Source organism: Rhizobium tropici CIAT 899 (assembly GCF_000330885.1).
Lineage (GTDB): Bacteria > Pseudomonadota > Alphaproteobacteria > Rhizobiales > Rhizobiaceae > Rhizobium > Rhizobium tropici.
Map to the genome: position 1 here is coordinate 230,687 of NC_020062.1, position 230,686 is coordinate 461,372.

Here is a 230,686-nt window from a genome sequence, read left to right on the forward strand (position 1 = left end):
CGACATGTAGGGATATCCGCGCCAAGTCTATCTCGGCCAGCAGCATGTCCTCCGGAATCTGCAGATGTACGGCACCGGGTTTGCCAGAGCAGGCGACGCGAAAGGCGCGGCGGATGATTTCGGGCAGCTTTTCCGGCGTCTTAACCTGCACGGACAGTTTTGTGACCGGTTCGAACAGCTTTGCACAGTCCAGTTCCGTCAGGACGCCGCGCCCTTCGCCCGGCAATGGAATGTCGATGGTCAGCAGGATTACCGGCACGGATGATCCGTTCGATTCCGCCACCGGCGGCAGGGAATACATGGCGCCTGCGCCCGACGGGCATTCGAACACGCCTGGCTTGTTGGTGAACCGCCCGTAAGCATCCGCCATGAAACCGGCAGAGCGCTCATCGCGGGCCATCACGTGTCGAATTCTGTCTTCGCGGTGCTGGAGCGCTTCATAGAGCGGCACGTTGGTGTCTCCAGGGACACCAAATATCGTATCGACGCCGTAGCCGATGAGCATTTCAACCAGAATATCTGCGCCGCGCATCTGTTTCTCCTGTCTTTCGCTGCCCTAGGCAGAATAGTGAAAGACAGATTTGGCGGGGACCGGCAAATCGCCGGTTGGAATCGCTTGGGCCGTCGATTTGACGGTCTTTGCCTCCGAGAATGGATTGTTATCTGGCAAATGTGATGCAGGTTCATGGTTTTGCTATTCGGTGCTTGCCTGGCCTACGGAGCTACGTCTCCGGAATGTCGACGACCTGAGAGCGCAGCTGGCGCAGGACCATAGGTTTTGCGGGGCACGCTGCCCGTCGGGCGTCTGTGCGCAGCCAACGCGGTTCTGTTCGACAGGACCAAGTTTGGCGGATTTGCCGTAGAGCTATAAAAGCAAATCTCTTAGGACTTGGCGAGAAATCCGTGGAGTCGCACGATCTCGCAAACCGCGCTGAAATTACGGCGGCTATCGCGTCTCGGATCGAAGCCCGTCGTCAAGGATATGCGGCAGAAACTGTGGTGACCGACGGCGAGCTCAGCAGTGCTTCCATCCAGAACGCTGAAAGACGAGTTTGTCGCGCTGCTCAACCCTCAACGGCGTCCGACGTTACCCAAAGGGTCAGACTGCTACGTTGACGCAGACCCGCATCATACTCCGCCCGGTTCGTCACATTGAACTTCACCTTGCCGATGTGATGACGGCGAGCGGCGTTATGTTCGTGTGGCATCGATGATCAATCAAGCTGTTTTCAATCGCAGTTGCATAGGCGGAAACTGTTGAAATTTGATCCGTGCACCAGCGCTCTTTGATGGAAGTAACTTCGCCTATATTTTACGCGAATGGTTTGTTCCTTAATTTATACAGGTATGCTACAACGAAATCGGGAACTTTATAGATAAATTCCCGTCCATTATTGGATATATGGCTGAATGTCAGAACAATATAAATGAAACCGACCACATTAAGCTTCATGCAGCTCGCATCTTGCTTACGAGGAGATCCATCGGGTGTGACCGATTGGGACGCGGTATTGGCACTTGCGAACAATATTTTGCTGACGCCGGCAATTTGGTCGGCCATATCGGCGAACGACCGTCAAGATCTCCTGCCGGAAGACGTGCTTTCGTTCCTGGGTTTCATCCACCGCTGCAATAAGGTGAGAAATGCACGGTTGCTGGCGCAACTGCAGGAGCTGGTTGTCGCGTTGAACGTTGCAGGGATCGTACCGACGCTCAACAAAGGCACAGCGCTCCTCGCGCTTACGTACGCGGATCGCATCACGCGCGACATCGACGTCACCGTTGCCGACAATGAAAAGGAACTGGCGCAAAAGTGCCTCCTTCAGCTTGGATATCTTCCGATCGAGGCCCTCGGTTGGGGCAGATCCAAGGATGTCGGGGCTGTCGATCTGCATTATCCGCCCGGCAGATATCCGCAATACTGGCCTTCGGACACGCGCCTTTCGAAACATTCCGAGGAAATCCGCATCGGGTCGGGAAAGGCGCGCATCCTTTCGCCGACACTTCAAGCCCAGCACTGGATCGTGCACGACATGCTGAAGGACGGGCATCTTTGGGCTTTTCATATCGACCTGCGAAATCTTTTCGAGCTTTACCGGCTCGCAAAAGCGCCTGAAGGGATCGATTGGCATGAACTGGATGTCCTGTTCTCGGACTCCTTGGGCCGGGCAATGCTGGATACACAAATATTGGCGCTGCGTTCGATTTTCGGAACCGATATCGTGCGAGACAGGCCAATTCCAGCATGGATAAAGTGGCATCACGGTCTGCGATCCAGGGAATATCACCCCTTGCTGGGAGGCGCCGTTCAGGCCGTCGGCCGCACCGCTTGGGGCATCCGCATTTTGCAGATCCGCTGGCGATTTCGAGGGCCATGGAGCGAACTGCCCGGACGCATTATGCGCAAGGGGCAGAAAGCTCTCAGAGCCCGCGCCTCGAAGAGCGTCAAAGATCCCGTATGATCTCGACGGCTTGCCCGAGCGGGCCGACCTCCATTTCATATACGCCGGAGATGTTGACGGCCTTGCTCAGCGCGGCGAACGCCTGATCCGTCAGCCTGCGAGTGGGCGCAGCCGCTTCAGTGAGCAATCTTTGAAAGGCCAGAAGAGGCGACATCTTCGACAATGATTGTCGCCGCGCAACATTCTGACGCAGAAAGATCATTGTCGTCGAGCGAGCCGGCGCAATATGGTCGCTATCGATATCGCCGGGAATGAATCGGACTTCTTTTCCGTCGGAGCGAACGTAAGTGGGGCATGACGTGACTCCAGGTTGGAAAGTCTGCAAAAGCGTCCAGCTTCCCCTTTTAACGGCAGCCGGAAACGGAATACCTCGAAGCGCGCCCTTTTCGTCAACGATGACGATATCATCGCCGAGCAGCGAGCCCCCATTCTCGGCCGAAAGGGCAAGTGCGAGCGTCGTCTTGCCTGCTCCGGGGGCGCCGGCAATTAACAATTGCCTGTCTCCAAGCCGCAGAAGAGCCGCATGCAACGCGAGCGTGAAATCGGTCTGCAGCAATGCCTCGGTCAGAAAGGCTTTTATTGCCGGGATAATTTCCGCCCGACCGAGCACGCCTATGCTTTTGCCGGCCGCAGTCAGCTCATATCGATCCGCATTGAGCCTGATGACGAGATGTTCATGCCTACATCCGGGCTCCATTGGAATGGCGATGCCGCGAAAGAGCTGCTTCAATTCTGCGGATAAGACATCGGGACACTCGATCATCCATCTGGAGCCATTCAGAGCAACCGCGAAAATGGATGCCGAACCCTGGCACGCGCGAAGGATACCGAGCCCGACATAACGATCGAGCAAGGCTTCGGCGTCCGGCCTTGCCAGCTTGCATTCGGATGAAAATTGCGCCGACAATTGGTTCCAGCCTATACCTGCGGCACAATTTGAAACATGCTGCCAGGTCCAAGCCGCAAGACTATCGACTTCATATAAACGCTGCTCTTGGCAGTTGAGCAAGGCAAAAGCATCGCCCAACTGCGCAATGAGAATGTCCCTACCCGGCAGCAATATCATGTTCCGGGCAAATCGATCAGCGATCGTTGTCTTCCTTGCCGGAGTTGCCCGGCACGCCATCATCGCCGCCATTGCCGTAGCCATTGTTGCCTTGGCCGGATTTGGCGATCGCGCCCGAACTCAGTGTGGTTGAAAGTAAGAAGGTCAGAACAGGCGGTGCCACGACCGCATATTTTCCACATCCTTCGACAAATTCTCTCCGGCTCGGACCGATATTTTCTGATTGATCATGCCTGTCCATGAAAGACTCCCCTCGTTGTGTGATTATTACAAGTACTATTCATGAGAGAGCATAAATGTTAACTCAAAGATGCATATTTTATGCTCATATATTGGCAAAATATACATTGTCACAATATGATGAAACTTGCAACAAGGTTGAACCCACCAGATTGGCAACCTTCCATATCGCAGCCCACCGCTAGTGGATTGATGCCAACGTTTGGTGCCCGCGGTTGACTGCGGCGATGATTTCGTCTGGATCCGCCTTCCAGATGAACGGTTTCGGCTCGGCATTGTGCTCTTTGATGAAGCGCTTGATGGCGGCCTGGAGGTCGACAACGGAATGAAACGCCCCATGCTCGAGACGTCGGCGTGTCAACGTTGCGAAGAATCTCCCGACGGCGTTTAGCCACGAGCACGATGTCGGGACGAAGTGGAAGGTCCATCGGAGATGCCTTTCCAACCAGGGCGCGGCCTTTGGCTGCTGATGGGTTGCGTAGTTATCGAGAATGACGTGAACCCACTCCTCGGATGCCGGCCGCCTTGCCACCGTGATCGATAAGGTCGTCGGCGGCATGCAAGTCCTCACCAACCGGTTGATCGATCTGAACGATGCGTCGGCCGGCTTCGCCCGGCAGGCATCGGGCCGCGCCCGCGGCAAGATCATTGTTCGCGCCTGAGCTAAGCCTCGTCGCCCGGCTTTTCCTGAAGCATAGTCGGGCGGCGACGCCGTTTTGCGAGGACCATTTGCGATGACATCAAGAACATCGCGAAAACCTGCTGTTTTGTGCGCCGCCAGCTTATCATGATAACCACGTCGCCAATTACGAGGGTTGGCATCACCGGCGCATCGGGCTCAGAGCGGCGGCAATCTTTTGAGCGGCTGAAGCTGGTCTATGCTGAACGGTTCACTCCAGAGTAGTGTTGCGGGTGCACAATTTCGTGCATCGAGACGCCATCGCTCTTCTCGACGCTGGCGATGCCGATATCACCATAAGGGTCGACCATGCGCCCGGCGAGCGAATTCTCAGCCGACCACTGTTCGAAGAACCCTTCGTGTACGTTCTACACGAGATGATCCCCAAGCTGGAGCCCTCGGTTAAATACTGCGTGGTTGAGGCACGCCTATGCCACTGATATCGTCCACTGTCGCTGCGCCCAATTATTGATGTCTGGTACAACATCTCAAATACCGGCATACCATTCGTAGCCACGATCTTCCCAGAACCCGCCATTACCACCCCAGAGATCATCGAACCGGTCGCGGATTTCGATGCGCATGACGTATTTGGCGTGTTTGTAGCCAAGATGACGCTCGACGCGCAGGCGCAAGGGGGCGCCATGTTCGACTTCCAGATCCTTCCCGTTAAGCGAATAGGCGAGGATTGTCTGCGGATGAAAGGCGTCGATCAGGTCAATACTCTCGTAGTAGCGGCCGCTGCCATCGAGCGTTTGTTCCAGCTCATCCGCACAATAGAAGACGGCGTAGCGAGCGCCTGGCTTCAATCCAGCAGTCTGCAGGATCAGCCCGAGAGGAACACCCTGCCATTTACCGATGGCGCTCCAGCCTTCGACACAGTCGTGGCGGGTGATCTGGGTGCGAGAAGGCAGCTTCTTCAGATCGGCCAACGAAAATTCCATCGGCCTGTTGACCATGCCGTCGATCTTGAGCCGCCAGTCGGCAAATTGCGTTTCGGCCATCTGGATATATTCGGCGCTGTTTGGCTGAATTGATCCATTCGGATGAAAGCTCGGTGAAATGTCCGCGTCGGTATATTCTCGGGCAAGCGTCTGCGGCGAAACTATGAGCCGCTGTGTGCCCATGGTCAGCCGCTCAGCCAGAGCGAGCACCTGCTGGACGTGCTGGTTCTGAGAAATGTCATCGCATCCGGTCAGGCCCACGGCGCCCAGACTGGCAGCCGAGCCGATGAGAAAACGGCGGCGAGTGAAGATGGAGCTCATCGGTCGGCCTCCTCGTTGATGATAGCATAGCGGCCGGTCACCATCGAACGTATGTTGTTCCAAAGCCCGGAGAGAATGACCATCGCGATATGCACGACGACGAAGGCCACCAGGCTCCAGGCGGTGATGAAATGAATGGAGCGGGCCGATTGGCGACCACCGAAAATATCGAGCAGGAAGGGGTAACCGGCGTCTATCGCGGGTGACATGGTCAATCCCGAACCGATCATCAGCGGTAGCAGGATGAAGATAACGATAAGATAGGTCAGCTTCTGCAACGCATTGTAGCGCCGCGCTTTTTCGCCCTTCGGAAAGCGCAACCGGGCATGATCTTTGATTTCATGCCAGATGTTTCCCGGTGCGATATCTCGAGCCGTCGGCGCGAGATCGCGGCGGAAATGACCGCCAATCAGGCCGTAGGCCATGTAAACGAGCCCGTTGATGACAAACAGCCAAGCGAAGAAGAAATGCCAACGCCGGCCAGCCGCAAGATCCTGGTAGCTGGGTATCGTCGCCCAGGCCGGGAATGCGCGCGGCATCATTTCGCCGTCGGCCGTGGAAGCACCGAGTATGCCGGTGGTGGTCATCGAGAGACGGCCGATGCGCACTATTCCAATGATGTTATCGCCATCCTGATTGCTGGCGATTTCGAACCACGACGGATCTTCAACTGCTCCGTAGTTTCCCCAATGTAATTGTGGATCGGCATTGAAGATCTGCATGCCGCTCATCAGCAGCAAGGTCAGACATAGCACATTGATCCAGTGCGTTATCCGCGTAAGAGCCGAATGACGGCGAATGAAGATCTTGGCCGGGGGAGATGGCGGCGCGGTGCCGATCTGCTCGATGCTTGCCATGGATAATTCTCCTGACGTGCCGCCGGAAGGCGGTGTCCGAAATCATACGCTGCGACGCTATCGCCGCTCATTGAGCTGCCCGGCTGCGTCGGCAACCGGGCAGTCCCGTGATGTCGGCATGGATGCGTCACATTGGCGGGATGACGCCGTTTATGCCGACCACGACACGGTCGGATTCAACCGTATTGTCTCCATCGGTCGTGCCGTTGATGATGACTCCTGCGCCGGGTTTGATGTCGTCCTTCGTCGCTTTGCCGAAGGTGACGACCGGCGTGCCCGGCGGGATCGAGATCTTCTTCTCGCCGCCCTTATAGGTGAGCGACAGGGTGGGGCCGTTGACCGAGGTGACGGCGCTGGCAACCGTCGCATTGGTCATCGAGCTCTTCGGCTTCAGATCCCAGCCGTAATCGCCCTCGCCGGTGCCTTTCATCGCGGCCGGAAAGATCAGCACCTCGAGCGCCCCGTTGATGCCGCTGTCGGTCGGAACGGACGCGATGCCGACGAAATCTCCAGGCTTGATGTCTGTCACGGAGGCGTTGACGATGCCGTTGACGGCCCAGCCGGATTTCAGCTTGATCGTCACGTCCTTGCCTTCGCGCGATTTGACCATCAGCGTATCGCCGCTGAGGCTTTCCACGACGCCCCGAACGCGCGCCTTATCGGCAGCCTGTGCGGATAGTGTGGTCGCGGCACCAAGCGCCAGCACCATACCCATGATCTTCAACTTCGTGAGCGACATTCTGCTCTCCATATCTTGCATATTTTCGATATGATGCCCACCCGGCTATCTGGAGCGGGTAGGGCGATCGCTTTGGAAATGAGGCAAGGCGGCTCTGGCATCCTACCAGCGACAACCGATCGTCCCTCAATTCCGCCTCCTCATTCGGCGCTTGTGCGAATGCGTTACAGCGATCACGCCGTTGTGATCGCAGGAAGGGCGACAAAAAATCCGGTTCAGGGTGTAACAAATAGCGCCGATCAACGAATGACTGCACGCGAATGACGAAATCGGTATCGGAACAGGTCCTGAAAGGCTTGATGCTTCTCTCGCTTGACGGCGATGAGGCTGCGTACAGGCGTTTGCTCGTCATTTTGCGAGATCTGCTTTTGGCATTTTATCGGAGGAGACTTGGACCGAATGCAGACCGTGACGCCGAGGATCTGGTCCAGGAGGTGCTTTTGGCGGTGCATAGCCGGCGCATTACCTATGATCGGGAACGGCCGTTCACCGCGTGGTTCTTCCAAATCGCGAAATACAAGCTGATCGACCACTTCAGGATAAATGGCAGCAAAAGAGGCGTCGAAATTGCTTTGGGAGACGAGATCGCGGCTGAATTTCGAGAGGAAGCACTGTTTGCCCACCTTGACGTCGACCGCCTTCTCGACCGATTGCCTGCCAAACAGAGGGAGCTTCTGCGGCAGGTAAAGATCGCCGGAAAGAGCACCGCTGAAGCCGCGATCGAGAGCGGGCAGTCTGAAGCAATGGTTCGCGTCAGCATTCACCGAGGGATGCGCGCGATTGGACGCAAGCTGGGTTTTGCCAATGACGAAAAATGATGAATTCATCGACGCTCTAGTAAGTGATCTCACTCCTGTTCGCCATCATGCGCTGCGAGTGAGGCTCGCGCTTACAATTATTGTCGGCGTAACCGGCGCGGCTGTTGCGCTGCTGATATCGCTCAGCTTTCGCCCGCATCTGCACCACGTGACGGTGGCGGCGTTTTCGGTGAAGTTTTTATATACTGCTGTCTTGATGAGCGCGACGATCGTGGCCCTTGACCGGGTTGCGCGCCCCGGGGGGGCGATCAGGAGTATGGTTCTGGTTCTGGTCGTGGCATTCAGCATCGTCGTGCTTCTGGCCGTCGCTCAACTCACGCTGTCGCCGGCCTCATCCTATCCGGGTTTGATCATTGGATATTCGGCGTTCTTTTGCCCGTTCCTGATCGTGGCGTTCGGCATTCCTGCTTTCTGTGCCAACATGTGGTTTCTCAGGCGTGCAGCCCCCACGCGCCCGGCACTTGCCGGTTTCGTTGCTGGCGCTTGCGCCGGGGGCGTCGGCGGCTGGGTCTACTCCTGGGCCTGTGTCGAAAACGGCATTCCATTCATCGCGATATGGTACACGCTCGGCATCTTGCTGAGCGGGCTGGTCGGAAGCCTGGTCGGCAAATTCAGTCTGCGTTGGTAGCTTCGTTTTGACCTGCAGAGGCGCTGCAGGCATGCGGCCGATCTGAAGTCTTTCCCGATTTTTGATGGTGGCAGTCATCGTGAGGGTGATCGGGCACTTTCGCGATATGAATGGTAATCATTGATCCTACCAATCACACACCGAGGTCCTTCACATGGTTTTGAACGTGCTTTTCATTGGCGGTACCGGCCAATCTCACATCCTAGTGTCGAGCATGCTGTTGACCGTTAGCGTTGCCTTAACGGCATTTGCTGATGGAGGTGATATTCGACCGGCATGACCGAAGAACCGTTTACCCGTTACCACCGCCATCGTTTTCCAGCCGAGATTATCGCCCATGCGGTGTGGCTTTATTACCGGTTTCCGCTGAGCCTTCGCGATCTCGAAGATCTGCTTGCCGAACGCGGGATTGAAGTATCGTTTCAGACAGTGTCGGAATGGGTGATGAAATTTGGCCTCACGTTCGCTTATCAACTCCGGCAGCGATCACGCGGCAACTTTGTCGACAAATGGCATCTTGATGAACTCGTCGTGTCGATCAAGGGCAGGAAATACTGGCTGTGGCGTGCCGTCGACGCCGAAGGCTTTATTCTCGATGCGCTTTTACAACGCCGTAGGAACAACAGCGCTGCGCTGCGGCTGATGCGCAAGCCGCTCGAAAGCCAGGGAGGCATGCCCAGGGTTGATGGTCACCGACAAGCTGCGCTCCCATGCTGCCGCGAAAGCCAGGTTGATGCCCGGCGTTGAGCAGCGATCGCACGAGGGGTTGAACAACCGCGCCGAAAATTCTCATCTTCCGCTGCGGCGACGAGAGAGGCGGATGATGCGCTTCAAATCGGCGCGGCAATGTCAATGTTTCGCCTCGACACAGGGCCAGATCGCCAAGCTCCTTCATCTCCATCGGAAACATCTCACTGCCGCAGATCACCGAAAGCTTCGCGCCAGCGCCGTCAACACCTGGCGTGAAATCGCATTGTCGACCGTGCTCTGAAATTCGGAACCGCCTGCCTTCCGCGGCCACGATCCGCTAAGGCGACGCCACCGTTTGTGACTAATCTGAAGACCTTTCTGCTTAGTTTCCCCTCTTGACGCGGTTGAATTGGACGCCGAGCCAATGCGAGAGCTCTCCGAGCACCTGCAAATATCTGAACCGTCTGACTGACTAGAAACGGAAGCCGGATCTTCGTCACGAACACGGCCCTCCGCGACAGACATGGGCTCTTTGATTTTGGAACGACGCTCGCGTTGATCCAATTCAACATCTTATGCAAATTGTGACCACGTCTCGTCTTAATGGACCTGATGCCATCCCTCGGTCGAACGACTCTGAGGGGCAATTCTCAGCAAAAATTGCCAAGTAAAATGAAAACCCTTCGTTGACAGAATTGTCATGATCACGTTAAGGGTGCGATATAACATGAGTACATGCATCAAGTTTTTGGCGCAATTCTAGTGAAATAAGACAACTGAAGGTGGCTAATATCATGAAATTTCATTTTATATCCCCGCATAAGTTGATTCCAACGGAGGAGACCGATGCGGGCAGGGTTGATGAAGTTCATGGTCTCATTTCCACGGCCGGCAGCTGGACTGTCCCGATCACGGTGGAGAAGGACGCGCTTTTCGTGATGGACGGGCATCACCGTTTGGAAGTGGCGCTCCGGCTTGGGCTGCGTGCTGTTCCAGCCGTTCTCCTCGACTACAGGAGCGTACGCGTCGAGGCCTGGAGGGCCGGTGAGACGATCACGCCAGCCGACATTTATGACATCGCCCGCAGCCGAAGAAAATTTCCGATCAAAACTACCCGGCACATCTTCTTGGATGATCTCCCGGCGTGCGATGTGAGCCTCGACGATCTTCGGCAGTGGTATGAGCCTCTCGATCATTCGGAGAGGCTCGCCGGATGACCGCTCACATCATCCCGATCACGGGGGCGGAGTTGTCTCCGTTGCTCTCTCCTCTTGCCGCTGACATTTTGACAGCGAGGGCGCCGCTCCTGCACAAATGGATCGAAGAGCACGGGTCTCCGCTTCACCTCGTGCTTCCGTCGGAGCTCAAGGCAAATGTCGATGCCCTGCGCCACGTTCTCGACGGTCGGGGAGTTGGACACGCGATCTATTATGGTTCGAAAGTCAATAAATCCTCCGGCCTGATGCAAGCCGCGCTCAGGGCAGGCTCAGGCATCGACGTGTCGAGCGTTTACGAGCTTCGCGATGCTGTCAAACTTGGGGCTCAAGGTCACGATATTGTGGCGACCGGTCCCGCAAAAACGGCGCAATTTCACGACGAACTCGTCCGCATCCAGGCTCTTGTCTCCGTGGACAGTCCGGAGGAGCTGGCCGACATATCGAGCCGGTTGCCGCCAGAGGCCAAGCAACCTGTCCTTTTGCGACTACAGCCGAAAGGTCATGAGAAAAGCCGCTTTGGCATGGCTGCCGACACGGTGCGAGCATGCCTCTCACGCATCGCTGCCGATAATCGCTTCCGGTTCGACGGCATACATTTCCATTTGGGCGGATATCGCTGGCAGGATCGGGCGGTAGCGTTTGAGGAGGCTGTCAGGCTGATCGAGGAGGCCCGGACGATCGGATTTTCTCCGGCAATGATCGATATCGGCGGCGGATTGCCGGTGCAATATGTGTCCGAGGCGGCATGGGAAGAGTATCTGCAGCGCCAAAGCGCGGACGATTACCGGACGGGCAAAGTTCCGGCTTCCTTTTATCCCTATGGCGGTCCCCAATCGGCGGCGGCGTGGCTTCGTTGTTTTTTGGGCGCTTTGCTGTCGTCGGGCCAGACGATCGAAGACTATCTGAAACAACACAAGCTAACGCTCGCGATGGAGCCGGGGCGCTCTCTTGTCGACCAGGCGGCGATTTCAGCTTTCGGCATAACTCGTGTGAAGGATCTTGGAGGCGGAAATGGCGTGATTTTCGTCGAAGGCAGTAGTTTCAGCGCCTGCGAGACCTGGTTTGCTTCCGAATTCATGATGGATCCCATCCTCATACGCCAGAACAACCAGGCTCCCGCAGGGGAGGCCTTCCGGGCTTACATCGCCGGTCATAGCTGCCTCGACGAAGACGTCCTGAGCAATCGCTGGCTTAGCTTTCCCCATGCTCCCGAGGCCGGAGACGTTCTCGTCTGGGCCAATACGGGCGGCTATCAGATGGATCTCCTGGAAAATGAGTTTCATCGGCACCCGATGCCTAAGCGGATGTGCGTAACAAAGAGCGCAGCCGGCGAACTATCGATCTATCCCGATAACTAGGAGAGAACATCATGCTTCCTACGAATGTGACCCAATTGATTGGGCGCACCCCGGTCATGTCGATCGAGATCCCGAGCCTAAATTCCAAACTGGTGCTGAAGATAGAAAAGAACAATCCCGGCGGTTCCATGAAGGACCGCATGGCGCGCAGCATGGTCGTGGCGGCCTTGCAGGATGGCCGGCTTGCTCCAGGAGGCACGATTGTCGAATCGTCCTCGGGAAACACCGGCATTGGCCTGGCGCTGGCGGCGGTTGAGTTTGGGTTGAACTTCATTGCCGTCGTGGATCATCATGCCGCTCCGGACAAGATCCGCATGATGCGGGCGATCGGCGCCGAAATCCGTTATGTCGAGGGAGACTTCAAGGAAGACGAAGTGGCCGTCGTCGCCAGACAGAGACTGGCAGCACAGCTTGGGGCGCAACTGCCGGGTGCCCTGTTCATGAACCAGTCCGACAACCCTGCCAATCCCGAAGGTTATGCCGGTTATGTTGATGAACTGATGGAGCAGCTTCCCGACGGCATCGATGCTTTCGTGGGATGCGTCGGCACGGGCGGATCGATGACCGGCATTTCGCGGCGGCTCAAGCAGCTCTTACCAGCAATCCGCACGATTGCCGTGGAGCCTGCGGGCTCCATCGTGTTCGGACAACCAGGACGTCCCTATTACCAGTCCGGAACCGGCACGCCGGCCGGCGACGAAGTCGGCAAGGTCCTTGACTACAGCTGCATTGACGAAGGCGTACAGGTTACCGATCAGCAGGCATTCGAGACGGCACGTTACATTGCGCGTCGCAAGGCACTGCTCGTTGGCGGTTCGACGGGTGGGGCGATCTACAAGGCTCTCGAATTCATAGCTTCAGGGAAGTTGCAAGGTACTGTCGTGACGACCGTAGCCGACGGAGGAGAAAAATATCTCGGCTCGGTCTTCGATGACGACTGGATGGCAAAACGCGGCCTGTTCGACCCGTCCGTCGCCAGCCAGCTCGATGCGTGGCTTTTCGGGCAGGCACGCGCTGCATGAAGGTCACGATATGCGGAGCCGGGCGAACCGGCCATCTGAATGCCGTCCTGTTCAAGCAACAGGACGGCGTGGAAGTGTCCGTTCTGACATCATCGGCCGAGCTCGCCGGGAAATGGTCGAGCGGACGGCAGATCTGGCGGGTGAATTTGTCCGATGGCAGCTCTCTGGAGGGAAGGATCGATCATGTCGGTACTGATCCTCGCACGGCGCTTGCCGGAGCGGATCTGGTCGTCGTGACGCAACCTGCCCAGGCGCGTCCGGCGCTCCTCCGGCAGATCGCCCCTCATCTGCCGGAACATAAGCGCGTCTTCGTCGGGGCCATCCCGGGATTTTGCGGGTTCGACTGGCTCGCCGAGACTGCATTCGGCGATCGCGGTAATGTTGTCATCTGGGGAATGAAGGACGTCCCCCATACCGCTTACAATCTGATTGCGGGGAGCGAAGTGCGCATGGGTGGAGCGAAGGCTCAGCTCTATGCAGCACTTCATCGCCGAGAGGCGACAGCCGCGAAAGAAAAGTTATCGGATTTGCTCGGCCGGCTGTACGAAGCGCCTATCAGCATCCTTGACGACTATCTCGAGATTACGCTTACGCCTGGTAATGCATTGATGCATCCGGCTGTTCTGTACGGGCTGGTCGGTCCCGGTGCACTATGGGAGAAACGGCCCTTCGATGAGCCGATCTGCTGGTGGAGCGATTGCCCGCGCACCGGTGCTGACATGCTGGAAGCTTGCGATGCCGAAAATCAGGCGCTCAAGCACGCAGCCGAAAGGCGGCTCAAGGTCAATCTAGCAAGCGTAAAGCCGCTTCGGCAAGAGTTGATCGAGGCTTATGGCGATCAGATCGGCGACGACAGCACGATGTATTCGCTGCTGAGAACCAACGAGGCCTACGCCGGCATTCATGCGCCGCTCGTCGCCAACCCGGATGGACCGGGCCTCGTCATCGATCGGGAAAGCCGCGCCTTTCATGAAGACATTGCTTTCGGTCAGGCTCTCCTCCTGGAAATGGCCAGGCGGCTGGATGTGCCGGTACCCGCTATCGAAACGACCTATCATTGGGCGCGGGCCTATCACGGCAATCTGCCGCAGCCACCTCTGAATTTTGTTCCCGTGACATGGGCCGAGGCAATCGGATGAATGAAAATATCGTGACATCTCGTGCAGGCGGAAGCGATATGCTCGACCCGCAGCTTCACCAGCAGGCAAGACACAACGCTCTGGCGCGCCTCGTGCGATGCCTCCTTGCCGAACGCATTCTCAATCCCGATGCCCTGTTGTGGTCCGAAGATGGGAGACAGGCATGGCTTCCCTTATGGGCCGCGAGAAAGGTACTCCATTTCGCGGACCTGCAGCGCCTGCCGGCCAATACGATGCTGAACCGTGGCGTGATCGACGTCATCGACGACAAGGGCAGGCGTCGACGACTGGATGAACCTGCGGATCTCATCGCCGAAAGCTCGGCGGACTGGTCGGTCGAACCGGCCTCGGACGGGATCGCTCGCCTGCTTGCCGATATCGACAACAGCATGCAAAACGACGCATTGATCCGTCGCCACCGGGAAAACTGGATTGAATCCCTGAGCCGGAAAATAGCTGATGACGGAGACACCGGCCTTATTTCCCATCTTCAGCGCACACACCCTGTCCATCAGGCGGCCATGCTGCTGGACCAGTGGGGATCCTTGGAAGGACATCCATTTTACCCGACCTGGAAATCGAAGCCCGGCCTCTCGGCGCGGGAGGTCGAGGCTCTGTCGCCGGAGTTCGGCGCACGCGTCAATCTGCGCATAGCCGCCCTGCGGCAGGACTGGGCCTATGTCGAGATGATGTCCCACGTAGACAGCTATAACGGCTGGTTCCGCCACAATTATCCGGAGCTTTGGGACGCGTGGGTGAACGCCTTGACAGAAAAGGGGCAAACGCCTGCGGACTGGCTGCCCTTGCCGATCCATGCCTGGCACCTGGATCATTTTGTCCGCCGTGAATTTGCCGACGAGATCGCTGCCGGTGTGCTTCTGGTCGATGGACCGGAGATTGCCACAATCCCATCCATGTCCTTTCGCACGATGTTGCCGGACCTGGAAGAGGCAAGACCATTTATCAAGCTGCCCGTCGCAGTCTGGATGACAAGCGAAATGCGGACTTTGCAGGCAAAGTCCATTCACATGGGGCCGAGGCTCAGCACCCTAATCTCCGATATTCTCGCTGCGGACGAAGCCATTGGCAGCAACCTGGAGTTTTTCCGCGAAGAGCTCGGTGCGATCCTCCACCATCCCGAAACAGGCGACGAACATCCTGGCCGTTTCCTTTCGGTCGTCTATCGCGAAGTCGCTGCCATCTCACGCAAGGACGGCCTGCTGCCTGTCACGGTGGCCGCCTTGTTGGCGGCAAGCCCCGTCGATGGCCGGCCACTGATCTGCGAACTGATCGCGCGCATGGGCAACGATCGGCCAGCAGCCGCGGAATTCTTTCGCACCTACGCCGCGGTCGTTCTAGGGCCAACGATCGCCATGTATCTTTTGTATGGCATCGCTTTCGAAGCTCACCAGCAGAACAGCACGGTCCTCTTCGATCCGTCAGGGCGCCCGCAGCGTCTGGTCATTCGAGACTTTGGTGATGGCCGGAGCTTCGCTCCCTTGTTCGAGGCCCGAGGATATCAGCTGAAGCCCTTTAGTCGCGCCGGTATCTTGCCGACCACCTTCAACGACGACATCGCTCTTGTTCGGTCGTTCGTCATCGATGCATGTTTCGTTTGCCATCTCCATGAAGTGGCGCTTTGCCTGAACGAACATTTCGGGCTCAGCGAAGCATGGGTGATCCTGCGACAGCAGACCGAAGATGCTTTTGATCGGGTTCGATCCCGCATGCTGTCGGACGCGTTCTGGCTGGAGGAGCGGGAAGCGTTTCTCAATCGTCCCTGGCCAACACGGTCTGTCTTACGCATGCATCTCGAGCGGTATCGCGACTATCGCGTAGAGCACGAACTGCCAAACCCGCTGACAGAGACGCCATGACGGGGACTATCGCGGTTATTCGCGGCTTCGGGCCGGTCTTTGCTATTCTCTTCGGCCTGCAATTCATCTCCATGGGGGCCATGGAGATGAGCGGCCCGTTCTGGCCACTGCGCATCGAGGAATTGTCGTCCTCCGGTGGAATTTTCGCGTTGGCCGGAATCGGGGTCTATGTAGGCCCCATGCTCGGCGTGTCTCTGACCAGCTCGCTCTGGGGACGGATGGGTGACCGGTACGGCAACCGCCTGATGATGGTCAGAGCGCTCGCCGGGCTTGCGATCACCCAGATCCTCGTTTCCTTTGCTCAGGATGTCTGGCTGATCCTGCTCCTGCGGTTCCTGCAGGGATGTTGCGCCGGCTATATCGCGCCGGCCCAGGCCTATGGCATCCAGATTACAGGCGGCCGTAACCGAGGGGTGCTTCTGACCTGGCTTCAGGTGGCGACCAATGTCGGTTCGCTCGGCGGTGCTTTTCTGGGCGGCCTCATCCTGGATGCATCCTCCTTCACGACGATCAACCTGGCGGCCGGTTTCATCTGCGCCGTCTGTGCCATTGCCGCTTGGGCGATCTTGCCGCGACCGGTGGCGGTGGTGGTGGCGCAGGCGCAGGCGCAGGCGCAGGCGCAGGCGCAGGCGAGCAGAACTGACCGAGCCCTGGTGCGGCAAGATCATGTCGCCAAAGGGCGTGCCACGGCGCCCGTCTGGAGCCTGTTGACATTGATGGGGATGATGCTTGCCAGCCGAATGGTCTTGCAGGTGCCTTTTGCGCTGTACATGGTTGAGGTCTTTCGCGCACCTCACTGGGTCACTGGCTTCAGCTATGGCCTCCTAGCGCTCGGCTTTGTCGTGGCGGCTCCGCTCTGGGCGCAATTTTTCAATGACCGTTCGGCAAGCTTCATCCTTGGTTGGATGATCCTGATTGCTGGTGGATGCGCATTGCTCACCAGTCTTGCCGGCCTCACTCGCTCCATCGAATATTTCGCCGTGATCTATCTGCTCTGGGGCAGCCTGTTGGGTGGTACGACACCCATTCTCGTGGCGCTGATTTCCGCAGCGACAGCCGATGGTCGTCAGGGCTCGGTGCTAGGCACTGCCCAGTCCTGGCAGCAGATCGCATCAGTGGCGGGGATAGCCATCGGAGCAGGCACTACCCAGATATTCGGACTTGCAAGCGTTTTCCCTCTCGTGTCGCTGCTTTACGCAGTATCCCTTTTTACTGCCGTCGGCCTGTGGTTGTGTGCACGCCCGCGGCTACCTGTTGGAGATTCCCTGTGACCTGCCTTCGCATCCACGCGTTTGCGATAATCCTGTTGCTGACGCCGATCGCCGCGCTCTCTGCTCGCGCAGAAAATGATGCGGTTCCGCAAACGACGATTACCGTCAAGGATATCGCCGGGCGTGATGTGCAAATTAAGGTACCCGTCGGCAGGATGCTGCTCGGAGAAGGCAGACAGCTCTATCTGGTCGCATCGCTCGACAGAGAGGATCCGCTGCAGCGGATCGTCGCATGGCGTAACGATCTGATCGAAGCTGATCCCGCGACCTACAAGCAATATCTCGACAAATTCCCCGAGCTTGCGAAATTGCCGACCTTCAAGGGAAATGAAGGAAGTCTGATCGATATCGAATCCGCGATCGTGAAGAAACCAGACGTGGTTCTCCTCAACCTGGAAGCCAAACAGGCCAATGAAGACGCTCAGTATGTCGAGAAACTCGCATCTCTCGACATACCGGTCCTCTATATCGATTTCAGGCACAATCCACTTCAGAATACGGACCCGACCATCCGGCTGCTCGGCAAGATCATGGGGCGCGAGGAGCGAGCCGAAGACGTGATCGCGTTCCGCAAACAGGCCATGGAACGGGTCGAGGACGTGCTTGCCAAGACGAAGCCGGGGCGTCCAAAGGTTTTCATCGAGCGTATCGGCGGATATACGGAGGACTGCTGCCTGTCCTTCGGCGCCGAGAATTTCGGCAAATATGTCGATCTGGCAGGCGGGCACAATATTGGCAGTGATTTTCTGCCTTCGACATTCGGGCAGCTCAGTCCCGAACAGGTGGTCGTCTCCAATCCCGATCAGGTCATTGTCACCAGCGCCGATTGGCAAGCCTACGTGCCTGGCGGCCGCTGGATTCCTGTTGGCCCAAATGCAGATCTGGATGCCTCGAGGAAGAAGCTCGAGTGGTATACGATGCGGGATGCTTATGCCGGGACAACGGCGCAGACGAAGCGCAATTTCCATGCCATCTGGCACCAGTTTTACAACAGCCCCTACGAATTTATCGCGGTCCAATGGATTGCAAAATGGCTTCACCCCGATCTCTTCACCGATCTCGACCCGGACAAGACGTTCGCTGAATATCACAAGCGCTTCCTGCCGATCGCCTATCAACCCGGCTACGCCGTCAGCCTCGATGCCCAAGTACAATGACTGAAACCCAGAGAGCCATGGGCCACGGTAATGCGGTCGGCCGCTATCGCCTGGCAAACCTCAGAAAACATCTTGTGCTTTGTCTGCTGCTTGCAGGCGTAGTCTTTGCGTTTCTCGCCGATATTGCCACCGGTCCAGCCTGGTACGGACTGGACGATGTGTTGAAGACCACGCTGATGCCCGCGGATGCGCAGCCCCAGATGCGTGTTGTGATCTGGTCCATTCGGATGCCGTCAGCCCTCATGGCTATTGTCGTCGGAATGGCGTTGGCGACCGCCGGCGTTCAGATGCAGACGGTCCTTAACAACCCGCTCGCGAGCCCGTTCACTCTTGGAATTTCGTCTGCAGCAAGCTTCGGTGCGGCGCTCGCTCTCGCTTTCGGCCTGTCCTTCATTCCAGTCGCCGGCGAATATATCGTTGCGGTCAATGCTTTTATCATGGCACTTGGATCTGCCCTCATCATCCATTCAGTGGGATTGCGGCGGGGAAGCTCTGTCCAGACGATCGTGTTGCTCGGCATCGCGCTGGTGTTCAGCTTCAATACCGCATTGGCGATGGTTCAGTATTTTGCAAACGATCAGGCTGTTGCCTCCATCGTGTTCTGGACGATGGGCAGCTTGACCAAGGCAACCTGGCCGAAGCTTGCCGTGACAATCGCCGTCCTGGTTCTCACCATTCCCATCTTCGTCTATCGACGCTGGCAGTTGACGGCACTTCGGCTCGGAGAGGCTCGCGCGGCATCCTTTGGAGTCCCGGTTCGTCGCCTTCGACTGGAAACGCTCGTGCTCATATCGCTCCTGTCATCCATCCCGGTCGCATTTGTCGGAACGATCGGGTTTGTCGGACTTGTGGCGCCACACATTGCGAGGATGCTTGTCGGTGAGGATCAGCGGCACCTGCTTCCTGCCAGCGCCATGATCGGAGCCTTGATCATGTCTTCCAGTTCCACGATGGCGAAAGTTCTCGTGCCGGGCGCGGTTTTACCGATCGGCGTCATAACCGCCGTCATAGGCCTGCCGATCTTCTTTTATCTTATCCTGAAGGGAGGGCGGGAAACGTGGTAGTACTCAGCACAAACGCGTTGGGGGCGGTTTACGGCGCACGATCTGTCCTCCGCGAGGTATCCTTGCCTCCATGCCACGGAGGAGAAATCATCGCGCTGATCGGAGCCAATGCTGCGGGCAAGTCGACGCTTCTGCGCCGTATAGCCGGCATTCTTCCGGGCACCGGAGAATGTTGGCTGGCGGGTGTCGACGATCGCGAAACCGCGATCGCTTACATGCCGCAGGATCAGGTGAGCGGAGCGGCGTTGACCGTCTTCGAAGCCGTGCTTTTGGCGCGCAAGCAGACCAGCGGCTGGAAGCTGGCTGATGCGGATCTCCATGAGGTCGAGCGAGCATTGGCCGCTTTGCAAATCGCAAATCTCGCGTCGGAATATGTTTCGGAGTTAAGCGGCGGTCAGCGCCAGCTCGTGGCCCTTGCGCAATGCGTTGTCCGCACTCCGACGGTGCTACTTCTCGACGAGCCGACGAGCGCCCTTGATCTCCATCGTCAATTCGACGTCATGAGGCATGTCAGCTCACTGGCGAAGGAAAAGGGACTACTCGTCATCATCGCCGTGCATGACCTGAATCTGGCGATGAAGTTTGCAGACAAGATCGCCATTCTTGCGCATGGAACATTGCATGCTTTCGGCCCAGTCACCGAAGTGCTGACGCCCGGAAATCTCGAGGTGGCATTTCGTGTGAAAAGCCGTCTCGAGACATGTTCTCAAGGCAAGCTTCACCTGATCGTCGATGATGCAGTATGAAGCCTGCCTAGGCTATTTTCAATCGCCTCAGAAGTCCGTGGTCATCGATACCTTGAAAGTTCGCGGCGCACCCTGGGCGATCGTGCTGAAGCTGGCGACCCCAGACCAATAATCCTTATCGAAGACGTTTTCGACGGAGGCCCGGAATGTGACGGGCCTCTTTTCGATCTCCGTCTTGTAGCGCGCGCCGAGATCAAGCCGCGTCCAGGAAGGGATCCTTAGCGTGTTCGTGGTGTTGATATACTGTTCGCCGGTGTGAATGACATTGGCCGTCAGCGTCAGGCCTTCCAGGAAAGACGCATCCCATTCCGCCCCGATGTTCGCCTGGATCTTTGGCACGCCGACCGGGCGCTTGCCGCGGGTCGCAGCGCTCGAGGTATTCGTCAGTTCACCATCCATCAGCATCAAGCCGCCAAGCAAGCGCAAATCGTCCGTGACTTCGCCAAACACGTTGAACTCAACGCCGCGATTGCGCTGTTCCCCGCCGGCGGTAAAGAGCTGGCCGCCGCCGCTTGGCTCCAACTGGCCGAAGGGCTTCTCGATCTGGAATGCGCTGACAGTCATGGCAATCTGTCCGAGGTCGACTTTGGTACCGATCTCGTATTGCGTAGTCTTGTATGGAGCGAGCGTTTGGCCCGCATTGATGGCCGTGGTGGGAGCGGTATCGCCTATGCTCAGACCCTGCGCGTAGTTGGCATAGAAGGAAACCTCGTCCCAGGGACGGACAACGAGGCCAACGAGGGGCGTGACGGCATCCTCATCCGAAGATGACGACACGGCGCCTGTTGTCGCATTGAAGTTCTTCGAGTCGATCTGCTGGAAGCGACCGCCGAGAGTGAGCTGCACGCGCTCGTCGAGCATCGACAAGGTGTCCGACAGGCCGATACCGGACAGCCTGGCTTCAGAGACCTTCGGCACTGAACTGGGATTGGCGACGAACTGCTCGATACGACGGACAGGGTCGTACATGTTGCTCAGCTGGGCAGTGCCCGAAACGATCGCACGATCGAGGCTCTGGTGGAGATAGCTCGCCTGCACGGTCATCATGTGGGAGATCGGCCCAGTGTCAAACTTGGCGCGGATGCCCGTTTCTGCCGTCAGTCTATCGACGTCGAACACCGCATTCTGTGGCGTAATGCTGACGTCGCCTGCCGGGTTGAGGATGGTTGGCAGGCCAAAAAGGCGGTGCACATGGGAATTGCCGCCGCCGACGGCGCCAAACCAGGTGATATCGTCGGTCACATCATATTCGACCCGGCCCAAAACCGAGCGGTCCGTACTCTTCGACCACTCCCACGGCTCCTGGACATTGAGCGATCCGTCGGGCGCGCTCGGCACAATCAAGCCGGTGGTTTGAAAGAAGGGACGTTGCGGCGCGTCAAAAGTTTCGCGCTGTCCGATTACGTCGAGTGTGGCTCGAAGATTTTCCCCTTGATAATCAAGAGCCAGGGCTCCGACGTAAAAGTCCCGTGTCTGATCATCAATCGGGGTGTCGCCACCGTGGACACTGCCGTTAAGACGAATACCGAATTGCCGTTCGTCGCCGAACCGCCGCGACACGTCGACATGAACACCGCCCTGAAAGTCGGAAGCGTAATCTGTCGTCAGCCGCGTCAGATCCTCATCGAGCGCCCGCTTCGGAACGATGTTGATGGTGCCGCCGACGGCGCTGTTGGGAGAAATTCCGTAAAGGAAAGCTGTCGGACCCTTTAGCACCTCGACCCGCTCGGCATATTCGGTGAAGACCCGGTACGTAGGGGCGATGCCATAAATCCCATCAAACGCGATTTCGCCGGCGTTGCCTTCGCCGACCGGAAAGCCTCTGATGTAGAAAGAGTCCAACATCCCCCCGGAGGAGTGGGTATTTCTGACAGACGGATCGTTGTCCATCACCTCGCCCACGGTCTGGGCACCCTGGTCCTCGATTTTCTGAGATGTATACCCAGTCACATTAAAAGGGGTCTCCATGAAATCCCGGTTTCCCAGAGCCCCTAGGCGTGCGCCTTTCGCAACCTGGCCGCCTGCATATTCTTCCGGCAGGGTTCCGATCGTGGACGTGGCGTCTTTCTTCGCGGTAATCACTATTGGTGCCAATTCGGTGGCACTCTGCCCGTATGCGGCACCGTTTGCCACAGCGCTTATAACGACTGTGCACCCCAACATAAACTTCATGTAAAAATCCCCTAACCAGTCATCGCCTGATCTCGTAAGCCGCGACCATCGGCACAAAACCGCTAAATAACATGATAAAAGATGTCAAGTTTTAATGGGATGCATATGTCCTTGAAGCCACAGAACAATCATCGTCTTGAGGGGTGGTGAGGCCGGACTAGGTTTTCCTTATGCACAAAGGTGGCGTCGCCTTAGCGGATCGTGGCCGCGGAAGGCAGGCGGTTCCGAATTTCAGAGCACGGTCGACAATGCGATTTCACGCCAGGTGTTGACGGCGCTGGCGCGAAGCTTTCGGCGGTCTGCGGCAGTGAGATGTTTCCGATGGAGATGAAGGAGGTTGGCGATCTGGCCCTGTGTCGAGGCGAAACCTTGACATTGCCGCGCCGATTTGAAGCGCATCATCCGCCTTCTCGTCGCCGCAGCGGAAGATGAGAATTTTCGGCGCGGTTGTTCAACCCCTCGTGCGATCGATGCTCAACGCCGGGCATCAACCTGGCTTTCGCGGCAGCATGGGAGCGCAGCTTGTCGGTGACCATCAACCCTGGGCATGCCTCCCTGGCTTTCGAGCGGCTTGCGCATCAGCCGCAGCGCAGCGCTGTTGTTCCTACGGCGTTGTAAAAGCGCATCGAGAATAAAGCCTTCGGCGTCGACGGCACGCCACAGCCAGTATTTCCTGCCCTTGATCGACACGACGAGTTCATCAAGATGCCATTTGTCGACAAAGTTGCCGCGTGATCGCTGCCGGAGTTGATAAGCGAACGTGAGGCCAAATTTCATCACCCATTCCGACACTGTCTGAAACGATACTTCAATCCCGCGTTCGGCAAGCAGATCTTCGAGATCACGAAGGCTCAGCGGAAACCGGTAATAAAGCCACACCGCATGGGCGATAATCTCGGCTGGAAAACGATGGCGTCTGAAGGGAGCAGGAGAGATTTCGGTCTTTGCCACCAAATACCAACCCGCTCCCGACAGACTCGTTAACCCGACGCTAACGCCACAACTGAATGAGGTTGACCGAGACGCCGTAAGTACATTGCGCATCTCGCCGTCCGATGACACCGCTTCGAATATCCTGACGAAGCTGCAATTTGAACGGCGTCGAATGCCGCCGATATGGACCTAGTGATTTCATGAGCCTTCTCCGATTGAGGCCCGCAGAGCATATCAGTTTCTGGCCTTTCGGTGATATATTGGGCTCGACGTTTCGGAGCATCGCGAATCGAGGTTGTCGAGGGGAACCCCGCTCGCATTGAAATGGCGATGGCGATGGGCGCTGAAGGCAGCCGTCCTCCAGCGGCCCAAGACGGTCAGCAAGGCGGCGAGGGCAGGGAAGCTAGGGCGGAATTCGTCTTCGAATGCGTCGGCAAGCCCGGTCTTCTGAGCGCAGCGGTATCGATGGTCCGGCCAAGGGGCACTGTTGTCTCTCTTGGCTTTTGCATGGCGCCGGAGTCATTCGTGACTGCGCAGGCAGCAATGCGCGAGGTGGTTCTGAAGTTTCCGATACTTTATTCCTTGCGCGACTATCAGATCGCCATCGACTCCCTTGCCGCCGGTCATGTCGAGCCACGTGCCATGATCACGAACGTCGTTAGCCTCGATATTTTGCCGGGCGTCTTTGAGCGACTGAGAACTCCGAGTCACGAGTGCAAAGTGATGATTGATCCGTGGGGTGATGCGCCATCGCGATCATGATCGAACCGGCCTCAATGAGATGAGGGCATGTTCATTTCGATAGCGTTGTCTGTGGGCCGGCGGCTTTCTCTGTCCCAGTACAAACAAGAGCATGAATGGAACCGGTGTGCCAAGGGCGCACCAATTAGGAACAGGAGGAAAAAGTGAATAGATCGATTGTTGTTACCGGTGCAGCGAGCGGAATTGGCAAGGCCACAGCCGAGCTTCTTGAGTCTAGAGGCGACCGAGTGGTTCGAGTCGACATTCGGAATGCAGATATCAACGCGGATCTTGCCACAATAGAGGGGCGGGCGGAGGCGGTGGCCCTACTTAAGGAAAGCTTGAAAGACGGCGTCGACGGGATCGTGACGTGGGCAGGGCTCGGCGGTCCTGTTGGAGCCACGCTCCTCGTGAATTTCTTTGGAACAATAGACCTCGTAGAAGGTATTCATCCGCTCCTCCTGATGTCTACGGCCCCCAGGGTGGTCGTAACGTCTTCCAGAATGTCCCTGGAGAAGCCCAACGAGGAAATCGTTGCGCTGCTTCTAAAGCGCAACCTGACCGAGATAGTGAGACGCTATCCGAGCTCGGAAGATCCGACCGAGTTCTACTGCGCGACCAAGGTCGCCATCAATCGCTGGATGAGGCATCTCGCCGTCTCGCCCGACTGGGGCGGGAGAGGGATCAAGGTCAATGCCATCGCTCCCGGCCTGACTGAGACGCCGATGACCCGCTCGACGCTCGATAATGACGTCCAGAGACAATATCTGCTGGCGATGCATCCCCAGGCGGAGAACGTGCTGTCCCAACCGATCGAGCTCGCGGAAATCGCAAGGTTTCTGGTCGGCCCAGAATCGTCCATGCTCATCGGTCAATGTATCTATGCAGACCGCGGCACCGAGGCCATTTTGCGGGGTGTGAACCCCTTCTAACGGGAAGCAAGTCCGTGTTGCCTAGCATCGGGGGATCGGATTCCGGCCGGATGCTGGAGACGACTGGCGTCAGCGGTCTTCTCTCTTGCGTTCAACCGATTTTTGAAATTTCACCTGTGTGGCCACGCGGTGTTCCGATGCCACGTTGTCCTTATGTCTTGATCCGTGATCGCCTTCTTGGATGAGCGCTTACCTCAATCCTCAAATGGACGGATCTGGGGCGCCATGGCTCGAAGCGTTGGGGGGAGAATGCTGTCGCATTGCGCAACGGCCATGGCGCCGATCGTCATCATGACGATCGGCAGCAGCAAATCCCATGTGCCGTGTCCTGCGCAAGATTCGGCTCGAGTTATACATATTCTCCGCAATTCGCTTGCGCGTATCGGATCGTCCGTTCGGATGCGGGATATGTGTCGACTGCGTGGAAAAGCTTTCGCGTCAGCTCCGTCTCGTAAAATCGTGGCTTGAGTGGGAACAGGGTAGCGCGGAGTCAAGTCTGTGACGACAATGAATGCGACATCAGACATAAGACAAAATTTCTATCAAAGCAGGCGCGGAGGCGATTCGTCCGTGTATGGAGGCGCCGCGCAAACAGCGCCTGTTGGCGATTTTTTAGCAATTCCACGGGCAGAAAGCGACGATTGGCAAATGAGCTCGGTTGAAATGAGCGGTTCGCCGCAGCACCTCTTGGCCGATGCTCTATGGTCCCTTACAGTAGCGAACGCGTTGAAAATTGACGATGCAAGAGACGGGAAATCCGATAGGTTGTAGACGTTTTGCGCGCGTGTATCCAATAAAAGCAGAAAGCGCTCCAGCGCATCAAAGCGGGGCAATGCCCGACTTTCATCAAGCAACTAGTCTACGATAGAACCTAATCGCCAACTGGATCGCCTGGGAAGGGCGCTCGGTAATTGGGGGGCTGAATGCAGGGCATAAAATGGCATGAAACAACCCACTTAGACTTGAATAGAATAGCTGACAGAGAATGCGGAGCCTTGGGGACCGAATTCCTTCAGTAAAACGAGTAGTAGCAATCGAAGCAAGCAGCGCTGTTTAGACGTTAAAGGAATAAGCCCTCTGACATGCCTAAATCTATCTGCGAACCTCTCGTTGCGATGTAGGCGCCTATATGCGCTTCACCCATCCCTCCGCGATCAAAACTACCACTAAAGCCATCGTAGTGTCATGCTTCGGATACTGGGCACAAGAAAAGTGCCAACAGTTAACGTGACGGCCAGCGATACCGTCAATCGCAAAGGATGAGATTGGAACTGGCATGCAGACGTTGAAAGGTTCGAGCTTTGACGAGATGGTCGCAGCCTTGACACAGGGCTACGGTTCATTTGATGGATGGCGTCTCGGCCGGGACGAGCCGCTAGATTGGCAGGTTAATTTTTGGGCCAATGAGAGATTGTCATTGGTAACCAATCGGGATAACGGCGGCTGGTGTGCTCGGACTGCTTCGGAGACACCAGAGACGCTCTCATTGGTATTGACTCGTTCGGGTGCGATCACCGTTTCCGGACTTTCCCGAGAAGTGGTTGGAACGCCGGGCAAACTTTTGCTTATCAACAATCATGAGCCGGACATTATCTCCGTTGCGCCAGGCTATCATTTATCCGAAAGTTTGCAATTGAGTTGGGCAGCAATTGCGCAAGCGTATGCTGCGGCCTTTGAGGCGCCGCTGGTGGGTCGTCTTGATATAGGGCAAGCGCTTGACCTGCAGGAAAAGCCAACAAATCTACTCAACATGTTATGGCAAACGATCTATTTCGGTGTCAAGGACGGAGGGCCACTTCTGCAGTGCCCGATTGCGTTGTCGAATCTGACAGAAGCAATGGCCGACCTGATTATCCGTGCAGTCCCTCATGCGCATTCTCATCTTTTGCAAAAGAAAATCCATCTTATATCCCCAAGGCATGTTCGTCGCGCAATCGATTTCATGCAGATGAATATCAGTAAGCCGTTGTTAATAAGGGAAGTGGCGGAGGCTGCCGAAGTATCCGTTCGAGCATTGGAAATCGGGTTCAGGACATTCAAGGGCCGTTCACCGTCAGAGTTTCTGCGTGAAATGCGGCTTATGTCGGTCAGAAATGATCTCTTGGATTCCGGAAACAACGAACCCCTGTCGAAGCTATGCTTGAAATGGGGCTTCTTCCATTTCGGTCGCTTCTCCGCAACCTACCAGGCAGCATTTGGAGAGAAGCCGTCCGAAACAAGACGGCGGCGATAAGACAGCTATACCTGGTGTGCATCCGAAACTTCGAGCGCAAACCCGTCTATATTGGCTGCTGCTTTTGCTCTGCCACCCTTTCCTCGTCCATGCCGCGCAAAAACATCGTTGCACGCGCATGAAATCGCTGGTTCGTCTTTGTAATTTCGAGGGTGACAGCGCTAGAGGAAATCATCTGTTTCCTTGTAATTGCCTGGCGCCCGCTTCGACCCCCTACCTTCGATAAACATGAGAAGGCAACGTTAGGCCAGTTTCTGAACTCTCTATCCAAAATACGCATGTAAGTACGAGCTTCTCGATCTAAAAAGTTTTTATTAACCAACTATTATAAAGTATAATATCGAATGAGAACTGTACTTATCGAATATAAGTATATTTTATGATTTAAATGATTTGAATCGTTTCGGAAAATGCCAATTAACGGATTCACCATCTACATCCTTACGTGAATCAACATTTCGTTGCGCTCGCTAGCGCAAGAGAGGTTGCCGTCTATGCTCGCGAATACATTGAAATCTCTAAAGATCGGCAGGAAATTGCTGATATTAACTCTCGTGACGGTCGCGATCGGCACGGGCGTCGGTATCTATGAAGCCGACAAATTGCGATTGATCGACAACACATACACCGCACTGGTCGATAGCGACGTCGAGGGATCGATAAAACTGGCCGAGATCACTGGCAATTCGGACGCGATTGGTCGTGTTCTGTATCGCATGATCGCAGAGACGGATCCGGCCGACATGCAGAAATCCGTCGAAGAGTTAACGCAGGTTTTTGACGAAACGACCAAGTTCATCGACCAGGCGGCAAGCCATTATCCCCGGCGAAGGGACGACTTTGCAAAATTGGCAACTGATCTCGCGGCCCTGCGGGCCTTGGCGGGGCCGATCCAGAAGGTAGCCTTGGTCAAAGACAAGACAACAGCCTTCCAGCTTACCAAGGACACATTCAGGCCCGCGCGTCGGAAATTCGATGCTGATTCCAACACGCTTTACGATTGGGCGAGGTCGGAGCTGAAGCGGAAGGACGATGCGGCGAGGGTCGTCACCCGCACGACGATTGTGACCACCTATGCTGTTCTCGGTGCGGGTGCCTTGTTTGCGCTTTTGCTCAGCGTCTACGTGACCAGCACGCAAATTGTGCGACCGCTGAATGGTCTGACTGAGACGATGACCGTGCTGGCCGATGGCAATCTCGCGGTCGATGTTCCCGGTTCCGAGCGCGGCGATGAACTGGGCGCGATGGCACGTGCTGTCGAGGTGTTCAAGCAGAACGGCATCAAGGTGCGGGAGATGAATGCGCAAGAAGCGGCATTGCAGGCCAAGAGTGCCGATCTGCAGTCGAGCATCGGCGACGTGGTCTCGGCCGCTGTTGCCGGTGACTTCACGCAGCGTATCACCAAGCGTTACGACAATGCCGATCTCGATCGTTTTGCTGCAAGCGTCAATGAGCTTGTGACATCCGTCGATCTTGGTGTCGCTGAAACGCGCCGCGTTGTTTCGGCACTCGCCGATGGTGATCTGACGCAGAACATGCGCGGTGAATTTCAGGGCGCTTTCGGCGAGCTGAAGCATAATGTCAACACCACCATGTCGAATCTCCGCTCCGTACTCGGTGAGGTTCGTTCGGCGATCGACACGATCAATGGCGGCGCAGGCGAAATGCGTAGGGCTTCTGGCGATCTATCGAAGCGGACGGAGCAGCAGGCCGCCGCGCTGGAGGAGACTTCTTCTGCTCTCGAGGAGATTACCGTTGCTGTGAAAAGCTCCACGGAGCGGGCAACCGAAGCCAGTCTCATGGTTGACGAAGCGCGCAGGAGCACTGAGCAGTCGAGTGACGTTGTCAAAGATGCAGTTGCTGCAATGGGGCGCATCGAGCAAGCATCAGGTGAAATCAGCCAGATCATCAATGTTATCGATGAGATCGCCTTCCAGACAAACCTTCTCGCTCTCAATGCCGGCGTGGAAGCGGCCCGTGCTGGCGACGCGGGCAAAGGCTTTGCCGTCGTCGCCCAGGAAGTGCGTGAGCTTGCACAGCGCTCCGCGACGGCCGCCAAGGATATCAAGACACTGATCAACAGATCTGGTGGCGAGGTGAATACGGGTGTCAAATTGGTCACGGCAACCGGCGAGGCTCTCGGTCTGATCCAGGGCCATGTCATCAAGGTCAATGAGCACGTACATTCGATCGCCACGGCCACGCGCGAGCAATCGACCGGATTGTCCGAAGTCAGCACCGCAGTGAGCCAGATGGACCAGACGACACAACAGAATGCGGCGATGGTGGAGGAATCCACGGCTGCCACCAACCGGCTTGCTGACGAGGCGGCCAATTTGGCTCAGCTCATCGCTCGCTTTAACCTCGGCGGCCAGGTCTCCGCACCTCGTGCTGCGCAGCAAGACAGCAAACCCGTTGCTTCGCCTGCTCGCGCTCTGACCCAGAAACTCGCTGGAGCATTCGGCGGGCGTGGCGCAGCCGCTGCCGCGGCTAAGGAATGGGGGGAGTTCTGATGGAGGCCGTGTTCGATGGCGCGACGCTTGAGATCATAGCTTTCCATCTCGGCGAGCAGCAATTCTGTATCCGGACGACTGCCATCCGGGAAATCAGGGGATGGGCGGCGGCGACGCCGCTGCCCCACGCGCCGCGTGATGTTCTTGGTGTGATGAATCTGCGCGGTTCCGTGATCCCGGTTATCGACCTTGCGGCAAAGCTTGGGATTCGCAGCGCAACCCATACCGATCGCGGTGCCATCGTTGTGGCGGAAATTGGTGATAACATTATCGGCCTGGTGGTCGATCGGGTTTCCGATATCCTATCGGTCGCCAATGACCGGATCCAGCCAGTGCCCGACCTCGGCAGGACATTTGATCCAGCTTTTTCCCACGGGATCATTCCCCTTGAGCACGGCATGGTCTGCTTCCTCAATATCGACCACATGTTCGCCAATCTTGAAGGAGCGTCCAAGCCTGCTTAAGGGCCGGTGTTAACGCTCAGGTCGGCGGGGGTGCCGATGAGCCGTTCATGAGCAAAGTCGGCACGTTGTTGCCGATCGCGCCGCCTTCCGTCTCACAGCATTCGCAAAAAGTTCGGGCCTTCGGTAAAACGTTTTTGCGTGAACCATAAGGATAATGTTCATTATTTAGGCAACCTCGCCGTGCGCGGTGGCTAGAGCGGCACCGTGTTTAATGCTCGATTGTGACATATCTTGGCATTAAGGACGTGGAGAATTGCTATGGTTGAACCAGCACTTTCGCAACCGGAGACCGATGCTCCCCGTAACGAGCGTTTTCATCTGATTCAGGCCGCCCCGACAGCGGGGAGTATCGGTGCCGAAGCTCGCGAGCTCATCAAGTCTTCTGAAGATATCTTCGTCTTTGACCAGAGCGGCAGAAAATTGATCGACGGACCCGCGGGCATGTGGTGCATCAACGTTGGGCATCGCAACCAGGCCCTGGCGGACGCAATGCACGAACAGGCGATGTCGCTGACATACTCCACGCCATGGTATACGAGTAATGCGCCAGCGGAGAAGCTTGCGCAGATGCTTGCGGCGCGGGCGCCGGGCGATCTCAATCATGTGTTTCTTACAACAGGCGGTTCGTCCGCGGTCGAAACTGCGATACGGCTCGTGCAGTTCTACAACAATGTACGTGGTCTGCCGCAAAAGAAGTTACTGGTGTCCCGCCAAGGAAGCTACCATGGGTCGACCTACCTAACCGCATCGCTGAACGGTCGCCCCCGGGATCACGACTGGATGGATGGCGCAAGCGATCTCGTGAGAAAACTGACCTGCCCTAACCCTTTCCATCGGCCTGCCAACCTGTCAGTGGAGGCCTTTGAAGATTTCCTCGTCGATGAATTTCGCTCGCTCATCGAGCATGAAGGTGCTGACCGGATCGCGGCCTTTGTTGCCGAACCGATTCAGGCAAGCGGTGGAGTCTTGATGTCGCCGCCGAACTATCTCAGCCGTATGCGTGCACTCTGCGCAGAGAATGACATCCTCTTTATCGCGGACGAGGTTGTAACAGCGTTCGGACGGCTCGGCCATATTTTTGCGTCGGAGGATGCGTTCGGGATCCGGCCGGATATGATAACCTTCGCAAAGGGTGTCACCTCAGGATATTTTCCCCTGGGTGGCGTCATGGTGTCGGAGCGTTTGTTCACCGAACTTCGCCGCTCAAACCATCCTAACGCCAATTTCGTGCATGGTCTGACCTATTCCAGCCACCCCATCGGCTGCGCGGTCGCAATCCGCAATATCGAACTGCTGGAAGACGGCCTCCTCGAGCATGCGCGTGAAATCGGCCCCTATTTTCAGGAGCAGTTGCGAACGCTGGAGGAACTTCCGCTCGTGGGCGAGGTCCGTGGCGCCGGCCTTATGGCGGGCATCGAATGTGTTGCCGATGCCAAAGCCGAGAATCCTCTCGATCTCGATTTGACTGTCGGTAAGCGGATCGACTTTCATTGCCAGGAGAATGGGCTTCTCGTCCGGCCCCTCATCAACATGTGCGTCATGTCGCCGCCGCTCACCATTAGCCGCTCGCAAATCGACATGATGACCGATGCGCTTCGCAAAGGGATTGAAGCCACGGCACGAGACCTGATCGGCGAGGGGCTTTGGCGGCCGGCATGACCCGTTAACTGCCTCCCTTTTAAGCAGAGGGGATGGCTAGACGAGAGGCAAGCAGCCTGCACAATCTTGAAGCCGCAACAGAGCATTCTCGGAAACTCTGCAGCTTTCGAAATGGCGGAATCCCGGATTATAGCGCCGGAAAACTAGCGAGGGGAAAATGAGATTCACCGTCACATCCGCCGCATTCATTCTTGGCCTGAGCGCCACCGCCGCCCTGGCGGAAGGCAATCTCAACATCTATAACTGGGGCGAATACACTAGCCCCGAACTGATTGAAAAATTCTCAAAGACATACAACGTCCATGTGACGTTGACGGACTTCGATTCCAACGATACGGCACTTGCAAAAGTGCGCCAGGGCGCCTCCGGATTCGATATCGTCGTTCCGTCGCAAAGCTTCATCCCGACCTATATTCAGGAAGGGTTGCTAGCTGAAACAAATCCGGGGCGGATGGAAAATGCCAAGAACCTCGAAGAGAGGTGGCGGGACCCGGCGTTCGACCCCGGCCGAAAATATTCCGTGCCGTGGCTCTGGTATACGAGCGGCATAAGCGTCAATACCTCCGTCTTCAAAGGCGACATAAATACCTGGAAGGTGATTCTGGATCCGCCAGGCGAATTGAAAGGGAAGATCAATATCGTTCCCGAGATGAACGACATCATGTTCGCTGCGATCAAGTTCGAAGGCGGGACATGGTGCACAGGCGACAAGGCTTTGCTCACCAAGGTTCGTGACCGCCTCATCGAAGCCAAGAAGAGCTGGCTGTCAATCGATTATGCCGGCATACAAAGAATGGCCACCGGGGATGTCTCGGCCTCTCTCGACTGGAGTGGTTCCGCGCTGAAGCGGCGTACCGAAAACCACAGTATTGCTTATGGCCTTCCGAGAGAAGGCTTCACCTATGGCTCAGACAATGTGGTGGTTCTGAAGGACGCTCCAAATCTGGAAAACGCCAAGCTTTTTCAAAATTTTATCATGGCGCCCGAGAACGCAGCATTGAATTCGGTCTATGCCAAATATGGAGCGGCAATCATCGGCGCTGAGAAATACTACTCGGACGAGATGAAGGGTGCGCCGGAACTCGTCATTCCACCAGACATGGAATCAAAGGGTGAGCTTTTGACACTTTGCGATCCCAAGATCACGCAGCTTTACAGCCGCATCTGGCAGGACGTCCAGAAGTAATTCAGCGGGAACGACGGCGCGCTAACGATTTCCTTCATTCGGTTCGACGTCAGCGCGCGTGTTCCACCTGCTACATCGGCCCTCGCCGCGCGATTTATGTTGAGGACAATATGACAGGTGAGATTACACCGGACGTAGCTATTCGATTGAAAAAGTTAACCAAGACCTACGGTTCTGGGAATGGCACCGTCACCGCGGTCAAAAGTACCACGCTTGACATCTTCAAAAATGAGTTTTTCACATTGCTTGGCCCGTCGGGTTGCGGAAAGACCACTCTGCTGCGGCTGATAGGCGGATTTGAATACCCGACAACCGGCACCATTCTCCTTGATGGCCAGGACATCGCGGAAGTACCGCCGTTCCGACGTCCCATCAACACCGTCTTCCAGAACTACGCGCTTTTCCCACACATGACGGTTGCGGAGAACATCGGCTTCGGCCTGCGAATGCTCAAACGGCCCCGCGATGAAATCGCTGCCCGCGTAGATGAAATGTTGAAACTGGTGCGACTGGAAAATCTGTCCGGTCGGCGGACGGGACAAATATCGGGCGGTCAGCAGCAGCGGGTCGCGCTGGCGCGCGCGCTCGCATCAGAGCCGAAGGTTTTGCTTCTCGACGAGTCGCTCTCGGCGCTGGATTACAAACTTCGCAAGGAAATGCAGATGGAGCTCAAGTCGCTTCAGGCCGCGACGGGCATCACCTTCATTTTCGTGACGCATGATCAAGAGGAAGCTCTAACGATGTCCGATCGTGTCGCGGTGCTGTCCTCAGGTGAAATAATGCAGATCGGATCCCCGCACGAAGTCTATAATAGGCCTGCAAATCGTTTCGTTGCGAATTTTGTCGGTGAAACGAACTTCCTTCAGGGACGGGGTCTCAATCCGGACGCTCGTGGGACGATGATTGATCTTCAAGGGATCGGCGCAGTCGCCATTCCTACAAAGGATACCGTTGCCCCTGGCGCGCTGGTGCACATCGTCGTCCGGCCCGAGCATCTGCGAATTTTTCCGTTGTCACATGAGCCGGCCAGCCAACTTACCGGGTCGGTGAAGATGGTAAGTTTCTGCGGTCCGGAAACGCAGTACACCGTCGAACTGAGCAACGGCTCTGGCCTTCTGTTGGTCCGCAAGTATAACACGCCAGACGAAAATCCATCCATTGCCATCGGGGATGACGTTTCCGTGAGGTTCACGCCGAACACGGCCCAGGTTTTGCCCGGTTGAGGAGACGTAGAGATGGCTAGTCTTGAATCGGTACGGTCGAAAACAGATAGCCGAACGCGCTGGCTCCTGATTAGTCCTGCCATGCTGGTCGTCATTGTCGGTGCGATTGCACCGCTTCTGGTTATCGTGATTTATTCATTCCTGACTCCGGGTCCGACCGGCGGCGTGAATTTTGCACCATCCTTCGATGCCTGGACGCGCGTGCTCTTTGATCGAGATCTATTCGATGATGCACTGACGTTATCTGGGACGAACCTCGAGATCCTGTCTCGCTCACTTCTTCTATCGTTGGTGACTACTTTCGTGTGTCTGCTTGTAGGATTTCCTACAGCTTATTTCATCGCGACTCGCAGTACACTTAACCGGGAAGTCTGGCTTCTACTTGTCACCGTTCCCTTCTGGACAAATCTCCTGATCCGCACGTTTGCCATTCAGGATCTCATCCGGAACGAAGGGATCATCAATACCGTCCTACTCAAGGCAGGACTGATAGCTGAACCGCTCCAGATGCTGTTCACGAACTTTGCGATCTGCATCGGCCTAATCTATGTCTATCTTCCTCTGATGATCCTGCCTGTCTACGCAAGTCTGGAACGGTTGGATCGAAACCTGCTCGAGGCGGCATCCGACCTTTATGCTCATCCATTTAAAGTGCTTTTGGAGGTCATCGTACCGCTCGCTCGACCGGGCATTGTTGCTGGCTCCATTCTCGTATTCATCCCTGCAATTGGTACCTATGTCACTCCGATCCTGCTGGGTGGAGGCAGAAAACTCATGATCGGCAACTACATCGAATTGCAGTTCGGCCAAGGTCGGGATTGGCCGTTTGGTTCCGCTCTTTCGTTGACCCTTATGGGCATCGTGATGGTGGCACTGCTCGTCTATATCCGGCATGGCGACACCCACGGACACGAACATGGCTAAGAATTTCCTCGTAACCCATCAGCGCGGCTTCAGTGCCGTGGCCGTGACTACGTTCATTTTTCTATACACACCATTGGCTGTGGCCCTCATCTTTGCCTTCAACGCCGGGACCAGTGCCGCAAAATGGGGAGGCTTCTCGCTCAGGTGGTTTCAGAGCGCCGCAAACAATCAACAAGTCATCGCGGCTTCCATTCTGTCACTGAAACTTGCTGTCATATCAGCCATCCTGGCAACAGCGGTGAGCACGTTTGCTGCGTTGGCGATGACGCGGGGACCAAAGTTTCGAGGGTGGACGTTCACCTACGGAATAATTTCGGTCCCGTTGATGGTACCGGAGATTGTAACCGCCGTGGCGCTCTTGGTTGTAAGCGCGACATTTCGAGGCTGGACCGGCTATACTGGTCTCGCGTATCTGATCGTAGCGCACACGGCCTTCTGCGTGCCGTTCGCGTATCTTCCGATCCGAGGCCGCCTCCAAACGATGGATATCAGTCTGGAACGCGCTGCAGGCGACCTCTACGCATCGCCCTGGAACGCGTTTCGCTTCATTACGATGCCTCTGCTTTTCCCGGGCATACTCGCGGGCTTTATCCTCGCCTTTGTCACTTCGCTGGATGACGTTGTGATCACCGAATTCGTAAAGACGGCCGGCCAGGATACACTGCCAACCTACATGCTTGGCCAGGTGCGTCGCACAATTACCCCGGAGGTGAATGCGATAGCGGCGGTGTTCTTCGCGATCTCGTTGGCGCTGGTGATCTGTATTTATGCCGTCAATCAGCGAACGAAAATCAACTGAATTCTTAATTTCACACACCCGATCCGGGATATGCTACGTGGATAATGTTCGATGAAAACGATTTTCTCACTGAAACAACTGAAACACCAGGGTCAATTCGAATTTTACAATGGCGCTGTTGTTGAAGGCTATGAGAATATATCCCGTGCAACGTTCATAACAAGCCGGATCGAAGAGGTGCGTCTCGGGCCCGTTCTTGACCCACGGCCGCAGTCCTTGGACATCGCGAAACGAATTCACTCAACTGCTTATATTGATTTTATAGCATCAGCGTGGCGGCTTTGGGGGGAAGCCGGGCGCACGGGCACCGCTCTTCCTTACGCTTGGGCTGCGAGAGGCAGGTATAAGGATATTGCTCCCGACTCTATCGATGCTTTGCTTGGACTCTATTCGATCGATGCCAGTACCGGCTTTGTCGAAGGCACTTGGGAGGCTGTCAAAGCCTCGCATGACAGTGCCCTGACTGCAGCAGATTTGATCATTGAGGGCGAACAGGCTTGTTTTGCCCTTTGCCGTCCTCCCGGCCACCATGCCGGGACCGATTTCAATGGCGGCTATTGTTTCGTCAACAATGCCGCTGTCGCCGCGCAACGCCTGCTGGACGCTGGCGCTTCACGAGTGACAATTCTCGACATCGACTATCACCATGGAAACGGCACACAAGAGATATTTTACACGCGCGGCGACGTTCAGGTTGTCAGCCTTCACGCAGATCCCCGCAATGATTATCCTTTCTTTGCCGGCTATGCCGATGAACGAGGTTCCGGCAGCGGAGAAGGGTTCAACCTCAACATACCGCTTCCAGACGGCACCGACTGGACGCAATGGGAGAGGGCACTTGAATTCGCGCTTGGTAGCATCCGGCAGTTTGGTCCTGACGTAGTCGTCATCTCCCTTGGCGTTGATACCTTCGAGGGCGATCCAATCAGTCGCTTCCGACTTTCGCACGGCCATTTTCCTCTTATTGGCGCCCACCTGGCCGCTCTCGGGATGAAAACCTTGTTCGTTTTGGAAGGCGGTTATGCTGTCGAAGACATAGGCATAAACGTTGTCGGGGTTCTTTCTGGCTATGAGGATGCCATCCGCCGCTGAGGCGATGGCTACAACACACAATGTTACTGGAGCAAGCATGCAGTACGACAACGCACTGAGATTCTTTATCGACGGACAGTGGCTCATGGCGAGCGGCGCTGGCCGAATGGACGTGATCAATCCCGCAACCGAGCATCCGTTCATGCAGATCGCGATCGGCACCACCGAAGATGCCGACTTGGCCGTGCGGGCGGCCTTCGAGGCCTTCCCAGCTTTCTCGCAAACGAGCAAGAGCGAAAGGCTGGAACTCCTGCGCAATGTTCTACGATGCTACAATGATCGCTACGAAGATATCGCGCATGCCGTCAGCACGGAACTCGGCGCGCCGTTGAAATTTTCGCGCGAGGCACAGGCCTGGGCGGGGCAGATCCATTTGGAGTCAACAATTGCGGCTCTGGAAGCGTTCAGCTTCGACGAGCACAGCGGAAGTTCGATGGTCACCTGGGAACCGATTGGCGTTTGCGCGCTCATCACGCCATGGAATTGGCCCCTGAACCAAATCGTCTGCAAGGTAGCGCCGGCTCTCGCGGCGGGCTGCACGGTCGTGCTGAAGCCGTCCGAATTGGCGCCTCTCAGCGCGATGATCTTCGCGGAAGTGATTGAAAAAGCTGGAGTACCCAGGGGCGTGTTCAACCTGATCAACGGTACAGGCCCTGTGGTCGGACAATATCTCGCCGGTCATGCCAAGGTCGACATGGTGTCCTTCACGGGATCGACCCGCGCGGGCATTATTGTGGCTAAGACGGCTGCGGAGACGGTCAAGCGGGTGGCTCAGGAACTGGGCGGAAAGTCGGCCAATATCGTGTTGGCTGACGCTGACCTCGAGGATGCGGTCATCAAGGGCGTCGAAGCGTGTTTCAGCAATTCTGGCCAATCCTGCGATGCGCCAACACGCCTACTGGTCCCCGCAGAGCGCCATGCCGAGGCGCTTGAGATCGCGAGACGGGCCGCGGCCGCCACTCGCGTCGGCGATCCCCTTTCTGAAAATACCGACATGGGGCCGGTGATTAGCCAGCAGCAATTCGACAAGATTCAGGGGCTGATTGGTGTGGGTATCGAAGAAGGCGCTATACTGGTTGCAGGCGGGCTGGGCAAGCCTGAAGGGCTGGACGTCGGCTATTACGCAAAGCCTACGATCTTTGGCGGTGTTACGCCGGAGATGACGATTGCCCGAGAGGAAATCTTTGGCCCTGTCCTCTCCATCATGCCCTATGACACGGAGGCGGACGCAGTACGGATCGCAAACGACTCGATCTATGGTTTGGCCGCTTACGTACAGGCCGGCAATCTGGAACGGGCCAGAGCGGTCGCGCGGAAATTGCGGGCCGGGGCAGTTTACGTTAACTACGCACCGTGGGATACACATGCGCCGTTCGGTGGTTACAAACAATCCGGGAATGGCCGCGAATATAGCCATTGGGGAATTCGCGATTTTATGGAGGTCAAGGGAATAGTAGGCTGGGGGACGTGAGCGCCCCCTTTGACAGTTTCACAGGATAGGCGGGGTGAAGAGCAGAGTAAGCGTAGTGGTGGCGTTGATGGCCCGGAGAACTCTAACTCTTCAACGTTTCAGACGGCGTCTCGCCGAAAAGCGATCGATAGCGAAGGGCAAAGCGGCTCCAGTGAAAGAAGCCCCAATCCATGGCGATGTCCGAAACCTTCCGCGGCGCGCAACGGGCTTGCAGCAAGTCGCGACGCGCCCCATTAAGTCGAAGCAAAGTCAGAATTTTATCAAGGGGTATCTGGGAGAAGCTCTGACAGGAAGCCCTGAGTTCGAAGGCCGATACACCGAGTTCACGCGATAGCGATCTTACCGTATGCGGCCTGTCCGGCGCATCTAAAATCCTATCGCGGATTTTCTTATAGATTTTTTCGGCCTTAGCTATTTGCGGTATTTCGCAAAAGATACTTGTCTGGAAAAGAAGCTCGAAACGATCCGTAATTAGGTCCGCGAGCAGCTCATCGACGTCTTCCCTTGCGTAAGGATAGGATTGCTGGCTCGCAGCTCCAAGGAGCGACAACAGCCAATCTGCGAGAAATGCCGCATGTTCCAATGGAGCTTCGACGAGCTGCGCTTTGCTACTGCGCTCTTCATCGCATATGGCACTGCGCCTGAGGACTAGCATCAGCAAATCGCTACCGGCATCCATGAAGCCGATGCGATTGGTCCAATTTAGCGCGAAGCCCGAAACGCCGAGTGCTCTTTCGCCGCGGGCCAACTCGCTTTCGTCGAGTTTCGGGTAGTAATAGAAGATCACGCTTCCTTCGGGCGCGGAGAACACTTGTTCCGTTCCGACACTGATGGTTTCGCGCAAAATCTCCACACCGGGGAGCAGAATGGCTGCCGTTCGACCGTCATAGCCGCCTGTGGATACCTGTCGGTACTCTTGCCGCCAGCCTGGCAAGGATGTTTCTTGCTCCACCGCGTCATGGAAGGTGGTCTCAACATACACGTTCCCTGCACCTCCGGTTATACTTCGACAAACTCAGTCAAGCCTATGCATGAGAAGCTTAGCCATTCGATACTGCACCAGCTCGGCCGTGTAGTAAACAAGGCTCGGAGACGGGGTTCTCTACGAATGGCTTTGGCCAGCCGCACCTGAGTCGCGCGGTCCTCACAATCGGAAATACAATTAGCCCAACACCGGACGTCGCTCGTCGCTTCCGTACCATGTTCCGATTTCGACTTCGTAGGCAAGCGCGATGCTCAATACGTCCTGATCGCAATAGGTCTTGCCAACGATTTGAATTCCGGTCGGGATTCCGCTTGGAGCGCACCCTGAGGGCACGCTGACGACCGGGCAACGGCTGAGCGTGTTGAAGGGATGAGTCATCAACCAGCCGAGCATCGGCTCGACGTGCTGCCCGTTGATCTGAAGTCCGTCCGAAGGCTCGAAATCCGCACTGACGGCCGGAACCGCCAAGGTTGGGCAAATGAAGGCGTCAAATTTCTCCATCATCGGGCCAAAAGTTCCATACATCTCACCGGCAAGCTCGAGAGATCTGAGGTACTCTTTCATTCCCTTGGCACGGGCACTTTGAGCGAAGGCGCGAGTATAGCCACTCAGCTCGTCGCCATGCGTGTCAAGATATTGCGCGACCCATGTCCCAAAGATCGAGGCGAGATAGTCTCGCGCAGCGACTTCCGCGCTGAGCGTCCAGCCAAGGTCGACCTCGACCACTTCGGCGCCCATGTCCCTGAGACGGTCAATTGCATCCAGGGTATTCTTGCGCACATCCTCGCTCACCTGTTTGAAACCGAGATCGATAGAGTAGGCGATCCGCTTCGATTTCATGTCTGCAGGTTGGTTCGCTATTTCGATTTTAGGCCGCAGGGAGGCGACATCGAGGGGGTGAGGCCCACTCATGACGTTTTGCATCAGGATGCAGTCGGCAACGCTGCGAGCAAGTGGACCGGGATGGTTGTAAAAATCGAAGCCAAACGGAGCGAGATCGGCGTTTCGTCCGTATGGTGGCTTATAGCCCACCAGTCCACAAGCCGACGCAGGAATGCGAATAGATCCGCCGATGTCTGATCCGGAAGCGAGCGTCGTGAAACCCGCTGCCAGGGCCGCTGCGGAACCGCCGGAGGAGCCGCCGGTGGTGAATTCTCGGTTCCAGGGATTTCGTGTAACGCCCCATAGGCGCGAATGGGTAAAGCCGGCGCATGAAAATTCAGGCGTTGTGGTTCGGCCCAGGATAACCGCCCCGGCATCGATCAGATGCTCGTTCACTGGCGATGTTACAGACGCGACTTCCTCTTTGAAGATCAACGAACCAAATGTCGTGACCTTACCCGCAATCAGGCTCTCATCCTTGATGGCTACGGGAATGCCCTCTAGTGGCCGCAACGTTCCACCGCTGCGATACCGCCGCTCAGCCTCTCTTGCGGCGGCGATTGCCTCGTCCGCATAGAGGAATGAGAATGCGTTGATGTCGGAGCCAACCTCAGCAATGCGTGCCAATTGCGCGTTCAGAAGCTCGACCGGCGACAAGCTTCCCTTCCGAAACGCAGCGAGCGCGTCGGTGGCAGACAAATAGCAGAGTTCCAAATCACTCATTCTCATGCTCCAACGCGATCCCCTTTTGGCCACTGCTTGCGCTAGACAGGTGATCAGCAACTTGATCTTGTAGCATTGTCGGACTACCGGTCTCTATCCGCCCCGATTTGGTGGTCGCGCCTATTTTTTGGGCCTTGGAAAGGAATATTCTTAGCGCCCAAGGTGTCATAGAATGATGATGCGACATGGAGACATGCAGCCCAACACGGACAAGGCCGATGCGGCTCATGCCTCGGCATTCTAATGGATTGCAGCCTTCATCGACGTGGCCACAACGAGGGAAGGTAAGGCATAGCTCGTCTCTACGCACATGACACCGCGCTGAATGTTGGGGAGTGAATCTCAACCTGCGCTATCAATCCGGCAAAGCCGTGCCGGATGCATCGCTGTTCTGCAGGCCGGCCTCGATAAACTCAGCCGTCTGCTCGTAGTGGCTAGGCGCCGAAACATTCGCCATTCATCGGACCATTTTCCCGGCCCGATATTACGGGGCCGGCAAGAAAGCAGACTCATTGATCGCGGCTGACCATATCGCGTACCACAAGCGGGTGGCCACCAGCGACCAACTGCTAGTAACCCAGGGCGCAGCCATCCATGCGGCCATCCGATCCGCCTATGAGAACGCCTTCATCCCAATCAATCATAATCATCTGTCCCCCGCCATGTGGCTCCGTCGCCTCGACGATGCTGTGACCCATCTTTCGCAACAGCTCGATCGTTTTCTGTGGAACGCTGTGCTCGACGACGGTCTTATCCATGCTGTGGAAGATCCGAGGCTGATCGATCGCCTCCTGCGGATCGAGCCCGAAATCAGTCACCCCCGTGAGCACGTGCGTGTGGCCGAAGGGCTGGTAGTCGCCGCCCATCACACCGTAGACCAGCCAGGGTCGGCCATCTTTGAGGGCCATACCAGGCATTATGGTGTGGAGCGGCCGCTTGCCAGGTCCGACGGCATTGGGATGGTTGGGGTCGAGCGAAAATCCCATCCCGCGGTTCTGCAGCGTGATACCATACGTCGGGGTAACTCGCGTCGAACCGAACCCCGAGTAGACCGAATTGATGAAGCTTACGCAGTTGCGGTCCCGGTCGACAACAGTCAGGTAAACCGTGTCGGATTTGCGCATCAAGGGTGGCGGCAGGTGGGTTGCAATCCGCTGCGGGCTGATCTCCTCCCGCAGTCGTGCCGCATAGTCCTTGGACAGGATCTCTTCCAGCGGGAAGGCGGCGTGACGCGTGTCGCAGACAAAAGCATCGCGATCGCGATAGGCCAGCCTGCCGGCCTCGACCTCGAGATGCAGCCGTTCCGCGCCGAGCGGTTCCAATGCCGAAAGGCCGTAACCTTCCAGGATATTCAGCATCAACAACGCGGTGATACCCTGATTATTGGGCGGGATCTGGCAGACTTCAATGCCACGATAAGTGCTGCACACGGGCGTGACATATTCGCCTTCGGCAATCGCGAAATCTTCCTCGGTGTGATAGCCGCCTAGGCTACGCAGATAGTCGACGATCTCCTTAGCCACCGGTCCCTTGTAGAACCCATCCCGGCCCTTGGCGGCAATCAGGCTCAGTGCTTCGGCTAGGCCCGGATTGCGAAACACCTCGCCAGCACGCATGGGCCGTCCTCTTGGTAGGAAAACCCTGACTGCATTGGGATCGCGCCGCAGCCGTGCCGCTTCCGCACTCCAATCGCGGGCCACCCTGGGATGGACAGGAAATCCGTTGCGCGCGAAGCTGATGGCGGGTGCCAGAAGCTCGGCGATCTCCTTGCGGCCATGATCGGCCACAAGCCGCGTCCACGCATCAATGGCGCCCGGAACAGTGACGGAATGAGGACTCGAATCCTCTATCTGGGTCGCGCCTTCCGGGGCAAGTCCGCTGGTTGGTAGGGCATGTGGCGTTCGACCGGAACCGTTATAACCGATCACCTCGCCGGTGGCGTTGTTAGTAAAAAGAACGAAGCAGTCTCCACCTATGCCCGTTTGTTGCGGCTCTACAACGGCGAGTACGGCTGCGGCGGCGACAGCAGCATCGATGGCGGCTCCCCCGCTGCGCAAGACCTCGATGGCAACGCGTGTCGCGTGCGGATTATGCGTCGCGGCCATACCGTTCATCGCCATGGCGGCAGATCGCCCGGGCAGTTGAAAGTCACGCATGGTGATCTCCTCTTGGGGGGATTTTAGCCGGGCCTGAGCGGGCCCGGGCAGTTTCAGGTCAACTCCCGTCGGGTGGACGCACAAGCTGCCTGATGGATCTGGACTTGACTCACCTGTTTCGAACATTACGGCGACCGCGCCAACTCAGCGCGAGCGCCGTCCCGCCGGCCTGCGTCGCCCTCAATGATCCCGTTTGCCGATGACGCGTGACAAAAAGGCTGCGGTCCGCTCGTGCTTGGGCGCTGTGAAGAACGTCTCTGGTGGCGCATCCTCGATGATGCGCCCCTCATGCATCATGATGACGCGATTTGCGACCTCCCTCGCAAATCCCATCTCGTGGCTGACGACGATCATGGTCATGCCTTCACGTGCGAGTTCCTTCATGACATCAAGCACTTCGCCTATCATTTCCGGATCGAGCGCGCTCGTCGGCTCGTCAAAAAGCATGATGGACGGGCGCATTGCCAAGGCGCGGGCAATGGCGACCCGTTGCTGCTGACCGCCGGACAGTTGCGAAGGGTAGGAGTTTTCCTTCTCCTTGAGCCCGACGCGCGCAAGCAGGACTCGCGCCGTCTCGATCGCATCGTCGCGCGAGATTTTTCGTACATGGATCGGCGCCTCGATAATGTTTTCAAGCGCCGTCAGATGAGGAAAGAGATGGAACAACTGGAAGACCATGCCGATTTCACAGCGCTGGCGAGCAATGTTGCTCTCCGTGTCTTCAACCAATCCTCTCTTGCTCTCCCGGTAGCCGATCAGGCGACCGTTGACCTCGATGCGCCCACCTTGGATTTTCTCCAGATGGTTTATGCAGCGGATGAACGTGGTCTTGCCGGAACCCGACGATCCCACCACAACGATAACTTCACCCTTGTAGACGTCGAGATCAATTCCTTTCAGGACTTGAAGATTGCCGTAGCGCTTTTCGACACCGCGTACGGTGACAATTGGCGTCGATTTAGTTGCACCTTTATTCGTCATCTCGGCTCTCTAGCCTCACCAAATCCGAAAATCCTGCGATAGGCGGAGAAAGATTGCGTGTTCGTTTCCCTGGCAGCCGGTTCACCGAATCGCCGTTCAATGTAGGCCTGCACAAAGCCCCAAAGCGTCGTCAGCGTCAGGAAGTAGCAAGCTACGACCAAGTAAAGCTCAAAGACCCTGAAGGTTACCGTTGTGACCATTTGGGTAGCGAGCAGAAGTTCGGGGACGCCGATAACACTCAGAAGAGTGGTATTTTTCAGCATTGCATTGAATTCATTGCCAAGCGGCGGGATGACCACGCGTGCTGCCTGCGGCAGGATAATCCGCCTCATATAGAGCGGGTATGTCATGCCCAACGATTTCGAGGCTTCGGTCTGGCCGACGCCAACGGAACCAATCCCGGCGCGAATGATTTCAGCCATGTAAGCCGCCTCGTTCAGGGTCAGGGCAAGAACGCCAGCCTGAATATTGCCTGGAAGGACAAAAAGACCGAGATCGAGGTCCTCAAAGCGGAAGATTCCCGCCGCCGCCATGCCGGTATAAACGAAGACGATCTGCACCAGCAATGGCGTCCCGCGAAATGCCCACACGAAAAATCGTGCAGGTAAATTCAGCGAGCGATATTTGGAGATGCCGGAGAGTGCGATGAATAGGCCCAGGATAGTACCCAAAGCTTGAGCGATCACGCTGATGCTCAAGGTCAGCCAGAGACCGTGCAGGTACACGGTGCTCGGCCTCAGCAGATATTCCCAGAAAATGCTCAGGTCGAAATTCATGGATCAGGTCCTACTCGATCGCGTCGCCTCCAAGTTCCCATTCTTGAAGGAGCTTGCTGTAGGTCCCATCTGCCCGCATAGCATCGAACGCTGTTTGAATGGCGTTTTCGATCTCGCCGTCCCCCTTGCGGATCGCCATGCCGGTTTTTATCTTGTTGAATGGCTTGCCGGCGATATCGAACACCTGGCCAGCCTTTTGGAAGAAGAAGGCCGCCGTCTCAAGTGTCGTTCCATAGGCATCGACCTGCGCGGTCTGGAGGGCCTGCCGCGCATCGGAGTCCTTGGGGAATACGACCACGTTTGCTTCGGGTTTGCCAGCCTCCTTGAAAAGCTTGTTCTGGGCGTCCAGCAGGCTCTGAATTGTCGTGCCGTTACCAACAGACACTTTCAGACCGGAGATCCCGTCAAGACCTTTGATGTTCTTGGGATTGCCCTTGGCGACCAGCAGCGACTGACTGGAATACATGTAATTGATGAAATCGACGACTTCACGGCGTTCCGGCTTGTCGAAAAGTTGCGACAGTATCGCGTCACACTGTTTGGCCATCAAAGCCGGGATGATTGCGCTGAAGGCGACTTCTTTCCATTCGACTTTCAGCCCCATCCGCTTGGCAATTTCGGTCCCCAGTTCGATCTCGAAGCCGGTCAGGACCTGGTGCTCGTCATAGAAGCCAAGGGGAGGATTGCCGAACTCGGCGCAAAAGGTAAGCTTTCCGGCATGTGTCAGATTTGCCGGCGGCGCCATATTGGCGGCGTTCGCGACACCAGCCGTGAGGACGATGGCAAAGGCGCTCATCAGTTTCAGGGGGAATCGGGTCATTTCGATGCTCTCCTTCCGGGGTTTTTCCGTGCCGCCCTGATATCCAAGTGCGTACGAACGGCCATTTTTCCTGGTTTATTCAGTCACTTACGCGAACCGCTCGACGAAACTCTGGGCAACTGCACGGAATTGCACCGGCCGGCAGTTCAATACAGTCTCGAGCCAGCCGTTGATCGCGCTACGAAGCGCTCGTCTCGCTTGCTGAACGAAAGTGCGCCGGATGACCGCGAGTGAACCCGAATATCGGTCAAGAGTGCTAGCTCAATCGTGTCCCTGGGGCGTGGCAAAGCAGGATATTGGCGGTTCTCTGCTGAGGCGCCGGGAAGATGAGGGCCGCACTAGGTGATGTGATGGAAGCAGAAAGTCGGGCGCGGGTGAAGGCCCGCGTCATCGTCCCGAAGGAGCACGCTTGTATGTGGGTCGACAAAGAGGCGATTTCAGCGTCAACAATACACTCGATGCGATAATGGTCTTGTTCATTTTCCCCTCGCTTTACTGAGTTATCGGTTGTTTGGTTATTATCGCTGTCCCCCAATGCGATCTATCAATACGACAAGGCTAAAAGCTGCTCTATCCACCCTCATCTGCTCGCCTGACGTATTACCTGACCTATTATTAGGCAAAGGGTCTCCGCCGAGACGTTTGGGCTCTCGGAGCGCTCGACGAAATCGAGCGTGGCGGTTCGGCATTGTGGATGCTAGAAAGTCTGAAAAGGCGCATCGTCACTAGCATTGGCGATGTGATTACTGCTCAGAGTATGGAATATACGCTCCCGCGTCGCGGCGAGCACATCATAAAGCAGGCCGTCGGCCGGCACATCGGTCCTGTCGGGATCCACGAAGATTAGACCCAGACCCGCCCGATCGCATCCAAGGCGGCCTGTATAATCGGATCTTCGACGCGAGCCTCCATGCAGATGAAACTTAACGTCGTTGAAATACTCACATTGTCTGCAATCACGAGTCCGTGTGCCTGTTGTTCATGAAGAGCAATCGACTCTCGGCAAAGGCTTAATCCAACCCCGGTCCGCACCATGGCAACCATGGACATCTCCTGATCCACCTGGGCGATGATATTCTGTCGGACGCCGAGATCTGCAAACAAGCGCGATAGCAACCGATTATGAACCGAGGCCTGCGGTGTGCCGATCCAAGGAAGAGATGAGAGCTGTGTCCAATCCGCGCCGCGCACGAAACTCGCGAGCGATGGTGGAGCGACGACGCGATAGGTCAATTGCGCTAGCTTGCGGATATGAAAAAGCGGTGCGCCTGCTACGGCAATCTCCGCCGAAGGCTCATAGTCTCTCGCGTCGCCGAGATAGAAACCTGCATCGAGTTCATTTCGTCTCAGCCCTTCTGGCACGTCCCCGCTCATTCCGTGACGTAGTGTGGTTTCTATGCCTGGCCCGCTTTCGATCAGTGCTTTTAGAAACGCCCCTAGCCGCGTGAACTCAGGGTCGATGATCGTGCCGATCCGTAGTTTTCCTCGGACGCGCGTCGCCAGATGTCCAGCTGTCTGGCCAAAATCCACCAGAGTGGCAAGCACCTGCTCCGCCTTGGCCGCCAATAGCGCGCCCTCCTGCGTCAACTTCAAGCCTGCGGAAGTCCGCCGGAACAGTGACAGCCCGGTATCCGCGGCAAGGCGTTTAAGTTGAAGCGTGACCGCGGGCTGGGTGATGTTCAATTGCTCCGCGGCGCGCGTGACGTTGCCCTCGCGCGCCACTGCAACGAATGCTCTTAATGTCCTAAGGTCGATCGACTGCAACATATTAATTTTACTTATAATGCCTCGCACTATTTGTCATTGGCTTTTCAAGCCGATCATCCGTTAAGCCTGAAACAAATGCAGGGGAGGAAGCGATGTCTTTTGAAGCTTATGAGTTTGCGTTTCGCAATTGCAACAGGTGGGCATTGCTATGACGCGCAGCGCTTCTCGCCCGTCGGGCGAAGCTTTTGACTACATCGTTGTCGGCGGGGGCTCTGCCGGCTGCCTGCTTGCCAATCGCCTCAGTCGCGATCCGGCGATGCGGGTCCTGTTGCTGGAAGCCGGTCGCAAAGATGATTATCCGTGGATTCATATCCCTGTCGGTTATCTCTACTGCATCGGCAATCCACGCACCGACTGGCTGTACAAAACCGAGCCCGATGCTGGCCTGAACGGGCGGTCGCTGCGCTACCCGCGCGGCAAGACGCTTGGCGGCTGCTCTTCCATTAACGGCATGATCTATATGCGAGGCCAGGCGCGCGACTTTGACGGCTGGGCGACGGTGACGGGCGATGACGCCTGGTCCTGGCAGAATTGCCTACCTGATTTCAAGGCGCACGAGGACCACTACCGCTTGGACGGCGGCGCGGACCCGAAGACTGGTGGCAACAGCCGGTTTTCCGACATGCACGGCCATGGTGGCGAATGGCGGATCGAGAAGCAGCGGCTCAAATGGGACATTCTCGAATCCTTCGCCGAGGCCGCGATCGAGGCCGGCATTCCGCGCTCCGGCGATTTCAACAGCGGCGACAATGAGGGCGTCGGTTATTTCGAGGTCAACCAGCGCTCCGGCTGGCGCTGGAACACGTCGAAGGCTTTCCTGCGCCCTGTACGGAACCGCCCGAACCTTACGATCTGGACACGATCCCATGTCGAACGACTGATCCTGGAAGACGATGGTTTCGGCCGCAAGCGTTGCACCGGCGTCATACTCCAGCGGCAGGGGCAGCGCGCAGAGGTGCGGGCGCGCAGGGAGGTTATCCTGTCCGCCGGCGCGATCGGCTCGCCGCAAATCCTGCAACTATCAGGTATCGGCCCCGCCGGATTGCTAAAGCGCCATGGCATTGAGGTTATCCATGACCTGCCGGGCGTCGGGGAAAATCTTCAGGACCATCTTCAAATCCGTGCGGTCTTCAAGGTTGATAATGCAAAGACGCTGAACACGCTCGCCAACAGCCTGTTCGGCAAGGCGACGATTGGACTGGAATATGCTTTGAAACGCAGCGGCCCCATGAGCATGTCGCCGTCGCAACTTGGCGCCTTTACCCGGTCTGACGACAGCCAGGCCCACGCCAACCTGGAATATCACGTCCAGCCGCTCAGCCTCGACGCCTTCGGCGAACCGTTGCACAACGTACCCGCCTTCACCGCGAGCGTCTGCAATCTCAATCCGACCAGCGTCGGCAGCATACGCATTCGCTCCGACAAGGCGTCGGACGCCCCGGCGATTGCGCCAAACTATCTCAGCACGGAAGAAGATCGTAAGATCGCTGCAGAAAGCTTGCGGCAGGTGCGCAGGATCGTGTCGCAGCCGGCGCTCGCGAAATACCAGCCGCAGGAATGGAAGCCCGGCGTGAAGTTCCAGAGTGACGAGGAGCTGGCGCGGCTGGCTGGCGATATCGCCAATACCATTTTCCATCCCGTCGGGACGACGAAGATGGGCAGCGCCGTCGATCCGATGGCGGTTGTGGACAGCCGTCTCAGGGTGCGGGGTATCGAGGGCCTGCGCGTTGTCGACGCGGGCGTCATGCCGAAGATCACCAGCGGCAACACTAACGCACCGACGCTGATGATCGCCGAAAAGGCGGCCGGCTGGATCGTCGCCGACGCGCGCGCATAGAAAATTCTTGGGGAGACAAGAGCAATGACATCGATCGCGCGTTCCGCGCTTCCGCTTTTCGGCGTTCGGGTGGTTGATTTCGGGCAATATATCGCCGGCCCGGCCGTCGCCATGATCCTTGGCGATCTCGGCGCGACCGTCGTGCATGTCGATCCGCCCGGCGGTCCGCTCTGGGATAATCCCGCCAATGCCATTCTCAACCGCAACAAGCTGATCATCACCCTCGATCTCAAAACGGAAGAGGGGTTGGATGAGGCAAAAGCGCTGGTGGCGGAAGCCGATATCGTCGTCGAGAATTTCCGCCCCGGCGTGCTCGCCCGGCTTGGAATCGATTTTGTGGCGCTGCGGACGGCACGGCCGGAACTAATCACCCTGTCGATCCCCGGCTTCGCCTCCGACGACCAACTTCGCCGCGATTGGCGGGCCTTCGAGGCGGTGATCGCGGCCTCTTCCGGCGTCTTCACGGATATGGGCCTCAATCGCGTTCTGATGGGCATCAATCCGTCTTTCTCACCGCTGCCGCTCTCGTCCGCCTATGGCACCATGCTGGCGGCGTCCGCGGCAGTTCTGGCGCTTCAGGCGCGCGAGCGCACCGGGCACGGCGATCATATCGAAGTGCCGCTGGCAAGCGCCGTCATGGAGGGCCTCTCCTACAACTCGATCCTGATCGACGATTATCCGCTGCGCTACCAGACTCAGCGCGAGCGCGAGATCGAGCGGCGCCGCGAAGAAGGCCTCCCGATGGATATGTCCTATGACGACCTTCAGGAGTTCCTCGATCCCTTCTATCGCAGCTATATGTGCGCCGACGGTCGGATGTTCTACGTCGTCTGCCCCAGCCACAAGAACCATGCGAAGCGCTGCCTGAAAGCCCTCGGTCTCTACGACGAGTTGGTGGCCGAGGGATTGCATGAGGAGGAAGACACCTATCTGCCGGTCTCACAATGGTCGTCGGACGTGTCGCTTGGTGTGTATCCGCTCCCGAAATTCTGGGCCGACAAGATAGCGAACCGTATGAAGGAGGTTTTCCTGACCAAGACGGCGGCCGAGTGGGAACGTGTTTTCGGGGAGGGTCTGTTTCCGGGCGCGCCACAGCGCTGGCTGAAGGAATGGATCGCCGACGATCACGCCAAGGCTGCCGGATTGATGATCGAGGTGGACGATCCGATCCTCGGCCAGATGATCCAGCCGGGGCCGATGACCTGGCTGCAGGAGAGCGCCGAAGCCATGCTGACGCCAAGCGCGAGGCGCTGGGGAACGGCCAAGGAGGCGCTTGCGCTTCTCACCCGCATGGAGCGCCCGTCCTTGCCGGCGCCCACGACCGGCGCCCCCGGCGGCTGGCTGGATGGCGTCAAGGTGCTCGATCTGTGCAACGTGATCGCCGGCCCGCATTCGGTCGCCTATCTCGCCCGTTTCGGCGCGGAGGTCATCAAGATCGATCCGGCCAAACCGCTCTACGACTGCTGGAACACCGTGATCTTCGGCATGTCGCACATGCGCGGAAAGCAATCCGTGCTGCTGAACATCGGTTCGCCCGATGGCCGCGTTGTCTTCGAGGAACTGGTGCGCTCCGTCGACGTTGTGGTCTGGAATGCCACCGACCGTCAAGTCAAGGCGATGGGGCTCGATGCCGAAAGTCTGAAGGGGCTCAACCCTCAGGCAATCTTCTGCCAGCTCGATTGCTTCGGCGGTCCGCGCACCGGCCCGCGCACCGACTATCTCGGCTATGACGACCTCGTGCAATCGGCGACTGGGATCATGCTGCGTTTCGGTGGCTCAATGAAAACGCCGGAGGAACATGCTCATGTCGGCACAATCGATGTCATGTGCGGCTTCGGCGCGGCGCTAGGCATTGCCGCCGCTCTCTACCAGAAATCCAGAACCGGGATCATCGGCCGCCCGCGCACGTCGCTGTCGGCGCTGACCGGCCTCGCGCAGATTCCGTTCTGCTACGACTATGCTGGGCGCGGCCCGTTCGATGAACCGTCCGGACGTGAAACAAAGGGTTACCATGGCCTGTCGCGGCTCTACGAAACATCCTCCGGAGACCATCTGTTGTTGTGCGCTTCGGAAGGCGATCTGCCGCGCTTCGGCAAGATCGAGGATCTGAAGGAGATTGTCGAGATGGCGGCATCCGAACGCGAGGCTTATCTCGCGAAGGCTTTTATGACCGCGTCTGCAGAAATCTGGCAGCAGCGGTTGCAGGGCGCCGATATCGGCGTGTCGCTCTGCGAGAACATCGAAACGATCCGCAGCCGCAGCGCCCACATTGCCGACGGCACGCCGGGCATCGACCGGGGCAGCTATTCCTTCTCCATCTTCCCGAACCATCCGAGCGGACACACGGTCACGCAGCTCGATCCCTTCGCCATCCGTCCGGCTATCGGCAAGGTCACGGCTGTCGCGCCGGCGGAGAAGTACGGAGCGTCTACCCGCGCCGTTCTCCGAACCCTGAACTACACAGAAGCCGAGATCGACCGGCTGATCGCCTCCGGTACGATCAGCGAGTGCTGGAGTGCTGAGTATCTGCCGAGCTAGCAGGAAACGGTGGCTTCGGGTTTTGAGGAGGATACCGGAACCACCGGCCGCCCGCCCGGGGTACACGATGGCGCTGACAGGCTTAAAACTTCAACACCGCGCACCGGGAGGGCGTGCCATGAAAGAACTCTTTGCCTCGACATGCCTTGCAGCAGCGATGCTGACAGCCATGCAAGCCGCATCGGCAAATTGCGGTATCTAGGTTTGTCTCCACGCCCCGATCAGCATGCGCATGAAATGCTCCGCGGCAGGCGACAAGGTGCCGCCGCGGCGCCTGACGATCCCGATGGTGCGCGAGATTTCGGGGTTTCGGATTGGGCGTGTGATCAGGAAGGGATGCTCCCCCTGCGGGGTCGCCATTTTCGGCAGCACTGAAATCCCGAGCCCTGCCTCAACAAGACCGAGCGATGTGGAAAGATGGGTCACTTCGTAAAACCAGTTGAGCTTGATGTTCGATCTGGCCAGAGCAGCGTCAAGCAATGTCCTGTTCGCGCTGGAGCGATGAACCGTGATCAGCGGGTAGGGTTCAAGATCCTGCCATCGGACCTCTTTCTTTTCCGCTAGCGGATGGTCGCGCTTGGCTGCCAGGACAAACGGATCCTCGGCCAGCCTCTCGAAGACCAGATCGCTGTCGGAGCTTCCCATGATGTTGATTCCGAATTCGACTTCGCCGCGCGCGACGGCCTGCAAGGCGTCGGTGGCAGTCAGATCGAGAATCCGAAGCCGAATATTCGGGTATTCCTGATTGAACTGGCGAATGACGGAAGGCAGGAAATAAAAGGCTGCTGTGGGCAGGCATGCAATTGTTACCAGCCCCCCGCGATTGGCTCCCAGTTCTCGCATCGAAAACAGCGAGCCGTCGAACTCTTCGAGCATACGCTGCACCAGGGGCACGAGCTCGGTTCCAAGGGCTGTGGCCGCGACGTGGCGCGTCGTCCTTTCCAGCAGCGGCGCACCGATCGCCTGCTCCAGCTTTTGAATGCGCCGGCTGAGCGCAGGTTGCGACATGTTCAGCTGATCGGCAGCGCGATGAAAGCCCTGCAGTTCGACCACGGCGAGGAAGGCTCTCAGGTCAAGGATTTCGCAATTGATGTTCATTCCGTATCAATGTCCTCGATTTTAGCATTTTACATATCAATCATTAATTCCATAATAGCAATAACAAGGTGGATTGATACGATAATCACATTATCCGGTGAGAAAAACGCATGAATGATTTGCTCTCGATACCGTGCGTACTGATGCGGGGCGGCACCTCGAAAGGCCCGTTCTTTCTGGCGTCGGATCTGCCGCAGGACCCTGCCGAGCGGGATCAAGTGCTTTTGTCGGTGATGGGTTCTGGGCACCCGCTTCAGATCGATGGTATCGGAGGGGGAAATCCGGTCACCAGCAAAGTTGCCATTTGCGGCCCGGGAACGGTGCCTGGCGCCGACGTGGACTATCTGTTCGCGCAGGTTCGCGTCGACAGGCAGATCGTCGATACCTCACCCAATTGCGGGAACATGCTGGCGGCTGTCGGGCCGTTCGCGATAGAAGCGGGGCTTGTGCCGGTCGCCGGAGACACCACTCTCGTCAAGATCTTCAACGTCAATACCGGCAAGATGATCGAAGCGGAGGTTCCGACGCCGAACGGTGCGGTAGCCTATCTCGGCGATGCCAAAATCGATGGTGTACCCGGCCAGGCCGCTCCGATCGCGCTCACGTTCAAGGATGCGGCAGGTGCCCGAACGGGCCAGCTCTTCCCGAGCGGCAAATCGATAGAGACGATCGACGGCATCGATGTGACTTGTATCGATTGCGCGATGCCGATGCTTCTGATCGAGGCCGCCTCGCTTGGCGTGAGCGGATACGAGAGCGCTGCTGAACTGAACGGCAATCATTCGCTGATCGAGCGGCTGGAAGATCTTCGTATCCTTGCCGGCGAGAAAATGGGAATGGGCGACGTTCGCAGTCAAGTCACTCCGAAACCGGTCCTCATCTCTCCCGCCAGACAAGGCGGCGCATTGAGCGTACGGTATTTCATGCCGAATGAATGCCATCCGTCACTGGCGACAACAGGCGCTGTCGGGATTGCAACGGCCTGTGTGAGCGAAAACACTGTGGCATCCCGCCTTATTGGCGTTCAAACACCGCCCGTCGTGCTTTCCATTGAACATCCGAGCGGCCATCTGGACGTGAAGCTGCAGTTGAGAGATGGAAAGCTCGTCGCCGGAATTCTTCGCACGGCACGCAGGCTGTTCGAAGGCCATGTCTTTGCAAAGCCCGCCAAAACGCTGGTTTGTGCAGCATAATCAATCAACCTATGGTGCCGGGAGGGTGCCAAAATGGAGGAGATCGAATGAAAAAGCTTATTCTCGCACTCGCTGCGGCGGTCGCGCTATCCGGAACGGCTTTCGCGGAACCTGTCCGCATTAGCGTTGGTTCCTACAACCTCAACAACCTGCCTTTCCCGGTCGCGCAGGGTTTGGGTCTTTATGAGAAAGAGGGCCTGGAGGTCACCGTCGAAAACTTTGCGTCGGGCGGATCGAAGACCCTGCAGGCGCTGGTTGCCGGCTCGACGGATGTCGCTGTCGGCTTTTACGACCATACGATTCAGATGCAGTCGCAGAACAAGCATGTTGTCGCCTTCGTAGAGCTGGGGCGCAATTCCGGGCTCGTGCTGGCCGGTGGCAAAGACGCGAAATTCGATCCGAAGAATCCGGAGACGATCAAGGGCGCCAAGATCGGGATCACCGCTCCGGGATCGTCCTCGGACTTCTTCATTCGCTACTATCTTCAGCGGCACAAGCTTTCCGCGAACGACGTTTCGATCATCGGCGTCGGATCGGGCGCCGCGGCAGTGGCCGCGCTTCAGCAGGGCAAGATCGATCTGCTCGTAAATTACGATCCTGCGGCAACGTTTGTGGTGGAGAAGGGTGTCGGAAAGATCCTGATCGATGCCCGTAATGACGATGGCGCCAAGGAAATCTATGGTGGCATCTATCCGACATCGGTACTTTACGCCACGCAGGACTACATTTCCAAAAATCCGGAGACCATTCAGAAGGTCACCAATGCAACGGTAAAGGCGCTTCAATGGATGAAGACGCACACAGCCGCGGAGATCGTCGAAAAGCTTCCGCCGGAATTCATTTCGGGCGACAAGGAGACGTATATCAAGGCAGTTGAAAACGCGCGGCAGATCTTTTCCACGGATGGGCTGCTGGACGAAAAAGATATCAAGACGCCTCTCGATGTCCTGACGTCGTTCAACGACAAGGTCAAAGCTGCCAAGATCGACCTTTCCAAGACCTATACCAACGAATTTGTAGCTAAGGTGCCGGCGACGGCATCGAACTGAGGGAGGTTAAGATGTCCGTGACAGCCTTAAAGCCGGCAGCACAGACACCGCATGCGGCGGCGTCACCCAAAGCGATGGTGGCAATCGAAAATGTCACCATGGCCTTTGGCTCCTTCGTCGCGGTCCAGGATGTGAATCTGACGGTGGCCGATGGCGAATTCGTCGCTATCGTGGGGCCGACGGGCTGTGGCAAAAGTACGATCCTGAATGCGATCGCAGGTCTTTTGAAGCTGGCAAAGGGCTCGGTCTCCATCGATGGCAGCGTGGTCTCCGGCATCCAGAATAATATCGGCTATCTGTTTCAGCAGGATGCCCTGCTTCCGTGGAAAACCGCGATCGAAAATGTGGAACTGGGCCCGATGTTCCAAGGCGTCGGCGCAGCCGAGCGCCGGGAGCGAGCCCTCAAATGGCTGGCGAAGGTCGGGCTTAAAGGCTTCGAGGACCGCTATCCCCATCAGCTTTCCGGCGGCCAGCGCAAGCGCGTGCAAATGGCGCAGGCGCTAATAACCGGGCCGAAGGTTATCCTCATGGACGAACCTTTCTCCGCGCTCGACATTCACACCCGGCATTTGATGCAGAATGAGCTGCTTCGCCTGTGGCAGGAAGAGCAGCGGGCCGTGGTTCTGATTACCCATGATCTTGAGGAAGCGATTGCGCTGGGAGATCGGGTGGTAGTTCTGGCCGCCGGGCCTCGGTCGCGTGTCATCGACAGTTTCCCTGTCGATCTGGAGCGGCCTCGCGATGTCGCGGAGATCAAGCTCGATCCCCGCTTTACCGAACTCTATCGCAATATCTGGGCTTCCCTGCGCGGTGAAGTGGAGAAAAGCTATGAACGCCATGACTGAGAGACTCACCCAATTGGCATTGCTGCTGGTCATTGTCGGCGGTTGGGAGATCGGCGTGAACCTGGGCGTGATCGACGTCTTCTTCTTTCCCTCGCCGGTCGATATTCTGAAGCAGGTGTTCACCTGGGTCACCGATCCAGGCTTCTTCAAGCATGTGACCATCACCCTGACGGAAACGGTGCTCGGCTACGTCATCGGCACGGCTCTTGGCGTTGCTGCAGGCGTATGGCTCGGACTGTCACGTTCCGCTGCTCGAATCCTCGATCCGTTCATCAAAGGCCTGAACGCAATTCCGCGTGTAGTCCTCGCCCCGATCTTTGTCCTGTGGCTCGGCCTGGGCCTGTGGTCCAAGGTGGCTCTCGCCGTCACGCTCGTGTTCTTTGTAACCTTTTTCAATGCGATGCAGGGCGTGCGTGAAGTCAACCCCGTGGTGCTGTCGAATGCCCGCATTCTCGGGGCGAAGAAGTCCGAACTGCTGCGCCATGTCTATTTCCCGGCTGCGGCGAGCTGGATCCTTTCATCGCTTCGGACATCCGTCGGTTTTGCGGTTGTTGGCGCCATCATCGGTGAATATCTGGGTGCATCGGCCGGTCTGGGTTACCTCATCGCGCAGGCTGAAGGGAACTTTGATGCCGTCGGCGTCTTTGCGGGGATTTTCATCCTGGCGGTGTTCGTCCTGCTGATCGATCTCGTCCTGGATTTCGTAGAGGCTCGTCTGATCAAGTGGCGCCCGCGCGCGGCGGAACGTACCACCTGATTGCGCAAAGATAGTCGGAGCGTTCACGCATTTCTTCGAATTGCGTGAACGCTCTTTGGTTCTATGCGCATCCGGCCCGAAAGCCGGATGCGCATTTTTTCTGGATTTGCTTTAACGCTCAAATGGCTCGCCGAGGGAGGCGACACCGTTAAGCTTGAGCAGGCGGCGGTCGGCCGAGATGATGCCGAGGACGATAATCGTCACGAGGTAAGGTAGGCACGCCAGAAGTTGGGAGGGGACGGCAAATCCGGTCGCCTGCGCGGCAAGTCCCATAAGCGATAACGCACCAAACAAGCAGGCGCCCAGGAAGATCCTCGCCGTCAACCAGGTTCCGAATACAACGAGAGCAATGGCAATCCAGCCCCGTCCGGCGATCATGCCGTCCGCCCAGAGCGGCGTATAGATCGTGGAGGCGTAAGCACCGGCGAAGCCTGCCATCATGCCGCCGAAGGCAACCGCGGCGAAACGGATCGTAACAATGGGATAGCCGATCGCATGCGCGGCCTTCGGGTTTTCACCGACCGCGCGCAGCACCAGGCCGATCTTGCTGTAGGCAAACAGCGCCCATATGGCGATCGTCACGACAAGCGAGATCCAGACGACGATATCCTGGTTGAAGAGACTGCCGATAACCGGGATGTCCGACAGCCCGGGGATCGCGATCTTCGGCAGCGTGGTGACGGTCAAGCTCTCATAGCTCTTGCCGAACAGCGCCGAGAGGCCCTGGCCGAAAATCCCGAGAGCAAGGCCGGCCGCAACCTGGTTCGCGTTGAAACCCAGGATGATCCCGGCAAAGATCATCGAAAGGAGAGCGCTTCCTAGGCCTGCGGCGAGGAAGGCGAGAAAATGGCCGCCGCCGTGATAAACGACAATGAAGGCGATGGCGGCACCAAGCGCCATCAGCCCTTCGACACCGAGATTGAGGACCCCGGCACGTTCTGCAACAAGCTCGCCCAAGGCCGCCAGCAGAAACGGTGTCGCAGCTGCCAGCATGCCCGCAAGAATGAACTCGACAGCACTCATGATGCGCTCCGTGCGGATGTGGGGCGCCATACGATACGATAGCGCACGAACGCCATGGCGATCAGATAGATGAGGAGCAGGCTGCCCTGGAATACGCGGACCGCAGCAATCGGCAGATTGGCGGAAACCATGGCATTGTCGCCGCCGATATAGAGCGCTGCCATGACGATCGAGGAAATGACGATGCCGATCGGATTGAGACCGCCGAGGTAAGCGACGATGATTGCGGCGTAGCCATATCCGGTCGAGATCGAACGCTGCAGCTGGCCAAGCGGGCCGGCAACTTCGGCAGCACCGGCAAGACCGGCCGCTGCTCCGCCAATGATCAGCGAGAGCCAGATTGCCCAGCTCTCCTTGAAGCCGGCATAGCTTGCCGCCCGGGGCGCCAGTCCGCCGACCTGCAATTTATAGCCGGCGAAGCTCTTCTGCATGAAGATCCATGCGGCAATCGACAGAGCAAGGGCAAACACGAACGAAACATTGACCCGCGTTCCCTCGAACAGGATTGGCACCATGGCGTCATACTGAAACATGACCGACTGCGGGAAGTTGAAGCCGTTCGGATCTTTCCATGGACCGAGAAGAAGATAGTTGAGCAATTGCGCGGCGACGAAGCTCAGCATCAGCGAGACAAGGATTTCATTGGCATTGAGCCTGACACGCCAGAAGGCGGTGAGAGACGCCCATAGAGCGCCGCCGAGCGTGCCGAGCAGCAGCATCGCCGGCCACATCCATTGGCCCGTTGCCTGCGGCATCCAGATGGGTATGGAGGACGCGAAGATTGCCCCGAGAATGAACTGACCCTCGGCACCGATGTTGAAGACCTTCGTCCGAAAGCCGATCGCCAGACCCTGTGCGATCAGAAGCAGCGGACCGGTCTTCAGCAATACCTCCGAGAATGATGCCCACGAGACGAACGGCTCGATCAGCATGGCGTAGATCACCGCTGCCGGGTCGCGGCCCATCGCAATGTAGAGGCCAAGATTGAGGGCGATTGTCACGACGAGGGCAATCGGCGGTGCGAGCAATTTCGCGGTCAGTGAGGCTCGTTCCCGTCGGACCAGGGTGGGCAGGACGGCGGAGAAGGAACTGCTCATGTGGGCGCTTTCTCGCGTTGGGGCTGTACGCCGATCATGTATCGACCGATCTCTTCCGGGTGGGTGTCGCGCGTGACGAGCGGCGGGCTCAACCTACCGTGATAAAGGACCTGGATAAAATCGCTGAGTTCGAACAGCTCCTCGAGTTCTTCCGATATGACGAGAATGGCCATGCCCTGATTGCGCAGCTCAATCAGCCGCTTGCGAATGGCGGAGGCCGCGCCCACATCGACGCCCCAGGTTGGTTGCGCGAGAAACAGCAGTTTCGGCGCCAGCATGATTTCGCGCCCGACAATGAACTTCTGCAGGTTTCCACCGGAAAGCGAGCCTGCTTCCGCATCCGGGCCGGGCGTGCGCACGTCGTAGTTCCGGATACATTCGGTTGCGAAGGCTGTCGCCTTGCCGCTGTCGAGGAGGCCATGTCTCACGAGCCTCAAGGGATGAGCCGTTAGCAGACCATTGAGCGTCAGTGACATTTCGGGGACGGCACCATGGCCCAGCCGGTCTTCCGGGACAAAAGCAAAACCGAGTTTTCGACGGCTCGCCGCATCGAGGCTACCCACGTCTTGCCCCATCATGAAGATCTGGTCGCACTTGTCCCGCGGCAGGGTCGTTTCCCCCGAAATCAGGGCTGCCAGTTCCTTTTGTCCATTGCCGGAAATGCCGGCAATGCCCAGAATCTCGCCGCTGCGCACCGTCAGGCTGATGGCGGAGAGCGGCATGCCAAAAGGATCGTCGGGTCGGTAATCGAGGCCAATGAGTTCCAGGCGCTTTTCGCCTTCGGCCATAGGCAATGCAGGGATTGCTTCCGGCATGTCGCGGCCGATCATCATGCGGGCAAGATCATGGGCGTCATGCTCGCGCGGATCCACATGCCCGGTCACATGTCCGGCGCGCAGGATGGTGGCGCGGTCACACAGGGACTGGATCTCCTCCAGTTTGTGCGAGATGAAGAGGATCGAGACGCCGCCGTCGCGTAGCCGGCGCAGCGTCTCGAACAGCTTACCTACGGCCTGCGGCGGCAGCACCGATGTCGGCTCGTCGAGGATCAGCAGCTTCGGATCGGTCATCAGGCATCGGATGATTTCCACCCGCTGCCGCTCGCCGACAGACAGTTCGTGCACATGGGCGAGCGGATCGACTTCGAGGCCGAATTCATCCCCCAATGTGCGGATGCGCTGCGCAAGTTCGGCCTTGCGGCCCGCCACGATCAAGCGAATGTTCTCGACGACCGTCAGGTTCTCGAACAATGAGAAGTGCTGAAAGACCATCCCGATGCCGGCACGCCTCGCCTCCGCAGGAGAAGCAAGGCTGAGAGGCTGCCCATGCCAGGCGATGGTCCCTTCGTCCGGTTGTTCGACGCCGTAAATCAGCTTCATCAGGGTCGATTTGCCGGCGCCGTTTTCTCCGAGGATGGCATGGATCGAGCCCTTGGCCACGTCCAGGTCGATATGCTTGTTAGCATGGACCTGGCCGTAGCTTTTGGAGATGCCGCGCAGCGACAGCAGCGGAATGGTCATGACGTGATTACTTCGGCAAAGGCGTCTTCACACCTTTGACATGCCAGTCCATCGCGACGATCTGGGCATCCGTCAATGTCGCGCCCGAAGCAGCTCCCTCGCTGCCGTCGGCCTTGGTGATCGGGCCGGTAAACGGCGAAAAGCTGCCGCTTGCGATCTTGCCTTCGGTTTCCTTGATCTTCGCCATGGTATCGGTGGGGATTGCCGTGCTCCAATCGACGACCTGGACGACCTTCTCCGCGACGCCGAGAAACGCGTTGGCACCTTTGAACGTACCGGCGAGATGGGCATCGACCGATGCCTTGAAGAACGGCGACCAGTCCGTGGATACGCAGCCGAGATAGGTTTTCGGCGCATATTTCTTCATCGAGGAGTTCAGGTTGAAGGCGTAGACACCGGCTTCTTCGCAGGCCGATATGACCGAGGGCGTATCCTGCGCGTTTGAGAAGATCACGTCGCAGCCTTGCGAGATCAAGGCCTTGGCCGCTTCCTGTTCCTTGGCCGGATCGAACCAGGAGTTGACCCAGACGACCGATACTTCGATGTCTGGCTTCACCGCCTGTGCGCCGAGCGTGAAGGCGTTTACCGACGTGATCAGTTCGGGAATCGCGAAGGCGGAGACCGAACCGAGCTTGCCCGTCTTGGAGACGGCGGCTGCTGCCATGCCAAGCAGGTAAGTTCCTTGAAAATACTTGGCGGCGAAGGGGGAGAAATTCGGCGCGACCTGGAAGCCGGAGGCATGCAGGACGCTGACCTTCGGATTGCGGCGGGCAACCTGAAGCGCGCCGTTCTGATAGCCGAACGATCCGGCGATCAGGAAGTGGTTTCCGTCAGTGACCGTCTTGTTCATGATGCGGTCCGCATCCGGACCTTCGGCGATGTTTTCGATCACCGTCACCTTGACCTTGTCGCCATAGGCGGCCTTGATCGGATCAAGGCCCGCGGCCAACGCATGGCCCCAGCCGACATCGCCGATCGGCGAGGGCACGACGAGCGTGATGCCGAGCGGTTCGTTTGCGGCGAAGGCGGAGCGTCCGGTAAAGGCCGTTGCGAGGCCTGCGACAGCCGCGCTCTTCATCAATGTTCTGCGGGTCAGATTTTTCTGCATCCCAGTTCCCCTTTTTGGTTTTTCAGAATTCTACTGTTGCAAGTGCCGCCTCGGCTGCGGCAAACAGCGCGGCCTCATCCAGTCCGGTGAATTCGCCGTTCTGCCAGACGATACGTCCGTTGATCATGGTCAGATCGGTCGGCATGCCGATCCCGACCTTGGCAATCAGGCTCAGCGGGTCATGCCGTGTCCCGACATAGTCCATCCGCCGTGTATCGATTGCGAAGAGGTCGGCCGCCATGCCCGGCGCGAGACGCCCGATATCCGTGCGTCCCAGCAGGCTCGCGCCGCCGCTTGTCGCATATTGCAGAAAGTCGAGCGGGGCAGGGACGGCATGCGCACGCGTCGAGGCCGTCAGGCACTGCAGCATGTAGGCGGAATGGATGCAATGCATGAGGTTCGAGTTGTCGTTCGATGCCGCTCCATCACAACCAAGGCCGATACGCAACCCGAAGGCCTGCATCGCCGGGATATCGGTCACCTCGGCGCCGACGAGGTAGACCGGCTCTGGGCAATGGGAGACGCCCGTGCCGCTCGCCGCCATCTTGCGCAACTCGTCATGCGTCAGTTCCCAGCAATGGGCATAGAACGTATCGGGGCCGGCAAAACCCAATTCGGCGCAATAGTCGACCGTGCGCATACCGTGCCGCGCCTCAATGACGGGGCTTTCACCTTCACCGACATGTGTGTGCAGCTGCACGCCGCGATCGCGCGCCAGCGCGACCGATTCGACGAAGGTTTCGCGATAGCAATTGACCGGCTGGCAAGGCGCGACCACCACCTGGCGCATGCTGAAGGGGCCGGCATCGTGATAGCTGTCGATCAGCCGCGCGCAATCGGCGATGAATTCGTCGGTGGTTTCGAGCATGGCGTCCGGGATCGTCGACCCCTCGGATTTCGGTAGGGTGTTGCCGCCACGGCCTGCGTGAAAGCGCATGCCAAGAAGGTCGGCCGCCTCGAACTGACGGTCGATCAGGCGCTTTCCCGCATGGCGGGGGAAGCAATATTGATGGTCGAAGGCGGTGGTGCAGCCGTGCTTGATCATCTCGGCCATGGCGGTGACCGAGGAATGATAGAAGCAATCCTCCGTCAGTCGCGAGAAGATCGGATAGATCCGGTCGAGCCATTCGATGACAGAAAGTTTCGTCCAGTCGAGATCCGCCCGGTTGCGCACGAAGCACTGAAAGAAGTGGTGATGGGTGTTGACCAGCCCCGGATAGACGAACCAGCCGGATGCGTCTCGCACCACAGTGCCCTCGGGCAGCACGCTTAGCGACAGGTTTTCTCCAATCGCCTGGAGCGCCGGGCCGTTGGTGAGCAGGTCGACGTTCCGGCGCACGCTCGGTCCCTTGCCCTCATCGACGATCACAGCCGCGCAATTCTTCAGGAGATAGCCGGTCATTCCATCACGTCTCCCCTGCCGGATGCGGATCGGGTTTCAGCTCGTGCAGGCGGTGAATGCCGGGCATTTCGATGAAACCGGGCAGGCTGCGGATTGCACGCATCCAGAGCCGGATCAATGGGTAGGGGTCAAGCGAGATGCCGCCGTCAGGCGCCAGCGCGACGTAAGGGAAGCAGGCGATATCGGCGATGGTCACTCGGCTTCCTGCGAGAAATTGCATGCCGCGTTCGCCCTGTTCGAAGAGGCCAACTTCGAGCTCGCGCAATGCCGCAATCCCCTGAGCCTGTAGAACCTTGATATTTCCCGGTCGCAGGAGCATTTCGTGGAGCCGCGCACCACCAAGATTGGCCGTCAGGCGATGCGAAAAGGAGAGCCATTGCTGTACGCGCGCCCTCTCCTGCGGCGAATCCCGGCCCAGCCATTCCGGCGCAGAATTGGCAGCGAGATAGGCAAGTATGGCGGAGGATTCGGTGAGCACGAGATCGCCATCTTCGAGGATCGGGATGGAGCCTGCCGGATTGAGCGCCAGAAGCTCCGGCCCGCGATGCTCCGCGCCGGGATGGAAATCGACCGGCCGGATGTCCAGCTTGATGCCGAGGATCGCGGCCATCAGCCGGACCTTGTAGCAACTCGGCGATAGAACATAATCGTAGAGCTTCATTGTGCGACCAACTGTGCGCCGTAGGTATAGTTGTGGCGCTTGAGCCATCGCCGGTAGGCGACCGAGGTAAGGTCGGCCCTTGTCGGAATTTCCATGCCGGGATCGAGCGGAAGAAGCACGGGTATCTGGTTCTCAAGGATCGAGCGATCCTGCAGGAAGATCGTCTGCTGAAAGTGGATGAGGTCCGTCATCGGCGTTTCGTCATCGAAGAGCGCCATCCACGGCCACACGTCGCAGAGATCTTCGGCAAGAGGCTGGACGAACAAGGTTATGACGTCCCATTCGCTGGGGCGCGGAGGGCATGTCTTGTAGAGGACGGAACAGGTCGGGGCTGGCACGCGGTACATATATTCGGTCGTAATGCCGCCGGTCGCGGATTTTGCAGCCTGCGGCTGGTAGAATTTTACTTGCGTTGCCCAGACTTCATCGACACCCTCGCGGATCTCGACCTTATAGTTTTCGACTTCCGTATGCGGTTCCGCACCGAGGATGTCGGTGTGGACAAAGGGAAAATGCGCGATGTCGAGAAAGTTCTCTACGGCGCGAAGCGGCGAGCAGCGCACGCGGACCACGCCGACATCGACGAAGCGCCGGCCCGGCTGATCGGCCTCCGGAATGGCGAAAAGCTCCTTCTCCGGGTTCCCGAGGGAGGACCAGACATGGCCATACCGCACGCGGACGGGGAGGGTCCGTCCATTGCCCGTCGCCACACGAGCATTCCCATCCTGATCGCGCGCGACCTCGATCGCCTCGCCCATTAGCCAGGTCTTGCTTCCCTTCTCGCTGAGCTGGCTGAAGAGGCCGACAGGATACCATTCATCGATCATGGCGCCGCCTTTCATTCCGCGATCTCCCTATGGCGCTCTTCCGCCGCACGGCGGATGGATTCGACAGTCCGGGATGCCGCAATGCGGTCTGCCGGGCTGCGATCCCTGTCGATCATGAGAAGTAGGAGCGTATGCTTCTCCTGTGGTGCCAGAAGCAACCCGATCCAGGGAAATTCCGGCAGGCGGATCAGCCCCCTCGCATCGATCTTCGCCCCTGCCGTGGCCTCGATTGCCGCGACATCCGCGTCCACGCTCAGAGAGCGTAAAGGGGCAAGTTCGTCGAGCTGTGGAGGCTGCGTTGCCGGCTGTCCGACGGCTGCCCATAAGATACCACCCGCTTCTTCAATTTGCTGGACCGCGACGCGGATGGTTTCCGGGGGAACCAGATCCGGATGGGCGGGAATGCGAATACATCCGCCTGACACCGAATAGCTCCAACCGTGATAGATGCAGGACAGCGCTTCGCCGCGGACGAAGCCATGCGACAATCTCATTCCGCGATGCGGACAGCGATCGGAAGATGCAGTTGCGCGGCCCGACTGACTGCGCCATAGGGCAATCGGGCCAACCGATGTCCAGGCCGGTATGACGGTCCCTGGCGGCAGATCAGAGGAAAGGGCGACTGGCGCCCAGGATCCGATCCCATCAAATGGCATAGCCTTAACTCTCTTAATTTCACCAATGACTTAGCGCCGCTGGTCATCGGCAGGCGCCGATGCCTGCATCCCCGTAGCGCTTAAAGGTTTTGCATAAATAATTCGCATTGGCAACAATGATTAAATAAAAGGCAATAGATCAGGAATTTCTAAGATGCGATGGCTGCGGGTCATTCATGACCCTGCGCTGAATCTCGTCTACCCAGACGTCGATCGGACCGAGTGAGCAGCCCATTTCCAGCATGTCGATCAGTTCCGCAGGCCCGGTGACCTCAAGTTCGATCCGGTCCGCATCGGAATGGAAAAACCTCTGCGAAAGCCCGAGCTTGTTGGCGTGACGCTGGATCCAGGGGACGAACGAGGCTGCGTTAAGATCGCCCAGTATCGTCATGCGTTCCCGAAATTCACCTTGCGGCACGTGCATTCGCCAATGATCCTTGCCTTGCGTCAAGATGACAGAATAACCGCTTCGTGGGTTTGCGAAAGGGGCATCTTACAAAGCAATGCTCCGCCGCCCCTGTGGACAGCGGAGCTGGGGGCATGTCAATTCTTGACCGTATCTTCCAGGAAGAAGCGGCCGAGCGGGTTTTGATGGAAATTATCGACGTTCTTGCGCGCGACGTTGATGTAGGGGCTGTAGTAGAGATCGATCCAGTTGACGTCGTCCTTCGCCATCTTCTGCAGATCGACATACATCTCTTCGCGCTTCTTGGGATCGAGCTCCAGGCGGGCCTTGGCAACCAGCTCCTTCACGGCCTCATTCTTGTAGTTGGTTGAATAGTTGTTGTTGGAATCGTGACCGAGCACGAAGGTCGTCTTCTGGTCCGGATCGAGGATATCGTTGGTCCAGTAGTTGACTGAGATGTCGTAATCTCCGGCAACCGTCATGTCCCATTCCTGGCTGGGATCCACCTTCTGCAATTTGGCTGTGATGCCGGCCTTGGCAAGCTGCTGCTGCACCAGGACGGCCGTCTGTTCATCCACTTCATCGCCGGCGCGAATGAGGTAGGTCAGCGTCAGGTTGGAAACGCCTGCTGCCGAAAGCATTTGCTTGGCCTTCTCCGGATCGTAGGGGCGTTGCGGATTATCCGCATAGTAATACAAGGCGCCCTTCGGAATGTAGGAATTGGCGACCGTGCCCTGATGGAAGGTAACGGCGTCGACGATCGCCTTCTTGTCGATCGCCATGTCGAGGGCCTGGCGGACTTCCTTCTTGCCGAGATCGCCATGGGCGTGGTTGATCAAGAGGTGATCCTCACGCGTGGACGGATCGATCAGCACGTTGAGGTTCGGGTCCTTTTTCAGCTCTTCGACGCGCGAGAACGGCACGAAAATGGCGGTATCGAGCTGGCCGGCCTGCACGTTCAGCATCCGGGTGTTGTCGTCCGGTACCGAGATCCATTCGACGCCGTCGAGCTTGACGCGGTCGGCCTGCCAGAAATTCGGATTCTTCTTCAGGATGATGCGATCGCCGCGGCGCCATTCCTCGACGGAAAAGGCGCCCGAGGCGATCGGCTTTTCGGCATAGGCATCAGCGCCTAAGGATTGCATGCCGGCCTTCGAGATGACCGAGGCATTCGGAAGCGCCAACGTCGACAGGAAGGGTGCCGATGCGTGCTTGAGCTTGATCGTCAGCGTGTGTGGATCAGTCGCGACGGCGGTATCGATGACCTTGTAGGAATCGCTCCAGAGCGACGCCGGATCATCGCGGATGCGCAGCAGGCTGAAGGCTGCATCATCAGCCGTCAGCGGCGAGCCATCGGAAAATTTCGCATCGCGGATCTTGAAGACATAAGTCAAGCCGTCCTCCGAGGCGGTCCAGCTTTCCGCGAGACCCGGTTCCAGCTTCGTGCCCGTCTTGTCGACGCGCACCAGCACGTCGTAAACGTTTGAGAACACCCAGTTGTCGATATTCTGCGCCGTCTTGATCGGATCGAACGTTGTCGAATCCTCGCGGCGCCCGATGGTCAGCACGCCGGCGGCTTCGGCGTAGCTCGCGCTCAACGTCAAACCGGCGAGAATTGCGGCAAGCCCGATTGTTTTCCACTTGTTGATCATGAATTCGTCCCTTCGTTGTTATCGCATGCGTTTGGCTGATTGTGTCTGCCCGGCCGGTGCCGCGTCGCGTTCGCCATGCAGGGGCCTGTCCGGATCGATATCGGGAATGGCTGCAATGAGCGCTGCGGTATAGGCATGTTTCGGGTGGGAGAAGATCTCCTGCGAGCGGCCTTCCTCGACGATCTCGCCGCGATACATCACGACGGTCCGCTCACAGAGATTGCGCACGATGGCGAGGTCGTGGGCGATGAAGATCAAGGTCAGGTTCATCCGACGCGTCAGTTCACGGAAGAGATCGATGATCTGCGCCTGGATGGTGACATCGAGGGCGGCCACACATTCGTCGGCGATGATAAGCTTCGGGTCGACCGCAAGCGCCCTTGCAATGCCGGCGCGCTGGCATTGGCCGCCGCTCATGCTGCGCGGCTTGCGATCGGCGAATTCGCGCTCCAGCCCGACGAGATCGAGCAATTCGCCGATGCGTGCGGGGATCTCAGCCTTTGCGACCTTGCCCTGGACTTTCAGCACCTCGGCAAGCGTCTGGCCGATCGTCAGGCGCGGGTTGAGTGCGTTGAACGGATCCTGGAAGACCATGGCGGTTTCTCGCCGGAGCCTTGCGAGGCCGGCGCTCTTCTGCTGGGTCAGATCGATACCGTCGAAAGTGACATGGCCGGAGGAAATCGGGGTAAGGCCGAGAATTGCACGGGCAAGCGTGCTCTTGCCGCTGCCGGATTCTCCCACGATCCCGATGGTTTCGCCCGGCATGATCTGCAGGCTGACGCCGGAAACGGCGCTGAGCGTCTTTGCGCCGCTGCCCTTTAAGAAACCGCCACCGACCCTGAAGTCGACACGCAAGTCATCGATTTCGAGAAGCGGCTTGGTTGACCTCTCCGGCCTTGCGGGTTCCGACTGCGTCATTGCAGCTTCGTCGGGCAGGGAAGGGTGGCTGTTGATCAAATCGATCGTATAGGGATTTTCAGGCCGGCTGAGGATCGTCCTTTTGAGACCCTGTTCAAGCAGCCGGCCGCTGCGCATGACGGCGATCCTGTCGCAGGTCTGGGCGACGATGCCGAGATCGTGGGTGATGAGGATGATCGAGAGCCCGCGCTTGTCGCGAATGTCGATCAGCAGCCGCAGGATCTGCGCCTGGATGGTGACGTCGAGGGCCGTCGTCGGCTCGTCGGCGATCAGGATCTTCGGGTTGCAGGAGAGCGCGACGCCGATCATCGCACGCTGCCGCATTCCGCCGGAAAACTCGTGCGGATAGCTGTCATACTGCCTGATGGGATCGGGAAAGCCGACCTGCTCAAGGATCTCGGTTGCGGCTGCGCGCGCCTCGCGCGTCTTGAGCCCCTGATGGTAGCGGATACCTTCGGCGATCTGGTCGCCGATGCGCATAACGGGGTCGAGATGGCTCGTCGGATTCTGAAAGATCATGCCGATCTCGCCGCCGCGCACCTCAAGCATCTCCGCATCGCTGATTTCTGTAAGTTCGCGCCCTTCGAGCCGGATGGAGCCGCTTTCGATGTTCAGAAGCGACGATGGCAGCAGCCGCACGAGCGAGCGGCACAAGAGGCTCTTGCCCGAGCCGCTCTCGCCGACAAGACCGAGAATCTCGCCCTTGCTGAGATCGAGCGAAACGCTGTCGATCAGCTTGCGGGTGCCACCATCGAGTCTTGCCTTGACCACGAGGTCTCGAACGGAGAGCAGGGGGGCGCTCATTCATGCACCCCCAGCAGCTCGCCGAGTGCATCGCCCAGCATGCTGAAGCCGAAGGCGAGGCAGACGATGGAAAGACCGGGAAACAGCGTGATCCACCAGGCCGTGGTGATGAAGCTCTGGCCTTCCGCCACCATGACGCCCCATTCGGCAAGCGGCGGCTGAACGCCGAGGCCGAGATAGCTGACGGCTGCACCGCTTAGGAGCACCAGCACGGCATCCGACATGGAAAAGACGATGGAGCCGGCAATGGCATTCGGCAGCAGGTGGCGGAACATGATCCGGGGACGGCTGAAGCCGAGGCTGACGGCAGCAACCGCATAGTCGCTGCCCTTCAGCACCAGCATCTGCGCGCGGATGAGGCGGGCATACGAGACCCAGCCGACGAGGGCCATGGCAATATAGAAGCTGCTCAGCCCCGGTCCCAGAATGGCGATGATCGACAGCATCAGCACCAGGAAGGGGAAGGCGAGGATGATATCGACGATGCGCATGAAGAGCGCGTCGACAATGCCGCCGAAAAAGCCGGCAATGGTGCCGACCGTCGTGCCGATCAGAAACGGGAAGAGCACGCCGATGACGGCGATCTGCAGATCGATGCGCGTACCCCAGATAACGCGGGAAAGAATATCGCGCCCGAAATTGTCCGTGCCGAACGGATGCAGGAACGACGGCGCCTGCAGGCGCATATCGGCATTCTGAAAGATCGGGTCATAGGGCGCCACCATTGGCGCTGAAATCGCCAGAAAGAGAAAGAACAGAAGGATGCCGCCGCCAAGCGTCAGCGTCAGGTGCTTTCCGAAGAGCCTGTTCCAGCCGGGGGAGGCGACAACTGTCGTGTCGATGCTCATAGTTTCACCCGCGGATCGACGGCGACTGTGACGATATCGGCGAGGAAGTTGACCAGCACCGTGGCGCAGGCAAAGACCATCGCAACACCCTGGACGACCATGTAGTCGCGCGAGAAGATGGCGCGCACCAGCAGCTGTCCCATGCCGGGCAGGGCAAAGACGCTTTCGACGACGACCGTGCCGCCGATCAGCCAGCCGATGTTGACGGCGAGCAGGTTGATTGATGGCACCAGCGAGTTCGGCACGACATGCCGCCAGAAGACGATACCTTCCGGCATGCCGCGGGCGCGGGCCGCAGTCGCTACATCCGATTTAAGAGATTCGATCATCGCCGCCCGCAGGCTGCGGGTCAGCACCGTCGAAAGCGATAGCGCAACGGTCAGAGCCGGCAGGATGAGATGAGCGATCTTCTCGCCGATCGTCGAGCCGTAGCCCGAGACCGGCAGGACGCCGAGCTGGACGCTGAAGAGGATGATCATCATCAGGCCCAGCCAAAAGGGCGGAAAGCCGATGCCGAAGGTCGAGACGACGCGCACGACATGATCCGGTGCGCGCCCGACATTGCGCGCGGCAATCGCCGACATCGGCACGGCAATCAGGATCGACAGGATGACGCTCGAGACGACCAGTGCGATCGTCGGCTCGATCCGGGTCGAAATCAGCGGCAGCACGTCGATCTTGTAGAGGATCGATTTGCCCATCTCGCCATTGCCGAGATTCTTGATGAAATAGAAATATTGCAGCCACATCGGCTGATCGAGGCCGTATTGCGCGCGGACGCTGGCGAGGGCGGCCGGCGTGGCGCGCGTTCCAAGAATATTGCGCGCGGGATCGCCGGGAATGAGGCGGACCAGAACGAAGGTAATGACGCTGATGCCGAAGAGGACAGGCAGGAACTGCAGCGGTCTCGTCAGTACGAATCTATAGCGATGCATAGCGGCGATCGCCCCCTTGTCGTCGGTGGGATTGGATCACCTTAACTTGCATCAGCTTGCCCTATGCCGTGACAGGAAATCGAGGAGCGCCGGATAGTAATCCCACGGGTTCTCATAGAAGGGCATGTGGCTGGCATTGGCGAAGACCTTGAGTTCGGCATCCTTCAAGGCAAGCTTCATCCTGAGTGCACAGGCCGGCGTCAACTCGTCATGTTCGCCCGCCGTGATCAGCACCGGCATGGCAAGTTTCGGAAGGTCTGGAATGCGGTTCCAGTCCTTGAGATTGCCGATATAGAGAAATTCGTTCGGTCCCTGCATCGTCTCGTAGGGACCCATGTTCCAATCGTCGAGCGAGCGGCGGACCGGTGCCGGCCATTCCGGCAGGCGGCAGACATGGCGATAGTTGAGGATGGTGACGGCGGCAAGATATTCGGGGTGGTTATAGGTGCCTTGCGCCTCGTGCTTCTGCATCATCGCGACCGTTTCCGGGCCGAGCGCCGCGCGCAGCCGCTCCAGCTCGGAAATCAGATGCGGCATGTCGGCGACGGTATCTTCGAGGATCAGCGTCTTGAGGTTCCCGGGATAGGTCAGCGCATAGTCGATCGCCAGCCAGCCACCCCATGAATGACCGAGCATATGAACCTTGCCGAGGCCGAGCGCCTTGCGGACGGTTTCAGTCTCCTCCACATAACGGCCAATGGTCCAGAGGCTCTTGTCTGTGGGACGGTCGGAGGCGCCGGTGCCGAGCTGGTCGAAGGCGACGACCCTGTACCCCTTGTCGATCAGGCAGGAATGCGCCTCGCGCAGATAGTCGCAGGGCAGGCCGGGGCCGCCGTTCAGGCAGAAGACCGTCTCAGGGCCGCTGCCAAAGCTGTAGGCAACCACCTTGTAGCCATCGACCTCGACGACATGACGCGCCTCCGGCTCAATTTCACGCCACATTGATAACTCCGGCGAAAGATTCTGCTTGCTCAATATTTGAGCATGGCTAAATTTTTACCTTAAACCGCGCTCGGCACCAGCTATAAGAAGTGATAGGTTGGGAGGTCGCAGGCACAGACGGGAACCGCTGCATGTTCGATCAAATCGGAACCATCAGGCGCCAGTTCACGGCGCATCAGACGCTGGACGGCCGCATCGACCAGGTCTTCGAGGCCATGAAGGCAATCGGTTTCGAGGCGCTGATCTACGACTATACGCCGGTGCCCTACGATCTTGACGGCAGGGTGATGATCCCTTCGCTCCTCAAACTGCGGAATATCTCCGACGATATGCACGAATACTGGTTCGATCGCGGCTATTTCCGCATCGATCCCGTCCAGCAGGTGGCGCTACGAACCTCGGCCCCCTTCTTCTGGAATTATGATCCCGACGCCGATACGCTGATCAAGCGCTTCATGAGCGAGGACACGGTTCCCGTTGCGCGCTACCTGAGCGAGCGCGACATGTCGACGGGTGTCACGGTGCCGGTGCACATGCCGCGCGGCGATTACGCGACGGTCACGGGAATTCGCTTTGGTGCCAACAAGGAGTTCGAGCGCGACGCCCTGCGTTATATCGCCGATTTCAACCTGCTTGCGCATGTCTTCCACGAGACGGCCTATTCGCTCTTCGACACCGCAGCGCTGAGTGTCGGCAAGATCCGGCTCACGGAGCGCGAGAGGGAATGCCTGCGCTATTCCGCCGAAGGCTATTCCGCCAAGGAGATTTCCCGCATTATCGATCGCTCAGTGCCGACTGTCGTCATGCATTTGAATGCCGCGGCAAAGAAGCTCGGCGCCAAGAACCGCACGCAGGCGGTCGTCCGCGCCACGCATTATCGGCTGCTGGAAGCGCAACCATCCTATAACTTCTGATAGCTGCCGCAGCCGTTTCGGTCGCGTTATGGTCTGCTCCATCGTAGCCTGGAGATGGAGAGACACGTGGCCGCAATCCCGACGCAGGAAGCCTTTCTGCCCTTTCGCGAATACCGGACATGGTACCGCATCACCGGTTCGCTCGATTCCGGCAGGCTGCCGCTCGTCGTCGCCCATGGCGGGCCTGGCTGCACTCATGACTATGTCGACAGCTTCAAGGGCATTGCCGAAATCGATGGCCGCGCCGTCATCCACTATGATCAACTCGGCAATGGCAAGTCCACGCGCCTGGCGGAAAAAGGCCCTGATTTCTGGACGCCGGCGCTTTTCCTGGATGAGCTGGACACGCTGCTGAAGCATCTCGGCATTCAGGATCGCTACGCCTTTCTCGGACAGTCCTGGGGCGGCATGCTGGGTGCCGAACATGCGGTGCGCCGACCGAAGGGGCTGAAGGCATTGGTGATCGCCAATTCGCCGGCCAACATGCATACCTGGGTCGCGGAAGCAAACCGCCTTCGCGAGGAGCTGCCGCAGGAGGTGCAGGACACCTTATTGAAGCACGAACGCGCCGGCACGATCACCGATCCGGAATATATCGCCGCCTCCCGCGTCTTCTATGATCGCCATGTCTGCCGCGTCGTGCCCTGGCCGGAGGAGGTTGCCCGTACCTTCGCCACGATGGATGAGGACAATACCGTTTACCGCAACATGAACGGCCCGACCGAGTTTCACGTCATCGGCACGATGAAGGATTGGACGATCGAAGACAGACTTCCCCTCATCGAGGCGCCGACCTTGCTGATTTCGGGCAAATATGACGAGGCTACGCCTCTGGTGGTCAAGCCTTATGTCGATCGTGTCAGGGGCTGCGAGTGGGTGCTCTTCGAAAGCTCCAGCCATATGCCGCATGTCGAAGAGAAGGATCTTTGCCTGAAGACGGTCGCGGAGTTCCTGGAGCGGTATGACTGATCTTTCGGCCTTTACGGGGTATCCAATTGCGCAGCCGGCTCGCTTCTTCCATCGTGGACCACTTCGGTCCCCGATGGAATGGCGCGGTCGTTCTAGATAGGTTTGTGGAGCATAGGGCGACCGTTGTCGAAGCTCTTGCGCCCCCTTTTCCAGCCGGCAATCACACGGGCAATCTCGCGCACGGCCGTACTGGGGCCGGCGCTGTCGAGGAGGACGATCGTCGCTTCGCCGCCGGCCTGCAGACGCGTGCTGCTGTCGAATTGGCCCGCTGCCATTCCGCTCACCATGTCGAAAACCAAGGCCATATCTTCGTCACGCGAAAGCTGGGCCACATTGGCGTAAAGATTAGCCATGCGAATTAGCGAAGCGTCGCCATAGGGCGTGAAGGGATTAAGAATATTGTTGGTCGCGATGGATGTGACGACCCCTCTTCTGGCGAGCAGATGGGCCGGCGCCACGCCACGTGGAACCAGGCGGTCTTGGCCTCGGCCCATGAGGAACAGATCGGTTGCCGGTAGCACGGCTAGAGCGATCCCGGCCCGTGCAAGGCGATCGGCGATGGCAAGCAGCTGTGCCTGTGGCATAGCCGACAGATTGGTGACGTGGCCGATCGATACGCGACCCTGCCAGCCATGACGGAGCGTGGCGTCGATCACGTCGGGCAGATCGGTTCGATCGGGATCGAGACTGAAATCGAGATGAAAATCGACCGGGACATCGTGCTTTGATGCGAGGGCGAAAATCATGTCCACATGCCGGCCGGGAGAGGGATCCGTATAAGGACAGCCTCCCACCAGATCTGCACCATCCGCAAGTGCGGCGTCGAGCATGTCGTATGTTTGCGGCTCATTCGTGAGCCCGTCTTGAGCAAAGGCGCAGATTTCGATGTCGATCGCGAAAGCATAATCCCCACGGATACGCTTGATCGCTTCAAAGGAGCGGAAGCCTGCGCGCGGATCGATCTCGACGAAGGTTCGCATCCTCGTGGTGCCGTGGGAAATCGCCTTCTCGACAACACGTGCAGCGCGCGAATAAACATCGGCTTCTTTAAAGCTTACCTTGGCTTTGGCGACTTCCTGCACGGCCTCGCTCAACGTACCCTCGCAAATTGCGCAGCGGTCGAGAATGCAGGCCTTGTCGAGATGGATATGGGTATCGACAAATCCGCCGAAGGCGAAGCTTCCTTCGCCGTCGACGTCCGATACCGCGTCGCACCGAATGCGCGATTCGATGGCTGCGATCCGGTCGCCCCGAACTGCGACGTCGACGAAATCGCCGCCCTCCGCGATGCGAACGTTACGGATGATGAGATCGAATTGTTGATCGCTGGCGCTCACAGCAGGATCGCGCCTCCGTCGCTGCGCGGATCATGCGCGCCGTCGATCGCCCCGTCTTCGCCGATGCGGATCACGCCGGCTTGGCCGCCAAGTGGACTGAGAGCGTCGATTGTCGAGATCTCATGTCCCATGGCGGCAAGGGCCGACACCAATTCGGCGCCAATATTTTCCTCGATCTTCAGGCTGTCGCGGCTGTCCGAGAATGTGCGGCCGAGCAAAAAGCGCGGGCGTGCAAGGGCGGCAGCGGGATCAAGGCCGTGATCGATCAGCAGGCTGAGCAGCAGCGACAGCGTCTGTGGCTGGCCGTCTGCCCCTTGCGTCCCATAGACCAGATGCGGTCGCCCGTTCTTCAGCGCAAGACCTGGATTGAGCGTATAGAAAGGGCGCTTTCCAGGCTGGATATGATTGGGGCTTGCCGGATCGGTGCTGAAGGCGGCTCCCCTGTTTTGCCAGAGGAGGCCGGTGTCGCCGATTACCACGCCGCTGCCCCAGTCGAAATACAGGCTTTGCAATAGTGATGCGCATCTCCCATTGGCATCCACGGCGGCAAGCAGCGCCGTATCGCCGTGTCGATAGTCTTGCGGCCATGGCAAGGCCCATGCCGGATCGATCGCAGCAGCCTTGGCCACAAGGCGATCCGGATCGAGAAGGTGTTTCGCGACATCTGCGGCGTAGCGAGGATCGGCGATGGCGTGCCGATCGAGGAATGCCTGTTTCACGGCCTCGACCAGTGCATGGTAATAGGCCGGGCTGTCGGGCTGGAAATCTGCCATCGGCAGGTGACCGAGCACACCCATGATGCCGAGGGTGGTTATGCCTTGGGTCGGCGGTGGCGGAGCAAGAAGTATCGTGTCGCGATATGCCTGCCGGAGGGGAGCGACAATATCGGTTTGCGTGGCGGCGAGATCGGCGGCGGAGAGCGGAGAACCGACCTCGGCAAGCCCGCTCGCAATTCGCCGGGCCAGCGCACCCTCGTAGAATTCGCGGGTGCCGTGACGGGCTATGGCCTCGAGCGTCCGGGCCAAAGCGGGCTGGTGCTGCAGGCCGCCAGATCGGAAGAGCCCGGCGAAGCCCGGCCAGTCGTTCAGCTCATCGCGCCGGAATTCGTACCAGAAAGTCTGCGACTGACTGACCTTAAATCCGCCGTCGGCGAGCGCGATGGCGTCGTCGAGAAGGGCCGGCAATTGTTCAGAGCCTGCCCATTCGGCAGCGGAGTAGGCCAGCGCCTTCTCCCAGCTGTCGACGAGGCATGCTGTCGTGAGCGTAGAGGCCGGTCCCCGCAGAGGTATCTCTCCCTGCGGCATGGCTGCCGCGGCCTGTCCGATACCGAGGAACGTCTGAGCATTGCCTTTCTCGTCCGCCACCAGCCAGACAGCATCGCCGCCGAGACCGCAGAAATGAGGATAGGTAACCGACAAGGCAGCGCCGGCTGCAACAAGTGCTTCGATTGCATTGCCGCCCCGCTTGAGCACTTTCGCGCCAGCTTGGCTGGCGAGCCAATGCGGTGTCGCGATCATTGCGCTGGAAGACGGCGAATTCGTTTGCGGGGTCTCTTTAGCAGAAGGGCTCATGAGTAGATTTCAGCGATGCTTCCGGTGGCGATGCGGTTTGGCGTGGAGCGACGGCGGCGGCTTTCGACCGATACCCGGCCGCGGGAGTCACAAAGTCGTCCTTCGGGCTAACGGTAATGACATGCGTTCGGCATGGGCACAATCCTGACGGTATGATCTGCACAACCGTGCATGCAATACCGATGCCACAAGGAATCCTGGCTGGCCGTGCTCAGCATTTCGCCCGCTAAGCTTTTGTGTTTTATTTGGAATAAGTCTGCGGCCAACCAATCCCGGAAGAAAGCGGCCTTTGCCGGTTCTCCGAGATTGCCGCAACCGATGCCTAACAATTCATTTCGTCATGAATAGGTGACGGAAAAAGCGGCAATCAGCTGCAGGTTCTCGAAATCACCGACATGATGCGGTCGGCATAAAGCGGTCTTGGAAGCTCATTCTCCTTCTTATCGAGATCGGGGATCGGCGGCGGGTGCGGGCGGGACGTGGGCGCCCGCACCCTTCTCTTCGGCCGGTCTCTTGGTCCGGAGGAGGGACAGCACAAAGACGAAAAAGACCGGGACGAAGAAGACGGCAAGGACCGTTGCGGAGATCATACCGCCAAGGACGCCCGTGCCGATCGCGTTCTGGCTGGCGGCACTGGGACCCGTTGCGATCGCCAGCGGCACGACGCCAAGCGTGAAAGCAAGCGACGTCATCACGATCGGGCGGAAGCGGACGCGAGCAGCCTCGGCCGCTGAATCCAGCAGGGACCTGCCTTGTGCGTAATAATCCCTTGCGAACTCGACGATCAGGATGGCGTTCTTCGCCGACAGGCCGATGATCGCAATGAGCCCGACCTTGAAATAAAGGTCGTTCGGCATGTCGCGGAGGATCGCCGCCAGTACGCAGCCAATGATGCCGAGTGGTACGACAAGCATGACCGACAGAGGGATCGACCAGCTTTCGTAGAGGCCTGCCAGCAGTAGGAAGACGAAGAGGATGCTGAAGGCAAATAGGATCGGCGCCTGACTGCCGGAGGCGATTTCCTCGCGCGACTGACCGGACCACTCGTAGCCGAAACCGTCGGGAAGTTCGGATGCGAGGCGTTCCATCTCGGCAATGGCGGCACCCGAAGACTTGCCTGTTGCTGCCTCGCCGGTGATGCGGATCGTCGGATAACCATTGTAGCCGACGATCTGCGGATCGCCCTTGCGCCAGTCGGCGGTCGCGAACGACGAGAGCGGCACCATTCCGCCGCTTGCGTTGCGAACGTTCAGCTTCATCATGTCTTCAACCTGCATGCGGCTGCGGCCGTCCGCCTGCACGATGACCTGCTGCATGTGGCCCGCGTTCGGATAGTCGTTGATATAGGAAGAGCCGAGGCTTGCGGTGATCGCATCGTTGATGTCGGTGAAGCCGACGCCGAAGGTGTTCGCCTTCTCGCGGTCGATCGCAAGGACGATCTGCGCCGCCTCCTGCATGCCCTCGACGCGGACGTTCGTCACCACAATGCTCTTGGCCGCCTTTGCCATCAACTCTTCCGCCGCTTGCTTGAGAGCCTTCTGCCCGCGTCCGGCGCGATCCTGGAGCCGGAAGGAGAAGCCGCTCGTCGTCCCGAAACCTTCGATTGGCGGCGGCGAAAGGGCATAGGAGGTGGCGTCCTTCAATCCGGCGAGCTGTGCGTTGACGCGCGCAGCGATTTCCGGCACCGAACTGCCCGCAGGCCGTGCGGCCCAGTCCTTGAGCGTCACGAAGGCGATGGCCGAGTTCGGCCCGTTTCCGGAGAAGCTGAACCCCTGGATGGCGAAGACGTTTTCGACGGCCGGTTCGGCCTTGAAAATCGCCTCGATCTGCTTCAGCGATGCGATCGTGCGGTTGGCGCTCGCCTCCGGCGGTCCCTGGACGTCGACGATCAAGATGCCCTGGTCTTCTTCCGGCACGAAGGAACCGGGCAAATTGACGAAAAGATGGCCGAGGCCGATGACGAGCGCGAGATAGACGCCCATCACGCGCCCCGACCGGCGCGCAAGGCAGGCTGCCGTCTTGGTGTAGCCCGCCGTCATTCCGTCGAACTTGCGATTGAACCACCCGCCGAGACCTTTCTTCTCATGATGATTTCCGTCGATCGGCTTCAGGAAGGTGGCGCAGAGCGCCGGCGTCAGCGATAGCGCCAGGAAGGCCGAGAACATGATCGAGACGACCATGGTCAGCGAAAACTGGCGGTAGATGATGCCGGAAGCTCCCGGGAAGAATGCCATCGGAATGAAGACGCAGGACAGTACCAGCGTGATGCCGAGGATGGCGCCGGTGATCTGCTTCATCGCCTTTTGCGTTGCGGCTTTCGGCGGCAAACCCTCTTCGGCCATGATACGCTCGACATTCTCGACCACGACGATCGCGTCGTCGACGAGGATGCCGATCGCAAGCACCATGGCAAACATGGTCAGCACGTTGATGGAGAATCCTGTCGCATACATGATGGCGCAGGTTCCGAGCAGGGCAACGGGCACGACGAGCGTCGGGATGACGGTGTAGCGGAAGTTTTGCAGGAAGACGAACATCACGATGAAGACAAGCACGATCGCCTCGATCAACGTGTGCACGACCTTCTCGATCGAGGCATTGACGAAGGGGCTGGTGTCATAGGGGATCGAGTACTCGACGCCTTTCGGGAAGAACTTCGACAGCTCGTCCATCTTCGCCTTAACGGCCCCCGAGACGGCAACGGCGTTGCCGGTCGAGGAAAGCTGGATAGCAAGGCCGGCACTCGGATTGCCGTTGAGCCGGCTTGCAGTCGAATAGGTTTCCGCGCCATCCTCGACGCGGGCGACGTCGCGCAGGCGCACGGTCGAACCGTCGGAATTGGCGCGAAGGATGATGTCACCGAATTGCTTCGCGCTGTTGAGCTGGCCCTCGACGATCACGGTCGCGGTCAGATCCTGGCTGACCGGATTGGGTGTGGCGCCGATCTGACCGGCTGCGACCTGCGCGTTCTGGGCGGCGATTGCCGCGCTGATGTCGGCCACCGTCAGATGAAGACCGACCATCTTGTCCGGGTCGATCCAGACACGCAGCGCCCGCTGAGAGGCGAAGACCTGCGCACGGCCGACGCCGGGAAGGCGGCGCAGGTCTCCGAGGATATTGCGGTTGATGTAGTCGCCGAGCGCGATCTCATCCATCTTGCCGTCGGTCGAGGTCAGGGCCGCGATCAACAGGAAGCCGGCGCTGGCTTCTTCAACCTGAATGCCTTGCGTGCGAACCGCCTGCGGCAGTCGCGCCTCGATGCGTCGCACCGCATTTTGCACGTCGACGGTCGCCTTGCCGATATCGCTTCCGGAGACGAAGGTAGCGTTGATGCTCACTGAGCCGGAATTATCGGAGGTCGACTCGAAATAGGCGATGCCGTGGACGCCGTTCAGCTCCTGCTCGATCAGCCGGGTCACGCCCTGATAGATTTCCTGCGGCGAGGCGCCGGGGTAGGAGGCGGAAATGGAAAGCTGCGGAGGAGCGACGGCGGGATATTGCGCGACCGGCAAGATGGGGATCGTAATGATCCCCGCAATCATGATGAAGAAAGCAAAGACCCATGCGAGGATGGGTCGCCTGATAAAGAACTGTGCCATGATTTGGTTACTTTGCGGCCTGATCTGAGGTGTTCGGCACGGCGCTTGGCGGCGTCCACGGTTCGGCGACGACCTTGCTGCCGGGCGTGACCTTCTGGACTCCGTCCGCTATGATGGCTTCGCCATCCTTCAACCCGGAAAGCACGATCCATTCGGTGCCGAGAGACGTGCCGAGGGCGATGTTGCGCACCTGTACTGTTTGGTCGGCGGCGAGCACGAGAATCTGAGGGTTGCCTTGGGCGTCCCTGGTCACTGCCCTTTGCGGAATGGTGATGCCGCTTTTCTGGACGGCCTGTTCGATGCGTACGCGAACATACATGCCCGGCAAAAGATCGCCATCGGGATTGGGAAATTCCGCACGCAATGTGACCTGTCCCGTGCTCGGGTCCACATTCGCGTTCGAAAACAAGAGTTTTCCCGGCTTGAAATAGGTCTTTCCACCGTCGAACACGAGCTCGACGGATGCCTGTCCTGGTGCCGGGCTCTGTAGCTTGCCTTCGCTGAGGGCCCGCTTCAGCGCCAGGAGGTCCTGCGCGGATTGCGTGAAATCGGCATAGACCGGATCAATCTGCTGGATGAGTGCGAGATTGGACGCGCCTTCCGCGGTCACAAGCGCTCCTTCGGTCACGAGAGCGCCACCGATGATGCCGGTGATGGGAGCTTTTACCTCGGTGTAGTCCAGATTGATCTCAGCTTCGTCGAGCGAGGCTTGCTGAGCCGCGACATCGGCGTCGGCCTGTGCGAGATTGACGGCGGCTGTATCATAGTCGACGGCGGTCGAGACATTGCGCTCGCGTAGCGAGCGCTGGCGTTCCAGCTGTTGCCTCGCATTGGCCTGGACAGCTTTGGCTTTCTGCAAGGCCGCCCTGGCGCTCGCCACCCGCACCTGAAACAGCTTCGGATCGATCCGGTAGAGAACGTCGCCCTTATGGACGAGGCTGCCCTGCTCGAAGACGCGCTCCTGGAGAATGCCTGAGACGCGTGCACGCACCTCGGAGACCCGGGTCGCGGCGATGCGCCCTGGAAGTTCGCTCATGACAGGCACCGGATGCGCCTTGATTTGCAGGACACCGACGGCGGGAGCGGGCATTTCGCTGCTCTCCTGGGCGTAAGCGTGGCTGGAAATCACCATAAGCATCGCCATTGCCGCCAATATCGCCTTCCCGCAAGGCAGTTCGATTGCAGATCGCATAAATGTATTCCCAATTGACCGGGACGCGAGGAGATCGTCGCTCCGCGTCTCGACGGCATGAACCCATTCGAAAGGAGCCGCTTCAAGCCGGGCGCGAACGGCACTTTCGTCCGAGCCTAAGCAAACATTGGGATTGTTGGCCTTCGGTCGACGTTTTGTGGAGGTTTCATGGAGGAGGGCAGAGGAGTGTTGACGCGCGGGCCCTGTCTGACGTTTCTATCCGGTAAAGGAGCCTTGGATGGAAAATGCACTGATATTGATCGTCGAGGACGAGCCGGAAATCTCCGATATCCTTGAACGCTATTTTGAGCGCGAGGGGTTTCGTGTGCTGACGGCCTCGGATGGCGAGATCGGGCTTTCCCATCACCAGCGGCTGCGGCCCGACCTTGTGATCCTCGACGTCAAGCTGCCGAAACTCGACGGTCACACCGTGCTTGCCACCATCCGCCAAAGAGGCAATACGCCCGTCATCATGGTCACGGCACTTGCCGACGATCTCGACAAGCTGCATGGACTGCGCTCCGGCGCTGACGACTATGTGGTCAAGCCGTTCAACCCGGTCGAGGTGGTCGCCCGGGCGCGGGCGGTTCTGAGACGGGCGACGGGAAATGCTGCGAACAAGGTGCTGCGGGTCGGCAGGCTTGCGATCGATCCGATCGCCCACATGGCAGTGGTGGAGGATGGCGAAAGCCGCATGCCGCTGAACCTGACTCGCACCGAATTCCGCATCCTCGAATATATGGCTGGGTTTCCGAACAGGGCCTTCGAACGCGGCGAGATCGTCGATGCCTGCCTTCCCGAAGGCGATGCGCTCGACCGCACCGTCGACAGTCACATGAGCAAACTTCGCCGCAAGCTCGATGCCGCCGGCGTCGGCGATCTTCTGAACGGCGTTCGGGGAGTGGGTTACCGCCTTGGCGATTTCGGTTAGCAACAGCCTTAACAGGCAGATCGTCTGGTCGACGACCATCGTCGCCTTCGTCGCTCTGTCGGTGATGTTTTTCGGATTCCTGATCTACGGCTATGTCTACGAATGGCTGTTCAAGGACTCCGCTCCGCCGGACGACTGGGCCGTCAGCGATTTCATCGTGCTCGGCATCAACGTGGCAATTGGCCAGGCCGTCGGCGCTTATGTCGGATGGCGACTTGCCCGGCGTCTCGTCAAGCCTCTGACGGCCGTGACGGAGGCTGCCCGCCTCATTGCGGATGGCGACTTCGCGGGACGGGCGACCGGCGAAGGCAATTTCGGCGAAGCCGACCGTCTGATCAGCGATTTCAATCGGATGGCAGAGGAGCTGCAAAGAGCGGAAAAGGAGCTCCAATATTCGAATTCGGCCATCGCGCACGAGTTGCGTACGCCGCTGACGATCCTGCGTGGGCGCATGCAGGGGCTGGCGGATGGGGTGTTCGAGCCGAGCCAGGAGGTATTCCGCGGATTGATCGGACATATCGATGCTTTGACGCGCATCGTCGACGACCTCAGGACGCTTTCGCTGATGAATGCCGGGCGGATGGAACTGCAGCAATCGCGTTTCGACGTTGGAGGAGAAATCGCAGACATCATCGATTCCGTTGGGCCGGCGCTTGCCAGCCTCAGCATCACGGTCGAAACAGACTTGCAGAAGATGGCTGTGATCGCCGACCGGGCGCGGATCCGGCAGGCGGTGCTTGCGCTCATCGACAATGTCGCACGCTATGCTCCGGGCTCGACGCTACGTGTAGCCTTTGAGGAGACCTGCAGCCTGTGCATCATCATGGTTTCGGATAACGGTCCCGGCATGACGGCTGCGGAAAGCGAACGGGCCTTCGAGCGGTTCTGGAGGGCCGACGATGCGAGAACGCGAAGAGGCGGCGGGTCAGGCCTCGGCCTCGCCGTCGTCAAGGCGATCGCCGAGGCGCATGGCGGCCACGCGACGATCGACAGCCGCAAGGGTGGCGGCACGACCGTCGTGCTGACAATCCCGCGCTGCTGAGATTGTGCGCAGGGCAGCAAATGGCCTGTTCCAGGCGTTCGGGAATCCTCATGCGCCGAGAAGCCGCCGCAACACCTCCACCAATTCGGTTGTGCCTCGACGGATCTCGCCCACATCTTTTTCCACATCTATTCGGTCTGCATTATGGGCGGTATAAAGTTCGACCAGCAGTCGCGCATAGTCTTCGGAAAGACCCGCTCGCATGAGTGCGGCTTGCCATTCGGTCTCGGGAAGCGGTTTGGCAAGGACCTCGCGCCCGGCCAGCAAGCCGATGGCCGCCGCAACGTCATTCGGCGTATAACGCCGAGGACCTTCGGCATGAACAATCCTTAGCGCGGTGTCCTGCTTTTCCAAAAGCAGTTCGGCCGCGATCGAACCCACGTCATAGGCGGAGATGGTCGGAAGAAGCTTGGTCAGCGGATGATAGAAGCTCGGCAATCGGCCGCTATCTGCCGCTACCTTTGCCAGACGTGCCCAGTTCTCCATGTGCTCGGCCGATCGCAGCAGGATAAGCCTCTCGGTCTCGAGCCGACGCAGCCGTGCTTCAAGCGCATGGAAAATCAAGGTGATGCCGGTGCCAGAGTTATGCTGCGCGCCATAGTCGGAAATGGCAAGAATGGTGCGCGGTTTGGCGGCTGACAGTGCCCCGCCAATGCGGTCCACCAGTCGTCTCATGCTGGAATAGGCCTCAGCGGCACGAATATCGACCGGGCAAATGATCTGGACGGCGCTCGCCCCCTCGAATGCGGCCGTCAGCGCCCGACTGTCATGCACATCGGCAATGGCGATCTCGCAGCCGAGATCCGAAAAAGCCTGTGCTTTCGATCCATCGCGCAGAATTGCGCGAACCGGAACGCCGGCCTTGCGCAGCGCGGCGATGGTCGTGCGGCCAACCTTGCCGGTGGCGCCCAAAATTGCATGCATGGCATCTTCTCCTGTCGATCCTGCTGCAGCCTAGCCATGCGCGTTCATCGGATCGCACAGGTTCGGACGGTCAATTGCAGGTTTGGACGACAATCGAAGTTATGAGTGCATTCGGCTCAGCATGCCCGGGGTAAGGCCGAGGATGCGCCGCATCCAATGCGTCATGTGGCTCTGATGGGCAAACCCGGTCGCCGATGCGATCTCGGCGAGCGGCATGTCGGTGGAGAGAATGAGCAATCTGGCGCGCTCGATCCGGCGTGTCAGCACATAGTGATGAACCGGCATGCCGAAAGTGGCGCGAAAGAGTGGTTTCAAATGCGACACGCTCAGGCCGACCGTTGCGGCGAGATCGGCAAGAGACAGCGACTGATCGATATGGGCTTCGATAAAATCCAACAGGCGTCGCTGATGGCGATTGGTCAAAGTGGCGCCTGTCGCGGCTGTACCGATTGAAGTCTGTTCGCCGCCTTCCACGAGACGGATCGCCAGCGCCAGGCCTAATGCTTCGGCATAAGTCCTGTCTGATGGAACGGGCGACTCGATTTCGGCCTTGATCGCCCAGGCGATCGATTCAATCCGGGAATCCCGAAGCTGGAATTTTGGTGCCAGAGAAACCGCATTCGGATTTCTGCCGAGCGCTTCTGCGGCGGATTGAAGGAGTTCGTGCTGGATGCTCAGGCGCAGAATGGTGCAGTCCCCGTCATCTTCCCACCAGCCATCCAGTCCGGCAGGAACGATATCGATATCGCCATGCGCCTGACGACGGCGGTATTGACGGCCGTCGCACTCACAAAAAGCATTCACGGCCCGTCCGAAATGAATGCCGAGCCGATGCGTCTGCGACCCCGGAACATGGGTTCGGCCAGCCTGAATACGGAGGAAATTCGCTTCCAGGCCCTTCCAGCCGCGATCCTTGCTGGAGAGAAGTGTCGCAGCGGTGCTGTTGGGCTGGTCCATGACTATGCGCTTCCGCGGATTCTATCGTCCCGGTTTGAGGGCGATCTCGATCCCGAGAATATAGGTAGCACGGCGTATTCGGTCGAGCTATCTTCGGCAATGTGCGCCTGTCAGGGAACCGATAGCATTCTCGCATTCGGAGATCAGCGAATGAATGGCAGAATGCCTGAGTGAGCGCGACCTCTCCCGCGAGACCGCGTCCATCAATGTTTAGTCGAATATCACTTCCAGCTCGTATAGTCAGAAGCGACGCATCCGAAGGGGGCGCGTTGATCGCCGAAACGCTTCTTCAATTGATCGCAGCCCCAGCGGTTGAGGGGTACCGGCATCATATTGTTGATATCCATGGCGGGGGAAGTGAATTGCGAGCCGGCGCTGGTCACATACCAGACCCAGTAGCCGAAAATGCCGACAATGAAGAGAAGGATAACCAGGAAACCCCTGGCAAGCCGTGCCATGACGGACGGCCCTCTCTTCCCTTGAACAATGAGTTCCGGCGGATGAGCGCCAAGTTCCGCTGTCAGCGGGGCGAGAATGCTCGCGCGTTCTTCCGCCGAGATGTCGATGCGTTCCAGCCGGCTATCCAAAAGCACGGGGAGGGCCGTATTTCCATGCCAGACGGCCAGTGCCACGGCTTTGTCGCCCTTTGCGCCGACGACCAGTGGCTCCTCTCCAGGCCCGAAATTCGTATGGGCCGCCCGGCCGGTTTTTCTGCCGCCGATCTTGTCGGCATAGGCCACCATCAGCCGCTTGCCGCGTCGCTGGAAAGCGGTGATTTCCACCGGGACCGGCTCGAGCTGGGCAGGCCGGCGCAGTTGTCCGCGGGCGCGCCAGACGCGCAGGATCTGGAAGATCGCGGCAATGCAGGCGCCGCCGAGAAGGGCGACGAAGACGGCAAGCGTTATGATCCGGTTCCAGAGCATGTCCAGTCCGAGGCTGAGTGTTGCCAAATCCGGATGATCTCTGGAGATGACGAGGTCAGTGTCGTAGTCGCCGGCGTGAATGTCGACGAACATGATTTCGACATCCTTGTCGTAGGTCTGCCCATTGTAGGCATATTTGAGGTGCGCCTCGCAGGTGGTGAAGAAGCCTCTTCGGGTCGAGCATTTTCCGTCGCGGATATCACCATCGACGAGATTGATGGGGTTTTGGCTGATCGTCCAATCCCTCAATATGCCCGGCGCTTCGTAAACTGTTATGAAAACCGTAAGCGCGATCACGATCGCCAGGGCGAAATAGGCGACCTTCGGCATCGTAATCACGCCCTGAGCGAGCATGATGGTTCTCTGGGGAAGCTTAATCGTCGGAAATGTCATTGTCTGCCCTGAAACTCCGAATGGTTGCGTAGGCAGCCGCAAGGCGAGGAGCGAAGCATATGCTTCGCAAAATCCTGGGAGTGATTTGGCGCCCACATTAGCAGCGCGGGAAGATAGGCATTTTGCTTGATAGCTCAATATAAGGTTGTGTGCCGTTCCCCGACTTTACGATGATGTGATATCAAATGCTTGCAGGGTGTGACCTTTTTGCCTCGCAAGATCAATCGACGGGTCGAGCCCGCTGATTTTCACTTTGAACCGGCAGTTCGAGGTCAAAAAGAAAAGCAACATGACCATGTCGCCTGGAGCGGGTCTGCGACCGCTCCGTCACGTCGCATCCAGATAGGGTTTCAGGGGCATGTCGTCGTGCCGGGGCACCGTCTGCCGTTCGATCATATGGTGGATGACCGGCGGGCCATCACCGCGATGCAGTCTATCCAGCTGTTCGGCGACCTCGACATCGGCATGCGTCTGGCGCTGGCTGTGGCGGACATAGTCGATCCAGGTCGGCAGATGGTAGCTTTCCGTCCAGGTGTTCGGCTTTTCGAGATCGCGCAACAGCGACCATTGCTTCGCGCCATCGCGGATTCTCATCCGGCGGCGCTTCGCCATGACGGCCAGGAATTCCTCTACGTTCTCCTGCTCGATGTCGTAGTCCACCATGACGAGGATCGGGCCGCTTCTGGGGCGCAGGTCGAGCTGCAATTGCGGCTCGCTAAAGGTGTTCGTCGGATCCAGATTGAGGGATTCGAAGTCCGGCTGCCGCAACAGGAGGCCAAGCAGACCGCCAATACCGAGAGCGGCGCTTGCGATGAGGAGGGCGCCGGTCACGCCATGGGCATCGGCCAGTTCGCCCCAGAGCCAGCTCCCCACAGCCATGCCGCCGAAGGTGGCGGTCTGATAGAGAGACAAAGCGCGGCCGACGACCCAGCGCGGCGTGGAAAGCTGAACCGTGACGTTGAAGAGAGAAAAGGCCTGCACCCATGCGACGCCGGCCGGCATGAGCAGAAGGCAGCTCAGCCATACCTGGTCGCTAAGCGCCAGGAAGAAGCAGCTGACGGCCAGCGTGAAGAAGGCACCACGGATCACCCATTCATTGCTCAGTGCATCGCGGATACGGCCGATTAGCATCGCGCCGCAGATGGCGCCGAAGCCGAAGAAGCCGAGCATGATGCCATAGGTGATTGCGGTGCCATGCACATGATCGCGTGCAACGAGAGGCAGCAAAGCCAGAATGACAATCGCCGTCAGGCCGAAGACGAAGCTGCGGCACATCACCTTGAGCAGGTTCGGGGACATCTGGACGTAGCGAAATCCGGCAGACATTGCGCTGCCGAAAGACTCCCGCGGCAGCGTGTTGCGCACAGGAGCCTTCTTCCAGCGCCATAAGGTGAAGATGAGGGCGAAATAACAGAAGACGTTGAAGAGAAATGCGAAGGCTGCGCCCGCAGCCGCCACGATGACGCCGCCGATCGCCGGCCCGATGCTGCGCATGAGATTATAGCTCATGCTGTTGAGCGCCACCGCACCCGGCAGATGCTCGCGCGGCACGACATCGCCCATCGAAGCCTGCCATGACGGATTGTGCAGCGCGCCGCCGCAACCGATCAGGAAGGTGAAGCAAAGCAGCAGCCAGGGCGTCAGGGCATTGCTGTAAGACAGGACCGCCAGCGTTGCCGATACGCTGAGCATCAGCGTCTGCGCGATCAGCATGATCCGTCTTCGGTCGTAATTGTCGGCAAGCGCGCCGGCAGCGAGCGAAAAGATCATGACAGGCAGCGTCGTGGAGGATTGAACCAGGGCGACCATGCCATGGGAGGTGGCGAGGCTGGTCATCAGCCAGGCAGCCCCCACACCTTCGACCAATCCGCCGAGATTGGAGATGAGTGTTGCCGACCAGAGAGAACGGAATGTCTTGGACTGAAACGCGACGAGCGGGGAGCTTCTCTTGGGCATGTCGGCTTTTCTTCGCAGGATTGTCTTGCTCGACGGCAAAGCGGACTCGCTCAAAGCGTAGGCACCGCCGAGTCGGTATCAACCCTATAGTGATTTGCTAACTTCCGAAATGATTTTGGAATAATATTCTTGCCAATGAAGGCGGAATTGAGCTTTGGTTCAGGCGCTCGTTAAGCCTTGGCGCTATAAACCTCACCCGATTTCGTTGATCAGGCGGCTTTGGCGTCCTGATGATCCCGATCGCTTGGGTCGCCTGGCCTCAATCCAGCGGGTCTAGAAGAATGGCGCGGAAGTCGTTGACGTTGGTGCCGGTTGGTCCTGTAACGAACAGGTCGTCGACCGCGGCGAAGGCCGACCAGCTGTCGTTGCGCTCCAGGAATTCGGCTGCATCTTTCTCTCGAGCGGCAAGCCGCGAAACGGTGGTGCCGTCGGCAAAGGCACCGGCATTGTCCTCCGAACCGTCGATACCGTCCGTGTCGGCGGCGAGCGCTGAAATGCCATTCTGGCCGGAGATGGCGCAGGCGAAGGACAGGAGGAACTCGCTGTTGCGACCGCCTTTGCCCTTGCCCTTGATCGTTACCGTGGTTTCCCCGCCAGACAGAAGAAGCATGGGCTCTTGCGATGCCAGCCCCCGCTGCAGGATCTTGGCTACGATCGCCGCATGTTGACGACCGACTTCCGATGCTTCGCCCTCGATGGCATCGGAAAGCACGATCGTCTCGACGCCGGCCTTGCGGGCGACATCGGCAGCAGCATCCAGTGCGATGGCCGCCGAAGCAACGAGCTTCACCTCGTTGCGAGCGAAACGAGGGTCCGGGGGTAGGGGCGGCTCATCCCTGCCATCTCCGAGATGACGCATGACCGCGTCAGGCAAATCGAGACCATAATGTTCTATGATCGCAAGTGCATTGGCGCGGGTCGTCTCGTCGGCAATGGTCGGGCCGGAGGCGACCAGGGCGGGGTTGTCGCCGGGAATATCGGAAACGACGAGGGAGACGACCTTTGCCGGATGGGCAAGGGCCGCCAGCCGCCCTCCTTTGATACGCGAGACCTGCTTGCGCACGGCATTCATGGCGCTGATCGGTGCACCGGAGGCAAGCAAGGCCCGGTTGACGGCGATCTCATCGGCAAGCGTGAGATCGCCGGCCGGCGCCGGCAACAATGCCGAGCCGCCGCCGCAAATAAGGGCGACGACCAGATCGTCTTCCGAGAGACCGCTGACCGCTGCCATCAACCGCTCCGCAGCGAGCCGTCCGCTTTCATCCGGGACAGGGTGAGCGGCTTCGAGAACCTCGATACGCTCACACGGCACGGCGTAGCCGTAACGCGTCACAACAACGCCGGAGAGCGGTGCATCCCAGAGACGCTCGAAGGTACGCGCCATCTGCGCTGCCCCCTTGCCGGCACCGATCACCACCGTCCGGCCCTTCGGTTTTTCGGGCAGATGGGCGGCGAGCGCCTTGTCCGGATCGGCAGCCGTAACGGCTGCGTAGAACAGCTTTTCCAGAAAGGCGCGGGGATCGGCGATATCAGGCATCGGGTCTCTCACATGTTACGCGACGGGATGGTTCGCCATGCGCTCCAGCGCCTTGACGAGACCGGAATGATCGAGCCCGCTATCGCCATTGGCGGCGCATTGGTTGAAAAGCTCCTGCGTTGCCGCTGTGTTCGGCAGCGAGACACCGAGAGCCTTGGCGCCCTGCAGCGCGAGGTTCAAATCCTTCTGATGCAGCGAGATGCGGAAGCCGGGTTCGAAAGTGCGCTTGATCATGCGCTCGCCATGCACTTCGAGGATGCGCGATGAGGCAAAACCGCCCATCAGGGCCGAGCGCACGCGGGCCGGATCGGCACCGGCCTTGGAGGCGAAGACGAGTGCCTCGGACACGGCCTCGATCGTCAATGCGACGATGATCTGATTGGCGACCTTGGTGACCTGGCCATCGCCGCAATCGCCGACGAGCGTGATGTTCTTGCCCATCAGCTGGAAGAGCGGCAGCGCTCGCTCGAAGCTGCTTTCAGAACCGCCGGCCATGATCGAGAGCGAAGCGTTCTTGGCGCCGACCTCGCCGCCGGAGACGGGCGCGTCGACATATTCGGCGCCGGTCTCGCGAACCTTCCTTGCGAATTCCTTGGTCTCGATCGGCGAGATCGAGCTCATGTCGATGACGAGCTTGCCCTTGGACAAGCCGTAGGCAACGCCGTTCTCGCCGAAGAGTACATCCTTGACCTCGGGCGTATCCGGCAGCATCAGGATGATGGTATCGACGGTTTCCGCGAGCGCCTTCGGCGTTTCGACGAATTGCAGGCCGTTGTCGAGCAGCTCCTGGCGCGGCGGAATCGAAAACTTTGATGTGACGACGATGTGGCCGGCATTCTGCAGATGACGCGCCATGGGGGTTCCCATGATGCCGAGGCCGATAAATCCGATATGTGCCATGGTTGTTAGCTCCTGATATTGAGAATGGCGGCGCCTTCGGCGTGGCGTCCGGCTGCGGCAAACCAGCCGAGCCCCGCCGCGGTCGTGGTGCGCGGCTTGTATTCGCAGCCGATCCAGCCGTCGTAGCCGAGCGTATCGAGCGCATTGAAGATGAAGGGGTAGGCGATCTCGCCGGTGCCTGGTTCGTTGCGACCGGGATTGTCGGCAAGCTGCACATGGGCAATCTGACCCTGATGCTTCTTGAACGTCCCGATCAGCTCGCCCTCGGTGCGCTGCTGATGATAGAGGTCGTACTGAATGAACAGGTTGTCGCTGCCGACCTCGGCGATGATCGAAGCGGCCTGATCCGGCGTGTTGAGGTAGAACCCCGGAATATCGAACCTGTTGATCGGCTCGATCAGCAGACGGATTCCGTGCTTGCCGAGCTCTTCCGCCGCATATTTGAGGTTGACGACGAAGGTTGTCCGCAGCACCTCATCGGGCACGCCCGCCGGTGCGATGCCGGAAAGGCAGTTGACCTGGCTGCAGCCGAGCGCCGTCGCATAGTCGATCGCCGAGGCAACACCGCGGCGGAATTCGTCGATACGGTCGGGCAGGATCGCGATCCCCCGCTCGCCGCCGGTCCAGTCGCCGGCGGGCAGATTGTGCAGCACTTGGGTCAGGCCATGACGATCGAGTTCTGCGCGCAGCGCTTCCTTCGCAAAATCATAGGGAAAGAGATATTCGACGCCCTCGAAGCCCGCCTTGGCGGCCAGCGCGAAGCGATCCAGAAACGGCGCCTCGGTGAAGAGCATGGTGAGATTGGCCGCAAACTTCGGCATGTTATTTCTCCTTCAGTCCAGCAGGGCGAGGATTGCGGTTGGGGCATCCTCGCCACGTTCGGCAAGTTCCTCGAACTCGACGACCGCGTTGATGTCGGCGCCCATGGCGATGTTGGTGACGCGCTCCAGAATGAATTCGATGACGACGGGAACCTGATGCTCCGCCATCAGTTGCTTTGCGGTCGTGAACGCTTCCTGGAATTCGTTCGGGCTGCGTACCCGGATCGCCTTGCAGCCGAGCCCTTCGGCAACGGCGACATGGTCGACGCCATAGCCCGGCTCCGCATCGCCGGATGCGTTGATATTGTCGAAGGCGAGGCTGACCTCGAAATCCATGTTGAAGCCGCGCTGGGCCTGGCGGATGAGGCCGAGATAGGAATTGTTCACGACCACATGCAGGTAAGGAAGCTTGTGTTGCGCGCCGACCGCAAGCTCCTCGATGAGGAACTGGAAGTCGTAGTCGCCTGATAGCGCAACGATCGGGCGGTCCGGATCGGCGGCGCGCACGCCGAGCGCTGCCGGCAGCGTCCAGCCGAGCGGGCCAGCCTGGCCGCAATTGATCCAGTTGCGCGGCTTGTAGACATGCAGGAACTGCGCGCCGGCGATCTGGCTAAGCCCGATGGTCGAGACATAACAGGTGTCGCGATCGAAAGCCTTGTTCATCTCCTCGTAGACGCGCTGGGGCTTCAAGGGCGTCTGGTCGAAATGCGTCTTGCGCAGCATGGTGCGCTTGCGGTCGCGGCATTCCTCCGCCCAGGCCGACCAGTCGCGCAGCTCACCTGCGGTTTTCCATTCTGTTGCAACGTCGAGGAACAGCTTCAGTGCGGCACCCGCATCCGAGACGATGCCGAAATCGGGCGCAAAGACGCGGCCGATCTGGGTCGGTTCAATGTCGACATGCACGAAAGTCCGACCCTCGGTGTAGGTGGAGACGTTGCCGGTGTGGCGATTGGCCCAGCGATTGCCGACGCCGAGAACGAAGTCGGAGGCGAGCAGTGTGGCATTGCCGTAGCGATGCGAGGTCTGCAGCCCGCACATGCCGGCCATCAGCGGGTGATCGTCGGGGATCGTGCCCCAGCCCATTAGTGTCGGGATGACCGGAACGCCGGTGATTTCGGCGAATTCGACCAGCAGATCGGAGGCATCGGCATTGATGATGCCACCGCCCGCGACGATCAGCGGCCGCTCGGCAGCGTTCAGCATGGCGAGCGCCTTTTCGGCTTGTGCCCGCGTCGCCGACGGCCTGTAGGGCTCGAGCGAGGCGTAAGTTTCGATGTCGAACTCGATCTCGGCGAGCTGGACGTCAACGGGCAGATCGATGAGGACAGGGCCGGGACGGCCCGAGCGCATCGTATGGAACGCCTTTTGGAAGACGTAAGGGACGAGCGCCGGCTCCATGACGGTAACGGCCCACTTGGTGACGGGGGCCGCGATCTTGGCGATATCAACGGCCTGGAAGTCTTCCTTGTCGAGACGGGCGCGCGGCGCCTGGCCGGTGATGCAGAGGATCGGGATCGAGTCGGCCGAGGCCGAATAGAGGCCGGTGATCATGTCGGTGCCGGCAGGTCCAGACGTTCCGATGCACACACCGATATTGCCGGCTCGAGCCCGGGTATAACCCTCGGCCATATGGCTTGCGCCCTCGACGTGGCGGGCCAGCACATGGCGGATCGAGCCGCGCGCTTTCATCGCCGAGTAGAAGGGGTTGATCGCAGCGCCGGGAACGCCGAAGGCGCAATTGACGCCTTCCTTTTCCAGAACCAGCACTGCGGCATCGACTGCTCGCATCTTTGCCATGGGGTTTCCTCCGTTTCTGCATCGAAGGTACCGCATGGGGCAGTGAGTGCAATCATAAAATGGAAATCAATCCCATCATATGGAAATAAACATTTTCAACAAATCTGGAACAATCGAAGCGAAGCGGATATGTCATGAAGCCAAAGCGGGTGGCACCAAACTGCGCCACGCGCCTTCGGTCAAAAGTGAGCGGCATGGCGGAAAATCGGGAAAAGACGAGGGGCAGGCCGGGCCGAAAGCCGGCCGAGAATGCAGCGGCCTCGTCCGTGCAGGTGCTCGATCGCAGTCTGAAGCTGCTGGAGCTGGTGGCCGAAGCCGATGGCGCGGTTCTGACCGACCTTGCCGACAGATCGGCCATGGCGCCCTCCACGGTCCACCGGCTGCTGACCTCTCTCGCCCAGCACGGCATGGTGGCGCATGACGACGAAACCGGCGCCTGGACGATCGGGGTGAAGGCCTTCGAGATCGGAACGGCCTACTTGCGCTTCCGCAAGCTCGGCACCATCAGCCGGCCGTTTCTCAAGCAGCTGATGGAGGCATCCGGCGAGACCGCCAATATTGCCATCGAAGAAGATGGCGATGTCGTCTTCATCTCCCAGGCGGAAAGCCATGCGCCGATGCGCGCCTTCTTCCGCCCTGGCCGGCGCGGACCGATCCATGCTTCGGGTATCGGCAAGGCGATCCTTTCCACCTGGGCGGATAGCCAGATAGAGGCTTTGCTCGGGGAGCGTTCGCTCCAGCATTTCACCGATAAAACCCGTGATACGCTGCCCGTGCTGCTTACGGATATGGCCGAGATCCGCTCGCGCGGCTGGTCGATCGATGATGAGGAGCACACGCTCGGCATGCGATGCGTCGCGGCGCCGATCTTTGATGAATATGGCGAGGCCATTGCCGGTATCTCGATTTCAGGGCCGGCCGTGCGGCTGCCGGATGAAAGGGTTGCTGCGCTTGGCCCGGTCGTGCGCGCGGCAGCGGAAGAGTTGACGAAGGCGATGGGCGGACGGTCTAAGCGAACTTGAATGCCTACGCCGCCGTCTCCTATCCGGAGACGACGGCGCTACCGGTCCGCCACATTTATTGATCAGGCGAGCTGCAATTGCTCGCGTACGATCGTGTCCGCTTTCTTGCCCTTGGTCTTCATCGCCCTGCCGGCGACATAGACTTCGGCAACGCAGCGGTCGTCACCCATGGTCTGCAGGATAAAGAGCTCCTCAGCCAGCGACGTGGCAGTGCGCATGCGGAATTCCATGGCCGACTTGGCGCCGGAATCCAGCACGACGATATCGGCATCCGCACCCGCCTGCAGCGAGCCGATCTTTGTTTCCAAACCGAGCGTCAGGGCGTTGCCGCGCGTCATGCGATAGAAGGAATTGAACGGCGTCAGCCGCTGGCCCTGCAGATGCAGCACCTTGTAGGCCTCGTCCATCGTTTCCAGCATGGAGAAGCTGGTGCCGGCGCCAACGTCGGTCGCAACCGACCAGCGCGCGCCGAGCCTGTCGAATTCCGCGGCGTTAAAAAGCCCGGAGCCGAGGAAGAGGTTCGAGGTCGGGCAGAAGACGCCGACCGCGCCGGTTTCGGCGAGCACCGCGACTTCCCGTTCGCTCATGTGGATGCAATGGCCGAGCAGCATGCGGTCGTTGAGCAGGCTATAGCGGGCGTAGATATCCGTATAGTCCTTGGCCTCCGGGTAGAGAGAGGTGGCAAAGGCGATCTCGTCGCGATTTTCCGAGAGATGCGTCTGGACGTAGCAGTCCGGATGCTCGGCGACGAGCGCCTTGCTCATCTCCATCTGCTCAGGCGTCGAGGTGATGGCAAAGCGCGGGCTGATCGCATAAAGCGCGCGTCCGCGTCCGTGCCATTTCTCGATCAGATGCTTCGTTTCGTCATAGCCGCGCTGCGGCGTATCGCGCAGTGCGTCCGGCGCGTTGCGGTCCATCATCACCTTGCCGCCGATCATCAACATGCCGCGCGCTTCGGCTGCCGCGAAATAGGCATCGACGCTTTCGGGGTGCACCGAACAATAGGCGACGGCCGTCGTCGTGCCATTGGACAGAAGTTCGTCCATGAAACGGTCCGCCACTTCGGCCGCATGGGCAGCGCGGGCAAACTTCTGCTCCTCGACGAAAATATAGGTGTTCAGCCATTCGAGCAGCTGCGCACCATAGGAGGCGATCGCCTGCGTCTGCGGGAAATGGAGATGTGTGTCGATAAAGCCCGGCAGGATGAGATGCGGGCGGTGATCCGCGATTCCGACGCCGGCATCGGCCAGCCTGCGAATGTCGCCATAGACACCGATTTCCACGATCTTGCCATCGCGAACGAAGACAGCGCCGTCTTCGATATAGCGATAGGAGGTGGTATCGTCGATGCCTTTTGGCTCGGCGAGGAAGGTCAGCACGCGACCACGGATCAGGATTTCAGTCATTGGGTCTTCTCCCCATTGATGGCACTTTCGTACCAGGAGACGAGCAGGCGGCGCTCCTCGTCGGTAATATGCGAGGCGTTGGCCGGCGGCATGGCGTGGCTGCGGCCGGCCTGCAGATAGATTTCGCGGGCATGGGCGGCGATGTCGCGGTCGGTCTCGAAGACGACGCCCTTCGGCGGAGCGACGATCCCCTCCCAGCTCGGCTCCTTCGCATGGCACATGGAGCAGCGACCCATCACGGTATCGCGAACTTTGGGGAACGCCTCAGCCGTGACGAAAGGTTGCTGGATTGCGGAGATCTTTGTCACCGGTTCGCCGGTCAGGATCTTCGGCACTGTGGAAAGCCACATGATGATGATGAACAGGATGACGGTGGCAAGCCAGGTCCAGGTCGGGTTGCCGGCATTGGCGTGGCGGGTATTGAACCAGTGGCGGATCGTGACGCCCATCAGGAAGACGAGCGAGGCGATGATCCAGTTGAACTGCGTGCCGAACGCCAGCGGATAGTGGTTCGACAGCATCAGAAACAGCACCGGCAGCGTCAGGTAGTTGTTATGCGTCGACCGCTGCTTGGCGATCCTGCCGTATTTCGCATCCGGCGTACGCCCGGCAAGCAGGTCGGCGACGACGATCTTCTGGTTCGGGATGATGATGAAGAAGACGTTCGCCGACATGATCGTCGCGGTGAAGGCGCCGAGATGCAGGAAGGCGGCGCGGCCGGTAAACAGATGCGTATAGCCCCAGGCCACCGCGACCAGAATGAAATAGAGCGCCACCATCAGCCGCGTATTGTCGTTGCCGAAGGGCGATTTGCAGATCAGGTCGTATAGGAGCCAGCCGCCGGCGATCGAGCAGAGCGAAATGGCGATCGCCACAGGTTTGGAGACGTCAAGCACGGCCGGGTCGATCATGTAGAGGTCTGCGCCGGCATAATAGACGAGACAGAGCATGCCGAAGCCCGAAAGCCAGGTGACGTAGCTTTCCCATTTGAACCAGACGAGGTGATCAGGCATGTTGGCCGGCGCCACCAGATATTTCTGGATATGGTAGAAGCCGCCGCCGTGGACCTGCCACTCCTCGCCGTAGGCTCCCGGCGGCAGGGCGGGATGTTTCTTCAGGCCCAGGTCGAGCGCGACGAAATAAAATGACGAACCGATCCAGGCGATGGCCGTGATCACGTGCAGCCAGCGGACGGCAAAAGTCAGCCAGTCCCAGGCGATGGCATATTCATACATGGGAACTCCTCCCGATCTCTATTGGGAGTGTTTGCCATCGCTCGATTTTCTCGAAAATCCCGGTTAATCCGCCAACACTTTCAAAAAAATCTATAAGATGACCCCTGGTTTGTTCCGCGTGCCGATGTGGTAGAAAGGTGCCATGTCCTATCTCGATAATGTCCGTGTCTTCGTTCGCGTGGTCGAACTCGGTACCCTTTCGGCGGCAGGGCGCGACCAGCGCGTCACGCCTGCGGTTGCGAGCAACCGCATCAAGGAACTCGAGCGTCATCTCGGCGTGCGCCTCTTCAACCGCACGACGCGTAAGCTGTCGCCGACCGAACATGGCCGCGTCTTCTACGAAAAGGCAGTGAAGATCATCGAGGCTGTCAACGAAGCGGAAGCGGCGATCGCCGATCTCTCACGCAATCCGAAGGGCTCGCTGAGGATCACGGCGCCGCTCGGCATCGGCCGGCGGCTGATCGCGTCGGGCATTCCGGAGTTTCATGACAAATATCCAGATATCGAGGTGCGCGTCCGCCTGTCGGACCACAATGTCGATATCCTTGCCGAGGGCGTCGACGTCGCCTTCAAGCTCGGTGTCTTGGAAGATTCCAACCTGCGCATGCGCGGTATCCTCAACTGCGAGCGGGTGCTGTGCGCTTCGCCGGCCTATCTCGCGCGCCGCGGCGTGCCGCCGAGCGCGGATGCTCTAATTGCCGACAAACACGACTGTCTTCTGTTGCGCTATCCTGGCTCGAAGGAATATTACTGGACGCTGATGACGGCGGAAGGCCCCCGCAAATTCGAAGTCGCGGGCCCCTATGACAGCGATGACGGCGACGTGCTCACCCAATGGGCGCTGGAAGACCGCGGCATCATCAACAAGCCGCTGTTCGAGGTGAAGGCCTATCTGAAAGAAGGGCGGCTCGTCGAAATCCTGAAGGAGAGCCCTCCGGCTCCGGTTCAGCTTGCGGCCATCTATCCGCACAAGCGTTTCCAGGATCCGAAGGTCCGCCTGATGATCGATTTCATGGCGGAGCGCTGTCAGCGGCTGATCGGCAAGCTGCTCGAAGATGAGCCTGCCGCTATGGCTACGGGCGGTTAACGCTGCTCGCAAGCCTTGCATGATCCGCCGTCCAGCTCAGCGCCGCCGTCATGATCTCGGCGGCCGCCAGCGTAGCGATGACGGTCGGACGCTTGTCTTTCACAGCCGTTCCGCCGATCGGGCAGATGAGGCGATCGAAAAGCTCTGCCTGGCCGCTTTCACGCAACAGCCAGTTGCGGAAGGTGGCGCGCTTCGTCTTGGAGCCGATCATGCCGACATAAGCGGCATCCGAGCGCTTGAGCGCCTCTGCTGCAATCAGGAAATCGAGTGCGTGGTCATGGGTGAGGATGACGAAGCTGCTGCCGGCCGGCGCGTCGCGGACGACAGCCTCGGGCATGGCCGTGAGACAGGTCTCGACGCCCGGCAGGTTGGAGGCGACGAGCTCTTCTTCTCGCGTATCGACAAGCACCACGCGCAACGGTGCCAGCGAAAGCGCCATGGCAAGGGCATCGCCGACATGACCGGCGCCGAAAATATAGACGTGTGGGCGTGCGGCCATCTCGCGATCACTCCGAGCTATGAGATCATTCGCAAGCCTGGGGCTGAGGGCGGTAAAGGCAAGGCCAACCCGGCCGCCGCAGCACTGGCCGATCTCCGGGCCGAGCGGCACGTTCATCGGCTCTGCCGCAAGGCCGGAGCGCAGGGCCCGTCGTGCCTGGTCGATCGCCATATATTCCAGTGTGCCGCCGCCGATCGTCGCAAAGATCGCCCGTTCCGATACCAGCATCCAGGCATCCGCATCGCGCGGCGCGGAACCTGCGACCCCCGTCACCTCCACGAGCATCGATGCCGGTTCGCGGCGCAGGAAATCCCGAATATTTTCACGGGCGGCAGGCATGATCTTACTCCTTCTTCGCCGCTTTGAGGCGCTCGATCGCCATCAGCACCCGTTCGGGCGTTGCCGGCGCGTCGAGACGCGGGCAGATCTTGTGGTCGGCCACACTCGCCACGGCATCCGACAGGGCGTGCAGAACGGCAAGGCCGAGCGGCAGCGGCGGCTCGCCGACCGCCTTGGAACGATGGATCGTCGGCTCATAGGCCTCCGACCAGTCGGTCAATGTCACATTGAAGATCTTCGGGCGGTCCGATGCAAGCGGGATCTTGTAAGTGGAGGGCGCATGAGTGCGCAGCCGCCCCTTGCCGTCCCACCAGAGCTCTTCCGTCGTCAGCCAGCCCATGCCTTGAATGAAGCCACCCTCGACCTGGCCGATGTCGATGGCCTTGTTCAGCGAGCGGCCTGTATCGTGCAGGATATCGGTGCGTTCGACGACATATTCGCCGGTCAGCGTGTCGATCGACACTTCCGAGCAGGCAGCGCCATAAGCATAGTAGTAGAAGGCATGGCCGCGGCCGGCCTTGCGATCCCAATGGATCTTCGGCGTCTTGTAAAAGCCGGCGGCCGAAAGCTGGACGCGGGCCATATAGGCCTTCTTGACAAGATCGTCGAAGGACATCTCGCTGTCGCCGATCCGAACGCGGTTGGGCAGGAACGCTACCTGATCGCGGGGAACCTGATGGCTTTCTGCGGCAAAGGCGATCAGTCGTTCCTTGATCTGGCGCGCGGCGTTTTGCGCCGCCATGCCGTTCAAGTCCGCGCCTGAAGACGCCGCGGTCGGCGAGGTATTCGGCACCTTGGCCGTCGTCGTCGCGGTAATCTTCACCCGGTCGAGATCGATCTGGAATTCTTCCGCCACCACCTGCGCCACCTTCAGGTGCAGGCCTTGCCCCATCTCGGTGCCGCCATGGTTCATGTGCACGGAGCCGTCGCTGTAGACATGCACCAGCGCGCCGGCCTGATTCGATTCCGTCTTGGTGAAGGAGATGCCGAATTTGACCGGGGTCAGCGCGATGCCGCGCTTGACGATACGGCTCTTGGCGTTGAATTCGGCGATCGCCTTACGGCGCCCGGCGTAATCGGCGCTTTCCTCCAGTTCCGCAACGATGCGCTGGATGATGCAGTCCTCGACCTTCTGGTGATAGGGGGTGAGGTTGCGTTCGCCTTGAACGCCCATTGCGTCGTAGAAATTCAGCTTGCGGATGTCGAGCGGATCCTTGCCGACGGCGAAGGCCACCTCGTCGATAACGCGTTCGGCACCTACCATCCCCTGCGGCCCGCCGAATCCGCGGAAGGCGGTGTTGGAGACGGTGTTGGTATAGAGCGGCGCCGACTTCGCCTGCACATGCGGAAAGAAATAGGCATTGTCGCAATGAAACAGCGCACGATCACCGACCGGGCCGGAAAGGTCGGCCGAGAAGCCGGCTCGGAGCGCAAACGTATAGCCTACGGCCAAGATGCGGCCCTCGTCGTCAAAGCCGACATCGTAGTCGATGGCAAAATCATGCCGCTTGCCGGTCGCGACCATGTCCTCATCGCGGTCGAGCCGGACCTTGACGGCACGCTTCAGCTTTTTGGCGGCAATGGCTGCAATTGCGGCACACTGGTTTGCCTGCGTTTCCTTGCCGCCGAAGCCGCCACCCATGCGGCGAACCTCGATCGTGACGGCATTGCTCGGCACGCCGAGCGCATGGGCAACCATATGCTGCGTTTCGCTCGGGCCTTGGGTCGAGCAATAGACGACGACCTCGTCATCCTCGCCGGGCACGGCAAGCGAAACTTGGCCTTCGAGATAGAAATGATCCTGGCCGCCAAGCCGCATACGGCCCTTCACGCGACGCGGCGCATTCTCAAGGTTCTCCGCCGCATCGCCGCGCTTCAGCGTCAGCGGCGTGACCACCTGTCTGTGGGTCGAAACGTCGAGATCCCAGATGTCGATATCGGCAGGCAATTCCTCGTACTCGATCTTTGCCAGCCTTGCGGCGCGGCGAGCCTGCTCGCGCGTTTCGGCGATCACGCAGAAGATCGGCTGGCCGTGAAACTCGACCTTGCCGGCAGCAAGCACCGGGTCGTCGTTCATGTAGGAGGGCGAGATATCGTTGACGCCAGGCACGTCCTCATGGGTCAATACTGCAACGACGCCGGGGGCGGCATGCACTGTTGTCAGATCGATGGATTTCAGGATGCCGTGCGCAACGGTGGATAGGCCAAGCCCTGCATGCAGCGTTCCGGTCGGTTCGGTAATGTCGTCGATATAAACGGCGGCGCCGGAAACATGCTTGTGCGCGGAGTCATGACGAGGGCTGGTATGAACCCCGCCCACAATGCTTTCGGCCTTGATGTCTGAAGCGTGTTTGTTCATGGCCTATGCAGCCTCATATCTGGACACCTGAGCGGGTGCCGCACTGGAGGTCGTTTCCAGGTAGAAACGCAATAGAAGATTCTTCGCCGCGAGCGAACGGTATTCGGCGGTGGCACGCATATCGGTCAGCGGCGCGTAATCCTCGGCGTATTTTTCCATCGCCGCTTCCACCGTTGTCTCGTTCCAGGGCTGACCGAGCAATGCCTTTTCGACGGCAAAGGCTCGTTTCGGCGTGGCGGCCATGCCGCCATAGGCGATCCGGATATCGGCGACCATACCGTCGGCTGAAAGTGCCAGACGGAAGGCGCCGAGCGTGGCCGTGATGTCTTCGTCGCGGCGCTTCGTCACCTTGTAGACGGCGAACATTTCGCCTTTTGCCGGAACCGGAATATGCACGGCTTCGACGAACTCGCCGGGCCCGCGGTCCTGCTTGCCGTAGGCGATGAAGAAGTCCTCGAGCGGAATGGTGCGCCGGGCGGCGCCCTTGCGTAAGGTCAGCGACGCGTTGAGCGCGATCAAGGCGGGCGGCGTATCGCCGATCGGCGAACCGTTGGCGATGTTGCCGCCGATCGTTCCCATATTGCGCACCTGCTGGCCGCCGATGCGGGCAATCAGCGGCCCGAGAGCCGCGATATGCTCAGACAGCGTCGCGACCGCCTCCGAATAGGTGACGCCGGCGCCGATGGTGATAAGCCCGCCTTTCACCGCGATCGACTTCAACTCCTGCAGCCCGGCAATGAACACGACCGGCGTGATATCGCGCATGTGCTTGGTGACCCATAGGCCGACATCGGTCGAGCCGGCTACCACGGTTGCCGTCGGCGATGCCTCCAGAATCGAAGCGAAATCATCAAGGTTCGCGGGCGCTATCAGCCGATTCCGACCCTCGCCGATTTCGACTCGGGCACCGTCGGCAAGAGCCTTCAGCCGCGCAGTCATGGCTTCGCGCTCGACAAGCAGTGGATCGCTCTCGGTCCCGCCATAGCTGGAAATGGAACGCGCTGCACGCAGAATCGGCTCGTAGCCGGTGCAGCGACAGAGATTGCCCTGCAGCGCCGTTTCGATCTGCTGATCCGTCGGGTTGGGCGTCTGCATCCAAAGCCCGTAGAGCGACATGACAAAGCCCGGTGTGCAGAAACCGCATTGCGAACCGTGGAAATCGACCATGGCCTGCTGCACCGGATGCAGGCGGTCGTCGCTGGCTGCCAGATGTTCGACGGTGACGACATGACAGCCATCGAGCGAGCCGAGAAAGCGAATGCAGGCATTGACCCCTTCATAGACGAGGCCACCTGCCGGTGTCAGCCGTCCCACAAGCACGGTGCAGGCGCCGCAGTCGCCTTCGGCGCAGCCCTCCTTCGTACCCTTCAAGGAGCGGCAGAGACGCAGCCAGTCGAGCAACGTCTGGTCGGGTGCGACGTCGCTCAGAACGACGTCCTCTCCGTTGAGAATGAAACGAAGTTCCGAGCGGATTGTCATGGGCGCCATGGTTCAGCTCCCGCGATAGGTGGAATAGCTGTAGGGCGAAAGGAGGAGCGGCACATGGTAATGCGCACCTTCATCGGCGAGACCGAAACGGATCGGGATGATGTCGAGAAACATCGGGCCTTCCGATGTGCGACCAAGATAGTCCCCGGCATGAAAGCGCAGCTCGTAGGTGCCGGTCTTCATGGCTTCGTCAGTCAGCAGCGGCGCATCGCAGCGCCCGTCATCATTGGTCTCGGTAGATTTCAAGAGGTGCAGTTCATCGCCGTCGATCCGGTAGAGATCGATGCGCAAGCCCTCAGCTGGCTTGCCGCGCGCCGTGTCCAGCACGTGGGTCGTGAGCCGGCCGGCTCCAGGCGAATGAGGCTGCATGCTTTATCTCCCGAACGAAGTTCTCGTGTTCCACTATCTGTCAGGCTTATTCCCCTGAAAAGCAGTTGTAACGTTCGAGACTTTCAAATTTTCCAGGGGGAATGGCGCGCGCGATTTGCGGTTAGACATTGGGTATCGAAAACGTTTGGAGGAACGTTTCATACGATGTCGCGGTGGGACGGATGAGCTCGGCCTGTGCACTTCGCATCCACTGAGGCGGCGAAATACGTGCCGATATCGCGATATGCATTTCATGAAAAGGCAGGTTTCCGTTGGTCTCGTTGCATGATGGAAATGATGCGTGCGTCGATTTTCGGCTGGCCCTAATGGGTATCGGTTCGAGACGCTTGGCTGCAGAAAAGCCTTGCCGCAGCTAGCGGGAAACAGATGCCGCGCTCTTCGCGATCAGCGTCGGTAGTGATCGACCATGGAAATAGCCGCGGCATGGCGGCTGCCGGAGTGCCAGCCGCGCTCCGGTCGATTTCTGCTGTCCGCACCGCGGCTCAAGCATCGAACCCAAGCTAATATCTCGTCGATCGAGGAAGAGGTGATTTCGGAGAATGGAAACGGGAGACCATGGATGAAAGTAATCGAAATTCAACCGCTGACGAGAGCCGCATTCGCGCCTTTCGGCGATGTGATCGAAATGGAGGGTGCGCACAGCTACCCCATCAATGCCGGCAAATGCGTTCGCTATCACGACCTCGCAAAGGTGGAAGCGATCGGCGAGGAGGTGAGAACGATGATTAGCTGGTTGCGCGGCGAGCCCTATGCACTGCCGTTGGAATTGAAGATGGTCGAGAGGCATCCTCTCGGCAGCCAGGCCTTTGTGCCGCTGTCCGGCCATCCTTTCCTCGTCGTTGCGGCGCCGCAGACGGACAATGGTCCGGGCGAGCCGATGGCGTTCCGCACCAGGCCCGGGCAGGGGGTCAACATCTGGCGCAACGTCTGGCATGGCATCTTGACGCCCCTTGACGGCATCTCCGACTTCATCGTCGTCGATCGCGGCGGCAAGGGCGTCAATCTCGAGGAGCATTTCTATGAGGAGACGTTTTTGATCCGCTGAAAGGAGCTGGGACCGGTTTGGATATTGGAAGGGGCGCTGCCATCGCAACGCCCCTTATTTGCTAGGGCAAATTCCCGTTTTCACCAGCCCAAATGCAGAAAGACCGGGTCAACTAAGAGAATGACCCGATCTTGCATTTATACCTGTGTCAATCCGCGAAGAAGGCGAAGCGCACGACAAACAGGGCGGCGACGATCTGCGTTGCCGGATGCAGCATCGACCAGCGGCCGGTGAAGACCTTCACGGCGACATAGGTGATGAAGCCGAAGGCAAGGCCGTTGGCGATCGAATAAGTGAAGGGCATTGCGAGTGCCGTGATTGCCGCCGGTGCCGCTTCGGTCAGGTCATCCCATTCGATCTCGGTCAGCTCGCGCATCATCAGGCCGGCGACGTAGAGCAGCGCCGGAGCGGTCGCATAGGCCGGAACGGAAGCTGCGAGCGGCGAGAAGAACAAGGCCGCGATGAAGAGGGCGGCGATCGTGATTGCCGTCAGGCCCGTACGGCCGCCAGCCTGAACGCCCGAAGCGCTTTCCACGAAGGCCGTCGTGCTGCTGGTGCCCATCAGCGAGCCGGCGACAATGGCGGCGCTGTCGGCAAGCAGAGCCCTGCTCAACCGGTTCGGCTTTCCTTCCTGGATCAGGTTCGCTCGTTTGGCGATACCAATCAGCGTCCCGGTGGCGTCGAAGACTTCGACAAGCACGAAGACGAGGATGATGTGGACCAAGCCGCCATGGAGGGCGCCGACGATGTCGAGCTGCAGGAGGGTCGGCATGATGGATGGCGGCGCCGAAACGATGCCATGAAACTGGCTGACGCCGAAGATCCAGGAGAGAACGGTGACGGCGAGAATGCCAATGAGGATCGAACCTCTGACCTTCAACGCATCCAGAACGGCGATGATGAAGAAACCGAGAATTGCGAGAAGAGGGCCGGTCTGCTTCAGGTCGCCGAGGCCGACGAGGGTCACTTTGTTGGCGACGACGATGCCGGCGTTCTTCAGCGCGATGATCGCCAGGAAGAGACCGATACCCGCGGCAATCGCGCTTCTCAGCGAATGCGGAATGCCGGCAATCAGCCAGCTGCGCACGCCGGTCACCGTCAATAGGACGAAGATGGAACCGGAAATGAAGACCGCGCCGAGCGCCTGCTGCCAGGTAAAGCCCAGAGCCGAAACCACGGTGAAAGCGAAGAAGGCATTGAGCCCCATGCCAGGTGCCATGCCGATCGGCCAATTGGCGACGAGGCCCATGACGATCGAACCCAGCGCGGCTGCGAGACAGGTGGCGACAAAGACCGCATTGCGGTCCATGCCAGTCGTCGACAGAATGTCGGGATTGACGAAGATGATATAGGACATCGTCAGGAACGTCGTCACGCCGGCGATGAGTTCGGTGCGCACGGACGTGCCGTGCTCACTCAATTTGAAAAGTCGTTCAAGCATTGTTCCTCCCTAAGCGTTCCCGACGCTCGTGAAATCATGGGGCTTGCCTCGCATCCCTCCAGATGCGGGCCGCGAGAAGCGGCTTTCAACGCTTCTTGGCGAGGGGGATTGTGCGCTTTTAATGGCTTTGCGCGCTAGAGCCGGATTTCCCCGCAATTCGCGAAAGACCTTCTAGATTTTCAAGCTATTTCGGCGCGAATTTCTTCCGATCTCGGAACCGCCAGCTGATGGTCGAAGCCATCGCTCCGTCCTGAGTAACCGCGCGATGCAGCGGAGGCCAGAAGAGATGCATGATATCTATCGCGGCAAGGTGAGAAAGCCAAACTATTTCTGTCGGATGGGGAAACCTGCCCAGACGGCGGCCATGGAGTGACGCGGCGAGCCTTCATATCTAAAATGGAGGCCGACCTAAGTTGTGATGCTAATTCGAACGGAGCGCCCGATCAAAGTTGTCCGGCGCGATATTGATCGGCAATGTTCCTGCAGGCGCGGATGGTCAGGGCCATCACGGTGAGCGTGGTGCCGGCAATACCGCTGCCTGGAAAGGCGGAAGCATCCGTCACGAGCAGGTTGGGGACATCCCAGCTCTGACTATGGGCATTGAGGACGGATTCCTTGCTGGAGGTCCCCATGCGTGCGCCGCCGGTTTCGTGGATGGCAGCGCCCATACACATGGTCTTGCGGAACCATGTGCGGAACATGAAGCGGCTGAATGGATCGGCATCGGGAAAGGCGCCACGGCCCATCTCCCTAAGACCGGTGGGCGAGCCGATGAATTCCAACTCGCCGCCGACGCCGCGCACCATGTCGATCAGCACTTCTTCCTGCCGGCGCAGCAGGGCATGTTCCTCCTCGCCCATAACGCACCGGATGTGGGGCACCGGAATCCCCCAGGCATCCTTGCGCCCAGCATCGAGCATGATGCGATTGTCGGCATAGGGCAGCATGCGGCCGAAGCCGAAGAAGGCCAGCCGCGAAGGCTCGTCATCCGGTGTCGGCGCTCGGCCGATGCTTCCCTGATAGTCGAAATCGTCGCGGCCGGCGTCGCCCTCTCCAAAGCGTGGGACGAAGATACCGCCGGATGGATTGTAGAAGGGATCGACAGGCGCGGAATCATCGGCCGCCCATCCCTTCGCCTTGGAGAAGGAGCCGAAGGCAAGGCATGGCAGCTGATCCATGAAATAGCGCCCGAGTGCCCCCGAGCTGTTGCCAAGCCCATGCGGATGGCGAGCGCTGGACGAATTGAGAAGCAGCCGCACGCTTTCGATCGGCGACGCCGAGAGCACGACGATGGCGGCGCGGGCGGTTTCGACCTTTCCAGTCGCGCGATCGATGAACTCGGCACCTGTCGCCCGGCCGCCGGCATCGTCGGTGGTAATACGGCGCACGATGGCATCATGGCGGATCGTCAGCCGTCCGGTCGCCAATGCCTCGCGCAGTGGCTTCGGCGTACGCTCGGCATCGGGTGCGATATAGCGCCAGGAAACCACATGCCGCTTCGGCCAGCGTTCTTCGACTTCCGTCTTGAAGATTTCTTCGGCCGGCGTCAGCTTTGCCGGATGGGCGTAGACGCCGTCGGGCAATGTCTCCACGCCATCCTCGTTGCCATAAAGGCCAAGGCTGGTTTCGACCTCGGCATAAAAGGGCGCGAGCTCGTCATAGGAAACCGGCCAATCGACACCCTTGCCGGTCTTCGAGCGGATCTTGAAATCATCGTCCGTCCAGCGCAGCAGCACCCGGCCAAAGCTGTGCAGGCGGCCTCCGCCCTGACGGCCGCGTATCCACAGGAAGGGCGCATCCTTCGGCGTCGAATACGGGTTCTTGCGATCGTTGACGAAGAAATGGCTGAAGCGCTCGGTAAAGAAGGCGGCGCGCGCTTGGATGGGCTGGCCCTTCAGCGTGGCGCGTGCACGCTCCCAGATATTGATGCTGCTTGCCGGCGCCTTCTTGCGATTCGGATCGAAATCCTTCTGGGTCACGGCTGGGCCGGCTTCGAGCAGCAATACCGACAGCCCTTGGGCGGTCAATTCCTTGGCGGCGAAGGAGCCGGCGGCGCCGGAGCCGATTACCAGCGCGTCGTAGACAGTCTGAGACATGGATAATTTCCGTATGCTGTGAAAGTGGTCTTAAAGGCGGGCGCCATCAGCGCCAAAGAGGGAGGCTTTGGCGATATCGAGGCCGGGCGTGATCGCCGCACCCGGCTGCAGGGCGGCATCTCCCATGATGCGGTAGGAGAGGCTTTGGCCTGCCCAGTCGAACCACAGCACGGTATCGGCGCCCATCGGTTCGACGACCGAGACGGTGCCGGGAATCGTGGACCAACCCGCGTCCGCACCATTCGGCGCGATATGCTCCGGCCGGATGCCGAGCGTCGCGGGACCTGCCTTGGTGGCGCTGAGGAAAGGATAGCCCGCTAGATCGATGGCAAGCCCGTTGCTTTCGAATACCGGTGCGTTCGCCTTCAAAACAATCTCGCCCTCGATAAAGTTCGTCGCCGGTGCTCCGATGAAGCCGGCGACGAAGAGATTGGCGGGGCGATGGTAGATTTCGGACGGGCTGGCGAGCTGCTGGATCACGCCGTCCTTCATGATGGCGATGCGATCGGCAAGGGTGAGCGCCTCGACCTGATCATGCGTGACATAGATCATCGTGTTGCCGAGGCTCTGGTGCAGCTTCTTGATCTCGACGCGCAGCTCGCTGCGCAGCTTGGCATCGAGATTGGAGAGCGGCTCGTCGAACAGGAATACGTTGACCTCACGCACAAGGGCGCGGCCGATGGCGACACGCTGGCGCTGGCCGCCCGACAATTCCGAGGGCCGACGGTCGAGCAGCTTGTCGAGGTGCAGAAGCGAAGCCGTGCGGGCGATGCGCGCCTCGATCTCAGCCTTGGGAAGACCCGCCACGCGCAGACCGAAGGAGAGATTCTTGCGCACCGACATGCGGGGATAGAGCGCATAGGACTGGAAGACCATGCCGATGCCGCGATCCTTCGGTTCTGCCCAGGTGACGTTCTTGTCCGATATCCAGATTTCGCCGTCGCTGATGTCCTGCAGGCCGGCAATGGAGTTGAGCAGGGTCGACTTTCCGCAGCCGGAGGGCCCGAGCAGCACGAGAAATTCGCGCGGAGCGATGTCGATTGACATCTTGTCGATGACGGTGTGATCGCCATAGGCGATCTTGAGATCTTTGACCGAGACGGCAGGCTGCATGGCGTTACCCCTTGACGGCGCCGGCGGCGACACCACGCAGGAACCAGCGGCCGGAGAAGAAATAGATGGCGAGCGGAACGACGGCAGTCAGAATGGTGGCGGCCATGTTCACATTGTAGGCGCGCTCGCCCATGGTGGTGTTGACGATGTTGTTGAGCTGCACCGTCATCGGCAGATTGTCGCGCCCGGCAAAGACCAGGCCGATCAGAAAGTCGTTCCAGATGCCGGTAAACTGGAAGATCGAGGCGACGACGATCATCGGCACCGACATGGGCAGCATGATCTCGATGAAGATCCGCCAGAAGCCGGCGCCGTCGACGCGGGCCGCCTTGCAGAGCTCCTCGGGAATGGCGACGAAATAGTTGCGGAACAGCAGCGTCACCAGCGGCAGGCCGAAGATCACGTGAACGAGAACCACGCCTGCGACCGAATTATAAAGACTGAGATTGGCGAGCAGCCGCACCAGCGGATAGAGGAAAATCTGGTAGGGGATGAGGCCGCCGGCCATCAGAAGCCCAAACAGCAGGTTCGAACCTCTCGGCCGCCAGAAGGAGAGGGCATAGCCGTTGATCGCGCCGATGAGGACGGAAATCGCCACGGCCGGCACGGTGATCTTGACCGAATTCCAAAAGCCGATGCGCACACCCAGGCATTGGGTACCCATGCAGGCGCCCGACCAGGCGGTTTTCCACGCGTTGAAGTCGACGATATCAGGCAAGGCGAAGATGCGGCCCTGGCGGATCTCCTCCATCGACTTCAACGAGGTGACGAGCATCGTGTAGAGCGGCAACAGGAAGAAGAGTGCAGACAGGATAAGAAAGGTATAGAGCCCAATTTGGCCGGCCGTCAGCCGTGATGGCTTGGGCCCCCGAGGGTGAAGAGTCGCCATCAATGTGCTCCTCTTCTTCTGGCGCGCATGGCGAGCGCATAGCGAAATGGTGCAACGGCCATGACGACCGAAAGCACGAGCACGGTGGCGCCGGCACTCGCAAGGCCGAGGTTCTGGCGCTCGAAGAGATTGTCCATGATGAATTTTGCCGGCACTTCGGTCGAGTAGCCGGGGCCGCCGCCGGTCTGCGCGACGATGAGGTCATAGGTCTTGATCACGCCCATGGAGAGCAGCATGCCCGATGCGGCAAGCGCAGGTCCAAGCTGCGGCAGGATGATCGAGGTATAGATGCGCCAGACCGGAATGCCGTCGATCTGCGCTGCTTTCCATTGCTCCTCGCCGATCCCGCGCATGCCTGACAGTGCGATGACCATGACGAGGCCAGCACCCTGCCAGACGCCGGCAAAGACCACCGTGTAGATCGCCATGTCGCGATTGACGATCCAGTCGAAGACGAAGCTCTGCCAGCCGAGCGCCCTGACCGTCGCCTGAATGCCGAAGGTCGGGTTCAGCATCCACTGCCAGATAAGGCCGGTGACCACGAAGGACATGGCATAGGGATAAAGAAAGATGGTGCGAAATACGCTCTCGAAGCGGACCTTGCGATCGAGCGCTGCGGCAAGCACGAAGCCGAGAGCAAGGCAGCCGGCGACATAGAGAACGCCGAAGATCAGCACATTTTCCAGCGATGCCAGCCATCGCGATGTCCGGAACAGCTTGGCATATTGGGCAAAGCCGACATAGTTGGACGACGGGAAGATGGTCGAATCCGTGAAGGACAGGCGCACCGACCAGACCATGGTGCCGATATAGACGAAGATCGCGGCAATCCATGTCGGAAGCAGGGCAAAGGTCGCAGCAAGGGGACGTCTGCGCTTGGCTTGCATCAGCAAACTTTCTCGAAAGGATGGGCGGAGCCGATCGACAGGGGACTCAGACGATCGGCTTGCTGGAAGGCTATTCGAAGATCGCGAAGAACTTCTCAGCACCTGAGGCGCTGTCCTCGGACGGATTGGTCCAGAACTCGTCGACGAAGTCGTTGAGGGCGCCGGCCTGCTGCGGCGAAAGGATCAGAGCCTGATCAGGCACGATCTTGCCGGCTGTCATCAGCTCAAGGCCTTTTTGCGCGCAGACGTCGAGCTTCGATTTGTCGACGTCGGTGCGCATCGGCACCGAGCCCTTCTTCAACGAGAATTCAACTTGCACGGCCGGATCCATGGCGACTTCGGCGAGCAGGACCTGTCCCTTTTGTGCGGCCGCGTCGGCGATCTTCGGGAAGGAGAAGGAGTCGGCGACGTAAACCATGCCCGGCGATTGCGGTACGAGCATGCAGCCATAGTCCTTGCCGAGCTCTTTGCCAGCCGCAACGAATTCACCCTTGGCCCAGTCGCCCATGAACTGCACGCCGGCCTTGCCGGTGATGACCATGGCGGTCGCGTCGTTCCAGTTGCGGCCCGCCGCCCCTTCATCGACATAGGCGCGGAGCTTGCCGAGGATATCCAGCGTCTTCTTCACGCCTGCCGTCGAGACGTCACCCTTGTCCTTATCGACATAGATCTTGAGGAAGCCGTCAATGCCGACCTGGGTCAGCAGGATCATGTTGAAGACCTTGGACTCCTGCCAGGATTGGCCACCCCAGGCGACGGGCTGAATGCCGGCGGCTTTCAGCTTGTCCAGTGCTACGAAGAATTCGTCCCAGCTCTTCGGCTCGTCGCCGACACCGGCCTTGGCGAAGGCATCCTTGGAGTAAAAGACCCAGCTCTCACCATGCGCGCCGGTCGGAGAGAGGTAGACCTTGCCGTTATAGGAGATGAGGTCGTAGATCGATTTCGGCAGGACATCGGCCCATTTGCCGGTTTTTGCCACATCATCGATCGGGTTCATAAGTCCCTGACTGACGAAATCGGTGTTGGCAAGGCCGAGCACGGCCTGCTTGGCAGTCGGCGGGTCGCCCGCAACCAGACGGTTCTGAAAAGCCGCGTCAGCTGCTCCGAAGCCGGCAATGGAAGAGTCTTTCCAGGTGCCACCGCGTTTTTCGAACTCCTGTTTGACGACGCCGAGGGCAGCGGCCTCGCTGCCTGATGTCCAGGAGGTCATCACCTCGGCCTGCGGCTTGTCTTCCGCATGGGCAGAGGTGGAGGCCGTAACGAGTGCGGCTCCCATCAATAGCAATTTCACTGTATTTTTCATCGTTCCACCTCTTCAGGAAAGCCCTCTTGGCGGGGCTATTCGTTTTCGGATTTTTGGTATCAGCGATAGATCGGCAAGAGCGCCTGTCTGACCAGCGTCAGGCCGTTGGCGATATCGCCGACCGGATCGGGCGCTGCATCCAGCTCGAGAATGGCCCAGCCTTCATAGCCACGGTCACGCAGTAGTCTGGCCCAGCCCGGCCAGTCGACCCGGCCGAGGCCGAAGCCACAGAAATAGGGGCGATGGCGGTCATGGATATGTTCGTCGATGACCGTGTCGGCGGGCATCGGACCCAGCGCATCCTTCCAATGGGCGATGATGACGCGCTCATGGTGCCGGTCGACGAGCTGCAGCGGATCGGAGCCCGCAACGATGATGTGCGCCGTATCCGGGCACATATGCACGTAAGCGGGATCGGTCAGCAGCATCAGCAGATCGACATCGCGCGCTGCCGCGAAGATCGAATGCGCCTCGGTGTGGAGAGCGAGCCGCACACCCTTGGCGTAGAGGGCGGCACCGAGGCGATTGAGGAAATCGGCAATTTTTCGCGCCTGCTCGAAATCGAAGAATCGCACCGGCTGAGCGCCGAGCGTCTGGCGAAGCGGCGCACCGATGACCATGACATCGCTGCCGCACGCCTTGAGGAATTCGGCATATTTTTCGGCCTTGTCGATGATGGCGGCCTGCGCTGATGCCTCGGTGAAATCGCCGGCGGCTTCGAGCTCGGCAAAGAAGCCGCTCGCAAGCGTCAGCCCACGCCTGGAAAGCTCGGCCGCGAACTTGTCGACCGAACCATAGGTCTTCGTCGCATCCTGCCAGTTGAAGGGCGAGAAGGTCAGCTCCACGCCGGTAACGCCGGAGGCTTGTACGGCATCCAGTATCCTGTCCCAGAAAGCGCGCGGCTCGTTACGCGATAGCGCGATGATGCCGTCATAATCCTCTACGCCCCAAAATCCGGGGTGGAAAAAGGTGACGAGATCGACACCAAAGCGCAGCCGTTCCGTAGAGGTCATGGGACTATCCATTGTTAAGGCATGGAAGATCGCTCGCGGAGCCATGGCCCACGACAAATAATCCATAATGATTTCAATGCGCTATAATTGGCAAACGTTTGCCGTGCCTGAATAGTAGACAAGTCGTTTTTTTATGCAAGCGATTTTTGGCAAACGTTTGCTAAACGGCTGGGATTGCCGTAGCATCCCGTGCGATGGGCATTGGGAAGGGCGCCAAAAGGTGAAGAATAACAAGGATCTGCCGGCGGAAGAGCATTCCGGCCCTCTGATGGCAGATGTCGCTCGGTTGGCAGGCGTCGCGATCTCCACGGTGAGCCGGGCGCTCGCCAATCCCGGCCGCGTCAACGAAAAGACGCGCGCCAAGATCGACGCTGCAGCCAAGCAGCTCGGCTATACGCCCAATGCCATGGCGAGAGGGCTTCGTGTCGGCAAATCCAATGTCGTCATGATCATTCTGCCGGGCTCGCTCTACTATGGTGTCTCGCAGGTCATTCCCCTGGTTCTGCAGGGGATAAACCGCTCCCTGAGCCAGAATGGCTACCATTTGATGATTGCCAACCTCGATCGCGACGAGGCTTCGGAGCGCCATATCCTCGATCTGGCTTTCGGAGGCACGGTGCGTGGCGCCATCATTCTCTCCTCGGATCTGCCGGTCCATGGCGGTCGGTCATTGAAGGATTCCGCTCTGCCGATTGTCTCGCTTTTGTTCGACATGAGCCACGCAGCCCTGCCGAGTGTCGTAACCAATGATCGGCAGGCCGTTCGCGATGCCACGGCCCAATTGATCGCTCTCGGCCACCGGCGTTTCCTTTATCTTGCCGGTCCCGAGGGCAATTACCATGACCGAGAACGCTATTTGGGTGCCGTTGAAGCGCTTGTCGCTGCGGGTCTGCCGGAGACGGCGATCGTCAGGTCCGGCGGTAGCCTTGATTATCAGCATGGTTTCCAGATCGGCGTCGCTGCGGCGGCGGAATTTGCCGATCTCATCTTGAAGCCCACGGCCGTCATTGCCACCAGCGACGACATGGCGATTTCTTTCATGAGCTGCGTTCAACGCATGGGGTGGAAAATTCCGGCGGATCTTTCCATTGTGTCCTTCGACGGCGCCCCGGTCTGTGAATATTCGCTGCCGCCGCTGTCGACCATCGAACAGCCGGTCGAGGAAATGGGTCAGATGGCCGTGAGCTTGCTGATGGAACGGATCGACGCGCTGGATAAGGCAGCGGCCCTTCGTCATGTCATCGAAAGCAAGCTTATTCGGCGCGAAAGCTTTGGCCCGGCGCCGTCAAATGCTTAGGGACAGCTCTGCATTTTTCATCCGGGCGTAAAAGAGCCGCAGCTACAGGGACATCATTATAGTGAATTACAGCGAGAGCACCGACGTTCTCGCCCGCTCACCGTATGATATTCGGAATGGAGCGTTCGATCCGGACATCCAGGCGGATGACACGGGTGCTGAGCATTTGAGATTCGCGCAAGGTCTCGAAAACAGGCAGGAAAACCGGACGGATGATGGTAAACCACGAAGCGACATCATCGATACCGGCGCTGACACTTGCGGCCGCGCCGCTTTCATCCCTGCCAGCGATCAAAAGATTACCGGCCAGTGGCGAGGAGTGCCCCTTCAAATCCGTAACGCTCGAAAGGCCGTCGATAAGACCATTGTTATCGGTATAGAGAAGATGCGCATCCTCGATGCTGATAACAGCGACCTTGCTGGCTCTCACCAACTTGCGGATGTACTCGGTATGGTTGCCGGCGGGAAGCATCACCGTGCGAATGGTTCCATCAACCGGATTTAAAAGATACGATTTGGCTTCGGGCCGGGAAATTTCTTCAGTTTGCTCTTCGACAAAGCGCGGTTCCAGCGCAGGGAGGAGTCGCAGCTTTGTTCGCGCTCTCCCCTGGGATCCAGATCGGCCATAGTTATCCGTCATTCACCGTTCCCTTGCCACATCGAGAATTAGCATCGGAAGAGACAGGGCCTTATAGGCGCGAGATTATGCAACTTTTGCAAGCATCAAAATTCGCTCGGTGTGTTGCCTTTTCTTCAACGGGAGAGCGGTTCTCCATCTCCTGCGTTCGAATAATTTCACGGAGATAGTCATGAGACTCGCGGCCTCGCTACATGCCACTTAAGGAAGAGGATGATCAGGGGAAAGTCAGGTGGCAGTGTGGATAAGCAGTGTCTCGCCTCGATAGGGAACGGCTATTCAAACGCATTGGTCGATGTTTTTCCATTTTGAAGAGAAATCTCATCGAGATACTTCTCAAAGTATCTGCGCGCAATGATTGAAGTCATCGAGAGACTGCGCTTGGGATCGACGATCAGAGAAAGCACCATTGGCGGTAAGTCGTTGTCCGCTATGCGGGCGTAGTGCAATCCAACTTCTGGGGCGAGAGGCCTGCCGGCTGGCATGGCCGTCACGCCGAAACCGCAGCCCTCACGGACCATGGAGCGCATGAGCGACAGGCTATTGGTGGTCAAGATTGGCTGAAAGCGGATGTCGATACGGGCAGCGGCGATATCGACGATATCCCTCAGGTGGCTACTTGTGTCGGGTACAATTGTCGGCTTCTTGAAGAATTCGTCTATGGATATGCTGTCGGGCTGTTCAAGGTGGGAATTTCCCGGCAGCATGGCAATGAGATGAAAGTCGGCGGAACGCGTGACGACGACTCCCGGCAAGGGCAGGGGGCTGAAGGTTAGGCCGAAGTCTGCGCCTCCATCCCTAACCAGCTGCCGCACACGGTCGGAATCCTCCACGGCGATCGCATTGCGGATACGAGGATGATCCTTCGTGAACCGCGCGATCACTGCGGGCAGGAAATCGGGCACCGCTTCTTGTGACGAGGCTATTTTCACCTCGCCGCGGCGAAGTCCTTTCAGCTCCTCGATTTCGGATTTGATGCGGGAAAGGTCCTTATTCCATTCCCTATAGCCATTGACGAGCAATTCGCCCGCTGATGTCAGTCGCATGCCGCGAGGCAGGCGCTCGAAGAGAGTGACGCCAAACTCCTCCTCGGCGCTGATGAGCTGTTTGTTGATCGCTGAAGCCGATACGTTCAGCTTTTCGGCGGCCTTTCTGATCGAGCCGTGATTGGCGATCTCGTCGAGGTAATGCGCGAAGCGGGAAAACAGGAGCCTGCTCATTCGGAGCTATACCTCGTTGAAGAAAAGGAAACATACCAGACGAATTTTGTTGGTTGTAAAAATCGTGCGATCTGGTGTCTATTAAGACGAGAATTTGAATGCAAACAATGTGCCAAAAAAGGCCGCAGGCATGTATCTTGAGACTTCTCAAACCTATCGGGTACAGGTTGCGGGCGAAAATTTCAGCCTGCCGATCGTCCGGCTGAGCGAGCGGCGCGCGATCGCATTGCTGATGGTAATCGATATGGGGATCCGGTTTGGAGATCTCGTCGGCGATGCCCTTGCCCGTCATTTCGCGCAGTTGAAACCCGATATTGTCGTCGGCAGCGCTACTTTGGGCGTGCCGGTCGCCATAGAGGTTTCGCGGCGCCTCGGTATCGATCAATATGTCATCTTGCAGAAATCGCCCAAGTTTCATCTTGCCGACGCCTTGGTCGAGGATGTCCGTTCCATCACGACCGCCGTGCCGCAGCGTCTCCTGCTCGATCGCCGTTCGATAAAGCTGCTTCAAGGCAGACGCGTCCTTGTTGTCGACGATGTTATCGCAACCGGTTCCAGCATGGCGGCTGCACTGAGGCTGGTGCGCCGTGCAGGCGCAAACATCATTGGCGCCGGCGCCATTCTGACCGAGGGTCATGCCTGGCGGAATTTGCTGGGCGATGACGCCCGTCTCGTGACCAGCCTGGGACATATTCCACAGTTCGATATTGTCGATGGGGTGGCGACGCCCGATATCGTCACCGAAAAGGACGCTTGGACGGATGATCGGGCTTCGCCTGGCAAGAATTTGACGCAGTTCCAGCGAAGACGCGCGGCAATCCAAAAGAGCGCAGCAGGGATGTAGGCAAGTCGCCGATCCCTAGCATGGCTATCTTGATGCAGCCGGTCCATGATGCGCACGAATAGATTGGCCGATCGATGTCCCCTATGCTAGGTCATGTTTATATGCAATCTGAAATGGTTTTTACGAACGGAAACACGCATAGTCACTCAATTCTTGGAAAAGGTTTTTCTGTGAGCCGGCAATCGATCCCCATTTCGATTTCAATTCGGTTGCTTCGCGATCTTCGTTTCAAAAACTCATCCAAGCCTCTGAAGTTCGAGACGTACTGTAACTGAGGTTGGCAGGTGGCGTGTTCACACTGCCTTTCATGATCGGATGGGCGATTATCCGAGCAAGTGCATGCATTATAGATGAAGCGCGTCCCTGCGCTTGAATGGTCGCGGAGAGCCTCTCAGCCGGTTCTCCGGCAATTTTTGGAAATTACTTTTTAAAGGAACCAAAATCATGCAGCCAGCGAGCATGTCACAAACTGACGGCAATACACTCTTTCCCATCGTCCTCTCGATCGTTGCGGCAGCCGCGACCGGTGTGCTTTGGGCCTATGCCAATCCGATCCAACTCGTGCCGGGGATCATTCAGTGGCGCATTTTCGCCTTCCTGCCGCCAGTGATCGGCATTCTGCTCGGCTGGCGCAGCGGCTTCATCTGCGGCTATCTCGGCACCATTGTCTGGTCGCTTCTTGCCGGCACGTTCATACCCGCCCATTCGCTTATTGTTGATGGCATCATGGTCGGTCTGACCGGTCTCGTGCCGGGGCTCTTCTTCGATCCTGCCAAAACGGTCTTCGATCGCGCCACGCTGATCAAGATTGCCGTCGTCTGCCTTGTCATCGGGCTGATCATGGTGGCGGCGGTGTCGGCAAGCCTTGCCTATCTCGGCATTTTCCCGTTCTGGTGGGGCTTCGGCTATATCGGCCTGTCCGACATCGTCCCGATGGTCGTCGGCACGCCGCTTCTGATCATCCCGGCGCTGAAAATTCTGAAGAGTGCTCATCCTTCCGGTTTCAAGCGTTTCTGAACCCGATCTGGATCGACAAGTGCTCAATATTGCCAATCTGACGATTGGTTTCGGCGGCGCCGCACCGGTGTTTGCCGAGACCAATTGCATGCTTGACGAGGGGCAGCGGCTTCTCGTCTGTGGTGAAGCCGGCAGCGGCAAGTCGACGCTGCTCGGCGTTGCCGCAGGTCTGATCCCACGCCTCATTCCCGTTGCGGAATTCTCCGGGCAGGTGGAACTTGCCGGCCGTCCGCTGCCTTCCCTCACAAAGAGGGAACTCTTCGACACGATCAGCTTCGTGTCGCAAAATAGCGAAGATCAGCTTTGGGATATCTGCGTCGAGGACGTCATCGCCTTTCCGCTGGAAAACAAGGGTGTCGAGCGGAGCGTGATCCGGGACCGGCTCACCGAACTGATGACCGAGTTCGGGCTGGAAGCACTGAGCGGCCGTCGGGTTCTGACCCTTTCGGGGGGCGAACGGCGAATGGTCACCATTGCTGCGGCGATCGTCTCCAGCCCATCGATTCTGGTGCTGGACGAACCGACGACCGGGCTCGATCCGGCCGCACGCGTGCGGTTGTCAAACATCCTGCGCAAAGTGCTGGACAGCACCCCGACATTGCTGATCTCGGAGCAGGACCCTTTGCCGCTCCGCTCCGTAATAGACAGCATTGCCTTGTTGCGCCGTGGCGGCATCTCTCCAAGCATGCCGCCGGAGACGGTGCTCAAACAGGATGCCGCATGGGTCGAGGCCGGCATTTTGCCGCCGATGCGCGGCAGGCCCACGCGGCAGACCGTCGAGCCCGGCCGCTCGCTATTGACCGTTTCGGGATTGGCGAGCCAGCTTTCGCGCTCGCGCGGAGATCCGGTGCTGAAGGACGTGAGCTTCGATGTCCGGGCCGGAGAAGTGCTGGCGCTTATCGGCCGTAACGGTGCCGGCAAGACGACGCTGTTCAAATCGATCCTCGGGCTGACGAAAACCACCTCGGGTTCCATCCTCCTCGACGGGACGAAGGCTGACAATTGGTCGGTCGCCGCGCGAGCCCGCAAGATCGCCTATATCCCCCAAAACATGCGGCATATCTTGTTCAACATGACCGTGCTCGGTGAGGTGATCTTTGCTATCACCGCGTCGAGCGCATCGTCGAGCGACCCCGCCGTCGTCGCGCGCGCGAAGGCGGCGCTGGAGCGCTACGCACTTTCCGATCTGGCGGAAGCCAATCCGTTTGCTTTATCGGCCCGCCAGCAGGCGCTGCTGGGGCTTGCCTGCGCCGATGCCACCGGCGCACTCGTCGCCATCATCGATGAACCGCTTCTAAGCAGAGACATCAAAGGCCGGCAAATGCTGGAGCTTTTCATCTCTTCGATGCAGTCCTCGGGCCGCGCCGTGATGCTGATTTCGCACGATCTGGAACTGGTCGACGATCTGGCCACTCGCCTGATGGTCCTCGACAATGGCACGATCGCATTCGAGGGAGCGCCGGAAGAGGGCTGGAAAAGCAGTCCCTTCCGTTCTCTCGGCTGGCAGGCGCCCTATGATAAGACGGTATGGAGCGTGGCATGACGCGGCTTCATGAGCTCAATTTCTTTATCAAGCTGGGTGTTGCCTTCATCATCATGCTGGCTGCCTGGTTTGCTCCGGATTGGCGGTTCGGCGTACCTCTTGCGCTTGTCTGCCTGGTCCTTCTGTGGGGCCTGAGGGTTCCCGGTCTTCGCGGCTACATCAAGGGTGCTGCTTTGCTGACGGGCATGGTCATGGTGAGCTGGATGATAAATCTCTGGCTGCAGGGTCTTTCAACGCCGCAGGCCCTGCCTGTCGCGGTGGCGATGGCCGCCAGGCTGGTGACGACAACGGCCGTCTTCTATTTCGTCATGGAAACAAGCTCGCCGGGCGAAATATTGGCGGCGGCAAGCGCCGCGCGGCTACCCTCCATTGCCACTCTCGTTCTGTCGCTCACCTTCGGCGTCATTCCGATGCTGCGCGACGATTTCGAGCGCATTGCGGATGCCCAACGTTCTCGCGGCATGGAGATCGACGATGTCGGCCTGCCGACGAAATTGCGCTTTGCATTGGCACGCGGCATCCCGCTGCTCGTTCAGGCGATCCGCATGGCGCATGCCATCTCGTTTTCGCTTACCCTTTACGGGTATGATCTGAAACACAAGCGAACAACCTGGCGCGAGGTTGGCCTGATGGTCGAGCAGCGCCTTAGCATGAAGGATAAGACCTATGAGCTCTGAGACCGCCGACCCGAGAACCGGGCAGAACTGGAAGGTCGACGTCGCCGGCTATACCGTTGATCTGCCTATCGTGGCGATCAAGCCGGATTTTGCCATTTCGCTGATGATGGTCATCGATCTCGGCGTGAGGTTCGGCGAGCATGTCGGCACCAAGCTCGCCGCCAGATTCGCGTCGCTCAAGCCCGATATCGTGGTCGGCACAGCGACGCTCGGCATTCCCGTCGCCATCGAGGTCACCCGGGCACTCGGCCTCAACGACTATGTCGTCCTGCAGAAGTCGCCGAAAATCCACTTGGCGAATGCACTGGAACAACGCATCTCCTCCATCACATCCAAAGGCGAGCAGCGCTTGCTGCTGGACCGCGCCGCAATTCCCCTTCTCAACGGCAAGCGCGTGCTTGTCGTCGACGACGTGGTCGCCTCCGGATCGAGCCTCAAGGGCTCGCTGGAACTGGTGCGCAAGGCCGGAGCCGAGGTCGTCGGCGTTGGCGTCATTCTGACGGAAGCCCGCGATTGGCGCGAGACGCTGGGATCCGATTGCGATCTCATTCAGAGCCTCGCCCATATCCCGCAATTCTCCAGGACCGGCAATTCCACTTGGGAGCCGATCCCCGGCACTTGAACTTTCCGCAACGACTGGGGCGGTATCTTGGATCGTGGGGTGCTCGTCATCGACCCGAGCAGCCGACTGTTCTACACATGGAATTTCGCACATGATGATCCGGCTTCGGGCCGGATCAGAAACAGGGCTACGGAGGTGCCAAGGCGGGGATGGCGTAGGTTGAGGCTATTGCTGGCAAACCCGGGATGCAATCATGCGAGCATGGCCCAGCCACTTGCTTTTATCAGGCCTTTGTCTTGCTCTGGCTGACGGCGTGGATGCTTCAGATAGCCGAATTATAAAGTGGATGAGGACATGATTACCGATATCGAGGACTTCTTTGCCAAAGGATGCGGACGCTGCGAACGTTTTGCGACACCGGACTGTTCCACCAGGCAATGGGTTGACGGTCTGAACGAACTGCGCCGAATCTGTCTGGAGGCCGGGCTCGTCGAGACGGTGAAATGGGCCCATCCATGCTACATGCACGCGGGTCGTAACATCGTCATCATCGGCGCCTTTCGCGGCGATTTTCGCCTCACTTTCTTCAACGCGGCGCTGATGAAGGACCCTGAGGGCGTGCTTGAAAAGCAAGGGCAGAATACCCAGCATCCCGATATGATCCGCTTCGTGAGCAACGCCGCCGTGGCCAAGATGGAGCCCGTCATCCGAGCCTATCTGGAGGAGGCGATGGGATATGCGGAGGCCGGCATCAAGCCTGCAAAAGAGGTGGGTGAAATTGAATTGCCGGACGAGCTGATCGAGGCGCTGGATTCCGATCCCGAGCTGGCGGAAGCTTTCCACGATCTGACGCCGGGGCGAAAGAAAAGCTATGTGATCAACCTCGGCTCCGTGAAGAAATCCGAAACGCGGGCCGCGCGGATTGCCAAGTTTCGCAATCATATTCTTGCCGGGAAGGGCGCGCTGGAGCGCTAGCCGGCAATTGATGTCTCCTGCTTCTTGATCATCTCATCGATGAGTTCGAGCCGCTGCGCAATCTCAAGTCAGTTCGGTTTGGGATAATACCAAGCATAACCAAAGTGATAACGATCCGGCTCCTTGCCGTAGTAATAGGGAAGGGCAATGTCCTGCTGCGGCGGCAGTTCTGCCGCCGTCCCGTATTTCGACGTCAGCCATAGCTGCAGTGCGTTTGGCATGGTTGATTGATGCCCGTCCCGTTCGTTCCAGACCAATAGGACCGGTCCATCGCCTATGACCTGGCGGGTGAGATCCGACGCAGGATATTCCGTCGATATGACCGATGTGTGCGGCATGTTCACCCGCAGGTTACCGGCCTTGAGCCAGGTCGTCGTGACGACCGCCGAGGGTTGTTTTCCTTCTGCGGTGACGACCTTATCAACGAAGGTGGCATAGGGCGCGTTCAGATGCTCATAAGAATGGAAAAACCGCGCAAAAACGACACCTCCGGCTATGATCAGCGGCAGCGCAATCATCATGACGATGGGTAGATAAAGGAATTTCTTTATATCGGCCTGGCTTTGCTGTCCCGCTGCATCGAGTTTCAGACAGAAGTAGGCCGGCAGCAGAAACAGGAAGGGGAGCAGCCAGCGGTCGCGAAACTCCGTAAGCGTGATCACTAGTATCAACACCAGCAGGATCGCGACGGTGCTTAAAAGTATTCTGTCAACGAAATCGCTCCATTCACTTCTGGCCCGCAGCGAACGCAGGAATGATTGACGGAAGAACAGCAGAAAGATCACGCTCGTGGGAGCAATGATGGCGACGCTCGTCTTTATCAGCTCCAGAAGTCCGAAACCGATATCGGAAAGCTTTCCGCCGGCGCCTTGCTCCGACATGGTTTGGACAGTCGTTGTCAGGACCCGATCCATGTTGGACACCATCCATATCGCGTGCGGGAGGAACACGAGAACGGCGATTGCGAGCGTCAGCAGGAGGCGCCAGTCCAGGAGCCTTTTTCGCCCGACCGGATGAAAGAAGGTCGCGATGAGGACACTGCCAATCACCAGAGCGAAATTGTACTTCGTCAGCATGCCGAGCCCGGCCCAAAGCCCGATCAGCGCGTAGGAGAGGACTGTCGGGCGACGGATGGTGACGATGACGAAATAGATCAACATGAGCACCGCAAGCAGGGTGCCGACGGTATGCGTCAGGTCTCTCTGCGCCTGCCAGAACATCTGTGGCATCGTCAGGAGCGATAGCGTTCCGACCGCCGCCAGCCTTTTGTCGGCCAAGAGCAATCGCAGAAGCTTGTAATAGGCGAGATAGACCAGGAAAAGCAGAAGATTCTTCACGATGACGAGCGATGCGACACTCGTGCCGAAAATTTCGAAGATGCCGTACTGAATCCAGTTGTAGAGCGGCGGCTGGGCGTCGTAGCCCCAGGCGAGCCATTGGCCGACGAGAAACTGCTGCGCTTCGTCGATCCGCAGCGAGCTCGATATGGCAATGCGGATGGCTGCCTGGACGATGAAATATATCGCCAGGCTCCAGGTTACCCACCAATATTCGGAGGATGACCTGCTGTCGATTGATGCAGTCTGCTGTCCGGCGCCGGCAAGACTGTCTTTTCCCAGGGGATTCATCCGGTTCTCCGTGCGATTGCCAAGATCGTTGCACGGCCATCTCATGGATGGAGCGACAGCACAATCGTTTTCAGTGGGATTTCTAGGGTTGGCATGTCGAGGATAGATCTAATTCCTCAGATATCGTTCCCGAGCAGCCGGGGTCATTAAAGTATCCTCGTCATTCATTGCATTCAGCTTTCCGACATCATGCCGGTCGAATTCGCATGGTCAATAATTGACGAGGGCTGCGGGAGTATGAAGGCCACACCCGGCGCCAACAATAAATTTTCTCTGAATGTTGCCGTAATCTCTTTGAGATCAGTTGTCAAACATACCGAATGTATGTATATAGAACCCAAGCTTGGGCGAGGGGCGCTTTTCAAACTCCGAGTCCGACCGCCATCCGACACTCTGTGTCGGTAGCCGCAGCCCATCGTTCCAATCCGATGCGGCTGTCCACCCCGATCGGTTGACCTCCGATCAAGACGAGAAGGATTCGGCTTTCCCTCCGAATCCTTCTCTTTTTTTGAGCTGCTTGGACTTTTGCCTTCTGCATGGACGCGGAAATAGGCTCCGTCTCGAAACACTCGATCCTATCGAGTTTGACCCAAGCGAACATGCCCCTCGACTTTATAGAGGTTTACCGTCTGCTGTTCATGCGGCTGGCTGCCGTAATTCCTCGATCTGCCCGCGGAGCCAGCGATGCGCCGCACTCGATCGCGGCGATACCAGGTCCGGACGAATGGAAAGCTCGGCAGGACGAAGGGCACCTCAGGACATAGACGGACGGCAATACGCTCGGCCAGGACATCGCGTTCGCGACGGCGCATTTGAGAGCACTGGCCAGGCCCGCCTGCATCCATTTTAAATGTTGCGGAACCTTTTGCCATCAAGCGCTTTTCATTTGACGATTTCAGGAACCATGTGGTTGTCATTTGTCACGCTCATCCCCCAACGACCACCAGCAAGCCCGAGCTCTCATCCCACTTGGATTTCTGAATTTCTTCATGGCCGATGTTCAGGCGGGCATCGGCCCGTTCCTCGGCGTTTTCCTCGTTGCTCATGGCTGGCAAAGCGGCTCGATCGGCTCCGTCATGACGATCGGCGGAATTGCGGGGATGGTGATGATGGCCCCTGCCGGAGCTTTCATCGATGAGACCACGCATAAGCGCACATGCGTGATCGTGCTTGGCATCTGCACTGTCCTCGCCTCGATGATCATATTGGTGTCGCAGCTCTTCTGGGTCGTGGCGCTGTCGCAGGTTGCGACCGCTATTGCCGGCGCCGCGATCGGGCCAGCGCTTAATGGCATTACTCTCGGCATTGTCCGGCAGGCGGGCTTCAATCGGCAGAATGGTTACAATCAGGCATTCAATCATGCCGGCAACCTGATCGGCGCCGGGCTGTCGGGATGGCTCGGCTGGATGTTCGGGCTTACTGCCGTGTTCTGGCTGTCAGCCGTCTTCGGCGTGCTGACTATCATTTCCGTGTTGATGATCCCATCCGATGCGATCGACGATGATGAAGCGCGTGGCGCGACCCTTGCTGCCGTTGGTCCGATAGAGGAAACGGAGCCTCCCAGACACCGAAAACCGAGCGGCTTCAGGGTGCTCGCAGAATCGAAGCCGCTGCTGATCCTGGCTGGCGCGCTTGCATTGTTTCATCTTGGCAACGGCGCGATGTTGCCATTGTTCGGGCTGGCTGTCGTCTCCGCCGGTCAGGCCGATCCCGCGGGCTTCGTCGCGCTGACGGTGGTGGTGGCGCAGGGCATCATGATCATCACTTCTCTGATCGCGATGCATATGGCGGAAAGAAGAGGGCAATGGCTCGTGCTGCTGGTTTCGTTCGCCTCCTTGCCGATCCGCGGCTTCGTGGCGGCGCATCTGATTACGTCCTGGGGTGTCTATCCCGTTCAGGTTCTCGATGGTATCGGCGCGGGCTTGCAAAGCGTTGCCGTGCCGACGCTCGTCGCCCGCATCCTGAACGGAACCGGCCGTATCAATGTCGGCCAGGGTGTCGTTATGACCATGCAAGGGGTCGGCGCATCCCTGAGCCCGGCGATCGGCGGCTGGCTGGCGCAGGAGATCGGTTACAGTCTGATGTTCATGATCCTCGGCAGCTTTGCGCTCGGGTCGATTGCGCTTTGGGTAGGGTTTCATGGGGTGCTGCGCGTGGCCGCTTCCGCGCCGGGGCGACCTCAGGGCGTCGTGTTCTCAGGCGATTGATTGCCTATCTCCGCCCTATTGCGGGGCCAGGAAAGCGTCATCCTTTGGGCATATCCCTGAGCGCTCCGATCAATCGAGTTTTACCGTGGCGCGGCCGCTCGTGAGATCCCGAATAGTGTCAAAAACCTGTTCGGCGAGCGACGCGGCTATGGTCACGCTGAGCAGAGCTCCGGATTCGGTGAAACGCTCTTCCAGAACCTGCACGCCGGCCTCGGTATGAAGTTTCGCTTTTACGAGAGCGAGGTGCGAAAACTGCACATCGATCGTTGCTGCGATGGTTGGAAGTATTTCTCTTTTCTCCATGCCTTGCAGACATTGCGCGGCAGTGCCGCCATAGGCGCGGATCAGTCCGCCTGCACCCAAAAGAGTGCCGCCGAACCAGCGTGTCACGACGACGGCGACCATATCCAATTCGAAGCCATCGATGGCCTGGAGGATCGGCTTGCCGGCCGTGCCGCTCGGCTCGCCATCATCGCTGAAGCGATAGTTCTGTCCGATACGCCAGGCCCAGCAATTGTGATTGGCATCTGTGACAGAGCGCTGCGCGACAAACGCCTTTGCTGCCTCGGTATCGGCGATCGGAGCTGCCGTCGCAACGAACCGGCTTCGCTTGATTTCCTGATTGGCGGTGGCGATCGAAACAAGCTCAAACATATCGCCTCTTAGCCAATTTCGTGCACGCTGCGAAGAGGCAGTTGCCGCCGCCCGAAAAGACATGCGGTGGCGCGCGGCGAGGTAAAAATGATGAGCATAGCCGTGGAAAGTATCCAAGGTCTTCGATGGCGTAGCCGAAGCTCGTTGAGCATGATCCAGGCGGGGAAAGCTCTGCCTCATTTGCATGAGGCAGAGCAGAGAGCCTTATCGGCGCCTCGTGCGAAACTTTGTTGGGGGCGCAAGTATTCGCACGCACACAGTGTACAACGGCTAGCTGAAACGTAGCTGAGGCTCTGAAGCTCCATGATCTCAGGTCTTCGACCTAAAATCCGAATTCGCCTTGAAATCAAGGCGATAGAACGGGAGATCGCCCGAAAGCCATCCACACTTTCTAGCATTTTGATTTAGCCGCGAGTCTCATGCACTCGCAGCCGCCGAGGCGGTCGACGTCACGTCGGCGACGTCGATTCCCCGGCCGTGAGAGGCAGGATGGAACTCTGTGACTACTTTGCCGCGGCCCTGGACATGCCGGCCTGGAGGTCAGCCTCATCGGCAACGATGGAGGCCGCCTCGTTCTGCAGGATATCCTTTGCGTTCTTGCGGGCCTTCTCGATGGCGATATCGGCGCTCAAGCTGCGCTCATTGGCCTGCAGGCCATCATCCTCGCCGGTATCGATGCCATCATTCGCCTGCCCGCGCGCCTTGATGCGGTTTGCCTGGGCGGTCAGCTCGTTGCGGCGTTCGGCTTCGTTGAGGGAGATGACCTTCTTGTCGCGCTGCTCTTTCAGCGTGGTGACGTCTTCCATGAAGCGCTTATATTCCGGATCATCCTTCACTCGCGCGTCATGACGGCTTTGCAGCTGCGGCAGCAGCGCCTGGAGGTCACCCCAGGGCTTGTAGTTCGCAGGCTTCACCTGCGTCCAAGGCAGCGCGTTGTCGTAGCTGGATTCGCCGAAGGCTTTGAGGTCCGAAATTCCGGGCAGGCTGATATCCGGCGTCACGCCGCGCAACTGCGTCGTACCGCCGTTGACGCGGAAGAATTGAGCGACGGTCAGTTTCAGCTCGCCGAATTTCGGTTTCTGATTGTGGGCCACCTGATCGAGATTAACAACGGTTTGCACCGTGCCCTTGCCGAAGCTCGGTTCGCCGATGATCACGCCGCGACCGTAATCCTGGATCGCTGCGGCGAAGATCTCGGAGGCCGATGCCGAGCCGCGATTGATCAGCACGCCGACCGGGCCGGTCCAGGCCGGAGTGGCAAGATCATCGCTCTCGACCTCCACCTCGCCGCCCGCATCGCGCTGCTGGACGACAGGACCCTTGCCGACGAAGAGCCCCGTCAGGTCGATCGCTTCCGACAGCGAGCCGCCGCCATTATTGCGCAGGTCGATCAGGACGCCGTCGACCTTCTCCTGCTTCAACTCGCCGAGAAGCTTGGCGACATCGCGGCTGGCGCTGCGGTAATCCTTGTCGCCCTTGCGCCGGGCTTCGAAATCCTCATAGAAAGCCGGCAGAGTGATCACGCCGATCCTGCGCGTCGTGTTGCCGTCCTTCACGGACAGGATCGTCTGCTTGGCGGCCTGTTTGTCGAGGCTGATCTTGTCACGGACGAGACTGATGACGTGATGCTTGCCGTCCGGCCCGGCATCAGAAGGCAAAATGTCGAGGCGCACGACCGAACCCTTAGCGCCGCGTATCATCTGCACGATTTCATCGAGCCGCGTGCCGACGACTTCCTTGATCGGGCCGTTCTCGCCTTGACCGACACCGATGATGCGGTCACCGACCGCAAGCTTGCCGGACAATTGCGCCGGGCCGCCGGCAACCAGTTCGCGGATCGTCGTATAGTCGTCCCTTTCCTGCAGCACCGCGCCGATACCGACCAGGGAAAGTTTCATCGAAATATCGAATTCCGCCGAGGCGGTCGCGCCGAAATAGTCGGTGTGCGGATCGACTGACGTCGTATAGGCGTCCATGAACGTCTGAAAGACATCGTCGTTCTTGTATTTATAGGCGCGCTCCAGCGAGTTTTCGTAACGCTTGTCCAGCGTATCGCGAATGGCGGCATCATCCTTGCCGGCAAGCTTCAGGCGCAGCCAGTCGTTCTTGACGCGTTTGCGCCAGAGATCATCGCTTTCAGCTTCGGTTTGTGGCCAAGGCTCCTTGTCACGCGCAAGCGCGTAGTCTTCCTTGGCGGTAAAGTCCAGCTTCTGGTTGAGCAGGCTGCGCGCATAGGTCATGCGATCGACGACGCGCTGCTCGTAGACGTTGAAGATGGAAAACGGGATATTCAGGTCTTCCTGATTGATGGCGTCATCGATCTTGGTGCTGCCCGCCATGAACTTGTCGATATCGCTTTGCAGGAAGATGACACGATCCGGATCGAGGGACTTGATGAAGCGATTCATGATCCTGGCAGACAGGACGTCGTCGAGCGGAACGGGCTTGTAGTGGAAGCGCTGCAGAAATTGCGCCGTCAAATGAGCGGCCTGTGCCTGCTGTGGCAGCGGTGTCAAAACTGGCGGTGAACCGGCTTCCAGAGCATATGCCGATGACGCAAATGCCAGGAACAGGCAGAAGAAACCATATTTCGTACGCATCAAGTCTTGGCCCGATTCTCAACGTTAAATGTTCAATCTATAATCTAGGTGGAACAATTATGGTTTTTTGGCAACCGGACAGATGCTTTCCGTCGGGAAAGATTCTCGAAACATTTGCGTTACGCGAGTGCGAGGATCGTCAACACATCCGCAAATACGAAGCTGGATCTACCGGATTCGACCTTGAGGTGCCGTAGAAGATGCTGCGCGAAACGTTTCTTGGCCATGCCGAGGTCCGTGTATCGTCTTTGAATCTTGAGGGTCGGAGGATCTTTCCTAGATCTCGCGACGGGCAATGTACGATAACGGAAGGGATCGCGAAAACGGTATTCGCCCCGGGCGCGCCTTCATCGCAGTAGGCGCAGGCCATCAGGCCGAAAAGTTTCGCGTCGGTAACGCGTGCGCTTCCTCTCGCATAGCAGGGAGGCGCGTGTCATGCGGATTGGATATGGCAGCCGGTACGGCTTTAACGAATTGTGGAAGAAGACCCGGAGGGAAACCAGGTCTTCTTCCGTCTCTGATCGGAGGTCTAGTTCAGATCAGATTAGAAGCTGCGCTCGAAGCGGAGAACGCCAGCCCACTGGTCCTGATTGATGGAGTCCCAGTTGGTGTAGGTGACTTCCGGCTCGATGAGCAGGTTCTTGACCGGCTTCCACTTGACGTTCGTGGTTGCCGAGAAGGTCTTGTTGTCGGTGTAGGCGAGCTGGAGGTTCCACTTCAGCTTTTCGTTGACCGGAACGCCAACGCCGCCCCAGACGGCCCAGTCGCCCCAGCTCTGGCCGATCGAATCGCCATTGGCATACTTGTTGAGCTTGTCGCCGTCGGTGTTCCAGCCGCCCATCAAGAAGGCGTCGAATACGCCGAAGTCAGCGTCTACGCGAGCCTTGATGGCGCCTTCTTCGACGATCGAGTCATAACCGCCAACGATCTTGAAGCCCCATGCGCCAGCCTTGTAGCCAACACCGGCAACAACGTCAGGCAGGTAGTGGTTGGTGCTGTCTTCGCCGTTTGCGCCAGTTGCACCCTTACCGGAGTTCGAGTCTTCGACCGAGATCACAGCCGTGAAACCGTTGCCGGCGTCGTAGTTGTAGGTGATCTGGTTCAGTTCGTACGGGCCATCACCGATCACGTCGTCGTTGATGACGTCGCCGGCATAGCCGGTGAAGACGTTGAACTGCGAGTCTTCCTTACCAACGGTGAAGCCGCCGAGGCTGATGCTGGCGTGCAGCAGGTTGGTAGCCGTTGCGCCGCCGTCATTCCAGTCCCAACGCAGCTCGGTGTTGGTCTTCAGCGGGCCGTATTCGGTGTCGGTTGCCGTCTGCAGCTGCAGCTCAGCACGAGTGTGCCAGAGAGTGCCATTGTGGCTGTCTGGGCTGTAGGCGTCGTACCACTTGCCTTCGGTACGAACCTTACCGCCGATCTTGAGGCAGGTTTCCGTGCCTGGAATGAAGAAGTAGCCAGCACCGTAGGCGTCGCAGATGCGAACGTATTCCAGCGGCTCGGGCTCAGCAGCGACGATCGCGTCAGCCGCGTGGGCACCGGATACTGCTGCCAGCGCAGCAGCGGAGCCGAGAAGAAGGCTCTTGATATTCATTTTTTCTCCAATCGATTTGCCGGATCGGAACGTAGCCGGAGGTTTTCCACCACGTTCATCAATTAGGCGTTCCCTCTAACCGAAAGCCCGAAAGACTTTCGTGGTGGCACGCTAGCGGGGCTTTTGACGCATCGGAATAGAATAATTCGAAGTTATAAAGTAATTATCGTCATAAATTCGTCAAAGATGCAAAAATACACCATAAAATCACGCGATCTTAGTATGTATATGAAGTATATTAGAAACCTATACGTAATAAACGTACAAAATGTATGTTAATAATCGAAAATTCCGCAAAAATAGTAAGTAAAGAATACAAACTATACCATAATTACTGAGGTGTGGGGGCAGGGCGAATCCTGATGCAATCTCACTCAAGTCAGTTAGAGGGATTGCAGAAGGATCGGAGATCGTGGTCTACGACCTGTCAATCTGCTGGTGGAGAGGCGAAAGTGCCGCTCGGCAGTGCGCCTGAAGCCGAACTTGGCCGCAGGCCACCTGCGCTCGGGCAATACTTCAGCAGCTGATGTCCCCCCGCCAAATGACTGGATTGCGAGACCGGCGCGATTGTGAGACCGTCCGGCCCGCAAGGTTTTCAGCCGTGCAGAATGCTTTGAAGCCGCCGAAGCAGGTCCCTCTGTGCGTTAATGGGCTTCCGCGGGGACAAATGGAACTTCCGCGCCTTTGGCATCGTAAAGCTTGCCATTCAGGAAATAATCGCCGTCATGCAGGCCGGCAATGTCCTGATAGCGGATCAGACGTTCCGTTCCCGCAGCGAAGACCGATTGCTGATCCGAGTTTCCGGTCGTCAGGTGGTTGAACAGGAGGTTCAGCATGATCGCCATCAATGCCGCCGAGCTGATACCGGAGTGGAAGATGGTGATGACCCATGCGGGAAAATGCTCATAGAAGCCAGGCGACGCGATCGGGATCATGCCGAAGCCGATCGAGGTCGCCACGATGATGAGATTCATGTTGTTCTCATAGTCGACCTTGGCGAGTGTGCGGATACCACTTGCCGCGACCGTCCCGAAGAGGACGAGCCCCGCCCCGCCGAGGACGGAGCTCGGAACGGCAGCGACGATGCGGCCGACGATCGGCAGCAAGCCGAGGGCGACGAGAAAAAGGCCGCTGGTCGCCACGACAAATCGGCTCTTGATGCCGGTCACGGCCACAAGGCCGACATTCTGGGCAAAGGCGCTCTGCGTGAAGGAGCCGACGACCGGGGCGAGGATGCTGGACAGCATATCGGCGCGCAAGCTGTCGCCGAGCCGGCGCGCATCGACCTTGGTGCCGACGATCTCGCCGACAGCGAGAATATCCGCCGAGGTTTCGACCAGTGTCACCATGATGACGATGCACATCGAGATGATCGCCGCCATATCGAACACGGGATAGCCAAAATGGAATATCTGCGGCAGGGCGACAAGCGGCCCGTTCATCACCCGCGAGAAGTCGGCAATGCCGGCTGCATAGGCGATCCCCGTACCGATGATGATGGCGAGCAGGATCGAAAGCCTGGATATGGTGGCGCTCCCCAGCTTGCTGAGCAATAGCACGATCAAGAGTGTTGCGGCGGCGAGCAGGACATTGGCCTGGCTGCCGAAATCCGGTGCATTCCTTGTGCCGCCCATGGCCCAGCCCGCTGCGACCGGCATGAGGGTGAGGCCAATGGTTGTTATGACGATGCCGGTTACGATCGGCGGGAAGAAGCGCGTGATGCGCGAAAAGACGGGCGTGATGAGGAGCCCGATGAAGGACGCCGCAATGACCGCGCCGAGAACGGCCTGGATGCCACCATGTCCGGTAATGGCAATCATCGTCGCGACGCCGGAAAAGGATACGCCCTGTACGAGGGGAAGGCGGCTCCCGAAAAATGGTATCCCGATCGTCTGCAGGATGGTCGCGAGACCGCCGGCAAACAGCGATGCCGTTACGAGCAGACCGACATCGGCCGGTGTCAGGCCCGATGCCTGGCCGATGATCAGCGGGACTGCGACGATGCCGCCATACATGGTCAGGACATGCTGAAGGCCATAAGCCAGATTGGCGCCAAGGTTGAGCTTTTCATCTTCGGGGGACGGGCGTGCGGTATTTTCCTCTGCTGCTATTGCCAAGGTAATCTCCTCCATACCTTTGCGTTTCTCGTTTCCTCCAAACGAGCGTTGCACGTTACGGTGTGTGTCGTCTCATGACTTTATAGAAAAATGCGAAACACCTTATCTGAAGCTCGCATCCCTTTTCATGGAAAGACTGCAGTCCCTGTGAACGTTCGAAAATGACGGATCTCTATTCAGCTGAAATCGGACGAAAACTCATCTGCCTCCGCATCGTCCCGCGGGCTTATGCAGCTGCCGAAACCGATTCAGTCTCGGGAAAGAATAGACGTGCAGAGCCTATATTGGATTTTCGATTCGAATATCGTTCAGAAGATTTGGATGAATTATATGAGTGAATACCAAAATAAGGCCGTCAGGATGCTGGCATCGACTGTAGGCGATGAGTCTCTGATGGATTTGAATGATCGCAGAGATGCGTTTCTGTGCCGCGCTCTGGAGCTTTATTTTGCCGCTGGCGGCACCGAAGCGGCTATCAAGCCGATGGTTGAGAAAGTCTATTCGAAGAACAAGCCGCGCGTGGATATAGCCGTCGGCGATGTGCTCTATAAATTGGCCGGCATCGGTCACGCATGCGATATTGATATCATACAGGCAGGTTACAATAAGCTCGATGATGCCAAGTAGACATTTGTCGGCGAGGAGCATCATCTTCCCCGATAGGACGGGGCAAGTTCCTTCCTTGGCCATATGAATTTTGCGAACGAGCCCGTTCGCCTTTGTGGATGCCTCGGGTTTGCCCGGACAGCAACATTGCCGTCTCTGTGCCTGCGTCCCTTATACCACGCCGGGATGACGCCGCATCATCGGCCTGAAGCGACGCATGCTGAAATCGCCACATTTATCCATGCGTGAATTGTGCGCAACATACGACAATGAAGCGATTATCTTGTATTAACAAGGGGAACTCGTCTCCAAATCGCGCACCTCTTGCATGACCTTCCTGATATTCTGAGCATCAACGATCTGACGCGCTGCGGGAGGGGAAAATACTTAAATGACCGACAATGCGATCTATGTATACCAGTCGATCGCGAGGGCGATTCGCGATCACGATGTTGGCACGATGTTCGGTCTCATGGGGGATGCCAATCTCTTTATTATCGACCATTATGTGCGCGGATGCGGCGGCCGTTTCGTGCCGGCAGCGCATGAGGGTAGTTCGGTCCTGATGGCGCTTGCCTATGCCCACGTCGCAGGCAGGGTGGGCGTGGCGAGCGTGACCCACGGTCCGGCTTTGACCAATTGCGTCACCGCGCTCACTGAAGGCGCCCGCGGTTCCATCCCCATGGTGCTCCTGGCGGGCGACACGCCGGTCGTCAACCCGCACCATCTGCAAAGCATCGACCAGCGCGAGGTCGTCAAGGCCACCGGCGCCGGCTTCGAGCAGATGCGCTCACCGGAAACTGCAACCCGGGACGTTGCCCGCGCTTTTTACCGTGCGCGGGTCGAGCGGCGTCCGATCGTCTTGAACATGCCGGCCGATTTCATGTGGTGCGAACAGGCTCACGAGCGGGCTGTCTTCGAAGTCTTCGATGCTCCCGGATATGTGCCCGAGGGTGACGCGCTGGACAGGGCCATCGGCATGATCGCTTCGGCAAAGCGTCCGCTCATCCTCGCAGGTGGCGGGGCTTGTGGTGCGCGCGATCAGCTGATCCGGCTGGCGGATCGGCTGGAGGCTCCGCTTGCGACGACCTTAAAAGCAAAGGGGCTCTTCGGCGGCCATCCCTATAATATGGACATTTTCGGCACGCTCAGCACGCCTACCGCCTATGACCTGATTGCCAAGACGGATTGCCTGATCTGTTTCGGAGCGGGGTTGCATGATTTCACTACCGACCGGGGCAAGCTCTTGAAGGGCAAGCGCATCGTCCAGATCGATATGGATGCGCGCGCCATCGGCAAGAACATTCATCCGGATGCAGCCCTGGTAGCCGATGCAGGATTGACGGCAGACAATTTCGTTCATTGGCTGGACGAGGCGGAAATTCCGCCGAGCGGCTTCACGCACGAACTGGATGTCCCCTCGCTCACCACCCACCCATCCGATCAGCGCGGCAAGACGAACACGGGATATGTGAATTACATCTGGGCGCTCGAGGAGCTGGAAAAAGCTCTGCCGAAGAACAGGGTGCTTGTGACCGACGGCGGTCGTTTCATGACCGAGGTCTGGTGCCGAATTTCCGTCAGCGACCCGAGGAGCTTCGTGGTGACGGCAAATTTCGGCTCGATCGGCCTTGGGTTGCAGGAAGCAATCGGCGCAAGCGTTGCTGCGCCGGATCGGCCGGTGGTGCTTTTCACCGGGGATGGCGGTTTCATGATGAGCGGCGTCAACGAGTTCAATACGGCGGTGCGTCTTGGGCAGGACCTGATCGTCATCGTCTGCAATGATTCCGCCTATGGAGCCGAACATATCCAGTTTCGCGATCGGAAGATGGACCCGGGCCTCACCCTGTTCAACTGGCCCTCGTTTGCTGAGGTCGCGACCGCGCTCGGCGGTCACGGTATTGCGGTCAGCTCGGCCGACGAGCTTGAAAGCGCCCTGGACGCCATCCGGAATCGCAATCGCCCGGTGCTGATCGAGCTGCGCCTCGATCCCAATGACGTGCCGCGCATGCGCATCTGACAATCGTCTCCGAGGGCACGAGAGGCAAAACCGCTTTCAGGGCTCAACATGTCGACATCGACTTGGCCAAGAGCTGTCGTCACCTCATGGCCGAAGGATTTCTTCAGCCGTTCGATGCTTGCTTTTGATTTGCCGCAATCGAATAGTCTTCTGCGAGACGGTATATGTCTCCAATACCGTCGATCTTGCCGCGGAGGTCGGCGGATTGGCGAAAGTTTCAAGGCGCGCCTTGTCCTCAATGAGCTATGGAATTTCGATGAAATCGAGCGAGTCGATGTTGAATTCCCTCAGCCTCCGCTCCGGTGTTAATTCAGCAGGTGAGGCATCGTGGTCGGCTTGATTCGCATCTATCGCTGTCTGCTTGCCCTACTTGCTTTGTCGGGTATCGCGATCTCATATTTCGCTATCATACCGGGCGTGCATGTTTCTCGGCTGGCCATGACGTTGAATTTCTTCAGCTATTTCACCATTCAATCCAATCTTCTGCTCGCCTTGACACTACTTTGCACGCAAATCGCGTCGCGCTCGTCGATTGGCCGATGGGCGAGCAAGCCGTCGATCCGAAGCGCCGTTCTCATTTACGTCGGGATTGCGGGCATCGTTTATGTTTTGATGCTAAGGGACGTTTGGCACCCTCGCGGCTGGCAACTGCTCGGAGACCAGATACTCCATTATTGTGTTCCGGTGCTGTATGCCCTGGATTGGATTTTTCTGAGTGAACGCGGTAGGCTTTCCTGGCGCGATGTGCTCTGGTGGTTGGCTTTTCCCGCAGCCTATTCCGCTTATACGCTTGCGCATGGATATATCTCTCACTTCTACCCATACCCGTTTCTGGACGTTCGCGATATCGGCCTTGAAGCCGTCCTGCTGAACATGGGGCTGCTGGCAGCAGCCTTTCTGGTTTTGGGAGGGGTGCTGACTTTTCTCGACTGGGTCAGCACCCGGCAACGGGTCTTTCGGCGCGCATAGGCTGAGGGAATAGGCAATGTTGTCCCGGGGCACATTCGTCACGGAGCAATATGCCGCCGCAGGCGGCTCTCCCGTCTCCTCATTCGGCCAGCTGCGTAACGGCGGCCGTGCTGGGGGCTCGTGCGCCGGAAAGGCTTGCCTGGCCGAGCGCCACGACGATGACGGCTGCGATGGTTGCCGCGACTGAAACCCAGAAGCCGTTGGCGGGGCCGAAACTATCCACCACCCAACCGGAGACGAAGGCGCCGAGTGCCATGCCGATACCGATGCCGGTCATCACCCAGGTCACTCCTTCCGTCAGCATGGCCTCCGGCACGCGGCGTTCTATCAGTCCGAAGGCAGTGATGAAGGTCGGTGAAATGGCGACGCCGCTGAGGAAAACGGCAAAAGCGAGCAGCGCGACTGAGGTGCCGGCTACAAGAAGCGGCAGGGAGGTGATGGCAAGGATAGTGGCGGCCACCAGCAGCTGACGTTGCAGCGGCATTTTGAGGTTCAGCGCTCCGATGATGAGGCCGACGATGAAGGAGCCGAGCGCATAGACACCAATGACGATGCTTGCGGCACTCGGTTCGCCGAGCTGCTTGGTGATGGCCACAGCACTGACTTCCGCCGTTGCGAAGGTGGCTCCGACGAAGATCAGCGCCAGCGTGATGATCTGGACAGGCCGCTGCCAGATCGCCGAGTGCTGCGGCGCTTCGGCATCGATTGCACGAACCTTCGGCTCTGTCGATCTCTGCATCAGGAAGGCTGCCGATCCGAGCGCGAGGAAGATGGTGCTCGCGACCATTCCGGCTTCCGGGAACAGTGAGACGGCAAGTCCAACGGAAAGGGATGCGCCGGTGATGTAGACGAGCTCATCGGCTGCCGATTCGAATGCAAAGGCCGTGTTCAACTCAGGCCGGTCCCGAAAGATCTCCGTCCAGCGCGCGCGTACCAAGGCAGGGATGCTTGGCATGACGGCCGCGAAAAAGGCCGAGGCAAACAGCACCCAGGCCGGCCAGCCCTGATTCGCCGCGACGACCAGAATGACGAAGGCGACGACCGAGACGATGGTGGCCGGCAAGACAACGGCACTTTGACCGACCCGGTCGACGAAGCGCGATATTTGCGGCGAGACGACAGCATTGGTCAGGGCGAAGGTGGCCGAAACCGCGCCGGCCAGCCAATATTCGCCACGCGTCTGCGACAGCATGGCAACGATGCCGATCGGCGCCATGGCAAGCGGAAGTCGGGCAAGGAAGGCTGCGGCTGAAAAGCCCTTGGCTCCGGGCGCTCGGAAAATCTCTCTATATGGATTGGACATCGGAACATTCCCCGAATTGAACGAGATTGCGTACGCATACGCGGCGTATGTCAATGGATAATTGCATACGTCGCGTATGTCAACTAATATACGCAGCGTATGCCAATGATTGTGAAGAGCCGACGGAGACGCAATGCGCAAACCTCGCAGTGAAATGATTGCCGAAACGCGAGCCAAGCTGCTGACCGCCGCCCGTAAGGCATTCGGTAGCGTCGGCTATGCCGAGGCATCGATGGATGACTTTACAGCGGCGGCGGGGCTGACGCGAGGGGCCCTTTACCACCATTTCGGCGACAAGAAGGGCCTGCTCCAAGCTGTCGTCAGCGAGATCGATGCCGAAATGACCGCAAGGCTCTGTCAGATCTCATCTCGAGCACCGTCACGCTGGCAGGCGTTCGTCGACGAGAATGTCGGTTACGTCGAGATGGCGCTGGAGCCGGAAATTCAGCGCATCATGTTCCGCGACGGTCCGGCCGTGCTCGGCGAACCCTCCGGATGGCCGAGCGCCAACGGCTGTATTGCCACGATTACAGAAAGCCTTCGCTGTCTTCGCGAAGACGGTATCATCGTCGATATTGATCCGGAAGCAGGCGCTCGCCTGATCAATGCGGCGAGCAGCTGCGCGGCGCAATGGATCGCCAATTCGGACGATCCAGAGACGACCTCGAAACGGGCCGTCGGCGCTTTTCGCACCTTTCTCGAAGGATTGCGGATCGAGAAAGAATGATTTGTGTAGCGATGTGACGCCTGAACGACGGTGGCCGTCGAGTTATCGCTTGTCGTCCATTGCGCGATCAGGTCTTTGCGGCCTTAGCAAAGGTCGGATCGAATGTCTTCTCAAAGGGCACATCGGCATTGGCGAGATCGGGATCGAGCGCCTTCAGGACGCCCATCATGGAATTATAGCCTTCCATCGTGACCATGCCGTCCGGTGAATACATTTCCTTGGAATTCTTGAAGGCCTGCATATAGAGGTCGCGATTTCCGAGCAGGTACTCCTCCGGCACGACGCTGGCGACGTCATCCGGGCTTGCCGACGAGATCCACTTCAATGCCTTCATGAAGGCATTGACCGTCTTTTGCGTGGTGATCGGGTTTTCCTTGGCAAACTCGCGCTTGATGTAGACCGTTGCGGCCGGGTTCGGGCCGCCGAAGAGCGCACGGGTGCCGGCCTCGGTGCGCGTATCCAGCAGAACATTGATGTCGCCGTCATATTGCAGTTGCGCAATGACGGGATCGAGATGGGAAAGGCCGTCGATCTGACCGCTCTTGACCGCGGCAACCGCGCCGGCCCCGCCGCCGACGCCGATCAGCGATGCATCGTCGGTCTTCAGTCCGCTCTTCAACATGGCATATTGGAACATCAGTGCCGTCGAGGAGCCTGGCGCGGTCACGCCGATCTTGCGGCCCTTCATGTCCGCCATCGACTTGATCTCGCCGGCGAGATCCTTGCGCATGGCGATAACGATGCCGGGGAAGCGCCCGAGATTGCAGATCGCGACGATATCCTGCCCCTTGTTCTGCATGCGGATGGTATGTTCATAGGCACCGGCGACGACATCGAGGGAGCCGCCGATCAGGCCTTCGAGCGATTTCGAACCGCCGGCGAAATCATTGATGGTGACGTTGAGGCCCTCTTCCTTGAAGAAGCCTTTGCGCTCGGCGATCGTCAGCGGCAGGTAATAGAGCAGCGGCTTGCCGCCGACGCCGATCAATAGATCCGGCTTTTCCGGTTTCGCATCCTGTGCCGCGGCGGGCAAGATGCCTGCAAGCGATGCGCCGATACCGAAGCTTGCCGTCCCGATCAGAAATGTCCTGCGTTCCATGTCCTTGTTCCTCCACTTCGCTGTTCTCAATGCGCTATTGGCCGCGCCAGGCGAGCAGGCGCCTTTCGACCATCGTCATCACCCAGTCCACGAGCAGGACGAAGGCGGTCAAAACGACCATGCCCGCGAAGACGCCAGTCACGTCAAAGACGCCCTCGGCCTGCTGGATGAGGTAGCCGAGGCCGGCGGCCGAGCCCAGATATTCGCCGACGACGGCGCCGACGACAGCAAAACCCACCGATGTATGCAGGCTGGAAAACACCCAGGAAAGCGCGGATGGCAGATAGACATGGCGCAGCAGCTGTCGCTCGTTCATGCCAAGCATGCGGGCGTTGGACAGCACCGGCTGGCTGACTTCCTTGACGCCCTGATAGACGTTGAAAAAGACGATGAAGAAAACAAGGGTGATGCCGAGCGCGACCTTCGACCAGATACCGAGGCCGAACCACAGCGCGAAGATCGGAGCCAGCACGACGCGGGGCAGTGCATTGGCCGCCTTCACGTAAGGGTCGAAGACGGCGGCTATCAGCGGTCGGCGCGCGAACCAGAAGCCGAAGACGATGCCGCCGAAGGCGCCGAGCAGAAAGGCCAGGATCGATTCCGACAGTGTGATCCAGAGATGATACCAGATCGATCCTGAAGCGAACCATTGAAAGACGCGCTGCGCCACCTTGAGCGGGTCGGCAAAGAAGAAGGATATGGTTTTCGGATTGCCGAAAAGGCCGGTATTCGTTGCGAGATGCCAGATAGCCAGGATGGCCACGGCCACCAGGATTTGCAGCAGGAGAAGGAGAGAACGGTTCATGCGATCTCTCCGCTGCTCTGGCGATAGGCGGTCATCACCTCATCGCGCAACGCCTGCCAGATATCACGATGCAGCCGGTTGAATACGGGATCGTGGCGTATCTCGCCGATATCGCGCGGCCGCTCCAGAGCGACCTTGAAATCGCCGATGATGCGGGATTTCGGACCGGCCGACATGATGACCACGCGGTCGGCAAGGGCGATCGCCTCATCGAGATCGTGCGTGACGAACATCACGGCTTTGCGGTCCTCGGACCAGAGTTTCAGCAGGAGGTCGCCCATGATGAGGCGGGTCTGCGCATCGAGCGGACCGAATGGTTCGTCCATCAGCAGCAGCTTGGGATTGCGGATGAGCACCTGAGCGAGGCCGACGCGCTTGCGCTGGCCGCCCGAGAGCATGCGCGGGAAACGATCGGCAAATGTGGCAAGGCCGACGCGCCCCAGCCAATCCCGCGCAATCCGTCTTGCCTCGGCTCTATCCGTCCCCGCGATCTCAAGCCCGATCGCAACATTCTCGAGAACCGTTTTCCACGGCATCAGCGAATCCTGCTGGAAGAGATAGCCCGCCTGTTTATTGATGGATTTCAGCGGCTGACCGAAGACTTCCACCGTGCCGGACGCCGGCGTCAAAAGGCCCGCCGTCGCATTGAGAAGGGTGGATTTGCCGCAGCCCGTCGGACCGACGATGGCCACGAACTCATGCGCTCCCACCTCCAGATTGGTCGCCGCCACGGCATCGAACCGTGCCTTCCCGGCCATTTCAAAGGAAATCGCCATCTGCTTCAGGCTGACCGCCCTCACAGCCTCCATCGTCATGCCCTGCTTTCCTCCCCGATATCCGTCTACCTCCGGCGGCCATCAGGCATTGTCATGTTCGGCCAACAGATCAAAGCATGCCCGGCCAGTCAATATGCGGATTCGCTCCGCTCCCGCTCTGCTGCAGGGAAAAGATGCGAAAGCCCCAGCATTTATCGCCGGGGCTCGGCAAGTTTCACAAGAGATTGGGCGATCAGGCCGCGCGCCGGTGCCGGCCCTCCTGAACCTCCTCGACAATCTTGTCGACGAAGGCCGGAAGATCGTCGGGCGACCTGGACGTGATGATACCCTCATCCGTCACGACCTTTTCGTCCTTCCAGTTCGCGCCGGCATTTTTGACATCCGTCTTGATGGACCAATAGGAGGTTGCGTGGCGTCCCCGCAATGCGTCGGCCTCGACGAGCAGCCAGGGTGCGTGGCATATGGCGGCGACCACCTTGCCGGAATTCAGGAACTCGCGGACGACACGCATGGCGTCTCCTTCGAGGCGCAGCTTGTCGGGATTGATCTGGCCGCCCGGCAGCACCAGCGCATCGAACTGGTTCACGTCGACATCCTTGGCCAGGAGATCGACGTCGACGCTGTCGCCCCAATCGGTCTTGTCCCAGCTTTTGATGCTATCCTTCTTCACGGAGGCAATCTTGACGTCGGCGCCACGCTTCCTGAGTTCGTCGAGCGGAACGCGGAGTTCCGAACGTTCGTAGCCGTCCGTTGCCAGGATGAGGATATGTGCGGAATTGATGGAAGGCATGATCTATCCTTTCGCTGTATCGTTGATCGGATGCCCGTTTCCAAACCCCGGCCGCAGGCAATCGTTCCCCAGTTTCTGTGGGAACCGCAGCGAGATCCGGCGGTTATGATGGCAATCGACAGGGAGAGAACGGATGGAGCAGGCAATCCAATTCGAGCAGTCCGGCTGGGTTCCCAACAACAGGCGATTTCCGGTAATCGTCTATCGGCAGGTGCTTGACGGCCTCGACAGGGCAGAGGCTTTCGAACGGCTCTTTCGAACTAATGGGTGGGGCGGCCTCTGGCGAAACGGCGTCTATTCCTTTCACCATTTTCATTCGAAGGCCCATGAAATATTGGGCGTCGCCGCAGGTCAGGCCCGGCTGATGATCGGCGGACCCGCAGGCAAGGAAATCGCAGTCGAGGCCGGCGATGCCCTGTTGCTGCCGGCCGGAACCGGCCATTGTCGGCTGGAGGCGAGCAAGGATCTGCTTGTGATCGGCGGCTACCCGCCGGATCAGGAGGCTGACCTCTGCCGGGAAATGCCAACGGCCGAGCAGCAGGCGATCATCGACGAACTTGGCATACCGGCAAGGGATCCGCTGAAAGGAGAGGCCGGTGGCCTCCGCTCCCTTTGGCATGGCAAAGCCTAGCGCCAGCCGAAATCGAGCATCACCAGATACCCGGCAGCAACCGGAATCGAACGCGCTTGGAATAGTCGGCATAGCCTTCCAACTCGCTATGAAGCAGCGCATCTTCCCAGCTGGTGCGCAGGATCAGCACGGCGCTTGCCCAGCCGGCAGGGATCAAGGCCCACCAGGAACCGAGTGCCAGTGCCAGCCCCGCAAATACCAAGATCGCGCTGACATAGCCGGGATGACGCACGTAGGCGTAGGGACCGTCGCTGATGACGTGCTGGCCGCGTTCGCGCTGGAGGCGCACGCCGGGCTCAAAGAAGCGATTGACCGCCTGAGCCCACGTGGCGAGCGCGATGCCCGCCGCAAGCAGGAGATAACCGAGGATCATGATGGAGGATGGCATCATCGACCATTTCATCCTGCCGGCATCCAGGGCTCCGACCGGTATTTCGGCGATCATGCCAAGGAAGATCAGCGAGACCAGGATGAGATCCCAGCCTTTGGTTCCGGTCTGGAAGCGGCTGCGCGCTTGGAAGATGACCGGGTTTGCGCGCCGCATGATCAGAAACGCTATTCCATAGCTCACCACCAGGAACGCGATGAAGACCCATCCAGGCCGCCAGTCGAGACGACCGGCGGGCAGAAAGATAAGCACGAGCAGCGCCAGCGGCAGGCCGAGCGCGTAGGATAAGGCCTTCGTGCGGGACATCGGCTCGGGCTCGGTAACAGTCATGTATTGGCTCCTTGCAGGACAAACCTCCTGCGCTCGTCGATGGCTTCATACCGTATCGATGATGGAAGTGGACGGATCGGGCGGTTCGAAGCCTTGACATGCGATGCGTCGGGTTTAGACCGGCCGAATATCATTATGCTCCTTCCCCCCGGAGATTCCATGAAATTCCTGGCATCCTTTTCCGCCTTCGTCGGCAAGACTTTTTCCATATGGGTCATCCTGTTTGCCGTGCTCGGCTTCTTTCTGCCCGATGTCTTCAAGCAGTTTGCACCCTGGATCGTCGTCCTTCTCGGGATCATCATGTTCGGCATGGGGCTGACGATATCCGTTGACGACTTTCGCGAGCTGGCGCGTCGTCCCCATGAGGTCGCGATCGGCGTCATCGCACATTTCGGCATCATGCCGGCGCTGGCACTTTTGCTGACCAAGATCATTCCGATGCCGCCGGAAGTCGCCGCCGGCATCATTCTGGTCGGCTGCTGCCCGGGCGGCACCTCAAGCAATGTCATGACCTATCTTGCTCGTGGCGACGTGGCGCTGTCGGTCGCCTGCACGAGTGTGACGACGCTGGCTGCGCCCATCGTCACGCCGTTCCTCGTGTGGATGTTCGCAAGCCAGTATCTGCCCGTCAATGCCTGGTCGATGTTCATCAGCATCGTGCAGGTCATCATCGTGCCGCTTCTGCTCGGTTTTGTCGCGCAGAAAGCCGTGCCCGGCCTGGTTCGCGCGGCGATCCCTGTTCTGCCTCTCGTCAGCGTCATCGGCATCGTGCTGATCGTTGCGGCTGTCGTCGGTGCCTCGAAGGCGGCCATCGTGCAGTCCGGCCTGCTGATTTTCGCCGTCGTTATCCTGCATAACGGTCTTGGCTATCTCTTCGGCTACTATGCATCGAAAGTGCTCGGACTCAATTTCCACAAGCGCAAGGCGCTGGCTATCGAAGTGGGCATGCAGAATTCAGGCCTGGGTGCCGCGCTGGCGACGGCCTATTTCTCGCCGATCGCTGCGGTTCCCAGCGCCATCTTTTCCGTCTGGCACAATATTTCCGGCGCGACCCTGGCAAACTGGTTTGCCTCGCGCGAAGACGCAGACGCACCGCCGCGTCCCTGAAATATCTACGCTTATGGGGAAGGCGCGGTTTCCATCGGTGCCTCTCCGGCCGAGATGCTCGCAACCGAGGGATCGCCGCTCAGCGCATATCCCTGGCAAGGGCACAATAGATAGGCTGATCCGCAGCGCCGGCAAGCCGAGTCACTGCGAGCGCAATCGGCGGCAGCCGCGACCCGGTGCCAAGATGGATTGTTGCGCCATCGGTGCGGAGGAGGTTCAGCTGCGCCGCCAGATCAGGTTCGTCCAGCCCGTCGAAAATACCGCGGCCGCTGATCTTCAATGCAGCCTCCTTGGCGACCCAGAGTCGGTAACAGATCTCCAGCGCCGCTGCGCTATCGAGGGCGGCGACCGCGGCCGCTTCCTTTGGTGAGAAGTGGTCGGCGGCAAAGGCCACCGGATCGAAGCCGTTGATATCTTCGACCTCTATATCGACCCCGACAGCGCTATGAGGCGAATAGCCCGCCAGCAGCAGATCGGTGCGATGTGAAAGCGAAACACCCAGCTCGTGATAGGGATGCCTCAGCGCCGGCCGCTCGCTTGGCCGGCGATAGATGGAAAGATCGTCCCGCTGTGTGGCTTCTCTCAAGGCTGTTTGCGCGATCTGATCACGCTCTGCTCGTCCGTCCGGCATCGGGCGGACAAGGACGGCGATCGCATCAGCGACCGCCAGGACAACCTCAAATCGAGGGGCTGTCATACCGCGCTCACGCAGCGGCGGGGGGCAGGGCCTCTTTTTCCGAGACCGGAGCCTGCTCCTGTTCGGCTTGAACCGACTGGGCGGGAGCACCGACCCACGACGTTCCTTGCGGGATGGCCTCACCCTTCATGACCAGGGTCAGCAATCCGATCTCGGCGAAATCGCCGACATTGGCCTCGTACAAGACGGTGCTGCCCGAGCCGATGGAGACGCCTTTGCCGATCGTGATGCGGCCGACCTTCATGATGCGGTCTTCATAGAGATGGGTCTGCGGGCAGGATCCCATATTGAGTACGGCATGATCGCCAATATGGGTGCAATCGAACTCGCAAATATCGGTGCTGTTGATCCATGCCCCCTGGCCGATCTTGGCGCCGAAGGGACGGAGCAGCCAGGGCAGGAAAGGCGTGCCACGCAGATAGTCGAGCAGCATCTTGCTGGCGAGCCCGCCGTAGAAGACCGCGACGGCTTCGGTGCGCATCGCCCACCAGGACCACATCGGCCGGTTCATCGGCTTGTAGATGCCGATGAGCGTCCATTTGAAGGCGACGGCGACGAGATAGAGGATACCCGAGGTCGCCAGGCCTGCGGCCATCAGCGTCCAGAAAAGGCTGCCCCAGGCACCATTGTCGATTTCGTTGGCCAGCATGTCGGACATTGCAAGCGCCATGACGATCAGGATGGCTGTCGGCAGCGACGTATGCATGGCCTCGAACACGATGCGCACGAGACGCATGCGCAGTGGCGGTGCATAGGTGGCGGTCGCAGCCGCCTGCAGCCTCTCGCGCGTCGGGAACTGGAAGGCAGGGCTGCCGCACCAGGTTTCACCTGCCTTGACGTGCAGGGAGTCGGGCAGGCGCGTCTTGATGCCGACGAGTGAATCGCTCTCGATCACGGCACCCTGCGAGATGACGGAGGAGTTGCCGAAGAAGCAGCGATCGCCGGTCTTCAGGCGCTTGAGCACCATCCAGCCGTTCTGGATTTCCTCATCGCCGAAAATCGTCTCGTCACCGATGAAGTTGTCGCGGCCCATTTCGATCAGATCGTAGCGGCCGGCGAAGTTAGCCGAGATTTCCGTGCCCTTGCCGATCTTGGCTCCCATCAGGCGGTACCAGTTGCGCATGAAGACGGTGGCGTAGAGTGAATTCAGCGTTTCGAGCATGGCCTCGGTGGTGAGACCGACAACCCATTTGCGGAAATAGAGATTGCCGAAGATGGAGTAGCGGCCCGGCACGACGCGGGGCAGGAGCACCCATCTGAGCGCCACGACGACAGCCATGGACACGACGATCAGCAGGAAGGCGGCCGGCCAGGAGAGTGCTGCGATCATTCCCCAGGATAGGGCCTCGTCGGAGCCGGGAGCGTACATCTGCTGCACGGCGGAGAACAGATAGAAAGCCGGGAAGATCGGCAGCAGGCCGACGACGAGACTCAGATTGTAGGCAACGAAATAGGCGACGAACTGAAAGACCCGTCCGACGGTCCCAAGCTCCGGATGCGCAGGCATGTCTTCATGCTCGGCATGCCCGGTCTGGCGGGCGGGGGAGCCGTCCCAGCGGGTGTGGGCTTCGACATGCGTACCGGCGGCGATCGCCGTCAGATCGCCGATGATGGCGCCGTCACCGATCTTCACGTTATGGCCGATGACCGAGCCATTGCCGACCTGCACGCCTTCGCCGATATCGATCGTGCCGACATGGATCTCATTGCCGATGACTTCGACATTGGCAAGCTTGATCTTGACGCCGAGGCTGGATCTTGCGCCGATGCGCACAAGATCGATCGCGCCTTCCTCGAATTCGTCGATCATCGCGTCCTTGCCGACCTTGGCGCCAAGGGCGCGCATATAGACGCGGATAAGCGGCGAACCTTTGAGGAATTTCGGAGCGGTCAGCTGGACGATGCGCTGCATCAGCCAGATGCGGAAATAATAGGTGCCCCAGAGCGGATAGACGCCTGGCCTTGTGCGGCCGATGACAAGCCATTTAAGGGCGATAACAACAAGCTTCTCGCCGAGATTGAGCGCGAGGTAGACGCCGCCGAGAATGAGGATTTCATTCCAGAGCGATGCACCGTCATCGATCAGCAGGATCGAGGCAAGCAGCAGGCCGATCCATTGCAGCGTTGCGATAGCGACGATGAAGGGCAATACCACGGCTTGAGCGAGACCGCAGAGAAAACGCCGGCGCAACGGCACCGGTTCGAAATTCTTGCGTTCCTGTCCCGAGGTGCTCTCGGCGCGCTGCTCCAGGATCGCGGCAATGCCGCGCAGCGTACGGCCGGCATAGACGTCGCGCAGGGCGATGCTGGCGAGCAGCGGGATCTTGCGCACTTCGGAAACAAAGCGGGCCGCCAGCATGGAATGGCCGCCGAGTTCAGTGAAGAAATCCGCTTCGAAGCCGATGGAGCGCAGTCGAAGCGCCTCGGTCGCGGCCTTCAGCAGCTGTGCCTCCGTCCATGTGCGCGGCGGCTCTTGTGCCTGGGTCGGCTGGTCGGCCACCAGCGGAATAGCGGCAAGCGTCTTGCGGTCTATCTTGCCGGACGGAAGACGCGGCAGAGAGACATGGCTATGCCAGGCGGCGGGCACCATGTAGGGCGGCAGTTTGGCCGCAAGCACAGCGCGGGCCTTGTCGCGATCGAAGCTGCTGCCCGTGGTAACGATGTGGGCGACCAGCATGTCCTCGCCATCCGGCGGGCGATGCACGACGACGGATGCGGCCTTCACCTCGGGAAGTTCGCCCACGACGGTTTCGATCTCGCCGAGTTCGATGCGATAGCCGCGAATCTTGACCTGGTCGTCGATGCGCCCGAGGAAATGGAGCTGCCCTTCTTCGTCCATCAGCACGGCGTCGCCGCTGCGGTAAAGCACCGGATCGTCATGGCCTGCGAAGGGGTTGGCGACGAATTTTGCGGCGGTCAGCTGCGGCAGGTTTCTATAGCCGGCAGCGACACCCGGTCCGCCGATCAGCAATTCGCCGGTGTCACCGCGGGCAACGAGCTGCAGGTTTTCGTCGACGACGTAGGCGGTCGTGTTGGCGATCGGGTGGCCGATCGTGATCGGCCGGGATGGATCGAGTTCGGCGTAGGTTGCAACCACCGTCGTCTCTGTGGGACCGTAGGTATTGATCAGGCGCCGGCCGGCTTTGGAAAAGCGGCTGACGATCGCCGGAGGGCAGGCTTCGCCGCCGACGATGATGACGCGCAGGCTTTCGACATCGCGCTCGAGCATAGTGAGCAGGGTCGGCACGGTGTCGATGACCGTGATCTTTTCCGCTTCTAGTACATCCGCGAGCCTGTCGAGTTCGGCCATGACGGCGGATGTCGCTACTTTCAGCGTCGCACCGACCAGATAGGGAACGAATATCTCTTCGAGCGAAAGGTCGAAGGCGACCGAAGCCTGCTGCAGAACGACATCCGATTCAACCATGCCGAGAACGTCGTTACCCGCTCGCAGATAATGGCAGATGTTCCCGTGCGTGATGACGATGCCCTTCGGCTTGCCGGTGGAGCCGGAAGTGTAGATGGCATAGGCGGGATCGTCGTGCGTGGCGACGCGCGGCGCGACGCCATCAGCGTCTTCTGCGAGCAGTGTTTTGAGGATCAGGGTCTGGCCGTCGAATTCGGGCGCGAGGGCCGCCTTTTCATCATGCGTCAGCAGCCATTTCGCACCGCAATCGGCCAGGCTAACCGCCACGCGATCGGCAGGAGCAGACGCATCGAAGGGAATGTAGGCAGCTCCGGCCTTGAGAATCGCCAGAAGTGCGACATGTAGCTCAAGGGAGCGCTGGAACCAAAGACCGACGAAATCGCCGGGGCCGATACCGCGACGGCTGAGCGCGCGCGCCGCCTCGTCGGAGAGCCGGTCCAGTTCGGCATAGGTCATCGCCTGGTCGGTCCCGATCAGGGTCAGTGCCGTCCTGTCGGGGCTGCGGGCAACCGTTGCCTTGAAGATGTCCACCAGGGTTTCATTGCGGACGAACTCAGGCCGAATGCCGCCTGAGGAGACCGAGAGGCTGGCATTTGGGGTAATCGACGAAATCTGGATAGTCATGGTAACTTCTGCGGAACGAAACTCGGCACAATCAGCGTGCCATCTGCCCATGCTTATACACCCTTCAATTTGCAGCTCTCTTACGGGCGTTGTCAGTGAATTGTAATGTTGGGAAAGCTATGCTTGGTTCGCTGCAGGGCGAGCCCTGTGTGCCATCTCGAAAGAAGGATTGATATCGTTGCGCATATTCGGGCGAAGAGCCGGCTGGCCCCGCTGGCTGTCCGTTCTCTTGGTAGCGGTTCTGCTAAGCTTGCCAGGCATGGAAGCATTGGCTCGTATACATAGCAATGTTCTGGTCGAAGATGCCGGCAGCTTGCGGCCGCTACGCGACATCTATGCGGTCGTTGCGCGCGAGATGCCGGGAAAGGTGCTGCGAATCAAGCGGGTTCGCCGGGCTGGGCGTCAGGCCTATGCCGTGCGCGTGTTGAAGCCGGATGGCAAACGTGGTGATATAGTACTCGACGGCGCAACACTTGCCGTGATCGAGAGACGCTGAGAATGCGCATTCTGATTGCTGAGGATGAGCCCAGTATCGTGGCGGATATGCGCCGCTGCCTGGAGGATCAGCATTATGTCGTCTCGACCGTGAGCAACGGCGAGGAAGCCTGGTATCGCGGCGATATCGAGCATTTTGATCTCGTCATCCTCGACCTTGGACTTCCTAAGCTTGATGGCCTGACGGTTCTGCGGCGCTGGCGCGCAGAACGCCGCGGCATGCCTGTCATTATATTGACGGCGCGAGACGGGTGGCGCGACAAGGTCGACGGCATGGATGCGGGTGCCGACGATTATCTGACCAAACCCTTCCGCATGGAAGAGCTTCTGGCGCGCGTGCGCGCCCTGATGCGCCGCGCCGCCGGACAATCCTCTCCGATCCTTTCCAATGGCGTGCTGGAGCTCGACACACGCCAGCGTACCGTTTCGTTTCGGGGGCAGCCGGTTCAGGTGACGGCGCTTGAATACAGGCTTCTTGCCTATCTGATGCACAATGCCGGCACCGTGCTTTCCCGAACGCAGATCGCCGACAGCATCTATGATGAAGAGACGGAGCTGCTGTCGAACGCACTCGAAGTTGTCGTCGCGCGTCTCAGGCGCAAGTTCGACGGCACCGTTATCGAGACCCGGCGCGGCCAGGGCTATATCATCCCGCGCGAGGCGCCGCCGTCATGACACCGTTCTCGCTGCGAGGGCGGTTGTTGCTGGGTTCCGTGGTGGCGATCATCGTTGCAACCTTTCTTGCGGGGGTCGGCATCAACGCCATTTCCGGACTGGCCGTCAGGGCGCTTGCCCTCTCGGAGATAGATGAGGAGTTGCGCGTTCTGCTGGCGGCGGTCGACATAAATTCCTCCAATCAACTCTTCCTTGACGACACGCCGACGGATCCCCGCTTCGGCATTCCGAATGGTGGCTTCTATTGGCAGGTCGGCCGCAACGGCACTGTCGAGCTGCGCTCCCAATCGCTCTGGGAGCAGAACCTGCCATGGCTACGTGCCCGCCCTCGCGATGCCGGGCGAGCGACGGATATGAAAGGGCCAAACGGCAGCCGTCTTCTTGCCGTCGAGCGATCGATTTCGATCCCCTCGGCCACGGGCGATCAGATCGTCGATATCGTCATGGCGCTCGACAACAGCGAGCTTGCGCCGGCGCGCTGGCGCTTCTTCTACGCCATGGCGCCATCTCTTGGCGTGCTTTCAGCCGCTCTCATCGTGGCTGTCATCGCTTTTCTGCGATACGGGCTACGACCCCTCAATGATCTGCGCGCAGCCCTGATGGCGGTGCAGGAGCGATCGGCACGCAAGATCACCGGTCAGTTTCCACGCGAAGTCCAGCCGCTCGTGGACGATCTCAACGGGCTGCTCGCATCGCGTGAAACGCAGTTGACACAGGCGCGTGCGCGCGCCGGCGATCTCGCGCATGGCCTGAAGACGCCACTCGCGGCATTGGAGGCGACGGCGCGCCTTCTGTCGGAAGAGGGCATGTCGGAGCGGGCCGCGGCCATCCAGACGGAGGTCAGCCGGATGGAGGCGCAGATCAAGCGAACGCTTGCGCAAACCCGTGCGAGCCTGGCTGCCGCCCATACTGTCGGCGTCATGGACGCCAGCGCCGATCTTAAGAAGATCATCTCCGTCATGCGGCGGCTGTCGAGCGAGCGCAAGATCGACTTCGAGCTTGTGGCGCCGCCCGAGATGTGGCTGGCGATCGACGAGGCGGATTTTGCCGACATTACCGGCAATCTGATCGACAATGCCAGAAAGTGGACGGCCGGCAAGGTGAAGGTCCGTCTGTCGCAGTTGCCCGAGCTCGAGGGCGTGGAACTGTGTATCGAGGACGACGGTCCGGGTCTGCCGGAGGATGCCGAGATGGCCTTCATTCGCCGCGGCAGGCGGCTGGACGAAAGCATCGCCGGAACCGGTTTCGGCCTGGCGATCGTCAAGGATCTGGTCGAGGCCTATGACGGCAAGCTGGCGCTCGCCCGCTCCAGCCTTGGCGGATTGTCTGTCACCGTCAATCTGCCGGTGCGACTGGTCAAGGACAAGCAGGCGGCGCTGGAAAATTAGGTCTGCGGCATTTCCGGCGTAAGATTCTCAGTTTGCGATCGCCTTAAGGTACCTTTCCGCCGACCGCTCCACCACCTGGTTGCCGTTGCTCTCGACCGTTCGGCCGGGAAATGCGCCGTAGATCGTCTCGAAACGATAGGGCCGAACCGCTTCCAATATCCTCGTTACCGCCTTGGAGCCGAGCGGAAGGAGGTTCGGGTAGCTGCGCATGAAGCTCACGAATTTACGGTCCATGGTCACCTGCATCGTGTCGCCGACGAAGAGGGCACCGCGCCCGTCCTCGAGCCAGGGGCAATGGAGCACGCAACTGCCGTCGAAATGGCCGCCGCATCGGATCTTGGTCGCCGAGCCGATCGAAAGCGTCGCGCCTCTCCATGGATGCAAGGCGGCATCCGGCCTTTGCACCCATTCGCTGTCGTCGGCGTGGATATGGATCGGTGCGCCGCCGCAAGCGGCACTCCACTCGATCATCGACGTATAGAAATGCGGATGGGAGATCGCGATCGCGCTCAGGCCGCCCATGGCGGCAATCCGCGTCTTTGTGGCCTCGTCGATGAGGCTGAGGCAATCCCAAAGAATGTTGCCATCCGGTCCTTCGATCAAAAATGCACGCTGGCCGATGCCGAAATAGGGAGAAATCTGCAGGCTATGAATACCTTCCGATTCCTTGTTCCAGATCACGCTATGCGTCTGGCCGAGGCTTGTCATATCGGTCCATTCCTGGCCCGATTGGGGTACGAATTGACGCTCATCCTCGCAGATCGGGCAGCCTCGCGGCGGCGCGTCGCTTTCGCTGAACTGCGTACCGCATGTGATGCAGACAGAATGTGCCATCTCGAATTCCTCGCCAAGCTATCGCCTCAGCCGGCGGACGGGATCTGGCGCAGGCTGAGATAGCTGTATGTTACATTGGTCAGATATACCCTGGATTAAAGGGAAAAGGCGAGGTTGTGTTGCCGTGGATAGAAATCGTCGTTTTTGGACCGATCTTTTCCGGTAAGGCGCTTATTCGTCATAGTGAGGCAATCGTATGTGTGTCAGTGTATCCCGCTGATTTTAAATGTAAAAATGTTATAATAACAGTTTTATGACAATCCGCCCTTGCAAAAGGCGCAAAGACAAAGAACATAGTCGGCTAATGAAAGTTACCATCTGCGATCTTGATTCCCGGCGTTTGTCCCGGGAGAGGCCGCAGGCATATGGAGGACCATTATGGCGCTTATCCTCGGCCTCGTTGCTCTGGCCGGCCACATCGCGCTTCTGCTCTGGGGCACGCGGATGGTCCAGACCGGCATTCAGCGCGCCTTCGGTCCTGATCTACGATCTTTTCTGGGCCGTGCGCTTAGTAATCGCACCAAGGCGTTTTTTGCCGGGATCGGCGTCACTGCCATCCTGCAGAGCAGCACGGCAACCGGCCTGATGGCTTCCGGCTTTGCGGCCGGCGGCCTGGTGGATCTCGTGCCGGCGCTTGCCGTCATGCTGGGAGCCAATGTCGGCACGACCCTGATCGTCCAGGTGTTGTCTTTCAATGTCGCGGCGGCTTCGCCGGCGCTGATCCTGATCGGGGTGCTGATGTTCCGCCGAACCGGGAACTCACGTGTGCACGATCTTGGCCGGGTCATGATCGGGCTCGGCTTCATGCTTCTGGCGCTGCATCAACTTCTCGACCTGATGACGCAGTATGAGGGGTCGGCGGCGCTCGCCTACGTCCTTGATGCGATTGCCGCAACGCCGGTGCTGAGCATGCTCCTTGCTGCAATTCTGACATGGGCCGCCCATTCCAGCGTTGCCGTCGTGCTGCTCATCATGTCTCTCGCGAGCAAGGGCCTTGTCGATGTCGACCAGGCTTTTGCGCTCGTTCTCGGCGCCAATCTCGGAACCGCGATCAATCCGCTCATCGAAGGGCAATCGGGGACCGATCTATCGGTGAAACGCCTGCCCATCGGCAATATGATGACACGCATTGTCGGCGTGATCGCGCTGATCGGCTTTCTCGAACCGGTCACGCGCCTGTCGGTGCTGGTGGATAGCGATAGCGCCCGCGCCGTCGCCAATTTTCATACCGCCTTCAATGTCGTTTTAGCCATGGTGTTCATGCCGCTACTGCGGCCCTATGCCGATCTCCTGGCCAAATTGCTGCCGCGGAAGATTGACGAGGCCGATCCGACGCGTCCCCGGTATCTCGACCCGGCTGCAAAGGAGACGCCTGTCGTTGCGCTTGGCGCGGCAGCACGGGAGGCATTGAGGTTGGTCGATGTTCTCTCCGAAATGCTCGCCGGCGCCAAGACTGCCCTATCGGATACGGATCGAAAGGCGCTGACGCGATTGCGGTCGCTGGACAATATCCTTGACAGTCTGAATGCGGCCGTAAAGACCTATCTCACCTCGATCGATCCCGATGAACTCGGCGAGGCCGACAGACGACGCCTGAACGAGATCCTGCTGTTCTCGATGAATATGGAACACGCCGGCGACGTTCTCGATCAGAACCTCTTGCCGCATCTGGCCAAACGTCTGCGCCGGGGTCTGAACTTCTCGAAGGAGGGCCAGCTTGAATTGGCGCGGCTGTTCGATCGATTGCAGACGAACCTGCGCACGACGGCGGCCTTGCTCATGACCCAGAACGAGAGCACCGCTCGCATGCTGGCGGAGGAGAAGGTTATCTTTCGCAAAGCGGAGCGTGAGGGTACGGAGGCCCACTTCCAACGCCTGCGGCAAGGCGGGATCGAGACCGTCGAGACCAGTTCTCTTCACCTCGATTTGCTGCGCGATCTCAAACAGATCAATTCCCATCTGGTCGCCGCTGCCGCCTATCCCGTTCTGGAGGAGCGCGGCGAACTCCTGCAAAGCCGGACTCCAAGCCCGGCTCCGCAGGCCGCAGCAACGGCGCATGACTAAAAGACCTGTCTCGGTCCTATGGCCAGCGCCCGCATTGCGGATCAATGTTCGGCTTTTGCTACACGCCCTGAGTAAGGAGGGCCTTCTTCAGCCGATGAATATGCCCGGCGCCAATCCCGCAGCAACCGCCGACCATCGTTGCGCCGGCATCGACCCATGAACAGGCGAAGCGCGAATAGGCGTCGTCATTCAGATCTTGCCGGGTCGCGTGAAGGCCTTCATTGGCGGCCAACTCGCCTTGTTCGCCTTCGAAGGCATTGGCATAGACGCCGATCTGCAGATTGTGGCCGCTATGCTTGAAAACCTCCGCTGCGACATCGACGGCCTCTCGCATGACCTCCGGTTTGCTGCAGTTGAAAAGAAGCGCGTCGGTACCGGATGATGCGGCCCAGCGAGCCGCATCCTCGAGGGCTTCGCCGGAGCGGAGTTTGGGCGAGGCGCCGTTCCTTTGTGTGGCATCATCCGCCAGTGTGAAGGAGATCCAGAACGGCTTGCCGGTTTCGGCGACCGCGGCCCGAACCGCCTCTCCCTCCGCGATCAGGCTGAGGGTCTCTCCCAGCCAGACATCGACATAAGGATCGAGGTTTTCGACCAGAACCTTTAGATAGTCCTGAACGCATGACGGATCGAAATTCTGCGGCTCGTAGGAGCCGAAGATGGGCGGCAACGAGCCGGCGACCAGGATTTTTCGATCCTTGCAGGCATTGGCGGCGTCGCGAGCCAGCTGTCCGGAAAGTGCGATGAGATCGGCCCCTTCCTTCCAGAACCGCTCTTCGCCAATGTGGAAGGGTACGAGCGCGTAGCTGTTGGTGGTCACAACGTCCGAGCCGGCGGCGATGAATTCGTCATGCACCTGCCGGACAATCTCCGGCGAATCGACGAGCGCGAGCGCCGACCATTCCGGCTGCTTCAGTTCCGCGCCGAGACGCAGCAGTTCGCGGCTCATGCCGCCGTCGAGGATCAAGGGTTTGCTCATGAATGGGATCTCCAGAATGGCTCGGATCTGCGGAGAGGTTTGATCTCTCCTTCGTGCCGTGGGTTAGCGCCGCACCGGCACCTGAGCTTCCAGGAAACGGAAGCTTCGCGCGATGATGGCTGTGATGATGAGATAGAAGACGGTGACGACAACAAGCGGTTCGTAGACCAGAAGTGTGTCCTGGCGAACTTTGGTGGCAACGGCGTAGAGGTCCATTACAGTGACGGTGAAGGCGAGCGGAGTGGCCTTCAGCTGCATGACGATTTCGCCGCCGATCGTCGGTAATGCGATGCGGATGGCGCGCGGCAGCCAGATGCGTCGGGTCAGCGTGAACGGCCGCATGCCGAATGCGCGCCCGGCTTCCAGCTCGCCTTTCGGAACGGCAAGCAACGCGCCGCGCAAAACCTCCGCTTCGTAAGCTGCGTAGTTCAGCGTGAAACTGACGGCCGCGAAGAAGAAGCCTTCGCGCAGGATGGGCCAGAACAGGCTTTGACGGATACCCGGGATGACAGGCAGAAGAGAGCCGACGCCGTAATAGAGCAGCCAGAGCTGTATCAGCAGCGGCGTGCCCCGGAAGAAGGTGCAATAGCCGCGGGCAAGGGTTCGCAGGATAGGGCCGCCGCTGACCTGGGCGAAGGCGAGGCCGATGGCGATGATGAAGCCGAAGACGACCGAGATCGCAAGCAGCGACAGCGTCTGCCAGGCGCCCGTCAACAGAAGCGGCCAGTAGGCGGATATCCATGAGAAGGTCATGTCAACACTCCTCAGGCGAGCTTCGGCTGGCCGCGGCGCACACGCCGTTCCAACAGGTTGAAGAGGGCATTCGAGACGAGAGTGAGAGCGAGATAGATAAAAGCGGATGCCAGGAAAAAGATGAAGTAGTGCTTGGTGCTCGCACCGGCGAGACGCGTGGCGAGAGCCAGTTCCTGGTAGCCAACCACCGCGACGAGGGCGCTATCCTTGGTGACAGACATCCACAGATTGGCAAGACCAGGCAAGGCGTTCGGCAGCAAGGCGGGCAGGATGATACGGCGGAAGCGCAGCTGCGGCCCCATGCCGAATGCCTTCGCCGCCTCGATCTGGCCGACGGGGATCGCCAGGATCGCGCCGCGCAGCACTTCCGTCATATAGGCGCCCTGCACGAAACCGAGCACGGCGACCGCGACCGCGAAGCCGTTCAACTCGAAGGCCGGCAGACTGAGCGCGGCGAGCAGCCGATTGAGGCCGTCCATGCCCGCGTAATAGAGGCCGACGATCAGGATCAGCTCGGGAACGGCGCGGACGGTGGTCGTGTAGAGTTCGAGCAGTAGCCGGAGCGGCCTGATGCCCGAGAGCTTGCCCAATGCTCCGCCCGTGCCGAGCAAGAGGCCTATCAGAAAAGCGCCGGCGGAGATGGCGACCGTGGAGGCAGCCCCGGTCAAGAGCACTCCACCCCATCCGGGAGGATAGGGGGAGAGCAGGTCCAGAATGCCTTGTGAGGAGGTCGCCATCGTCGCGATCGTTTACTTGGCGCCGTAGATATCGAAGCTGAAATACTTCTTGGTGATTTCGTCGTATTTGCCGCTGGCGCGCACCGCGGCGATCGCCGCATTGAGCTTTGCCTTCAGCTCGGTGTCTTCCTTGCGAAGGCCGCCGGAGACGCCGGCTCCGAGGACTTCCTTGTCGTCGGCGACATCACCCATCTTGGCGCAGCAATCCTTGCCGCTATCGCTCTTGAGGAAGGCATCAAGCGCAAGCGAATCGCCGAAGACGTAGTCGATGCGGCCTGCAGCGAGATCCTGAAACGCCTCGTCGAGTGTCTGGTAGGTCTTCTCATCCGCGACCTTGGCAAAGTACTTCTTGTAGTATTCCGACTGGATGGTCGATACCTGAATACCGATGGTCTTGCCCTTGACGTCGTCTGCCGTCGCCCCCGTCTTCTGATCCTTCGGGCCGATCAGCGTGCTGGGCGTATTATAGTATTTGTCGGTGAAGTCGATGATCTTCGAGCGTTCGGCGGTATTCGACATCGACGACCAGATCACGTCGAACTTCTTGCTCTGAAGCGCCGGGATGAGGCCGTCCCAGGAAAGCTCGACGATCGAGCATTTTTCTTTCATCTGCTCGCAAACGGCGTCCATCATGTCGATTTCCCAGCCCTGCCATTTGCCGGAGGCATCCTTGGCGAAGAATGGCGGATAGGATTCGTTCATGATGCCGAAGCGAACTTCCGCCTGTGCGCTCATGGATGAGAGGGTGAAGGCAAGCCCGGCGAGTAAAGCGGAAACGAGTCTCATATAAGGGTTTCTCCTAGCGGTGTTGTCTGTGAATGGGATGTGGATCAGGACGTCAGCATGCCGGTGAATTCCCGACAGCGAGCGCTGATCGGGGCATCGAAGATCTGCCTGGGCGGCCCTTCCTCCTCGATCCGTCCCTGATGCAGGAAGAGAACGTGGTTCGAGACATCGCGGGCAAAGCGCATTTCGTGGGTGACCAGCAGCATGGTCCGGCCCTCCTCGGCGAGGTCCCGAATGACTTTGAGGACTTCGCCGACCAGTTCGGGATCGAGCGCCGATGTCGGCTCGTCGAAGAGCATCACGGCCGGATCGATGCAAAGTGCACGCGCGATCGCTGCCCTTTGCTGCTGACCCCCGGAGAGAAAGGCGGGATAGGCATCGCGCTTGTCGTAAAGCCCGACTTTGCCGAGAAGACCCTCGGCCTTGTCGATCGCCTCGCGGCGAGGAATGCCGAGGACATGCACCGGTGCCTCGATGATGTTTTCAAGAACCGTCATGTGGGCCCAGAGATTGAAGCTCTGGAACACCATGCCCAATCCGCTGCGCATGCGCTCGATCTGGCGCCAGCTTTTCGGCTGCATCTGTCCATGGCGCCCGCGCTTCAGGGCAACTTCCTCGCCGTTGACGACGATGCGGCCGCGATCGGGCATCTCAAGCAGGTTTATGCACCGCAGGAACGTGCTTTTCCCGGAGCCGGACGAGCCGATGATGGAAATCACGTCCCCTTGTTTGGCGGTGGTTGAAACGCCCTTGAGGACCTGATGTGACCCAAAACTCTTGTGGAGATCTTCCACATAAAGAGCCTGGGAGGACAGCTCTGTCATATATAATTCCGATGAAAAACAATTTGCGGAGAATATCGCGAAGAGGAGCGAAATTTGCGCGCAATTTCTGATCAATTTGCATAAAAAAAGCAAAAATGTATTTCTTGTGCATCTTTTATGATGGAATAGAGATGTCGTCGCCTGATTTCATCGCGCCTAAAGGAGTGGGGAAATGGAAAGTCCGGATCGCTTTGATCGCGATATTCTCGATATCGTCCAGCGCAATTGCCAGCTCACGGCCGAAGCGATCGCCGAGGAGGTCGGGCTTTCGACGTCAGCGGTGCAACGGCGCCTGAAACGGCTGCGCGAAGATGGTATCATCAAAGCGGAAATTGCTGTTGTCGATCGCAAGGCGACCGGTACGCCGATGGTGTTCATCGTCGGCATGGAGATCGAGCGGGACAATTACGATGCTCTTGCGAAATTCCGTCTTTGGGCGGAAAAGCAGGACCATATCCAGCAAGTCTATTATGTCACGGGCGCTGTCGATCTCATCGCCATCGTCACTGCGCGGGATGTCGAGCATTATGACGATATCGCCGCCGTGATCATGGCGGAGAATCCGCAGATCCGGCGCATGCATACGAATGTGGTGCTGCGCGACGTCAAGCTTGGATTGTTCGTGCCGCTGGCAAACGGTGACGAGGCAGGCTGATCGAGGCGGAGCCGCAGCGCCGAGGCTTAACCCTCGGCGCCGGGCTTTGAGGTTCGTGTCAGGCGGATTGCTCGATCACAAGCACGCCGTAGCCTTGAAGCTCGCTCCGTCCCGATATCGTCCTGCCGGTCAGCAGGTCAGTCCCTGCAGGCAGATCGACGATTTTCGTTTCATGCTTGGTATTGAGCACGAACAGCAGCTTCCTGCCGTTGCCCTCGCGCAGGGACACTTCGACGCCGGCCGGCAGGTTCTCTACCAGCGGTGCGGCAACGCCGTTGCTGACGAGAGTCTCCCCGATGACCTCTGCAAGCGGCGCGGTGAGGTAGGTGCCGAGATAATAGACCTGCCCGTTGCCATGCCGGCGGCGCGTCAGCATCGGCATGCCTTCCAGGAAGCGGTCAGACCAGCGGCCGACGATCTCGGTATCCGCGGTCGCTTCCAGCTTCTCGTAAAGGTGCCCCGCCTCGAGCTGGCGATTGCCGATCGTATAAGCGTATTTACGTGAGGCCGAGGATGCCGGCGGACGCGGGGACGGCTGATGGCTACCGATGCCACCCTCGCGGAAACCGCTGAACAATCCGTCCGCGCCCGGTGCGGAGACAGGGCCGAATTCGTAGACGCTTACGCCGGAAAGCCTGGACAGTGCAGTACCCGGCGCCTGGGTGCGGATGATGTGGTTGTTGTCGTCACGGGTTCCCGTCATCGCCGACAGGATGAGCGTGCCGCCGTCAGCGACGAACCTCTCCACCGCCGTCGACCACTCTTCCTTCCACATGACCCAATGGGGAACATAGAGCGCCTTGATCCGCGATAGATCGTCTTCCGGATGAATGAAACCACAGGCAATGCCGGCCTCATAGCATACGCGGTGCAGATGGGCCGCATCCTGCATCGGGCTTGGCAGGCCGATCGCATAGGTCTTGTAAGCCTCCTGATTGTCGAAATCCGCGCCGGCGATCGCAATATCCATGCGAACCGTGGTGCCGAGCAGCTTGTCCTCGATCTTGCGGATATCGGATGCGAACTGCTTGGCTTCTTCGTAGCGACGGCGCGGCACGTCATCATGGTCGATAATGCCGTTCCAGTAGATCTCCGCGCCGAAATGCGCCGGCCGCCAGCGGAAGAACATCAGGCCGTCAGCGCCGCGCGACACGGAGGTCATCGCCATGCGGCGCATCTCGCCGGGCTCCGGCACGGAGGAGGAGAAGCCCGGCTGGCTGCCGAGGCCCGAGGCCTGTTCCGGAACGATGAAATTGCCGGAATAGGCGCGGCATTGGTCGAGATGGAAGGCCTGCGTGATCGCATGCCCGCCGCCACGGCGCATCTCGTCATAGAGGAACGGGTAGATGTCGAAGCCGATGAAATCGAGATCCTGGCCGAACTGGCCGCGGAAATCGATGTCCACAAGGCCGCCGAGATTATGGAAGATGAACCATGCGGGATTGGTAGCCCTCAGGATTTTGACCTGATCGTGCTGGAAGAGGGCCGTCGCGAAGGCGAGGAAGCGGTGATAGTCCTGCGTATGTCCGGGGCTGGAGAAGGACGGATTCATCGGCTGCGGGAAGACGATCTGGTCGAAGGTCTGATAGGCCGTCGCCCAGAAGTCGCCGCCCCAGGCGAAGTTCACAGCTTCGATCGTGCCATACTTCGCGCGGCAGAACTTCTGGAACTCGATGAGCGCGGATGGCGAATAGCTTTCGGAAGTCGTCGTGTTGAGCTCGTTATCCGTCTGCCAGCCGATGACGTGAGGATTGTCGCGATAATGCTCGGCCATCGCGCAGGTAATCCGTTGGCTGTGCCGCCGCAGCACCGGGCTAGTCGTATCGCAATGCTGGCGCGATCCATGGCTTGCCTCTCTGCCGTTTGCATCGACACGCAGGACTTCCGGATATTTTGCCGTTAGCCAGCGCGGCGGCGTTGCCGTCGGGGTGCAGAGAATGGTCTTGATGCCGTGCTTGGCCAGGCCGGCGATCGCCTTGTCGAAGAGCGAGAAATCGAAATGGTCTTCATGCGGCTCCATGATATGCCAGGCGAATTCCGCCATGCGAACGGTATTGAAACCGGCAGCCGCCATACGTTCGGCATCACGGTCCCAATAGCTCTCGTCGACATGTTCGGGATAATGCGGCACACCGACCATGAAGCCGTCGAGATTGAGCGTCCGCCAGACAGAGAGCGGCTTTCTTTCCAAAACTTTCATGAGGTCACAAGCTTTCTTTACAGAGAGGCAATGATGGGCTTCGGCCGGCTGAGGGTTCTGCCATCGGGGCCGAAGAGGTAGAGGGAGGATGTCGAGGCGGACAACTTGATCTGCTCGCCGGCCGAAAAGCCGGTCGCATTGCCGAGCTGAACCGTGAAATTGCGCGTGCCGCTTTCCGAGCCGATCGTGGCAAGCGGGCCTGCGTCGACGTAGAGAATGGTTTCGCGGCCGAGCTGTTCGACCAGCCGGACCTTGCCGTCCAAGGAGATAGCGACATCCTCGGTGGAGCGGCCGATCTTCAGCGATTCCGGCCGGATGCCCAGGGTGAGATGGGACTCAGCCTTAAGATCGCCGACCTCGCCCACTGGAACGCGGACCGTCGTGCCGCCGCCTTCGAGCGCGACTTCAGCGATGCCGTCGCGAAGCGAAACGAGCTTTGCGTTGACGAAGTTGATCCGCGGCGCGCCGAGGAAGCCGGCGACGAATTGGTTTGCCGGATTGTGATAGAGACTAAGCGGCGCGCCTTCCTGTTCGATGATACCCTTGTTGAACACGATGATACGGCTCGCCATGGTCATCGCCTCGACCTGATCGTGCGTCACATAGATCATCGTCGAGCCGAGCTGCTGATGCAGCGTCGAAAGCTCGACGCGCATTTGCGTGCGCAATGCCGCATCAAGATTGGAGAGCGGCTCGTCGAAGAGGAAGACTTCCGGCGCGCGGGTGATGGCACGGCCGATGGCGACGCGCTGGCGCTGGCCGCCCGAAAGCTGCTTCGGGCGCTTGTCGAGCTGGTCCGATATTCTGAGGATATCGGCGGCCCGCTTGACAGCAGCGTCGATTTCGATCTGCGGCCGCTTCGCCATCTTCAGGCCGAAGCCCATGTTCTCGGCAACCGTCATATGTGGATAAAGCGCATAGGACTGGAAGACCATAGCAATGCCGCGGTCGCCCGGCTCCTTGCGCGTCACGTTGCGGCCGTTGATCCAGATCTCGCCCGAGCTGATACTTTCAAGCCCGGCAATCGTCTTCAGCGTGGTGGATTTGCCGCAGCCCGACGGGCCGACCATGACGATGAACTCGCCCTTGTCGACGGAAAGATTGATCGAACGCAGGGCATGGTAGCCGCCATAATGTTTGTCGATATCGATCAGCTTTACATGGCTCATGAGTGATACTCCAAATCTGTTCGCGCGGTGCGGGACATGTCAGCCCTTGACGGCGCCCATGGTCAGGCCCGCGATGAAGTGCTTTTGCATCAGGAAGAACATCAGGACCGGTGGGACGGCGACGAACAGGGTTGCTGCCGCCACGATGTTCCAGGCGGATGTCCATTCGCCCCTGAGGTTGTTGAGGCCCGCCGTCACCGGTTTGACGACATCGCTTTGCGTCAGCACGATCGCCCAGAAATAGTCGTTCCAGACGAAGGTGAAGATCAGGATCGCAAGCGCGGCAAGCGCAGGCCGCATCAGCGGTATGACGACATGGCGCATCGTCTGCCAGGGGGAGGCGCCTTCTGCGCGCGCTGCCTGGAACAATTCGTCCGGCAGGGCCGCGATGAAATTGCGCATGAACAGGGTCGCAAAACCGGTCTGGAAGGCGACATGGAAGATGATCAGCGCGAAATAGGTGTCGTATAGGCCGACCGAAACCATGAGATCGCGCACCGGGATCATCATGATCTGCGCAGGCAGGAAGTTGCCGCCGACGAAGAGCGAGAAGAGCAGGGCGTTGCCGCGAAAATTATAGCGCGCGAGCACATAGCCGGTCAGCGTCGAGAATACGAGGACGAGCAGCACCGAAGGCAAGGTGATGACGAGGCTATTGATGAAATAGCCCCACATGTTGGTCTGCTGGAAGACCGCCTGGAAATTCTCGACGAGATTGAAATGCTCGGGCCATGTCCAGTATTTGCCGGCCATGATCTCATCGGCCGTTTTGGCCGCCGTCAGCATGACGGCAACGAGCGGCAGCAGCCAAAGTATAAGGATCAGGCCGACGAAGCCGGCATAAAGGCCGCGAAGCGCGGGCTTTTCTTCAGGGATTGGGCGAGGATACATCAGCGTGTCTCCCGTTCCATGCGCACCATGACGCGCAGATACCAGGTGATGAAAACGATCATGATTGCAAAGAGGACAGTGGCGATGGCAGCGCCATAGCCGAAGCGATAGGAAAAGATCGACTGCTCGTACATCTGATAGGCCAGCACTTCCGATGAGCCGAAGGGGCCGCCCGATGTCATCACCGCGATCATGTCGAAGGATCGCAATGCGCCGACGACCGTTACGGCAAGGGCAATGAAACCTACCTGGCGCAATTGCGGCAGCACGACGTGCCAGAGCATGTTCCAGCCGCGTGCGCCGTCGACGCGTCCGGCCCCGATGATATCGGAGCTCAAATTGTTGAGGCCCGCAAGAAAGAGCACCATGCAAAAGGCGATCTGCGGCCAGAGCGCGGCGGCGACCACGGCGAAGGTGACGAAATGTTCGTCGGCAAGTAGCGCTGGCGCCGTTGCGCCGAAAAGACCGAAGATGAGGGCAAGAAGCCCGTAATTCGGATCATAGACCCAGCCGAACACAACGCCGACCGTGACTGTTGCGAGCACGAGCGGGATGAAGAAGAGCGACTTCAATATCCGCATGCCGGCGATCTGCTGGTTGACGAGCAGCGCCAGCGCCAGTCCGAGCGGCGGTGCCGCCATGAACATGACGAGCCAGATGATGTTATTCTTCAGCGAGACGTAGAATTGCGGATCGGCAAAGAGTTCGGAATAGTTTGCCAGTCCCACCCAGCTCTTCTGCCCGACGCCATCCCAATCTAAGAATGAAATCCAGATCGATTCCACCGAGGAAGCGATGATGATCGTTCCGAACAGGATGCATCCTGGCACGATGAAGAGGACAGGCGTCAGCCAGTTCCTGTGTTTTTTCCACATGGCTCAGACTTCTTGGTTCGATAATTCAAGGCACTTCGGAAGGTGCGGGCTTTTCAAGGCGGCGCGGCGGGGCGGCGTATAAAGCCGATACCCTGCCGCGCCTTGGTCCGGGAGGACTATTTGAAAATGCGCGCGCGCGTTTTTTCGAGCCTTGCCAGAATCTGGTCGCGCCGCTCGGGCTTGACCATGAATTCCTGGAAGCCCTTTACACCGTCCTGCGCCATGTCCGGATCGGTGTCGCGGTCGTAATATTGCGACGTTCCCTTCACGCCCTTGAGCGATTCCACGGCGATGTTGACCAAGGGGTCCTTGCTCGGCGGGCAATCGTTGCGTGGCGGAATGGTGCCTTCGGCTTCGAGGAAGGCGCCGAGATTGTCAGGCTGATAGAAGTGGGCGAGAAAATCGCGCGCACCTTGGCGGTTCTTCGCCTTGGCCGGAATATGCACCGAGTTGACCGAGAAATCCTCATAACGTTCGACGCCGGGGACGATTTCCGGGAAGGGAGCGAAAGCGATCTGGCCTTCTTCGCTTGCGGGGAAGGCGGACTTGATGAAGCCTCCGAGGTCCATCATCGCTGCCTTCTTCTGTGCGAGAGCCGCCCCCGCCTGTTCCCAGCCGAACGACGGCGCGCTTGCCGAGAAGAAATTGGCCTTGATGAGCTCTTCCCACTTGTCGAAGACCGGCTTCAGCGTCGGGTCGGTGTAGGGGATCTTGCCCTCCATCAGCGCGAGGTGCTTTTCGAGACCGTTGATACGCAGGTTCATGTGGTCGAACCAGCCTCCGGTCGGCCAGAGTTCCTTCGTGCCCATGCTGATCGGTGTCATGCCGGCGGATTTCGCCGCTTCGCCGAATTTCAGGAAATCGTCCCAGTTCTTCGGCGCTGTCCAACCCTTGTCGGCAAAAACGTCCTTGCGATAGAAAAGACCCCAGAGAATGCCGCCGAGCGGCAGGCCATACTGCTTGCCGTTGACCGTAACCGCCGTCATCGTGGCGCCCAGCTTGTCGCTATAGCCTTCTTTGGCAAAGAGGTCGGAGATGTCGTCGAACAGTCCGCGGTCGACAAAGGCCTTCATTCGGTTGCCGGAGAACCAGAAGCAGACATCAGGAGCGCCGACGACGAGATAGCTACGGATAGCCGTCTTGTGCGCTTCATGATCCATATTGTTGATGGTGACTTTCGTCCCCGTCTTCTTGGTAAAATCAGCTGCGATGCTGTCAAGGACGGCCCGCTGTCCGGCATTGCCGATATCCGAAATGATCGTCACCTCGCCGCCATTGGCAATTGCGGGGCGATAAAGCGCCGTGGTCGCCAAGGCCACCCCCGTGCCGATCATGAACTGGCGCCGAGACGCCTTGATTGCATTGACGAGTGAAAGTTCGTTCTTCGATGTCATCTATTTCCTCCCTAGGCACATCAAATCCAGGCCCGCCCACAGATATGGGCAGCCGCTAACCTTCAGAAATTACGCAATAAACCGGCAATTCCGCTTGTGCTGATACAAGCAGACATTCCTCCATTGCCATGTGCTATTGCATACCGTATCTTCCGAGAAGCGACAATAGTTAATTTACAAAATTAATTTAAGGATCATCGTGCGCGGCAACCCTGGTACTTCCCGAGCCCTTAATCGGCGGCTCATTCTCAACCTGCTGCGAAGCCGCGGAGCGATGCCGCGGGCCGAAATCGCCACGGTGACGGGTCTCAGCCCGGCGGCGGTGACTTTCGTCGTCACGGAACTGGTCGAGGAGGGGCTCGTCGTCGAGGGAAAAGCGCAGACGGGTGCCACGGGACGGCGGCCTGTGCCGGTCGATATCAATTATGATGGACACCTGGCTGTTGGCTTCAAGCTCCGCCACGACAGCATCGACTGTGTCCTGACCGATCTCGCCACGACGCCGATTGCTTCATTCGAGATGCCCGTGCCGGACACGTTGCCGGAAACGATGGTCGAGGCGATTGTCGCGGCGATCCCGAAGCTTCTTGCCGATGCCGGCCGCACCGGATCGCCCGTTATGGGCGTCGGAGTTTCCATCCCCGGCGAGGTGGATGCGGTCAACGGCATCTGCGTCCAGAGCCCGCGCTTTGGCTGGCGCAATCTTGCCTTTCCCGAATTGCTGCGTGAACGGGTCCATGTCCCGGTCTGGATCGACGACGACATCAGCGCCTTCACCGTCGCGCAGCGGCTCTTCGGTGCGGGCCGCAACTACAGCAATTTTGCAACGATCGCTGTCGGTACCGGTGTCGGATCTTCGCTTGTTATGGGTGGGGAAATCTATCACGGAAGCCATGGCCTGGCAGGAAAGCTCGGTCACGTCATTACGGTTCCGGGCGGCCGACTTTGCGAATGCGGGAGACGGGGTTGCCTCCAGGCTCACACAGCCGAGGCTGCGATGATCGAGGACTGGGGCCGACGAAGGGGCAAAAAGGCCAATCGCGACGAATTCGCAGCCGCGATCGAAGGCGGCGATCCGGCGGCTCTCCAGGTCATGGCGGGGGCGGGGGAGCTGATCGGGCGCCATCTGGCCGATCTGGTGAACCTGTTCGATCCCGAGGTTCTCATTGCCGGCGGCGAAGCCATGCAGTTCGGCGAAGCGATTCTCGAGCCGATACGGCGTTCGATGGCGAAATATGTCTTCTTGAACACGCCGGAAATACTTCCTGACTGGGTGCCAGGTTCGTGGGCGCGGGGGGCCGCCGCCCTTGCGACCCAGCATTTCTTTGATCTGGATGTTGAATGATGCTGCTCTGCGCATGATCCGCATATGCGCCTCGCGCCGTCAGGAAAATTGACCATCGGCATCCGGCTCGCGCCTCATCGGTAGCGCGGTCCCGCCTGCGTGACGATCACATCCATCGGAATATCGTGAGCGAGCGGACAGATGGTGTCGATCGCCTGCGATTCGAAGCCGACGCCGATGACCAAAGGCTTGCGTTCGAGAGCGGCGAGGGTTCTATCGAAGAAGCCGCCGCCATAACCGAGACGGAAGCAATGTGGATCGAAGCCGACCAACGGCGCGATGACGATATCAAGCACCGCTTCCTTGCCTTCCGCGGGTATAGGAATGTTCCATACCCCGCGCTCAAGCCTTTCCCCCATTTTCCAGGATCGGAATATCAGCGGGGTTGCCTTCGCCACGACCACGGGCAACAGGCAATCCGCGCCGCGGGCCGTTGCGGCTGCCATCCATCCTCTAAGGTCCGGCTCTCCCAGGAATGGCCAAAACAGACTGATATGCTTTCCGTCGATATCGGCGACGATCTGATCGAGATGGTCAGCAATCGAGCGCGTATAGTCCTCACGCTGTGCGAATGGCAGCGTCTTTCGGTCATCGATCAAGCGTTGCCGCTGCATCTTTCGCCACGCGAAAACATCCGAGATCCGGCCTCCGTCGGGCGAGATGCCGCTATAAGCCGGGTCGACTTCGTGCAGCATGCAGGCAGGCGACGCATATTCGCGGATGTCTTCATCGGTTTCGTGTCGATCCGATTTTGCCATTCGTTCCAATGCTCCCGGTCCGGGCAGGCCAAACATGCTTGAGCTGCGAGAATGATTTTTATATAGGGAATGATAAGGCAGCTTAATTCCTGAATCGAGATCTTTTCGTTGGACCTTTCATCGATCGAAATATTTTTGGCGGTCGCAAGCGATCGCAGTGTAACCAAGGCTGCGAAAGCCGTGGGACGCGTGCCGTCGAACGTGACGACGCGCATCCAGCAGTTGGAGGACGCCCTCGGCGTCCTGCTCTTCAGCCGCGACGGCAAGAAGATGACGCTGACAAAAGAGGGCGAGACGTTCCACGTCTATGCCAATCGTCTTTCGGCGCTTGCTCTTGAGGCACGGCAGGCGGTCAGGCCTCGGCGCCCAACGGGCACCTTGCGCTTGGGAACGATGGAAAGTACGGCGGCAAGCCGGCTGCCCGCGGCGCTCAGCAGGTTCAATCATATGTGGCCGGATGTGTCGCTCCAGCTGACGCTGGGCGCTTCCCGAGATCTTGCCCGAGATGTTCTGCGCGATATGTTGGATTGCGCGCTGATCGCCCGGCCGCCGAAAGCGATGCTGGATGAGGATCCAGATTTCGCGGCTGAGCTCAGGCAGCTCGAAGCCGAACCGGTATTTGTCGAGGATCTGCTGCTGCTGTTGCCATCCGGGCATCCTGCGATCCGATCCGCCGCCGATTTGCGGGTCGGATCGATTGCCGCTTTGGAGCCCGGATGCACTTATCGCAGGATTGCGGAAAGCTGGGCACGCAGGTCGAGCCCTTTGCCGACGACCGAACTTGGTTCCTATCATGCCATCCTGGCCAGCGTAGCGACCGGCAACGCGGCTGGCGTCATGCCAAAGTCGGTTCTCGATCTCATGCACTGGCCGGCGACGTCGGCGACGCATCAGCTCGCCGTCGTGGATACGATTCTGATCTCCCGCAAGAATGATCGCCCGAGCTCATTCGATGCGTTTCATGAAGTCCTCGGTGTGACCAGGGGCAAAAGCGTGTCGCTATTGCCGAACTAGCCGGCGCCGTGCCGTTCATCCTCGAAAGATACTTCCTTAAAACTGGTTTCACTATGCAGCATTCAGAGCCCCACAAGGCCGGCTCCAGCCGGTTCCGCCTGTTTTCCCCGATCCTCGCCGGAGCCACCTTGCGCGAACGGCTGCTCGCCTGCCTTGGTGCCCTGATCGGCATTGGCCTTACCGGGGTCATCAGCGGTTATCTTTTCGGGCAGGGGCCGCATCTTCCGCTGATCGTCGCGCCGATGGGAGCGTCCGCAGTGCTGCTTTTCGCGGTTCCGGCAAGTCCGCTCGCCCAGCCGTGGTCGATCATCGGCGGCAACACCATTTCGGCCATGATGGGCATCATTGCCGCTTATCTTATCCACGATCCGATCATCGCGATCGGGGTTGGCGTCTCGCTTGCAATCGGGGCAATGTCGTTTACGCGATGCCTGCATCCGCCGGGCGGCGCCGCTGCCCTGACCGCCGTTCTCGGCGGCCCGGTCGTTGCGGGCTGGGGCTTTCTGTTTCCGTTCGTGCCGGTTGCCTTGAATTCTTGCGTACTCGTCGGCCTCGGCCTGGTGTTTCACAAGCTCTCCAGGCGCAACTATCCGCATGTTGTCGCCAAGCCCGCAGAAAATACCCATCAGACGCGCGATCTGCCGCCGCCTTCGCGGGTGGGCTTTCGCGAGGAAGACGTCGATGCCGCCCTGGGCGTGCTTGATGAGACCTTCGACATCGATCGGGCCGACCTCAGCCGCCTTCTGCGGCAGGTCGAATTGCAGGCAGCGGTACGATCGCATGGAGACATAAGCTGTGCCGACATCATGTCGCGCGATGTCATCGCCATTGACGAGGACGCAGAGCCGGAGCACGCGCGGCAACTTCTGCTGAAACACAATATTCGCACCTTACCGGTGAAGGACCGCGAACGCCGCCTGATCGGTACGATCGGGTTGCGCGAGCTTTCGGCTGATCTCGACACCATCGCGCACGCCGTATCGAAGCCGGCGGTTGCCGATGCTGCCGACCCCGCTTTGTCGTTGTTGCCCGTTCTGACGGACGGGCGAACGCATGCAGTCATCGTCGTCGATGCCGACCGGCGCGTCCTCGGTCTGATATCGCAGACGGATCTTTTGAGCGCCATGGTACGGCTCCTGCCGACAAAGGACATTCCGGCATTTGTGGTCATCTGAGTATGGTGGAGGCAGTTATCGCTACCATCGAGCGCTGCACCTGACGCGGCGTAACACCGCCGGCCTAGTTCTTGCTGATGCCGCGAGGCCATAGACGGTCGACCAGGATACGCTTGCCGTCGCCATCGTCCTCGGGTTCGTAAATTCGCCTGATCCGTAGAGACATATCCATCGCCTTTCCGGGGCGGCCGACGGCAGCTGATGATAACGTCAGTCTGCAGGGCTTGGCCAATGATCCGGAGACCGACGGTTTTGCATCCTACCTGTCGCAGCGCGGCATGATTGCCAGCGATTCGGAGTTCACCTTAATCCATCGGACGCATAGCGTTGGGCGCGCGCTTGATCTCGGCGATAGACGTTCGCGGATTGGTTGACATCGCTGCATCCGATCGCGGTAGCCTGGCTCAATCGTCATCACCGCACTGCTGCGGCCTTATTTATGGCTGTTTCTGGCGGTCGATGAGCATCAGAGATTTGCCGGGGTGCTTTGAAGTCCCTTGTCTGGGCGACAGAATAACTTCCGCTTTTCTTGTATCTATTATGCCTCGGTCGGGGAGCTGCCCAATGATATAGCGTTAATGACTGCAATCAATTTTGCCTTGCTTGCAGCATAGCGATAGTGTGATTTGACGCAGGCTCTTGAAAATCTCCGAGCATCCTTTCGGATTTATTTTGTGTTGGGAATGTGATAGCTGACATATATTACGACTGCGAGAGTGAGAATGGTAGAATTCAAATTTAGCGAGCCACCTCGGGGAAAAGCGGAGGATCTCTCAAGCGAGTGCCAACGCCAGTTGCAGCCTATTGTCAGTGAAATCGTTCAGGCTGCAGCAGCGGCGGGATGGAACCAAAAAGACGTGCTTCTGGCGATGGTGGACGTTGCCTGGGATCTATATGAAAAGGGCCGGGGCGAAACCTAAGATCGCAGAGATAGAAGTCTTCTTTCTACTTTTAAGGGAATATCGCCCAAAATTTGACTACACGTGCAACTGGTTTTGAATATATTTCTCATCAACTATAAGATGAATCGGTCTGATGGCATACCATTTCTTAGCTATATGGCCATCTCCCCTTCCAAACTTGGCGATTTATACTATTTAATCTTGCGCTATAAGCTGGCTTGCGGCGGCAAGCGGCGGGCAGAGTTGGGAAAATGAGATCTCAAATGAACGTGGGATCTGATCTGCTTGTTAGTATTTGCAGGACTTCGTTCGGGCGGGGCGATGAAGAATGAACTATGCGGGTGAGGTCCGGGAACGGGCCGAACGATATGTGTTCGACATAATTCCTGAATATGCAGGGCCTAGAAAGGCGACCGCCCGCGGGAGCGTTATCAATTCCGTACGCAATCCCGGATCGCAGACATTTCTCGCCAAAGAGCATGCGATGGGAATCGTATTGGCTCCCATGCGGGGCTTGCGAGCGTCTCTCGGCAGCGACAAGATCACCCAGTATGACGCGCCTGTCGGCTGCCTCATCATCAATCCCGCCGGTATGGATAGCAGTCTTGCCTGGTCCGAAACCAGGAAAAACCTCGTCGTCGCCATTCCTCCCGAAACTCTGTCGGAACTGGCACTTCAGGAGTTCGATCTTGCCGACATAGAGCTCCGACCGCCGGCTTTCGGAACCGTCGATCCAATCGCTCTCAACATTGCGCAGAGGGTTTCTGCCGAATTAACCGGGAAGGCAACTCCGAATGAACTCTTTCTGGATTCATTGGTTACACTCTTTAGCACCCATCTCATCCGCAACTATGCAAGCAACATGAGACAGCTTCCGTCGCCAAGGGGAGGGCTCTCCGCCAAAAGCGCCCGTCGCATTGAAGAGTATCTCCGTGAACATTTTACGGAAAAGGTTCATGTCGCGGAACTGGCGGCTGTCGCCGGCATTTCACCCAATCATTTCATTGTGAGGTTTGCCAAGACATTCGGCATGCCGCCCCACCGTTACCTCATAAACCTGCGGCTGGATTTTGCCGAAAAAATGCTGGTCGAGGGCGAAATCCCGATTGCGGAAATTGCCTATCTGACCGGGTTTTCGGATCAAAGCCATCTGGCGACAACGATGAAGCGATATCGCGGCAGGACGCCGACAGAGCTCCGCTTCCAGCGTTGATCTGCTGAAATTGCGGACCGGTCGATATCGGATTCGACCGTGGCTGGTCATCGGCATCTCCATATTATCTGGCTAGTCGTCGAACGGCGCAGCGTTGCGCTTCAGGCAGTTGTTTTCGCACCGATGACGCGTCATAGGCTTTGACCGTGGAACTCCTGCGCGAAAATGAAACAGCCTTAGGTAAGTGTGGCAAAGTGGCTACACCCGCAGCCGGCTAGGCAAAAACCGTAATTTTCTAAAAAAAATCCGGAATTTTATAAAATACGCTTGCGCTGAAATAAGGCCATCTTCCCGGATAGCAATCATCCGGTGCTTCATGGACATTCAATTCCCTGAATTTGAAATCTTTGCTCCGAAGATCGAGGTGGCCTGGACTGCCTTGCAAGACCGATATGCCAGCCGCCTGAGCGGCGCGGAGGTCGATTATCTATTTGCCTGCCTGGTCTTCGGTTTGACCTCTCCGGCTTACGGAGAAGGGGAGCCGCTATTCCATTTCGATGTCTGCCGCGCCTTGGTGGCGACGAAGCTTCCTCCCGATCGGGCCGACGCTGCATTGTTTTCCGTTCCGGAGCCGACGCAGCCTTGGGTCGATACCGTCCGCGAACAGCTTGAAAGCCAGGCCGCCAAAATGGGTCGTGCGCTTCAGCAAGCCCACAATTTCAATGACGACGCAGCCGCAGATGCGGATTCACGCGTGCTCGGTCGTCCAGATAGCAGCGAGGAGAAAGCAGCATGAACGAGTGCGTTGGGGACCATCTGCAGACTAAATCTCGTACGGGATTTGCTGGAACCTTCGTTTTAGCCGACCGCACCGATCGGTCGCTCCGGCGCCGCCTGACGGCTGTGCTGCGGATGGCCTCTCGTGTTCTCGGCATGCGCCGTAAGGACATTGGGCCTGGTTCGTTGGGTGCCGGCGGGAGCTTGCGTTCGGCCAGCGCGATCGGCGGACTCGCCGCGCTCGCCGCGCTCGGCCTTTCAGTGCCGGCGCAGGCGCAATATCAGGCCGGCGGCGGAACGGCGTCAGCCGCCAATGCCGTCGCCATCGGCACCGGTACCCAAGCGAATGGCCTGGAGAGCGTGGCGTTGGGCACCTCTAACAGTGCAACGGGCGATGCTTCGATCGCCATCGGCTATTCGATGGCTGTCAATGGCCTCAACGCCATAGGCATGGGTGTATTCGCGAACGCGACCGGTACCAACGCCCTCGCCGTGGGCGGAAACGCCCGCGCGCTGGCGAGCGGCGCATCGGCCTTTGGTGTCAACACCACTGCAAGCGGGGCGAACGGCCTCGCTCTCGGCTCAACGGCCACCTCTTCAGGTGGTGCCTCGGTGGCGATTGGATTATCGTCCAACGCCTCGTCTGCAAACGGTTCTGCGATCGCCTTGGGCGCGGGCTCCAAGGCAAACGCTGGAACAGGCGGCGGTTCTCCCATTGCTATTGGTACAAATGCCAATGCAAGCGGCACTGCTCCTTCCGGCTTCACGTTCGAGTCTGTTGCGTTAGGCTCCGCTGCGACGGCCACAGGGGCATGGGCGAATGCCGTTGGTTCGAGCTCGTCTGCGACGGGAACGGGATCCAGCGCGTTCGGCACGTCGGCCGCCGCAACGGCAAACCAAACTACGGCGATCGGCAATGGGGCAGCGGCTTCCGCCCTAAGAGGTTCCGCCATGGGTTATCTGGCTAAGGCCTCCAACACGGACACCATCGCCCTCGGCACGAATGCTGCCGCATCAGGAACCAACTCGCTCGCAATTGGCCCGACCACCGTTGCGTCGGGGGCTTTCGGCGTTGCCTTGGGTAACCAGGCGCAGGCAGTCGCTGCCGGTGGTGCCGTTGCGATAGGCTCCGGTGCCATCGTTGCCAGCACCGCGACCTCCGGCGTCGCGCTAGGCAACAATTCGAATTCCAGTGGTGTGTTATCGACTGCCGTAGGCGCCGGTACCAACGCCAGCGGCGACAATTCCACGGCCACGGGGCGCCAGGCTGTTGCGAGTGGCACAAATGCCTCCGCGTACGGATCTGGAACGCAGGCGACGGGGAACAACTCCCTGGCAGCCGGTGTCAGCGCCAATGCCAGCGGGGCTGGCAGTACTGCACTCGGCATAGGAACTGTAGCGAGCGCCAGCGACTCGGCAGCCATGGGCTTTCAGGCCAGTGCGACGGGAACGGACTCCACCTCGGTTGGTTCTCAAGCCAAGGCCACCGGTGCCCGTTCGTTCGCGGGCGGCCGGACGGTCACGGCCTCGGGTGATGACGCCATTGCCATTGGCACGACGGCCGTCGCTTCAGGGGCTGCCTCGACAGCGCTCGGAGCAGGCGCGGTGGCAAGTGGCGTAAATGGGGTCGCCCTGGGTACTTCCGCCGGCTCACTCACCGACAATTCCGTCGCCATCGGCACGGGCGCAATAGCTGATGGCGGCGAGTCGGTCGCCATCGGCTCCGGCAACACTGCGTACGGTGACGGCGCAGTCGCGATCGGTGATCCGAGCTATGCAAGCGGTACCGGCGCCTTCACCGGCGGTGCCAACAACATCGCCAACAGCGATGGCACGGCAAGCGCTACCGCCGCCAACCAGGCCGCAGGCGCGGTCGCGATCGGCAACAACAACAAGGCGATCGGCCAGGGCTCGGTTGCGCTCGGCAACGGCTCCACCGCAGGCGCTTCCGGCTTCGTCGGCAACGTCGCATTGGGTAACGGTGCGACGGCGACGGCAAGCTCGGGCGACGTAGCGCTCGGTTCAGGCTCGTCGACCCTCGCGGCGGTCGGCACCGCAAGCGCGGTGATCGGCGGCAATACCTATAACTTCGCCGGCACGACACCGGCCTCGACGCTGAGCGTCGGCGCACCGGGTGCCGAGCGCACCATCACCAATGTCGCGGCGGGCCGGCTCAACAACGGTTCGACGGACGCGGTCAACGGCTCGCAGCTCTTTGCGACCAATCAGCAGGTTGACCTGAACACGACCGGCATCACCAACCTGAACAATACGATCACCAACATCACCACGGGTGGCGGCATCAAATATTTCCATGCCAATTCCACTCTGCCGGATTCCCAGGCCCTCGGCACGGATTCGGTTGCCGTCGGCCCGAATGCGGTGGCGAACAATGCCGGCGACGTGGCCATCGGCCTGAATTCGCAGTCCGGTGCGACGACGGCGGTTTCGGGAGCGACTGTGGGAGGCACGGCCTATACCTTCGCGGGGACCACCCCGGCGGGCGCCTTCTCGGTCGGTTCGGCCGGTGCCGAGCGCCAGATCCAGAATGTCGCTGCCGGCCAGCTCAACGGCGGCTCGACGGATGCCGTCAATGGCTCGCAGCTCTTTGCCACCAACCAGGCGGTCGACACTCTCAACACGACGGTCACCACGATCGGCGGCAACCTGACCAATCTCGGCAACACGATCAACAACCTCGCTGGTGACACCTCGACGACCTATACCGATGCAAACGGTAAGGGTATCCGATATGTGCGCACCAACGACCGGACGCTTGCGGTCAGCGACTCCTCCGCTCAAGGCATCGGTTCCACGGCTGTCGGCTACAACGCCACCTCTGTCGCCGACAATTCGCTTGCGCTTGGCATGAACAGTCAATCGACCATCGTCGGCGGTGTCGCCCTTGGTTCGGGATCGGTTGCCGATCGCGCTCTGGCGCCGGCCACAGGTCAACTTCCGGCGGGTCCAACGAACTTCATCCAATACAATACGACGGACAAGACCCTGTTGGGCGCTGTTTCGGTCGGTTCGAGCACGTCCTATCGCCAGATCACCAATGTGGCTGACGGCAGCAGCGCGCAGGACGCCGTCACGGTTCGCCAGCTCCAGGGTGCCATTGCTTCAGTCGCAGCGACACCAAGCAAATACTTCCATGCCAACTCGGCAGCGGGCGACTCCCTCGCTGTCGGTGCGGAGTCGGTGGCGGTCGGCCCGACGACCGTGGTCAACGGCGACAATGGCATCGGCATCGGCAATGGCGCCGTCGTCGACCAGATTGCTCCGGGCGGTACCGCTATCGGCCAGAATGCCCATGTCATGCTGGCTGACGGCGTTGCCCTCGGCACCAACTCGCTGGCTGCGGGCGTCCAATCGGTGGCACTCGGCGCGGGCGCGCAGGCCAACAACATCAACAGCGTCGCTCTGGGCGCTCAATCCGTGACGACCGTGGGCGCTCAAGCCGGCTACACCGGCTTTGCCCTCACAGGCCCGCAGACCTCCGTCGGCGAAGTGTCGATCGGCTCGGCAGGATCGACGCGCAAGCTGACCAATCTGGCAGCCGGTTCGGCCGACACCGACGCGGTGAATGTCAGCCAGCTCAAGGGGCTCGGCACCAACGTTACCAACCTGATCGGCGGCAATACGACGGTGAACCCTGATGGATCGATCACCGGTCCGACCTACAATATCCAGGGCAACAACTACAATACGGTCTATGATGCCTTCGGTGCGGTCGATAACACATTGACCAACATCACCAATGGCGGCGGCATCAAGTACTTCCATGCCAACTCGACGCTGGCGGATTCCACCGCCAGCGGCACCGATAGCGTTGCGATCGGTCCGCAGAGTGTCGCCAGCGGCGTGAGCAGCCTGGCGGCAGGACTTGGATCTGCTGCAACAGGGCAGGGCGCCGTTGCTCTCGGTCAGGGCGCGCAGGCCAACAATGCCAATGATGTGGCCTTGGGCTCCGGCTCCTCAACGCAGGCTGCTGTCGGCACATCCGGCACGACCCTTCAAGGCAAGCACTACGATTTTGCCGGCACCGCGCCAGTCGGAACGGTGAGTGTGGGTTCTCAAGGGGCTGAAAGAACCATCACGAACGTCGCTGCCGGCCGTATTTCTTCCGACAGCACCGACGCCATCAACGGATCGCAGCTCTATGCGACCAATCAGGCGATCGACAGCCTGCAGACCGGTGTCGGAACGATCACCAAGAACGCCGTCACCTATGACCTCAATCCCGATGGCAGCAAGAAGAACAGCATCACGCTGCAGGGCGGCGACGTAAATGCGCCGGTGGTCATTTCCAACGTCGGCAAGGGTGTCGCTCCCACGGATGCGGTGAACGTTGCCCAGTTGGGTGACAGCATCACTCAGGTCAAATCCTATACGGATACGGCTGCCGCGACCACACTGGCCTCCGCCAACAACTACACGGACCAGAAGTTCGGCCAGCTGAACCAGGAACTTGGGGACGTCCGTTCCGAGGCAAGGCAGGCGGCCGCAATCGGACTTGCAGCGGCATCGCTTCGTTATGATGACCGTCCGGGCAAGGCGAGCGTGGCTCTCGGTGGCGGTGTCTGGCGAGGCGAGGGCGCAGTGGCCTTCGGCGCCGGTTACACCAGCGAGAACGGCCGCGTCCGGGCGAATTTGTCCGGTACGGCCGCAGGCGGACACGTGGGTGTCGGTGCTGGCGTCAGCTTCACTCTGAATTGAGGCTGTCATGATCAAAGGAGCGCTTCTCGGCGTCCCGACGTTTCTGATGTGCGCGCTCCTGTTCGGCTCGATGGCAGCCGGACAGGATGCTGCCTCTCCCGCGTTTCGTATAAAACCTTCCGAGGTCGTTGTTCCTCCGGAAGTGAAGCCTGGCGATTATCAACGGACCATTCGTCCCTTTGAAAACTGGACGTTGATCTGTGACGAAAATCTCAAGATCCGCCAGCGGGTCTGCAATGTGACCCAGATCATCGAGAACGAGGCCGGGCAGGTCGCATTCAGCTGGTCGCTCGCCGCGACGAAGAAAGGCGACCCCTATATGATCTTGCGGGCTGCGCCGGTTGCCAAAAGCGACAGCGGTATCCTGTTGCAATTCGAGGGCCGCAAGGAGCCGATACAGGTCCGGTTCAACGGCTGCAACAACACGGTGTGCGTCGGCATGCTGCCGGTCGGACCCCTCCTGCGCGAGCAGATTTCCAAAAGTACGGCGCCAACGGTTTCCTATCCGACAGCGGATGGGAGGACGATCAGCGTGACCGCAAATCTCAAAGGCCTTTCCACAGCGGTTAAGGCGATAAAGTGACGGATGGATTTCAATGACCCAGCAATCAATTCACGATCGCATCATGTCGCGAAACACCAAGAATGCCGCAATTCAGAACCTGGCGGTCGATCAAGCCGAGCCAAAGCGAAGCTGGCGAAAGACTGCCGCCCTTTCGGTGCTGGCGATCGCAATCGTCGCCGCTGGCGGCTATGCCGCCGTCCGATATGATGTCTTGGGTAATCTTCTCTCCCAGCCGGCGGTCGCTGCAGCGAACGACGCCAATCGGGCGCTGCCCGATACGCCGTTCCTGCAGCACGCCAAGCAGGCCGGACTGCATTCCTGTTCGACGATTTTCCCGGTTCTCGGGCAGCTGTTGACCAATGGCACGCAGTACAATGTCCAATCGGTGTGGAACAAGGAGGCAGCCGACAAGCATGCCGTACAGGCACTTGTGGGTATGAACTATGCCACGCAGGGCTATAGCGGTCCGGCCGCCGGCATCGTATTTGCAGCACCGGTCGCATCCGGCTGCGAAGGCGCAATGGTTCGCGTCGCACCGTTCACAATGTCTTGCCCGGAAGTTTCGGCCAAGTTCCCGAACGGAAGCAAACTCGTCAACAATCTCGACCAGGTCGGTGTCTACCAGCTCGGCAACGATGGTGGCGATGCCATGCTTTTGCCGACGGGAAGCGGCTGCGTCGTCATTTCCGTGGCTTCGGCAGCAGGAAAGCAAGGGAGCTAAAAATGAGATTGAAATCCGCGATTGCCGCGATAGGCATGCTTCTTGTCTCCGTCGCCCATCCGTGGGCTGCCGATCTCTTCACGACTGAGCAGCCGCCGGCTCCCCCGCCTGACGAGCGCGGCATATGGGCAGCCATCGCCTATTCCGCCCCGGACGAAAAATACGGCTTCTTCTGGGGAGCCGACAAGCGCCAGGAAGCCATGGATATCGCCCTCAAGCATTGCGAGCGGGATAAGGGCAAGAGCTGCGTGGTGGTCAGCGTATTCCGCAATCATCGCCACTGGGATGACGACGATAAGACCGGCTTTCCATACAATCATTGCGGCGCGCTTGCCACCGGCAAGGAAGGCGGCAAGCGCGTCACTCCGTGGGGCGCAAATTCGGCGCCGACGCGCCGCGAAGCTGAAGATCTCGCGCTCAAGGCGTGCGAGGGCTCCGGCTCCCGCTGCAGCATTCGGGAATGGGTATGCACGTGAGCGCTTCCGCGCGAGATCGCCCTTGGGCGCGCCAGTTCGCGTCGAAGGGCGACTGGCCGACGCTAGCTCTTCATCCTGGCCTTTGCGGAAACGATTGCACGAGGTCGCATTTCAAAGCTGAGAGATCTTATCCCTTGTCAAATTCCGCATTCATTTCACTTCGGACAATCGGCCGCATATCTTATGCGGTGCTCGCCTTCATCTGCGCGAACTTTGTTCTGGCATCCGCGCCCTCGGCTTTTGCCCAATCGGCTCTGCCAAACGGCGCATCCAGCTTGCAGGAGACGTATCAGGACTGGCATGTTGCGTGCAATCAGCGTGACAAGGCGCCTTCCTGCGCGCTCTCGCAGGATCAAACCCAGCAGAATGGTCAAAGGTTGCTCGCTGTCGAAATGCAGATGCGTCCCGATGGCAGTGCGCTTGCAACGCTGCTATTGCCGTTCGGAATTGTCCTTGACTCGGGCGTCACGCCGAATATCGACGATCAGCCGCCCTTGAAGCCGGTGCGCTTTCGCACCTGCCTGCCGAACGGCTGCATAGCCTTGCTTCCGATCGACGCTCCGACACTTGCCAAATTGCGAACCGGCTCCCGCTTGAACCTCAAGGTTGTTGCCGATGGCGGCAATGCTTTGGGCTTCCAGGTGTCCCTGCAAGGCTTTTCAGCGGCTGCCGATCGCGTTGTTGCATTGGCCAGCCGGTGAAGTAAGTCTCCCGGCGGCGACTTGCTTACTTGAGCTTGCTGCGGAAGAAATGGATCAATTGCGCATTCATCAGGCGATGGAATTCCGCCCGATCGAAACCGTTCGGATCGATACATATGATCGGGGCGAGTTTGGCAAGCGCGGCGCTGCAGGGTGCAAGAAAGTCATAATGCCCTGCACCCGCCACGACGTGCAGTTCAGGCGGAAGAGGTAATGCGGCGCGTACCGCTTCATCGTACCAGGGATCAGGTTGATGGCGGTCGTCTGCGGCGCGCCAAAGCTGAACCGGGACCGTTACATGGTTCAAGCCGCCAGCTGAGAAAGTGAACCCAAACGCCGGCGCGGCGACTGCGACCGCCTTGATGCGATCATCTTGCCGCCAGGCATCGGAAGGAACCGGCAGAGCGGCCACGGATGAGACGCCGGCGCTGCGAAGAGCGGAGCAAAGATCGTGAGCGGGATGATCATGGCAATAGGGATCGATCAGAGCTAGATCGGGTTTTCCCCCGGCAGCTACAAGGACGGCGAAGCCGCCATTCGAGAAACCGAAGGCACCGATCCGACGGGGATCAACACGGTCACGATCCTGCCATGCCTCAAGGACGAAGGTAATCAGACGACTTAGTTGCTGAGGTCGACGCCAAGGCTTCAGCACCTGTCGCTGATCGCCAAAAGTGTCGCCGGCATGGTCCACTGCGGCAACAACGAAGCCCGCATGCGCAAGTGCAAGCGCGGTATCATAATGGCTGGCGAGCGACCCGCCACCGCCATGAGAGATGACGATCAGCGGTAAAGTCTGTCCGACAATCGCGCCGCCGGGAGCCACTTCCTGGGTGAAGGTCTCCAGTGATGTTTCCTGCGGTCGGGCGAGCGTCGGATACCAGATGCCCGCGTGCAGCGCAGGTTCGTTGCCATTCGGGACGCTTGCCTCCTGAAAGCCGACGAATGGATAATCTTGAGTGTGGGCGGCGTCTGGAAGGCCGATGATGAGCATGATTGCCATATGCGACCAAAAGCGGAAAATCATTCCGGCTGAACGTGCCTTCCTGCTCATCGGCAGCCTCTACAATATATGGGTTGTTCGATATCCGCTCTGATCACTCAAGCTATTTGCCAGCGGAGGATTGCAGGTAATATAGACCGTCATGCGCCTGCATGGCTATCTCGCCGATCCGTGTTGCCAGGCCGATGCTCAACGCCTCTTGCGGCCTCACAAACCGGAGTTGCGGACCGAAGAGATCACCATATTGCTTGTCGTTGAGCGTAAGCCGTTCCTTGAGAATTTCCTTCATGCGATCATTATCAATTTCCAGCCCGTTTTGCCTCTCGGTGATCTCATGCCGGGTAAGTTTTTCGGTGCCGAAATTCTATGCCAACGTTGTAATTTGAAAACCACTCGTCTTCATGAGTTCCAAAAGACCGTTGTTCCCCAATAGGATAGCCAGGGGGAGAAGAAGGAAATTCTGCATCGCCTCAATCTTCAAGACTTGCTTCAGGAGCAGCGCCTTGAATTGTGGCCCCGCAAGAGAGCCAAGTGGATTGACCACCCCCGCCTTGAGGATTTCTTCTCGCAGTTGGGTGATTTCGGATACACGCCGCTGCTCGTAAAGTGTTTCCATGTATCCCCCGATAGGCCCCAATTGGCGACGTTTCTCGAGAAGATAGGTGATTTGATGGGCGCCGACCGCTTCGAGTGTAAAGCTATCGGGTGGCGACCATATGGACATCAAATCGGTATCGCTTATTAACGGCGATATCTGCTTTCCACTGGAACGCACATGATCCATGATCACAGCTTCGACACTTGGCGCCCATGGGTGTTGCCCTTCCCCCATCAGCAGAAGGCTTACAACGTATCCGGGAAGTCGATCGACCGGAGCGCCCGCAGCAGCGGACACAATGCGGCGTAGATCTTCAGCGTCAGTCGGTGGCAAATCCGGAAGAACCGGGGGCACTTGCTTTAAGTTCGTCGAATACTTCAGGTGTGGGGCGTTCGGCCCGATGTCGGTGTAAACCGACATCGCCTGGTCGGATATCCGCTCTCCATCGCGCACGATGTCCGACACGAGTGCGGCATTGATACGTTCATAACCGAAAATGTTGATCGATCGATCTGCCAAGCTCGCTTGCCAAAATACGGCCTTATCTTCACTCGCTGCGGCACTTTGACCTGCCCGGACCGTCAAAGCGAAGGCCATAATGGCAAACTGCCTGCGTGTTAGATGCATTATGGTTCTCCATTGAACCGTCTCGGGCAAATCCGAGGCGCGGTTTAATCGGGGCTGTTCATCGAGCCACAGTCTGCCTCGATCTCAAGCAGCCTTCAGGGCTCTTGTCAGATCTTGCGCTGTTTGAACGGATAAGTGAGCTGAACCCGTCGCTCGACTTCTAAAAATTCGTCGCTGCCCAAGGACGAGCCTGGCTCGATCATGCCGGCGCATTCTGGGCGACGTCGTGATTTGAAGCCCGCTTTGGGGAAGGCGGGTCGTTATTTTCGGGGAAACGCTTATCGCCACGACCTTACAAGTGTTGATTGGAGGCGACGATCCGGAACTTGCACGAATAATCGGTGTTTGGCGAGATGGCGATGCCCCGATGAAACTTAATCCCAACGATAAGGGCTCCCGATCGTCAATTCAGTTTGGTAAGCGAGTTTCCCTCGTCGTCGAAGATGAGGCTGGCCGCGCCGATCAAGCCGGCATGGCGCCCGAGCTGCGCGGCAACGATCGGCACGTCGCGATAGGCGGGCATGGCGCGCTCGCGAACTGTCATCACCATTTGATCGTGCAGAAGATCGAAGCCATGCGAAATTCCTCCGCCCATGACAAGCAGGTCGGGCGAATAGAGGTGAAGCAGGTTCGTAAAGCCGATCCCCAGCAAGCGCGCCTCGTCAGTCAGCAGCGCCAATGCATCAGCGTCGCCCTCTCGCGCAGCTTCAACAACGTGTCGTCCGGTTACATCGGCGTCGGCGGCGAGCTTGCGCAGCATCGTTCCGTCTGACGGCCTGGTGCGGGCCGTTGCACGCCTGCCGAGCGCCGTACCGGAGGCGACGGCTTCGAAGCAGCCGATTGCGCCACAAAAGCAACGCTCGCCCTCGTTCGTGATCGTCATGTGGCCGATCTCGGCAGCCAGACCCCGTCTTCCGTGCAGGATCCGGCCATCGGCAATCACGCCGCCGCCGATACCGGTCGATACCGTGACGAACACCATCGATTCCGCCCCGCGGCCGGCGCCATATCGCCATTCGCCGAGCGCTGCCGCGTTTGCATCGTTTTCAAGCCGCACGGGCAGCCGGAAGTGGCCGTGGAGAATGTCCGCCAACGGAACCTCATGCCATCCGACGAGCGTCGGGGCGGCAATGACGACACCGGCGTCCGGGTCGAGTGGACCGGGCGCACCGATCCCGATCCCGATCGGCGAAAGACCGGGTGTCTCCGCCAGCACCGTTTCGGCCAGCTGTTCGATCTGGCGGATCACGGCCGCGGGGCCGCCGGCTGCGTCCGTCGATAGCGACGAGAACGACAGAAGGCTTCCCGCATCATCGATAAGCGCGGCACGAAGCTCCGTTCCACCGAGATCGAATGCAAGAGCGACCCTTTTCACGAAACTCGGCTCTCCAGTCCATGCAGCCAGGCGATCCGGTCGCCAAGGTTCTTGTCGCCGAATGCCAGCGATCCGAGAACGACCGTCTGCGCGCCCGCCTGGCGCAGAAGCGGCACTGTTTGTTCGCGAATGCCGCCATCGGCGGCGAGTATGATCCGATCTTCGCGGCCTGCCTTCCTCAGCAGAGAACGCGCTTCGATCAGCCGGTCGCAGGCTTTTTCGGAAAGGCTTTGTCCCTTGACGCCGATCGAGGTTCCGAGCAGCGTCACAAAGGCGACATGGTTGATGAAGGGCTCGATCACCGATACGGGTGTTTCCAGCCGCAGCACTACGCCGGCTTCGGCACCTAGCTCCTTGGCAAGGGCAATTGCGCGCAAGCCGGCATCGCCGTTCTCGGCATGGACGCTGATCAAATCCGCGCCCGCTTCTATGAACTGCCCCGTCTGCTCCTCGACGATTTCAGCCTCGACCATGAGATGGACGTGGATCGGCTTGGCGGTCGATTTGGCAATGCGTGCAACGAAATCCGGAAAAAACAGGAAGCCCGGCGTAAAGCGTGCATCGGCGACATCGATGTGATGCAGGTCGACATAAGGCTCTATGCGCTTGAGATCGGTTTCCATATTGGCAAGATCAGCCGACCAGAGCGAGAATTCGCCGAGAAGCCTGTTGCGGGGAAGCGCTGCGATGGCCGCCGGGCCGGAAAGGGGTCTGGACGTCATGATGGAACGAAGCTCCGGATTGTTTTGGATGCGAGAAAATGCGCGATGGCATCTTGGACCTCGGCAAAATGCCTGTCCTTGTCGATGGCCTTGGCGGTGACTTCGACAAAGCTTGCGCCGGGAATGACGTCGGCGAGCGTCTGCGCGCAGGAGAGCGGATGGATCGCGTCGTGCCGGTTGCCGATAATGAGTGTAGGCACGGCGAGGGGGGCGGCCGCTGCCTGTGGCACATCCGGTCCATCTGCGGCGATGTCAGCCAGAACGGAGGCAAAGGCGAGAGCGTCCGGTCGGTCGAAATAGCCGAGCAGGGAAGAGAAGTTGTCCGGCGCTTCCGTGGCGATCCGTTGCCCGGTTTCTGAGACGATAAAGCGGCTTCTGGCCTCCTCGATCGGGTACGAGCGGATCAGGGCCGCAACGGCCCGGATCGGCTCGAGATTGTCGGGCGATGCCTCAAAGGTCCAGGCAGGGCGCACGAGAACGAGGCCGGCGACCCGATGGGCGTGATGATGGGCAAGATGCAGGGCAATGGCCGCGCCCATCGAAATGCCGCCGACGATGAAGCGGTTAAACCCGTATTCGGTGGCCGCGGCCAGCACGTCCTCGGCAAACATGCGGATCGAAAAGGGCCGCGCATTGCCGAGCGAGGATGCGCCATGTCCGCGGCATTCCAGCGTCAGTCGGTGAATGCCTGCCGAAGCGGGAACATTCTGTGCCACCTGCGCCTCATCGCCGCCAAGACCATGCTGGAAGACGACCGGAGGCCCTTTCCCGCCCTCGTAGACGACAAGTTCCGCATCGTCACGCTTGAGCAATTTCTGTCCCATCAGATCAATGCCTTGAGAAAACCGGCGACGCTGGCTGCTTCGGATGCCGGAAGACCATGCGTCACGAGCGGCCCGTCGAAATTCACCGAGCGTAGCCGCGCTATAAAATCGGCAAAATCCACCACGCCTTGACCGGCGATCGCAAAACGACCGTCGCCGTGGCGATCCTTGGCGTGCGCCAGGGCGATATGACCGGCGGAGATTTCGACTGCCTCTGCGACGATCGCCCGCGCTTGCGCCCGCGCCGCCTGCTCAAAAAGATTGGCCGGATCAAGCACGATGCGCAGCCGTGCCGATCCCATCTCGTCGATCAGCCGTCGGGCGTCGCGTGCCGAGGTGACGATATTGGCCTGCTCCGGCTCGATACCGAGATCGACGCCATGCCGCTCCGCCAGCTCCAGGGCCTTCGACATCTCCGCCGCCATGTCGGCCCAGGCGGAAACATCGCCATTGTCGGGATGATGGGCCCATTGGTCGTTCGGGTCGCGCGTGCCGGTGCAAAGCGTCACTAGCGGAATGGCGAGTGCTGCCGCCGTTTCAATGATGACGGCGAGCTGGGCGAGGCCTGATCGGCGAACGATAATATCGGGGTGAGCCATGTTGTAGGTGCCCGATAGGGCGACAAGCGATATGCCCGTCGCCTCGACGGATGCCCGGATCGCAGTGATCGTTTCTTCCGAAACGGAATCGGGCATAGACGGGAGACCGTAGCAAGCGAGATTGAACTGCGCGCATGCGTAACCGCTATCCCGCACGGCTGAGAGAATGCCGAGGGGCTCCGTTCCGGGGAAGGTCTTGGCGAAGATCCCGATTTGCATCAGACCGCCCCCGAAACCGATGCGAGTTCGACGCGCTCGCTTCGCTCCACCGATCGGGCGATCGCCACCATCGCGCGGATGGAGGCTAGGCCGTCCTCGACATCGGCGCCGCGCATCGGCGCGCCGTTCAGCGCGGTATCGGCGAGCCCCTCCAACTGCCGGCGGAAGAAATGGCCATCCGCACCGAGCGGCTTCCGGCTTGTCGCATCCTTCTCGTGGAAGATTTCCACTTCGCTCGAGCGGAAATACCAGGGATTGAAGGTCTTTGCGAGAACAGAGCCATTCTCGCCATAAAGCTGGAAGCCCTCATGCCAATCCATGCGCACGGCAACCGTCAGGTCCAGATGGCCGAGGGCGCCGTTGGCAAACTCGGTCTCCACGAACCAGCAATAGGCACCGGCACGTTCCAGCAGCCGGGCGCGAACGGCAACGATCTCTCCGCAGAAGAAGCGTGCGGTATCGACCAGATGCGAGCCGTGCGCCAGCATGAAATATTGCCGGAGATCGGCCTTGGGATTGCCTGATGGTTTGCGCGCAAGCTTGCTGGTGACGGGCAGGGGCTGGACCGCATTGGTATTGGTATAGCGGTGAGTGGAATCGCAATACCAGGCCTTCATCGCAAAGATCTGGCCTATGTCATCGCGCACGAAATCGCGCGCTGCCTCAAGAGCCGGATCGAAGCGTTTCATGTGCCCGACCTGCAGGATCTTTCCGGATCGGCGCACGGCCTCGGCAAGCTGCTGCCCTTCCTCGACCGACACGCCGATCGGCTTTTCGCAGAGCACATGCTTTCCGGCTTCCAGCGCCTTGATCGACATCGGCACGTGATAGGCGTCGGACGTCGCGACGATTACGGCCTCCAGCTCGGGATCGGCCAGCATGGCGTCATAATCGCCGTACATCTTCTGCGGTTCGTAGGTCGCGCCCATACGGGCCAGAAGATCGGGGGCCGCGTCGCAGATCGCATAGAGATCGGCATTCCTCGCCTTGACGCAGGATTCCAGATGCGCGAACTGCGCGATCGGCCCACAGCCGAGGACTCCCACGCGAAGACGGCGACTTTCCTTTTCGATCATGGTTCTCTTCCTTATGCACCATAGCCGCGCATGGTTTGGCGATTGGCTTTGACCGCGGCGGCAGGGTCGGCGCCGGCCGTCTCAGATTCCTCTTCCAGCACTAGCCAGCCATTGAAATGGGGAGCGACGGAGACGAGGTCGATCACGGCCGGCGTATCGAGAACGCCCTTGCCGAGCATCGCCCATCGGCCCTGCGCATCGACATCTTTCAGATGCAGGTAGCGGATACGGTCCTGATAGGTGCGCATCGTGTCAAGCATGTCGGCATGCCCCCGCAGGATATGGCCGGTATCCGGCACCCAACCAACCAGGTTTGGGTCGAGCAAAGCGAAGATGCGGTCGTAATCGGCGCGGTCGAATAATAGCGTATTGTGATGCGAACTCGGATGCACGGCGATCTGGACACCGGCGGCCTTGCCCAGCTCTCCGGCGCGATTGTAGAACTCGCCGGCAATGGCGAACTTGTCGTCTCGCGGGCCTTCGGAAACGACGGTTGCCGAGCCGATGGAAACGAGTGCGCCCGGAAAATGCGCGGCATAATCGATCCAGCGCTTTGCGGTCGCAAGATCGTCTCTCATTGCGTCGGCCACCGTAAAGCCGCTTTTGGAGCCGAAGGCGAATGAGACGAGCGTCAGGCCGCGATCCCTCAATGCATTCGCGAAGGCCTGCGGGTATTCGGCATAGCGGCCGATCATCGTGTCGGTAATTTCGATGCCGGAGTAACCGCCTGCGGAAATCGCCGACAGCAGATCGTCTGCCGTTCCCGTCCAGGCATTGCCGAGCATTTCCCATGTGAACGTCTGGCAGCCGACTTTTATGTCCTTGCGCATTCCCGCTATTCCTTGATTCCGCCTTGGGTCAGGCCTTCGATGATGTGTCGTTGGAAGAAGAGCACCAAAATGATGAGCGGTACGGTGACGACAGCCGATGCGGCGGCGATGTCTCCCCAGGGCACATAATATTGGTTGGTGAAATTGGCGATGCCGACCGGGATCGTCTGGCTGTCGCTGTCCGAAGTGAAGGCCAGCGCGAACAGGAATTCGTTCCAGGCGGTGATGAAGGCAAGCAAGCCGGTCGTGACCAGGCTCGGCAATGACATCGGCAGGATGATATGCCAAAGCAGGCCGACAGGGCCGACGCCGTCTATGCGGGCCGCCTCGTCGATTTCGCGCGGAAGCGTCTCGAAGTAGCCGAACAGCACCCAAGTCACCAGCGGCAATCCCAGCGCAAGATAGGTGATGATCAGCGCCGTATAGGTGTCGAGCAGTCCGAGATCGGAGGCGATGAGATAGAGGGGACCTACGAGCGCGATCTGCGGAAACATCGATACCGAAAGGATGACCGTCAGGATGCCGAAGCGTCCCTTCACATCGAGGCGCGATAGCGAAAAGGCAGCGAGCGAACCGACAATCAAGCAGAGAGCGGTGGTCGCAAGGGAAACGACGAGCGAATTCAGCACATAGTGATGCAGGCCTTTTTCGACGAAGGCGTTGTAGTAATGCTCCAGCGTGAACGGGTTCGGTATGAGTGAGGGCGTTCCCTCGGTCAGGGCCTTGTCGAGCTGGAGCGATGTCGAAAATTGCCAGATGAACGGGCCGGCGGACCAGATGAGGATGAACAGGGCGCCGAGATAGATGAGAATGTTCTGGAAGACTGAGCGCTCTCCGTTCACGTCGTCCTCCTGATCTGGCGCACGAGGAAGACGCAGAAGCCGATGGCGATCAGCCCCTCGGTGATGAACATGGCGGTCGATACCGCCGAGCCATAGCCGAACTGAAGCGTCGAAAAGAGCACCTTGTAGGACAGCGTCGAAAGGGTCTCGGTGGAATCTGCCGGACCGCCACCCGTCAGAACATAGACGAGATCGAAGACGCGGAACGCATCGAGCGCGCGGAAGAGGCCGGCGATCAGCAGCGTCGGCATCAGGAGCGGCAGTCGGACATGCCAGAAGATCGTCCAGGCTCCGGCACCATCGATGCGTGCCGCTTCGATCAGCGATTTCGGAACGGTCTGCAGCCCCGTCAGCAACAGAAGCGCCATGAATGGCGTGGTCTTCCACACATCGGCGAGGATGATCGTCGTCAGCGCCGTATCGGGCGAGCCGTACCAGTTGACGTTCTGGTCAATCAGACCCGTATGCAGAAGGATGAAATTGATGATGCCGTGTTGGCCGTCGAAGAGCCAGCCGAACATTTTCGAGGTTACCACAGTCGGCATGGCCCAGGGCACGAGCATGGCGGCGCGGACCATGCCCCGGCCGGCGAAGGTCTCGCAAAGGATCAGCGCCATCGCCAGGCCGATGAAGGTCTCGAGCAACGTCGAGATCAGCGTGAACCAAATCGTGTGCCACCAGGCATTCCAGAACGGCGGATCGGCCAGCAGCTGCACATAATTGGCGATGCCGATGAAATCATTGTCCTGGGTGATCAGCGAGCGGTTGGTGAAGGACAGATAGACGCCGTTGACGATCGGGTAGAAGGATACCGATGCCAGCGAAAGAAATGCCGGTAGCAGCAAAAGCCAGGGCCAGAGGGCGCTTGACAGCGCCCTCGATTTGTCTGGGGTTTGCCCGGAAACGGCAGCCGTCATCGTTACCGCCATATCAGCCGACGATCTTGTTGATCTGGGTCGCGGCTGCCTGCAGCTCCGCCTTGACGTTGCCGCTGACCAGGGCCTTGGAGATGCTGGACTGCAATGCCAGTGTCACTTTGGCATATTGCGGCGTGATCGGCCGCGGCGTGGCGCCGGTGAATACGTTCTGGAGACTCGCCATGAACGGCTGCTCGGCCTTCAGCTTTGCATCCTGGAAGATGGCGGGCCGCGAAGGCGCGAGACCGAAATTAAGGGCAAGCCGGGTCTGGGTTTCCGGCGAAGACATCCAGGTCAGGAATTCGATTGCAGCTTCCCGCTTCTTGGAGTTGGCATTGACGCCCAACTGGTAGCCTCCAAGGCAGGCCGAGCTCTTGCCGCCGGCAAAATGCGGCAGCGGCGCGACGGCGACCTTGTCGACGACATGCGAGGCTTTCGGGTCCTGCGCAATCGGATAGACATAGGACCAGTTGCGCATGAACATCGCCTCACCCGAGGTGAATGGTTGGCGAGATGGCTCCTCGTCCCAAGAGAGCACGTTCTGAGGGCTGATCTTCGTCTTGTTGATGGTGTCGTATAGGAACTGGATCGCGGCAACGGCGGCATCATCGCCGATGACGGAGGATTTTCCGTCGGCGGAAAGGATGGAGCCGCCATTGGATGCAATGATTTCCACGGCGTCACAGACCAGAACCTCGGCCTGCTTGCCCTGCCAGAGATAACCGAATTTGGCGTCGCCGGCCTTCTGCGCCTCTGCCGCCATTGTCGCCATGTCGGCCCAGGTCTCCGGCACCTTGCCGCCATGCTTTTCCACCAGATCCTTGCGGTAGTAGAACATGCCGGAATCGACGAACCACGGCAGGGCTGTCAGCTTGTCGCCATAGGTGCAGGCCGCCACCGTGCCGGGGAAATAATCGGTGCGCTTGTCCTTCGGGAAATATTCGTCGAGCGGCAGCGCCCAGCCGGCAGAGGCAAAGCCGGCGATCCAGATGACATCCTGGCTGAAGACGTCGGGCGTTCCGTTGCGGCGGGCGAGTTGCTGAACGAGGCCCTGATAGACTTCAGTCGATGAACTCGGCGGCGGCAGCTCGATGAACTTGACGGTGATGCGGCTTTGCGACTCGTTGAACGCTTTGACGAGATCGCCGAGCCCTTCCTTGCCGAAGAAGCTGGCACTGGCAAAGCTGATTTCCGTCCGATCCGCAGCGCGTGCCGGGCGGATGCCGAGGCCCGAGGCAACACCAAGCGTTGCCGTGCCGATGGCGGCGCCAGCAGCACCCAGCAGCAATTGACGACGATCAAGCATTATCGATTGTCCGGCTCTCGTGGGGTGAGCCGGCGTCTTCTTGATATCTGTCATGTTTCCCTCCCAGGAAGACCGGCGACCTCCAAACCTCCGCGCCAGTATTCGCATATGTTTTATAAAAATTTGTCGCGCGTCAAGAAATAAGATGCTTTAAATCAATTCGGGGAGTCGTCGTTCGGATGTGCCCAAGCGCGGCGAACAGATGTGGTGGATAGGGAGGAATGGGTAATATGGCTGGGAATTCAAAAGCTAAACTCGGCATCGGCGTTATCGGCTGCGGTAACATCTCGATGACGTATCTGCGCAATGCGGCGCTGTTTGCCGGCGTCGAATTGCGGGCTTGCGCCGATATATCTGCCGATACCGCCGCGTTGCGTGCCCGCGAATATGGCATTCGTGCCTTGAGCGTCGACCAATTGCTGGCCGATCCCGAGGTCGACCTCGTGCTCAACCTTACCGTTCCCGCCGTCCATTTCGACGTGACGATGTCGGCCTTGTCGGCCGGCAAGCATGTCTTCACGGAAAAGCCGCTGGCAACATCGGCAGCCGATGGCCGCATTCTTGTGGCGGAGGCGAAGCGGCGCGGGTTGCGGCTGGGATCGGCGCCCGATACGTTCCTCGGCGCGGCCGGTCGTCGGGCGCGGCGCCTGATGGATGAGGGCGCGATCGGCCGCCCGGTCAGCGGCACTGCCTTCATGATGGGGCGCGGCATGGAGCACTGGCACCCCAATCCGCAATTCTATTACCAGCCGGGCGGCGGCCCAGTCTTCGACATGGGCCCTTATTATCTGACGATGATGGTGAACCTGCTCGGGCCGGTCGTGCGGGTCATGGCAATGGCGACGAAGGGCCAGGAAGAGCGCCTGATCACCGCCGACGGCCCATTTAAGAACACACGCTTCAAGGTCGGCACGCCCACAAACATCCTGTCGCTTCTGGAATTCCAATCCGGCGCGACGGTGAATTTCGGTGCCTCCTGGGACGTCTTTCGTCACTCCAATCATCCAATCGAGCTTCACGGCACCGAAGGTTCGCTGCGTTTGCCCGACCCGGACACGTTCGGCGGAACGGTGTCACTGTCCGAGCATGGCGCGGATTGGCGTGGTTTCGAAAGCGACGGCGAGCTTTACGGCGCGAGGAACTGGCCATTCAATGCACCGGATCGGGCTAATTACCGCATGCTCGGTGTCGCCGACCTTGCACGAGGGCTCGAGGAGGGCAGGCCATCCCGCGCATCGGGAGAACTGGCCCTTCATGTCCTTGAGATCATGGAGGCCATTCTCCAGTCGGGGGAAAGCCGGCAGTCGGTCAGCATCGACACGCAATTCACGCCGCCCTCGCGTCTTGACGAAGACGAAGCACGCAGTTTTCTCGCCTGATCGCTGCAGAGGAGGGATAATCAATGGAAAAGCTGGATGAAAGCGCCCGGCGCGTGCTCGCTATGACCAGCGGATCGAACGATCGGCCGTTTGAAACGGGTACACCTCAAGAGGCCCGTATCGACTACAATACCGCTTACCCAACGCTTCAGGGTGCAAGAGAGGCGGTCGCTTCGGTGGAGGATCGCGGGATTGTCGGCCCGAACGGTCCGATCACCTTGCGCATCTATCGCGGCGTCGGTGCGCCTTTGAAGCATGGTCCGGGCCTCATCTATCTTCATGGCGGCGGCTGGGTGATCGGCAATCTCGAATCGCATGACGAAATCTGCCGATGGTTCGCCAATATTGGCAAATGCACCGTGATCTGCCCCGATTACCGGCTGGCGCCGGAACACAAATTCCCCGTCGGCGTGAACGATTGCGCCGCGGCATTGGCATTCGCAGTTCAATTTGCTGCAGATATCGGCATCGATCCCACGCGGATCGCCGTCGCCGGCGATAGCGCCGGCGGCAATCTGGCCGCCGTGCTGGCACTGATGTCACGCCGCGGCGAAGCCGCGCCGATTGCGGCCCAGCTGCTCATCTATCCCAACACCGACGCCACCCAGGTGGCAGATAGCTACTATCGCTATGCCGAGGGCTTCGGCTTGACTGCTGCGACGATGAGATGGTTTCGCGATCATTATGTCCGCACCACAGCCGATATCACCAATTGGAGGGTCTCGCCGCTACGGGCTGAAACCCTCCTCGCCGGGGTGGCGCCGGCCTTCGTCGCAACAGCCGGGCACGACATTCTGGTCGACGAAGGCATGGCCTATGCCAAGCGGCTGCGGGAAGAAGGCGTGCCTATGGTGCATCGCCATTGGCCGGGACAGATCCATGGCTTCGTGTCGATGGGAAGGTACGTGGCAGAGGCCCGGCGGGCCGTGGAGGCAGCCGTGGCAGCCTGGCACAGCTTCGAGGCTAGCTCTAGGTAGATGAACAGTGGTGTGGCTTCAGGCCGACTGCCGCATCACAAGCGTTCCATTCAGGCTGAGCTTGTGCGGGATCGTCTGAACCGGCGCACTCGCGTCTCCGAGCAATGTCAGCAGCGTATTGACGCCGCTTGCCGTCATCGCGGCGAAGTCCTGCGCCATCGTCGTCAACGGCGGGCAGGTGTACCGGCTCAAGGGATGGTCATCATGGGCTGCTATGCGCAGATGATCACCCTTTTTACGCCCTACTTTGAGCCCGTGCGCGAATGCGGCCGACATCACGCCGAAGGCGAGGCGATCATTCGCGCAGAGGATGGTTTTGCGGGGAAGAGACTTTGCCCGGAGCAGGCTATCCATCTGTTCGTAACCGATCCGCTCGAACTCCCAAGTGTAGTCGGCATTGGTGCTGATCACCAGCGGCTCGCTGCCCGCCGCCTCCATGGTGGCGATATAGCTTGCCAGCCTTTCGGGTGAATTGTGATTGACATGCGGTATATCGAGATAGGCCGGCGCTTCCCCGGATCGGCAGAGATATTCGACGATCGTTGCGACGCTCTGGTAGTTGTCATTGCCGATGAACGGCGTGCTCCCTTCGATATAGGTGTCGAAGTAGACGATCGGCAGGTTCTGCGCGAGTTTTTCAAAGGTGCGCGGGTTGGATTTTTGTCCCAATGGCGCGACGAGCGCACCGGCCACCTTCAACGACAACATCGTATTGACGGCTTCTGCTTCCAGTTCGGGTAATCCGTGCGATGAGAACACGATCGGCCAATAACCCTCGTTGCGCAGCCGCAATTCCAGGCGATTGACCATTTCGGCATAAAACGGATCGGTGAGGGCGGGAACCAGGATGCCGATATTGCGGGTTCTCTTGCGATTGAGGTTTCGCGCGTAGAGATTGGGTTGATAATCCGACGAACGAAGTGCCGCCTCGATCAGCGCTCGAGTCGCCGGTTTCACGCTGTTCGGATCGTCAAAATACTTGGAAAGGGTAGGGCGGGAGACGCCGCAGGACTTCGCGAAGTCCTCCATCGTCTTGTGCGTCAGTTTTTCCATCGAACCTCGGCCATTTCCTGTTACCCATGTCAGACGCCTTATGCGTCTGCAGGGAAGAGAGCGCAACCGGAAACGTAAGGTCAGGGCAAGTTCTTTTGCGTTTCGCGCCGTCATAAAAGGTAACGCGCGTAAATTTTATTATTTGGCGCAAAGAAATCGAAGCCGGTGGACCATACGCGCATCTGTCATCGTCCAACGGCGAGAATCGTGAGTCTTGCAACGCTATAGTAGGGAAGAAAAGAAAGGCTATTGCGCATGACGAGATCTCAGCGAAGCGTGTTATCGGGCAAGAGCGCGCGCTGCAGGAAATCAAACGCAGGTTGCATTTGGGTCTTCATAAATAGTGGATCCTCATGCCCTGCGCCTTTCACAATGGTGAGCGTCGATGACGCACCGTGGCTGATCAATGCATCGTGCAGCCGACGTGCATCCTCGGGCGTGACAATGTCATCGAGCTCGCCGTTGACGATCAGGAAGGGCGGCACGATCTTCGCTGAGCCAATGTAGGGTTCCAGCTGGAGGATGGGTCGGGATTTGCCGTTCTCCGCTCCGAACCACACAATTACCGCTCGCACGTCGCTCGAAAGGTTTGGGCTCGCCCCGTCGTCGAAAGGACTTGGCTGGTCACCGGTCAGCCCGAGCGCCGTTGCGATGAATCCCCCCGCCGAGTTGCCCCATACGGCAATGCGTGTCGGATCGATACGAAGGGCGCCCGCGTTAGAGTGCAGATAACGAACCGCCATCTTTCCGTCGCGAATGCCGTTCAACATCGCAGTCGCCCAATCAGGGCCACCCAAGCGATAGTTCAAACTGATGACGGCGTAACCCATCCTCGTGAGCGAAGCTACATCCGGCACCTGCTCTTGATAGGGTCGTTCATTCGGTTGAGTCGGGATCGGGTCACGATCAACGTGCGGCATATGGCTCTTATCCCCGCCATAGAAGTTACCTCCATGAATCCACATCACGACAGGAAACGGACCACTTCCCTGAGTCGGCATGTAAAGATCAAATTTTTGCAAGGCGGATTGTGAAGAGTACCTGACCTCTGTTCTGACGTAGGGTGCTGCTTCATGTGCTGAGGAAGCAGTAACCAAACAGCAAAGCATTGCTCCAAGCACAATATGTCGAGTAACTATACCCATCATCGACGAATCCTCTTATTGCAACGTTCTTTAACTTGCCCAAAATCTCGGCTCCGGCCTCGACTAGAGTATTTCCGCTTTTCGTCGAATCGCGAAAACGTTCTATCGTTTTGTTTCTACGCAGTTCCGGACGCAAAACCGCTTCGCACTTTTGCTGGAACTGCTCTAAGCCTTTCTCCAACGATACCGCGGAAGCGTTTCAGGTACAGTTTGAGAACCGGAATTCATAAGCCTTGGGCAATGCTTTCTTCAAGAACCGCAACTTGTCGCTCCAGCAACAAAGCTTGCCCGCTCAATGCCCGATAGGCGTCTTCTATCCGGGGTGCCGCTCAACCAGCCCATGCAGGACGAGATCGATATGTGCCTTCACATAGCTTGCCTTGTCCAGGGTGCGCCGCTCGTCGAAAAGCAGCTTGAAGAATAGAAAGGCAATAGCCGGCGCGACGACCGCATCACAGAATGCCGCCGGTGCCTGACGGAATTCCCCAAGCTTTACCCCTTCGTCGATAAGGGACTGCATCTGCCGTTCGAGCGGATCGATAAATATGTCGTGGTGCCTGTCGACGATCTGCGGGAACCGCGTGCCCTCGGCGATCACGAACCTCATCAATTCCCGCAATTTACGGTCCCTGATGATAAGATCGTAGATGAGGTCGATATTTTGCTGAAGCCGCTCCGTGGCGGTCCCTTTCAGTTCATTCGCGCTTGCCAACAGGTTTTCGAGAGGCCCGGAAATGTGCCGGATCATCGCCTCGAAAAGCTGTTCCTTGTTTTCGAAGTAGACATAGACGGTTCCCTTCGTAACGCCGACCCTACTGGCGATATCTTCAACGCGTGTTGCAACATAGCCGCGTTCCACGAACTCCTCAAACGCGGCATCCAGGATTTGTACGGGGCGGCGGGCCTTCTGCTCCGCGCGCGTCATCTTCTTTAGATCGGTCATGGCCGCACCTTGAGCGTTATTGACGGTTTGGCGTCAAGATAAATTCTATTGACTAATGGGTCAGTCAATAATATTCCTCCGGCCGACGGATGCAAGAGGTCAGATCATGAAAACTATCCTTGTCATCGCATGGCTGGGTGCGAGCGCGGTCGCGCTCTCCTCATGCGAAAAGCAGGCTGAAAATGAAACAAAGCCGAAGAACGTGGAAACCGTCGTCGCCAAGCTCACGCCGGTCGTTGAAAACAGCGCCATCACCGGCGAAATCAGCGCACGCGTGGAAAGCGACCTTTCCTTCAGGGTCAGCGGGCGCATTGTCGAGCGCTTCGTCGATGTCGGCTCGTCAGTGAAGGCTGGACAGGTGCTTGCACGGATGGACGCCGAGGAGCAGAAGGCCGACCTGGATGTTGCCACCGCCAACCTGCAATCGACGCTAGCCCAGCAAACGCAGGCTCAGCTTGCCTTCGACCGGCAGCAGAACCTCTTCAGGACGCAGGTTACGACCCGTGCCGCACTTGATCAGGCCCAGGAAACGCTGCTGACCGCCCAGGGAAGCGTGAAATCGGCACAAGCGCAGCTCGACACGGCTCAGGATGCGCTTTCCTATACGGAATTGCGTGCGGATGCCGACGGCGTCATCACCGCCAGGAATGCCGAAGTCGGGCAGGTGGCGCAAGCCGCACAGCTGATCTTTACGCTCGCTCATGACGGTCCCCGCGACGCGGTCTTCAACGTTTTCGAGTCTCTTTATCTGGGCCGCAATCTGGAGAACAAGGTCGCCGTCAGTCTCCTTTCGGCGCCATCGCATAAGGTTGAGGCTTCCGTACGCGAAATCTCCCCCACGATCGATGCGTCGACCGGAACGATCAGGGTCAAGGTGGGGCTCGAAGGCGCGCCCGAAATGCAGCTTGGCGCTCCGGTAATCGGCTTGTTCCGGTCAGCCGCTCGGGACGCGATCGAATTGCCATGGTCGGCAATGGCCTCCAAAAGCGGAAAACCGGCCGTCTGGGTCGTCGATCCCTCTTCGTCAAGCGTGTCGCTGCGCCAGATCGATGTTTCCAGCTACGAAACCGGCCGTTTCGCGGTACGGACAGGCGTGTCGCCGGGCGAGATCGTCGTCGCCGACGGCGCGAAATTCCTGCGACCGGGCCAGACCGTTGCGTATGACAAGGGAGCCGCAAAATGAACATCCGAGCCACAAGCGGCCTTGCGATCCTCGCTTTGCTACTCCTGACGTCCTGCCAGAAGCAGGATGAAGCCCATTACGAGCCGCCGCGCCCCGTACTTTCCGTCGTCGCCCAGTCCACCGCTGCCTCCGCGCTGACCCTTCCGGGGACGGTCGAGGCCAGGATCGAGACCCAGCTTGCATTTCGGGTCCTGGGACGGGTCATCGCACGCAAGGTCAGCGTCGGCGACATCGTCAAGAAGGGCGACATCGTTGCCGCCATCGATCCGCTTTCGCTGGAACTTGCCGTCAAAAGTTCGCAGTCCGAGCTTTCGAATGCCCAGGCGCAGTTGGTCAATGCTGCCTCCACCGAGGAGCGCCAGCGATCCCTGCTCGAGAGCAGATCGGGAAGTGAGGCGGCGTATGAAGAGGCGCAGCTTGGGCGCAAGAGTGCGAGTGCTTCCGTTGCCAAGGCGCAGGCCAATCTGGACAAGGCGGAGGAGCAATTGGGCTACGCGCAGCTTCGTGCGGAATTCGATGGCGTTGTGACCGCAACTTCGGCCGAAGTGGGGCAGGTCGTCTCCGCAGGTCAAAGCATCGTCACGGTCGCCCGCCCCGACCAGCGCGATGTCATCATCGACATACCCGTGGCAAGCTTCGACGGCCTCAAGGTGGGATCACCCTTTGAGATCGCTCTCCAGCTCGATCCGACCATTCGCGCAAGCGGCACCGTGAGAGAGATCGCCCCGGAAGCCGAGGCGACCACACGCACGCGGCGCACGAAAATCACGCTCATCGATCCGCCGGCGACGTTTCGCCTCGGCTCCGTCGTCACTGCGACCGCGACTGTCGTTGCAGACCCAATGATCCTGCTGCCGTCGTCCTCCGTCCTGATGAAGGATGGAAAGCCGAACGTCTGGGTGGTCGATGCCGCAGCTCGCAAGGTCTCCATTCGGCCGATCAAGATCGACGGCGATCTCGTCGAGGGCGGCTCCGTGAAGATCACCGAAGGCATCAACCCCGGCGAACGCATCGTTATTGCCGGCGTTCACAAGCTTGCCGACGGCCAGGCCGTCAGAGTAGATTAAGGAAAATCCCCGTGAAGAAATTCAACCTGTCCGACTGGGCGCTCGAACATCGTTCGCTCGTCTGGTATTTCATGATTGTCTTCATTCTGGCCGGCGCGTTTTCCTATGTCGGTCTCGGCCGCGAAGAAGACCCCGACTTTACCATCAAGACGATGATCATTCAGGCGCAATGGCCTGGTGCGTCAGCCGAGGAGGTGACCAAACAGGTCACCGACCGTATCGAAAAGAAGCTCGAGGAGCTGGATTCGCTCGATTATACCAGGAGCGAGACGGTTGCCGGCAAGACGACCATTTTCGTCGAGCTTCTGCCCACGACCAAAGCCAGGGATGTCAACGCCATCTGGATGCGGGTCCGCAACATGATCGGCGACATCAAGGGGGATTTTCCGAGCGGTGTCGTCGGACCGTTTTTCAACGACACTTTCGGTGACGTCTATGGCAATATCTACGCTTTTACCAGCGATGGACTGACACAGCGACAGCTTCGTGATCTCGTCGAGACTGCGCGCGCAAAGGTGCTGACGGTCGCAAATGTCGGCAAGGTCGACATCATCGGTGCGCAGGACGAGGCCATCTATCTCGAATTTTCTACACGGAAAATCGCAGCCCTCGGACTTAACCAGCAGTCCGTCATCGACACGCTGCAGGCGCAGAATGCCGTCACCCAGTCCGGTTTCGTCGATGCCGGTCCCGAGCGTATCGCCTTGCGGGTCAGCGGCCAGTTCACGTCCGAGGAAAGCCTCAGATCGATCAATCTTCGCGTCAACGACCGCTTCTTCCCGTTGACCGACGTCGCGACGATCAAGCGCGGCTATGTCGATCCCCCCTCGTCGCTGTTCAGATATAACGGTCAGCCGGCGATCGGGCTTGCCATCGGCATGAAGACTGGGGCGAATCTCCTTGAATTCGGCAAGGCGCTCGACAAGGAGATCGAGCAGGTGACGGCCGATCTTCCCATCGGCGTGGATGTCCAGCGCGTTTCCGATCAGCCTGCCGTCGTCGACGAGGCCGTGTCGGGCTTCACGCGCGCGCTGTTCGAGGCGATCGTCATCGTGCTTGCGATCAGCTTCATCAGCCTCGGCGTCCGGGCAGGGCTCGTGGTGGCCATCTCCATTCCGCTCGTGCTCGCGATCACCTTCCTCGTGATGGCCTATTGCAATATTTCCATGCAGCGTATTTCGCTCGGCGCGCTGATCATCGCCCTTGGCCTTCTCGTCGATGACGCGATGATCGCGGTTGAAATGATGGTTGCCCGACTGGAAGTGGGCGATGATCTGAGAAAGGCTGCGACATACGTCTATACCTCGACCGCCTTCCCGATGCTGACCGGTACGCTCGTGACCGTCGCAGGCTTCATCCCGGTCGGCCTCAATACCAGCGCCGCCGGTGAATTCACCTTCACCCTCTTCGTGGTCATTGCCGTTTCGCTCCTGGTTTCATGGATCGTTGCAGTCCTGTTCACGCCGTTGCTCGGCGTTTCGATCCTTCCGAAAACCATGAAATCCCATCATGAGCAGAAAGGTCGTTTTACCCGGTTCTTTGCATGGCTCTTGCGTGCCGCCCTGCGTTGGCGCTGGGTTACGATCGCCGCAACGGTTGCAGCCTTCGCTCTTTCCATCGGCGGGATGAGCCTTGTGCAGCAGCAGTTTTTCCCGTCCTCCGACAGGCCGGAACTGATCGTCGACTGGAACCTGCCGCAGAACAGCTCGATTTCGGAGACGAACAAGCAGATGGCCAGGTTCGAACGCGAGATGCTGGCCAACAACAAGGATATCGATCACTGGACGAGTTATGTCGGCCAGGGCGCTCCCCGTTTCATCCTGTCCTTTGACGTGCAGACGCCCGATGTCTCGTTCGGTCAGACCGTGATCGTCACCAAGGGGCTCGATGTTCGTGACAAGGTCAAAGCCGAACTGCAGGATTATCTGACGAAGACCTTCCCCGGAACCGATGCTTTCGTGAAGCTGCTCGACATCGGCCCCCCGGTCGGCAAGCCGGTGCAGTACCGGGTCAGCGGGCCTGACATCCAGAAGGTCAGGGATATTTCCCAGAAATTCGCCGGTATCGTCGGTCAGCATCCTCTATTGTCCAACATGACCTTCGACTGGAACGAACCGTCGCGCGTGGTCAAGGTCGATGTCCTTCAGGACAAGGCACGGCAGCTGGGAGTCTCCTCGCAGGATATTGCAACGGCACTGAACAGCATCGTCGAGGGATCGTCGGCCACGCAGATCCGGGATGATATCTATCTCATCGACGTGATCGGCCGAGCGCAGACTTCCGAGCGAGGTTCGATCGAGACGCTGCAGAACCTCCAGCTTGGTGGTTCCAATGGCAAATCCGTACCGTTGTCCGCGGTTGCGAATTTCCATTACGAGCTGGAGCAGCCGACGATTTGGCGGCGCACCCGCATACCGACCATTACCATCAAGGCTGCCGTGGTCGGACCGACGCAGCCGGCGACGATCGTCAACGAATTGCAGCCGAAGGTCGACGAGTTCCGCAAGACACTCCCAAGCGGCTACCGCATCGTCGATGGCGGTTCGGTCGAGGAGAGCGCCAAAGCGCAGGGGCCGATCGTGGCGGTAGCGCCGCTGATGCTGTTCATCATGGCGACGATCCTGATGATCCAGCTGCAAAGCTTCAGCAGGCTGTTTCTGGTGTTTGCTGTTGCTCCCACAGCGCTTATCGGTGTGGTTGCCGCACTTCTCTTCAGCAACGCGCCTATGGGGTTCGTCGCAATCCTTGGCATACTTGCTCTCATAGGTATCCTGATCCGCAACTCGGTGATCCTTGTCGTGCAGATCGAGCACCTTCGAAGCGAGGGTGTGCCGGCCTGGCAAGCGGTCATCGAGGCAACGGAGCATCGAATGCGGCCCATCATGCTGACGGCGGCTGCCGCAACGCTCGCGCTGATCCCGATCTCCAGGGAGATATTCTGGGGCCCCATGGCCTATGCGATGATGGGCGGCATCGTCGTCGGTACGGTTCTGACGCTGCTCTTCCTCCCGGCACTCTATGTTGCCTGGTTCCGAATTCCTCGCGACGACGCGCAACACTGAAGGGGCGTCCGATGCAGAAGGTTGGACGAAGGGGCTTTGCCGGCAGCGTTCGTCCCGTTGCCTGCGTACAGCGCAGCTTGACCTCATTTGCTCTCAAGCGATCTGGCCTTTCCGTTCTGATCTCCCTGTCGGTCTTGGCCGGCTGCGCGGGGCGGCTGGAGAATGTTCTCCAGCCGGTCGCAACGGCGGGACCAGGCACCAGCACCGTGGACATGATGGTGGCGACGACACGCCAGCCGACCGACAAACCAGGCGAGCTTTATTCCGGCGAACGTGGAACGGCGATTTCTCTCAACGATATCGTCGTTTCCATTCCTCCCGATCGAAATCGCAAGATCGGCGAAGTGCAATGGCCATCGCATGTACCGGCCAATCCCGAGAAAGAGTTTGCTGTCCTGAAAGTCGGAAAGGTGGCATCGGAGCGCAACATTTTCGACTGGTTCGGCAAGAACCGCAATGCCAAGCGCCAGGTCGTCATCTTCGTGCACGGCTTCAACAATACCTATGCCGACGCCGTCTTCCGCTTCGCGCAGATCATGCATGATTCCGGAACGGATGCTGCACCGATCCTCTTCACCTGGCCTTCGCGCGGCAACGTTTTCGACTATCTCTACGACAAGGAAAGCACGAATTTCTCGCGACGAGCGCTCGAAGATATGATCCTGCAGGCTGCCAAAAGTCCCGATGTCGGTGAGGTGACGATCCTTGCTCACTCCATGGGATCGTGGTTGACGGCGGAAGCGTTGCGCGGCGTTGCCATGCGCAACAAGACAATTCCGTCAAAGGTGAAGAATGTCATCCTCGCATCGCCCGATATCGATATCGACGTCTTCCGCCGCCAGATGATCGAGATGGGCGTGCAACGACCGCACTTTACGATTTTTTCCTCCACCAAAGACAAGGCGCTGCAGGTTTCGCGGTGGCTCTCCGGTGGCGTCAATCGGGTCGGCGGCTTCGATTCGACACCCTATGCGGCAGACTTGGCCAAGCTCGGGATCACGGTCGTCGATACGAGCGCCGTAAAGCCCGACGACGCGCTGGGCCACAATACCTTTGCGGACAATCGCGACATGGTCCAACTGCTCGGACGGCGGCTGGCGGGGCAGTCATTGGACGCTGGACAGGTCTCGCTTGCGGATAGGGTAGGCATTGCGGCCGTGCGAACCGCGGATCTGGCGGGCTCGGCGGCAAAGGTCGCAGTCGCAGCTCCGATGTCGATCATCAGCGACGATGCGAGGCAGGTTTTGAAACAGCAGCTTTCCTCGGGATCGTCGCCAATCGTCGATGGGCGAATTTCCTACTGAACGGGCAAGGCCTTTAAACGCCGGGCAACGACGTGAATAGCACTGCGTTCGCGAGAGGTTCGGCCCGGCTGGGCAAGCGAGCTTTTTTCAAGCCAAACGCTAAGATGATTGTTGAGTTGCAATTTCAGCGATCAAACGGTAGCAATTTCTCGTTTGGAATCGCATTTGGTTCAACGTTGTGGGTATGACAGTTCATGGCGCGCGCATCCCACACAAGTGAAACGGGGCCCCCAAGATGGGATTTACTGAAGCTGTTCGGACTGTTCTGAAACAAAAATATGCTACATTTTCCGGTAGAGCTGCTCGTTCGGAATTCTGGTGGTTTCAGCTCTTCGTCACATTGCTGTTCCTGGTGTATGGATTGATCGGCGGCTTCCTCGCTGGGTTTCTTTCAAACAACCAAAATGGACCTTCCGCGCTGACAATTCTTGTCATTGGTATCGGTGGGATAATCGGGCTTGCCTTGCTGTTGCCGATGATCTCGCTTCAGGTCCGGCGCTTCCACGATCGCAACATATCCGGCTGGTGGTATCTTGGCCTGGCTGTTTTGGGTCTGATTCCATATGTCGGCTTTCTTACCGGGATCGCGTTCTTCGTCATCAACGTGCTGCCCGGCACTGTGGGTCCAAACAAGTTCGGCGCGGATCCCCTTCGCCCGGAGGCGAGAGCGGCGGTGTTTGCCTGACATCATGGCTATCCGCAGCCTCGGGCTAGTGGCGGCCTTGTTTCTGGCCGCCGCGGCGCAATTACAGCCGGCGCAGGCGCAAGATAATGTACAACTCGCCGGTCCCGCCGGTGAGGAATATGCCGCGCAATGTTTGCTGAACGGCCTCCGTTGCAAACTGACCTACAGCGACTCATCGGAAGCCGCCAAATCGGCTTCGAGCACGACGGCATCGCAAAGAGAACCGCTCTATATCCCCCGGGAGCCGATCATGTCCGGCCCCCTCTCTGTTGTTGTCGTGCTCGTCGCTCTCGTTGCTGCGATCGGCTTGTGGATGCGCTTCGGAAATGGCGGCATATTGCTGTCGCAAGCGCCCCGCGAACTCAAGCAGCGTCGGGAAGAAGCGCCGGAAAGCTGGCGAACCTCCATCGGCGATATCGAGGAGCGTCCAGGCGATTTCCTCCAAAGGATCGCCGCCATGGCGGATCGAAAACAGGCGCTCGTCCTGTTGCTCAGGCATTGCCTTCTCCATGCAGCGGATGTGACGGGAACCCGCCTTTTTCGCTCGGACACCGAACGAGCGGTCCTTGCGCGCCTGCCCGAAAACATGCCCGACCGCGATCATCTGGAAAATCTGCTGACCGAGACCGAACTCGTCCACTACGGTGGCCGTGTTCTTGCGGAGGGTCATTTCGCCGCCCTTCTGGCAACGGCACGCGGCCTTCTTTCGGGCGGTAAATTGCGCAATGCGTAAGTTTGGCCCGATCCTGTTTCTGGTGTTACTGCTTGGCCTTGCCGCGCTGGCGGTTTTCGGCCTGTCGCGGGAAGCCGACTATGATCGCTCGCCCCTCGGCAGCAAGGGACTGCAGGTGTGGATGCAGGCCAAGGGAATACCGGTCGTTCGAGCCGATGCGCATACGACGCGGGCAAGTTCCGAATTCTCCTTGCGCATCGTGCCTTTGCCGATCGTCCAGACGGATGCGGCCACGACACAGGAAGGTGGGAAAAAAGAAGCGGGAAATCTGGCGCCCTGGATCTACGAAGCAAGGCTCTACGAGCTTCCGACGCTGATCATCTTGCCGAAATGGCGTGGCAGCGTGCTGGACGATGAGGTCGCGCGCGAATCGGCGCTGGTGCCTTTTTCCGACATCAACAGCGAACTTAACAGGGCCGACCTTTCAAATCTGTATCTCAAGCGGCTTGGCCCCGAGTTCGAGGAAGCACCGCAAACCCTGGAGCCGGGGCAGACACAAAAGATCAAGCTGTATCGCGCCCAGGTCTTCGACCGCTCCACCATTCCGGATCAATGTGAGGAGATTGCCGGCATCGATGCCGGCGCGCTGGTCCTGCGATGCGAGGACGATTACCTCGTCTATGTCCTGTCTGATCCGGATCTCATGAACAATCATGGCCTGGCGCTCGGCGACAACGCCGCTTTCGCCCTCTCCTTGATCAAGGAGTTGCGCGGTACGGACGCAACGAAGCCGGTCTATCTGGACACCAGCGGTAAACTGCTCGACAGCGAGAAGCCCGTGGACGAGGGGCGTACCTATGAGCGTTCCACGAGCGATCTGGCGCGCTTCTTTGCCTATCCGTTGTCGGTCATCTGGGGGGCGATCCTGCTTGTTGCTGCCCTATGCTTCTGGCGCGGAGCCTATCGCTTCGGGCCGGCTCTGAGCGAGGCTGCAGGCAATATTGAAATCTCGAAGACAGCCGCAATCGAAGCCACGGCGCGGTTGTTGCGTCTGTCGGGCAATGACGGGCGGATGGCCGCCCAATTCGTGCAACATCTGCTTGCCGACAAGGCTGCGTTGCTTTTCGGGCCGGGGTCAGCAAACCAGGCCGGCATCGACCGGATGTTTCAGCGCCTGGCCCTTCGGGATCGGGCATCGGCTGAAGCTCTGCAATCGACGGCCAAGGCGCTCGTCGAGCGCGGCGATGTCATGACGCGGTCAGATCTGCATCGCAATCTCGAAACATTCAGGAAATTGCTGGGGAGCATTGAGTTTGGATCTAGGTGAATTTCGCAATCTCGTCGCCACGGTTCGTGGTGAAATTGCCAAGGCGGTGCAAGGCCAGGACGCGCTGATCGATCTCGTCCTGATCTCGATTTTTGCGCGCGGCCACTGCCTGGTCGAAGGTCCGCCGGGCACCGCCAAAACCTTGCTCGCCCGCTCGGTCTCCGCCGTGATGGATCTCGAATACCGGCGTATTCAATTCACGCCCGACCTGATGCCGGGCGACGTGCTGGGCATCAATCTCTTCAATTTCCAGACCAATCAGTTCCATTTGACAAAAGGCCCGGTCTTCACGGACATCCTGCTCGCCGACGAGATCAACCGCGCACCGCCGAAGACGCAATCGGCTCTGCTGCAGGCCATGAACGAGCGGATCGTGACGATCGACGGCACCGACTATTCCCTGGGGCCGGATTTCTTCGTGCTTGCCACGCAGAACCCCATCGAGCAGCAGGGCACGTATCCCTTGCCCGAGGCGCAGCTCGACCGCTTCCTCTTTAAACTCGTCGTCGATTTTCCGGACCGCAATACGGAAATCGCCATTCTGGCGAAACATGCGGGCCAGGCGCTCAATACGGATGTGCGCAATGCCGGTATCCAGCCGCTCGTATCGAGCGCCATTCTCGCCGAAGGGCGTAGGCTGATCGACGGCATCCATCTTGACAGCACCATCCTGACCTATGTGGTCGATCTCGTGCGCGCCACACGCTCAGATCCGGATATTCTTCACGGCGCATCGACACGTGCAGCCGACGCTCTTGCATCGGCGGTTCGGGTGCGGGCCGCTTTCGAGGGTCGGGACTACGGCCTGCCCGACGATGTGCAGGCCTTGCTCGTGCCGGCCCTGCGCCATCGCATCGTTCTTTCCCCCGCGGCGGAAATCGACGGCCGCACGGCGGACGACGTGCTTCGCAACATCAAGAACCGCGTGGATGCACCCCGGTAAATGCGGCCATCATCCTACCTGATCGCCCTGGTGCTCCTTTTGACTGCGGTAACGGTCGTTGCCAGCGTGTGGTGGCCGGATGCGAGTTTCGTACTTTTGTGCCTGTGGGTCGCGATCGCCGCGATAACGGTCTGCGATCTCATGCTGTCGGTGCTTTCCAACCGGATGAATATCGAGTTCGACCTGCCGCCGCAGGGTTTCGTCGGCCACCCCGCGAAATTTTCGATCGACATATCGCGGCGAAGGGGGGCGCTGCCTGCCGAGATCGAGACGCGCCTCGATCTCGCGCCCGAACTCGTCGCCAGCGACGGTAAGCTGTCGCGCGCTTCGGCGGGGGACGGCGGCGGACACATCAAGGCCTCCATGAGCCTTCATTTGACACGGCGCGGACAATACGCGGTGAACAATCTCTGGCTCAAGTGGCAGTCTCGATTGAAGCTGCTCGATATCATCGTGCGCGTGCCGGTCAAACGAGACATCACCGTGGCGCCGGATATATCGCCCGTTCTGTCGGGGGCGATCAAGACGCAGATACTGCCGCTCGAGGCAGGTCAGAAAGATCTGCGGCTGCGCGGCGAAGGATCGGAGTTCCATCAGCTGCGCGAATTCGCAACGGGCATGGACCCGCGCAGCATGGATTGGAAGCGCTCCGCCCGCATGCGCAATCTCGTTGTGCGCGAAATGCGGGCTGAGCGAAACCATCAGATCATTTTATGCGTCGATTCCGGGCGGCTGATGGCCGAACAGCTCGCGGGGCTTCCCAAGCTCGATCGCGCCATCAATGCGGCTCTTGCGATGTGCTGGGCAGCCGGGCTGGCCGGAGATCTGGTCGGCTTTTACAGCTTCGACAGCCGCCCGCGTCTGATCGTGCCCGCTTTGCCCGGGCGCTCCGCCTTTCCGCGGCTGCAGACGGTCTGCGCGAAGCTGCGCTATGAGACCCAGGAATCCAACCATACGCTCGGGCTGACGCATCTCTCGGGACGACTGAAAAGACGTTCGCTGATCGTGATCTTCTCCGACTTCGTCGATAGCATCACGGCGGAGCTGATGATCGAGAATATCCAGGTGCTCGCGCGGCACCATTTCATCGTCTACGTCGCGCTCCGTGACCCGGCGATCACGAAGTTCGCCGAGCCCGAGGAGATGACGCTCGAGACCGTCGCCCGTTCGGTCGCGGCGCGCCAGATCCTGCAGGAAAGGCGCGCCGTGCTGGAGAAATTGGCGCGCCTCGGCGTGCTCTGCCTCGATAGCACACCGGAAGCCCTTACCTCGGACCTGGTTGCCCGCTATATCGAAATCAAATCCCGCGAGATGATATGACAGATATCGGCATCGATGACAGGATCGACATGGGTGCGAAGCCGGACACGGCGGCGGCGCAAACCGACACGCTGCGCTCGGCGCGGTTTCGGATGGAGCGGGAAAGTCACTGGCGCCAGCTTGACCAGTTGGTGACGCGAGCGGAGAAAGGGGGTGCATCGGAGCTGAGCTACGACGAGATCCGCAATCTCGCCGCGGGATACAGGCAGGCGATGAATTCGCTGAGCGTGGCGCGCGACATTTCTCTCGACCGCGCGCTGATTGCCTATCTCGAAAGCTTGTGCGCCCGCGCCTATCTGGTGGTCTATGCGCCGCAGGAAAGCCTCGGCGGACTGACTGCACGCCTGCTGATCCGCGGAATCCCGCAGGCGGTACGGCGTTCGGCGCTGCCGCTGTTCATCGGCTTCCTGGCACTTATTTTGGGGGCCGCGGCCGGATATAGGCTTTGTGCGAGCGACCCCAGCTGGTTCTACACCTTCGTGCCGCCCGAAATGGCGGATCAACGCACGCCTGACGCGTCGGTCGAGTACCTTCGGTCTACGCTCTATGGCGATGAGCGGCACGATAGCGACAAGCTGGCGTCTTTCTCGACCTTCCTCTTTTCGCATAACACCACGATCGTCATCCTGATTTTCACGCTCGGCATCTTCGTCTCGGTGCCGAGTTTTGCGCTGACCTTCTACAACGGTCTGATTTTGGGAGCGTTCTTTGCGATGTTCTACCAAAAGGGGCTGGGATACGACGTGTTTGCCTGGCTCTCGATCCACGGGGTTACCGAACTCGCAGCCATTTCCATCGCCTGTGCCGGTGGGGCGCGGCTGGGCTTGGCCGTGCTTCTGCCGGGCGCACGAAGCCGCCGGGAGGCTTTGCGGCATCAGGCGCACGATGCCATCAAGCTCGCCATCCTGGCGGCGTTTATGCTTGTCGTTGCAGCCTTCATCGAGGGATTTCTCCGGCAGCTCATACAGGATCCGACGCTGCGCCTGACGATCGGTTGGGGAATGGGCCTTTTCTGGATGGTCTGGCTGCTGTTTTCGGGTCGCGAACGCAAACCCTCAGGTGAGCCCGCACGATGAGCCAGGAACTTCAAGGCGACAAGCGCGTCGAACAGTTCATCCCACCCGAAGGCGTTCCGATCCATCTGGCGGTCGCCTCGCTCGGGGCGCGGCTTGGCGCGCAATGTCTCGACCTGCTGTTTACTTTCATCGTCGTATTTGTTTGCGCCGTCGTGATCATTTTCAGCGGCTTCCTGTCATCCCAAGCTGAGATAATGCTCGTCATCCTGATGGCGTTTCTGTTTCGCACGCCCTACTACATCCTTTCCGAGCTCATCTGGAATGGCCGCACGCTTGGAAAGAGGATAACCGGCATCCGCGTGGTCAATATAAATGGCCGCCGCCTCACCCCGCATCAGGTCACCGCCCGCAACCTGATGAAGGAGGTGGAGATTTTCACGCCCTTGACGCTGATATTTTCCATCGGGTCCATGCATATGCTGGAGTCCGGTTTTACGATCCTGTGGCTTGTCATCATCATAATTGTCCCCTTGGCAAATCGCCGGCGGCAGAGGCTCGGTGACATCATCGCGGGAACTCTCGTGGTTGATAATCCACGCTCCGTATTGCTGGCCGATCTTGCGGTATCCAGTCCCTCGGCCCTGTCGTCGCAGGCAGGATTCGAGTTCCTGCCGGAACATCTCGATGTCTATGGCAAATACGAGCTGCAGACGCTGGAAGACGTGCTTCGCGATCCGACGAAGGGTCCCAGCAATGAGGAAACCATCCAAATCGTGCGAACGATCGTCAGGAAGATTCGTTACGACGATCCGGTAAAGCCGGGCCAGGAGCTGCTTTTCCTGAGCGCCTTCTACCGTGCTCAGCGTGAGCATCTGGAAACGCTGAGGCTCTTCGGGACGCGCCGCGAAAACAAGTTCCACAGCGACAGCAAAGATCCGGGAATCATTGGACCTGCCGTCTAGCCATGTATTCAGCTACGCTTCGCCGACGCGCCGGTGTGTCGCCGGTTACGACCGATTGACGAACTTATTGAAGCGGCTTTCCTGACCATCCTCCGTCTTTTCCTGATGGAGGAATACCAGCTTGTTCTCGTCGAATATCCGGAAGAATTCGTCCCAGGCGATTTCCTCCAGGTTTTTCTCCGGCTCTCCGAAATCGATCCGCAAAAGGCCGCCGTCGCCCCCAGCGATCTTCACGCGGGATGGGTGTCCGCCTCTTGATTCCACCCATTGGCGGATCAGCTTGTGATCCGTCGTTGTTTTTGATGCAGACATCGCGTCACTCCTCCACTCATTGCCGGTTCAGGTTTGCGAATGTGCTCCTCCGGGTCTGGATATTTCGGCAAGCGCAAGGCCTGCAGATCCGTCCTCCATGGAAACGGCAATATCGCCGAGCGAGAGTATGCCGACCAGTCGCTTGTCCCGATTGAGAACGGGTAGCCGCCGCAGCTGAAGATCGCCCAGGTTCGTCATCACCTCGTCGACCTCATCGTCCTCGAAGCAATATTTGACTTCTGCCGACATCACGTCGCCGATCCTGGTTTCCGGTCCTTTCCCTTGCGCGACTGCGCGTACCGCGATGTCGCGGTCCGTGATCATGCCCACGAGCCTGTCATGCTCTCCGACGGGGATAATGCCGGCATCGAGATCGGCCATCATGGTTGCAGCTTCGCGAATGGAATGGTTGGGATTTGCGACGCGCACGTCACGTGTCATTGCTGCGTTCACTTGCATGTCTCTATCCTCCTTGAAAGACTCCAACTCGCCTAGGCATCCAGAGTTCCTTCATCGGAGCAATAAGCGACTAAGAAAATGCGCTGCCGGCCGCTGGGGAGAGCTACTGCAGGACAAAGAATTCATTTGCGATTCAAGGGAAGGCGGTGGAAATCTATTCTTTTAATCTACGAAATTTATAGATAATATCTTGCCCATTGGGAGAACGTGCCAAGCGCGCGGCCGTGTCATGAGCGGAAGAAGGTAGGGCGACATTCGATATCTCCCGGCAAGCCATCGTCGCATGTTGGATCGAAATCCATCCGCCCTAAATCAGACGAAAGGAATTTATTGGCAATTCCCGCAGCGCCCGAACGTGAAGAAGGCAAGCCATGATCTATGATGCCGTTGTCGTGGGTTCCGGTTTTTCCGCCATCTCCACCGTCTGCAACCTTGTGGAACTGCTTCCTGAAACCGCATCCATCGCCATTGTCGGAGACGATCCCGGCTTTGGCCGCGGAACCGCCTATCGCACTGAACTCTACCTCCATCGCTTGAACGTGCCGGCCGGCCGTATGAGCCTCTACCCAGACCGTCCGAATGCTTTTGTCGAATGGTTGCGGGAACACAACCGACCGCTGAATGCGGGGGATTTCGCCTCCAGGCGGGACTATGGCCTGTATATTCGAGACAGTTTGGCTGCTCTGCTGCGCAACAGGAAACAGCGTTGCCGGGTTGATTTCATCAAGGCCAAGGCGACCGGATGCGTCGAGCGCTACGGTTCCGCGCTCGGTTTTATTTTGGACAACGGCAATGAGATCGCCGGGCGAAGCGTCGTGCTTTGTCTGGGAGTGGGGAATGCCCAACTGCCCTTCGATTTGACCGGATTGCCTGCCGGCCTGCGCTCCCGCATCATCGAAAATCCATGGCGACTGTCATGGCTAAGGCGCGTGGATACGACTGATACGGTCTGTATCCTGGGTTCGGGATTGACGATGATCGATCAGGTCTTGGCGCTGTCTGCCCACGGTTTCACCGGCAAGATAATCGTGTTGTCGCGGCGCGGTCTGGTTCCGCACGATCATGCCAGTCATCCGAAGCCGGCAGTCGAGATCGACGTCAGAGCCTTGCCCACGAGGATGAGTGAACTCCTGCATGTTCTCCGTCGCGAAAGCAAAGAAGCGGGGGACTGGCGCAGAGTCATGGACGGCCTGCGCCCGAAAACGCAAGCTCTCTGGTCGCGATTGCCGGAGGCCGAGCGCCGCCGCTTTTTGCGTCATGCGTTACCCTGGTGGAACATCCATCGTCATCGGGTTGCGCCGGATGTGTTCCGGAGGTTTGAGACGATGCTGCAAAGCGGTCAGGTTTCGGTCCGCGCCGGCTATCTGCAGAATGTCGAGAAAACCAAGGCTTTGGCCCTGCATTACCGGCCTCGTGGCGAGAGCTTTACCGCATCGATTGAGGCGGATTGGATCGTGAATTGCACCGGCATGGAGCGGGCAGGCATCGCCCATTCTCCATTGCTGCAGGAGATGCAGCGCCAAGGCCTGATCGAGGCAGACCCGCTTCGTCTTGGACTGGTGGTCGATGCTCGCTCGCGCATCCCTGGTTCGAGCGGCAGCGAAGCGATCATCTACGCCGTTGGCGCGCTGACTGCGGGCCAATTCTGGGAGATTACTGCCGTGCCGGATATTCGCGTGCAGGCAAGAAAGGTCGCCGAGGCCATTTCGGAGAGATTGCGGTGAAGGCCGATATGCGCCGGCTGACGGCTGGCGGTCAGCCTTGTGCGACACGCACGACCAGTTTACCGAAGTTCCGTCCTTCTAGCAGGCCAAGGAAAGCTTCCGGAGCGTTTTCGAGCCCGTCCACGATATCCTCCTTATATTTGAGCTGTCCTTCGGATATCCATTTTCCGGCTTCCCGATAGAAATCGGAGCGCTGATCGGCAAATTCGCGTTGTATGAAACCCCGGATCGTCAGGCTCTTTCGGAGGATGGCGCGCATTACCGCGGGCAATTGGTCCGATCCGCGCGAAGTGGACGGGTCTTCGTTATAATGTGCGATCAGTCCGCAGACCGGAACGCGCGCGAAATCGTTCAGCAGCGGAAACACGGCATTCCAGACGTGCCCGCCGACATTTTCGAAATAGATGTCGATGCCGTTCGGACAAGCCGATGCAAGCTGGGCTTGAAAATCGTCCGCACGGTGATCGATCGCGGCATCGAAACCAAGTTCGTCGTGGATATAGCGGCACTTGTCCGGGCCGCCTGCGATGCCGACCACCCTTGCACCAAAGATCTTGCCGATCTGCCCGACGGCCGAGCCAACCGCGCCGCTTGCAGCGGCAACGACCAATGTCTCTCCGGCTTTGGGTCGCGCGATATTGCGCAGCCCCGCATAAGCGGTGAAGCCCGGCATTCCCAGAATGCCGAGTGCCGTCGAGATCGGTGCGGTATTCGGATCGAGCTTGCGCAATCCTGCGCCGTTTGAGATCGCATGGCTCTGCCAGCCGGAATGGGAGAGGACGATGTCTCCCGGCGTGAACTCCGTATTGCGTGATTTGACCACGCGCGCGACGGTTCCGCCTTCCATCACGCCGTCAATTTCGACCGGCGCGGCATAGGATTTCGTGTCGTCCATGCGACCTCGCATATAGGGGTCGAGGGAAAGATAAAGGATCTGCAGAAGAACTTCGCCTTCGTCGAGATCCCGCAAGGTTTCCCGTTCAAGCCGAAAGTTTGCCGCCACCGGTTTTCCAACGGGACGAGAGGCAAGCACGATGCGGGTGGTGACGGGCTGATTGGCCATGTGGAATTCCTTGCATTGATTTCGATATCGAAGCGCTGAACGATCGCAATGCCGGCTACCGGCATCTCAGTTGCAGCCGTTTCAGGAGCTCCTGCCGTAGTATTTGTGCGTCACCCTCGAGTATGCGCTGACTCTTCTACTCCTTGAACCAAAGCGCTACTCCATTGGCGGCATCGGCATCAACAAGCAGACCACCCTCGAGGGCGCGAGGCGAAAAGCCTCCTTGCGCCAGGACGCCTGCAGTTGCTTCAAGCGATCGTACCTTCAGTCCGAGCGCCACTTTTCTTTCGTTGCCGTCAAAATCTGTCGGAATGGACGAGCCGAACCGGGAGGCAGCATCAGCCTCGGACAGAATATGAAGTGTGACGGTGCCGGCCTGAATTGCAACGCTACTAATGTCAGACGCAGTGGTATTGGCGAATCCGCCTAGCAGTTCGGTTAGCGTTTGAGGAGCACGGCTGACGATGAAGACATCGACGATATTGAGAACACCATTGGGGTGACTCTGATCTCTCGGCTGCCACACCAGTTCCGGCGTATTGTGCTGGCAAAAGAAGAAGCGACCGTTGGAGATCGCCTCCTTGCCGATCTGGAAGGTGCGGAAACTGGCTGACTTCTCTATGCCTCCGACATCGACAGGGCGCGAGAAATCACGCCATTCGGTGACGGGTTTGCCGGCGTCGCCCAATTCGCGTTGCAGGCTGGCGGCGTCGGCGGTCCGAAAGGCAAGCCCGTTCAAACCGACCGGATAAGACCAGAGATCGGCGCGTTTCCCGTCACTGTCAGGCGGAAATCCGAGCAGCTCCAGATAGTTCTCGCCGAACACGGCAAGATGATTGATGGAGCCCAGCGTATGGTAGCCGCGTGGCGTCAGCGCGAAGCCGAGTTTGCGGTAGATCGCGGCGGCTTCGTCCAGCCGGTCAAGAACGCCGATGACGGCGTGATCGAGGATGAGGGGTTGAGCAGTCACAGCCATATGAAGAGCTCTCAGTATGAGAATAGGTTAAGGCATGAAGATAGTTCGTCGCGTTGTGCAGAGCGCCGAAAGAGGCGATGCAGCCTGCTCATGATATGCCTTCCTTTACGCAGCGCGGTTGAGGTTGCCGGTCGACGGGGACGCCAATTGATGGATGGCTCGCAGCACGTCCGAAGCGGAGGCAAAATGTTGGCCGTCGAGATCATAGACATGAAACTTGACTGCGATGAACTTTAGCGCGCCCTTGTCCGGAACGACGATGCCTACCGGAATGCCGGCATATTCAATCACCTGTCTGGTCATGTTCATCACCCGCTGAAATCGATTCTTCCGAACGAACGATCGGAGGCGTTTCAAGTTCGATTAGTCCATTAATTTAGTGGATTATATGCGTGGTAGATGCGGCAGGCCATTCTCGGCAATGCCAAATAGTCGGGCCATAGGGGAAAACAATTCTAATAGAAAAGGTTGAAGGGTATCGAGGAGCGGAAGCGCATTGGATTGCAAAGGCGTTTCTGAATGCGCGAATATTGCCCGCTCATTTTGAGCGGATGCTTGTCCCATCAAGCAGCCCGACAGGCCCATTCAACCCGAAAATATAGTCGCGTTCGTTTCCTGACTTGTGTCCAAATTAGAATATTAATTCTATAGATAGATAGGGGTTTGCCATAGGTTGATGCGCATTATCCTACAGAGGCTTACACAATGGGCATCAAAGCCAAATTCAAGGCGGCAAGTTTACTGACCGTGTGGCTACTGGCGGCGCCGGTGGCATTCGCCGATGACCAGCCGGTCAAAGGCGGCACGCTGATTTATCTCGAGCAGCAGGCGCATACGAACCTCTATCCGCCGGCAGGCGGATTCTATCCGAACGGCGGCATTCTCAACCAGATCACCGACAAGCTGACCTATCAAAACCCGAAGACGCTCGATATCGAGCCGTGGATTGCCGAATCCTGGACGGTCAACGACGCGGCGACGGAATATACGTTCAAGATCCGTAAAGGCGTGACCTTTTCCGACGGCACCCCGCTCGATGCCCCCGCTGTCGCAAAGAACTACGATACGTTCGGCCTCGGCAATAAGGAGCTGAAACAGCCGGTTTCCGAAGTCATCAACAATTACGATCACAGCGAAGTCGTCGATCCCTATACGGTCAAGTTCTACTTCAAGAAATCATCTCCGGGTTTTCTGCAGGGAACATCCGTCATCGGATCCGGTCTGGTCTCGTTGAAGACGCTGGCATTGCCCTTCGACCAGCTCGGCGATGCGACGAAGATCATCGGGTCCGGCCCCTTCGTCGTCGAGAGCGAGACGCTTGGCAAGCAGCTCTCGCTGAAGGCGCGGACAGACTACAACTGGGGTCCGAGCAAGCTGGCGCATCAGGGCCGGGCCTATCTGGATGGCATCAAATACATCATCACCGGCGAGGACAGCGTGCGCATCGGCGCGTTGCTTTCCGGCCAGGCCGATTTCATCCGTCAGCTGCAGGCCTATGACGAGAAGCAGGTCTCCGACCAGAGTTTCGCGATCTATGCGGCGCCGACCCGCGGCGTGAACGACAGCGTCGCCTTCCGCCCGGACAACCCGCTCGTTGCCGATATTAGGGTTCGCCAGGCGCTCCTGCATGCGACCAATAACAAGGAAATCGTCGACACGCTGTTTTCGGCAAATTATCCGCAAGCGAAATCGGTCATTTCGTCGGCTGCGGCCGGCTACGCGGATCTGTCGTCGAAACTGATCTACGATCCGGCTCTTGCTGAAAAGCTCCTGGATGAAGCAGGCTGGAAGAAGGGCGCGAGCGGCGTTCGCGAGAAGGATGGCAAGCCGCTTTCGCTTGCAGTCTACGAATCTCTGCCCCAGCCACAGAACAAGGCCGTGCTGCAGCTCGTCGCGCAGCAATGGGCCAAGCTCGGCGTCAAGCTCCAGGTTCTTGCCGGCACCTCGGGAAATCTGGTGACGGACAATGTCGATCCGGCAAAGACGCCTCTGGTCGTCGCGGAAGTCGGCCGTGCCGATCCCGACGTCATCAAGAGCCAGTTCTACCCCAAGAACCGCGACGCCCTGCTGCAAAAGGGCGGCCTCAATTCCAAGGCGAGTTTCTCGGATGACAAGCTGAACGGCATCCTGGAAACCGTGGCCTCCGAGACGGATCGCGGCAAGCGACTGGCGGCGGCCAAGGCTGCGCAGGAATATCTGCTCGATCAGGCCTATGTCATCCCCTTCTTCGAGGAGCCGCAGGTTTTTGCCGGCGCGCCTTACGTGAAGGGAATTGCATTCGAAGCCGTGGGACGCCCGTCCTTCTACAGCACCTGGCTCGCTGAACACTGATAAAAATGAGGCTGGCCCGGCGTGGTGCCGGGCCTTCCTGACGCGAAGACGTGGTATTGGCATGGCAAGATACATACTATCGAAATTCGGGCAGGCGCTGTTCGTCCTATGGGCGGCTTTCACCGTTTCGTTCGTGTTGCTGCAGTCGCTGCCGGGCGACGCGGTGCTGATCAAGTTCCAGAACCCCGATTACGGACTAAGCCCCGAACAGCTTGCCGATATCAGGGCGGCTTACGGCGCCGACGGATCGTTCCTGCATCAATATTTCCATGCCGTCTGGAGTTTCCTGACGGGTGATTTCGGCTATTCCCTGCAGGCGGGGGTTCCGGTGAGCTCGCTGCTCGCCACCAACCTGCCGCCGTCGCTGCTGCTTGCTGCATCGGGCTTTGCGGTGGCGACGCTTCTCGCCGTTCTGATCGCGATTGCCTGCAATCTCTCCGGTTTTGCCTGGCTGCGCGGCCTGATCCAGTCCATACCGTCGCTGTTCATATCGGTGCCCACCTTCTGGCTCGGCATCATGCTCATTCAGATATTCTCCTTCCGGCTCCGCCTCGTGCCGGTCATCAATCCAGGCCCCTGGGAAGGTCTTTTCCTGCCCATCCTGACCGTCGCGGTGCCGATTTCCGCTCCGCTCGCGCAGATATTGCTGAAGAACATAGACGAGGTCCTGACGAAGCCCTTCGTGCCCGTCGCGCGAGCCAAGGGCCTCTCGCATGCCAAGGTCCTGTGGCGGCACGTCGCCAAGAACACGCTGCTGCCGGTTTTAACCGTTGCCGGATTGCTGTTCGGGGAGTTGATCGCCAGCGCTGTCATCACCGAAACGGTCTTTGGCCTTAATGGCATCGGCGGGCTCACGAAGCAGGCGGTGGACAGCCAGGATGTCGCCGTTCTCCAGGCAATCGTCGTCGTCGCAGCAACCGCCTTCGTCGTCATCAATCTCGTGGTCGATCTTCTTTATCCCGTGCTCGATCCCCGTCTGAAGATCAAGCTGCGAGCTGCATGATGGCAAGGATCGAATCTGCACAACGGCATGCCGAGCCGGAAGCGCCAAGCCAGGAAGAAAGAGCATCGTCCGTGATGGTCAAGGCCGATCTTCCTAAGGACGCCGGCGCTGTGCAGCGTCTCCCGCGCATACAGCCGGGTCTCGTCCTTGCCTGCCTCATTCTTGGACTGGCTGTCCTTTGGGCGTTCTTCCCGGGCATTTTCACGGTCTATGATCCGATTCAGGGTCTGCCCGGCCAACATCTCCGGCCGCCGAGCGCGGCTCATCTCCTGGGCACGGATTCGCTCGGGCGCGATCTCTATGCGCGCATCGTCTATGGCGCGGTGCATTCGCTTTCGGGCGCGCTTGCTGCCGTCGGCATCGCGCTTGTGGCCGGCACGACGCTCGGCCTTCTTGCCGGATCGTTCGGCGGCAGGATCGAGACGGTCATCATGAGACTGGTGGACGTCATGCTGTCCATACCGGATCTGCTTTTATCGCTCAGCATCATCGTTCTGCTCGGATTCGGCACCGTCAACGCCGCGATCGCGGTCGGCTGCACGCTGATCGCCAAATTCGCCCGATTGGTCCGCTCCGAAGTCGTCACCGTGCGCCGAAGCGAATATGTCGAGGCCGCCTTCGGCAGCGGCGGCACCTTCCTCAAGGTGCTCTGGCGCCACATCCTGCCGAATTCGCTGACCTCAGTGATCGCTTTTGCGGCGCTGCAGGCCGGCTGGGCCATACTGCAGCTCGCAACCCTCGGCTTTCTCGGCTACGGCGCACCGCCGCCGACACCGGAATGGGGCCTGCTGATTGCCGAGGGACGCAATTATATCGCAACCGCCTGGTGGCTGACGGCGGCGCCCGGCCTTGTCGTGGTCTTGGTCGTGATTTCCATCAACCGTATCAGCCGAGCGCTTGGGAGTATCGGGAAATGACGGCTCCAATCATCGGAACAATTGCTGAAAAGGGTGCGCCGATCCTCGACGTTGCAGGCCTTAGGGTTGCCTATCGCGACAGGAGCGGCCTGCGCACGGTCGTTCACGATATTGACTTTGAGGTTCGCGCCGGTGAGGTCGTCGCCCTGGTCGGGGAGTCCGGTTCCGGCAAGAGTTCGACGGCGCAAGCTCTTATTGGCCTCCTGCCTGAAGGTGGACTGCTCCAGCAGGGAACCGTTCGCCTGAACGGCGAAAACATTGCCGGCTGGCCGCAAAGGCGGCTGGATGGCATTCGCGGTTCCGTCATCAGCCTCGTGCCGCAGGACCCGGGCAATTCGCTCAATCCGGTGAGGACGATTGGCGAGCAGGTCGCCGAAATCCTGACGGTCCATGGCCGGGCATCCGGTGCTGCCGCTCGAGCCAAAGCGGTTGAATTGCTGAAGCGTGTCGGTCTCAGCCAGCCTGAACTGCGTGCCAGGCAATATCCGCATGAGCTTTCCGGCGGCATGCGTCAGCGCGTGCTGATCGCTATCGCCATCGCGCTGAAGCCTTCGCTGATCATCGCCGACGAGCCCACCAGTGCGCTGGACGTGACGGTGCAGAGGCACATACTCGATCTGATCGACGATCTGAGACGGGAATATGGCACCGCGGTCCTTCTGGTGACCCACGATCTCGGGATTGCCGCCGATCGATCCGACCGGCTGATCGTCCTGCAGAATGGCCGCATTCAGGAGCAAGGACGCACCGCCGATATACTCAGAAACCCGCAAAGCAGCTACACGCGCCGTCTGCTTGCCGATGCACCATCGTTGAACGCCCGGCCGAAGCGATCGCCGCCACATGCGAGCGTATCCGCTGCGCCGGCAGACGATATCATCGTGGTGGATAGGCTGGTGCAGGATTTCGGTACTGGCAGCGATGGTGGTTTCAGGGCGGTGGACGACGTGTCGTTTCATGTTCGCCGCGGCAGCACGCATGCGATCGTCGGCGAATCCGGTTCCGGCAAGACGACGACGATCAGGATCGTTTCGGCCTTTCAGCGGCCGACCTCCGGGCAGGTCGTGATCGATGGGCTCGATCTGTCTTCGCTGCGTGGCGAAACGCTGAGACTGTTCCGCAAGAAGATCCAGCTCGTCTACCAAAATCCCTATGGTTCGCTCGATCCGCGTCAGACGATCGAAAGGATCGTGGAGGAACCGCTGTTGAATTTCGAACGGCTGCCCCGGCGTGAACGATTGGCGAAGGTGGCGGCCACTCTCGAAAAAGTCAGACTGCCGGCTGACTTATTGCAACGCCGGCCGCACGCGCTTTCTGGAGGGCAACGTCAGCGCGTGGCGATTGCGCGCGCCCTGGTGCTCGATCCGCAGATCCTGCTACTCGACGAGGCCGTTTCCGCGCTCGACGTAACGGTGCAGGCGCAGATCCTCGATCTTTTGGACGAGCTGCAGCGCGAGCTGGGACTGACCTATCTGTTCGTCTCCCACGATCTTGCGGTGGTGCGTCAGATCGCAGACACGGTCTCGGTCCTCAACGGCGGGCGGCTGGTGGAAACAGGCGGCGTCGAAGACGTCTTCAGCAATCCCAAGAGCCCTTACACGCGTGAACTGATCGATGCGGTGCCGGGCAAGAAGTTTCCCCGGGCCACAGATCCGACCCTCGTCAGTGCAGGACTATCCTCATGAGTACATCAACATCACCGAAGAGATTGGGTTTCTTCAGCCGAGTCCTCGATCAGGCCGATGCGAAAACGCGCTACGGGCTGGTTTCCGAACAGATCATCCACGCCGAAAAGCAGGGCTTCGACTCCGCCTGGGTGGCGCAGCATCACTTCAACGGCGATGAGGGCGGCTTGCCCGCGCCATTGGTATTCCTTGCTGCCCTGGCCCCGCAGACGTCGCGTATTCGCCTGGGCACCGGCGTCATCACGCTGCCGATGGAAAATGCTGTCCGGGTCGCCGAAGATACGGCCGTGCTCGACAGCCTGCTTGATGGGCGACTGGAAGTCGGCTTCGGCACTGGTGGCACTCCGCAAGCCTTTCTTCCCTTCGGCCTGGAAAGCGGCCAGCGCACGGAGGTTTATGGCAATCATCTTGCTTTGGTGCGCAATGCCTGGGCCGGCGGAGAGCTTACGGGCGGCAACCGCCTTTATCCCGCCGCGCCGCATCTGCGCGACCATGTCTGGCAGGCGACATTTTCCGTCGGCGGCGGCTTGCGTGCCGGCCGTGATGGCGACGGGCTGATGTTATCCAGGACGCAGCCACGTCCGCCCGAGACACCGGACGCCAAGCTTTCTGACCTGCAGAACCCGATCATCGATGCCTATCTTTCAGCGCTGCCGGCAGGGCGACAGCCGCGAATATTGGGTTCGCGTAGCCTCTTTGTCGCCGACAGCAGAAAAGAAGCCCTTCATTTTGCCGATCTCGGCCTGAGGCGGATCGTCGAGCACTTCAAGGCAGCGGGTTTTGCAATTCCGGGCGAAATCACGGCCGACCTGATCAAAGCGTTCGACGTTCACGTCGGCACCCCTGACGATGTTATCGCATCGCTTCAGGCAGATGCGGTCCTGGCGCGTGTCACCGATCTGGTCTTTCAGGTGCACTCCGTCGATCCGCCGCATGAGTACATTCTGCGCTCGCTGGAACTGACCGCCGCCCATGTCGCACCCGCGCTCGGCTGGGCGCCGCAAAGCGCCACCGGGAACGAACGTCGCTTCGCCGCGCAGGCCTGAATAGCAGAATCCGAAGAGAAGGCATCGACCATGACTTTGCAGAACAGGGATATTATCGACTTCCTCGCCGGGATAGAGCCAGGATCCCGTCTTGACGGTCTTCGGGCGCAGCGGCCCGAGACGCGCCTCAATGCGCAGAAGAGCCATGAGGCTCTCTTTGAACCCGAACATTGGGGAAGCGTCACTCCGGCGGAGCGCTTCGCCGCCGCGGTCTTCGTTGCAGGGCTGCACAAGGCGCCGGATATCGCGAATTTCTATTCATCCAAGTTGCGGGATGAGGCGCACGGTCCCGAGCTCGTTGCCATCATCGGCGCTGAGCTGGAGGTCGGCGATACAACCGGACCTTACGGCCATTATCCGGTTGGCCCGCTATCGCGTGAGGACAAGCCGGGCCTCGTTTACGAGGTTTCGGGTGAGAGCCGAAATCTTCTGGATCCAAAACTCAGTGCAGCGCTCGAACACATCCACCTTCTGGTCTTCCGACCGAGGGAGGCAAGCGCCGGGGCATTGCAGAAGCTGCTCGATGCTGGCTGGACGACCACCGGCATCGTCACCCTATCGCAACTCGTCGCATTCCTTGCGTTCCAGATCAGGGTCGTTACCGGTCTGAAGGCTCTGGCGGCAAGCTCCGCCGCCATCGGGCAGGTCGCGCAAGCCTAGATCGCACGAATAAGGAAGACTGCCATGACCGAAACTGTCATCCACCCGGCAATCGAAAACCGGCCAAACGCCTTCACGCAAGCTGAGATCGGCTGGACGCCCTGGCTGCAGCCCCTCGAAGAAGTGGAGCTGACCGAACGCCACTGGGCCGGCCTCGTGGACGCGTCCCGCGCAAAATCACCCTATTTCATGCTGTTGGCACGTGACCCCGACATCCTGGGGGCGCGTACAAAGACCGACAAAGATATCTTCTACAATGTCTTGGCCGGCCTTCCCCGCGCTGAACGGGAACTGGCTGCTACGGCCGCTTCGCGGGCGAATGGATGCATCTTTTGCGCATCGGTCCATTCTCGTTTTGCCTCTCATCATTCCAAGCGGACCGAGGATGTGCAGCGTCTGTTGGACGAGGGCCTTCAAGCCGATCTTGGCAGCCGATGGAATGCCGTTGTCGAAGCTTCAGTTGCGCTGACGGCCACGCCCTCGCAATTCGGAGCCGACGAAATCCGCAGGTTGCGCGAAGAAGGCCTGGATGATCTGGAAATCGCCGACGTGATCCATGGAGCCGCTTTCTTCAACTGGGCGAACCGGTTGATGCTTTCGCTTGGCGAGCCAACGCCGGCGGCCTGAACGAAGGTTCGGCCAATAGAGCGGTTCAGCTTTTCACGAAATCTCTGAACCGCTCTATCTCTTTGTTGTCTCGCAATTCCGGACGTAAAACCGCTGCGCATTTTCCTGGAATAGCTCTAGCCGCCGCTCTCGTGACTGAGCGGCGGACGTATTTTGAGCGGATATTCTCAGGCCTTGAAATGCGTCAGGACGCAGTCGGCGACCAGCCGAGGCTTGGGGCCACCGTTTGTGCGAGATCTGTCAGCAGTCTTACATTCTCCGCAAGTCCGAAAGCGGGCGGTAGGAAAAGGACGATCTCGTCGGCGGCGGCCAGGCCCGGGTCCTTGAGCACTGCTTCGATCACCTGATCGGGGGTGCCGTGGAAGACCGGAGAAATCTGGATACCCGGCGGCTGAATGGCCGGCGCGGCCGGTTCAAGGGCGCCGCTGGGCCGGGAGGCCCCGATCCCCTTGGTTCGGCGCTCAAGATCGTAAGCGGCATATTTCTCCCGCAATTCGGCGGTGGTGCCGACCAGGATCGATGCCGCCACCGTGACCGGCGGCGGCTCGGTGCCCTGCCTCTGGCGCCATGTCGCGCGGAAAGCATCGATGGCGCGGGCTTGATATTCTCCGAAACTCTCGCCTTCGGCGTGGTCGTGTTGGACAGTTCCCGAGATGAGCCCGATCCCGAGCTCAGCAGCCTGCACGGCCGAGGCATGGCTACCAGAGCCTTGCCGGATACGCGATCGTAGCGTCGGGCTGTGCGGGGTCACCCGCAGTTCGGTGCCCTCCGGGGCACCCTGGCCTGGACCATCGACCGTGTGCAGCACCTCGCCGGCAATTGCTGCAAGAAAACGCGCCTGGCGGCGCTTCGCTTCTGTCCGGGCATCGGTATCGACCGCGCCGAATACCGCGTCGAATGCAGCATTGGCGCCGGTGGAGATGGCCAGCTCAAGCCTTTCGCCGATGAGCAGGTCGGCGGTGGCGGCTGCCTCGGCAAGCAGGATCGGGTCCTGGTAGCGCATCGGGATGACAGCCGATCCGAGCGTGATATGGCTTGTATGTTGGCCGACCGCAGCAAAGAATGGGATCGGAGAGGACAGGTAGTGATCGAAGTGGCGCTGATAGGCCCAGCCCGACTGGTAGCCCAGCCGCTCGGCTGCCTTGAACAGTTCTATGCCGTCGCGCAGTCCCTGCGCCGGACCGGCCTCATCGTTGAACGATACGCGGGTGTTGAAGCCGAGCCGCCGCTTGGCGCGGAATGTGACGGGCAGGGCGCCGATGGGGGCAACGATACTCATGCGATCTGTTCCTGGCTGATGATCCGGCGGAGTTGCGGGAGTGGTGCGCGTGCAGGGGTGGCGGCGGTCGGGATCGATTCCAGCAACGATAGCGTGTAGGGCTCACGTGGATTGTCGAAGATATCCCTGACGTTGCCGTGTTCGACGATGCGCCCGCGTTGCATCACGGAGACGGTATGGGCGAATTGGCGCACGAGGGCCAGATCGTGGGAGACGAAGATATAGGTCAGGCCAAGGCTTGCCTGCAGCGAGAGCAACACCTCGACGATATCAGCCTGAACACTGACGTCGAGTGCCGAGGTCGGTTCGTCGAGCACGATCACCTCCGGCTTCAGGACCAGCGAGCGGGCAATCGCGACACGCTGCCGCTGACCGCCGGACAAGGCTTGCGGCTTGCGTGAAAGCAGGTGCTCGCCAAGGCCGACATTCGACAGCGCTTCGCGCACCCGTTCCGCCCGCTCGGCACGAGTTCCGATGCCGAACCTGTCGAGCGGCTCGCGCACGAGCCGCTCGACCTTCCAGGTCGGATCGAGCGAGGTGAATGGATTTTGATAGACGAGTTGAAGATTGCGCCATACAGGGCGTAGTGAGTGGTGTGAGCGTCCGCTGAGTTTTTCCCCTGCGACCGAAATATGACCGGCGTCCGGTTGATCGAGCCCGAGCAGCAGCCGGATCGTCGTCGTCTTTCCGGAGCCGGACTCGCCGACCAGTGCGTGCGTGGTGCCCGCCGGAACGGTAAAGGAGACGTCATCAACGGCCGTCAGAACCTTGCCGTCGACCGTAAAGCTCTTGGTGATACCCTTGACTTCGATCTTCGGCGAGTTGTTGCCCTCAGCGTCGAGGAACCGAAAGCCAGGATCCCGAAGCTTGTAGTAACGGTTGGGATTAAGCGCCGGAACATCCGCATGCAGCTTCTTTGCGTAAGTCGATGCGGGTGAGGAGAAAACGGCCGCAGTGCTGCCGGCCTCCTGAACGATGCCATCCTTGAGAACGACCAGGGAGTTTGCCCGTTCGGCTGCGATCGCCAGGTCATGGGTGATGAGCAGCAGACTGATGTCGAGGTCTTGCTGCAGCCGTGAGAGCAGATCGAGGATTCTCTTCTGGATCGTAACATCGAGCGCCGAGGTCGGCTCATCGGCGACCAGCAACTGTGGCCGCGGCAGAACCGCAAGTCCGATCAGGACGCGTTGAAGCATGCCGCCGGACAGCTGGTGCGGGTAGGAACCATAGACACGCTGCGGGTTGTCGAGCCCGACCTGGGCGAACGTCTCCAGGACGAGCGCCTTGCGGATTGCCCTGTTGGGCTCGTCGACAAGAGCTGCGGCTTCCATCGCCTGCGAGCCGATTGTCCGCACCGGGTTAAGTGCGTTTCCCGGGTCCTGCGGCACGAAGCCGATAGCCCGGCCTCGAAGCTGGCGGAAGCGGCGCTCGGAGAGCTGCAATATGTCCCGGCCGTCGACCGCGATGCGGCCGGTCGCCTGTCCCGTGCGGGGAAGCAATCGCAGCACGGCGCGCGCAATGGTCGACTTGCCCGAGCCCGATTCCCCGATGAGTGCAAGGCTTTTGCCGCGGCCGAGCTCGAAGCCAACATTGCTGACGACCTCATGCGAGCCGTAGGAGACGGACAGGCCCTCCACCTGAAGCAATGGCGCTTGCCGCTGAAGCGTCGGGGCATTCTCGGTAATAAGGGTGCGAATTGCATTTAGTCTATCTTGCGAAGCCATCGGCTGATCCTATTCACAGAGAGGACGGTCGCGATCGTGACGAAGGCGGGTGCGTAGACCAGCCATGGCCACTTGAGGTAGTCCTTGCCGATCGAGATCAGCAGACCCCAATCGGAGGCTGGCGGCGGATCGCCGTAGCCGAGGAAGGCGAGGCTGGCGATCACCAGGATCGAGTCGCCGAACTGCAGCACGGCAAGCGGGAGCACGGAGCGCGATGCGTTCGGCAGGATGTGCCGCCAGAGGATGTGCCAGCGCGAACCACCCGAAAGGAAAGACGCTTCGATGAAGGTCGCCTGTCTGGTCTTGATGACCTCCGCCCGCATGACACGGGCAAACACGGCAACCGAGGAGATGCCGGTGGCGATCGCGGCGTTCGTGGTGTCGAAGCCGATCGCGGTGACGACGATGACGGCAAGCAGGAATTTCGGAATTGCAAGCAGGACATCGACCAGGCGGGCAAGGGCGATATCGACACGGCCACCGAAGAAGCCGGCGAGCAGGCCGGTGAAACCGCCGGCGACTGCACCGATGACGACGGCAATCAGCGCACTCCTGACTGAGGCGGCCGAACCGTAGACAACGCGGGTGTAGAGATCGCGGCCGAGCTGATCGGTTCCGAACCAGTGCTGGGCGCTAGGTGCGAGCAACTTTTGAGAGGGAATGCCGACCGCCGGATTATGGCTGGTGAACAGGCTGGGTGCGAGCGACCAGGCGATCACGATCGCTACGATCGCGAATGAGAGCGCGACGGTCGCGGGCAGTCGGAAACCGGCAAGCCGGCCGCCAGCTGTGATGCGCGGGGACGTATTGGTCGAGAGAAGGGTCATGACAGCACCGACTTGGGAATATCGGAGGATCCTTCGTCCGAAGTGGCCGGGCGGCGCGCGGCACTGCCGAGCAGTTTCACGCGCGGGTCGAGCAATGGATAGACAAGATCGGCGATCAGGTTGACCAGCACGAAAACCACGGCCGCGAGCGATACGACCGCCTGTAGGACAGGCAGGTCCTGGGTGCTGACCGAGCGCTGGACCAGGCTGCCGATGCCGGTGCGGCCGAACACCGCCTCGGTGATCAGCGAGCCGCCAAGCAATTCGCCGATCGTCAGCGCGACGACGGTAATGACCGGAAGCGAAGACGGCTTGAGGAGATGCCTGGCGAAAAGCTGCAGCTGGCCAAGGCCGCGACTGCGCGCAACGGCGGCATATTCCTGCCCCGACTCGTGATCCAGATTGGCTATCAGTACCTCGGCGATCTGGGCCGAGATCGGAATGCCGAGTGCGACCGCCGCGAAAAAGGTTGCCCAGAAGCTGTCGGGATTGATCACGCGGAAGAGACCGAGCTGGAAGCCGAAGATGTGGATCAGCACCAGGCCAATCACGAAATTCGGCACCGACAGGAACAGGGATGGGAAGCCCCGCAACAGGCCTTGGCCGAACCTCTTTGGCAGGAACTGAGTGCCATAGGCAATCACGATCGCCAGGATCAGCGCGACGACGAGGCCCGCAAAGGCGAGAACGAGCGTCGAGGGCAAGACCTCGGCGATCATGGTCGTCACGGAACGGTTGGTTCGCATCGACAGGCCGAGATCGCCGATCAGAAAGTGGGAAAGCGATGTCGACAACTGCATGAATACCGGCTTGTCCAGGCCCTGAGCAGCAATGATTTCCTGGATCTCCGCCTCGCTGAAGCCGTTTTGCGGGTTGCGCAGAACGTTGGTAACGGGATCGCCCGGCAGAACGCTGACGACGATGAAGGTGAAGACGTAGGCCAGCAGGATGACAATCGCGGCCTGGACGAGGCGCTTTGTGGCGTAGCTAAGATAGGCATTGTTCATGCTCGTCACCTCCTCGCTTTCCTTCGCTGCGCTGTGGGTCAGTCACTGATCGTGGCCGTGTAATAGCTGGCATAGGCGACGCCGTTGTATGTCTCGCCTTTGAGCTTGGGAGACTGGACATAGATGCGCTGGACCATCTGTGTGCGCGGAATGAAGTAACCCTCTTCAAGAACATATTTCTGAAGCTCGTCCAGCAGCGGGTTTCTGGCCTCGAGAGAACCAGCGCTGGCGATCTTGTCGCGCAGTTCGTTGATCTTCTGGTCGCTCTCGCCGAGCGCGAACCAGTTCTCGCCGTTATTGGCGTTGGTCAGGATGCTCGCGACAGTGCCGGCGTCGATAAAGCTGCGCGTTACCTCATAGGCAGGGACGCCGGCGCCGCCATACTGAACCTTCTGGCCGTAGGTCACGACGTCATAGGCCCGGATATCGACCTTCCAGCCGATCTTGCCGAGCTGCTGGGCGATGAGTTCGTCGATCGACCTTGAGGTCACGAGATATGGGTTGGAATTGAGCGTCAATGACAGCTGCTTGCCGTCCTTGGCGCGTATGCCGTCAGCCCCCTTTTTCCAGCCCGCCTCGTCGAGGAGTTTCTCGGCTCTGTCGGGATTATAGGCCAGAAGCTCGCTGTGATCGGTCGCGCCGGGAACGTTGCTCTGAATGAATGACGTCGCGAGCTTCCAGTCGGGCGTGTAGACGGTATCGATGATTTCCTGACGATTGACGCCGGCCTGCAAGGCCTGTCGCACCTTGACGTCATCGTAAGGCGCGAGTTTCGTATTGATTGCCCAGCCATTGACGAAGCCGAGATAACGCGGCGTCGCGACGGTAAAGCCCTCCTGCTTGAGCGACGTCAGCTCCTGCGGCGAGGCGTTATAGGCAACGTCCGCCTGGCCGGACTGGACGGCAGCAACCCGCAGTGACGGTTCCGATACCAGCTTGTAGGTGATCGTATCGAGATAGGCCGGACCGGTATGACCGACGGCCGCAGGACCCCAGTTGTAATCCTTGCGTTTGACCAGCTTGACGAAGTCGCCTTCCTTCCAGGAATCGACCACATAGGGCCCGCTGCCGGAGGTCTTGCTGAGATCGGCCTGCTGCGCGGCCGGCTGTGCGATGGTCTTGGGGGAGATCAGAATGGAACCGTGATAGCCAAGGGTCGGAATGAAGCCGAGCGTCGGTTTTTTGAAGAAGATCTTCACCGTGGTCGCATCGACCGCCTCGGCGTGGTCGTAGGTCTTCGGGAAAAGCCCAATCGGGTTGATGCCCTCTTTCTTGCGTCCGGCGTACCAGATGTCGAGATTGGCGACAGCGGCAGATGCATCAAGGGGCGTGCCGTCCGAGAAGGTCACACCACTCTTGAGATGGAGGGTGAACTCGGTGGCACTGTCATTCTGCTCCCAGCGCTCGGCGATCCACGGGCTAACCTTGCCGGCGGCATCCACGTAAACGAGCTTGTCGGTTACGTGACCCCATATGTGGCCCTGGAAACTCGAAATCGCGCTGTTGTTCGGGATCCAGCTGTCACCCAATGAATCGATGAGGAAGGTGATGTCGCCGCCATTTGGCTCGCCGGCACTATGTGCGGGAGTGAAGCCTGCCATCGCCACCAAAGCACCGGTCGCCACGGCGGATGACGTGATCAACAAGCGGCGCCGCGAAAGGGAGAGCGAGAAAAGGCGTTCGGTCATAGAGAGGTCCTGATGGTTCGGGTTCTGCGAATTCTTGAAACAAAGCCTACGCAGGCAGAACCAAAAGGAGAAAGACTGGTTGTTCTTTTTCTACTAATTTTATGGATTATTTTGGCCGGTTTTGGCCTCTGCAGGGGATCAGCATTTTTCAGGCCTGATGGTGAGGGGACTGTAACCCGAAAATATTTGCTAGCGAGCAGTGTCACCGCATCGATCTTGTCACGGCCGATGTATCCGAGCCAATAGGGCTCCTGGAACTGGCTGATGCAGCAAGATCGAATGCTCGAATAGGCGTAAGGCGTATAGTCGCGAACGAGAACTTATTCGATCGCTGGCATTATTCGTGTAGATTTCTTCCGAATTTGAGGCAATATTCCCTCATATAGTTTTAGCATTGATAGTATAGTTAGAGACGAACGGACAGGTCGAAGAGGGCGCGTGTAGATGAAGGCCGCATTATCGACTGAGACGGATCAGGCTCCGCCTGCGTCTCCCAAGAGAATCCTCTATATCCAGCCGGGAACGAGTTCGTTTGCCGGTATCGAGAGAGTTGTCGACACGATATGCTCAGCCCTATCCGATAAATATCCCGCCGATTTCGATATCGATGTTCTCTACACGTCCGAGCATAAAAACCGGCCGCACGGAACACAGAGCTACAACACAATCGACAGGATCGTGCACAACAGACGCGAACTCATGTCGGTCTTGCGCGATGTCATCGGCGCAAAAGACTATGACTTGGTCGTTGTTCCGCAGATCGAGCCGACAGTGATCTGCATGATCGCCTGTATCGGCATCCGGCGGAACTTTGCCATGCACCTGCACGGTAACCCGCGGCTGGAGCCGAGCCATCTGAAAGCGAAGATCCTGTTCTTCCTGATGAGGATCTATTTCATCAAGCGGCTGACCTATGTGTTCGGCACGTCGCCAAGGCAGCTTGAATCGTTCAAAGCGATGTTCAGAAGCAACGTCCGGCAATATTGGCTACCCAATCCCGTCAGACGTTTCGATGCCCTTCAAAAGCCCGAGGGAGAAGAGGGGTGCGTCACGTTTGTCAATGTCGGTCGCTTCTCCTTCCAGAAGGGGCAGGACATTCTCCTCACGGCATTTGCCGAAGCCTACAAGCTTCGTCCTAATATCAGGCTGAAGGTCGTGGGTTATGGAGACGGCGAGGCTGAACTACGCAACCAGATAGGGGATTTGGGGCTCGCAGCCGTGGTAAGCGTCGAACACCATCCGGACAATCCCTCACCGGCACTGGCGGCGA

Annotated in this window: 196 protein-coding genes and 5 pseudogenes (2 of these 201 cut by a window edge); 90 read left to right on the forward strand and 111 right to left on the reverse strand. The window is 59.2% G+C overall.

Annotation, left to right across the window (positions count from 1 at the left end):
* On the reverse strand, positions 1 to 532 hold the start of the coding sequence (locus RTCIAT899_RS23250) for a thiamine pyrophosphate-binding protein (RefSeq protein WP_015342244.1). It extends 1,220 nt beyond the left edge of the window; 532 of the gene's 1,752 nt are visible here — the first part of the coding sequence; its start codon is at positions 530 to 532; the stop codon falls past the left edge of the window.
* A 535-nt stretch (positions 533 to 1,067) separates the two neighbouring features.
* Positions 1,068 to 1,208, reverse strand: a pseudogene (locus tag RTCIAT899_RS33325) (IS5/IS1182 family transposase); the annotation flags it as partial.
* 282 nt (positions 1,209 to 1,490) lie between these two features.
* Between RTCIAT899_RS33325 and RTCIAT899_RS23255 the strand changes: the two are divergent.
* Positions 1,491 to 2,462, forward strand: coding sequence for a nucleotidyltransferase family protein (locus RTCIAT899_RS23255; protein ID WP_015342246.1), 972 nt, complete (start codon positions 1,491 to 1,493; stop codon positions 2,460 to 2,462).
* Here RTCIAT899_RS23255 and RTCIAT899_RS23260 read toward each other — a convergent pair.
* The 6 genes and pseudogenes from RTCIAT899_RS23260 to RTCIAT899_RS23290 all read right to left on the reverse strand — a co-directional run bounded on the left by RTCIAT899_RS23260 (position 2,446) and on the right by RTCIAT899_RS23290 (position 7,308).
* Positions 2,446 to 3,369, reverse strand: coding sequence for a midas domain-containing protein (locus tag RTCIAT899_RS23260; RefSeq protein WP_244441543.1), 924 nt, complete (start codon positions 3,367 to 3,369; stop codon positions 2,446 to 2,448). The two genes, RTCIAT899_RS23255 and RTCIAT899_RS23260, sit on opposite strands and share 17 nt — an antisense overlap.
* A gap of 175 nt (positions 3,370 to 3,544) precedes the next feature.
* Positions 3,545 to 3,769: a hypothetical protein gene (locus RTCIAT899_RS23265; RefSeq protein WP_041678118.1), complete on the reverse strand. Its 225-nt coding sequence runs from the start codon at positions 3,767 to 3,769 to the stop codon at positions 3,545 to 3,547.
* A gap of 180 nt (positions 3,770 to 3,949) precedes the next feature.
* Positions 3,950 to 4,270, reverse strand: a pseudogene (locus tag RTCIAT899_RS23270) (transposase); the annotation flags it as partial.
* Between the two features lie 665 nt (positions 4,271 to 4,935).
* Positions 4,936 to 5,712 carry a molybdopterin-binding protein gene (locus RTCIAT899_RS23280; protein ID WP_015342252.1) on the reverse strand — a complete coding sequence of 259 codons (777 nt, stop codon included), beginning with the start codon at positions 5,710 to 5,712 and terminating at the stop codon, positions 4,936 to 4,938.
* Entirely contained in the window at positions 5,709 to 6,569 is an 861-nt protein-coding gene (locus RTCIAT899_RS23285) for a cytochrome b/b6 domain-containing protein (RefSeq protein WP_015342253.1), read from the reverse strand. Before RTCIAT899_RS23285 ends, RTCIAT899_RS23280 begins: the two co-directional genes overlap by 4 nt.
* A 127-nt stretch (positions 6,570 to 6,696) precedes the next feature.
* Positions 6,697 to 7,308, reverse strand: a complete 612-nt coding sequence (locus tag RTCIAT899_RS23290; protein ID WP_015342254.1) for a hypothetical protein — start codon at positions 7,306 to 7,308, stop codon at positions 6,697 to 6,699.
* Positions 7,309 to 7,568: 260 nt separating this feature from the next.
* Here RTCIAT899_RS23290 and RTCIAT899_RS32590 point away from each other — a divergent pair, with 260 nt between their 5' ends.
* The 12 genes and pseudogenes from RTCIAT899_RS32590 (at position 7,569) to RTCIAT899_RS23350 (ending at position 20,295) form a co-directional block, all read left to right on the forward strand.
* The gene (locus RTCIAT899_RS32590; protein WP_015342255.1) at positions 7,569 to 8,126 is read left to right on the forward strand and encodes a sigma-70 family RNA polymerase sigma factor; all 558 of its coding nucleotides are present in this window, start codon (positions 7,569 to 7,571) and stop codon (positions 8,124 to 8,126) included.
* On the forward strand, positions 8,113 to 8,754 hold the full coding sequence (locus RTCIAT899_RS32595) for an NrsF family protein (RefSeq protein WP_015342256.1): 642 nt from the start codon (positions 8,113 to 8,115) through the stop codon (positions 8,752 to 8,754). Before RTCIAT899_RS32590 ends, RTCIAT899_RS32595 begins: the two co-directional genes overlap by 14 nt.
* 276 nt (positions 8,755 to 9,030) lie before the next feature.
* Positions 9,031 to 9,745, forward strand: a pseudogene (locus RTCIAT899_RS23305) (IS6 family transposase).
* 493 nt (positions 9,746 to 10,238) lie between these two features.
* On the forward strand, positions 10,239 to 10,661 hold the full coding sequence (locus RTCIAT899_RS23310; RefSeq protein ID WP_041678121.1) for a ParB N-terminal domain-containing protein: 423 nt from the start codon (positions 10,239 to 10,241) through the stop codon (positions 10,659 to 10,661).
* Positions 10,658 to 12,019 carry a Y4yA family PLP-dependent enzyme gene (locus RTCIAT899_RS23315; protein ID WP_015342258.1) on the forward strand — a complete coding sequence of 454 codons (1,362 nt, stop codon included), beginning with the start codon at positions 10,658 to 10,660 and terminating at the stop codon, positions 12,017 to 12,019. Before RTCIAT899_RS23310 ends, RTCIAT899_RS23315 begins: the two co-directional genes overlap by 4 nt.
* A gap of 11 nt (positions 12,020 to 12,030) precedes the next feature.
* The gene (locus RTCIAT899_RS23320) at positions 12,031 to 13,041 is read left to right on the forward strand and encodes a cysteine synthase family protein (RefSeq protein ID WP_015342259.1); all 1,011 of its coding nucleotides are present in this window, start codon (positions 12,031 to 12,033) and stop codon (positions 13,039 to 13,041) included.
* A complete protein-coding gene (locus tag RTCIAT899_RS23325) occupies positions 13,038 to 14,180 on the forward strand; it encodes an NAD/NADP octopine/nopaline dehydrogenase family protein (protein WP_015342260.1) in 1,143 nt (380 codons plus the stop codon). The genes RTCIAT899_RS23320 and RTCIAT899_RS23325 overlap by 4 nt, the downstream gene beginning before the upstream one ends.
* Positions 14,177 to 16,057 (forward strand): IucA/IucC family protein, encoded by a 1,881-nt coding sequence (locus tag RTCIAT899_RS23330; protein WP_015342261.1) that lies wholly within the window; start codon positions 14,177 to 14,179, stop codon positions 16,055 to 16,057. Before RTCIAT899_RS23325 ends, RTCIAT899_RS23330 begins: the two co-directional genes overlap by 4 nt.
* Positions 16,054 to 17,328, forward strand: a complete 1,275-nt coding sequence (locus RTCIAT899_RS23335) for an MFS transporter (protein ID WP_015342262.1) — start codon at positions 16,054 to 16,056, stop codon at positions 17,326 to 17,328. The genes RTCIAT899_RS23330 and RTCIAT899_RS23335 overlap by 4 nt, the downstream gene beginning before the upstream one ends.
* Complete coding sequence (locus RTCIAT899_RS23340; RefSeq protein ID WP_015342263.1) at positions 17,325 to 18,485, forward strand: ABC transporter substrate-binding protein; 1,161 nt, start codon at positions 17,325 to 17,327, stop codon at positions 18,483 to 18,485. Before RTCIAT899_RS23335 ends, RTCIAT899_RS23340 begins: the two co-directional genes overlap by 4 nt.
* Positions 18,482 to 19,549, forward strand: a complete 1,068-nt coding sequence (locus tag RTCIAT899_RS23345; protein WP_051043332.1) for a FecCD family ABC transporter permease — start codon at positions 18,482 to 18,484, stop codon at positions 19,547 to 19,549. The genes RTCIAT899_RS23340 and RTCIAT899_RS23345 overlap by 4 nt, the downstream gene beginning before the upstream one ends.
* A gap of 62 nt (positions 19,550 to 19,611) precedes the next feature.
* On the forward strand, positions 19,612 to 20,295 hold the full coding sequence (locus RTCIAT899_RS23350) for an ABC transporter ATP-binding protein (protein ID WP_135488101.1): 684 nt from the start codon (positions 19,612 to 19,614) through the stop codon (positions 20,293 to 20,295).
* Positions 20,296 to 20,322: 27 nt separating this feature from the next.
* Here RTCIAT899_RS23350 and RTCIAT899_RS23355 read toward each other — a convergent pair whose 3' ends face one another.
* Positions 20,323 to 22,467 (reverse strand): TonB-dependent receptor, encoded by a 2,145-nt coding sequence (locus RTCIAT899_RS23355; protein ID WP_041678122.1) that lies wholly within the window; start codon positions 22,465 to 22,467, stop codon positions 20,323 to 20,325.
* Between the two features lie 231 nt (positions 22,468 to 22,698).
* Positions 22,699 to 23,403, reverse strand: a pseudogene (locus RTCIAT899_RS23360) (IS6 family transposase).
* 249 nt (positions 23,404 to 23,652) lie between these two features.
* On the opposite strand from RTCIAT899_RS23360, the gene RTCIAT899_RS23365 reads away from it, so the two are divergent.
* The 12 genes from RTCIAT899_RS23365 to RTCIAT899_RS23420 all read left to right on the forward strand — a co-directional run bounded on the left by RTCIAT899_RS23365 (position 23,653) and on the right by RTCIAT899_RS23420 (position 38,637).
* Complete coding sequence (locus RTCIAT899_RS23365; protein ID WP_015342267.1) at positions 23,653 to 24,162, forward strand: zinc-binding dehydrogenase; 510 nt, start codon at positions 23,653 to 23,655, stop codon at positions 24,160 to 24,162.
* Between the two features lie 143 nt (positions 24,163 to 24,305).
* A complete protein-coding gene (locus RTCIAT899_RS23370) occupies positions 24,306 to 25,073 on the forward strand; it encodes an SDR family oxidoreductase (protein WP_015342268.1) in 768 nt (255 codons plus the stop codon).
* Between the two features lie 1,276 nt (positions 25,074 to 26,349).
* Complete coding sequence (locus tag RTCIAT899_RS23375) at positions 26,350 to 27,306, forward strand: helix-turn-helix transcriptional regulator (protein WP_015342270.1); 957 nt, start codon at positions 26,350 to 26,352, stop codon at positions 27,304 to 27,306.
* A gap of 494 nt (positions 27,307 to 27,800) precedes the next feature.
* Positions 27,801 to 29,819: a HAMP domain-containing methyl-accepting chemotaxis protein gene (locus tag RTCIAT899_RS23380; protein WP_015342271.1), complete on the forward strand. Its 2,019-nt coding sequence runs from the start codon at positions 27,801 to 27,803 to the stop codon at positions 29,817 to 29,819.
* Entirely contained in the window at positions 29,819 to 30,283 is a 465-nt protein-coding gene (locus RTCIAT899_RS23385; RefSeq protein WP_015342272.1) for a chemotaxis protein CheW, read from the forward strand. The genes RTCIAT899_RS23380 and RTCIAT899_RS23385 overlap by 1 nt, the downstream gene beginning before the upstream one ends.
* A 258-nt stretch (positions 30,284 to 30,541) precedes the next feature.
* Complete coding sequence (locus tag RTCIAT899_RS23390) at positions 30,542 to 31,942, forward strand: aminotransferase (protein ID WP_015342273.1); 1,401 nt, start codon at positions 30,542 to 30,544, stop codon at positions 31,940 to 31,942.
* A 157-nt stretch (positions 31,943 to 32,099) separates the two neighbouring features.
* Positions 32,100 to 33,128, forward strand: a complete 1,029-nt coding sequence (locus RTCIAT899_RS23395; protein ID WP_015342274.1) for an ABC transporter substrate-binding protein — start codon at positions 32,100 to 32,102, stop codon at positions 33,126 to 33,128.
* Between the two features lie 110 nt (positions 33,129 to 33,238).
* Positions 33,239 to 34,351, forward strand: coding sequence for an ABC transporter ATP-binding protein (locus RTCIAT899_RS23400; RefSeq protein ID WP_015342275.1), 1,113 nt, complete (start codon positions 33,239 to 33,241; stop codon positions 34,349 to 34,351).
* A gap of 12 nt (positions 34,352 to 34,363) precedes the next feature.
* On the forward strand, positions 34,364 to 35,275 hold the full coding sequence (locus tag RTCIAT899_RS23405) for an ABC transporter permease (RefSeq protein ID WP_015342276.1): 912 nt from the start codon (positions 34,364 to 34,366) through the stop codon (positions 35,273 to 35,275).
* Complete coding sequence (locus tag RTCIAT899_RS23410) at positions 35,268 to 36,074, forward strand: ABC transporter permease (protein ID WP_041678125.1); 807 nt, start codon at positions 35,268 to 35,270, stop codon at positions 36,072 to 36,074. Before RTCIAT899_RS23405 ends, RTCIAT899_RS23410 begins: the two co-directional genes overlap by 8 nt.
* 51 nt (positions 36,075 to 36,125) lie before the next feature.
* Positions 36,126 to 37,166: a histone deacetylase family protein gene (locus tag RTCIAT899_RS23415; RefSeq protein WP_015342278.1), complete on the forward strand. Its 1,041-nt coding sequence runs from the start codon at positions 36,126 to 36,128 to the stop codon at positions 37,164 to 37,166.
* 37 nt (positions 37,167 to 37,203) lie between these two features.
* The gene (locus RTCIAT899_RS23420) at positions 37,204 to 38,637 is read left to right on the forward strand and encodes an aldehyde dehydrogenase family protein (protein ID WP_015342279.1); all 1,434 of its coding nucleotides are present in this window, start codon (positions 37,204 to 37,206) and stop codon (positions 38,635 to 38,637) included.
* Between the two features lie 82 nt (positions 38,638 to 38,719).
* Here RTCIAT899_RS23420 and RTCIAT899_RS23425 read toward each other — a convergent pair whose 3' ends face one another.
* The 7 genes from RTCIAT899_RS23425 to RTCIAT899_RS23455 all read right to left on the reverse strand — a co-directional run bounded on the left by RTCIAT899_RS23425 (position 38,720) and on the right by RTCIAT899_RS23455 (position 47,727).
* Entirely contained in the window at positions 38,720 to 39,619 is a 900-nt protein-coding gene (locus RTCIAT899_RS23425) for a helix-turn-helix domain-containing protein (RefSeq protein ID WP_015342280.1), read from the reverse strand.
* A gap of 180 nt (positions 39,620 to 39,799) precedes the next feature.
* Positions 39,800 to 41,227, reverse strand: coding sequence for an amidase (locus RTCIAT899_RS23430; RefSeq protein ID WP_015342281.1), 1,428 nt, complete (start codon positions 41,225 to 41,227; stop codon positions 39,800 to 39,802).
* 569 nt (positions 41,228 to 41,796) lie between these two features.
* Complete coding sequence (ggt, locus tag RTCIAT899_RS23435) at positions 41,797 to 43,383, reverse strand: gamma-glutamyltransferase (RefSeq protein ID WP_015342282.1); 1,587 nt, start codon at positions 43,381 to 43,383, stop codon at positions 41,797 to 41,799.
* A 180-nt stretch (positions 43,384 to 43,563) separates the two neighbouring features.
* Complete coding sequence (locus RTCIAT899_RS23440) at positions 43,564 to 44,364, reverse strand: amino acid ABC transporter ATP-binding protein (RefSeq protein ID WP_015342283.1); 801 nt, start codon at positions 44,362 to 44,364, stop codon at positions 43,564 to 43,566.
* Positions 44,361 to 45,140 (reverse strand): amino acid ABC transporter permease, encoded by a 780-nt coding sequence (locus tag RTCIAT899_RS23445; RefSeq protein ID WP_015342284.1) that lies wholly within the window; start codon positions 45,138 to 45,140, stop codon positions 44,361 to 44,363. Before RTCIAT899_RS23445 ends, RTCIAT899_RS23440 begins: the two co-directional genes overlap by 4 nt.
* Before the next feature lie 10 nt (positions 45,141 to 45,150).
* The gene (locus RTCIAT899_RS23450) at positions 45,151 to 45,960 is read right to left on the reverse strand and encodes an ABC transporter substrate-binding protein (protein ID WP_015342285.1); all 810 of its coding nucleotides are present in this window, start codon (positions 45,958 to 45,960) and stop codon (positions 45,151 to 45,153) included.
* An 843-nt stretch (positions 45,961 to 46,803) separates the two neighbouring features.
* Positions 46,804 to 47,727, reverse strand: coding sequence for a LysR family transcriptional regulator (locus RTCIAT899_RS23455; RefSeq protein ID WP_015342286.1), 924 nt, complete (start codon positions 47,725 to 47,727; stop codon positions 46,804 to 46,806).
* Positions 47,728 to 47,875: 148 nt separating this feature from the next.
* On the opposite strand from RTCIAT899_RS23455, the gene RTCIAT899_RS23460 reads away from it, so the two are divergent.
* Together RTCIAT899_RS23460 and RTCIAT899_RS23465 are read left to right on the forward strand one after the other, a co-directional pair.
* Positions 47,876 to 49,564 (forward strand): GMC family oxidoreductase, encoded by a 1,689-nt coding sequence (locus RTCIAT899_RS23460; protein WP_015342287.1) that lies wholly within the window; start codon positions 47,876 to 47,878, stop codon positions 49,562 to 49,564.
* 24 nt (positions 49,565 to 49,588) lie between these two features.
* Positions 49,589 to 52,102 (forward strand): CoA transferase, encoded by a 2,514-nt coding sequence (locus RTCIAT899_RS23465; RefSeq protein WP_015342288.1) that lies wholly within the window; start codon positions 49,589 to 49,591, stop codon positions 52,100 to 52,102.
* A 198-nt stretch (positions 52,103 to 52,300) separates the two neighbouring features.
* Here RTCIAT899_RS23465 and RTCIAT899_RS23470 read toward each other — a convergent pair whose 3' ends face one another.
* A complete protein-coding gene (locus RTCIAT899_RS23470; RefSeq protein WP_015342289.1) occupies positions 52,301 to 53,200 on the reverse strand; it encodes a LysR family transcriptional regulator in 900 nt (299 codons plus the stop codon).
* A gap of 110 nt (positions 53,201 to 53,310) precedes the next feature.
* Here RTCIAT899_RS23470 and RTCIAT899_RS23475 point away from each other — a divergent pair, with 110 nt between their 5' ends.
* From RTCIAT899_RS23475 to RTCIAT899_RS23490, 4 genes are read left to right on the forward strand one after another with little or no spacing between them, the layout of a single operon-like run.
* Positions 53,311 to 54,393, forward strand: a complete 1,083-nt coding sequence (locus tag RTCIAT899_RS23475) for a 4-oxalomesaconate tautomerase (protein ID WP_015342290.1) — start codon at positions 53,311 to 53,313, stop codon at positions 54,391 to 54,393.
* 47 nt (positions 54,394 to 54,440) lie between these two features.
* Complete coding sequence (locus tag RTCIAT899_RS23480; RefSeq protein ID WP_015342291.1) at positions 54,441 to 55,442, forward strand: ABC transporter substrate-binding protein; 1,002 nt, start codon at positions 54,441 to 54,443, stop codon at positions 55,440 to 55,442.
* A gap of 11 nt (positions 55,443 to 55,453) precedes the next feature.
* Positions 55,454 to 56,287 (forward strand): ABC transporter ATP-binding protein, encoded by an 834-nt coding sequence (locus tag RTCIAT899_RS23485; RefSeq protein ID WP_015342292.1) that lies wholly within the window; start codon positions 55,454 to 55,456, stop codon positions 56,285 to 56,287.
* Positions 56,271 to 57,044 (forward strand): ABC transporter permease, encoded by a 774-nt coding sequence (locus tag RTCIAT899_RS23490; protein WP_041678126.1) that lies wholly within the window; start codon positions 56,271 to 56,273, stop codon positions 57,042 to 57,044. The genes RTCIAT899_RS23485 and RTCIAT899_RS23490 overlap by 17 nt, the downstream gene beginning before the upstream one ends.
* Positions 57,045 to 57,155: 111 nt before the next feature.
* Here RTCIAT899_RS23490 and RTCIAT899_RS23495 read toward each other — a convergent pair whose 3' ends face one another.
* The 14 genes from RTCIAT899_RS23495 to RTCIAT899_RS23560 form a co-directional block, all read right to left on the reverse strand.
* The gene (locus RTCIAT899_RS23495) at positions 57,156 to 58,067 is read right to left on the reverse strand and encodes an ABC transporter permease (protein ID WP_015342294.1); all 912 of its coding nucleotides are present in this window, start codon (positions 58,065 to 58,067) and stop codon (positions 57,156 to 57,158) included.
* Positions 58,064 to 59,164 (reverse strand): ABC transporter permease, encoded by a 1,101-nt coding sequence (locus RTCIAT899_RS23500; protein WP_015342295.1) that lies wholly within the window; start codon positions 59,162 to 59,164, stop codon positions 58,064 to 58,066. The genes RTCIAT899_RS23495 and RTCIAT899_RS23500 overlap by 4 nt, the downstream gene beginning before the upstream one ends.
* Positions 59,161 to 60,684, reverse strand: a complete 1,524-nt coding sequence (locus RTCIAT899_RS23505; RefSeq protein WP_015342296.1) for an ABC transporter ATP-binding protein — start codon at positions 60,682 to 60,684, stop codon at positions 59,161 to 59,163. Before RTCIAT899_RS23505 ends, RTCIAT899_RS23500 begins: the two co-directional genes overlap by 4 nt.
* Before the next feature lie 7 nt (positions 60,685 to 60,691).
* Positions 60,692 to 61,792, reverse strand: coding sequence for a BMP family ABC transporter substrate-binding protein (locus RTCIAT899_RS23510; protein WP_015342297.1), 1,101 nt, complete (start codon positions 61,790 to 61,792; stop codon positions 60,692 to 60,694).
* A 22-nt stretch (positions 61,793 to 61,814) separates the two neighbouring features.
* Positions 61,815 to 63,194: an amidohydrolase gene (locus RTCIAT899_RS23515; RefSeq protein WP_015342298.1), complete on the reverse strand. Its 1,380-nt coding sequence runs from the start codon at positions 63,192 to 63,194 to the stop codon at positions 61,815 to 61,817.
* Between the two features lie 4 nt (positions 63,195 to 63,198).
* The gene (locus RTCIAT899_RS23520; RefSeq protein WP_015342299.1) at positions 63,199 to 63,855 is read right to left on the reverse strand and encodes a glutathione S-transferase family protein; all 657 of its coding nucleotides are present in this window, start codon (positions 63,853 to 63,855) and stop codon (positions 63,199 to 63,201) included.
* On the reverse strand, positions 63,852 to 64,697 hold the full coding sequence (locus RTCIAT899_RS23525; protein WP_015342300.1) for an aromatic ring-hydroxylating oxygenase subunit alpha: 846 nt from the start codon (positions 64,695 to 64,697) through the stop codon (positions 63,852 to 63,854). Before RTCIAT899_RS23525 ends, RTCIAT899_RS23520 begins: the two co-directional genes overlap by 4 nt.
* Positions 64,694 to 65,338, reverse strand: a complete 645-nt coding sequence (locus RTCIAT899_RS23530) for a Rieske 2Fe-2S domain-containing protein (RefSeq protein ID WP_015342301.1) — start codon at positions 65,336 to 65,338, stop codon at positions 64,694 to 64,696. Before RTCIAT899_RS23530 ends, RTCIAT899_RS23525 begins: the two co-directional genes overlap by 4 nt.
* A 139-nt stretch (positions 65,339 to 65,477) precedes the next feature.
* The gene (locus RTCIAT899_RS23535; RefSeq protein ID WP_015342302.1) at positions 65,478 to 65,762 is read right to left on the reverse strand and encodes a hypothetical protein; all 285 of its coding nucleotides are present in this window, start codon (positions 65,760 to 65,762) and stop codon (positions 65,478 to 65,480) included.
* A 119-nt stretch (positions 65,763 to 65,881) separates the two neighbouring features.
* Positions 65,882 to 67,396, reverse strand: a complete 1,515-nt coding sequence (locus tag RTCIAT899_RS23540; RefSeq protein WP_015342303.1) for an ABC transporter substrate-binding protein — start codon at positions 67,394 to 67,396, stop codon at positions 65,882 to 65,884.
* Between the two features lie 18 nt (positions 67,397 to 67,414).
* Positions 67,415 to 69,118 carry a dipeptide ABC transporter ATP-binding protein gene (locus RTCIAT899_RS23545; RefSeq protein WP_015342304.1) on the reverse strand — a complete coding sequence of 568 codons (1,704 nt, stop codon included), beginning with the start codon at positions 69,116 to 69,118 and terminating at the stop codon, positions 67,415 to 67,417.
* Positions 69,115 to 69,966 (reverse strand): ABC transporter permease, encoded by an 852-nt coding sequence (locus tag RTCIAT899_RS23550; protein WP_015342305.1) that lies wholly within the window; start codon positions 69,964 to 69,966, stop codon positions 69,115 to 69,117. Before RTCIAT899_RS23550 ends, RTCIAT899_RS23545 begins: the two co-directional genes overlap by 4 nt.
* Positions 69,963 to 70,901, reverse strand: a complete 939-nt coding sequence (locus RTCIAT899_RS23555) for an ABC transporter permease (RefSeq protein WP_015342306.1) — start codon at positions 70,899 to 70,901, stop codon at positions 69,963 to 69,965. Before RTCIAT899_RS23555 ends, RTCIAT899_RS23550 begins: the two co-directional genes overlap by 4 nt.
* 51 nt (positions 70,902 to 70,952) lie before the next feature.
* Positions 70,953 to 71,843, reverse strand: a complete 891-nt coding sequence (locus RTCIAT899_RS23560; RefSeq protein ID WP_015342307.1) for a proline iminopeptidase-family hydrolase — start codon at positions 71,841 to 71,843, stop codon at positions 70,953 to 70,955.
* A 131-nt stretch (positions 71,844 to 71,974) separates the two neighbouring features.
* On the opposite strand from RTCIAT899_RS23560, the gene RTCIAT899_RS23565 reads away from it, so the two are divergent.
* Together RTCIAT899_RS23565 and RTCIAT899_RS23570 are read left to right on the forward strand one after the other, a co-directional pair.
* On the forward strand, positions 71,975 to 72,757 hold the full coding sequence (locus RTCIAT899_RS23565) for a LuxR family transcriptional regulator (RefSeq protein ID WP_015342308.1): 783 nt from the start codon (positions 71,975 to 71,977) through the stop codon (positions 72,755 to 72,757).
* 54 nt (positions 72,758 to 72,811) lie between these two features.
* Entirely contained in the window at positions 72,812 to 73,726 is a 915-nt protein-coding gene (locus RTCIAT899_RS23570) for a proline iminopeptidase-family hydrolase (protein ID WP_041678127.1), read from the forward strand.
* A 92-nt stretch (positions 73,727 to 73,818) separates the two neighbouring features.
* Here RTCIAT899_RS23570 and RTCIAT899_RS23575 read toward each other — a convergent pair whose 3' ends face one another.
* The 4 genes from RTCIAT899_RS23575 to RTCIAT899_RS23590 all read right to left on the reverse strand — a co-directional run bounded on the left by RTCIAT899_RS23575 (position 73,819) and on the right by RTCIAT899_RS23590 (position 81,425).
* Positions 73,819 to 75,063 (reverse strand): amidohydrolase family protein, encoded by a 1,245-nt coding sequence (locus RTCIAT899_RS23575; protein ID WP_015342310.1) that lies wholly within the window; start codon positions 75,061 to 75,063, stop codon positions 73,819 to 73,821.
* A complete protein-coding gene (locus RTCIAT899_RS23580; protein WP_015342311.1) occupies positions 75,060 to 76,634 on the reverse strand; it encodes a gamma-glutamyltransferase family protein in 1,575 nt (524 codons plus the stop codon). Before RTCIAT899_RS23580 ends, RTCIAT899_RS23575 begins: the two co-directional genes overlap by 4 nt.
* Before the next feature lie 440 nt (positions 76,635 to 77,074).
* Complete coding sequence (locus RTCIAT899_RS23585) at positions 77,075 to 80,233, reverse strand: efflux RND transporter permease subunit (RefSeq protein WP_015342312.1); 3,159 nt, start codon at positions 80,231 to 80,233, stop codon at positions 77,075 to 77,077.
* A gap of 7 nt (positions 80,234 to 80,240) precedes the next feature.
* Positions 80,241 to 81,425: an efflux RND transporter periplasmic adaptor subunit gene (locus RTCIAT899_RS23590; protein WP_015342313.1), complete on the reverse strand. Its 1,185-nt coding sequence runs from the start codon at positions 81,423 to 81,425 to the stop codon at positions 80,241 to 80,243.
* A gap of 238 nt (positions 81,426 to 81,663) precedes the next feature.
* Between RTCIAT899_RS23590 and RTCIAT899_RS23595 the strand changes: the two genes are divergently transcribed.
* Positions 81,664 to 82,356, forward strand: coding sequence for a response regulator (locus RTCIAT899_RS23595; RefSeq protein WP_015342314.1), 693 nt, complete (start codon positions 81,664 to 81,666; stop codon positions 82,354 to 82,356).
* A complete protein-coding gene (locus tag RTCIAT899_RS23600; protein WP_015342315.1) occupies positions 82,340 to 83,398 on the forward strand; it encodes a sensor histidine kinase in 1,059 nt (352 codons plus the stop codon). The genes RTCIAT899_RS23595 and RTCIAT899_RS23600 overlap by 17 nt, the downstream gene beginning before the upstream one ends.
* A 48-nt stretch (positions 83,399 to 83,446) precedes the next feature.
* Here RTCIAT899_RS23600 and RTCIAT899_RS23605 read toward each other — a convergent pair whose 3' ends face one another.
* From RTCIAT899_RS23605 to gcl, 8 genes are all read right to left on the reverse strand, one after another.
* Positions 83,447 to 84,322, reverse strand: coding sequence for an NmrA family NAD(P)-binding protein (locus RTCIAT899_RS23605; protein WP_015342316.1), 876 nt, complete (start codon positions 84,320 to 84,322; stop codon positions 83,447 to 83,449).
* 99 nt (positions 84,323 to 84,421) lie between these two features.
* Positions 84,422 to 85,279, reverse strand: a complete 858-nt coding sequence (locus tag RTCIAT899_RS23610) for an AraC family transcriptional regulator (RefSeq protein ID WP_015342317.1) — start codon at positions 85,277 to 85,279, stop codon at positions 84,422 to 84,424.
* 221 nt (positions 85,280 to 85,500) lie between these two features.
* Entirely contained in the window at positions 85,501 to 86,556 is a 1,056-nt protein-coding gene (locus RTCIAT899_RS23615; RefSeq protein WP_135488104.1) for a hypothetical protein, read from the reverse strand.
* A 366-nt stretch (positions 86,557 to 86,922) separates the two neighbouring features.
* Positions 86,923 to 88,551, reverse strand: coding sequence for an MFS transporter (locus RTCIAT899_RS23620; RefSeq protein WP_041678128.1), 1,629 nt, complete (start codon positions 88,549 to 88,551; stop codon positions 86,923 to 86,925).
* A 259-nt stretch (positions 88,552 to 88,810) separates the two neighbouring features.
* Complete coding sequence (locus tag RTCIAT899_RS23625; RefSeq protein WP_015342320.1) at positions 88,811 to 90,088, reverse strand: glycerate kinase type-2 family protein; 1,278 nt, start codon at positions 90,086 to 90,088, stop codon at positions 88,811 to 88,813.
* 15 nt (positions 90,089 to 90,103) lie between these two features.
* A complete protein-coding gene (gene glxR / locus RTCIAT899_RS23630; protein WP_015342321.1) occupies positions 90,104 to 90,988 on the reverse strand; it encodes a 2-hydroxy-3-oxopropionate reductase in 885 nt (294 codons plus the stop codon).
* Positions 90,989 to 90,993: 5 nt separating this feature from the next.
* The gene (gene hyi / locus RTCIAT899_RS23635) at positions 90,994 to 91,809 is read right to left on the reverse strand and encodes a hydroxypyruvate isomerase (RefSeq protein WP_015342322.1); all 816 of its coding nucleotides are present in this window, start codon (positions 91,807 to 91,809) and stop codon (positions 90,994 to 90,996) included.
* Positions 91,810 to 91,821: 12 nt separating this feature from the next.
* Positions 91,822 to 93,606: a glyoxylate carboligase gene (gene gcl / locus RTCIAT899_RS23640; RefSeq protein ID WP_015342323.1), complete on the reverse strand. Its 1,785-nt coding sequence runs from the start codon at positions 93,604 to 93,606 to the stop codon at positions 91,822 to 91,824.
* A 194-nt stretch (positions 93,607 to 93,800) separates the two neighbouring features.
* Here gcl and bhcR point away from each other — a divergent pair, with 194 nt between their 5' ends.
* The gene (gene bhcR / locus RTCIAT899_RS23645) at positions 93,801 to 94,628 is read left to right on the forward strand and encodes an HTH-type transcriptional regulator BhcR (protein ID WP_015342324.1); all 828 of its coding nucleotides are present in this window, start codon (positions 93,801 to 93,803) and stop codon (positions 94,626 to 94,628) included.
* Positions 94,629 to 94,690: 62 nt separating this feature from the next.
* On the opposite strand, the gene guaD is transcribed toward bhcR, so the two are convergent.
* Positions 94,691 to 96,034 (reverse strand): guanine deaminase, encoded by a 1,344-nt coding sequence (guaD, locus tag RTCIAT899_RS23650; RefSeq protein WP_015342325.1) that lies wholly within the window; start codon positions 96,032 to 96,034, stop codon positions 94,691 to 94,693.
* Positions 96,031 to 97,269 (reverse strand): urate hydroxylase PuuD, encoded by a 1,239-nt coding sequence (locus RTCIAT899_RS23655; RefSeq protein WP_015342326.1) that lies wholly within the window; start codon positions 97,267 to 97,269, stop codon positions 96,031 to 96,033. The genes guaD and RTCIAT899_RS23655 overlap by 4 nt, the downstream gene beginning before the upstream one ends.
* Positions 97,270 to 97,411: 142 nt before the next feature.
* On the opposite strand from RTCIAT899_RS23655, the gene RTCIAT899_RS23660 reads away from it, so the two are divergent.
* A complete protein-coding gene (locus RTCIAT899_RS23660; RefSeq protein ID WP_015342327.1) occupies positions 97,412 to 98,356 on the forward strand; it encodes a LysR family transcriptional regulator in 945 nt (314 codons plus the stop codon).
* On the opposite strand, the gene xdhC is transcribed toward RTCIAT899_RS23660, so the two are convergent.
* From xdhC to uraH, 4 genes are read right to left on the reverse strand one after another with little or no spacing between them, the layout of a single operon-like run.
* Complete coding sequence (gene xdhC, locus RTCIAT899_RS23665; RefSeq protein WP_015342328.1) at positions 98,343 to 99,194, reverse strand: xanthine dehydrogenase accessory protein XdhC; 852 nt, start codon at positions 99,192 to 99,194, stop codon at positions 98,343 to 98,345. The genes RTCIAT899_RS23660 and xdhC overlap by 14 nt on opposite strands.
* A 4-nt stretch (positions 99,195 to 99,198) precedes the next feature.
* The gene (xdhB, locus tag RTCIAT899_RS23670; protein ID WP_015342329.1) at positions 99,199 to 101,553 is read right to left on the reverse strand and encodes a xanthine dehydrogenase molybdopterin binding subunit; all 2,355 of its coding nucleotides are present in this window, start codon (positions 101,551 to 101,553) and stop codon (positions 99,199 to 99,201) included.
* A 3-nt stretch (positions 101,554 to 101,556) separates the two neighbouring features.
* The gene (gene xdhA, locus RTCIAT899_RS23675; protein WP_015342330.1) at positions 101,557 to 103,041 is read right to left on the reverse strand and encodes a xanthine dehydrogenase small subunit; all 1,485 of its coding nucleotides are present in this window, start codon (positions 103,039 to 103,041) and stop codon (positions 101,557 to 101,559) included.
* Between the two features lie 3 nt (positions 103,042 to 103,044).
* Entirely contained in the window at positions 103,045 to 103,410 is a 366-nt protein-coding gene (gene uraH, locus RTCIAT899_RS23680; RefSeq protein WP_015342331.1) for a hydroxyisourate hydrolase, read from the reverse strand.
* Positions 103,411 to 103,990: 580 nt separating this feature from the next.
* Between uraH and RTCIAT899_RS23685 the strand changes: the two genes are divergently transcribed.
* Positions 103,991 to 104,476 (forward strand): ureidoglycolate lyase, encoded by a 486-nt coding sequence (locus RTCIAT899_RS23685; RefSeq protein WP_041678129.1) that lies wholly within the window; start codon positions 103,991 to 103,993, stop codon positions 104,474 to 104,476.
* 148 nt (positions 104,477 to 104,624) lie between these two features.
* Here the strand turns inward: RTCIAT899_RS23685 and RTCIAT899_RS23690 are convergent, their stop codons facing one another.
* The 7 genes from RTCIAT899_RS23690 to RTCIAT899_RS23720 form a co-directional block, all read right to left on the reverse strand.
* On the reverse strand, positions 104,625 to 105,917 hold the full coding sequence (locus RTCIAT899_RS23690) for an NCS2 family permease (RefSeq protein ID WP_015342334.1): 1,293 nt from the start codon (positions 105,915 to 105,917) through the stop codon (positions 104,625 to 104,627).
* Positions 105,918 to 106,360: 443 nt separating this feature from the next.
* A complete protein-coding gene (locus RTCIAT899_RS23695) occupies positions 106,361 to 108,013 on the reverse strand; it encodes a GMC oxidoreductase (RefSeq protein ID WP_015342335.1) in 1,653 nt (550 codons plus the stop codon).
* 30 nt (positions 108,014 to 108,043) lie between these two features.
* The gene (locus RTCIAT899_RS23700; RefSeq protein WP_015342336.1) at positions 108,044 to 109,126 is read right to left on the reverse strand and encodes an ABC transporter ATP-binding protein; all 1,083 of its coding nucleotides are present in this window, start codon (positions 109,124 to 109,126) and stop codon (positions 108,044 to 108,046) included.
* A 4-nt stretch (positions 109,127 to 109,130) separates the two neighbouring features.
* Positions 109,131 to 110,015: a carbohydrate ABC transporter permease gene (locus RTCIAT899_RS23705; protein ID WP_015342337.1), complete on the reverse strand. Its 885-nt coding sequence runs from the start codon at positions 110,013 to 110,015 to the stop codon at positions 109,131 to 109,133.
* On the reverse strand, positions 110,015 to 110,902 hold the full coding sequence (locus RTCIAT899_RS23710; RefSeq protein ID WP_015342338.1) for a carbohydrate ABC transporter permease: 888 nt from the start codon (positions 110,900 to 110,902) through the stop codon (positions 110,015 to 110,017). Before RTCIAT899_RS23710 ends, RTCIAT899_RS23705 begins: the two co-directional genes overlap by 1 nt.
* 70 nt (positions 110,903 to 110,972) lie before the next feature.
* On the reverse strand, positions 110,973 to 112,205 hold the full coding sequence (locus tag RTCIAT899_RS23715; RefSeq protein WP_041678130.1) for an ABC transporter substrate-binding protein: 1,233 nt from the start codon (positions 112,203 to 112,205) through the stop codon (positions 110,973 to 110,975).
* Positions 112,206 to 112,264: 59 nt separating this feature from the next.
* Positions 112,265 to 113,218 (reverse strand): sugar phosphate isomerase/epimerase family protein, encoded by a 954-nt coding sequence (locus RTCIAT899_RS23720; protein ID WP_015342340.1) that lies wholly within the window; start codon positions 113,216 to 113,218, stop codon positions 112,265 to 112,267.
* 220 nt (positions 113,219 to 113,438) lie between these two features.
* On the opposite strand from RTCIAT899_RS23720, the gene RTCIAT899_RS23725 reads away from it, so the two are divergent.
* Positions 113,439 to 114,515 carry a LacI family DNA-binding transcriptional regulator gene (locus RTCIAT899_RS23725; RefSeq protein WP_015342341.1) on the forward strand — a complete coding sequence of 359 codons (1,077 nt, stop codon included), beginning with the start codon at positions 113,439 to 113,441 and terminating at the stop codon, positions 114,513 to 114,515.
* A gap of 97 nt (positions 114,516 to 114,612) precedes the next feature.
* Here the strand turns inward: RTCIAT899_RS23725 and RTCIAT899_RS23730 are convergent, their stop codons facing one another.
* Entirely contained in the window at positions 114,613 to 115,155 is a 543-nt protein-coding gene (locus RTCIAT899_RS23730; RefSeq protein WP_244441546.1) for a hypothetical protein, read from the reverse strand.
* A 272-nt stretch (positions 115,156 to 115,427) separates the two neighbouring features.
* On the reverse strand, positions 115,428 to 116,372 hold the full coding sequence (locus RTCIAT899_RS23735; RefSeq protein WP_015342344.1) for a LysR family transcriptional regulator: 945 nt from the start codon (positions 116,370 to 116,372) through the stop codon (positions 115,428 to 115,430).
* A 130-nt stretch (positions 116,373 to 116,502) separates the two neighbouring features.
* On the opposite strand from RTCIAT899_RS23735, the gene RTCIAT899_RS23740 reads away from it, so the two are divergent.
* The 6 genes from RTCIAT899_RS23740 to RTCIAT899_RS23765 all read left to right on the forward strand — a co-directional run bounded on the left by RTCIAT899_RS23740 (position 116,503) and on the right by RTCIAT899_RS23765 (position 121,990).
* A complete protein-coding gene (locus RTCIAT899_RS23740) occupies positions 116,503 to 117,216 on the forward strand; it encodes a phosphoribosyltransferase family protein (RefSeq protein WP_041678344.1) in 714 nt (237 codons plus the stop codon).
* A gap of 444 nt (positions 117,217 to 117,660) precedes the next feature.
* Positions 117,661 to 118,233: a hypothetical protein gene (locus RTCIAT899_RS23745; protein WP_015342346.1), complete on the forward strand. Its 573-nt coding sequence runs from the start codon at positions 117,661 to 117,663 to the stop codon at positions 118,231 to 118,233.
* Positions 118,234 to 118,252: 19 nt separating this feature from the next.
* Positions 118,253 to 119,776 (forward strand): ABC transporter ATP-binding protein, encoded by a 1,524-nt coding sequence (locus RTCIAT899_RS23750; RefSeq protein WP_015342347.1) that lies wholly within the window; start codon positions 118,253 to 118,255, stop codon positions 119,774 to 119,776.
* The gene (locus RTCIAT899_RS23755; protein WP_041678345.1) at positions 119,773 to 120,453 is read left to right on the forward strand and encodes an energy-coupling factor transporter transmembrane component T family protein; all 681 of its coding nucleotides are present in this window, start codon (positions 119,773 to 119,775) and stop codon (positions 120,451 to 120,453) included. The genes RTCIAT899_RS23750 and RTCIAT899_RS23755 overlap by 4 nt, the downstream gene beginning before the upstream one ends.
* Positions 120,443 to 121,075, forward strand: coding sequence for a phosphoribosyltransferase family protein (locus RTCIAT899_RS23760; protein ID WP_015342349.1), 633 nt, complete (start codon positions 120,443 to 120,445; stop codon positions 121,073 to 121,075). Before RTCIAT899_RS23755 ends, RTCIAT899_RS23760 begins: the two co-directional genes overlap by 11 nt.
* Positions 121,076 to 121,369: 294 nt before the next feature.
* Entirely contained in the window at positions 121,370 to 121,990 is a 621-nt protein-coding gene (locus RTCIAT899_RS23765; protein ID WP_015342350.1) for a YdeI/OmpD-associated family protein, read from the forward strand.
* Between the two features lie 68 nt (positions 121,991 to 122,058).
* Here the strand turns inward: RTCIAT899_RS23765 and RTCIAT899_RS23770 are convergent, their stop codons facing one another.
* Entirely contained in the window at positions 122,059 to 123,618 is a 1,560-nt protein-coding gene (locus RTCIAT899_RS23770) for a glycosyltransferase family 39 protein (protein ID WP_015342351.1), read from the reverse strand.
* Between the two features lie 575 nt (positions 123,619 to 124,193).
* Complete coding sequence (locus tag RTCIAT899_RS32610; protein WP_015342352.1) at positions 124,194 to 124,535, reverse strand: hypothetical protein; 342 nt, start codon at positions 124,533 to 124,535, stop codon at positions 124,194 to 124,196.
* Here RTCIAT899_RS32610 and RTCIAT899_RS23780 point away from each other — a divergent pair, their 5' ends adjacent.
* Positions 124,536 to 125,825 (forward strand): MFS transporter, encoded by a 1,290-nt coding sequence (locus tag RTCIAT899_RS23780; protein WP_015342353.1) that lies wholly within the window; start codon positions 124,536 to 124,538, stop codon positions 125,823 to 125,825.
* A gap of 69 nt (positions 125,826 to 125,894) precedes the next feature.
* On the opposite strand, the gene RTCIAT899_RS23785 is transcribed toward RTCIAT899_RS23780, so the two are convergent.
* The 4 genes from RTCIAT899_RS23785 to RTCIAT899_RS23800 all read right to left on the reverse strand — a co-directional run bounded on the left by RTCIAT899_RS23785 (position 125,895) and on the right by RTCIAT899_RS23800 (position 132,790).
* The gene (locus tag RTCIAT899_RS23785) at positions 125,895 to 126,479 is read right to left on the reverse strand and encodes an IMPACT family protein (protein ID WP_041678132.1); all 585 of its coding nucleotides are present in this window, start codon (positions 126,477 to 126,479) and stop codon (positions 125,895 to 125,897) included.
* A 503-nt stretch (positions 126,480 to 126,982) separates the two neighbouring features.
* The gene (locus RTCIAT899_RS23790) at positions 126,983 to 129,079 is read right to left on the reverse strand and encodes a carboxy terminal-processing peptidase (RefSeq protein WP_041678133.1); all 2,097 of its coding nucleotides are present in this window, start codon (positions 129,077 to 129,079) and stop codon (positions 126,983 to 126,985) included.
* Between the two features lie 544 nt (positions 129,080 to 129,623).
* Positions 129,624 to 130,673: a porin gene (locus RTCIAT899_RS23795; protein ID WP_015342356.1), complete on the reverse strand. Its 1,050-nt coding sequence runs from the start codon at positions 130,671 to 130,673 to the stop codon at positions 129,624 to 129,626.
* Between the two features lie 644 nt (positions 130,674 to 131,317).
* Positions 131,318 to 132,790, reverse strand: a complete 1,473-nt coding sequence (locus RTCIAT899_RS23800; protein WP_041678346.1) for a nucleobase:cation symporter-2 family protein — start codon at positions 132,788 to 132,790, stop codon at positions 131,318 to 131,320.
* 330 nt (positions 132,791 to 133,120) lie between these two features.
* Here RTCIAT899_RS23800 and RTCIAT899_RS23805 point away from each other — a divergent pair, with 330 nt between their 5' ends.
* From RTCIAT899_RS23805 to RTCIAT899_RS23815, 3 genes are all read left to right on the forward strand, one after another.
* Positions 133,121 to 133,417 carry a hypothetical protein gene (locus tag RTCIAT899_RS23805; RefSeq protein WP_041678347.1) on the forward strand — a complete coding sequence of 99 codons (297 nt, stop codon included), beginning with the start codon at positions 133,121 to 133,123 and terminating at the stop codon, positions 133,415 to 133,417.
* Positions 133,418 to 133,787: 370 nt separating this feature from the next.
* Positions 133,788 to 135,416, forward strand: a complete 1,629-nt coding sequence (locus RTCIAT899_RS23810) for a thiamine pyrophosphate-binding protein (protein ID WP_015342360.1) — start codon at positions 133,788 to 133,790, stop codon at positions 135,414 to 135,416.
* A 327-nt stretch (positions 135,417 to 135,743) separates the two neighbouring features.
* Positions 135,744 to 136,385, forward strand: a complete 642-nt coding sequence (locus tag RTCIAT899_RS23815; RefSeq protein WP_135488106.1) for a Pr6Pr family membrane protein — start codon at positions 135,744 to 135,746, stop codon at positions 136,383 to 136,385.
* A 79-nt stretch (positions 136,386 to 136,464) separates the two neighbouring features.
* Here RTCIAT899_RS23815 and RTCIAT899_RS23820 read toward each other — a convergent pair whose 3' ends face one another.
* Complete coding sequence (locus tag RTCIAT899_RS23820) at positions 136,465 to 137,688, reverse strand: MFS transporter (RefSeq protein ID WP_015342363.1); 1,224 nt, start codon at positions 137,686 to 137,688, stop codon at positions 136,465 to 136,467.
* Between the two features lie 133 nt (positions 137,689 to 137,821).
* Here RTCIAT899_RS23820 and RTCIAT899_RS23825 point away from each other — a divergent pair, with 133 nt between their 5' ends.
* On the forward strand, positions 137,822 to 138,415 hold the full coding sequence (locus RTCIAT899_RS23825) for a TetR/AcrR family transcriptional regulator (protein ID WP_015342364.1): 594 nt from the start codon (positions 137,822 to 137,824) through the stop codon (positions 138,413 to 138,415).
* A gap of 67 nt (positions 138,416 to 138,482) precedes the next feature.
* On the opposite strand, the gene RTCIAT899_RS23830 is transcribed toward RTCIAT899_RS23825, so the two are convergent.
* The 4 genes from RTCIAT899_RS23830 to RTCIAT899_RS23845 form a co-directional block, all read right to left on the reverse strand.
* Complete coding sequence (locus RTCIAT899_RS23830) at positions 138,483 to 139,514, reverse strand: ABC transporter substrate-binding protein (protein WP_015342365.1); 1,032 nt, start codon at positions 139,512 to 139,514, stop codon at positions 138,483 to 138,485.
* A 34-nt stretch (positions 139,515 to 139,548) separates the two neighbouring features.
* On the reverse strand, positions 139,549 to 140,319 hold the full coding sequence (locus RTCIAT899_RS23835) for an ABC transporter permease (RefSeq protein ID WP_015342366.1): 771 nt from the start codon (positions 140,317 to 140,319) through the stop codon (positions 139,549 to 139,551).
* Positions 140,316 to 141,134, reverse strand: coding sequence for an ABC transporter ATP-binding protein (locus RTCIAT899_RS23840; protein ID WP_015342367.1), 819 nt, complete (start codon positions 141,132 to 141,134; stop codon positions 140,316 to 140,318). Before RTCIAT899_RS23840 ends, RTCIAT899_RS23835 begins: the two co-directional genes overlap by 4 nt.
* A 193-nt stretch (positions 141,135 to 141,327) precedes the next feature.
* Positions 141,328 to 141,885, reverse strand: coding sequence for a DJ-1/PfpI/YhbO family deglycase/protease (locus tag RTCIAT899_RS23845; RefSeq protein ID WP_015342368.1), 558 nt, complete (start codon positions 141,883 to 141,885; stop codon positions 141,328 to 141,330).
* Positions 141,886 to 142,018: 133 nt separating this feature from the next.
* Here RTCIAT899_RS23845 and RTCIAT899_RS23850 point away from each other — a divergent pair, with 133 nt between their 5' ends.
* Positions 142,019 to 142,516 (forward strand): cupin domain-containing protein, encoded by a 498-nt coding sequence (locus RTCIAT899_RS23850; RefSeq protein WP_015342369.1) that lies wholly within the window; start codon positions 142,019 to 142,021, stop codon positions 142,514 to 142,516.
* A gap of 19 nt (positions 142,517 to 142,535) precedes the next feature.
* On the opposite strand, the gene RTCIAT899_RS23855 is transcribed toward RTCIAT899_RS23850, so the two are convergent.
* Complete coding sequence (locus tag RTCIAT899_RS23855; RefSeq protein ID WP_015342370.1) at positions 142,536 to 143,234, reverse strand: methyltransferase family protein; 699 nt, start codon at positions 143,232 to 143,234, stop codon at positions 142,536 to 142,538.
* A 159-nt stretch (positions 143,235 to 143,393) separates the two neighbouring features.
* Here RTCIAT899_RS23855 and RTCIAT899_RS23860 point away from each other — a divergent pair, with 159 nt between their 5' ends.
* Positions 143,394 to 144,341 (forward strand): bile acid:sodium symporter family protein, encoded by a 948-nt coding sequence (locus RTCIAT899_RS23860; protein WP_015342371.1) that lies wholly within the window; start codon positions 143,394 to 143,396, stop codon positions 144,339 to 144,341.
* Positions 144,342 to 144,420: 79 nt separating this feature from the next.
* On the opposite strand, the gene RTCIAT899_RS31765 is transcribed toward RTCIAT899_RS23860, so the two are convergent.
* Together RTCIAT899_RS31765 and RTCIAT899_RS23870 are read right to left on the reverse strand one after the other, a co-directional pair.
* Positions 144,421 to 145,038, reverse strand: a complete 618-nt coding sequence (locus tag RTCIAT899_RS31765) for a 4'-phosphopantetheinyl transferase family protein (RefSeq protein ID WP_015342372.1) — start codon at positions 145,036 to 145,038, stop codon at positions 144,421 to 144,423.
* 7 nt (positions 145,039 to 145,045) lie between these two features.
* Positions 145,046 to 149,089 carry a Pls/PosA family non-ribosomal peptide synthetase gene (locus RTCIAT899_RS23870; protein ID WP_015342373.1) on the reverse strand — a complete coding sequence of 1,348 codons (4,044 nt, stop codon included), beginning with the start codon at positions 149,087 to 149,089 and terminating at the stop codon, positions 145,046 to 145,048.
* A 259-nt stretch (positions 149,090 to 149,348) separates the two neighbouring features.
* On the opposite strand from RTCIAT899_RS23870, the gene RTCIAT899_RS23875 reads away from it, so the two are divergent.
* Genes RTCIAT899_RS23875 through RTCIAT899_RS23885 form a run of 3 tightly spaced genes read left to right on the forward strand, consistent with a single transcriptional unit; the run spans position 149,349 to position 151,647 of the window.
* Positions 149,349 to 149,585, forward strand: coding sequence for a PepSY domain-containing protein (locus RTCIAT899_RS23875; protein ID WP_015342374.1), 237 nt, complete (start codon positions 149,349 to 149,351; stop codon positions 149,583 to 149,585).
* A 2-nt stretch (positions 149,586 to 149,587) separates the two neighbouring features.
* Entirely contained in the window at positions 149,588 to 150,259 is a 672-nt protein-coding gene (locus tag RTCIAT899_RS23880) for a response regulator transcription factor (RefSeq protein ID WP_015342375.1), read from the forward strand.
* On the forward strand, positions 150,256 to 151,647 hold the full coding sequence (locus tag RTCIAT899_RS23885) for an ATP-binding protein (RefSeq protein ID WP_015342376.1): 1,392 nt from the start codon (positions 150,256 to 150,258) through the stop codon (positions 151,645 to 151,647). Before RTCIAT899_RS23880 ends, RTCIAT899_RS23885 begins: the two co-directional genes overlap by 4 nt.
* 27 nt (positions 151,648 to 151,674) lie before the next feature.
* Here RTCIAT899_RS23885 and RTCIAT899_RS23890 read toward each other — a convergent pair whose 3' ends face one another.
* Positions 151,675 to 152,481: an MBL fold metallo-hydrolase gene (locus RTCIAT899_RS23890; RefSeq protein ID WP_015342377.1), complete on the reverse strand. Its 807-nt coding sequence runs from the start codon at positions 152,479 to 152,481 to the stop codon at positions 151,675 to 151,677.
* 378 nt (positions 152,482 to 152,859) lie between these two features.
* Here RTCIAT899_RS23890 and RTCIAT899_RS23895 point away from each other — a divergent pair, with 378 nt between their 5' ends.
* Positions 152,860 to 154,545: a Na/Pi cotransporter family protein gene (locus RTCIAT899_RS23895; protein WP_015342378.1), complete on the forward strand. Its 1,686-nt coding sequence runs from the start codon at positions 152,860 to 152,862 to the stop codon at positions 154,543 to 154,545.
* 58 nt (positions 154,546 to 154,603) lie between these two features.
* Here RTCIAT899_RS23895 and RTCIAT899_RS23900 read toward each other — a convergent pair whose 3' ends face one another.
* From RTCIAT899_RS23900 to RTCIAT899_RS23920, 5 genes are all read right to left on the reverse strand, one after another.
* Complete coding sequence (locus tag RTCIAT899_RS23900) at positions 154,604 to 155,521, reverse strand: homocysteine S-methyltransferase family protein (protein WP_015342379.1); 918 nt, start codon at positions 155,519 to 155,521, stop codon at positions 154,604 to 154,606.
* 63 nt (positions 155,522 to 155,584) lie between these two features.
* Positions 155,585 to 156,274, reverse strand: a complete 690-nt coding sequence (locus RTCIAT899_RS23905; protein ID WP_015342380.1) for an ABC transporter permease — start codon at positions 156,272 to 156,274, stop codon at positions 155,585 to 155,587.
* Positions 156,275 to 156,285: 11 nt separating this feature from the next.
* Entirely contained in the window at positions 156,286 to 157,011 is a 726-nt protein-coding gene (locus RTCIAT899_RS23910) for an ABC transporter permease (RefSeq protein ID WP_041678134.1), read from the reverse strand.
* A gap of 12 nt (positions 157,012 to 157,023) precedes the next feature.
* A complete protein-coding gene (locus RTCIAT899_RS23915) occupies positions 157,024 to 157,797 on the reverse strand; it encodes a transporter substrate-binding domain-containing protein (RefSeq protein ID WP_015342382.1) in 774 nt (257 codons plus the stop codon).
* Positions 157,798 to 157,841: 44 nt separating this feature from the next.
* A complete protein-coding gene (locus RTCIAT899_RS23920; protein ID WP_015342383.1) occupies positions 157,842 to 158,621 on the reverse strand; it encodes an ABC transporter ATP-binding protein in 780 nt (259 codons plus the stop codon).
* 172 nt (positions 158,622 to 158,793) lie between these two features.
* Between RTCIAT899_RS23920 and RTCIAT899_RS23925 the strand changes: the two genes are divergently transcribed.
* The gene (locus tag RTCIAT899_RS23925; RefSeq protein ID WP_015342384.1) at positions 158,794 to 159,276 is read left to right on the forward strand and encodes an Lrp/AsnC family transcriptional regulator; all 483 of its coding nucleotides are present in this window, start codon (positions 158,794 to 158,796) and stop codon (positions 159,274 to 159,276) included.
* Positions 159,277 to 159,334: 58 nt separating this feature from the next.
* On the opposite strand, the gene RTCIAT899_RS23930 is transcribed toward RTCIAT899_RS23925, so the two are convergent.
* The 5 genes from RTCIAT899_RS23930 to RTCIAT899_RS23950 form a co-directional block, all read right to left on the reverse strand.
* Positions 159,335 to 161,476 carry a beta-galactosidase gene (locus RTCIAT899_RS23930; RefSeq protein WP_015342385.1) on the reverse strand — a complete coding sequence of 714 codons (2,142 nt, stop codon included), beginning with the start codon at positions 161,474 to 161,476 and terminating at the stop codon, positions 159,335 to 159,337.
* Positions 161,477 to 161,493: 17 nt separating this feature from the next.
* Positions 161,494 to 162,645 carry an ABC transporter ATP-binding protein gene (locus RTCIAT899_RS23935; RefSeq protein ID WP_015342386.1) on the reverse strand — a complete coding sequence of 384 codons (1,152 nt, stop codon included), beginning with the start codon at positions 162,643 to 162,645 and terminating at the stop codon, positions 161,494 to 161,496.
* Between the two features lie 39 nt (positions 162,646 to 162,684).
* Positions 162,685 to 163,536, reverse strand: coding sequence for a carbohydrate ABC transporter permease (locus RTCIAT899_RS23940; protein ID WP_015342387.1), 852 nt, complete (start codon positions 163,534 to 163,536; stop codon positions 162,685 to 162,687).
* Positions 163,536 to 164,411: a carbohydrate ABC transporter permease gene (locus tag RTCIAT899_RS23945; RefSeq protein WP_015342388.1), complete on the reverse strand. Its 876-nt coding sequence runs from the start codon at positions 164,409 to 164,411 to the stop codon at positions 163,536 to 163,538. The genes RTCIAT899_RS23940 and RTCIAT899_RS23945 overlap by 1 nt, the downstream gene beginning before the upstream one ends.
* A 116-nt stretch (positions 164,412 to 164,527) precedes the next feature.
* Complete coding sequence (locus RTCIAT899_RS23950) at positions 164,528 to 165,805, reverse strand: ABC transporter substrate-binding protein (protein ID WP_015342389.1); 1,278 nt, start codon at positions 165,803 to 165,805, stop codon at positions 164,528 to 164,530.
* Positions 165,806 to 166,004: 199 nt separating this feature from the next.
* Between RTCIAT899_RS23950 and RTCIAT899_RS23955 the strand changes: the two genes are divergently transcribed.
* The gene (locus RTCIAT899_RS23955) at positions 166,005 to 167,150 is read left to right on the forward strand and encodes an ROK family transcriptional regulator (RefSeq protein ID WP_015342390.1); all 1,146 of its coding nucleotides are present in this window, start codon (positions 166,005 to 166,007) and stop codon (positions 167,148 to 167,150) included.
* 74 nt (positions 167,151 to 167,224) lie between these two features.
* On the opposite strand, the gene RTCIAT899_RS23960 is transcribed toward RTCIAT899_RS23955, so the two are convergent.
* Positions 167,225 to 167,908 carry a 5-formyltetrahydrofolate cyclo-ligase gene (locus tag RTCIAT899_RS23960; RefSeq protein WP_015342391.1) on the reverse strand — a complete coding sequence of 228 codons (684 nt, stop codon included), beginning with the start codon at positions 167,906 to 167,908 and terminating at the stop codon, positions 167,225 to 167,227.
* 108 nt (positions 167,909 to 168,016) lie between these two features.
* Here RTCIAT899_RS23960 and RTCIAT899_RS23965 point away from each other — a divergent pair, with 108 nt between their 5' ends.
* Together RTCIAT899_RS23965 and RTCIAT899_RS23970 are read left to right on the forward strand one after the other, a co-directional pair.
* Entirely contained in the window at positions 168,017 to 168,922 is a 906-nt protein-coding gene (locus RTCIAT899_RS23965; RefSeq protein ID WP_015342392.1) for a LysR family transcriptional regulator, read from the forward strand.
* Between the two features lie 53 nt (positions 168,923 to 168,975).
* Positions 168,976 to 170,097 carry an HPP family protein gene (locus RTCIAT899_RS23970; RefSeq protein ID WP_015342393.1) on the forward strand — a complete coding sequence of 374 codons (1,122 nt, stop codon included), beginning with the start codon at positions 168,976 to 168,978 and terminating at the stop codon, positions 170,095 to 170,097.
* Between the two features lie 70 nt (positions 170,098 to 170,167).
* On the opposite strand, the pseudogene RTCIAT899_RS33330 reads toward RTCIAT899_RS23970, so the two are convergent.
* Positions 170,168 to 170,263 (reverse strand): annotated as a pseudogene (locus tag RTCIAT899_RS33330) (DUF488 family protein, N3 subclade); the annotation flags it as partial.
* 556 nt (positions 170,264 to 170,819) lie between these two features.
* Here RTCIAT899_RS33330 and RTCIAT899_RS23975 point away from each other — a divergent pair.
* From RTCIAT899_RS23975 to RTCIAT899_RS24010, 8 genes are all read left to right on the forward strand, one after another.
* Positions 170,820 to 171,017 carry a hypothetical protein gene (locus RTCIAT899_RS23975; protein WP_015342395.1) on the forward strand — a complete coding sequence of 66 codons (198 nt, stop codon included), beginning with the start codon at positions 170,820 to 170,822 and terminating at the stop codon, positions 171,015 to 171,017.
* Positions 171,018 to 171,483: 466 nt separating this feature from the next.
* The gene (locus RTCIAT899_RS23980; RefSeq protein ID WP_244441548.1) at positions 171,484 to 172,212 is read left to right on the forward strand and encodes a helix-turn-helix domain-containing protein; all 729 of its coding nucleotides are present in this window, start codon (positions 171,484 to 171,486) and stop codon (positions 172,210 to 172,212) included.
* Positions 172,213 to 172,396: 184 nt separating this feature from the next.
* Positions 172,397 to 172,948 carry a hypothetical protein gene (locus tag RTCIAT899_RS23985; RefSeq protein ID WP_244441549.1) on the forward strand — a complete coding sequence of 184 codons (552 nt, stop codon included), beginning with the start codon at positions 172,397 to 172,399 and terminating at the stop codon, positions 172,946 to 172,948.
* On the forward strand, positions 172,945 to 177,648 hold the full coding sequence (locus RTCIAT899_RS23990; RefSeq protein ID WP_041678137.1) for a beta strand repeat-containing protein: 4,704 nt from the start codon (positions 172,945 to 172,947) through the stop codon (positions 177,646 to 177,648). The genes RTCIAT899_RS23985 and RTCIAT899_RS23990 overlap by 4 nt, the downstream gene beginning before the upstream one ends.
* Positions 177,649 to 177,655: 7 nt before the next feature.
* Positions 177,656 to 178,231, forward strand: a complete 576-nt coding sequence (locus tag RTCIAT899_RS23995) for an invasion associated locus B family protein (protein ID WP_015342399.1) — start codon at positions 177,656 to 177,658, stop codon at positions 178,229 to 178,231.
* Between the two features lie 13 nt (positions 178,232 to 178,244).
* The gene (locus RTCIAT899_RS24000) at positions 178,245 to 178,934 is read left to right on the forward strand and encodes a hypothetical protein (RefSeq protein WP_015342400.1); all 690 of its coding nucleotides are present in this window, start codon (positions 178,245 to 178,247) and stop codon (positions 178,932 to 178,934) included.
* Positions 178,935 to 178,936: 2 nt separating this feature from the next.
* Positions 178,937 to 179,410, forward strand: coding sequence for a DUF4189 domain-containing protein (locus tag RTCIAT899_RS24005; protein ID WP_041678138.1), 474 nt, complete (start codon positions 178,937 to 178,939; stop codon positions 179,408 to 179,410).
* A gap of 188 nt (positions 179,411 to 179,598) precedes the next feature.
* A complete protein-coding gene (locus RTCIAT899_RS24010; protein WP_041678352.1) occupies positions 179,599 to 180,111 on the forward strand; it encodes an invasion associated locus B family protein in 513 nt (170 codons plus the stop codon).
* Between the two features lie 25 nt (positions 180,112 to 180,136).
* Here RTCIAT899_RS24010 and RTCIAT899_RS24015 read toward each other — a convergent pair whose 3' ends face one another.
* The 12 genes from RTCIAT899_RS24015 to RTCIAT899_RS24070 form a co-directional block, all read right to left on the reverse strand.
* Entirely contained in the window at positions 180,137 to 181,165 is a 1,029-nt protein-coding gene (locus RTCIAT899_RS24015) for an alpha/beta hydrolase family protein (protein WP_197923094.1), read from the reverse strand.
* Positions 181,166 to 181,217: 52 nt separating this feature from the next.
* Positions 181,218 to 181,403 (reverse strand): hypothetical protein, encoded by a 186-nt coding sequence (locus RTCIAT899_RS24020; protein ID WP_015342404.1) that lies wholly within the window; start codon positions 181,401 to 181,403, stop codon positions 181,218 to 181,220.
* Between the two features lie 75 nt (positions 181,404 to 181,478).
* Positions 181,479 to 182,339 (reverse strand): hypothetical protein, encoded by an 861-nt coding sequence (locus RTCIAT899_RS24025; RefSeq protein WP_015342405.1) that lies wholly within the window; start codon positions 182,337 to 182,339, stop codon positions 181,479 to 181,481.
* Positions 182,340 to 182,742: 403 nt separating this feature from the next.
* Positions 182,743 to 183,714, reverse strand: coding sequence for an ROK family protein (locus RTCIAT899_RS24030; RefSeq protein WP_015342406.1), 972 nt, complete (start codon positions 183,712 to 183,714; stop codon positions 182,743 to 182,745).
* Positions 183,711 to 184,436 (reverse strand): ribulose-phosphate 3-epimerase, encoded by a 726-nt coding sequence (locus RTCIAT899_RS24035; protein ID WP_015342407.1) that lies wholly within the window; start codon positions 184,434 to 184,436, stop codon positions 183,711 to 183,713. Before RTCIAT899_RS24035 ends, RTCIAT899_RS24030 begins: the two co-directional genes overlap by 4 nt.
* Positions 184,433 to 185,260: an alpha/beta fold hydrolase gene (locus RTCIAT899_RS24040; protein ID WP_015342408.1), complete on the reverse strand. Its 828-nt coding sequence runs from the start codon at positions 185,258 to 185,260 to the stop codon at positions 184,433 to 184,435. The genes RTCIAT899_RS24035 and RTCIAT899_RS24040 overlap by 4 nt, the downstream gene beginning before the upstream one ends.
* Positions 185,260 to 186,078 carry a sugar phosphate isomerase/epimerase family protein gene (locus RTCIAT899_RS24045; protein ID WP_015342409.1) on the reverse strand — a complete coding sequence of 273 codons (819 nt, stop codon included), beginning with the start codon at positions 186,076 to 186,078 and terminating at the stop codon, positions 185,260 to 185,262. The genes RTCIAT899_RS24040 and RTCIAT899_RS24045 overlap by 1 nt, the downstream gene beginning before the upstream one ends.
* Positions 186,078 to 187,154 carry a Gfo/Idh/MocA family protein gene (locus RTCIAT899_RS24050; RefSeq protein ID WP_015342410.1) on the reverse strand — a complete coding sequence of 359 codons (1,077 nt, stop codon included), beginning with the start codon at positions 187,152 to 187,154 and terminating at the stop codon, positions 186,078 to 186,080. The genes RTCIAT899_RS24045 and RTCIAT899_RS24050 overlap by 1 nt, the downstream gene beginning before the upstream one ends.
* 11 nt (positions 187,155 to 187,165) lie before the next feature.
* Entirely contained in the window at positions 187,166 to 187,984 is an 819-nt protein-coding gene (locus RTCIAT899_RS24055) for a sugar phosphate isomerase/epimerase family protein (protein WP_015342411.1), read from the reverse strand.
* Between the two features lie 5 nt (positions 187,985 to 187,989).
* Entirely contained in the window at positions 187,990 to 188,826 is an 837-nt protein-coding gene (locus tag RTCIAT899_RS24060) for a carbohydrate ABC transporter permease (RefSeq protein WP_015342412.1), read from the reverse strand.
* The gene (locus tag RTCIAT899_RS24065; protein ID WP_015342413.1) at positions 188,823 to 189,743 is read right to left on the reverse strand and encodes a carbohydrate ABC transporter permease; all 921 of its coding nucleotides are present in this window, start codon (positions 189,741 to 189,743) and stop codon (positions 188,823 to 188,825) included. Before RTCIAT899_RS24065 ends, RTCIAT899_RS24060 begins: the two co-directional genes overlap by 4 nt.
* Positions 189,744 to 189,756: 13 nt before the next feature.
* Positions 189,757 to 191,103 (reverse strand): ABC transporter substrate-binding protein, encoded by a 1,347-nt coding sequence (locus RTCIAT899_RS24070; protein WP_015342414.1) that lies wholly within the window; start codon positions 191,101 to 191,103, stop codon positions 189,757 to 189,759.
* Positions 191,104 to 191,279: 176 nt separating this feature from the next.
* Here RTCIAT899_RS24070 and RTCIAT899_RS24075 point away from each other — a divergent pair, with 176 nt between their 5' ends.
* Positions 191,280 to 192,428: a Gfo/Idh/MocA family protein gene (locus tag RTCIAT899_RS24075; protein WP_015342415.1), complete on the forward strand. Its 1,149-nt coding sequence runs from the start codon at positions 191,280 to 191,282 to the stop codon at positions 192,426 to 192,428.
* 23 nt (positions 192,429 to 192,451) lie between these two features.
* Complete coding sequence (locus RTCIAT899_RS24080; protein ID WP_015342416.1) at positions 192,452 to 193,405, forward strand: alpha/beta hydrolase; 954 nt, start codon at positions 192,452 to 192,454, stop codon at positions 193,403 to 193,405.
* An 18-nt stretch (positions 193,406 to 193,423) separates the two neighbouring features.
* On the opposite strand, the gene RTCIAT899_RS24085 is transcribed toward RTCIAT899_RS24080, so the two are convergent.
* From RTCIAT899_RS24085 to RTCIAT899_RS24095, 3 genes are all read right to left on the reverse strand, one after another.
* Positions 193,424 to 194,458, reverse strand: a complete 1,035-nt coding sequence (locus RTCIAT899_RS24085) for a LacI family DNA-binding transcriptional regulator (protein WP_015342417.1) — start codon at positions 194,456 to 194,458, stop codon at positions 193,424 to 193,426.
* 266 nt (positions 194,459 to 194,724) lie between these two features.
* Entirely contained in the window at positions 194,725 to 195,606 is an 882-nt protein-coding gene (locus RTCIAT899_RS24090; protein WP_015342418.1) for an alpha/beta hydrolase, read from the reverse strand.
* Between the two features lie 310 nt (positions 195,607 to 195,916).
* The gene (locus RTCIAT899_RS24095; RefSeq protein ID WP_015342419.1) at positions 195,917 to 196,546 is read right to left on the reverse strand and encodes a TetR/AcrR family transcriptional regulator; all 630 of its coding nucleotides are present in this window, start codon (positions 196,544 to 196,546) and stop codon (positions 195,917 to 195,919) included.
* 106 nt (positions 196,547 to 196,652) lie between these two features.
* Between RTCIAT899_RS24095 and RTCIAT899_RS24100 the strand changes: the two genes are divergently transcribed.
* The 11 genes from RTCIAT899_RS24100 to RTCIAT899_RS24150 all read left to right on the forward strand — a co-directional run bounded on the left by RTCIAT899_RS24100 (position 196,653) and on the right by RTCIAT899_RS24150 (position 210,088).
* Positions 196,653 to 197,729 (forward strand): efflux RND transporter periplasmic adaptor subunit, encoded by a 1,077-nt coding sequence (locus RTCIAT899_RS24100; RefSeq protein ID WP_015342420.1) that lies wholly within the window; start codon positions 196,653 to 196,655, stop codon positions 197,727 to 197,729.
* Positions 197,726 to 198,796, forward strand: coding sequence for an efflux RND transporter periplasmic adaptor subunit (locus tag RTCIAT899_RS24105; protein ID WP_015342421.1), 1,071 nt, complete (start codon positions 197,726 to 197,728; stop codon positions 198,794 to 198,796). The genes RTCIAT899_RS24100 and RTCIAT899_RS24105 overlap by 4 nt, the downstream gene beginning before the upstream one ends.
* An 11-nt stretch (positions 198,797 to 198,807) precedes the next feature.
* Positions 198,808 to 201,858, forward strand: coding sequence for an efflux RND transporter permease subunit (locus RTCIAT899_RS24110; protein ID WP_015342422.1), 3,051 nt, complete (start codon positions 198,808 to 198,810; stop codon positions 201,856 to 201,858).
* A gap of 11 nt (positions 201,859 to 201,869) precedes the next feature.
* On the forward strand, positions 201,870 to 203,162 hold the full coding sequence (locus RTCIAT899_RS24115; RefSeq protein ID WP_015342423.1) for an alpha/beta hydrolase: 1,293 nt from the start codon (positions 201,870 to 201,872) through the stop codon (positions 203,160 to 203,162).
* Positions 203,163 to 203,397: 235 nt separating this feature from the next.
* Positions 203,398 to 203,847 carry a DUF805 domain-containing protein gene (locus RTCIAT899_RS24120; RefSeq protein ID WP_015342424.1) on the forward strand — a complete coding sequence of 150 codons (450 nt, stop codon included), beginning with the start codon at positions 203,398 to 203,400 and terminating at the stop codon, positions 203,845 to 203,847.
* Positions 203,848 to 203,851: 4 nt separating this feature from the next.
* Positions 203,852 to 204,580 (forward strand): hypothetical protein, encoded by a 729-nt coding sequence (locus RTCIAT899_RS24125; RefSeq protein ID WP_015342425.1) that lies wholly within the window; start codon positions 203,852 to 203,854, stop codon positions 204,578 to 204,580.
* Complete coding sequence (locus RTCIAT899_RS24130) at positions 204,573 to 205,847, forward strand: DUF4350 domain-containing protein (protein WP_015342426.1); 1,275 nt, start codon at positions 204,573 to 204,575, stop codon at positions 205,845 to 205,847. Before RTCIAT899_RS24125 ends, RTCIAT899_RS24130 begins: the two co-directional genes overlap by 8 nt.
* Positions 205,834 to 206,790 carry an AAA family ATPase gene (locus RTCIAT899_RS24135; protein WP_015342427.1) on the forward strand — a complete coding sequence of 319 codons (957 nt, stop codon included), beginning with the start codon at positions 205,834 to 205,836 and terminating at the stop codon, positions 206,788 to 206,790. The genes RTCIAT899_RS24130 and RTCIAT899_RS24135 overlap by 14 nt, the downstream gene beginning before the upstream one ends.
* Positions 206,791 to 208,110 (forward strand): DUF58 domain-containing protein, encoded by a 1,320-nt coding sequence (locus RTCIAT899_RS24140; RefSeq protein WP_015342428.1) that lies wholly within the window; start codon positions 206,791 to 206,793, stop codon positions 208,108 to 208,110. It begins immediately after the preceding gene.
* On the forward strand, positions 208,107 to 209,186 hold the full coding sequence (locus RTCIAT899_RS24145) for a stage II sporulation protein M (RefSeq protein ID WP_015342429.1): 1,080 nt from the start codon (positions 208,107 to 208,109) through the stop codon (positions 209,184 to 209,186). The genes RTCIAT899_RS24140 and RTCIAT899_RS24145 overlap by 4 nt, the downstream gene beginning before the upstream one ends.
* Complete coding sequence (locus RTCIAT899_RS24150) at positions 209,183 to 210,088, forward strand: RDD family protein (RefSeq protein WP_015342430.1); 906 nt, start codon at positions 209,183 to 209,185, stop codon at positions 210,086 to 210,088. Before RTCIAT899_RS24145 ends, RTCIAT899_RS24150 begins: the two co-directional genes overlap by 4 nt.
* Positions 210,089 to 210,133: 45 nt before the next feature.
* Here RTCIAT899_RS24150 and RTCIAT899_RS24155 read toward each other — a convergent pair whose 3' ends face one another.
* Together RTCIAT899_RS24155 and RTCIAT899_RS24160 are read right to left on the reverse strand one after the other, a co-directional pair.
* Complete coding sequence (locus RTCIAT899_RS24155) at positions 210,134 to 210,400, reverse strand: hypothetical protein (RefSeq protein ID WP_015342431.1); 267 nt, start codon at positions 210,398 to 210,400, stop codon at positions 210,134 to 210,136.
* A gap of 27 nt (positions 210,401 to 210,427) precedes the next feature.
* On the reverse strand, positions 210,428 to 210,859 hold the full coding sequence (locus RTCIAT899_RS24160) for a CBS domain-containing protein (RefSeq protein ID WP_015342432.1): 432 nt from the start codon (positions 210,857 to 210,859) through the stop codon (positions 210,428 to 210,430).
* 371 nt (positions 210,860 to 211,230) lie between these two features.
* Between RTCIAT899_RS24160 and RTCIAT899_RS24165 the strand changes: the two genes are divergently transcribed.
* Positions 211,231 to 212,583 carry an FAD/NAD(P)-binding protein gene (locus RTCIAT899_RS24165; protein ID WP_015342433.1) on the forward strand — a complete coding sequence of 451 codons (1,353 nt, stop codon included), beginning with the start codon at positions 211,231 to 211,233 and terminating at the stop codon, positions 212,581 to 212,583.
* 31 nt (positions 212,584 to 212,614) lie between these two features.
* On the opposite strand, the gene RTCIAT899_RS24170 is transcribed toward RTCIAT899_RS24165, so the two are convergent.
* The 3 genes from RTCIAT899_RS24170 to RTCIAT899_RS24180 all read right to left on the reverse strand — a co-directional run bounded on the left by RTCIAT899_RS24170 (position 212,615) and on the right by RTCIAT899_RS24180 (position 214,925).
* A complete protein-coding gene (locus RTCIAT899_RS24170) occupies positions 212,615 to 213,646 on the reverse strand; it encodes an NADP-dependent oxidoreductase (protein ID WP_015342434.1) in 1,032 nt (343 codons plus the stop codon).
* Between the two features lie 136 nt (positions 213,647 to 213,782).
* Positions 213,783 to 214,622, reverse strand: coding sequence for a VOC family protein (locus RTCIAT899_RS24175; protein WP_015342435.1), 840 nt, complete (start codon positions 214,620 to 214,622; stop codon positions 213,783 to 213,785).
* A gap of 105 nt (positions 214,623 to 214,727) precedes the next feature.
* Positions 214,728 to 214,925: a hypothetical protein gene (locus RTCIAT899_RS24180; RefSeq protein ID WP_041678354.1), complete on the reverse strand. Its 198-nt coding sequence runs from the start codon at positions 214,923 to 214,925 to the stop codon at positions 214,728 to 214,730.
* A gap of 402 nt (positions 214,926 to 215,327) precedes the next feature.
* Here RTCIAT899_RS24180 and RTCIAT899_RS24185 point away from each other — a divergent pair, with 402 nt between their 5' ends.
* The 7 genes from RTCIAT899_RS24185 (at position 215,328) to RTCIAT899_RS24215 (ending at position 222,891) form a co-directional block, all read left to right on the forward strand.
* A complete protein-coding gene (locus RTCIAT899_RS24185) occupies positions 215,328 to 216,953 on the forward strand; it encodes a TIGR04028 family ABC transporter substrate-binding protein (protein WP_015342437.1) in 1,626 nt (541 codons plus the stop codon).
* 61 nt (positions 216,954 to 217,014) lie between these two features.
* Entirely contained in the window at positions 217,015 to 217,956 is a 942-nt protein-coding gene (locus tag RTCIAT899_RS24190) for an ABC transporter permease (RefSeq protein WP_015342438.1), read from the forward strand.
* 74 nt (positions 217,957 to 218,030) lie between these two features.
* On the forward strand, positions 218,031 to 218,873 hold the full coding sequence (locus tag RTCIAT899_RS24195; RefSeq protein WP_051043384.1) for an ABC transporter permease: 843 nt from the start codon (positions 218,031 to 218,033) through the stop codon (positions 218,871 to 218,873).
* Positions 218,870 to 220,558 (forward strand): dipeptide ABC transporter ATP-binding protein, encoded by a 1,689-nt coding sequence (locus tag RTCIAT899_RS24200; RefSeq protein WP_015342440.1) that lies wholly within the window; start codon positions 218,870 to 218,872, stop codon positions 220,556 to 220,558. Before RTCIAT899_RS24195 ends, RTCIAT899_RS24200 begins: the two co-directional genes overlap by 4 nt.
* Positions 220,555 to 221,604, forward strand: coding sequence for a putative FMN-dependent luciferase-like monooxygenase (locus tag RTCIAT899_RS24205; RefSeq protein ID WP_015342441.1), 1,050 nt, complete (start codon positions 220,555 to 220,557; stop codon positions 221,602 to 221,604). The genes RTCIAT899_RS24200 and RTCIAT899_RS24205 overlap by 4 nt, the downstream gene beginning before the upstream one ends.
* A gap of 30 nt (positions 221,605 to 221,634) precedes the next feature.
* On the forward strand, positions 221,635 to 222,264 hold the full coding sequence (locus RTCIAT899_RS24210; protein WP_015342442.1) for a CMD domain protein: 630 nt from the start codon (positions 221,635 to 221,637) through the stop codon (positions 222,262 to 222,264).
* Between the two features lie 24 nt (positions 222,265 to 222,288).
* On the forward strand, positions 222,289 to 222,891 hold the full coding sequence (locus RTCIAT899_RS24215; protein ID WP_015342443.1) for an alkylhydroperoxidase domain protein: 603 nt from the start codon (positions 222,289 to 222,291) through the stop codon (positions 222,889 to 222,891).
* A gap of 184 nt (positions 222,892 to 223,075) precedes the next feature.
* On the opposite strand, the gene RTCIAT899_RS24220 is transcribed toward RTCIAT899_RS24215, so the two are convergent.
* From RTCIAT899_RS24220 to RTCIAT899_RS24240, 5 genes are read right to left on the reverse strand one after another with little or no spacing between them, the layout of a single operon-like run.
* Positions 223,076 to 224,170, reverse strand: coding sequence for an LLM class flavin-dependent oxidoreductase (locus RTCIAT899_RS24220; protein ID WP_015342444.1), 1,095 nt, complete (start codon positions 224,168 to 224,170; stop codon positions 223,076 to 223,078).
* The gene (locus RTCIAT899_RS24225; RefSeq protein ID WP_015342445.1) at positions 224,167 to 225,894 is read right to left on the reverse strand and encodes an ABC transporter ATP-binding protein; all 1,728 of its coding nucleotides are present in this window, start codon (positions 225,892 to 225,894) and stop codon (positions 224,167 to 224,169) included. Before RTCIAT899_RS24225 ends, RTCIAT899_RS24220 begins: the two co-directional genes overlap by 4 nt.
* Positions 225,873 to 226,721: an ABC transporter permease gene (locus tag RTCIAT899_RS24230; protein ID WP_015342446.1), complete on the reverse strand. Its 849-nt coding sequence runs from the start codon at positions 226,719 to 226,721 to the stop codon at positions 225,873 to 225,875. The genes RTCIAT899_RS24225 and RTCIAT899_RS24230 overlap by 22 nt, the downstream gene beginning before the upstream one ends.
* A complete protein-coding gene (locus RTCIAT899_RS24235; RefSeq protein ID WP_015342447.1) occupies positions 226,718 to 227,728 on the reverse strand; it encodes an ABC transporter permease in 1,011 nt (336 codons plus the stop codon). Before RTCIAT899_RS24235 ends, RTCIAT899_RS24230 begins: the two co-directional genes overlap by 4 nt.
* 38 nt (positions 227,729 to 227,766) lie before the next feature.
* Positions 227,767 to 229,416, reverse strand: coding sequence for an ABC transporter substrate-binding protein (locus RTCIAT899_RS24240; RefSeq protein ID WP_015342448.1), 1,650 nt, complete (start codon positions 229,414 to 229,416; stop codon positions 227,767 to 227,769).
* 444 nt (positions 229,417 to 229,860) lie between these two features.
* Between RTCIAT899_RS24240 and RTCIAT899_RS24245 the strand changes: the two genes are divergently transcribed.
* A protein-coding gene (locus RTCIAT899_RS24245) for a glycosyltransferase (protein ID WP_015342449.1) crosses the window boundary here: on the forward strand, positions 229,861 to 230,686 show its 5' portion. 332 nt of this gene lie beyond the right edge of the window; the window shows 826 of its 1,158 coding nt (coding positions 1–826); its start codon is at positions 229,861 to 229,863; the stop codon falls past the right edge of the window.

Bases quoted from the DNA above. Each gene is read 5' to 3' on its own strand.
- RTCIAT899_RS24185 (WP_015342437.1), top strand. From the start codon at position 215,328: ATGGGCATCAAAGCCAAATTCAAGGCGGCAAGTTTACTGACCGTGTGG.
- RTCIAT899_RS23525 (WP_015342300.1), bottom strand. From the start codon at position 64,697: ATGAAAGGCGGCGCCATGATCGATGAATGGTATCCTGTCGGCCTCTTC.
- RTCIAT899_RS23520 (WP_015342299.1), bottom strand. From the start codon at position 63,855: ATGAAGCTCTACGATTATGTTCTATCGCCGAGTTGCTACAAGGTCCGG.
- RTCIAT899_RS23565 (WP_015342308.1), top strand. From the start codon at position 71,975: ATGTTCGATCAAATCGGAACCATCAGGCGCCAGTTCACGGCGCATCAG.
- RTCIAT899_RS23710 (WP_015342338.1), bottom strand. From the start codon at position 110,902: ATGCAAGCCAAGCGCAGACGTCCCCTTGCTGCGACCTTTGCCCTGCTT.
- RTCIAT899_RS23505 (WP_015342296.1), bottom strand. From the start codon at position 60,684: ATGACCATTCCGCTGCTGTCGCTGCGCGGCATCTCCAAAAGCTACGGC.
- RTCIAT899_RS23995 (WP_015342399.1), top strand. From the start codon at position 177,656: ATGATCAAAGGAGCGCTTCTCGGCGTCCCGACGTTTCTGATGTGCGCG.
- RTCIAT899_RS23515 (WP_015342298.1), bottom strand. From the start codon at position 63,194: ATGACCGGCTATCTCCTGAAGAATTGCGCGGCTGTGATCGTCGATGAG.
- RTCIAT899_RS23785 (WP_041678132.1), bottom strand. From the start codon at position 126,479: ATGTTTGAGCTTGTTTCGATCGCCACCGCCAATCAGGAAATCAAGCGA.
- RTCIAT899_RS23745 (WP_015342346.1), top strand. From the start codon at position 117,661: ATGCAGCCAGCGAGCATGTCACAAACTGACGGCAATACACTCTTTCCC.
- RTCIAT899_RS24170 (WP_015342434.1), bottom strand. From the start codon at position 213,646: ATGGCCAATCAGCCCGTCACCACCCGCATCGTGCTTGCCTCTCGTCCC.
- RTCIAT899_RS23935 (WP_015342386.1), bottom strand. From the start codon at position 162,645: ATGAGCCATGTAAAGCTGATCGATATCGACAAACATTATGGCGGCTAC.
- RTCIAT899_RS23810 (WP_015342360.1), top strand. From the start codon at position 133,788: ATGACCGACAATGCGATCTATGTATACCAGTCGATCGCGAGGGCGATT.
- RTCIAT899_RS24005 (WP_041678138.1), top strand. From the start codon at position 178,937: ATGAGATTGAAATCCGCGATTGCCGCGATAGGCATGCTTCTTGTCTCC.
- RTCIAT899_RS23450 (WP_015342285.1), bottom strand. From the start codon at position 45,960: ATGACCCGATTCCCCCTGAAACTGATGAGCGCCTTTGCCATCGTCCTC.
- RTCIAT899_RS23290 (WP_015342254.1), bottom strand. From the start codon at position 7,308: ATGTCGCTCACGAAGTTGAAGATCATGGGTATGGTGCTGGCGCTTGGT.
- RTCIAT899_RS23820 (WP_015342363.1), bottom strand. From the start codon at position 137,688: ATGTCCAATCCATATAGAGAGATTTTCCGAGCGCCCGGAGCCAAGGGC.
- RTCIAT899_RS23850 (WP_015342369.1), top strand. From the start codon at position 142,019: ATGGAGCAGGCAATCCAATTCGAGCAGTCCGGCTGGGTTCCCAACAAC.
- RTCIAT899_RS23615 (WP_135488104.1), bottom strand. From the start codon at position 86,556: ATGCTCGCTCAGGGCGTGATTACGATGCCGAAGGTCGCCTATTTCGCC.
- RTCIAT899_RS24205 (WP_015342441.1), top strand. From the start codon at position 220,555: ATGAGTACATCAACATCACCGAAGAGATTGGGTTTCTTCAGCCGAGTC.
- RTCIAT899_RS23495 (WP_015342294.1), bottom strand. From the start codon at position 58,067: ATGAGTGCTGTCGAGTTCATTCTTGCGGGCATGCTGGCAGCTGCGACA.
- RTCIAT899_RS23320 (WP_015342259.1), top strand. From the start codon at position 12,031: ATGCTTCCTACGAATGTGACCCAATTGATTGGGCGCACCCCGGTCATG.
- RTCIAT899_RS24140 (WP_015342428.1), top strand. From the start codon at position 206,791: ATGCGGCCATCATCCTACCTGATCGCCCTGGTGCTCCTTTTGACTGCG.
- RTCIAT899_RS24190 (WP_015342438.1), top strand. From the start codon at position 217,015: ATGGCAAGATACATACTATCGAAATTCGGGCAGGCGCTGTTCGTCCTA.
- RTCIAT899_RS24210 (WP_015342442.1), top strand. From the start codon at position 221,635: ATGACTTTGCAGAACAGGGATATTATCGACTTCCTCGCCGGGATAGAG.
- RTCIAT899_RS24045 (WP_015342409.1), bottom strand. From the start codon at position 186,078: ATGCAAATCGGGATCTTCGCCAAGACCTTCCCCGGAACGGAGCCCCTC.
- RTCIAT899_RS23585 (WP_015342312.1), bottom strand. From the start codon at position 80,233: ATGGCACAGTTCTTTATCAGGCGACCCATCCTCGCATGGGTCTTTGCT.
- xdhA (WP_015342330.1), bottom strand. From the start codon at position 103,041: ATGGCGCCCATGACAATCCGCTCGGAACTTCGTTTCATTCTCAACGGA.
- RTCIAT899_RS23900 (WP_015342379.1), bottom strand. From the start codon at position 155,521: ATGAGCAAACCCTTGATCCTCGACGGCGGCATGAGCCGCGAACTGCTG.
- RTCIAT899_RS32595 (WP_015342256.1), top strand. From the start codon at position 8,113: ATGACGAAAAATGATGAATTCATCGACGCTCTAGTAAGTGATCTCACT.
- RTCIAT899_RS24075 (WP_015342415.1), top strand. From the start codon at position 191,280: ATGGCTGGGAATTCAAAAGCTAAACTCGGCATCGGCGTTATCGGCTGC.
- RTCIAT899_RS23950 (WP_015342389.1), bottom strand. From the start codon at position 165,805: ATGACATCGAAGAACGAACTTTCACTCGTCAATGCAATCAAGGCGTCT.
- RTCIAT899_RS24225 (WP_015342445.1), bottom strand. From the start codon at position 225,894: ATGGCTTCGCAAGATAGACTAAATGCAATTCGCACCCTTATTACCGAG.
- RTCIAT899_RS32590 (WP_015342255.1), top strand. From the start codon at position 7,569: ATGACGAAATCGGTATCGGAACAGGTCCTGAAAGGCTTGATGCTTCTC.
- RTCIAT899_RS23690 (WP_015342334.1), bottom strand. From the start codon at position 105,917: ATGCTTGAACGACTTTTCAAATTGAGTGAGCACGGCACGTCCGTGCGC.
- RTCIAT899_RS23430 (WP_015342281.1), bottom strand. From the start codon at position 41,227: ATGAGTGATTTGGAACTCTGCTATTTGTCTGCCACCGACGCGCTCGCT.
- RTCIAT899_RS23590 (WP_015342313.1), bottom strand. From the start codon at position 81,425: ATGCGATCTGCAATCGAACTGCCTTGCGGGAAGGCGATATTGGCGGCA.
- RTCIAT899_RS24025 (WP_015342405.1), bottom strand. From the start codon at position 182,339: ATGCATCTAACACGCAGGCAGTTTGCCATTATGGCCTTCGCTTTGACG.
- RTCIAT899_RS24050 (WP_015342410.1), bottom strand. From the start codon at position 187,154: ATGATCGAAAAGGAAAGTCGCCGTCTTCGCGTGGGAGTCCTCGGCTGT.
- RTCIAT899_RS24195 (WP_051043384.1), top strand. From the start codon at position 218,031: ATGGTCAAGGCCGATCTTCCTAAGGACGCCGGCGCTGTGCAGCGTCTC.
- RTCIAT899_RS23885 (WP_015342376.1), top strand. From the start codon at position 150,256: ATGACACCGTTCTCGCTGCGAGGGCGGTTGTTGCTGGGTTCCGTGGTG.
- RTCIAT899_RS24175 (WP_015342435.1), bottom strand. From the start codon at position 214,622: ATGGCTGTGACTGCTCAACCCCTCATCCTCGATCACGCCGTCATCGGC.
- RTCIAT899_RS23880 (WP_015342375.1), top strand. From the start codon at position 149,588: ATGCGCATTCTGATTGCTGAGGATGAGCCCAGTATCGTGGCGGATATG.
- RTCIAT899_RS24220 (WP_015342444.1), bottom strand. From the start codon at position 224,170: ATGAGTATCGTTGCCCCCATCGGCGCCCTGCCCGTCACATTCCGCGCC.
- RTCIAT899_RS23700 (WP_015342336.1), bottom strand. From the start codon at position 109,126: ATGCAGCCTGCCGTCTCGGTCAAAGATCTCAAGATCGCCTATGGCGAT.
- RTCIAT899_RS23325 (WP_015342260.1), top strand. From the start codon at position 13,038: ATGAAGGTCACGATATGCGGAGCCGGGCGAACCGGCCATCTGAATGCC.
- glxR (WP_015342321.1), bottom strand. From the start codon at position 90,988: ATGGCACATATCGGATTTATCGGCCTCGGCATCATGGGAACCCCCATG.
- RTCIAT899_RS24090 (WP_015342418.1), bottom strand. From the start codon at position 195,606: ATGATGGGTATAGTTACTCGACATATTGTGCTTGGAGCAATGCTTTGC.
- RTCIAT899_RS24070 (WP_015342414.1), bottom strand. From the start codon at position 191,103: ATGACAGATATCAAGAAGACGCCGGCTCACCCCACGAGAGCCGGACAA.
- RTCIAT899_RS23920 (WP_015342383.1), bottom strand. From the start codon at position 158,621: ATGACAGAGCTGTCCTCCCAGGCTCTTTATGTGGAAGATCTCCACAAG.
- RTCIAT899_RS23440 (WP_015342283.1), bottom strand. From the start codon at position 44,364: ATGACGAATAAAGGTGCAACTAAATCGACGCCAATTGTCACCGTACGC.
- RTCIAT899_RS23975 (WP_015342395.1), top strand. From the start codon at position 170,820: ATGGTAGAATTCAAATTTAGCGAGCCACCTCGGGGAAAAGCGGAGGAT.
- RTCIAT899_RS23475 (WP_015342290.1), top strand. From the start codon at position 53,311: ATGAATGATTTGCTCTCGATACCGTGCGTACTGATGCGGGGCGGCACC.
- RTCIAT899_RS23285 (WP_015342253.1), bottom strand. From the start codon at position 6,569: ATGGCAAGCATCGAGCAGATCGGCACCGCGCCGCCATCTCCCCCGGCC.
- RTCIAT899_RS23825 (WP_015342364.1), top strand. From the start codon at position 137,822: ATGCGCAAACCTCGCAGTGAAATGATTGCCGAAACGCGAGCCAAGCTG.
- RTCIAT899_RS23870 (WP_015342373.1), bottom strand. From the start codon at position 149,089: ATGACTATCCAGATTTCGTCGATTACCCCAAATGCCAGCCTCTCGGTC.
- RTCIAT899_RS24240 (WP_015342448.1), bottom strand. From the start codon at position 229,416: ATGACCGAACGCCTTTTCTCGCTCTCCCTTTCGCGGCGCCGCTTGTTG.
- RTCIAT899_RS23335 (WP_015342262.1), top strand. From the start codon at position 16,054: ATGACGGGGACTATCGCGGTTATTCGCGGCTTCGGGCCGGTCTTTGCT.
- guaD (WP_015342325.1), bottom strand. From the start codon at position 96,034: ATGACTGAAATCCTGATCCGTGGTCGCGTGCTGACCTTCCTCGCCGAG.
- RTCIAT899_RS23530 (WP_015342301.1), bottom strand. From the start codon at position 65,338: ATGCCATTTGATGGGATCGGATCCTGGGCGCCAGTCGCCCTTTCCTCT.
- RTCIAT899_RS23770 (WP_015342351.1), bottom strand. From the start codon at position 123,618: ATGAATCCCCTGGGAAAAGACAGTCTTGCCGGCGCCGGACAGCAGACT.
- RTCIAT899_RS23560 (WP_015342307.1), bottom strand. From the start codon at position 71,843: ATGTGGCGTGAAATTGAGCCGGAGGCGCGTCATGTCGTCGAGGTCGAT.
- RTCIAT899_RS23510 (WP_015342297.1), bottom strand. From the start codon at position 61,792: ATGCAGAAAAATCTGACCCGCAGAACATTGATGAAGAGCGCGGCTGTC.
- RTCIAT899_RS23695 (WP_015342335.1), bottom strand. From the start codon at position 108,013: ATGTCTCAGACTGTCTACGACGCGCTGGTAATCGGCTCCGGCGCCGCC.
- RTCIAT899_RS23620 (WP_041678128.1), bottom strand. From the start codon at position 88,551: ATGCCCAAGAGAAGCTCCCCGCTCGTCGCGTTTCAGTCCAAGACATTC.
- RTCIAT899_RS23760 (WP_015342349.1), top strand. From the start codon at position 120,443: ATGAGCTCTGAGACCGCCGACCCGAGAACCGGGCAGAACTGGAAGGTC.
- RTCIAT899_RS23925 (WP_015342384.1), top strand. From the start codon at position 158,794: ATGGAAAGTCCGGATCGCTTTGATCGCGATATTCTCGATATCGTCCAG.
- RTCIAT899_RS23280 (WP_015342252.1), bottom strand. From the start codon at position 5,712: ATGAGCTCCATCTTCACTCGCCGCCGTTTTCTCATCGGCTCGGCTGCC.
- RTCIAT899_RS23790 (WP_041678133.1), bottom strand. From the start codon at position 129,079: ATGCGTACGAAATATGGTTTCTTCTGCCTGTTCCTGGCATTTGCGTCA.
- RTCIAT899_RS24125 (WP_015342425.1), top strand. From the start codon at position 203,852: ATGGCTATCCGCAGCCTCGGGCTAGTGGCGGCCTTGTTTCTGGCCGCC.
- RTCIAT899_RS24130 (WP_015342426.1), top strand. From the start codon at position 204,573: ATGCGTAAGTTTGGCCCGATCCTGTTTCTGGTGTTACTGCTTGGCCTT.
- RTCIAT899_RS23570 (WP_041678127.1), top strand. From the start codon at position 72,812: ATGGAGAGACACGTGGCCGCAATCCCGACGCAGGAAGCCTTTCTGCCC.
- RTCIAT899_RS23355 (WP_041678122.1), bottom strand. From the start codon at position 22,467: ATGAAGTTTATGTTGGGGTGCACAGTCGTTATAAGCGCTGTGGCAAAC.
- uraH (WP_015342331.1), bottom strand. From the start codon at position 103,410: ATGCAGCCTCATTCGCCTGGAGCCGGCCGGCTCACGACCCACGTGCTG.
- RTCIAT899_RS24080 (WP_015342416.1), top strand. From the start codon at position 192,452: ATGGAAAAGCTGGATGAAAGCGCCCGGCGCGTGCTCGCTATGACCAGC.
- RTCIAT899_RS23385 (WP_015342272.1), top strand. From the start codon at position 29,819: ATGGAGGCCGTGTTCGATGGCGCGACGCTTGAGATCATAGCTTTCCAT.
- RTCIAT899_RS23400 (WP_015342275.1), top strand. From the start codon at position 33,239: ATGACAGGTGAGATTACACCGGACGTAGCTATTCGATTGAAAAAGTTA.
- RTCIAT899_RS24085 (WP_015342417.1), bottom strand. From the start codon at position 194,458: ATGGAAAAACTGACGCACAAGACGATGGAGGACTTCGCGAAGTCCTGC.
- RTCIAT899_RS24065 (WP_015342413.1), bottom strand. From the start codon at position 189,743: ATGACGGCTGCCGTTTCCGGGCAAACCCCAGACAAATCGAGGGCGCTG.
- RTCIAT899_RS23720 (WP_015342340.1), bottom strand. From the start codon at position 113,218: ATGACCTCTACGGAACGGCTGCGCTTTGGTGTCGATCTCGTCACCTTT.
- RTCIAT899_RS24105 (WP_015342421.1), top strand. From the start codon at position 197,726: ATGAACATCCGAGCCACAAGCGGCCTTGCGATCCTCGCTTTGCTACTC.
- RTCIAT899_RS23860 (WP_015342371.1), top strand. From the start codon at position 143,394: ATGAAATTCCTGGCATCCTTTTCCGCCTTCGTCGGCAAGACTTTTTCC.
- RTCIAT899_RS23930 (WP_015342385.1), bottom strand. From the start codon at position 161,476: ATGAAAGTTTTGGAAAGAAAGCCGCTCTCTGTCTGGCGGACGCTCAAT.
- RTCIAT899_RS23410 (WP_041678125.1), top strand. From the start codon at position 35,268: ATGGCTAAGAATTTCCTCGTAACCCATCAGCGCGGCTTCAGTGCCGTG.
- hyi (WP_015342322.1), bottom strand. From the start codon at position 91,809: ATGCCGAAGTTTGCGGCCAATCTCACCATGCTCTTCACCGAGGCGCCG.
- RTCIAT899_RS23835 (WP_015342366.1), bottom strand. From the start codon at position 140,319: ATGAACCGTTCTCTCCTTCTCCTGCTGCAAATCCTGGTGGCCGTGGCC.
- RTCIAT899_RS23830 (WP_015342365.1), bottom strand. From the start codon at position 139,514: ATGGAACGCAGGACATTTCTGATCGGGACGGCAAGCTTCGGTATCGGC.
- RTCIAT899_RS23580 (WP_015342311.1), bottom strand. From the start codon at position 76,634: ATGAGCCCTTCTGCTAAAGAGACCCCGCAAACGAATTCGCCGTCTTCC.
- RTCIAT899_RS23655 (WP_015342326.1), bottom strand. From the start codon at position 97,269: ATGTATGAATATGCCATCGCCTGGGACTGGCTGACTTTTGCCGTCCGC.
- RTCIAT899_RS24155 (WP_015342431.1), bottom strand. From the start codon at position 210,400: ATGTCTGCATCAAAAACAACGACGGATCACAAGCTGATCCGCCAATGG.
- RTCIAT899_RS23500 (WP_015342295.1), bottom strand. From the start codon at position 59,164: ATGAGCAGTTCCTTCTCCGCCGTCCTGCCCACCCTGGTCCGACGGGAA.
- RTCIAT899_RS31765 (WP_015342372.1), bottom strand. From the start codon at position 145,038: ATGACAGCCCCTCGATTTGAGGTTGTCCTGGCGGTCGCTGATGCGATC.
- RTCIAT899_RS23970 (WP_015342393.1), top strand. From the start codon at position 168,976: ATGCAGCATTCAGAGCCCCACAAGGCCGGCTCCAGCCGGTTCCGCCTG.
- RTCIAT899_RS23740 (WP_041678344.1), top strand. From the start codon at position 116,503: ATGTATCTTGAGACTTCTCAAACCTATCGGGTACAGGTTGCGGGCGAA.
- RTCIAT899_RS24230 (WP_015342446.1), bottom strand. From the start codon at position 226,721: ATGACCCTTCTCTCGACCAATACGTCCCCGCGCATCACAGCTGGCGGC.
- RTCIAT899_RS23540 (WP_015342303.1), bottom strand. From the start codon at position 67,396: ATGATCAACAAGTGGAAAACAATCGGGCTTGCCGCAATTCTCGCCGGT.
- RTCIAT899_RS23375 (WP_015342270.1), top strand. From the start codon at position 26,350: ATGCAGACGTTGAAAGGTTCGAGCTTTGACGAGATGGTCGCAGCCTTG.
- RTCIAT899_RS24040 (WP_015342408.1), bottom strand. From the start codon at position 185,260: ATGGGACAGAAATTGCTCAAGCGTGACGATGCGGAACTTGTCGTCTAC.
- RTCIAT899_RS24115 (WP_015342423.1), top strand. From the start codon at position 201,870: ATGCAGAAGGTTGGACGAAGGGGCTTTGCCGGCAGCGTTCGTCCCGTT.
- RTCIAT899_RS24165 (WP_015342433.1), top strand. From the start codon at position 211,231: ATGATCTATGATGCCGTTGTCGTGGGTTCCGGTTTTTCCGCCATCTCC.
- RTCIAT899_RS32610 (WP_015342352.1), bottom strand. From the start codon at position 124,535: ATGACAACCACATGGTTCCTGAAATCGTCAAATGAAAAGCGCTTGATG.
- RTCIAT899_RS23345 (WP_051043332.1), top strand. From the start codon at position 18,482: ATGACTGAAACCCAGAGAGCCATGGGCCACGGTAATGCGGTCGGCCGC.
- RTCIAT899_RS23795 (WP_015342356.1), bottom strand. From the start codon at position 130,673: ATGAATATCAAGAGCCTTCTTCTCGGCTCCGCTGCTGCGCTGGCAGCA.
- RTCIAT899_RS23905 (WP_015342380.1), bottom strand. From the start codon at position 156,274: ATGACCTTCTCATGGATATCCGCCTACTGGCCGCTTCTGTTGACGGGC.
- xdhC (WP_015342328.1), bottom strand. From the start codon at position 99,194: ATGCCTGCCGCCCGTGAAAATATTCGGGATTTCCTGCGCCGCGAACCG.
- RTCIAT899_RS23330 (WP_015342261.1), top strand. From the start codon at position 14,177: ATGAATGAAAATATCGTGACATCTCGTGCAGGCGGAAGCGATATGCTC.
- RTCIAT899_RS24150 (WP_015342430.1), top strand. From the start codon at position 209,183: ATGAGCCAGGAACTTCAAGGCGACAAGCGCGTCGAACAGTTCATCCCA.
- RTCIAT899_RS24055 (WP_015342411.1), bottom strand. From the start codon at position 187,984: ATGCGCAAGGACATAAAAGTCGGCTGCCAGACGTTCACATGGGAAATG.
- RTCIAT899_RS23480 (WP_015342291.1), top strand. From the start codon at position 54,441: ATGAAAAAGCTTATTCTCGCACTCGCTGCGGCGGTCGCGCTATCCGGA.
- RTCIAT899_RS24020 (WP_015342404.1), bottom strand. From the start codon at position 181,403: ATGAAGGAAATTCTCAAGGAACGGCTTACGCTCAACGACAAGCAATAT.
- RTCIAT899_RS23535 (WP_015342302.1), bottom strand. From the start codon at position 65,762: ATGCACGTGCCGCAAGGTGAATTTCGGGAACGCATGACGATACTGGGC.
- RTCIAT899_RS23755 (WP_041678345.1), top strand. From the start codon at position 119,773: ATGACGCGGCTTCATGAGCTCAATTTCTTTATCAAGCTGGGTGTTGCC.
- RTCIAT899_RS23940 (WP_015342387.1), bottom strand. From the start codon at position 163,536: ATGTATCCTCGCCCAATCCCTGAAGAAAAGCCCGCGCTTCGCGGCCTT.
- RTCIAT899_RS23660 (WP_015342327.1), top strand. From the start codon at position 97,412: ATGTCCTATCTCGATAATGTCCGTGTCTTCGTTCGCGTGGTCGAACTC.
- RTCIAT899_RS24120 (WP_015342424.1), top strand. From the start codon at position 203,398: ATGGGATTTACTGAAGCTGTTCGGACTGTTCTGAAACAAAAATATGCT.
- RTCIAT899_RS23380 (WP_015342271.1), top strand. From the start codon at position 27,801: ATGCTCGCGAATACATTGAAATCTCTAAAGATCGGCAGGAAATTGCTG.
- RTCIAT899_RS23310 (WP_041678121.1), top strand. From the start codon at position 10,239: ATGAAATTTCATTTTATATCCCCGCATAAGTTGATTCCAACGGAGGAG.
- RTCIAT899_RS23685 (WP_041678129.1), top strand. From the start codon at position 103,991: ATGAAAGTAATCGAAATTCAACCGCTGACGAGAGCCGCATTCGCGCCT.
- RTCIAT899_RS23550 (WP_015342305.1), bottom strand. From the start codon at position 69,966: ATGAGCATCGACACGACAGTTGTCGCCTCCCCCGGCTGGAACAGGCTC.
- RTCIAT899_RS23890 (WP_015342377.1), bottom strand. From the start codon at position 152,481: ATGGCACATTCTGTCTGCATCACATGCGGTACGCAGTTCAGCGAAAGC.
- RTCIAT899_RS23555 (WP_015342306.1), bottom strand. From the start codon at position 70,901: ATGCATCGCTATAGATTCGTACTGACGAGACCGCTGCAGTTCCTGCCT.
- RTCIAT899_RS23610 (WP_015342317.1), bottom strand. From the start codon at position 85,279: ATGGACCAGCCCAACAGCACCGCTGCGACACTTCTCTCCAGCAAGGAT.
- RTCIAT899_RS24180 (WP_041678354.1), bottom strand. From the start codon at position 214,925: ATGACCAGACAGGTGATTGAATATGCCGGCATTCCGGTAGGCATCGTC.
- RTCIAT899_RS23715 (WP_041678130.1), bottom strand. From the start codon at position 112,205: ATGAAAAATACAGTGAAATTGCTATTGATGGGAGCCGCACTCGTTACG.
- RTCIAT899_RS24235 (WP_015342447.1), bottom strand. From the start codon at position 227,728: ATGAACAATGCCTATCTTAGCTACGCCACAAAGCGCCTCGTCCAGGCC.
- RTCIAT899_RS23910 (WP_041678134.1), bottom strand. From the start codon at position 157,011: ATGGCGACCTCCTCACAAGGCATTCTGGACCTGCTCTCCCCCTATCCT.
- RTCIAT899_RS23855 (WP_015342370.1), bottom strand. From the start codon at position 143,234: ATGACTGTTACCGAGCCCGAGCCGATGTCCCGCACGAAGGCCTTATCC.
- RTCIAT899_RS24145 (WP_015342429.1), top strand. From the start codon at position 208,107: ATGACAGATATCGGCATCGATGACAGGATCGACATGGGTGCGAAGCCG.
- RTCIAT899_RS23415 (WP_015342278.1), top strand. From the start codon at position 36,126: ATGAAAACGATTTTCTCACTGAAACAACTGAAACACCAGGGTCAATTC.
- bhcR (WP_015342324.1), top strand. From the start codon at position 93,801: ATGGCGGAAAATCGGGAAAAGACGAGGGGCAGGCCGGGCCGAAAGCCG.
- RTCIAT899_RS23315 (WP_015342258.1), top strand. From the start codon at position 10,658: ATGACCGCTCACATCATCCCGATCACGGGGGCGGAGTTGTCTCCGTTG.
- RTCIAT899_RS23485 (WP_015342292.1), top strand. From the start codon at position 55,454: ATGTCCGTGACAGCCTTAAAGCCGGCAGCACAGACACCGCATGCGGCG.
- RTCIAT899_RS24215 (WP_015342443.1), top strand. From the start codon at position 222,289: ATGACCGAAACTGTCATCCACCCGGCAATCGAAAACCGGCCAAACGCC.
- RTCIAT899_RS23390 (WP_015342273.1), top strand. From the start codon at position 30,542: ATGGTTGAACCAGCACTTTCGCAACCGGAGACCGATGCTCCCCGTAAC.
- RTCIAT899_RS24095 (WP_015342419.1), bottom strand. From the start codon at position 196,546: ATGACCGATCTAAAGAAGATGACGCGCGCGGAGCAGAAGGCCCGCCGC.
- RTCIAT899_RS24015 (WP_197923094.1), bottom strand. From the start codon at position 181,165: ATGAGCAGGAAGGCACGTTCAGCCGGAATGATTTTCCGCTTTTGGTCG.
- ggt (WP_015342282.1), bottom strand. From the start codon at position 43,383: ATGCGTGACTTTCAACTGCCCGGGCGATCTGCCGCCATGGCGATGAAC.
- RTCIAT899_RS23595 (WP_015342314.1), top strand. From the start codon at position 81,664: ATGGAAAATGCACTGATATTGATCGTCGAGGACGAGCCGGAAATCTCC.
- RTCIAT899_RS23765 (WP_015342350.1), top strand. From the start codon at position 121,370: ATGATTACCGATATCGAGGACTTCTTTGCCAAAGGATGCGGACGCTGC.
- RTCIAT899_RS23840 (WP_015342367.1), bottom strand. From the start codon at position 141,134: ATGACGATGGAGGCTGTGAGGGCGGTCAGCCTGAAGCAGATGGCGATT.
- RTCIAT899_RS23625 (WP_015342320.1), bottom strand. From the start codon at position 90,088: ATGCCTGATATCGCCGATCCCCGCGCCTTTCTGGAAAAGCTGTTCTAC.
- RTCIAT899_RS24100 (WP_015342420.1), top strand. From the start codon at position 196,653: ATGAAAACTATCCTTGTCATCGCATGGCTGGGTGCGAGCGCGGTCGCG.
- RTCIAT899_RS23915 (WP_015342382.1), bottom strand. From the start codon at position 157,797: ATGAGACTCGTTTCCGCTTTACTCGCCGGGCTTGCCTTCACCCTCTCA.
- gcl (WP_015342323.1), bottom strand. From the start codon at position 93,606: ATGGCAAAGATGCGAGCAGTCGATGCCGCAGTGCTGGTTCTGGAAAAG.
- RTCIAT899_RS23490 (WP_041678126.1), top strand. From the start codon at position 56,271: ATGAACGCCATGACTGAGAGACTCACCCAATTGGCATTGCTGCTGGTC.
- RTCIAT899_RS23405 (WP_015342276.1), top strand. From the start codon at position 34,364: ATGGCTAGTCTTGAATCGGTACGGTCGAAAACAGATAGCCGAACGCGC.
- RTCIAT899_RS23990 (WP_041678137.1), top strand. From the start codon at position 172,945: ATGAACGAGTGCGTTGGGGACCATCTGCAGACTAAATCTCGTACGGGA.
- RTCIAT899_RS23705 (WP_015342337.1), bottom strand. From the start codon at position 110,015: ATGGCGACTCTTCACCCTCGGGGGCCCAAGCCATCACGGCTGACGGCC.
- RTCIAT899_RS23420 (WP_015342279.1), top strand. From the start codon at position 37,204: ATGCAGTACGACAACGCACTGAGATTCTTTATCGACGGACAGTGGCTC.
- RTCIAT899_RS23960 (WP_015342391.1), bottom strand. From the start codon at position 167,908: ATGGCAAAATCGGATCGACACGAAACCGATGAAGACATCCGCGAATAT.
- RTCIAT899_RS23395 (WP_015342274.1), top strand. From the start codon at position 32,100: ATGAGATTCACCGTCACATCCGCCGCATTCATTCTTGGCCTGAGCGCC.
- RTCIAT899_RS24000 (WP_015342400.1), top strand. From the start codon at position 178,245: ATGACCCAGCAATCAATTCACGATCGCATCATGTCGCGAAACACCAAG.
- RTCIAT899_RS23605 (WP_015342316.1), bottom strand. From the start codon at position 84,322: ATGCATGCAATTTTGGGCGCCACCGGCAAGGTTGGCCGCACGACCATC.
- RTCIAT899_RS23805 (WP_041678347.1), top strand. From the start codon at position 133,121: ATGAGTGAATACCAAAATAAGGCCGTCAGGATGCTGGCATCGACTGTA.
- RTCIAT899_RS23265 (WP_041678118.1), bottom strand. From the start codon at position 3,769: ATGGACAGGCATGATCAATCAGAAAATATCGGTCCGAGCCGGAGAGAA.
- RTCIAT899_RS23945 (WP_015342388.1), bottom strand. From the start codon at position 164,411: ATGTGGAAAAAACACAGGAACTGGCTGACGCCTGTCCTCTTCATCGTG.
- RTCIAT899_RS23460 (WP_015342287.1), top strand. From the start codon at position 47,876: ATGACGCGCAGCGCTTCTCGCCCGTCGGGCGAAGCTTTTGACTACATC.
- xdhB (WP_015342329.1), bottom strand. From the start codon at position 101,553: ATGAACAAACACGCTTCAGACATCAAGGCCGAAAGCATTGTGGGCGGG.
- RTCIAT899_RS23445 (WP_015342284.1), bottom strand. From the start codon at position 45,140: ATGAATTTCGACCTGAGCATTTTCTGGGAATATCTGCTGAGGCCGAGC.
- RTCIAT899_RS24200 (WP_015342440.1), top strand. From the start codon at position 218,870: ATGACGGCTCCAATCATCGGAACAATTGCTGAAAAGGGTGCGCCGATC.
- RTCIAT899_RS23545 (WP_015342304.1), bottom strand. From the start codon at position 69,118: ATGAGCGCCCCCCTGCTCTCCGTTCGAGACCTCGTGGTCAAGGCAAGA.
- RTCIAT899_RS23730 (WP_244441546.1), bottom strand. From the start codon at position 115,155: ATGACGGATAACTATGGCCGATCTGGATCCCAGGGGAGAGCGCGAACA.
- RTCIAT899_RS23455 (WP_015342286.1), bottom strand. From the start codon at position 47,727: ATGTTGCAGTCGATCGACCTTAGGACATTAAGAGCATTCGTTGCAGTG.
- RTCIAT899_RS23980 (WP_244441548.1), top strand. From the start codon at position 171,484: ATGGGAATCGTATTGGCTCCCATGCGGGGCTTGCGAGCGTCTCTCGGC.
- RTCIAT899_RS24160 (WP_015342432.1), bottom strand. From the start codon at position 210,859: ATGCAAGTGAACGCAGCAATGACACGTGACGTGCGCGTCGCAAATCCC.
- RTCIAT899_RS24035 (WP_015342407.1), bottom strand. From the start codon at position 184,436: ATGACGTCCAGACCCCTTTCCGGCCCGGCGGCCATCGCAGCGCTTCCC.
- RTCIAT899_RS23895 (WP_015342378.1), top strand. From the start codon at position 152,860: ATGGCGCTTATCCTCGGCCTCGTTGCTCTGGCCGGCCACATCGCGCTT.
- RTCIAT899_RS23470 (WP_015342289.1), bottom strand. From the start codon at position 53,200: ATGAACATCAATTGCGAAATCCTTGACCTGAGAGCCTTCCTCGCCGTG.
- RTCIAT899_RS23735 (WP_015342344.1), bottom strand. From the start codon at position 116,372: ATGAGCAGGCTCCTGTTTTCCCGCTTCGCGCATTACCTCGACGAGATC.
- RTCIAT899_RS23875 (WP_015342374.1), top strand. From the start codon at position 149,349: ATGGAAGCATTGGCTCGTATACATAGCAATGTTCTGGTCGAAGATGCC.
- RTCIAT899_RS23845 (WP_015342368.1), bottom strand. From the start codon at position 141,885: ATGCCTTCCATCAATTCCGCACATATCCTCATCCTGGCAACGGACGGC.
- RTCIAT899_RS23465 (WP_015342288.1), top strand. From the start codon at position 49,589: ATGACATCGATCGCGCGTTCCGCGCTTCCGCTTTTCGGCGTTCGGGTG.